General features: G+C 70.6%; 156 protein-coding genes, 1 tRNA gene, 2 rRNA genes, 3 pseudogenes and 1 riboswitch (1 of these 163 cut by a window edge). Of the genes and pseudogenes, 108 read left to right on the top strand and 54 right to left on the bottom strand.

Translation table 11 applies throughout. The features are described from left to right. The 4 genes from OHO83_RS15175 to OHO83_RS15160 all read left to right on the top strand — a co-directional run. A 23S ribosomal RNA gene (locus OHO83_RS15175) occupies window positions 1–1,802 on the top strand; it begins 1,321 nt to the left of the window's first position. An 89-nt stretch (window positions 1,803–1,891) separates the two neighbouring features. Beyond that, window positions 1,892–2,008, top strand: a 5S ribosomal RNA gene (gene rrf / locus OHO83_RS15170). Window positions 2,009–2,122: 114 nt separating this feature from the next. Further along, the gene (locus OHO83_RS15165) at window positions 2,123–2,785 is read left to right on the top strand and encodes a DegT/DnrJ/EryC1/StrS family aminotransferase (RefSeq protein ID WP_266676683.1); all 663 of its coding nucleotides are present in this window, start codon (window positions 2,123–2,125) and stop codon (window positions 2,783–2,785) included. An 85-nt stretch (window positions 2,786–2,870) separates the two neighbouring features. Further along, window positions 2,871–2,943, top strand: a tRNA-Thr gene (locus OHO83_RS15160). Window positions 2,944–2,994: 51 nt separating this feature from the next. On the opposite strand, the gene OHO83_RS15155 is transcribed toward OHO83_RS15160, so the two are convergent. Then, window positions 2,995–5,619: a SpoIIE family protein phosphatase gene (locus tag OHO83_RS15155; RefSeq protein ID WP_382521410.1), complete on the bottom strand. Its 2,625-nt coding sequence runs from the start codon at window positions 5,617–5,619 to the stop codon at window positions 2,995–2,997. Between the two features lie 325 nt (window positions 5,620–5,944). On the opposite strand from OHO83_RS15155, the gene OHO83_RS15150 reads away from it, so the two are divergent. The 8 genes from OHO83_RS15150 (at window position 5,945) to OHO83_RS15115 (ending at window position 19,802) form a co-directional block, all read left to right on the top strand. After that, window positions 5,945–11,455 (top strand): HAMP domain-containing protein, encoded by a 5,511-nt coding sequence (locus tag OHO83_RS15150; protein WP_266674817.1) that lies wholly within the window; start codon window positions 5,945–5,947, stop codon window positions 11,453–11,455. 274 nt (window positions 11,456–11,729) lie between these two features. Continuing rightward, entirely contained in the window at window positions 11,730–12,413 is a 684-nt protein-coding gene (locus OHO83_RS15145) for a response regulator (RefSeq protein WP_116509145.1), read from the top strand. A 115-nt stretch (window positions 12,414–12,528) separates the two neighbouring features. Then, on the top strand, window positions 12,529–15,291 hold the full coding sequence (locus tag OHO83_RS15140) for a DNA translocase FtsK (protein WP_266674818.1): 2,763 nt from the start codon (window positions 12,529–12,531) through the stop codon (window positions 15,289–15,291). Between the two features lie 279 nt (window positions 15,292–15,570). Beyond that, on the top strand, window positions 15,571–16,452 hold the full coding sequence (locus OHO83_RS15135; RefSeq protein WP_266674819.1) for a helix-turn-helix domain-containing protein: 882 nt from the start codon (window positions 15,571–15,573) through the stop codon (window positions 16,450–16,452). 78 nt (window positions 16,453–16,530) lie between these two features. Beyond that, window positions 16,531–17,991, top strand: a complete 1,461-nt coding sequence (gene rimO, locus OHO83_RS15130) for a 30S ribosomal protein S12 methylthiotransferase RimO (RefSeq protein WP_266674820.1) — start codon at window positions 16,531–16,533, stop codon at window positions 17,989–17,991. After that, a complete protein-coding gene (gene pgsA, locus OHO83_RS15125) occupies window positions 17,988–18,668 on the top strand; it encodes a CDP-diacylglycerol--glycerol-3-phosphate 3-phosphatidyltransferase (RefSeq protein WP_116509142.1) in 681 nt (226 codons plus the stop codon). The genes rimO and pgsA overlap by 4 nt, the downstream gene beginning before the upstream one ends. Next, window positions 18,665–19,318 (top strand): CinA family protein, encoded by a 654-nt coding sequence (locus OHO83_RS15120; RefSeq protein ID WP_266674821.1) that lies wholly within the window; start codon window positions 18,665–18,667, stop codon window positions 19,316–19,318. The genes pgsA and OHO83_RS15120 overlap by 4 nt, the downstream gene beginning before the upstream one ends. A 109-nt stretch (window positions 19,319–19,427) precedes the next feature. After that, on the top strand, window positions 19,428–19,802 hold the full coding sequence (locus OHO83_RS15115) for a helix-turn-helix domain-containing protein (protein WP_266674822.1): 375 nt from the start codon (window positions 19,428–19,430) through the stop codon (window positions 19,800–19,802). A 738-nt stretch (window positions 19,803–20,540) separates the two neighbouring features. On the opposite strand, the gene OHO83_RS15105 is transcribed toward OHO83_RS15115, so the two are convergent. The 3 genes from OHO83_RS15105 to OHO83_RS15095 all read right to left on the bottom strand — a co-directional run bounded on the left by OHO83_RS15105 (window position 20,541) and on the right by OHO83_RS15095 (window position 27,275). Continuing rightward, window positions 20,541–21,317, bottom strand: coding sequence for an SDR family NAD(P)-dependent oxidoreductase (locus OHO83_RS15105; protein WP_330279618.1), 777 nt, complete (start codon window positions 21,315–21,317; stop codon window positions 20,541–20,543). A 68-nt stretch (window positions 21,318–21,385) separates the two neighbouring features. Next, window positions 21,386–22,216: an Fpg/Nei family DNA glycosylase gene (locus OHO83_RS15100; RefSeq protein WP_266674824.1), complete on the bottom strand. Its 831-nt coding sequence runs from the start codon at window positions 22,214–22,216 to the stop codon at window positions 21,386–21,388. A gap of 175 nt (window positions 22,217–22,391) precedes the next feature. Then, window positions 22,392–27,275, bottom strand: coding sequence for an ATP-dependent helicase (locus tag OHO83_RS15095; protein WP_330279617.1), 4,884 nt, complete (start codon window positions 27,273–27,275; stop codon window positions 22,392–22,394). Between the two features lie 101 nt (window positions 27,276–27,376). Between OHO83_RS15095 and OHO83_RS15090 the strand changes: the two are divergent. From OHO83_RS15090 to OHO83_RS15080, 3 genes and pseudogenes are all read left to right on the top strand, one after another. Further along, window positions 27,377–28,141 (top strand): annotated as a pseudogene (locus OHO83_RS15090) (AraC family transcriptional regulator); the annotation flags it as partial. Between the two features lie 140 nt (window positions 28,142–28,281). Next, on the top strand, window positions 28,282–29,076 hold the full coding sequence (locus OHO83_RS15085; RefSeq protein ID WP_330280780.1) for an AzlC family ABC transporter permease: 795 nt from the start codon (window positions 28,282–28,284) through the stop codon (window positions 29,074–29,076). Then, window positions 29,073–29,381 (top strand): AzlD domain-containing protein, encoded by a 309-nt coding sequence (locus tag OHO83_RS15080; RefSeq protein WP_266674827.1) that lies wholly within the window; start codon window positions 29,073–29,075, stop codon window positions 29,379–29,381. The genes OHO83_RS15085 and OHO83_RS15080 overlap by 4 nt, the downstream gene beginning before the upstream one ends. Before the next feature lie 44 nt (window positions 29,382–29,425). Here the strand turns inward: OHO83_RS15080 and OHO83_RS15075 are convergent, their stop codons facing one another. Together OHO83_RS15075 and OHO83_RS15070 are read right to left on the bottom strand one after the other, a co-directional pair. Next, window positions 29,426–30,727, bottom strand: coding sequence for an MFS transporter (locus tag OHO83_RS15075; RefSeq protein ID WP_330279616.1), 1,302 nt, complete (start codon window positions 30,725–30,727; stop codon window positions 29,426–29,428). Further along, on the bottom strand, window positions 30,727–32,130 hold the full coding sequence (locus OHO83_RS15070; RefSeq protein WP_330279615.1) for an alkyl sulfatase dimerization domain-containing protein: 1,404 nt from the start codon (window positions 32,128–32,130) through the stop codon (window positions 30,727–30,729). Before OHO83_RS15070 ends, OHO83_RS15075 begins: the two co-directional genes overlap by 1 nt. A gap of 163 nt (window positions 32,131–32,293) precedes the next feature. Here OHO83_RS15070 and OHO83_RS15065 point away from each other — a divergent pair, with 163 nt between their 5' ends. Then, entirely contained in the window at window positions 32,294–33,478 is a 1,185-nt protein-coding gene (locus OHO83_RS15065) for a PucR family transcriptional regulator (protein WP_329433832.1), read from the top strand. A 19-nt stretch (window positions 33,479–33,497) separates the two neighbouring features. On the opposite strand, the gene OHO83_RS15060 is transcribed toward OHO83_RS15065, so the two are convergent. Next, a complete protein-coding gene (locus OHO83_RS15060) occupies window positions 33,498–34,451 on the bottom strand; it encodes a hypothetical protein (RefSeq protein WP_330279614.1) in 954 nt (317 codons plus the stop codon). A 79-nt stretch (window positions 34,452–34,530) separates the two neighbouring features. On the opposite strand from OHO83_RS15060, the gene OHO83_RS15055 reads away from it, so the two are divergent. Continuing rightward, entirely contained in the window at window positions 34,531–34,725 is a 195-nt protein-coding gene (locus tag OHO83_RS15055; protein ID WP_266674832.1) for a DUF3046 domain-containing protein, read from the top strand. Between the two features lie 59 nt (window positions 34,726–34,784). After that, window positions 34,785–36,014, top strand: coding sequence for an AI-2E family transporter (locus OHO83_RS15050; RefSeq protein WP_329433831.1), 1,230 nt, complete (start codon window positions 34,785–34,787; stop codon window positions 36,012–36,014). Between the two features lie 21 nt (window positions 36,015–36,035). On the opposite strand, the gene OHO83_RS15045 is transcribed toward OHO83_RS15050, so the two are convergent. The 3 genes from OHO83_RS15045 to OHO83_RS15035 form a co-directional block, all read right to left on the bottom strand. Continuing rightward, window positions 36,036–36,854, bottom strand: coding sequence for a hypothetical protein (locus tag OHO83_RS15045; protein ID WP_330279613.1), 819 nt, complete (start codon window positions 36,852–36,854; stop codon window positions 36,036–36,038). Further along, window positions 36,854–37,294 carry a hypothetical protein gene (locus OHO83_RS15040; RefSeq protein WP_330279612.1) on the bottom strand — a complete coding sequence of 147 codons (441 nt, stop codon included), beginning with the start codon at window positions 37,292–37,294 and terminating at the stop codon, window positions 36,854–36,856. Before OHO83_RS15040 ends, OHO83_RS15045 begins: the two co-directional genes overlap by 1 nt. A 159-nt stretch (window positions 37,295–37,453) precedes the next feature. Further along, window positions 37,454–37,747 carry a hypothetical protein gene (locus tag OHO83_RS15035; protein ID WP_330279611.1) on the bottom strand — a complete coding sequence of 98 codons (294 nt, stop codon included), beginning with the start codon at window positions 37,745–37,747 and terminating at the stop codon, window positions 37,454–37,456. Between the two features lie 297 nt (window positions 37,748–38,044). Here OHO83_RS15035 and recA point away from each other — a divergent pair, with 297 nt between their 5' ends. The 4 genes from recA to OHO83_RS15015 all read left to right on the top strand — a co-directional run bounded on the left by recA (window position 38,045) and on the right by OHO83_RS15015 (window position 44,021). Beyond that, on the top strand, window positions 38,045–39,169 hold the full coding sequence (gene recA / locus OHO83_RS15030) for a recombinase RecA (RefSeq protein WP_266674837.1): 1,125 nt from the start codon (window positions 38,045–38,047) through the stop codon (window positions 39,167–39,169). Window positions 39,170–39,172: 3 nt separating this feature from the next. Beyond that, window positions 39,173–39,943, top strand: coding sequence for a recombination regulator RecX (recX, locus tag OHO83_RS15025; protein ID WP_330279610.1), 771 nt, complete (start codon window positions 39,173–39,175; stop codon window positions 39,941–39,943). 338 nt (window positions 39,944–40,281) lie between these two features. Beyond that, window positions 40,282–41,490, top strand: coding sequence for a helix-turn-helix domain-containing protein (locus tag OHO83_RS15020; RefSeq protein ID WP_330279609.1), 1,209 nt, complete (start codon window positions 40,282–40,284; stop codon window positions 41,488–41,490). Further along, complete coding sequence (locus OHO83_RS15015; RefSeq protein WP_330279608.1) at window positions 41,487–44,021, top strand: ABC transporter permease; 2,535 nt, start codon at window positions 41,487–41,489, stop codon at window positions 44,019–44,021. The genes OHO83_RS15020 and OHO83_RS15015 overlap by 4 nt, the downstream gene beginning before the upstream one ends. Before the next feature lie 78 nt (window positions 44,022–44,099). Here OHO83_RS15015 and OHO83_RS15010 read toward each other — a convergent pair whose 3' ends face one another. From OHO83_RS15010 to OHO83_RS14975, 8 genes are all read right to left on the bottom strand, one after another. Beyond that, complete coding sequence (locus OHO83_RS15010) at window positions 44,100–44,525, bottom strand: rhodanese-like domain-containing protein (RefSeq protein ID WP_266674841.1); 426 nt, start codon at window positions 44,523–44,525, stop codon at window positions 44,100–44,102. Window positions 44,526–44,548: 23 nt separating this feature from the next. After that, the gene (locus OHO83_RS15005) at window positions 44,549–45,076 is read right to left on the bottom strand and encodes a cysteine dioxygenase (protein WP_266674842.1); all 528 of its coding nucleotides are present in this window, start codon (window positions 45,074–45,076) and stop codon (window positions 44,549–44,551) included. Between the two features lie 103 nt (window positions 45,077–45,179). After that, window positions 45,180–45,227 (bottom strand): hypothetical protein, encoded by a 48-nt coding sequence (locus tag OHO83_RS15000; protein WP_309506048.1) that lies wholly within the window; start codon window positions 45,225–45,227, stop codon window positions 45,180–45,182. A 71-nt stretch (window positions 45,228–45,298) separates the two neighbouring features. Further along, window positions 45,299–46,906, bottom strand: a complete 1,608-nt coding sequence (locus tag OHO83_RS14995; RefSeq protein ID WP_329433823.1) for an FAD-dependent monooxygenase — start codon at window positions 46,904–46,906, stop codon at window positions 45,299–45,301. A gap of 185 nt (window positions 46,907–47,091) precedes the next feature. After that, the gene (locus tag OHO83_RS14990; protein WP_329433822.1) at window positions 47,092–47,979 is read right to left on the bottom strand and encodes an amino acid ABC transporter permease; all 888 of its coding nucleotides are present in this window, start codon (window positions 47,977–47,979) and stop codon (window positions 47,092–47,094) included. After that, complete coding sequence (locus tag OHO83_RS14985) at window positions 47,976–48,623, bottom strand: amino acid ABC transporter permease (protein ID WP_266674845.1); 648 nt, start codon at window positions 48,621–48,623, stop codon at window positions 47,976–47,978. Before OHO83_RS14985 ends, OHO83_RS14990 begins: the two co-directional genes overlap by 4 nt. Before the next feature lie 135 nt (window positions 48,624–48,758). Beyond that, window positions 48,759–49,679, bottom strand: coding sequence for a glutamate ABC transporter substrate-binding protein (locus OHO83_RS14980; RefSeq protein ID WP_266674846.1), 921 nt, complete (start codon window positions 49,677–49,679; stop codon window positions 48,759–48,761). 63 nt (window positions 49,680–49,742) lie between these two features. Further along, the gene (locus tag OHO83_RS14975) at window positions 49,743–50,519 is read right to left on the bottom strand and encodes an amino acid ABC transporter ATP-binding protein (RefSeq protein ID WP_330279607.1); all 777 of its coding nucleotides are present in this window, start codon (window positions 50,517–50,519) and stop codon (window positions 49,743–49,745) included. A 315-nt stretch (window positions 50,520–50,834) separates the two neighbouring features. Between OHO83_RS14975 and OHO83_RS14970 the strand changes: the two genes are divergently transcribed. Both OHO83_RS14970 and OHO83_RS14965 read left to right on the top strand, forming a co-directional pair. Then, window positions 50,835–51,521, top strand: coding sequence for a response regulator transcription factor (locus OHO83_RS14970; protein ID WP_266674847.1), 687 nt, complete (start codon window positions 50,835–50,837; stop codon window positions 51,519–51,521). 9 nt (window positions 51,522–51,530) lie between these two features. After that, window positions 51,531–52,937, top strand: coding sequence for a HAMP domain-containing sensor histidine kinase (locus OHO83_RS14965; protein WP_330279606.1), 1,407 nt, complete (start codon window positions 51,531–51,533; stop codon window positions 52,935–52,937). A 17-nt stretch (window positions 52,938–52,954) separates the two neighbouring features. On the opposite strand, the gene OHO83_RS14960 is transcribed toward OHO83_RS14965, so the two are convergent. Next, entirely contained in the window at window positions 52,955–53,950 is a 996-nt protein-coding gene (locus tag OHO83_RS14960) for a TAXI family TRAP transporter solute-binding subunit (RefSeq protein ID WP_266674849.1), read from the bottom strand. Window positions 53,951–54,097: 147 nt separating this feature from the next. Here OHO83_RS14960 and OHO83_RS14955 point away from each other — a divergent pair, with 147 nt between their 5' ends. Next, entirely contained in the window at window positions 54,098–54,556 is a 459-nt protein-coding gene (locus OHO83_RS14955) for a nuclear transport factor 2 family protein (RefSeq protein ID WP_116509098.1), read from the top strand. A gap of 95 nt (window positions 54,557–54,651) precedes the next feature. Here the strand turns inward: OHO83_RS14955 and OHO83_RS14950 are convergent, their stop codons facing one another. The 4 genes from OHO83_RS14950 to OHO83_RS14935 all read right to left on the bottom strand — a co-directional run bounded on the left by OHO83_RS14950 (window position 54,652) and on the right by OHO83_RS14935 (window position 57,192). Beyond that, window positions 54,652–54,801 (bottom strand): hypothetical protein, encoded by a 150-nt coding sequence (locus OHO83_RS14950; protein WP_266674850.1) that lies wholly within the window; start codon window positions 54,799–54,801, stop codon window positions 54,652–54,654. 65 nt (window positions 54,802–54,866) lie between these two features. Next, a complete protein-coding gene (locus OHO83_RS14945; protein WP_330279605.1) occupies window positions 54,867–55,799 on the bottom strand; it encodes an MBL fold metallo-hydrolase in 933 nt (310 codons plus the stop codon). Beyond that, entirely contained in the window at window positions 55,796–56,359 is a 564-nt protein-coding gene (locus tag OHO83_RS14940; RefSeq protein ID WP_266674852.1) for a flavin reductase family protein, read from the bottom strand. Before OHO83_RS14940 ends, OHO83_RS14945 begins: the two co-directional genes overlap by 4 nt. Window positions 56,360–56,406: 47 nt before the next feature. Beyond that, window positions 56,407–57,192, bottom strand: coding sequence for an SDR family NAD(P)-dependent oxidoreductase (locus OHO83_RS14935; protein ID WP_266674853.1), 786 nt, complete (start codon window positions 57,190–57,192; stop codon window positions 56,407–56,409). Window positions 57,193–57,413: 221 nt separating this feature from the next. On the opposite strand from OHO83_RS14935, the gene OHO83_RS14930 reads away from it, so the two are divergent. Together OHO83_RS14930 and OHO83_RS14925 are read left to right on the top strand one after the other, a co-directional pair. Next, on the top strand, window positions 57,414–57,902 hold the full coding sequence (locus OHO83_RS14930) for an SRPBCC domain-containing protein (RefSeq protein WP_329433819.1): 489 nt from the start codon (window positions 57,414–57,416) through the stop codon (window positions 57,900–57,902). Continuing rightward, window positions 57,899–59,047 carry a hydrolase gene (locus OHO83_RS14925; protein ID WP_266674855.1) on the top strand — a complete coding sequence of 383 codons (1,149 nt, stop codon included), beginning with the start codon at window positions 57,899–57,901 and terminating at the stop codon, window positions 59,045–59,047. Before OHO83_RS14930 ends, OHO83_RS14925 begins: the two co-directional genes overlap by 4 nt. 78 nt (window positions 59,048–59,125) lie before the next feature. Here the strand turns inward: OHO83_RS14925 and OHO83_RS14920 are convergent, their stop codons facing one another. Both OHO83_RS14920 and OHO83_RS14915 read right to left on the bottom strand, forming a co-directional pair. Further along, window positions 59,126–60,400, bottom strand: a complete 1,275-nt coding sequence (locus OHO83_RS14920; RefSeq protein WP_330279604.1) for an NAD(P)/FAD-dependent oxidoreductase — start codon at window positions 60,398–60,400, stop codon at window positions 59,126–59,128. Continuing rightward, entirely contained in the window at window positions 60,400–60,723 is a 324-nt protein-coding gene (locus tag OHO83_RS14915; RefSeq protein ID WP_266674857.1) for a 2Fe-2S iron-sulfur cluster-binding protein, read from the bottom strand. Before OHO83_RS14915 ends, OHO83_RS14920 begins: the two co-directional genes overlap by 1 nt. 159 nt (window positions 60,724–60,882) lie before the next feature. Between OHO83_RS14915 and OHO83_RS14910 the strand changes: the two genes are divergently transcribed. Then, the gene (locus OHO83_RS14910) at window positions 60,883–62,418 is read left to right on the top strand and encodes an MFS transporter (RefSeq protein WP_330279603.1); all 1,536 of its coding nucleotides are present in this window, start codon (window positions 60,883–60,885) and stop codon (window positions 62,416–62,418) included. Between the two features lie 74 nt (window positions 62,419–62,492). Here the strand turns inward: OHO83_RS14910 and OHO83_RS14905 are convergent, their stop codons facing one another. Continuing rightward, window positions 62,493–63,719, bottom strand: coding sequence for a cytochrome P450 (locus OHO83_RS14905; protein WP_266674859.1), 1,227 nt, complete (start codon window positions 63,717–63,719; stop codon window positions 62,493–62,495). A 159-nt stretch (window positions 63,720–63,878) separates the two neighbouring features. On the opposite strand from OHO83_RS14905, the gene OHO83_RS14900 reads away from it, so the two are divergent. The 10 genes and pseudogenes from OHO83_RS14900 to OHO83_RS14855 form a co-directional block, all read left to right on the top strand. Next, window positions 63,879–64,925, top strand: a complete 1,047-nt coding sequence (locus tag OHO83_RS14900; protein WP_330279602.1) for a CaiB/BaiF CoA transferase family protein — start codon at window positions 63,879–63,881, stop codon at window positions 64,923–64,925. A 128-nt stretch (window positions 64,926–65,053) separates the two neighbouring features. Then, complete coding sequence (gene cimA / locus OHO83_RS14895) at window positions 65,054–66,694, top strand: citramalate synthase (RefSeq protein WP_330279601.1); 1,641 nt, start codon at window positions 65,054–65,056, stop codon at window positions 66,692–66,694. Window positions 66,695–66,711: 17 nt separating this feature from the next. Continuing rightward, a complete protein-coding gene (locus OHO83_RS14890; RefSeq protein WP_266674862.1) occupies window positions 66,712–67,743 on the top strand; it encodes a ketoacyl-ACP synthase III family protein in 1,032 nt (343 codons plus the stop codon). Between the two features lie 94 nt (window positions 67,744–67,837). Then, window positions 67,838–68,827 carry an aromatase/cyclase gene (locus tag OHO83_RS14885; RefSeq protein ID WP_266674863.1) on the top strand — a complete coding sequence of 330 codons (990 nt, stop codon included), beginning with the start codon at window positions 67,838–67,840 and terminating at the stop codon, window positions 68,825–68,827. Further along, window positions 68,814–69,446, top strand: a complete 633-nt coding sequence (locus OHO83_RS14880; RefSeq protein ID WP_266674864.1) for an antibiotic biosynthesis monooxygenase family protein — start codon at window positions 68,814–68,816, stop codon at window positions 69,444–69,446. Before OHO83_RS14885 ends, OHO83_RS14880 begins: the two co-directional genes overlap by 14 nt. A 106-nt stretch (window positions 69,447–69,552) precedes the next feature. Next, entirely contained in the window at window positions 69,553–69,744 is a 192-nt protein-coding gene (locus tag OHO83_RS14875) for an acyl-CoA carboxylase subunit epsilon (protein WP_266674865.1), read from the top strand. A 127-nt stretch (window positions 69,745–69,871) separates the two neighbouring features. Further along, entirely contained in the window at window positions 69,872–71,611 is a 1,740-nt protein-coding gene (locus OHO83_RS14870) for a fatty acyl-AMP ligase (protein WP_329433810.1), read from the top strand. After that, window positions 71,608–73,353, top strand: a complete 1,746-nt coding sequence (locus OHO83_RS14865) for an acyl-CoA dehydrogenase (protein WP_266674867.1) — start codon at window positions 71,608–71,610, stop codon at window positions 73,351–73,353. The genes OHO83_RS14870 and OHO83_RS14865 overlap by 4 nt, the downstream gene beginning before the upstream one ends. Before the next feature lie 37 nt (window positions 73,354–73,390). After that, window positions 73,391–74,641, top strand: a complete 1,251-nt coding sequence (locus tag OHO83_RS14860) for an acyltransferase domain-containing protein (RefSeq protein ID WP_266674868.1) — start codon at window positions 73,391–73,393, stop codon at window positions 74,639–74,641. 109 nt (window positions 74,642–74,750) lie between these two features. Beyond that, window positions 74,751–75,347 (top strand): annotated as a pseudogene (locus tag OHO83_RS14855) (4'-phosphopantetheinyl transferase family protein); the annotation flags it as partial. 129 nt (window positions 75,348–75,476) lie between these two features. Here the strand turns inward: OHO83_RS14855 and OHO83_RS14850 are convergent. The 4 genes from OHO83_RS14850 to OHO83_RS14835 form a co-directional block, all read right to left on the bottom strand. Then, window positions 75,477–76,091, bottom strand: a complete 615-nt coding sequence (locus tag OHO83_RS14850) for a response regulator transcription factor (protein WP_116509063.1) — start codon at window positions 76,089–76,091, stop codon at window positions 75,477–75,479. A gap of 21 nt (window positions 76,092–76,112) precedes the next feature. After that, entirely contained in the window at window positions 76,113–77,324 is a 1,212-nt protein-coding gene (locus tag OHO83_RS14845) for a sensor histidine kinase (RefSeq protein WP_266674869.1), read from the bottom strand. A 90-nt stretch (window positions 77,325–77,414) separates the two neighbouring features. Next, window positions 77,415–79,688 carry a TOMM precursor leader peptide-binding protein gene (locus OHO83_RS14840; RefSeq protein ID WP_266674870.1) on the bottom strand — a complete coding sequence of 758 codons (2,274 nt, stop codon included), beginning with the start codon at window positions 79,686–79,688 and terminating at the stop codon, window positions 77,415–77,417. Then, window positions 79,685–80,005, bottom strand: a complete 321-nt coding sequence (locus OHO83_RS14835; RefSeq protein WP_330279600.1) for a hypothetical protein — start codon at window positions 80,003–80,005, stop codon at window positions 79,685–79,687. The genes OHO83_RS14840 and OHO83_RS14835 overlap by 4 nt, the downstream gene beginning before the upstream one ends. Before the next feature lie 250 nt (window positions 80,006–80,255). On the opposite strand from OHO83_RS14835, the gene OHO83_RS14830 reads away from it, so the two are divergent. The 11 genes and pseudogenes from OHO83_RS14830 (at window position 80,256) to OHO83_RS14780 (ending at window position 93,156) form a co-directional block, all read left to right on the top strand. Further along, the gene (locus OHO83_RS14830) at window positions 80,256–81,050 is read left to right on the top strand and encodes an AfsR/SARP family transcriptional regulator (protein WP_266674872.1); all 795 of its coding nucleotides are present in this window, start codon (window positions 80,256–80,258) and stop codon (window positions 81,048–81,050) included. Window positions 81,051–81,105: 55 nt separating this feature from the next. Then, the gene (locus OHO83_RS14825; protein WP_266674873.1) at window positions 81,106–82,695 is read left to right on the top strand and encodes an acyl-CoA carboxylase subunit beta; all 1,590 of its coding nucleotides are present in this window, start codon (window positions 81,106–81,108) and stop codon (window positions 82,693–82,695) included. A gap of 261 nt (window positions 82,696–82,956) precedes the next feature. Beyond that, on the top strand, window positions 82,957–84,222 hold the full coding sequence (locus tag OHO83_RS14820) for a beta-ketoacyl-[acyl-carrier-protein] synthase family protein (RefSeq protein ID WP_266674874.1): 1,266 nt from the start codon (window positions 82,957–82,959) through the stop codon (window positions 84,220–84,222). Then, on the top strand, window positions 84,219–85,430 hold the full coding sequence (locus OHO83_RS14815; RefSeq protein ID WP_266674875.1) for a ketosynthase chain-length factor: 1,212 nt from the start codon (window positions 84,219–84,221) through the stop codon (window positions 85,428–85,430). The genes OHO83_RS14820 and OHO83_RS14815 overlap by 4 nt, the downstream gene beginning before the upstream one ends. 63 nt (window positions 85,431–85,493) lie before the next feature. Next, window positions 85,494–85,763 (top strand): acyl carrier protein, encoded by a 270-nt coding sequence (locus tag OHO83_RS14810; RefSeq protein ID WP_266674876.1) that lies wholly within the window; start codon window positions 85,494–85,496, stop codon window positions 85,761–85,763. A gap of 113 nt (window positions 85,764–85,876) precedes the next feature. Beyond that, complete coding sequence (locus OHO83_RS14805; RefSeq protein ID WP_330279599.1) at window positions 85,877–87,667, top strand: acyltransferase domain-containing protein; 1,791 nt, start codon at window positions 85,877–85,879, stop codon at window positions 87,665–87,667. Further along, the gene (locus tag OHO83_RS14800) at window positions 87,664–87,891 is read left to right on the top strand and encodes a DUF6059 family protein (protein WP_266674878.1); all 228 of its coding nucleotides are present in this window, start codon (window positions 87,664–87,666) and stop codon (window positions 87,889–87,891) included. Before OHO83_RS14805 ends, OHO83_RS14800 begins: the two co-directional genes overlap by 4 nt. Continuing rightward, a pseudogene (locus tag OHO83_RS14795) lies at window positions 87,813–89,744 on the top strand (2-oxoacid:acceptor oxidoreductase subunit alpha); the annotation flags it as partial. The gene OHO83_RS14800 and the pseudogene OHO83_RS14795, both read left to right, overlap by 79 nt. Continuing rightward, window positions 89,737–90,819 (top strand): 2-oxoacid:ferredoxin oxidoreductase subunit beta, encoded by a 1,083-nt coding sequence (locus OHO83_RS14790; protein ID WP_330279598.1) that lies wholly within the window; start codon window positions 89,737–89,739, stop codon window positions 90,817–90,819. The pseudogene OHO83_RS14795 and the gene OHO83_RS14790, both read left to right, overlap by 8 nt. A 58-nt stretch (window positions 90,820–90,877) precedes the next feature. After that, on the top strand, window positions 90,878–92,398 hold the full coding sequence (gene miaB, locus OHO83_RS14785; protein WP_266674880.1) for a tRNA (N6-isopentenyl adenosine(37)-C2)-methylthiotransferase MiaB: 1,521 nt from the start codon (window positions 90,878–90,880) through the stop codon (window positions 92,396–92,398). Window positions 92,399–92,445: 47 nt separating this feature from the next. Further along, complete coding sequence (locus OHO83_RS14780; protein ID WP_330279597.1) at window positions 92,446–93,156, top strand: class III extradiol dioxygenase subunit B-like domain-containing protein; 711 nt, start codon at window positions 92,446–92,448, stop codon at window positions 93,154–93,156. Between the two features lie 83 nt (window positions 93,157–93,239). Here the strand turns inward: OHO83_RS14780 and OHO83_RS14775 are convergent, their stop codons facing one another. Continuing rightward, on the bottom strand, window positions 93,240–93,479 hold the full coding sequence (locus OHO83_RS14775; protein WP_266674882.1) for an antitoxin: 240 nt from the start codon (window positions 93,477–93,479) through the stop codon (window positions 93,240–93,242). 23 nt (window positions 93,480–93,502) lie between these two features. Next, window positions 93,503–93,799: a hypothetical protein gene (locus tag OHO83_RS14770; protein WP_266674883.1), complete on the bottom strand. Its 297-nt coding sequence runs from the start codon at window positions 93,797–93,799 to the stop codon at window positions 93,503–93,505. A gap of 181 nt (window positions 93,800–93,980) precedes the next feature. On the opposite strand from OHO83_RS14770, the gene miaA reads away from it, so the two are divergent. The 6 genes from miaA to hflX all read left to right on the top strand — a co-directional run bounded on the left by miaA (window position 93,981) and on the right by hflX (window position 102,009). Further along, a complete protein-coding gene (miaA, locus tag OHO83_RS14765) occupies window positions 93,981–94,919 on the top strand; it encodes a tRNA (adenosine(37)-N6)-dimethylallyltransferase MiaA (RefSeq protein WP_266674884.1) in 939 nt (312 codons plus the stop codon). Window positions 94,920–95,026: 107 nt separating this feature from the next. After that, entirely contained in the window at window positions 95,027–95,494 is a 468-nt protein-coding gene (locus OHO83_RS14760) for a hypothetical protein (protein ID WP_266676687.1), read from the top strand. 55 nt (window positions 95,495–95,549) lie between these two features. Continuing rightward, window positions 95,550–96,428 carry a diaminopimelate epimerase gene (gene dapF / locus OHO83_RS14755; RefSeq protein WP_266674885.1) on the top strand — a complete coding sequence of 293 codons (879 nt, stop codon included), beginning with the start codon at window positions 95,550–95,552 and terminating at the stop codon, window positions 96,426–96,428. A 136-nt stretch (window positions 96,429–96,564) separates the two neighbouring features. Continuing rightward, entirely contained in the window at window positions 96,565–98,694 is a 2,130-nt protein-coding gene (locus tag OHO83_RS14750; RefSeq protein WP_330279596.1) for a RelA/SpoT family protein, read from the top strand. A gap of 67 nt (window positions 98,695–98,761) precedes the next feature. Next, window positions 98,762–100,288 carry a M1 family metallopeptidase gene (locus tag OHO83_RS14745; protein WP_266674887.1) on the top strand — a complete coding sequence of 509 codons (1,527 nt, stop codon included), beginning with the start codon at window positions 98,762–98,764 and terminating at the stop codon, window positions 100,286–100,288. A gap of 224 nt (window positions 100,289–100,512) precedes the next feature. Further along, on the top strand, window positions 100,513–102,009 hold the full coding sequence (hflX, locus tag OHO83_RS14740; protein WP_266674888.1) for a GTPase HflX: 1,497 nt from the start codon (window positions 100,513–100,515) through the stop codon (window positions 102,007–102,009). Window positions 102,010–102,103: 94 nt separating this feature from the next. On the opposite strand, the gene OHO83_RS14735 is transcribed toward hflX, so the two are convergent. Together OHO83_RS14735 and OHO83_RS14730 are read right to left on the bottom strand one after the other, a co-directional pair. Continuing rightward, window positions 102,104–103,306 (bottom strand): trypsin-like serine peptidase, encoded by a 1,203-nt coding sequence (locus OHO83_RS14735; protein WP_266674889.1) that lies wholly within the window; start codon window positions 103,304–103,306, stop codon window positions 102,104–102,106. Window positions 103,307–103,489: 183 nt separating this feature from the next. Then, window positions 103,490–104,713, bottom strand: a complete 1,224-nt coding sequence (locus tag OHO83_RS14730; RefSeq protein ID WP_330279595.1) for a trypsin-like serine peptidase — start codon at window positions 104,711–104,713, stop codon at window positions 103,490–103,492. 383 nt (window positions 104,714–105,096) lie between these two features. On the opposite strand from OHO83_RS14730, the gene OHO83_RS14725 reads away from it, so the two are divergent. The 5 genes from OHO83_RS14725 (at window position 105,097) to OHO83_RS14705 (ending at window position 114,088) form a co-directional block, all read left to right on the top strand. Further along, the gene (locus OHO83_RS14725; RefSeq protein ID WP_443066046.1) at window positions 105,097–106,503 is read left to right on the top strand and encodes a diaminobutyrate--2-oxoglutarate transaminase family protein; all 1,407 of its coding nucleotides are present in this window, start codon (window positions 105,097–105,099) and stop codon (window positions 106,501–106,503) included. A 143-nt stretch (window positions 106,504–106,646) separates the two neighbouring features. Further along, window positions 106,647–109,007: an IucA/IucC family protein gene (locus OHO83_RS14720; RefSeq protein WP_330279594.1), complete on the top strand. Its 2,361-nt coding sequence runs from the start codon at window positions 106,647–106,649 to the stop codon at window positions 109,005–109,007. A 38-nt stretch (window positions 109,008–109,045) separates the two neighbouring features. Further along, a complete protein-coding gene (locus OHO83_RS14715; RefSeq protein WP_266674892.1) occupies window positions 109,046–109,945 on the top strand; it encodes a GNAT family N-acetyltransferase in 900 nt (299 codons plus the stop codon). 164 nt (window positions 109,946–110,109) lie between these two features. Then, on the top strand, window positions 110,110–112,065 hold the full coding sequence (locus tag OHO83_RS14710) for an IucA/IucC family protein (protein WP_330280778.1): 1,956 nt from the start codon (window positions 110,110–110,112) through the stop codon (window positions 112,063–112,065). Window positions 112,066–112,105: 40 nt separating this feature from the next. Then, complete coding sequence (locus OHO83_RS14705) at window positions 112,106–114,088, top strand: ATP-dependent DNA helicase (protein ID WP_266674893.1); 1,983 nt, start codon at window positions 112,106–112,108, stop codon at window positions 114,086–114,088. A gap of 146 nt (window positions 114,089–114,234) precedes the next feature. On the opposite strand, the gene lexA is transcribed toward OHO83_RS14705, so the two are convergent. Further along, window positions 114,235–115,020: a transcriptional repressor LexA gene (gene lexA, locus OHO83_RS14700; protein ID WP_100591111.1), complete on the bottom strand. Its 786-nt coding sequence runs from the start codon at window positions 115,018–115,020 to the stop codon at window positions 114,235–114,237. A gap of 515 nt (window positions 115,021–115,535) precedes the next feature. Between lexA and nrdR the strand changes: the two genes are divergently transcribed. After that, window positions 115,536–116,081: a transcriptional regulator NrdR gene (gene nrdR / locus OHO83_RS14695; protein ID WP_266674894.1), complete on the top strand. Its 546-nt coding sequence runs from the start codon at window positions 115,536–115,538 to the stop codon at window positions 116,079–116,081. A 136-nt stretch (window positions 116,082–116,217) separates the two neighbouring features. Continuing rightward, window positions 116,218–119,118 carry a vitamin B12-dependent ribonucleotide reductase gene (locus tag OHO83_RS14690; RefSeq protein ID WP_266674895.1) on the top strand — a complete coding sequence of 967 codons (2,901 nt, stop codon included), beginning with the start codon at window positions 116,218–116,220 and terminating at the stop codon, window positions 119,116–119,118. Between the two features lie 77 nt (window positions 119,119–119,195). Here OHO83_RS14690 and OHO83_RS14685 read toward each other — a convergent pair whose 3' ends face one another. After that, a complete protein-coding gene (locus tag OHO83_RS14685) occupies window positions 119,196–119,723 on the bottom strand; it encodes a TerD family protein (RefSeq protein ID WP_330279593.1) in 528 nt (175 codons plus the stop codon). A 100-nt stretch (window positions 119,724–119,823) separates the two neighbouring features. On the opposite strand from OHO83_RS14685, the gene OHO83_RS14680 reads away from it, so the two are divergent. From OHO83_RS14680 to OHO83_RS14665, 4 genes are all read left to right on the top strand, one after another. Further along, on the top strand, window positions 119,824–120,654 hold the full coding sequence (locus OHO83_RS14680; protein ID WP_330279592.1) for an arylamine N-acetyltransferase family protein: 831 nt from the start codon (window positions 119,824–119,826) through the stop codon (window positions 120,652–120,654). Window positions 120,655–120,687: 33 nt separating this feature from the next. Next, a complete protein-coding gene (locus OHO83_RS14675; RefSeq protein WP_266674898.1) occupies window positions 120,688–121,293 on the top strand; it encodes a YdbC family protein in 606 nt (201 codons plus the stop codon). A gap of 98 nt (window positions 121,294–121,391) precedes the next feature. Continuing rightward, the gene (locus OHO83_RS14670; protein ID WP_266674899.1) at window positions 121,392–122,051 is read left to right on the top strand and encodes a histidine phosphatase family protein; all 660 of its coding nucleotides are present in this window, start codon (window positions 121,392–121,394) and stop codon (window positions 122,049–122,051) included. A gap of 12 nt (window positions 122,052–122,063) precedes the next feature. Continuing rightward, window positions 122,064–122,972, top strand: coding sequence for an ADP-ribosylglycohydrolase family protein (locus OHO83_RS14665; protein ID WP_329433794.1), 909 nt, complete (start codon window positions 122,064–122,066; stop codon window positions 122,970–122,972). 101 nt (window positions 122,973–123,073) lie between these two features. Here OHO83_RS14665 and OHO83_RS14660 read toward each other — a convergent pair whose 3' ends face one another. Beyond that, complete coding sequence (locus OHO83_RS14660) at window positions 123,074–124,648, bottom strand: MFS transporter (protein WP_329433793.1); 1,575 nt, start codon at window positions 124,646–124,648, stop codon at window positions 123,074–123,076. A 137-nt stretch (window positions 124,649–124,785) separates the two neighbouring features. Between OHO83_RS14660 and OHO83_RS14655 the strand changes: the two genes are divergently transcribed. The 3 genes from OHO83_RS14655 to OHO83_RS14645 all read left to right on the top strand — a co-directional run bounded on the left by OHO83_RS14655 (window position 124,786) and on the right by OHO83_RS14645 (window position 127,018). Beyond that, window positions 124,786–125,409 carry a TetR/AcrR family transcriptional regulator gene (locus tag OHO83_RS14655; protein WP_266674902.1) on the top strand — a complete coding sequence of 208 codons (624 nt, stop codon included), beginning with the start codon at window positions 124,786–124,788 and terminating at the stop codon, window positions 125,407–125,409. A gap of 174 nt (window positions 125,410–125,583) precedes the next feature. Then, a complete protein-coding gene (locus tag OHO83_RS14650) occupies window positions 125,584–126,285 on the top strand; it encodes a ribonuclease HII (RefSeq protein ID WP_266674903.1) in 702 nt (233 codons plus the stop codon). A 67-nt stretch (window positions 126,286–126,352) separates the two neighbouring features. Then, window positions 126,353–127,018 (top strand): hypothetical protein, encoded by a 666-nt coding sequence (locus OHO83_RS14645; RefSeq protein ID WP_266674904.1) that lies wholly within the window; start codon window positions 126,353–126,355, stop codon window positions 127,016–127,018. A gap of 150 nt (window positions 127,019–127,168) precedes the next feature. Here the strand turns inward: OHO83_RS14645 and OHO83_RS14640 are convergent, their stop codons facing one another. Then, window positions 127,169–127,810, bottom strand: a complete 642-nt coding sequence (locus OHO83_RS14640) for a hypothetical protein (RefSeq protein ID WP_329433792.1) — start codon at window positions 127,808–127,810, stop codon at window positions 127,169–127,171. A gap of 405 nt (window positions 127,811–128,215) precedes the next feature. On the opposite strand from OHO83_RS14640, the gene OHO83_RS14635 reads away from it, so the two are divergent. The 9 genes from OHO83_RS14635 (at window position 128,216) to OHO83_RS14595 (ending at window position 142,108) form a co-directional block, all read left to right on the top strand. Further along, entirely contained in the window at window positions 128,216–130,375 is a 2,160-nt protein-coding gene (locus tag OHO83_RS14635) for a RecQ family ATP-dependent DNA helicase (protein ID WP_266674906.1), read from the top strand. 391 nt (window positions 130,376–130,766) lie between these two features. Beyond that, window positions 130,767–132,227 carry a DUF4192 domain-containing protein gene (locus tag OHO83_RS14630; protein WP_330279591.1) on the top strand — a complete coding sequence of 487 codons (1,461 nt, stop codon included), beginning with the start codon at window positions 130,767–130,769 and terminating at the stop codon, window positions 132,225–132,227. A 252-nt stretch (window positions 132,228–132,479) separates the two neighbouring features. Further along, window positions 132,480–132,629, top strand: coding sequence for a hypothetical protein (locus OHO83_RS14625; RefSeq protein ID WP_330279590.1), 150 nt, complete (start codon window positions 132,480–132,482; stop codon window positions 132,627–132,629). Window positions 132,630–133,075: 446 nt separating this feature from the next. Continuing rightward, the gene (locus OHO83_RS14620; RefSeq protein ID WP_330279589.1) at window positions 133,076–134,986 is read left to right on the top strand and encodes a glycogen debranching N-terminal domain-containing protein; all 1,911 of its coding nucleotides are present in this window, start codon (window positions 133,076–133,078) and stop codon (window positions 134,984–134,986) included. Window positions 134,987–135,105: 119 nt separating this feature from the next. Then, the gene (locus OHO83_RS14615) at window positions 135,106–135,867 is read left to right on the top strand and encodes an NUDIX hydrolase (RefSeq protein WP_329437719.1); all 762 of its coding nucleotides are present in this window, start codon (window positions 135,106–135,108) and stop codon (window positions 135,865–135,867) included. Between the two features lie 190 nt (window positions 135,868–136,057). Beyond that, on the top strand, window positions 136,058–138,082 hold the full coding sequence (locus tag OHO83_RS14610) for an ABC transporter ATP-binding protein (protein ID WP_330279588.1): 2,025 nt from the start codon (window positions 136,058–136,060) through the stop codon (window positions 138,080–138,082). 161 nt (window positions 138,083–138,243) lie between these two features. Continuing rightward, window positions 138,244–139,131 (top strand): FadR/GntR family transcriptional regulator, encoded by an 888-nt coding sequence (locus OHO83_RS14605; RefSeq protein ID WP_266674910.1) that lies wholly within the window; start codon window positions 138,244–138,246, stop codon window positions 139,129–139,131. A 452-nt stretch (window positions 139,132–139,583) separates the two neighbouring features. Next, window positions 139,584–141,122 (top strand): RNA polymerase sigma factor, encoded by a 1,539-nt coding sequence (locus OHO83_RS14600; protein WP_266674911.1) that lies wholly within the window; start codon window positions 139,584–139,586, stop codon window positions 141,120–141,122. Window positions 141,123–141,277: 155 nt separating this feature from the next. Further along, on the top strand, window positions 141,278–142,108 hold the full coding sequence (locus tag OHO83_RS14595) for a S1 family peptidase (protein WP_329433787.1): 831 nt from the start codon (window positions 141,278–141,280) through the stop codon (window positions 142,106–142,108). Between the two features lie 124 nt (window positions 142,109–142,232). Here the strand turns inward: OHO83_RS14595 and OHO83_RS14590 are convergent, their stop codons facing one another. Beyond that, window positions 142,233–142,463, bottom strand: coding sequence for a DUF7455 domain-containing protein (locus OHO83_RS14590; protein ID WP_018535956.1), 231 nt, complete (start codon window positions 142,461–142,463; stop codon window positions 142,233–142,235). 440 nt (window positions 142,464–142,903) lie between these two features. Here OHO83_RS14590 and OHO83_RS14585 point away from each other — a divergent pair, with 440 nt between their 5' ends. The 6 genes from OHO83_RS14585 (at window position 142,904) to OHO83_RS14560 (ending at window position 149,889) form a co-directional block, all read left to right on the top strand. Continuing rightward, window positions 142,904–145,039, top strand: a complete 2,136-nt coding sequence (locus OHO83_RS14585; protein ID WP_266674913.1) for a DNA gyrase/topoisomerase IV subunit B — start codon at window positions 142,904–142,906, stop codon at window positions 145,037–145,039. Window positions 145,040–145,222: 183 nt separating this feature from the next. Then, window positions 145,223–145,747: a DUF1453 domain-containing protein gene (locus OHO83_RS14580; RefSeq protein ID WP_330279587.1), complete on the top strand. Its 525-nt coding sequence runs from the start codon at window positions 145,223–145,225 to the stop codon at window positions 145,745–145,747. Continuing rightward, window positions 145,744–146,898, top strand: coding sequence for a sensor histidine kinase (locus OHO83_RS14575; RefSeq protein WP_329433783.1), 1,155 nt, complete (start codon window positions 145,744–145,746; stop codon window positions 146,896–146,898). The genes OHO83_RS14580 and OHO83_RS14575 overlap by 4 nt, the downstream gene beginning before the upstream one ends. A gap of 155 nt (window positions 146,899–147,053) precedes the next feature. Further along, window positions 147,054–147,707: a response regulator gene (locus tag OHO83_RS14570; protein WP_405635009.1), complete on the top strand. Its 654-nt coding sequence runs from the start codon at window positions 147,054–147,056 to the stop codon at window positions 147,705–147,707. 95 nt (window positions 147,708–147,802) lie between these two features. Next, window positions 147,803–148,300 (top strand): DUF485 domain-containing protein, encoded by a 498-nt coding sequence (locus tag OHO83_RS14565; RefSeq protein ID WP_266674916.1) that lies wholly within the window; start codon window positions 147,803–147,805, stop codon window positions 148,298–148,300. Beyond that, complete coding sequence (locus OHO83_RS14560) at window positions 148,297–149,889, top strand: solute symporter family protein (RefSeq protein WP_266674917.1); 1,593 nt, start codon at window positions 148,297–148,299, stop codon at window positions 149,887–149,889. Before OHO83_RS14565 ends, OHO83_RS14560 begins: the two co-directional genes overlap by 4 nt. 83 nt (window positions 149,890–149,972) lie before the next feature. Here OHO83_RS14560 and OHO83_RS14555 read toward each other — a convergent pair whose 3' ends face one another. Next, the gene (locus tag OHO83_RS14555; protein ID WP_266674918.1) at window positions 149,973–150,665 is read right to left on the bottom strand and encodes a response regulator; all 693 of its coding nucleotides are present in this window, start codon (window positions 150,663–150,665) and stop codon (window positions 149,973–149,975) included. Between the two features lie 160 nt (window positions 150,666–150,825). Here OHO83_RS14555 and OHO83_RS14550 point away from each other — a divergent pair, with 160 nt between their 5' ends. From OHO83_RS14550 to OHO83_RS14540, 3 genes are all read left to right on the top strand, one after another. Beyond that, window positions 150,826–151,641 carry an ABC transporter ATP-binding protein gene (locus OHO83_RS14550; RefSeq protein ID WP_266674919.1) on the top strand — a complete coding sequence of 272 codons (816 nt, stop codon included), beginning with the start codon at window positions 150,826–150,828 and terminating at the stop codon, window positions 151,639–151,641. Beyond that, window positions 151,631–152,494 carry an ABC transporter permease gene (locus OHO83_RS14545; protein WP_266674920.1) on the top strand — a complete coding sequence of 288 codons (864 nt, stop codon included), beginning with the start codon at window positions 151,631–151,633 and terminating at the stop codon, window positions 152,492–152,494. The genes OHO83_RS14550 and OHO83_RS14545 overlap by 11 nt, the downstream gene beginning before the upstream one ends. A 95-nt stretch (window positions 152,495–152,589) precedes the next feature. Next, window positions 152,590–153,648 carry an ABC transporter substrate-binding protein gene (locus OHO83_RS14540; protein ID WP_266674921.1) on the top strand — a complete coding sequence of 353 codons (1,059 nt, stop codon included), beginning with the start codon at window positions 152,590–152,592 and terminating at the stop codon, window positions 153,646–153,648. Between the two features lie 24 nt (window positions 153,649–153,672). Here OHO83_RS14540 and OHO83_RS14535 read toward each other — a convergent pair whose 3' ends face one another. The 4 genes from OHO83_RS14535 to OHO83_RS14520 all read right to left on the bottom strand — a co-directional run bounded on the left by OHO83_RS14535 (window position 153,673) and on the right by OHO83_RS14520 (window position 158,438). Then, a complete protein-coding gene (locus OHO83_RS14535; RefSeq protein WP_266674922.1) occupies window positions 153,673–154,353 on the bottom strand; it encodes a response regulator in 681 nt (226 codons plus the stop codon). Then, window positions 154,350–156,059: a sensor histidine kinase gene (locus OHO83_RS14530; RefSeq protein WP_266674923.1), complete on the bottom strand. Its 1,710-nt coding sequence runs from the start codon at window positions 156,057–156,059 to the stop codon at window positions 154,350–154,352. Before OHO83_RS14530 ends, OHO83_RS14535 begins: the two co-directional genes overlap by 4 nt. Window positions 156,060–156,190: 131 nt before the next feature. Beyond that, a complete protein-coding gene (locus OHO83_RS14525) occupies window positions 156,191–157,141 on the bottom strand; it encodes a sucrase ferredoxin (RefSeq protein ID WP_266674924.1) in 951 nt (316 codons plus the stop codon). Between the two features lie 16 nt (window positions 157,142–157,157). Beyond that, a complete protein-coding gene (locus OHO83_RS14520; protein ID WP_266674925.1) occupies window positions 157,158–158,438 on the bottom strand; it encodes a citrate synthase in 1,281 nt (426 codons plus the stop codon). A gap of 98 nt (window positions 158,439–158,536) precedes the next feature. Here OHO83_RS14520 and OHO83_RS14515 point away from each other — a divergent pair, with 98 nt between their 5' ends. After that, window positions 158,537–159,703 (top strand): citrate synthase/methylcitrate synthase, encoded by a 1,167-nt coding sequence (locus tag OHO83_RS14515; protein ID WP_266674926.1) that lies wholly within the window; start codon window positions 158,537–158,539, stop codon window positions 159,701–159,703. A gap of 51 nt (window positions 159,704–159,754) precedes the next feature. Here the strand turns inward: OHO83_RS14515 and OHO83_RS14510 are convergent, their stop codons facing one another. Both OHO83_RS14510 and OHO83_RS14505 read right to left on the bottom strand, forming a co-directional pair. Beyond that, the gene (locus OHO83_RS14510; RefSeq protein ID WP_227297797.1) at window positions 159,755–159,991 is read right to left on the bottom strand and encodes a hypothetical protein; all 237 of its coding nucleotides are present in this window, start codon (window positions 159,989–159,991) and stop codon (window positions 159,755–159,757) included. A 145-nt stretch (window positions 159,992–160,136) separates the two neighbouring features. Further along, window positions 160,137–160,691: a DUF6082 family protein gene (locus OHO83_RS14505; RefSeq protein ID WP_266674927.1), complete on the bottom strand. Its 555-nt coding sequence runs from the start codon at window positions 160,689–160,691 to the stop codon at window positions 160,137–160,139. A gap of 321 nt (window positions 160,692–161,012) precedes the next feature. Between OHO83_RS14505 and OHO83_RS14500 the strand changes: the two genes are divergently transcribed. Continuing rightward, complete coding sequence (locus OHO83_RS14500) at window positions 161,013–162,116, top strand: CobW family GTP-binding protein (RefSeq protein WP_330279586.1); 1,104 nt, start codon at window positions 161,013–161,015, stop codon at window positions 162,114–162,116. On the opposite strand, the gene OHO83_RS14495 is transcribed toward OHO83_RS14500, so the two are convergent. Then, window positions 162,113–164,569, bottom strand: a complete 2,457-nt coding sequence (locus tag OHO83_RS14495) for a DNA gyrase/topoisomerase IV subunit A (RefSeq protein WP_266674929.1) — start codon at window positions 164,567–164,569, stop codon at window positions 162,113–162,115. The genes OHO83_RS14500 and OHO83_RS14495 overlap by 4 nt on opposite strands. Before the next feature lie 235 nt (window positions 164,570–164,804). On the opposite strand from OHO83_RS14495, the gene OHO83_RS14490 reads away from it, so the two are divergent. From OHO83_RS14490 to OHO83_RS14475, 4 genes are all read left to right on the top strand, one after another. After that, window positions 164,805–166,199 carry a M16 family metallopeptidase gene (locus tag OHO83_RS14490; RefSeq protein ID WP_266674930.1) on the top strand — a complete coding sequence of 465 codons (1,395 nt, stop codon included), beginning with the start codon at window positions 164,805–164,807 and terminating at the stop codon, window positions 166,197–166,199. Further along, the gene (locus tag OHO83_RS14485) at window positions 166,196–167,581 is read left to right on the top strand and encodes a M16 family metallopeptidase (protein ID WP_329433774.1); all 1,386 of its coding nucleotides are present in this window, start codon (window positions 166,196–166,198) and stop codon (window positions 167,579–167,581) included. Before OHO83_RS14490 ends, OHO83_RS14485 begins: the two co-directional genes overlap by 4 nt. Before the next feature lie 196 nt (window positions 167,582–167,777). Then, window positions 167,778–167,933: riboswitch (cyclic di-AMP (ydaO/yuaA leader) on the top strand. A gap of 13 nt (window positions 167,934–167,946) precedes the next feature. Beyond that, entirely contained in the window at window positions 167,947–168,735 is a 789-nt protein-coding gene (locus tag OHO83_RS14480) for a M23 family metallopeptidase (RefSeq protein WP_329433773.1), read from the top strand. Between the two features lie 266 nt (window positions 168,736–169,001). After that, on the top strand, window positions 169,002–169,688 hold the full coding sequence (locus OHO83_RS14475) for a GntR family transcriptional regulator (RefSeq protein ID WP_266674933.1): 687 nt from the start codon (window positions 169,002–169,004) through the stop codon (window positions 169,686–169,688). 215 nt (window positions 169,689–169,903) lie between these two features. On the opposite strand, the gene OHO83_RS14470 is transcribed toward OHO83_RS14475, so the two are convergent. After that, a complete protein-coding gene (locus OHO83_RS14470; RefSeq protein ID WP_266674934.1) occupies window positions 169,904–170,185 on the bottom strand; it encodes an HPr family phosphocarrier protein in 282 nt (93 codons plus the stop codon). 177 nt (window positions 170,186–170,362) lie between these two features. On the opposite strand from OHO83_RS14470, the gene OHO83_RS14465 reads away from it, so the two are divergent. The 4 genes from OHO83_RS14465 to OHO83_RS14450 all read left to right on the top strand — a co-directional run bounded on the left by OHO83_RS14465 (window position 170,363) and on the right by OHO83_RS14450 (window position 175,742). Beyond that, window positions 170,363–173,185 carry a bifunctional acetate--CoA ligase family protein/GNAT family N-acetyltransferase gene (locus OHO83_RS14465; RefSeq protein ID WP_330279585.1) on the top strand — a complete coding sequence of 941 codons (2,823 nt, stop codon included), beginning with the start codon at window positions 170,363–170,365 and terminating at the stop codon, window positions 173,183–173,185. Window positions 173,186–173,279: 94 nt separating this feature from the next. After that, window positions 173,280–173,867: a DUF5998 family protein gene (locus tag OHO83_RS14460; RefSeq protein WP_266674936.1), complete on the top strand. Its 588-nt coding sequence runs from the start codon at window positions 173,280–173,282 to the stop codon at window positions 173,865–173,867. Continuing rightward, on the top strand, window positions 173,867–175,054 hold the full coding sequence (locus OHO83_RS14455) for an alkaline phosphatase family protein (RefSeq protein WP_266674937.1): 1,188 nt from the start codon (window positions 173,867–173,869) through the stop codon (window positions 175,052–175,054). Before OHO83_RS14460 ends, OHO83_RS14455 begins: the two co-directional genes overlap by 1 nt. Before the next feature lie 37 nt (window positions 175,055–175,091). Next, complete coding sequence (locus OHO83_RS14450) at window positions 175,092–175,742, top strand: thymidine kinase (protein WP_227297807.1); 651 nt, start codon at window positions 175,092–175,094, stop codon at window positions 175,740–175,742. Window positions 175,743–175,770: 28 nt separating this feature from the next. On the opposite strand, the gene OHO83_RS14445 is transcribed toward OHO83_RS14450, so the two are convergent. Beyond that, window positions 175,771–176,565 (bottom strand): VOC family protein, encoded by a 795-nt coding sequence (locus OHO83_RS14445; RefSeq protein ID WP_266674938.1) that lies wholly within the window; start codon window positions 176,563–176,565, stop codon window positions 175,771–175,773. A gap of 251 nt (window positions 176,566–176,816) precedes the next feature. Between OHO83_RS14445 and OHO83_RS14440 the strand changes: the two genes are divergently transcribed. Further along, window positions 176,817–177,671 (top strand): sulfurtransferase, encoded by an 855-nt coding sequence (locus OHO83_RS14440; protein WP_266674939.1) that lies wholly within the window; start codon window positions 176,817–176,819, stop codon window positions 177,669–177,671. A 110-nt stretch (window positions 177,672–177,781) separates the two neighbouring features. On the opposite strand, the gene sepH is transcribed toward OHO83_RS14440, so the two are convergent. Then, window positions 177,782–178,852 carry a septation protein SepH gene (gene sepH / locus OHO83_RS14435; protein ID WP_266674940.1) on the bottom strand — a complete coding sequence of 357 codons (1,071 nt, stop codon included), beginning with the start codon at window positions 178,850–178,852 and terminating at the stop codon, window positions 177,782–177,784. A gap of 462 nt (window positions 178,853–179,314) precedes the next feature. On the opposite strand from sepH, the gene OHO83_RS14430 reads away from it, so the two are divergent. After that, window positions 179,315–180,577 (top strand): hypothetical protein, encoded by a 1,263-nt coding sequence (locus OHO83_RS14430; RefSeq protein WP_330279584.1) that lies wholly within the window; start codon window positions 179,315–179,317, stop codon window positions 180,575–180,577. 6 nt (window positions 180,578–180,583) lie between these two features. Here the strand turns inward: OHO83_RS14430 and OHO83_RS14425 are convergent, their stop codons facing one another. After that, window positions 180,584–181,945 (bottom strand): D-arabinono-1,4-lactone oxidase, encoded by a 1,362-nt coding sequence (locus OHO83_RS14425; RefSeq protein ID WP_266674942.1) that lies wholly within the window; start codon window positions 181,943–181,945, stop codon window positions 180,584–180,586. After that, a complete protein-coding gene (locus tag OHO83_RS14420) occupies window positions 181,872–183,143 on the bottom strand; it encodes an MFS transporter (RefSeq protein ID WP_266674943.1) in 1,272 nt (423 codons plus the stop codon). The genes OHO83_RS14425 and OHO83_RS14420 overlap by 74 nt, the downstream gene beginning before the upstream one ends. A gap of 106 nt (window positions 183,144–183,249) precedes the next feature. On the opposite strand from OHO83_RS14420, the gene OHO83_RS14415 reads away from it, so the two are divergent. Beyond that, window positions 183,250–184,386 carry a ferrochelatase gene (locus OHO83_RS14415; RefSeq protein ID WP_266674944.1) on the top strand — a complete coding sequence of 379 codons (1,137 nt, stop codon included), beginning with the start codon at window positions 183,250–183,252 and terminating at the stop codon, window positions 184,384–184,386. Between the two features lie 10 nt (window positions 184,387–184,396). Beyond that, the gene (locus OHO83_RS14410) at window positions 184,397–185,194 is read left to right on the top strand and encodes an inositol monophosphatase family protein (RefSeq protein ID WP_266674945.1); all 798 of its coding nucleotides are present in this window, start codon (window positions 184,397–184,399) and stop codon (window positions 185,192–185,194) included. Window positions 185,195–185,297: 103 nt separating this feature from the next. Here OHO83_RS14410 and OHO83_RS14405 read toward each other — a convergent pair whose 3' ends face one another. Continuing rightward, window positions 185,298–185,471, bottom strand: coding sequence for a hypothetical protein (locus tag OHO83_RS14405; RefSeq protein ID WP_227297816.1), 174 nt, complete (start codon window positions 185,469–185,471; stop codon window positions 185,298–185,300). Between the two features lie 323 nt (window positions 185,472–185,794). Between OHO83_RS14405 and OHO83_RS14400 the strand changes: the two genes are divergently transcribed. The 4 genes from OHO83_RS14400 (at window position 185,795) to OHO83_RS14385 (ending at window position 189,469) form a co-directional block, all read left to right on the top strand. Further along, window positions 185,795–186,448 (top strand): response regulator transcription factor, encoded by a 654-nt coding sequence (locus OHO83_RS14400; RefSeq protein ID WP_266674946.1) that lies wholly within the window; start codon window positions 185,795–185,797, stop codon window positions 186,446–186,448. A gap of 6 nt (window positions 186,449–186,454) precedes the next feature. Beyond that, window positions 186,455–187,699: a sensor histidine kinase gene (locus tag OHO83_RS14395; RefSeq protein WP_266674947.1), complete on the top strand. Its 1,245-nt coding sequence runs from the start codon at window positions 186,455–186,457 to the stop codon at window positions 187,697–187,699. Between the two features lie 461 nt (window positions 187,700–188,160). Beyond that, the gene (locus OHO83_RS14390) at window positions 188,161–188,457 is read left to right on the top strand and encodes a DUF4193 domain-containing protein (RefSeq protein WP_030357326.1); all 297 of its coding nucleotides are present in this window, start codon (window positions 188,161–188,163) and stop codon (window positions 188,455–188,457) included. A 13-nt stretch (window positions 188,458–188,470) separates the two neighbouring features. Next, window positions 188,471–189,469, top strand: coding sequence for a hypothetical protein (locus OHO83_RS14385; protein ID WP_330279583.1), 999 nt, complete (start codon window positions 188,471–188,473; stop codon window positions 189,467–189,469). 6 nt (window positions 189,470–189,475) lie between these two features. Here OHO83_RS14385 and OHO83_RS14380 read toward each other — a convergent pair whose 3' ends face one another. Further along, on the bottom strand, window positions 189,476–189,922 hold the full coding sequence (locus OHO83_RS14380) for a DUF3093 domain-containing protein (protein WP_266674949.1): 447 nt from the start codon (window positions 189,920–189,922) through the stop codon (window positions 189,476–189,478). Between the two features lie 58 nt (window positions 189,923–189,980). Between OHO83_RS14380 and OHO83_RS14375 the strand changes: the two genes are divergently transcribed. Genes OHO83_RS14375 through OHO83_RS14365 form a run of 3 tightly spaced genes read left to right on the top strand, consistent with a single transcriptional unit; the run spans window position 189,981 to window position 191,858 of the window. Then, window positions 189,981–190,565, top strand: coding sequence for a PaaI family thioesterase (locus OHO83_RS14375; RefSeq protein WP_116508891.1), 585 nt, complete (start codon window positions 189,981–189,983; stop codon window positions 190,563–190,565). Then, window positions 190,562–191,089, top strand: a complete 528-nt coding sequence (gene dut / locus OHO83_RS14370) for a dUTP diphosphatase (protein ID WP_100591168.1) — start codon at window positions 190,562–190,564, stop codon at window positions 191,087–191,089. Before OHO83_RS14375 ends, dut begins: the two co-directional genes overlap by 4 nt. 1 nt (window position 191,090) lies before the next feature. Further along, window positions 191,091–191,858 (top strand): DUF3710 domain-containing protein, encoded by a 768-nt coding sequence (locus OHO83_RS14365; protein WP_266674951.1) that lies wholly within the window; start codon window positions 191,091–191,093, stop codon window positions 191,856–191,858. The last annotated feature ends 845 nt before the right edge of the window (window positions 191,859–192,703 follow it).

Genomic DNA, 192,703 nt, shown 5'->3' with positions numbered 1-192,703 from the left:
GCCGGGTGAAGCAGCCGCGGAAGCGAGTTGTGGACGGTTCACGAGTGAGAATGCAGGCATGAGTAGCGATACACACGTGAGAAACGTGTGCGCCGATTGACTAAGGGTTCCTGGGTCAAGCTGATCTGCCCAGGGTAAGTCGGGACCTAAGGCGAGGCCGACAGGCGTAGTCGATGGATAACCGGTTGATATTCCGGTACCCGCTGTGAAGCGTCAAACATTGAATCAGGCGATGCTAAGTCCGTGAAGCCGTTCCGGACCCTTCGGGGAAAGGAAAGTGGTGGAGCCGACGGACCAGACTTGTAGTAGGTGAGTGATGGGGTGACGCAGGAAGGTAGTCCAGCCCGGGCGGTGGTTGTCCCGGGGTAAGGGTGTAGGGCGCTGTCTAGGTAAATCCGGACAGCTTGTGCCTGAGACCTGATGCCGAGCCGATTGTGGTGAAGTGGATGATCCTATGCTGTCGAGAAAAGCCTCTAGCGAGTTTCATGGCGGCCCGTACCCTAAACCGACTCAGGTGGTCAGGTAGAGAATACCGAGGCGTTCGGGTGAACTATGGTTAAGGAACTCGGCAAAATGCCCCCGTAACTTCGGGAGAAGGGGGGCCATCACCGGTGATTGAATTTACTTCATGAGCTGGGGGTGGCCGCAGAGACCAGCGAGAAGCGACTGTTTACTAAAAACACAGGTCCGTGCGAAGCCGTAAGGCGATGTATACGGACTGACGCCTGCCCGGTGCTGGAACGTTAAGGGGACCGGTTAGTGCACTTTCGGGTGTGCGAAGCTGAGAACTTAAGCGCCAGTAAACGGCGGTGGTAACTATAACCATCCTAAGGTAGCGAAATTCCTTGTCGGGTAAGTTCCGACCTGCACGAATGGCGTAACGACTTCTCGACTGTCTCAACCATAGGCCCGGTGAAATTGCACTACGAGTAAAGATGCTCGTTTCGCGCAGCAGGACGGAAAGACCCCGGGACCTTTACTACAGTTTGATATTGGTGTTCGGTTCGGCTTGTGTAGGATAGGTGGGAGACTTTGAACTCTGGACGCCAGTTCAGGGGGAGTCGTCGTTGAAATACCACTCTGGTCGTGCTGGATGTCTAACCTGGGTCCGTGATCCGGATCAGGGACAGTGTCTGATGGGTAGTTTAACTGGGGCGGTTGCCTCCTAAAGAGTAACGGAGGCGCCCAAAGGTTCCCTCAGCCTGGTTGGTAATCAGGTGTTGAGTGTAAGTGCACAAGGGAGCTTGACTGTGAGACCGACGGGTCGAGCAGGGACGAAAGTCGGGACTAGTGATCCGGCGGTGGCTTGTGGAAGCGCCGTCGCTCAACGGATAAAAGGTACCCCGGGGATAACAGGCTGATCTTCCCCAAGAGTCCATATCGACGGGATGGTTTGGCACCTCGATGTCGGCTCGTCGCATCCTGGGGCTGGAGTCGGTCCCAAGGGTTGGGCTGTTCGCCCATTAAAGCGGTACGCGAGCTGGGTTTAGAACGTCGTGAGACAGTTCGGTCCCTATCCGCTGTGCGCGTAGGAATATTGAGAAGGGCTGTCCCTAGTACGAGAGGACCGGGACGGACGAACCTCTGGTGTGCCAGTTGTCCTGCCAAGGGCATGGCTGGTTGGCTACGTTCGGAAAGGATAACCGCTGAAAGCATCTAAGCGGGAAGCCTGCTTCGAGATGAGTATTCCCACCCCCTTGAGGGGTTAAGGCTCCCAGTAGACGACTGGGTTGATAGGCCAGATCTGGAAGCCCGGTAACGGGTGGAGGTGACTGGTACTAATAGGCCGAGGGCTTGTCCTCAGTTGCTCGCGTCCACTGTGTTGGTTCTGAAACCACGAACAACCCCACGTTTGTCACAGAGCGTGGTGCGGTTGACAGTTTCATAGTGTTTCGGTGGTCATAGCGTGAGGGAAACGCCCGGTTACATTCCGAACCCGGAAGCTAAGCCTCACAGCGCCGATGGTACTGCAGGGGGGACCCTGTGGGAGAGTAGGACGCCGCCGAACTCCTTTTATAGAGCTGGTCCCTGAACTTCGGTTCAGGGACCAGCTCTTTTTTGTTTTGCGTCACTTGTCGTTCACGTTGCGCGGCCAACATCCCGTGCCATGGGGACAGTTGCAATGCTGAGGGCCGCCGGTATCGGAACCGGTGACGAGGTCATCGTGCCCGCCTACGGGAACGTCGAGGTTGCGGAGGCCGTCGAACTGGCCGGTGCCAGGCCGGTGTTCGCGGACATAGACCCCGACACGTACTGTCTCGCCCCCGCCTCGGTCGAGGCCGGCGTCAGTGCGCACACCGCGGCGATCATCGCCGTACACCGCTTCGGGCAGCCGGCCGATGTGGCGCGGCTCCGGCAGATCGGTGGGCGGCGCGGGCTGCTCGTCCTGGAGCAGGGCGAGTCGGAGCAGCCGCACGACGGGCTCGCCGAGCGGCAGGCGCACGCCGGCTATCTGAACGCGCGGCTCAGTGGCGTACGGACGCCCGCCGGGAGCGAGCGGCACACCTACCAGCAGTACGTCGTCCGGGTGCCCGGCAACGGGCGGCCCGACCGGGACGCCTTCGCGCATGCCGTACGGGCCAGGGGAATTGACTGCCGCGTGCCGGTGAAGACGCCCGTGCACCGGCTGCCGCAGTTCCGGCGTGACGTGGCGCTGCCGGAGACGGAGCGGGCCGCCGACGAGACGCTGGCGCTGCCCGTCAGTGGCACGCTGTCGCGGCGCGAACTCCACAAGGTCGTCTCCGCGTGCAACGCGCTCGGTGGGCTGCTGCAGCCCGCTTTCTGACGCGCGGGCGGGGCGGTTCGAACCGAGCTGAAGTTCGGGTATGCTTAATTCCGTTGCTGCGGGGGAAACCCCGGGAAAGCAACAGGCCCCTATAGCTCAGTCGGTAGAGCGTCTCCATGGTAAGGAGAAGGTCAGCGGTTCGATTCCGCTTGGGGGCTCAGAGATAAAGGCCTCCGCCCTTTCGGGCGGGGGCCTTTCGCGTTGGGCTCTCAGTCCTTCTGGAGTTCCGGGACACGCATGGTCAGGATGGCCATGTCGTCCGAAGGGGCGTCAGACGCGAAACGCTCGACCGCGCGCATGATGCGGGCCGCCACCGCGCCGGCCGTCAGACCCGTACAGGTCGTCAGGACGTCCGCCAGGCCGTCGTCGCCCAGCATGCGGGTGCCTTCGCGGCGTTCGGTGATGCCGTCCGTGACACAGAGGAGGACATCGCCCGGGTCGAGCGTCATCGTCTGCTCATAGAGCTCCAGGTCCTCCATGACGCCGAGCAGCGGCTGCGGCTCCGCGTACGGCTCGACCGTGCCGTCCTGGCGCAGGCGCAGGGGGAGCGGGTGACCGGCGCAGACCATCTTCAGGACCGCCGAGCCGTCCTCCTGCGGCCACAACTCCCCGTAGAGGAGCGTGAGGAAGCGGCTTCGGGCGCCCTCGTCGAGGATCGCGGCGTTCAGGCGCTCCAGGACCGCGGGGCCGCCGAAGCCTTCGCGGGCCAGGAGGCGCAGGGCGTGCCGGGCCAGGCCGGTGACCGCCGCGGCCTCCGGTCCCGTACCGCAGACGTCGCCGATGGCGAAGCCGTAGGCGCCGTCGCGGATCGGGAAGAGGTCGTAGAAGTCGCCGCCCACCTCGTTTCCCTCGCCGGCCGCGCGGTAGATGACCTCGACCTCGACGCCCGGGATGTGCGGGAGCTCCGGCGGGAGCAGGCTTCGCTGGAGGGACTGGCTGATGGCCATGCGCTCCGAGTAGAGGCGCGCGTTGTCCAGGGCGAGGGCGGCACGGCGGCTCAAGTCCTCGGCCAGTTCCAGGATTTCCTGGCGGAAGTGTTCGTCGGACGGCTTGCCGAGCGTGAGCATGCCGATGACGCGGTTGCGGGCGACCAGGGGGAGGACGACCGTCTCGCCGCCGACCGCGGAGGCCGTGGCGAGGGTCGTGCCGATGCCCGAGCTGACGCTCGCCGGCGCGCCGAGGCCGAGGCTGCGCTTGGACGTCCGCAGAGCCGCCTGGTGGGCCGCTTCGGCAGGTGCCGCCCAGACGCGGGCTCCGGGGGTCGGAACCGGGTCGGGCGGGGAGATCTTGGAGAGGAGCGCCTTGAGGCCGTCGATGCGCTCCTCGTCCTCGTGCAGGACGTAGGAGAGGTACGGCTCCGAGGACTGGTCGGCGATCGTGTAGACGGCGCACCAGGTGGCGAGCGTCGGGACCGTCATCTGGGCCATGAGCGCCAGGGTCTGGTCGCGGTCGAGCGTGCCGGCGAGGAGGTCGGATGCCTCGACGAGGAAGCTCAGGGAGCCGCGGCGGAGCTTTTCGAGCTCGCCGAGGCGGGCCGACTCGACGGCCAGGGCGATGCGGTCGGCGGCGAACTGGAGGCGCAGGGCCTCCTCGTTCGAGTAGCGGTCGGGTGCCTCCGCCGCGACGCCGAGGGAGCCGGTGAGGCGGCCCTCGACCTTGAGCGGGACCGTGACGACGGAGCGCATGCCCGTGCCGTTGAGAAGGGGTACGGCGCCGGGGACGACCGTGAGGTCCTCGTGGACGGCCGGCATGCGGGCCGAGCCGTAGCGGCCGGGCCCCACCTCCACGGGGACGCGGGCGAAGCGCTGACGGGCCGACGGAAGGCCCGTGGAGGCGCGGACCTCCAGTTCGGTCTCGTCATCGGTCGCGAGGAGCAGGAAGGCGGAGTCGCCGTCGAGCATGTCGCGGGCGCGTTCGACGGTGCGCTGGAGCAGGCCATCGAGGTCGTCAGGGGCGGGTGAGCCGATGAAGACCTCGAACGGGTCGGACGCGTTGCCCTCGGACAGCGTGCCGCTCTCCGAGGTGGTCTGGCCGCGCAGCGGGGTCTGCAGGACGGCGCGCTCGTGGTCGCGGACGAGGAGACAGACCGTGGAGGGGTCGCCGTCGGCGTCGCGGACGCGCAGGTGGGAGGCGTAGACGGGTGTGACGCGGCCGTTGGCGCCGCGGATGCCGTAGCTGCCTTCCCAGCGCGAGAACTGCAGCGCGTCGGCGATTCCCGTGCTCGTGCCGGGGGTGTGCGGCCAGGCCGCGAAGTCGGTGAGGGGTTTTCCGATGACCTGTTCGGCGACGTATCCGAAGAGATGTTCCGCGTCCTCGCTCCAGGCGGAGACGGCTCCGGTGCGGTCGATCTGGACGACGGCGACCCGCACTCTGCTGTCGGCCAGTGGGAGGAGGTCGGTGGGGAGGGCGGGGCCCGCGGTGCGGGTGCCCACCGAGCGCTGGGGAAGGGCGAGTTGGAACCAGACGAGTTTGTGGGTCGGCGTGTAGTCGACGCCCCAGCGGGTGGCGAGGGCCGCGCAGAGCTGGAGGCCGCGGCCGCCCTCGCGGTCGGGGTTGCCCATGTTGATCGCGGACTGCTGGAGCGGGATCTCGCGCTCCGGGTAGCGGTCGGCGACCTCGACGCGTACGCCGTCGTCGGTGCGCAGGCACAGGACCTCGGCGGAGGTGCCGGCGTGCACGACGGCGTTCGTCACGAGTTCACTGGTGAGGACGACCGCGTCGTCGATGATGTCGGGGAAGCCCCACCCCTGGAGGGTGTCGCGCACAAAGGCGCGGGCGGTCGCGACGGACCGCCCGACGGGGTCGAAGGTGGCAGCCGCGCGCGCGGTGATCACAGAACTCCCTGTATCAGTCATACGAGTCTCGACGCCCATGTCTCCCGAACTCATGGCGCGGCCGCCCCCTCCGATGCCCGTCGTCCTCAAACCACCGCCCTGGCCGGGCGGACCGGGGTGGGTGGACAGCCGCATGCAAGGTTACTTACCTTCGCCGTCCATGCGGATGCCGGTCGCTTGTGTTTCCGCCCGGAGGGTGTGCGGACGGTGTGCGAAGCTGCCGAACTGTTATGGCCTGGTTCTGCCATGGTGAAACACTGGGCAGGATTCCGAAGAGAACCCGAGTAATCCGAGCAGTACGGCCGACCCTTGCGGGAGGGACACAGTGGAGTCTGGCGCAGCGTCGCGAGGCACGAATACGCGCGCAAAGGGCGGACAGTCCCTGGCGAAACAGCGTAAACCGCGCAATGGGACCACAGCGGTGGACACCGCTGCCCTGAACAGACTGCTCGCCGGTCTCGTGGCGATGCGGGACGGTAACTTCCGCAAGCGCCTCACGGTGTCGGGTGACGGCCTCATGGCCGAGATCGCGGCGGTCTTCAACGAGGTCGCGGACCGGAATCTGCACCTCACCGGCGAGCTGTCGCGGGTGAGGCGGATGGTCGGGCGCGAGGGAAAGCTCACCGAGCGGCTCGAGACGGGCGCCTGTGAGGGCTCCTGGGCCGCGGCGATCAACGCCTCGAATGCCCTGGTCGACGACCTCGTACGCCCGGTCTCCGAGGTCGGACGGGTGCTCACGGCGGTCGCGGAGGGCGATCTGTCGCCGCGTATGGAGCTGCGTTCGCAGGTGCCGGACGGCAACGGTCATCCGCTGCGGGGCGAGTTCCTCAAGGTCGGGCGCACCGTCAACAACCTGGTGGACCAGCTGTCGACGTTCACCGACGAGGTCACGCGGGTGGCCAGTGAGGTGGGCACGGAGGGCAAGCTGGGCGGTCAGGCCCGGGTGCGCGGTATGTCCGGTTCGTGGAAGGACCTCACGGATTCGGTCAACACCATGGCGTACCGGCTGACGGCGCAGGTGCGTGACATTGCTCTCGTGACGACCGCGGTGGCCAAGGGTGATCTGTCCCGGAAGGTGACGGTTCACGTCGCGGGCGAGATGCTCGAACTGAAGAACACCGTCAACACGATGGTGGACCAGCTGTCGTCCTTCTCCTCCGAGGTGACCCGGGTGGCCCGCGAGGTGGGCACGGAGGGCGAGCTCGGTGGCCAGGCGCAGGTGCCGGGTGTGGCGGGTGTGTGGAAGGACCTCACCGATTCCGTAAATCTTATGGCCGGCAACCTGACGGCTCAGGTGCGGGGGATCGCGCAGGTCACGACGGCCGTCGCCAACGGTGATCTGTCGCAGAAGGTGACGGTGTCGGCACGCGGTGAGGTCGCCCAGCTCGCCGAGACGATCAATCAGATGACCGAGACGCTGCGCACGTTCGCCGACGAGGTCACGCGTGTGGCCAACGAGGTCGGTGCCGAGGGGCAGCTCGGCGGGCAGGCGAATGTGCCGGGTGCGGCGGGGACGTGGAAGGACCTCACCGATTCGGTGAACACGGTCTTCCGGAACCTGACCACGCAGGTGCGCGACATCGCGACCGTCACGACGGCGGTGGCGAACGGTGATCTCTCGCAGAAGGTGACCGTCGACGTCGCCGGCGAGATGCTCGAGCTCAAGAACACCGTCAACACGATGGTGGACCAGCTGTCCGCGTTCGGCTCCGAAGTCACCCGTGTGGCGCGGGAGATCGGTGTCGAGGGTGAGCTGGGCGGCCAGGCGCATGTGCAGGGCGCGGCCGGTACGTGGAAGGACCTGACGGACTCCGTCAACACGGCCTTCCGCAACCTGACGGGCCAGGTCCGCAACATCGCGCAGGTGACGACGGCCGTGGCCAACGGCGACCTGTCGCAGAAGGTCACCGTCGACGTGTCCGGCGAGATGCTTCAGCTGAAGAACACCGTGAACACGATGGTGGACCAGCTGTCCTCGTTCGCCGACCAGGTGACGCGCATGGCGCGCGACGTGGGCACCGAGGGCCGGCTCGGCGGTCAGGCGCGGGTCGACGGCGTGTCCGGCACCTGGAAGGAACTCACCGACTCCGTCAACTTCATGGCGGGGAACCTGACTTCGCAGGTGCGCCAGATCGCACAGGTGACCACGGCGGTGGCGCGGGGTGACCTGTCGCAGAAGATCGACGTGGACGCGCGCGGCGAGATCCTCGAACTCAAGAACACGATCAACACGATGGTCGACCAGCTCTCCGCGTTCGCCGACCAGGTGACGCGGGTGGCCCGCGAGGTGGGTACGGAAGGCCGGCTCGGCGGTCAGGCGCAGGTGCCCGGCGTCGCCGGTGTGTGGCGCGACCTGACCGACTCCGTGAACGGTATGGCCGGCAACCTCACCGCCCAGGTGCGCAACATCGCACAGGTCGCCACGGCGGTGGCGCGGGGTGACCTGTCGCAGAAGATCGACGTGGACGCGCGCGGCGAGATCCTGGAGCTGAAGAACACCCTCAACACGATGGTGGACCAGCTCTCGAACTTCGCCGAGCAGGTCACGCGGGTCTCCCGCGAGGTGGGTACGGAGGGCATCCTCGGCGGGCAGGCCGAGGTCCAGGGTGTCTCCGGCACCTGGAAGGACCTCACGCAGTCCGTGAACGGCATGGCCAACAACCTGACCCTTCAAGTGCGCAACATCGCCGAGGTCACCACGGCCGTCGCCCGCGGCGACCTGTCCAAGAAGATCACCGTCGACGCCAAGGGCGAGATCCTCGAACTCGTCACGACCGTCAACACGATGGTGGACCAGCTGTCGTCGTTCGCCGAGCAGGTGACCCGCGTGGCCCGCGAGGTGGGTACGGAGGGCCAGCTGGGCGGTCAGGCGCGCGTGCGGGGCGTCACGGGCATCTGGAAGGACCTCAGCGACAACGTCAACCTGATGGCCAACAACCTGACCAGCCAGGTGCGCAACATCTCGCAGGTCGCGGCGGCCGTCGCCAACGGCGACCTCACCAAGAAGGTCACGGTCGAGGCGCGCGGCGAGGTCGCGCAGCTCGCCGACACGGTCAACACCATGGTGACGACGCTGAGTTCGTTCGCCGACCAGGTGACCCGCGTGGCCCGCGAGGTGGGCACCGACGGCATCCTCGGCGGGCAGGCCCGCGTACCGGGAGTCTCCGGTACGTGGAAGGACCTCACCGAGTCCGTGAACGGCATGGCGTCGAACCTGACCGGACAGGTCCGCAACATCGCGATGGTGACGACCGCCATCGCCAAGGGCGACCTGACCAAGAAGATCGACATCGACGCCCGGGGCGAGATCCTCGAACTCAAGACGACCATCAACACGATGGTCGACCAGCTGTCCTCGTTCGCCGAGCAGGTGACCCGGGTCGCCCGTGAGGTGGGTACGGAGGGCCAGCTCGGCGGCCAGGCCCGCGTGCGCGACGTCGACGGCACCTGGCGGGACCTGACCGAGTCCGTGAACGAGATGGCCGGGAACCTGACCCGCCAGGTGCGCGCCATCGCGGCCGTCGCCACGGCGGTGACCCGCGGCGACCTGAACCTCAAGATCGACGTCGACGCGGCGGGCGAGATCCAGGTCCTTCAGGACAACATCAACAAGATGATCTCCAACCTGCGCGACACCACGATCGCCAACGAGGAGCAGGACTGGCTGAAGGGCAACCTCGCCCGTATCTCCGGCCTGATGCAGGGCCGCCGCGACCTGGAGGACGTGGCCTCGCTGATCATGAGCGAGCTGACGCCGGTCGTCTCCGCCCAGCACGGCGCGTTCTTCCTGGCGCTGCCGACGGACGAGGCCGAGGCCGGTTCCGCGCCCGAGGACGCGTACGAGCTGCGCATGCTCGGCAGCTACGGGTACTCGATGGGGTCCATGCCGACCTCGTTCCGGCCCGGTGAGACGCTCATCGGGACCGCGGCCCAGGAGAAGCGCGCGATCCTCGTGGAGAACGTGCCGCAGGGCTACCTGAAGATCGCTTCCGGGCTCGGGGAGGCGCCGCCCGCACACGTCATCGTGCTGCCGGTGCTCTTCGAGGGAACGGTCCTCGGCGTGATCGAGCTGGCGACGTTCCAGCCGTTCACGCAGATCCAGAAGGACTTCCTGAACCAGATCGCCGAGATGATCGCGACGAGCGTGAACACCATCTCCGTCAACACGAAGACGGAGGTGCTGCTCAAGCAGTCGCAGGAGCTCACCGAGCAACTGCGTGAGCGGTCCGCCGAGTTGGAGAACCGCCAGAAGGCGCTCCAGGCGTCCAACGCGGAGCTGGAGGAGAAGGCCGAGCTGCTCGCCCAGCAGAACCGCGACATCGAGGTCAAGAACACCGAGATCGAAGAGGCCAGGCAGGTCCTGGAGGAGCGCGCCGAGCAGCTCGCGGTCTCCATGCGGTACAAGTCCGAGTTCCTGGCGAACATGTCGCACGAGCTGCGTACGCCGCTCAACTCCCTGCTGATTCTGGCCAAGTTGCTCGCCGACAACGCGGACTCGAACCTGACCCCGAAGCAGGTCGAGTTCGCCGAGACGATCCATGGCGCCGGTTCCGACCTGCTCCAGCTGATCAACGACATCCTGGACCTGTCGAAGGTCGAGGCGGGCAAGATGGACGTGTCGCCGACCCGCATCGCTCTGGTGCAACTCGTCGACTACGTAGAGGCCACATTCCGCCCGCTGACCGCAGAGAAGGGCCTCGACTTCTCCGTACGGGTCTCGCCCGAACTGCCCGCGACGCTCCACACGGACGAACAGCGCCTGCTCCAGGTGCTGCGCAACCTGCTGTCCAACGCGGTCAAGTTCACCGACTCCGGAGCCGTCGAACTGGTCATCAGGCCGGCGGGCGCGGACGTGCCCGACGCCATCCGTGAGCAGCTCCTTGAGGCGGGCTCCCTGCGGGAGCCGGACGGTGATCTGATCGCCTTCTCCGTGACCGACACCGGTATCGGCATCGCGTCCGGCAAGATGCGCGTGATCTTCGAGGCGTTCAAGCAGGCCGACGGGACGACGAGCCGCAAGTACGGCGGTACGGGCCTCGGCCTGTCCATCAGCCGCGAGATCGCGCGGCTGCTCGGCGGTGAGATCCACGCGCAGAGCGAGCCCGGGCGTGGCTCCACGTTCACGCTGTACATGCCGCTGCACGCGAGCGAACTGCCGCCGCAGGGCTACCCGCAGCTCGCGCCCACGATCGAGCCGGGGATGCACGCCGTGCCGATGGACGTCATGCCGCCCGAGGCGTCGATGCCGCCGGAGGTCAGGTCGTACCAGGACACCCAGCACGGTCCCGCCGCGCTCTTCAGGCGGCGCCGCAGGCAGGTGGCCGCGCCCGAACAGCGGCCGGCGCTGCCGGGACAGCCCGGGCAGCACGTGCCGGCGGCGCCTGCGCAGGAGCGCGCCCAGGAGCAGGGGGCGGGCACCGGTCAGGAAGGGGCGCCGCAGGAGCGGCGCACGTTCCTCTTCGGTGGCGAGAAGGTGCTCATCGTCGACGACGACATCCGTAACGTCTTCGCGCTCACCAGCGTCCTGGAGCAGCACGGCCTGTCCGTGCTGTACGCCGAGAACGGCAGGGAGGGGATCGAGGTCCTCGAACAGCACGACGACGTGACGGTCGTCCTGATGGACATCATGATGCCGGAGATGGACGGCTACGCGACGACGACGGCGATCCGCAGGATGCCGCAGTTCGCCGGGCTGCCGATCATCGCGCTCACGGCGAAGGCCATGAAGGGCGACCGGGAGAAGGCCATCGAGTCCGGGGCCTCCGACTACGTCACGAAGCCGGTCGATCCGGATCATCTGCTTACGGTGATGGAGCAGTGGATGCGCGGGGAGTGACCGGGTAGGTGTGCGTTGCTGAGCAGTTGTTGACCGAGTGTGGCCGAAGCCGTGTAGAACTGCGGTATTCGGGGAACCTTCTGGTCTCCCACTGCGTTTGTGCTACGTGCACAGTGACATCGCGGTGACAGGGTGTGGCGACAGGCGGGGTGCGGCTACCATGACCGGCACAAGGACGGGCGACGCAAGGGAGTCGCCCTCTGGGGCGGCTTCCGGAGTCGCCCCAAGTCCTGCGGACAGGGGCGGCCCCATGCCGGGGCGAGGAGGGCGGGCCATGGTGCAGAAGGCCAAGATCCTCCTGGTCGATGACCGGCCGGAGAATCTGCTGGCGCTGGAGGCCATCCTCTCCGCGCTCGATCAGACACTGGTGCGGGCATCGTCCGGGGAGGAAGCACTCAAAGCGCTGCTCACGGACGATTTCGCGGTCATTCTGCTGGATGTCCAGATGCCGGGAATGGACGGTTTCGAAACCGCGGCGCACATCAAGCGCCGGGAGCGGACACGAGACATCCCGATCATCTTCCTGACGGCCATCAACCACGGACCACACCACACGTTCCGTGGGTACGCGGCCGGTGCGGTGGACTACATCTCGAAGCCGTTCGACCCGTGGGTCCTGCGCGCGAAGGTCTCGGTCTTCGTCGAGCTGTACATGAAGAACTGTCAACTGCGGGAGCAGGCGGCCCTGCTGCGGCTCCAGCTGGAGGGTGGCGGGAAGTCCGACGTCGGCGACTCCAAGGAGCCGGCCGGGCTGCTGGCCGAACTCTCCGCGCGGCTCGCGGCCGTTGAGGAGCAGGCCGAGGCGCTCTCGAAACAGCTCGACGACGAGTCGGCCGACGCTGCCGCGGTCGCCACGGCCGCGCATCTCGAACGTAAACTCACCGGGCTGCGCCGCGCTCTTGACGCCTTGGAGCCCGGTACGGGAAGCGGCGCACCGTCACTTCCTTCGCAGAACTGAGCAGCCGCCCACCATTTGAGGAATCGTCACCTCCGGGCACACCGATCCGCGACACGGACGGGTGAAGCAGTGGGCACACGTGTCCGCAGTGGTCTCCACCGGTAACCTCGCACTCATGGCCTCACGTCCCGCAGCCAAGAAGACGCCCGCGAAGAAGGCGGCCGCGCCGACCAAGGCTCCGGCGAAGAAGGCCCCTGCCAAGAAGACGGCCGCGAAGAAGCCCGCGGCCAAGAAGGCGCCCCCGAGGAAAGCCGCGGCGAAGAAGCCGGCGCCCAAGCCGGTGCCCAGCCCCACCGGGGGCGTGTACCGGCTCGCACGGGCGCTCTGGCTGGGCGTCGCGCACAGTGTGGGCGCGATGTTCCGCGGCATAGGCCGTGGTGCCAAAGGGCTCGACCCGGCGCACCGCAAGGACGGGCTCGCGCTCCTCCTCCTCGGTCTGGCGCTGATCGTCGCGGCGGGCACCTGGTCGAATCTGCGCGGACCCGTCGGGGACCTCGTCGAAATGCTCGTCACGGGCGCGTTCGGCCGCCTCGACCTGCTCGTGCCACTGCTGCTCGGTGGCATCGCCGTACGCCTCATCCGGCACCCCGAGAAGCCCGAGGCCAACGGGCGCATCGTGATCGGCCTGTCCGCGCTCGTCATCGGCGTACTCGGCCAGGTCCACATCGCCTGCGGCTCACCCGCCCGCGCCGACGGCATGCAGGCCATAAGGGACGCCGGAGGGCTCATCGGCTGGGGCGCCTCCACCCCGTTGAGCTTCACCATGGGCGAGGTGCTCGCGGTACCGCTCCTCGTCCTGCTGACCGTCTTCGGGCTGCTCGTGGTCACCGCGACGCCCGTGAACGCGATTCCGCAGCGACTGAGGCTGCTCGGCCTGAAGCTCGGCGTCGTTCATCCGGACCCGGTGGACGACGTGCTCGGTGCGGCGGACGACGACGAGCGCTACGACGACCAGTGGCGCGAGTCCCTGCCCGCGCGCTCCAGGCGGCGCCCGGCGGACCCCGAGACGTACGACCCCGACCAGGCGGAGCAGGAGGCGCTCTCCAAGCGGCGCAGGCCCCGGCGCACCCCTGTGCAGCCCGTCGTGACCCGGCCCATGGACGCGGTCGACGTGGCCGCGGCGGCCGCTGCCGCGCTCGACGGGGCCGTGCTGCACGGCATGCCCCCGTCGCCGCTGGTCGCCGATCTGACGCAGGGGGTCGGTACGGAGCGGGAGAGCGCTCCGGAGCGCACGGCGCCGGTGCCCACCGCGCGGGCGAAGGCCCCGGCGAAGGAGGCCAAGGAGCCGGAACCTGAGCCCGCGGCCGCGGCGGCCAAGGCCGGCGTGCCCGACCTGACGAAGTCCGCCCCCGACGCCCCGCGCGACCTCCCGCCGCGCGCCGAGCAGCTCCAGCTGTCCGGCGACATCACGTACTCGCTGCCGTCGCTCGACCTCCTGGAGCGCGGCGGCCCCGGCAAGTCACGCAGCGCGGCCAACGACGCCGTCGTCGACTCGCTGTCGAACGTCTTCTCCGAGTTCAAGGTCGACGCCCACGTCACCGGTTTCACGCGCGGCCCGACGGTCACCCGCTACGAGATCGAGCTCGGCCCCGCCGTGAAGGTCGAGAAGATCACGGCGCTGGCCAAGAACATCGCCTACGCCGTCGCGTCCCCGGACGTCCGGATCATCTCGCCCATCCCCGGCAAGTCCGCCGTGGGCATCGAGATCCCGAACACCGACCGCGAAATGGTCAACGTGGGTGACGTCCTGCGCCTCGCCGACGCGGCCGAGGACGACCACCCGATGCTCGTCGCGCTCGGCAAGGACGTCGAGGGCGGCTACGTCATGGCCAACATGGCCAAGATGCCGCACATCCTCGTCGCCGGGGCCACCGGCTCCGGAAAGTCCTCCTGCATCAACGGCCTGATCACCTCGATCATGTGCCGGGCGACCCCCGAGGACGTGCGCATGGTCCTCGTGGACCCCAAGCGCGTCGAGCTCACCGCGTACGAGGGCATCCCGCACCTGATCACGCCGATCATCACCAACCCCAAGCGGGCCGCCGAGGCGCTGCAGTGGGTCGTGCGCGAGATGGACCTGCGCTACGACGACCTCGCGGCGTTCGGATACCGGCACATCGACGACTTCAACCAGGCGATCCGCGACGGCAAGCTCAAGACGCCCGAGGGCAGCGAGCGCGAGCTGAAGACGTACCCGTATCTGCTGGTCATCGTCGACGAGCTCGCGGACCTGATGATGGTCGCGCCGCGGGACGTCGAGGACTCGATCGTGCGTATCACGCAGCTCGCGCGTGCGGCGGGCATCCACCTGGTGCTCGCCACCCAGCGCCCGTCGGTCGACGTCGTCACCGGCCTCATCAAGGCCAACGTTCCCTCCCGGCTCGCGTTCGCCACCTCCTCGCTCGCCGACAGCCGCGTCATCCTCGACCAGCCCGGCGCCGAGAAGCTGATCGGCAAGGGCGACGGGCTGTACCTGCCGATGGGCCAGAACAAGCCCACCCGTATGCAGGGCGCCTTCGTCACCGAGGACGAGATCCACGCCGTCGTCCAGCACTGCAAGGACCAGATGGCGCCCGTCTTCAGGGACGACGTCACCGTCGGGACCAAGCAGAAGAAGGAGATCGACGAGGACATCGGCGACGACCTCGACCTGCTGTGCCAGGCCGCTGAGCTGGTCGTTTCCACGCAGTTCGGTTCCACGTCGATGCTCCAGCGCAAGCTGCGCGTCGGCTTTGCGAAGGCCGGGCGGCTCATGGACCTCATGGAGTCGCGGAACATCGTGGGGCCGAGCGAGGGTTCGAAGGCACGTGACGTTCTTGTGAAGCCTGACGAACTGGATGGAGTGCTCGCCGTGATCCGCGGGGAGGCTCAACCCTGAGGCGCGCGTCGAAGGGACAGCGCGCGCCCCGCAGGACGAACGGACGGCTCACACTCGCGATCGACGCTCACTCGTAAGGGAGCGTGAGGCAACCGTTTCCCCTCCGCGTACGTCAAGTTGAGGGAGGGAACAGGTACGTGTCCCAGCATTGGGGTGACCGGCCTTCGTGCCCGGCCATTCCGATGGCGTAAAGGTCTCACCGCCCGGTTGCCCCACCCTTTCGTACCCCCCCTAGACTGAACCTCCAGCAGGTGGTTACACGCTCGAAAGGCGCCCCCCGTGTCCATCGGCAACTCCCCTGAAGACGACCGTCCTTCGGATGACGTTCGCGCGACGACCCCGCCGGCCGTCGAGCAGGCGCCCATGCCCTCGGACGACCGCCCCTCGATCGGAACCGCCCTCCGTCAGGCGCGCGAAGACGCCGGGATGACCGTCGACGAAGTCAGCACGTCCACCCGAGTACGCATCCCGATCGTGCAGGCGATCGAGGACGACGACTTCTCGCGGTGCGGCGGCGACGTCTACGCCCGCGGTCACGTCCGGACCCTCGCGCGCGCCGTGGGCGTCGACCCCGAGCCGCTGCTCGCCCAGTACGCCGACGAGCACGGTGGGCGGCCCGCGCCGACTCCGGCCGCTCCGCTGTTCGAGGCCGAGCGGATCAGGTCCGAGCCGCGCCGGCCGAACTGGACGGCGGCCATGGTCGCCGCGATCGTCGCGGTGATCGGCTTCGTCGGCTTCACCGCGTTCGGCGGCAGCGACGACGACGGATCCAAGCAGCAGGCCGCCGAGGGTGCGACACCGGCCAGCGGCAAGCCCAAGCCCACGCAGACCCCCAAGGCCACCAAGCCCACCGACCCCAAGCCCGACCCGACCGACAGCGCGATCGCTGCCGCGCCCCGCGACAAGGTCACCGTCAAGATCAACGCGGCGGACGGGCGCAGCTGGATCTCCGCGAAGGACCACAACGGACGGATCATGTTCGACGGCCTGCTCGAAGAGGGCGAGTCGAAGACCTTCCAGGACAACCAGAAGGTCGACCTCGTCCTCGGCGACGCGGGCGCCATCCAGCTGTACGTGAACGGCAAGCAGGTGGACAACGAGTTCGAGCCCGGACAGGTCGAGCGCCTCACCTACACCAAGGGTGATCCCGAGGTCGGATGAGCGGGAGGTTGCCCGGCGATGATCTCCGGGTAACCCTCGCGGGCGGTGCTGTCGGTGGGACGAAGTAGTCTTGAGCCCATGCCCGAACGCCGTACCGTCGCCCTTGTCACTCTTGGCTGCGCCCGTAACGAGGTGGACTCGGAGGAGCTCGCAGGCCGCTTGGAGGCGGACGGCTGGGAGCTCGTCGAGGACGCCGAGGCCGCAGACGTCGCTGTCGTCAACACCTGTGGCTTCGTGGAAGCCGCCAAGAAGGACTCCGTCGACGCCCTTCTCGAAGCCAATGACCTCAAGGGTCATGGCAGAACCCAGGCCGTCGTGGCCGTCGGCTGCATGGCCGAGCGGTACGGCAAGGACCTGGCGGAAGCCCTCCCCGAGGCCGACGGCGTGCTCGGCTTCGACGACTACGCCGACATCTCCGACCGGCTCCAGACCATCCTCAACGGCGGCATCCACGCCTCGCACACCCCGCGTGACCGGCGCAAGCTGCTGCCGATCAGCCCTGCCGAGCGGCAGGACGCGGGCGCCGAGGTGGCGCTGCCCGGACACGCCCCCGTGGACCTGCCCGAGGGTCTCGCGCCCGCGTCCGGCCCCCGCGCCCCGCTGCGCCGTCGCCTCGGGACGAACCCCGTCGCCTCGGTGAAGCTGGCATCCGGCTGCGACCGTCGCTGCACGTTCTGCGCCATCCCGTCCTTCCGCGGCTCCTTCATCTCGCGCCGGCCCAGCGACGTCCTCGGCGAGACGCGCTGGCTCGCCGAGCAGGGCGTCAAGGAGGTCATGCTCGTCTCCGAGAACAACACCTCGTACGGCAAGGACCTCGGTGACATCCGGCTCCTGGAGACGCTGCTGCCCGAGCTGGCCGCCGTCGACGGGATCGAGCGGGTACGCGTCAGCTATCTGCAGCCCGCCGAGATGCGCCCCGGCCTCATCGACGTCCTCACGGGCACCGACAAGGTCGTTCCTTACTTCGATCTCTCGTTCCAGCACTCTGCGCCCGCCGTGCTGCGCTCCATGCGGCGCTTCGGGGACACCGACCGCTTCCTCGACCTGCTGTCCACGATCCGCGACAAGGCGCCGCAGGCCGGTGTCCGGTCGAACTTCATCGTGGGCTTCCCGGGCGAGAGCGAGGCCGACCTGGCCGAGCTGGAGCGCTTCCTCACCGGCGCCCGCCTCGACGCGATCGGCGTCTTCGGCTACTCCGACGAGGAGGGCACGGAAGCGGCGACGTACGAGCACAAGCTCGACGAGGACGTCGTCGCCGAGCGCCTCGCGCGCGTGTCGCGACTCGCCGAGGAACTGGTCTCGCAGCGCGCGGACGAGCGCGTCGGCGAGGCGGTCCACGTGCTCGTCGAGTCCATCGACGACGAGGACGGTGCCGTCGGGCGCGGCGAGCACCAGGCTCCCGAGACGGACGGACAGGTGCTGCTCACCAGCAGCGAGGGCCTGACCGTGGGCCGTATCGTCGAGGCAAAGGTGATCGGCACCCAGGGCGTCGACCTGGTCGCCGAGCCGCTCGAGTGTTCTGAGGAGGCGGGCAGATGACCGGAGTCCCGGCATCCGCCACGGGCGGTTCCGGTAGGCCGGCGCCCGGCGGCAAGTTGGGCGCTGCGGCCGTCAACCAGGCCAGCCTGTGGAACATCGCGAACATCCTGACCATGCTCCGGCTCGTTCTTGTGCCGGGTTTCGTGGCGCTCATGCTCGCCGACGGCGGCTACGACCCCGTCTGGCGCGCCTGGGCCTGGGCGGCCTTCGCCGTCGCCATGATCACGGACGTCTTCGACGGACATCTGGCGCGCACGTACAACCTGGTCACGGACTTCGGGAAGATCGCCGACCCCATCGCCGACAAGGCGATCATGGGGGCGGCGCTCATCTGTCTCTCGAGCCTCGGCGACCTGCCCTGGTGGGTGACGGGAGTGATCCTCGGGCGTGAGCTCGGCATCACCCTGCTGCGCTTCTGGGTCATCCGGTACGGGGTGATCCCGGCCAGTCGCGGCGGCAAGATGAAGACCCTCGCCCAGGGCACGGCGGTCGGGATGTACGTCCTGGCGCTGACCGGGCCGCTGGCCACCTTCCGGTTCTGGGTGATGGCGGTGGCGGTCGCGCTGACCGTGCTCACCGGCCTCGACTACGTGAAGCAGGCCGTGGTGCTGCGCCGGCAGGGCATGGCGGCCGAGCGTGCCGCCCGCGACGAACGTGAGGCGGCGGCGGAGCAGTGACGTCCGGAGCGGTCGGCGGTGAGGGGGCGGACGGCCTCGTCACCGCCGCCGTGGTGCTCCGGCTGCTCGCCGAGCGCGGCGAGACCCTCGCGGTCGCCGAGTCGCTCACCGGCGGCCTCGTGGCGGCGGACATCACCTCGGTGCCGGGCGCCTCGCGCGTCTTCCGCGGATCCGTGACCTCGTACGCGACCGAGCTGAAACGGGACGTCCTGGGCGTCGACGGCACTCTCCTGGCCGAGCGCGGGGCGGTGGATCCCGAGGTCGCCCTGCAGATGGCGACCGGGGTGCGCAGGGTCCTCGGCGCGGACTGGGGGATCGCGACCACAGGCGTCGCCGGGCCCGACGAGCAGGACGGGCAGCCGGTGGGGACGGTCTTCGTGGCCGTCGCCGGTCCGGGGAATCCCCTCGCCTTCGAGGCGGGTTCCGGAGGGGCTGACGCGGGAGCCGGCACTGCGGTTGAGCGGTCCGGGGCACGGGCCGGCAGTTTCGCTCGTAGCCGGAAAGTGGCCGCGTTGCGGTTGAACGGCGGCCGTTCGGAAATCCGTATGGAGAGTGTACGGAGTGTGCTTGAGCTGCTCCTTGAGCAGGTCTTGAGCGAACGCGCAGAGAATGAGCGGGCACAGGATACGGAACAGAACGGGGGGTTTTGATGTTTACAGCCCTGAGTGAACACGACATCGCTCCCCGCACGGCCGCGGCGCAAGGCGGTACGGTGGGGCGTGAAGGATGCGGCTACGCGGTCCGAGGAGGGAGCCACCGATGATTCTGCTCCGTCGCCTGCTGGGTGACGTGCTGCGTCGGCAGCGCCAGCGCCAGGGCCGTACTCTGCGCGAAGTCTCCTCGTCCGCCCGAGTCTCGCTCGGCTATCTCTCCGAGGTGGAGCGGGGGCAGAAGGAGGCATCCTCCGAGCTGCTGTCCGCTATTTGCGACGCGCTTGACGTACGGATGTCCGAGCTCATGCGCGAGGTGAGCGACGAGCTCGCTCTCGCCGAGCTGGCCTTGTCGGCAGCGGCTACTGATCCGGTGCCCGCACCGGTTCGCCCGCGGCTCAATTCCGTCTCCGTGGCCGGTGTCCCACCGGAACGGGTGACCATCAAGGCGCCTGCGGAAGCGGTGGACGTCGTCGCTGCGTGACCCCACGCGGCGTGGCGCCTCGTGCAGGTGTCACTCATAAGTGTGTGAAAGCCCCGGCCGGGAGATCGGCCGGGGCTTTTGCATGTCGGGTCTCTTGCATGTCGAGGAGGCTCTCGTATGTCGAGTGGCGCGCGGGCCAGGGAGGCTGGGAGGCGATGTGGGGCGCCTGGAGTGGCGGGCCCAGGGCGGCGCCGGGCGGGCTCAACATGCCCGCATCAGGGCATTCATGCCATGGTGAAGGGGATTTCGACGTGCGCGGGAGCGCCTTCGGAGTGCGGGAACGCCTCCGGGGCCGCCCTGCCGCCGGGTGGCGCCGGCATTCGGGTTCGATCCGATCCGGCATCGGGCAGGAGGTGGCGGCCGTGGCGTGGCGGACCGTGCGCGGAATACCGGCCGGGGTGTGGCGGACCGCGCGCTGGATACCGGCTGTGGCCTTCGGGGCGCTGTGGTGGTGGGGCCTGCTGCGTCTGGCCTTCTCGCCGGACGCGGGTGCCTTCGAGGGGGCCGTGGCGGCCGGTGGGTGGGGGCTGAGCCTGCTGCCCGTGCACGCTGTGCCCAAGTCGCGGGCGGCGGGGGCGGTGGGATCCGTACGGCCGGGTGGGACTTCAGTGGGGCCGATCCGGCCCCCTGGAGCGTCTGTGGGAGCGGCGGGGGCCGGTGGAGCGTCTGTGGGGGGTGCGGGGCGGGGCGGGACTTCTGCGGGGGAGATGCGGTCCGCGGGGGCCGGGGGCGGGTGGCTTACCAGGGCATGGCGACGCCGCCGTTCGGGCGGAGGATCTGGCCTGTCGTGAACGATGACGCGTCCGATGCCAGGTGCAGGACGGCGTGCGCGATGTCGTCCGCCTCGCCCACGCGGCCCAGTGGGGACATCCGGACCATCACGGCCTCGGTGTGCGACTGCTCCGACGCGTCGTGCCGGCCGGTCATGGGCGTACGGATCCAGCCGGGCGCGACCGCGTTGACACGGATGCCCCGCGGACCGACCTCGGTCGCCAGGGTCTTCGTCAGCTGGACGACGGCGGCCTTCGAGACGCCGTAGCAGAGCAGTCCCGGGCCGCCGGTGTCCACGGCCCCCGAGGCCATGGTGACGATGCTGCCGCGTGTGCCCGTCGCGATCATGGCGCGGGCGGCCTCCTGACAGGCGTACAGCACGCCCTTGAAATTGATGCCGAGGACACGGTCGAGGTCCTCGTCGCGGGTCTCCAGGACGGGGCTGCTGTGCATGATCCCGGCGATCGCGGCCATGACGTCGAGGCGGCCCGTCGCGTCGACGGCCGCCGCCACCGCCTCGGCGAGCTGGGTGCGGTCCGCGACGTCGAGGGGGTGCGTGCGGGCCGTGCCTCCTCTGGTCTTGATCAGCGTCGCCGTCTCGTGCAGGCCCTGCGCGTCGCGGTCGGCGCAGTGCACAGTGGCTCCGGCGTCGGCCAGGAGCAGGGCGGAGGCGCGTCCGATGCCGCTCGCGGCGCCGGTGACGAATGCGGTGCGTCCGGTGAGGTCGTACGCGGTGACGGGCATGAGGGGACCGTACGAGCATTTCTGACGGATCGTCAATTAGCGCGTAGTGGCTATCTCGTGAGGCTGTGTCATCTGGTGGGGGGCTGCTTGGCGTAGGGGCGCGGGGCCGGGCCGTGTTGGCAGAAGGGGCACCAGTAGGTGGGGCGTTCGCGGGAGCCGTCGCCCTGGTCTGCCACGCGGACAGGGGTGCGGCAGCGCAGGCAGGGGCGGGGCGCCCGGCCGTAGACGTAGAGCCGCTGGCCGGGGCGGCCGCTGCCGGTTGTGACGCGCGCGGGGCGGTCGCGATTGGCTTCGAGGAGCTTCTTGGCGAGTTCGGGGAGGCGGGCGGCGGTGTCGTCGGGGAGGTCGCCGACCGGCAGCCATGGCGTGACCTGGAGGAGGAAGCACAGCTCGGACTTGTAGACGTTGCCGATACCCGCGAGATTGCGCTGGTCGAGGAGCGCCTCGCCGAGGGCGCGGGCCGGGTCGCGGAGGAGGTTGCGAAGGGCCGTGGCGGCGTCCCAGTCCGGACCGAGCAGGTCGGGGCCGAGGTGGCCGACCACCTTGTTCTCGTCGGCCGTGCGCAGGAGTTCGAGGACGGGGAGGCGGTAGCCCACCGCGGTGCGGGTGGCGTTGCCGAGGATCGCGCGGATCTGGTGGCCGGGGCCACCGGTCCACCGCTCGCCCGGTCCGTACACCTTCCAGGAGCCGTCCATGCGGAGGTGCGAGTGAAGGGTGAGGCCGCCCTCGATGCGGGTGAGGAGGTGCTTGCCGCGCGGGGTGACGTCGAGGACGGTGCGGCCGGTCAGGTCGGCCGTGGCGAAGCGGGGGACGCGCAGGTCGGAGCGGATGAGCACCTGGCCCGCGAGGGCGGTGTGCAGACGCCGGGCGGTCTGCAGGACGGTGTCTCCTTCGGGCATGGGTCAAGGGTGGCACGGGTCGCTGAGGTGGGGTGGGTGGCGTGGGCCGGTGCGGTGGGGAGGGACGGGGTCCGGTGCGGGTTCGGGGTGAGGTGGTGGGGAGGGATGGGGTCCGGTGCGGGTTCGGAGTGAAGTGGTGGAGGTCGGGATGGGCGTGTTCGGTGACGGGGCGGGGCTACGCGCGCAGGCGTAGGCCTCGCGGGGTTGCGTGGAAGCCGGCCGCTTCCAGGAGTGAAGAGAACGGGGAGGTCAGAGCGGCTGAGCCGTTGATCCGCTCCACGGTGATCGTGCCGAGGGAGCCCGCCTTGGCGGCGTCGGCCAGTGCCTCCGCGGCGGCGGGCAGCCGGGAGTCCTCGGCCATGTCGGCGGCGGTCAGCGCGCCGGCGTCGCCCTCTGATGCGGGCCAGGCGAGCAGGGTCTTGCCGCCACGCTCCATGTACAGGGTCAGCTCGCCGTCGACGAGCACGACCAGGGAGCCCGCCTTGCGGCCCGGCTTGTGTCCGGCACCGGTGGGGGAGTCGGGCCAGGGCAGGGCCGCCCCATAGGCGTTCGCCGGGTCGGCGGCGGCGAGGACGACGGCTCTGGAAGCGGCTCTGCGGCGGCGCGGGGCGCGACCGGAGCCGGAGCCGGTGCCGAGGCCGGAGCCGGGGTGGCCGGGTGCGGGCCAGGCGTCGTGTTCCGCGAAGTCCGGGGGGAAGTCCGGGGCGGCGTGCGGCCCGGTGGCCGTGGGCCATGAGGGGTCCCAGGACGCCGACGCGTCGGTCGTGGGGTTCGCGGGCGGGCCGGGCAGGCCTGCGTAGGGGTCCGGCGGGACGTCGCCGCGATCGCGGGCGTTAGCGGCCGCGCGCAGGCGGTCCACCGCGCCGTCCATCGCGAACTGCGCGGCGCCGAGGCCCTCGACGACGTACCCCCGCCGGGCCTGGCCGCTGTCCTCGAAGGCGGACAGGATGCGGTACACCGCGGAGAAGCCGCCTTCCACGCCTTCCGCGGCGACGGCGCCCCGGGTCACCACGCCGTGCCGGTCGAGGAGCGTGCGGGCCAGGGCGTGGGCGCGCACCGTCGGGTCGGGGTCGGCTGCGGGCAGCAGCGACCAGCGGCCCGCGACGGTCGGCGGGCCCGATCGGGAGGCGGTCCGCGCGGCGGCGGTGAGGCCTCCGTAGCGCCCGCGCGGGATCGCGCGGCGGGCGCGGTGAGCCGTGGAACCCGCGGTGCGGCCCGATCCCAGAAGCGAGCGCATCGGGGCCAGCGTGTCGTTCGTGAGCCGCCCGGACCAGGCCAGATCCCAGAGCGTGTCCGCCAGTTGGGGATCGGTGGCATCGGGGTGCGTCGTCGCGCGGACCTGGTCGGCGATCTGACGGAAGAACAGGCCGTAGCCACCGGAGAGCGTGTCCAGGACGGACTGGTGGAGAGCGGTGAGCTCCAGGGGGTGCGGCGCGGGGAGCAGGAGGGGTGCCGTGTCTGCCAGGTACAGGGAGACCCAGCCGTCCTTGCCGGGCAGGGAACCCGCGCCCGCCCACACGACCTCGCCCGAAGCCGTGAGTTCGTCGAGCATCGCGGGCGCGTAACCCGAGACTCGCGACGGCAGGACGAGCTTCTCCAGGGCGGACGCCGGTACGGACGCGCCCTGCAACTGCTCGACCGCACGCACCAGACCGTCCACGCCGCGCAGCCCGTGTCCGCCCAAGTGCTGCCACTGGGGCAGGAATTGGGCGAGGGCGGCGGGCGGGACCGGCTCCAGTTCGTGCCGCAGGGCCGCGAGCGAACGCCGGCGCAGACGGCGGAGCACCGTCGCGTCGCACCACTCCTGGCCGATGCCCGCCGGATGGAACTCGCCTTGCACCACCCGCCCGTTCGCCGCCAGGCGTTGCAGGGCGCCGTCCGTGACCGCCGCGCCGAGACCGAAGCGGGCGGCGGCCGCGGCGGAGGTGAACGGGCCGTGCGTGCGCGCGTACCGGGCGAGAAGGTCGCCCAGGGGATCCTTGACGGGCTCCGTGAACGCCTCGGGTACGCCGACCGGCAGCGCTGTGCCGAGCGCGTCTCGCAGCCGGCCCGCGTCCTCGATCGCCGCCCAGTGGTCGGCTCCCGCGATACGGACCCGGATGGCGCGGCGGGCGGACGCCAGCTCCGGGGCCCACCCCGGCTCGGCGCCCCGCTCCGCCAATTCGGCGTCGGTGAGCGGCCCGAGGACGCGCAACAGGTCGGCGACGCCCTCGACGTCCTTGATGCGGCGGTCGTCGGTGCGCCACTGGAGTTCCTGCTCCAGCTCGGCGAGCACGTCCGCGTCGAGGAGCTCGCGCAGCTCGGCCTGGCCGAGCAGTTCGGCGAGCAGCCGCGAGTCCAGCGACAGAGCGGCGGCGCGCCGCTCGGCGAGCGGGGAGTCGCCCTCGTACAGGAACTGGGCGACGTAGCCGAACAGAAGGGAGCGGGCGAACGGGGAGGCCTCCGGGGTGGTCACCTCGACGAGGCGGACCTTGCGGGACTCGATGTCACCCATCAGCTCGGCGAGGCCGGGCACGTCGAAGACGTCCTGGAGGCACTCCCGCACGGCTTCGAGGACGATGGGGAACGAACCGAACTCGCTCGCCACCTGGAGGAGTTGGGAGGCGCGTTGGCGCTGCTGCCACAGGGGGGTGCGCTTGCCGGGGTTGCGGCGGGGCAGCAGCAGGGCGCGGGCCGCGCACTCGCGGAAGCGGGCGGCGAACAGGGCCGATCCGCCGACCTGGTCGGTGACGATCTGGCTGACGTCGCCCTTGTCGAAGGCGACGTCGGCGGCCCCGAGGGGGGCCTGGTCGGCGTCGTACTCCGAACCGGCCCTGGCGGGCTCCTGGTCCAGGAGGTCGAGGCTCATGAGATCGGCGTCGGGAAGGCGCAGGACGATGCCGTCGTCGGCGTGCATGACCTGGGCGTCCATGCCGTACTTCTCGCCGAGCCTGGCCCCGAGAGCGAGCGCCCAGGGTGCGTGCACCTGCGCGCCGAAGGGGGAGTGCACGACGACCCGCCAGTCGCCCAGCTCGTCACGGAACCGCTCGACCACGATGGTGCGGTCGTCCGGGATGTGGCCGCAGGCCTCGCGCTGCTCGGACAGATAGGCCAGCACATTGTCCGCGGCCCATGCGTCGAGGCCCGCCGTGAGCAGCCGGAGCCGCGCGTCCTCCGGGGACAGGGAGCCGACCTCGCGCAGGAACGCGCCCACCGCGCGACCCAGTTCCAGCGGCCGGCCGAGCTGGTCGCCCTTCCAGAACGGGAGTCGGCCCGGGACGCCGGGTGCGGGGGAGACCAGTACGCGATCGCGCGTGATGTCCTCGATGCGCCAGGAACTCGTGCCGAGGGTGAACACGTCGCCCACCCGGGACTCGTAGACCATCTCCTCGTCGAGCTCGCCCACCCGGCCGCCGCCCTTCTTGGGGTCGGATCCGGCGAGGAACACCCCGAAGAGGCCGCGGTCCGGGATCGTGCCCCCGGAGGTGACGGCCAGGCGCTGGGCACCGGGGCGTCCGGTGACGGTGCCTGCGATGCGGTCCCACACCACGCGAGGGCGCAGCTCGGCGAACGCGTCGGAGGGATAGCGCCCGGCGAGCATGTCGAGGACGCCGGTGAACGCTGACTCCGGCAGCGATGCGAAGGGGGCCGCGCGGCGGACGAGCGCGAGCAGGTCGTCCACCTGCCAGGTGTCGAGCGCCGTGATCGCGACGAGCTGCTGGGCCAGCACGTCCAGAGGGTTGGCGGGGATACGGAGGGACTCGATGGAGCCCGTGCGCATCCGTTCGGTGACCACGGCCGCCTGGACGAGGTCGCCCCGGTACTTCGGGAAGACGACGCCTGTGGAGACCGCGCCCACCTGGTGTCCCGCACGGCCCACGCGCTGGAGGCCGGACGCCACGGAGGGCGGGGACTCCACCTGGACGACGAGGTCCACCGCGCCCATGTCGATGCCCAGCTCGAGGCTGGACGTGGCGACCACGGCGGGCAGCCGGCCCGCCTTCAGGTCCTCCTCGACGAGGGCGCGCTGCTCCTTGGAGACCGATCCGTGGTGGGCGCGGGCGATGACCGCCGGCGCTCCGTTCGCCGCGCCCGAGCCGCCCATCAGCTCGGCCGGCGCGTGGTCCTCGGGGAGGGCCTCGCCCGTCGCCCGCTCGTACGCGATCTCGTTCAGCCGGTTGCACAGGCGCTCGGCCAGGCGGCGGGAGTTGGCGAAGACGATCGTCGAGCGGTGCGACTGGACCAGGTCGGCGATGCGCTCCTCGACATGCGGCCAGATGGACGGGCGCTCCGCGGCCTGGTCGGAGTCGGCGACGGGTGAGCCGCCGAGCTCGCCCAGGTCCTCCACGGGGACGACCACCGAGAGGTCGAACTCCTTGCCCGAGCGCGGCTGGACGATCTCCACTTTGCGCTGCGGCGACAGATAACGCGCCACCTCGTCGACAGGACGGACCGTCGCGGACAGGCCGATCCGGCGGGCGGGCCGGGGCAGCAGCTCGTCGAGCCGCTCCAGGGACAGTGCGAGATGGGCGCCACGCTTGGTGCCCGCGACCGCGTGCACCTCGTCGAGAATCACCGTCTCGATGCCCGTGAGCGCGTCACGCGCGGCGGACGTGAGCATCAGGAACAGCGACTCGGGAGTCGTGATCAGAATGTCCGGCGGCCGGGTCGACAGGGCGCGGCGCTCGGCCGGGGGCGTGTCCCCGGAGCGGATGCCGACCTTCACCTCGGGCTCCGGCAGTCCCAGGCGTACCGACTCCTGCCGGATGCCGGTGAGCGGGCTGCGCAGATTGCGCTCCACGTCGACCGCGAGGGCCTTGAGGGGCGAGACGTACAGGACGCGGCAGCGCTTCTTCGGGTCGGCCGGCGGCGGCGTCGACGCCAGTTGGTCCAGGGCGGCCAGGAACGCGGCCAGGGTCTTGCCCGAGCCTGTCGGCGCGACGACCAGCACGTCCGAGCCCTCGCCGATGGCCTGCCACGCCCCGGCCTGCGCGGAGGTGGGCGCGGAGAACGCCCCCGTGAACCAACTGCGGGTCGCGGGGGAGAAACCGTCGAGCGGGCTGCGTGCGGACCTGACCATGCACCCATCGTGCACCCCCTCACTGACAATGGCCCGGACCTGCGCAAACGCTCCGCGCCGGGACCCCGGCGCCGGGCGGCGCGGCTCGCTCGTGGCGCAGAATGGAACACATGGCGGGGACGGGAACGAAGGAATGGGCCAGGCACTGGCGCTACGAACAGCTGCCGGGTCTCGACCTGCTGCGGGCGCGCTACGTCCGCCACACCTTCCCCCGTCACAGCCATGACGGGTACGTCTTCGGCGCGGTCACCAGCGGCATCGAGGACGTGGGACTGCCGACCGGCACGGTGCACGCGGGACCCGGCACCGTCGTCATGATCAACCCCGAGGTGGCGCACACCGCGCGGGCGGGTGAGCCCGGTGGCTGGGCGTACCACACGCTCTATCCGTCGGCCGATGTCATAGCGGAGATCGCCGGCGAGACCACGTCGGTCCGTGGGACGGCCGCGTTCGCCGAGCCGATCGTCGGCGACCCGCACGCGGCCCACCTCATCCGCGAGGTGCACCGCGCGGCGGAGGAGGGCAACGCGCTCGCCGCCGACAGCCTGCTGCGCGTCGTGGTCGCCCGGCTGCTGCGCGATCACGGGCAGCCCATGACCGCGCGCCCCATGCGGTCCGCCGGCGCCGCGATCGCGGCACGCGCACGTGCCGTGCTCGCCGAGCGGATGGCGGATCCGCCGTCGCTGGAGGTCCTCGCCACGGAACTCGGCACCAGCCCGTTCGCCCTGCTGCGCGCCTTCAGGGACGCGTACGGGATGCCGCCGCACACCTGGCTCACCGACGCGCGCGTGCGGGCCGCCCGCCGCCTCCTGGACGGCGGCACGGCACCGGCCGACGCCGCCGTGACGGTCGGCTTCACGGACCAGCCGCACCTGAACCGGCACTTCACGCGGATCGTCGGCGTACCGCCCGGCGCCTACCAGCGGGAGCGCAAGAACGTACAAGACCCGGCAGCGCGCTCCCTCGTACCGTCACAGGCGTGGCAGAACAGACAACATCCGCGGCGATACGCGCCGGATCAGCACGGGACGGGCAAGGAGGGCGGCTTGGCGACGGAAGGCCTGAGAAGGCCGATTCCGCCGTCGTCAGGGACGCGCTCGGTGTCGGTGTCGCCGTCGGACTCTCCGGGTTCGCCTTCGGCGTGACCTCGGCCGGCAGCGGCCTCAGCGTCCTCCAGACCTGCGCGCTCAGCCTGCTCGTGTTCACCGGGGCCTCGCAGTTCGCCCTTGTGGGCGCGATCGCGGCCGGCGGCAACCCGCTCACCGCCGCTGCGGGCGCCTTCTTCCTCGGCGTGCGCAACTCGTTCTACGGGCTGCGCCTGTCCCAGCTGCTCGCCCTCCCGCGCGTGGTGCGCCCCTTCGCAGCGCACTGGGTCATCGACGAGACCACCGCCGTCTCACTCGCACAGCCCACGCGCCGCAGCGCCCGTATCGGCTTCACCGTCACGGGACTGACCCTGTACGTGCTGTGGAACCTCACGACCCTGCTCGGGGCGCTCGGCGCGGAGGCCATCGGGAACACCGACTCGTGGGGGCTCGACGCGGCCGGACCCGCGGTCTTCCTGGCGCTGCTCGCGCCGATGCTGCGGACATCCACGGAACGCGCCGTGGCCGGTATCGCCGTCATCCTCGGGCTCGGGCTGCTGCCTGTCCTGCCGGCGGGTGTCCCGGTCCTGGTGGCCGCGCTCGCCGCGCCGGCCGTGCTCTACGCAGAGGGGCGCCGGGCGGCACGGCGAACGACCGGAAAGAACCCACAAGAGGACCCGCGGAAGGCCGACGGCCGACAGGGAGAGGGCCGATGAACATCTGGATCGCCGTCGCGGTGACCGCAGTCGGCTGCTATGCCGTCAAGCTCATCGGGCTCCTCGTGCCCGCCGGCGCCCTGGAACGGCCGCTGGTCCGGCGGCTGGCGGCGCTGCTCCCCGTGGCCCTGCTGGCCGCGCTCACGGCCCAGCAGACCTTCGCCGACGGCACCACGCTCGTTCTCGACGCGAAGGCGGCCGGGCTGGCCGCGGCGGCGGTCGCGCTGATTCTGCGCGCGCCGTTCCTGGTCGTCGTCGCGGCGGCCGTCGTGGTCACGGCCGGGCTGCGCGCCGTCACGGGATGAGCCCCCACGCGCGCGTGGAATCCGCGCACACCTGCGACCCGAACTCAGTGCGCCACCGGCACCTGCGGCACCGACCCCGTCGCGGGTTCCGGTAGGCCCAGTCGCCGGGCCGTTGTCTCCGGGCGGCAGATGAGAGTCGCCAGGATCCCCGCTGTCACCAGGAGTCCGGCGGTGAGCAGCCAGCCCTCTTCGTAGCCGGCCGACACCGTCCGGGCATGGTCCACCATGCCGCCGAGCACGAGGGGCGACAGGATGCCGCCCAGCGCGTAGACGAAGGTCAAGGTGCCGAGGACGACGCCGCGTCGGGCCGGAGGAGCGATGCGGGCACAGGCCGTGCATGCCACGGTCAGCATCACCATGGCGAGCGCCATGGGGCCGAGCATCAAGGGCACCTTGACCGCCAGGGAGTCCGTCGTGCCGTACACGGCGGTGGCGCAGCCCGCGACGGTGACGAGGAGACCCGCACCGGCACCTGGGGGCAGGCGCCGATGTGTGCCCTTGCGGGCGGAGCGCTGGGCGATCAGGCCGTGGCCGAGGATGACCGCCCCGTTGGCGAGGGCGCCCAGGCCGACCATCGTGCCTGCCTGGTGAAGGTTCCAGCCGACGACGCTCTCCAGGTAGTCGGGTGCCCAGGTCAGCATGGTGCTCATCGACCAGTAGGCGGCGAACGAGCCGAACGCGGCGGTCAGGAACGTGCCGGAGAGCAGGATCGCGCGCAACGGCACTGTGTCCGTCGTGGACGTCTGCTCTGCGGCCTCGGACGGCTTCCGGGTGAGCGGCGGGGCCAGCGGCCCGTCCGCGCCCCACAGCTGCCAGCAGACGGCCCACAGAAGGCCCGCCAGACCGACGACACCGAACGACCATCGCCAGCCCCAGTGTGTGATCACCCAGGTGAGCACCGGCGAGGCGACGGCCACTCCGGCCGCCGCGCCGACCAGCAGAACCGCGGTGGGCAGGGCCCGCTCACGCTGCGGGAACCAGCCGTGGACGTGGTGCATGGCGACGGGGGAGGCGGGCCCCTCCGCCGCCCCGAGGAGCACACGCGTGGCCAGTAGCGTGCCGAACCCCGCCGCTCCCCACAGCATCGGCAGTTGCGCCACCGACCACAGCAGCGCGAGCACCAGCAGGAGGGTCGCCGTCCGCACGCGCCGTGTGAGGGCCGAGACAACGAGCGCGGCCAGCGAGAACAGAGCGAAGAACGCCGACTGCGCCGTGCCGAACTCCTGCCGCGTGATGCCGAAGTCCGCCCTGATCTCCGGGCCCGCGAGCCCGAGCACGGCCTTGTCCGCGAAGTTCACGAGCATGAAGGCGAGCAGCAGCCACGTGGTGCGCCACGCCCGGCTCATCAGCAGCAGCCGTCTTCGTCGTCGACCACACCGACGCTGATCGCCCCTTCGGCCCGCCTGCGTCCCTCCGGGGAGCGCGTCAACTCCGTCTGCACGTCCGTGCCGGCGGCCACGGCGGCCGATTCGGCCGCTGCCCAGTGGAAGACACCGCGTGCCATGGTCGACGTCTCCTGGAGGGCACGTCGTGCGAACACATCGGCACGCACGCGTGCCACCTCCTGATCGGCGGGCGCCGCGAGGGCCGCGGTCTCCGCCAGATGCGAGGCGAGGCGCAGTTCTCCGACGGCGAGCAGTTCGGAGGCGCGGAGCGCCAGCGCGGACGCCCCGCCCGCGGCGCGTGCGAACTCGGCCGCGACGTCCGCCTCCGGGGCGGGCTTGAGGTGCGCGGGGTTCTGGTCGTACCAGCCGCCCCACAGGCGCCACAGGTTGCGTACGACGAACTCCGGCTCGTCGTAGGCCGGGTGGAGGTACGGCTTCGCCAGCAGCTCCTCGGGGACCTTCACGCCGTGGATGACCGCGTCGAGGCGGTGGCCCGCGTTCATCAGCTCCCTGGTCTGCTCGCACAGCGACTCCAGGAGGCGCGCGGTGTCGTCGAGGGCCTGGTGCACGCGGCGGGAGCCGACGACGGGAACGCCGTGTCCAGGCAGCAGGAGTTCGGCGCCGAGTTCCTGCATGGCACGCAGGGCGCGCGCCCAGTCCTCCGGATAGCGCTGCACCTTCTGAGGGTTGCCCGCGTTCGGCGTGTTCCAGATGAACAGGTCGCCCGTGCACAGCGTCCGGAGTTCGGGGATCCAGACGTAGGTGTGGTCGTCGGTCTCCCCGCGCGCGTGCACGAGCTCGAACGTCAGCTCCCCGCGCCGCACGGTCAGACGGTCCCTGTAGACGACGTCCGGATAGCGGTACGTGGTGGGCCACTCCAGGGAGGGCACTCCGAACTGCCGGCGATTGATCCAGGAGTTGTAACCCGCCGTCCTGATGTAGCGGTCGAACCGCGCGGGGACGGCTTCGTGGGCGATCACCTCGGGACGCGGGCCGCCGCTGTTGTCGGCCTCCTGATCGAAGGGCGCCACTCCGAAGACGTGGTCCACGTGACCGTGCGTGTACACCACGGAGCGCACCGGTCCCGCACCGAACCCGGAAACCGCCTCGTGCAGTCGGGCCGCCGTACGGAAGTCGCCCGAGTCGACGAGGACCACGCCGTCGCCCGTGTCGAAGGCGGCCACGTTGGCGAACGCGGGAAAGAAGCCCACCCGGTCACGCAGGCGCACCAGTTCACCCCCCGAGTACGTGCCCGTCAGATGAGGCAGCAGCGTCTCGGTGCCCTGCCAGACCCGGTCGATGTAGTCGCCGTACGAGCCGTGCGCGGAGTGCTGGGCGTGGTCCTGCTCTTTGTGTCCGGTCATGTACTCGGCTCCTCGTGTGCAGTGCGGTCGATCGCCACCGGCCACGAGTTTCGGCCCCTGATGTGAGATCGAACACCGCCTCGCGTCACACGTCCCGCCCGTGGGTAATGTGACGCGTCACAAACGCAGTGCCCGTCCATGTCCATGGGGGAATGGAGGAACAGTGGCCCTGTCACCCGAAGCCCGCTCCCTGGCCGCGCGCTGCGAACCGAGAGTCAACGAACTCGCCCGCCGCATGGCTCGCGAGGCGTTCGAGGAACTGCCCGGGTACGCCGAACTCCCCGATGACGTGAAGGACTTGGAGGTCGCCGCGACCGTCCGACACGGTGTACGGCTCTTCCTGCGACGTGTCAGCGAGCCGGACCTGGTACAGCCCGGCAGCAACCGGCTGTTCCGCGAGCGCGCCGCTCAGCGGGCCGAGGAGGGCATGCCGCTGCATCTCCTCCTGCGCAGCTACGCGCATGGCCTGTACGCCCTGTGGCAGGCCTTGCGCGACGTCGCGGGCCCCGGAGAGGAAGGCGCGCTCGTCGAGCTCGTCGACGTACTGCTGCAGTCGCACCCGGGGATCGTGGGCGCCGTGGCCGAGACGTATCTCGACGAGCGCTCCGCCCTGGAGGCCGAGCAGCGGGCCCAGGTCCGCTCCCTGGTGCGCGGCCTGCTCGACGGGATGGTCCCGCCCGGGCACGTCCTCCTGGAGCAGCTCGGCCTCGAAGGGCCCGCTCTCGTACTGGCCCTCGCCCTCGACGCGGATCCCGCCGAGGGACCGGTCGCCGTGCGGCGCAGGCTGCGGCGGCTGCAGACCTCCCTGGACCACACCTTCGGAGTGGAGGTGCTCGCGCTCCTGGAGGCCGACGGGGGGCGGGTCATCGTGCCCAAGGACTGCCCGGCCCCGGACGATCTGGCCGGCCGTCTCGCCAAGGCGGGCGGGTTCGAGGTCCGGGTGGCCGCCGTGCAGGCGGCCGGCCCCGAGGAGGTGACCGCGGCGGCCCGCACCGCCACCGAGATCCTGCGCATCACGCGCGCGTGCGGCATCCCGCCCGGGCTGCACCGCCTGGACGACGTGCTCCTGGAGTACCACCTGTCCCGCCCCAGCGAGACGAGCCACCGGATAGCGGCCCTCCTGGACCCCGTGGCCGGCAGGCCGGAACTCCTGGAGACCCTGCGCACCCATCTCGCCCACCAACAGGACCGCAGGGCGACAGCCGCCGCGCTCGGCCTGCACCCCAACACGGTCGACAACCGGCTCGCCCGCATCGGCGAGCAGACGGGCATCGACCTGTCGGCTCCGCGCGGGACGGCACTCGCCATCGCCGCGCTTCTACTGAGGGACGCGGTCGACGCCTCCTGAGGAGCCACCCAAGAAGGCGTCAGGCGATCGGCCGCCCGTAGGCCCGCAGCGTGTGCAGCGCCTCGACCGTCACCACGGGTCGCGCCTCCAGTGCGACCGCCGGAGCCCACTGGCGCCAGCGGATCGGCCACCCGCCGTCGTCCTGCTGCTCGCCCGCGAGGAAGTTCAGCGAGCGCGCCATCTCCTCATCCGTGAACCACGCGCGCGCCAGCGACTCCGGAGCCTTCGCGTAGTCGTGCGGAAGGTGATGCTCACCCGGCGCGTACCCGGGCGCTACGGGGTACGCCTCCGGCTGCCCGGGATCGAGCAGCGCAAGCCGCTGCTCGCGCACCAGCCGGCCGAGCCGGTCGGCGGCCGCCTCCGCGCGCGGGCGGTCGGGGGCGCCGTCCAGGAAGGCCACGGCCGCCTCGATCTCGTAGGGATGGGACTTCTTCAGGGACTCGACCGCTGCCCAGCAGAAGTCGGTCGCCCGGAACAGCCACGCGTGCCACACCTGGTTGCGGTGCAGCAGGCCGACCACGGGGCCCGTGGCGAGCAACTCGCTCGGCGGGTCGTCCACCACCGGCACGAAGGGCGCGCACGGGTAGCCACGCTGGCTGGGATGGATCGCCGGGAGAGCACCCTCGGCGGTCGACACCGACGTCAGGTAGCGGCACACGCGCTCCACCCGCTGGCCGCTGCAGCGGCCGATCGAGTCGAGGACACGCAGCGCCTGCCCGGTGTGCAGGGGCTGGCTCACCGGGCCGCGGAGATCGGGTTCGAGGGCGTGGCCGTAGCCCTCGTCCTCGTTGCGGTAGGCGGAGAGGGCGGTCTCGACGGCGTCTGCGCCCGCCCGGCCCGCGCCGAGGAAGTGGTAGGCGAAGCGTCGCTGTTCCAGCACGCGCGCGGTCAGCCAGACGAAGTGCTCGGCACGGGAGAGCGGGGAGGGCGCCGAGCTGGTCTGAGGGAGTGGGGATGCTCCGTTTTCGGCCATGCACCGACCGTAGGACGGAAAGCGTTCTCGGTGAGCCTTCCGTGCCGGGCTGCACTCTCAGGGGCGGGATACTGGTGTCATGCGGTTGACGGTCTTCTGGCAGCGGATGGCGGATCACTTCGGTCCTGGCTACGCCGACACATTCGCGCGCGATCATGTGATGACGGAACTCGGTGGGCGCACCGTGCACGAGGCGCTCGACGCCGGCTGGGAGGCGAAGGACGTGTGGCGTGCGGTGTGCGGCACGATGAATGTTCCGTCGGAGGACCGCTGACCTGCTCGAACGAGCGGGGTTGGTGACCGGTTGTCGGTGGCGTGGGCGAGACTGGCTCCGTGGCACCCATAGACGAGACTTTGCAGGCGGCATCCGACGCCTCTCCGCCCGGCCGGACGCCCTCTGGGGGCGGGGCCGCGAGTGCGCGTGCGCGGATGCCGGGCTGGCTGCCGCGCGCCATGGTGCTCGCCTTGGCCCTCATCGCCTGTTTCCAGCTGGGCAGTTGGGCGTTCCACCAGCTCACCGGGTTGTTGATCAACGTGTTGATCGCGTTCTTCCTGGCGCTCGCCGTGGAGCCTGCCGTCAGCTGGATGGCCGGGCGCGGCATGCGCCGGGGGATGGCCACCGGGGTCGTCTTCCTGGGCGTCACGATCGCCGGCGCGGGTTTCGTGGTCCTGCTCGGCTCGATGCTCGCGGGCCAGATCGTCAGCATGGTCGAGGACTTTCCCGACTACCTCGACTCGGTGATCAACTGGATCAACCAGACGTTCCACACGGACCTGAACAGGGTCGCCGTCCAGGACAGCCTGATCCACTCCGACTGGCTCCAGAAGTACGTCCAGAACAGCGCGAGCGGCGTCCTCGACGTGTCGGGGCAGGTCCTCGGAGGCCTGTTCCGGCTGCTGACGATACTGCTCTTCTCGTTCTACTTCGCCGCCGACGGCCCCCGGCTCCGGCGCGCGCTGTGCTCGGTGCTGCCGCCCGCCAAGCAGGCGGAAGTGCTGCGCGCCTGGGAGATCGCGGTCGACAAGACCGGCGGCTATCTCTACTCGCGCGGCCTGATGGCACTGATCTCCGGGATCGCGCACTACATCCTGCTCGAGGCCCTGGGCGTGCCCTACGCGCCCGTGCTCGCCGTCTGGGTCGGCCTGGTGTCCCAGTTCATCCCGACCATCGGCACGTATCTGGCGGGCGCCCTGCCGATGCTGATCGCCTTCACGGTCGACCCCTGGTACGCGCTGTGGGTGCTGATCTTCGTGGTCGTCTACCAGCAGTTCGAGAACTATGTGCTCCAGCCCAAGCTGACGGCGAAGACCGTGGACATCCACCCGGCGGTCGCCTTCGGCTCCGTCATCGCGGGCACGGCGCTCCTCGGCGCGGTCGGCGCGCTGATCGCCATCCCCGCGGTGGCGACGCTGCAGGCCTTCCTCGGGGCTTATGTGAGGCGTTACGACGTCACGGACGACCCGCGGGTGCACGGCCACCGCACCAGATCCGGTGCGTCCCTCCTCGCGCGCCTGCGGGCCGTCCTGCGCAAGCCGGACGATTCGCGGGACGACTCGCGGTAGACAGCTGCCGGCAGAGCGCGCTCAGTAGGTGATCGCCGCCCAGATCCCGGCGGCGGCGACGGCGGCCGCATAGCAGGCGACCGCACCGCGCATCACGCCGTTCCTGGTCGTCTCGTTCCATGCCGTACGGGAGACCAGCCAGGCCAGCGCGGGCAGGACGAGTACGGCGTGCAGGCTGACGCCGTGCAGCGGCTTGAGGGGCGCGGTCGAGTGATAGGCCGCGTCCTGGTGGCCGGTCTTGGTGAGGACCACCCCGCGCGCGATCATCGCGGCGCCGGACGCCAGCGCGACGAGCAGCATCGCGAACCCGGACCGCAGTGCGAGCGGCATTCCCGTGGGCCCCGACGGCCGGTGCCGGAACGAGGCGGCCGCGAACACGGAGAGCAGCACGACCAGGATCCCGCCGCCCACCGCGAGGGACATGGACACGGCGGTGTCGAAGCCGGACTCCATGTTGAGATGCGAAGGCACCCGCCGCCATGCCTGGAGAGTGATCCCGCCGACCTCCAGGACACAGTCGGCGGCGAACACCACGAGCAGGACGTTCCTGGTGCGGGCGCCGATCCGTAGATACGACGTCACCCAGGTGAGGGCGATCAGCGTCAGACCGAAGGAGACGCCGAACGTGACCGGCTTGCGCCACGAGACAGGTCCGTCCCACGGCCCTCCGTCGACCGCGAAGACCAGCAGATGGGCGAGGCCGGAGAGGGCCAGGATCGCGCCGGTGGCGTAGCAGAGGCGCTCGGAGGGGCGGGCGGCGCGCCACAGGTCACGTACCGCGCCGGTCAGGGCCGGGCGTGCGGGGCCCGGCAGGGGAGTCGCTGTGGTGGGCGAGGACATCAGACGCGCACCTCCTTGGTGCGGCCGAACCGGAACACGGACAAGGCACCGGCCACGACCATGACAGCGAAGGCGAGGAACTCGGCCGGCGCGGACGAGATGAGGAGCGAGTCGCCCGAGGAGAGGTGGTCGCCGGTGTCGGGAGCGACCACGGCGCCGACGCCGATGAACCCGCCGACGGCCAGGGCGAGCCCGGCGGTCCAGCCGTTCGGCCGCCAGACCGGCAGGGCGGCGGCCACCACCGGGACGACGATGCCGGGCGGCACGGCGGGGTGGTCGGTGCCGGCCGCGATCTGGCCGACGATCGATGACGCGAGCAGCGCCAGGGAGGAGAGCGGGACGACGACGCCGGGGCGCCGGACCGGGCGGCGGTCCCTCGGGTGCTCCGGGAGCAGGTCCTCCTGCGGGATCCCCGGGCGGTGGTTCTGCGCGTTCTCCATGGCACAAGCCTCGCGATCGGGGACCGTGCCGTCGTCCCCCGGCCGAAGGCACCGCGCGTACGCCGGGGGGAGTATCCCCGGAGGGGAGGGGCCGGTGGTGGCCGGGCTTCAGGCTGCGGGGCTGCCGGTCGAGACCGGGCTCTCAGAAGGAGCCGTAGGTCACCAGTACCCGCCGGCCTTCTCGGTGGCGGTGCTCACATGGGCTCTGTCGCGACCGATCGCCCAGCCGTCGGTGGCGGAGGCGGCGGCGACGTCCATGATCTCGGCGTCGTCGGACTCGCTGACGTACGCGCTGCGCCAGCTCTCCCCCTCCGGCAGACCGGCGGACGGCGAGGCCGGAGCGGGCGGGGGCGAGGCCTTCCCGGAGCCGCTCGTATCCCGTCCGCACCCCGTCAGAGAGAGGATGAGGACGACGGACAACAGCGCGGTCCTGTGGCGCAGGGGCCGGGGCATCCACGGACCTCCGGGCCTCGGGGAGCCCCGGAGTCGCCTCGGGGAGCGCCAGAGTCTACGAGCCCCGCATCGCAGGGCGCGTGGTGCGCGTGGTGCGCTTGACACCAAAATCGAACATCCATTCTTATGGAGTGTCCGGCGGCTCTCTCCCCAGTGTTTTCGGGGATTTCGGTGAGAGTGGCAGGGCTGTGAGCCTCGAGTTATCCACAGGCGGACGGGCGTCGAGGCCGATTGTCAGTGGCAGGCGTTAGCGTCTTTGACGTGAAGCGATCGACTCAAGCAAATCGGGTGGAACCCATGGCAGGAACTGACCGCGAGAAGGCGCTCGACGCCGCGCTCGCACAGATTGAACGGCAATTCGGCAAGGGCGCAGTGATGCGCATGGGCGAGCGGCCGAATGAGCCCATCGAGGTCATCCCCACCGGGTCGACCGCGCTCGACGTGGCCCTCGGCGTCGGCGGCCTGCCGCGCGGCCGCGTGGTGGAGGTGTACGGGCCGGAGTCCTCCGGTAAGACGACCCTGACGCTGCACGCCGTGGCCAACGCGCAGCGGGCCGGTGGCGCCGTGGCGTTCGTGGACGCCGAGCACGCCCTCGACCCGGAGTACGCGAAGAAGCTCGGCGTCGACATCGACAACCTCATCCTGTCCCAGCCGGACAACGGTGAGCAGGCGCTCGAGATCGTCGACATGCTGGTCCGCTCCGGCGCGCTCGACCTGATCGTCATCGACTCCGTCGCCGCCCTGGTGCCGCGCGCGGAGATCGAGGGCGAGATGGGTGACTCGCACGTGGGTCTGCAGGCCCGTCTGATGAGCCAGGCACTCCGGAAGATCACCAGCGCGCTCAACCAGTCGAAGACCACCGCGATCTTCATCAACCAGCTGCGCGAGAAGATCGGCGTCATGTTCGGCTCGCCGGAGACGACGACCGGTGGCCGTGCGCTGAAGTTCTACGCCTCGGTACGGCTCGACATCCGCCGTATCGAGACGCTGAAGGACGGCACCGACGCGGTCGGTAACCGCACGCGCGTCAAGGTCGTCAAGAACAAGGTCGCGCCGCCCTTCAAGCAGGCCGAGTTCGACATCCTCTACGGCCAGGGCATCAGCCGCGAGGGCGGCCTGATCGACATGGGCGTGGAGAACGGCTTCGTGCGCAAGGCCGGCGCCTGGTACACGTACGAGGGCGACCAGCTCGGCCAGGGCAAGGAGAACGCGCGCAACTTCCTGAAGGACAACCCCGATCTGGCCAACGAGATCGAGAAGAAGATCAAGGAGAAGCTGGGCGTCGGTGTGAAGCCGGAGACGCCCACGGCCGAGCCCGGTGCCGACGCGGCGGGTGCCACCCCCGCCGAGGACGCGGCCAAGACGGTGCCCGCGCCCGCGAGCAAGGCCACCAAGTCCAAGGCCGCGGCGGCCAAGAGCTAGTCCGTGACGCGACGAACCGACTGGGCCGATCACGCCTACCCCGCCTCCCCGACGGACTTGGGCGACGGGGGCCCGGGTGACCCGGACGGGCACGGGGCGCCGCGTGACGGCGACGAACCGAGTGACGGCGACGGGGCACGGGGCGGTGGCGGTGCCCGTGGCGGCGGGCGCAGCCGTGGCCGTCGGCGGCGCGGCGGCTTCGGCGAAGCGGCCGGAGGGCAACAGGACAGCGGCTCTCCGTCCTCGTCGAGGGCCGAGAAGGGGGAGCCGCCCGCGGACCCGGCGGAGCGGGCGCGCGGCATCTGCCTGCGCCTGCTCACCGGGCAACCGCGCACGCGTAAGCAGCTCGCCGACGCGCTGGCGAAGCGGGACATCCCCGATGAGGTGGCGCAGGAAGTGCTGTCCCGCTTCGAGGAGGTCGGTCTGATCAACGACGGCGCCTTCGCGGACGCCTGGGTGGAGTCGCGCCATCACGGCCGGGGGCTGGCCCGGCGGGCGCTCGCCCGGGAGCTGCGGACCAAGGGGGTGGACTCGGCGGTGATCGACGAGGCCGTCGGGCAGCTCGACTCCGAGCAGGAGGAGGAGACCGCCCGCGAGCTCGTGGCCCGCAAGCTTCGCTCCACACGCGGCCTCGACCGCGACAAGCGCCTGCGCCGCCTTGCGGGCATGCTCGCCCGCAAGGGATACCCGGAGGGCATGGCGCTCAGGGTGGTCCGCCAGGCCCTGGAGCAAGAGGGTGAGGAGACCGAGGACCTCGGGCTCGGGGACTTCTGAACTCCGCCCGGGCGGGAGATTTTTGAGCCCCTGGTCGGGGAGGTTTCTGAGCCCCCGGTGAGGGAACTTCGAGCTCGGGCCGGGTGAAGGGTGTGCGAGCCGACGCGGCGATCGCGGCCGCGTCCGCCTGGTCCGGGGCCTTCGAGCTCCGCCGGGTGTGTGGGCTCCTGAGCTCCACCGGGTGAGGGGTTTGTGAGCTCCGCCTGGTGAGGGAGAGGGCGGCGTCGGTACGGGGGTCCGACGCCGAACTCGCCCTCACCCAGGTGGGGTTAACCCCCGGGTCATGACGCCTGGTCGCCGCAGTGCACAGGGGTGTGTGCACAGGTGAGTGTGTAGGTATGACACCGGAACCCGGCTCCGCCGCTCCCGCCGGCGGCCAGGAGCTGAGCGATCTCAGCGCTCTGAAGGCGCTGGCGCAGCCCCGTCGCCAGCAGATCCTCCAGCACCTCACCCTCCACGGCCCCGCGACCTCCGCGATGCTGGCCCGCGACCTCGGGCTCAACACGGGTGCCACCAGCTACCACCTGCGTGAGCTGGCCCGCTATGGATTCGCCGAGGAAAGCTCGACCCAGGGCCGGAGCGTGGGTGGCCGTGAGCGCTGGTGGCGAGCGGTCCCGGGCGACCGCCGCTTCCCGCCCCGCAGCCGCCAGAACATCGAAACCCGGCTCGTCATGGACGAGTTGAACCACCTCTCGTACGCCGCCGACCTCGAACTCTTCGAGCAACTCCAGCGGCAGGGGCAGGACCTGGGGGAGTGGGCCGACGCCTTCCCCTACTCGCGCGGCACGATCCGGCTCACGCTGCCCGAACTTCGCACGTTCTTCGAGGAGTTCATCGCCCTCCTCAACCGCTACACGCGCCCCGACAGCGAGACCCCGGACGGCGCACGCACCGTCCTGACCCGCCTGCTCGCCTTCCCGGCACCGACCCGCGCCGACGGCACCCGCGCGGATGACACCTGCGCCGACGGCACCCGTGCGGGCGACGCCTCGGTGCACCAGGCCTCGGCGCACCGAGCTGCGGCCGGTGATGCCCCGGCAGGTCAGGCTCCGGCGCACCGAGCTGCCGCCGGTGATGCCACGGTGCACCAGGTTCCGGTCGGCGATGCCTCGGTGCGCCCGGCTTCCGTGCGCCAGGTGACCGTCGGCGATGTCAGGGCGCACCAGGCTCCGGCGCGCCAGGTTCCGGTCGGCGATGCCCCGGTACATCACGCTCCGGCGCGCCGAGCTCCCGTCGACGATGCCCAGGCGCATCACGCTCCGGCGCGCCAGGTTCCGGTCGGCGATGCCCCGGTACATCACGCTCCGGCGCGCCGAGCTCCCGTCGACGACGCCCAGGCGCATCACGCTCCGGCGCGCCAGGTTCCGGTCGGCGATGCCCCGGTACATCACGCTCCGGCGCGCCGAGCTCCCGCCGACGACGCCCACGCGCGCCAGGTCTCCGCCGGGGACGCCCCGGCCCACCGAGCCGCTCCCGCCGACAAAAGTCAGGCTTCGGCCGAGGGAATCCCGGCCTCCCGCACCACCACAGAGACGGATACGCCATGATGCTGCGCTACGCACTGCACACCGTCCGGGACCGCAAAGGGGGGTTCCTCGGTGCCTTTCTCGCCCTCATGTGCGCGGCCGCCCTCATCACGGCCTGCGGCACTCTTCTGGAGACCGGCCTGCGCGGCACCATCCGCACCGAGCGGTACGCGGCCGCCCCCGTGGTCGTCTCCGCCGACCAGAACGTCCACCGGACCACGGTCAAGCACAAGAAGGGCAAGACCAAGGTCAAGCACAAGGCCAAACCCATCGCCGAGCGGGCCTGGTTGCCCGAGGGCACCGCGGGACGGATCCGCGACCTCCCGGGCGTCGAGCGGGTCGTCCCCGAACTCACCTTCCTGGCCCAGGCCTTGGCGCCGGGAGCCGCCGCGCCCGACAGGCCCGCGTACGGCCACGCCTGGGACTCCGCCGCGCTGACCCCCTACGCCCTGACCGCCGGGACCCCACCCGCCGAGCCCCAAGACCTCGTAGTGGACCGGGACCTGGCGGACCGTGCCCACCTGACGCCCGGAGACAGCCTGACCGTCCAGTCCACCCAAGCGCCGCGCACCTACCGCGTCACCGGGATCGCCGCGCCCGCCGGGCATGCGTCAGTGACCCACCAGACCTCCCTGTTCTTCACCCCTTCGGAGGCCCGCCGCCTCGCCGACCACCCCGGCCAGGTCACCGCCCTCGGCGTCATCCCCGCCCCCGGCCAGAAGCCGGCAGAGCTGGCGCGTGCCGTCGCCAGGGTGCTCGACGGCACGACCGCCCAGGTCGCCACCGGCGACGCCCGTGGCCCTGTCGAGTTCCTCGACGCAGCGGGTGCTCGTGTCAAGCTCGTCAGCATGGGCGGCGCGATGGGCGGCACCTCCCTTCTCGTCGCGGTCCTCGTCGTCGTCGGCACCTTCGCGCTCTCCGTTCAGCAACGCCACCGCGAACTCGCCCTGCTGCGTGCCATCGCGGCCACGCCCGGGCAGATCCGCAAGCTCCTGGGCCGTGAGGCGCTCATCGTCGGAGCTGCCGCGGGTGTCCTCGGCTCCCTCGCCGGGCTTCCGCTCGGAGGGTGGCTGTATCACCGCTTCGTCGAACTCGGAGCGGTACCGCCGACGCTCGAACGGACCGTCAGCGTCTTCCCCTTGTTCGGGGCCGTCGGTGCCACGCTCCTCGGCGCCTGGGCCGCCGCCCGGATCTCCGCCCGCCGAATCGCCCGTATCCGCCCGGCCGAAGCGCTCACGGAGGCCAGGGTCGAGCGTGCCCGGCCCGCCTGGGGTCGAGTCGCGGCCGGGATCGCGCTTCTCGCGGGAGGCGCTGTCCTCGTCGCCGTGCTCAGCGTGCTGCGTACCGAACCGGCGTCAACTCCCGTGACCTTCCTCGCTGTTGTCGTCCTCGCCTCCTCCGTCGCATTGCTCGGCCCGCTCCTCGTGAAGGGCGCCGCGGCCCTCCTGGCCGGACCGCTGCGCCTCACCGGGCCCGGCGGCAAGCTGGCCACCGCCAACCTCCACGGCAACGCCGCCCGGATGGCCGCCGCCGTCACCCCGCTCGCCCTCCTCATCGGCATGACCTGCACCGTCCTCTTCACCCAGCCGACCCTGGGCAACGCGGCACGAGCTCAGGCACGCGAAGGCATCCGGGCCGACTGGATCGTCGCGGCCCAGGGCCCAGGCGTCCCCGCCGAGGCCGCACGCAAGCTCCGCACGGCCAAGGGCACCGTCGCGACCGAGATCGTCCGCACCACCGTGCGTGTAGGACTCGACAAGTACCCGACTCAGGGCGTCACCCGCGAAGGCCTCACGCGTACGTGGGACCCGGACGTCACCTCGGGATCACTGAAGGACTTCCGACGGGACGGCGCCGCCGTCAGCGAACTCGCCGCCGATCGACTCCACTTGAAGCCCGGCAGCAGGCTGACGCTCGGGGACGGCACACCGGCCACCCTCACTGTGGCGGCCGTCTACGCGAAGGGTCTCGGCTTCGGGGATCTGACCCTGGCCCATGACCTGGTGGCCCGGCACGTCGACAATCCCCTCGCCTCCTCCGTACTCGTCAGGACCAGCCGGACACAGGAACAACTCACGGGTACGGTCCGGGAGTTCCCCGGTCTGCGCGTTCTCGCCCCCGAGGCGGCCGACGACCTGCAGGCCGAACGCCAGCAGGACAACGCCGAGGTCAACCTCCTCGCCATGGGCCTGATCCTCGCGTTCACCGCGATCGCCGTCGTCAACACCCTCGCGATGTCGGTCTCCGAACGGATCCGGGAGTTCGCGATGCTCCGCCTCGCGGGCGCCACCCGCCGTCAGGTCCTGAGGATGCTGCGCACCGAGGCCCTCGCCGTGCTGTTCATCGGCACGACCCTGGGCAGCGGTATCGCACTGGCCGTCCTGACGGCGTTCAGCGTCGGCATGACCGGCAGTGCCGCCCCCGCCGTCACACCCCTCGTCTACGTGGCCGTGGTCGCCGCCGCCGGACTCCTCGCGCTCACCGCGACCGCACTGCCGGGCCGCGCCGCCCTGAAGCCCCGACCGGTAGAGGTGGCAACAGCCAAGGAGTAAGGGGCAGTACGCAATGGTGGGCGCCCCTTACATCGGGGGGCGCCCACCATCACGTACTCCTACAGCCGCACGCGACCGTCACTCGGCCACCGGCAGCCCCGCCGCCTTCCAGGCCTGGAAACCGCCGACCAGATCCGTGGCCCGGTGCAGCCCCAACTGCCTCAGGGAGACAGCGGCGAGGCTCGACGCGTAGCCCTCGTTGCAGACGACCACGACGCGCAGATCGTGGCTCGTGGCCTCGGCAGCGCGATGGCTGCCCTGCGGATCGAGCCGCCACTCCAGTTCGTTGCGCTCCACCACGAGTGCCCCGGGGATCAGCCCGTCCCGCTCGCGCAGCGCCGCGTAGCGGATGTCGACGAGGAGCGCGTCCCCCGCCGTGGCGGCCGTGTACGCCTCATCGGTCTCGACCCGGTCCAGGCCGAGCCGCACCCGGTCGAGCAACTCGTCGATGCCCTCGGGCCGTTCAGCCCGCGAGCCGCTCACGTCACTCACTCCAACGGTCACGTCACCCACCCTGCCCTCTCCGCTCACTGCCAGTCCTCCGGCCGCTCCACGGTCTCGAGTCGCAGCACCGAGCCCGTGCGGCTGTAGCGGCGGATCTGCGGGAGCGGCGGGTAGTAGGCGTGCACGGAGATCGCGTGCTCGCGCCCGGACTCGTTGAGAACCTCGTGCACATGGTGCTGCCCGAAGGCCCTGCCCGTGCCCGCGGCCAATGTCCGTTCGCGGTCGACTCCTTCGGCCAGTTCGAGCGTCTTCCAGCCGTCGGCGGGCAGCCGGGCCGCGAGTGAGTTCTCCTTGAGCTCGCCCGACGCCGTGAGGAAGGCACCGACGGATTCGGCGTGGTCGTGCCAGCCGGTGCCGGTGCGGGGCGGCCAGCCGATGAGCCAGGCCTCACTGCCGCCGGGGCCTTCGAGCCGCACCCATGTGCGGCCCTCGGGGTCCAGGGGGAGCGAGGCGATGAGTTCATGGTCCTCGGCGGTACGGCGTACGAAGTCGAGGAGGTCACGCTGCGTGGGTGCGGCGGTCACCAGGGAAGGGGTGGCTGAGGCAGACACGGATACCGTCCTGAAGGTTCGCGGAAAGCGCGCGAGAAGGCCCGGAGGAACCGGAAGGACCGGTGAACCCGGGGAAAGGGGCGCGCACAGGGGAGAGGCGAATTCAGCAGGACGGACGACACACGCAGCCCGCATAGCGGACGAGGTCCATATGGACCCTCCGCCACAGGCGCACATCGGTGTCGGTCACGCTCCGGAGTACACCATGGCGGAGGGGGTCGGTCAACTCGTTCCGGCTGCGCTCCCGGCCTTCGCGCCGTCCTCCACGGGCCCCCCGAGCGCGGCTTGCGCGGCCGCGTACAGCTCAGCGGGACGCACCCCGCTCAGGGCCGTGACCAGGTGGCCGTCCGGGCGCACCAGCAGAACGGAGTGCGCCGGGGCGCCCGGGTAACTCTCCGCGACGAGCAGCTCCGCCTCGTGCGGCAGGGCCGTGACGGCGGCCGCGAGCCGTGGCATGACCCCGGCCGAGACCCAGTGCCGCCGCTCCCACACACCCGTGCCGGGTGCGATCAGGACGACGAGCAGGTGCCCGAGGCCGAGCCGGTCCCGCAGCCGGGCGAAGGACCCGTCCGGGGCGGTGACCCGCACGTCCCGGACGGGCGCGCCGGGAGCCGTACCCACGTCGACCGCCGCTTCGGAGGGCTCCGGTGCGAGAGACGATTCGCCGTACGTCCCCGGAGCGCCCAGCGCCCCGTGCCCCAGGTGACCGTCCGTGAGCAGCGCGTCATGGCCGCGCGTGGATCCGGCGACGTACGAGCGCAGCCCCTTGCCGCCCCGCAGTATCGGCAGCGCCTGATCGGCGGCGCGCAGCCGGCCCGCGACGACGGCGCGGCGCTCGGCCTGATAGCTGTCGAGGAGCGCCTCGTGCGGGCCGTCGTGCCAGGCGAGGGCCAGCTTCCAGGCGAGGTTGTCCGCGTCCCTCAGGCCCTCGTCGAGACCCTGGGTGCCGAGCGCGCCGAGCAGGTGCGCGGCGTCCCCGGCGAGGAAGACCCGGCCGACCCGCCACCGCCTGGCCAGGCGGTGGTGAACCGTGTGCACTCCCGTGTCCAGCAGCTCGTACGGCGGTGTGGAGCCGGAGCACCAGCCGGCCAGCGTCTCCCGGATGCGGGTCACCAGGATGTCGGGCGTGACCAGCTCGCTGCGGGGCGGCAGCAGCCAGTCGAGGCGCCAGACGCCGTCGGCGAGGGGGCGGCCGACGACCTCTCCGCCGGACGGGCCCGACGTCCGCCAGGGAAGGTTCCGATGAAGCAACGCCTCACCGGGCCAGGGAAGTTCCGTGCGCAGCGCGGCGACGGCGTGTCGCTCGACGGACGTGCGGCCGGGGAAGCGGATGTCTAGCAGCTTGCGGACCGTGGAGCGCGGGCCGTCGCAGCCCACCAGGAAGCTCCCGCGCCACCAGGTGCCCTTCGGGCCGCGGGTGTGTGCGGTCAGCGCGCCGCTCTCCTGCTCGATCGAGTCGAGGCGGCTGTTCACGGCGACCTTGATGAGCCGCTCGCCGGCGGCTGCCTCCCGCAGGGCGCCCGTCAGTTCGTGCTGGGCCAGATGCAGGGGCGAGGGCATCTGCTCACCGAAGGAGAGCTCCCGCATCACCTGTTTGCGCCGCAGGGAACGCCAGCCCGTCCAGCGCGCGCCCGTCGCGTCGAACGACGTCCGGGCGAGCCGCTCCACGAGGGCGGCGGTGTCCTCGCGGAGGATCACGGTCCGTGCGGGGCGCTGTTCGTCCTTGCCGGGGCCCTCGTCGAGCACGACGGAGGGCACGCCGTGGCGGGCGAGAGCGAGGGAGAGCGTGAGCCCGACAGGACCCGCGCCGACGACGATCACCGGGTCCACGGCGCGACTCCTCCTGCCCCGGGGAGTGCTGTGGGAGGCGTACAAGAAAGGGCAGTTGGAGCGGGGTGCGCGATCACAGAACGTATGCAACCCATTGCGGGTGCTTGCGTCAAGTGACGGAGGCAGCGGCGATCAGGCCACTGCCTCCGTTTGCTCACATCTCGTCAGTTCTTCTGCAGAGCCGCTCAGTCGGTCCCGTCCACGACGGAGGGCTCGGTGGCGGCAGCCACCGCGATGCCCGTCTTCGCGCGACGGCCGCGCCGCTCGATCCAGGTGGCGAGCCCGGCCAGGGCCAGACACAGTGCCACGTAGATCGCGCCGACGACGATGACCACCGCGGTGATGGGGTTCTCGCCGTTGACGATGATGTTGCTGGCCATCGTGCGGGCCGCGAACAGCAGCTCGCTGTACGTGATGATGTAGCCGAGCGAGGTGTCCTTGAGGGTCACCACGAGCTGACTGATCATCGTCGGCAGCATGGAGCGCACGGCCTGCGGCAGCAGCAGCATCGTCATGACCTGCGACTTGCGCAGTCCCAGCGCGTACGCGGCTTCCACCTGTCCGCGCGGCACGGCGTTGACGCCCGCCCGGATCACCTCGGCCTGCACACAGCCGTTGTAGACGGTCAGGCCGATGACGAGCGCCCAGAAGGCGGTGTTGTCGCCGACGACGCCGAGGTCGTTCTTGTAGGTCAGGAACAGGAACCACAGGGCGTAGATCGTGATCAGCAGCGGGATCGCGCGGAACAGTTCGATGAAGCCGGTGGCGGCCCAGCGGACCGTCTTGTGCTCGGACAGGCGCGCGACGGCCAGGAGCAGGCCGAGCACCAGGGAGAGCACGCCGGCGACGGCGAACACCTTCAGCGTGGTGACCACGCCGTCGCGGATGCTGGTCCGCACACCGGCGTTGTTGAAGATGTTCCAGACCTCGGGCTCCAGCTGCCCCTTGACGTTCATCCGGTAGAGGGTGAACGCGACCAGGCCGAGCACGGCCAGGGAGCCGGCGACCGTGTAGATGCGGTTGCGCACCCGGGCCCTGGGGCCCGGTGCGTCGTACAGGACGCTCGAACTCATCGTGCGACCCCCATGCGCCGCTCGAGCAGCCGGAAGAGACCGCTGATGGTGAAGGTGATGACCAGGTAGCCGAGAGCCACCCAGAGGAAGATCCAGGCGATGGCGAAGCCCTGGTCGCTGAGCAGCTTCTGCACACCGAACAGCTCGGTGACACTGAACGCGCCCGCGATCGCCGAGTTCTTCGTCAGCGCGATGAAGATCGAGCTGAGCGGCGGCAGGACGGTGCGGGTGGCCTGCGGAAGGATGATCAGGCGCAGCGTCTGGAAGAAGGTCATTCCGATGGACCGGGCGGCCTCGGCCTGTCCCAGCGGCACCGTGCCGATGCCGGACCGGACGGCCTCGCACACGAACGCCGAGGTGTAGAAGCCCAGCGCCATGAGGGCCTTGGCCCACGGGCTGAGGCCCGGCATGAAGATGACCGGAACGACGAACCACGCCACAAGGAAGAGCAGGGTCAGCGGGGTGTTCCTGAAGAGCGTGACCCAGGCGGTGCCGAAGAAGCGCAGCGGGGGCACGGGTGAGACACGGAACCCGGCGATGATGACACCCAGGACCATCGCGAGGAGCCCGCTGGCCAGGGTCAGCAGGACGGTGCCTATGAACCCCTCGCGGAATTCCGCGAGATGGTCGAGCAATACGTTCACGGGGATGTCCTCGTGGGCGGCGGCGGACAGGCAGCGAGGACCGTGCCACGGGCGCACTGTGCGGTGGCGCCCGTGGCGGGCCGGTCACTGCCGGGGGGTCGTACGGTGCGGGCCGGGGCCCGCACCGTCAGCGCGTCAGTAGCGCTCGAGCGCCGGCGGCGCGGTGTACGCGGACTTGGACAGGCCGAGCGTCGCGTCGTACGCCTTCTTGTAGTCGCCGTTCTTCTCGTGCGCCTCGAGGGCGTTCGAGACCGCCTCGCGCAGCGCCTTGTCGTCCTTGTTCATGCCGACGCCGTAGGGCTCCTCGGTGAACGGCTTGCCGACGACCTTCAGCTTGCCGGGGCGCTGGGCGGCGTAGCCCTTGAGGATCGCGTCGTCGGTGGTGACGGCGTCGACCTCGTTGTTGAGCAGCTGCTGCACGCACTCGGAGTACTTGGACAGCTCGACGGTCTTGGCGCCGTACTTGGCCTTCTTGATCTCCTGGAGCGGGGTCGAGCCCTTGATGGAGCAGACCGTCTTGCCCTTGACGGACTCGGGGCCCGTGATGCCCTTCTCGTCGCCGCGGACGAGGAGGTCGGCGCCGGCCATGAAGTACGGGCCGGCGAAACCGACCTGCTTCTTGCGCTCGTCGTTGATCGTGTACGTGCCTACGTAGAGGTCGACCTCGCCCTTGGAGATGGTCGTCTCACGGACGTTCGAGTCGATCGTCTTGAACTCGATCTGCGACGGCTTGAAGCCGAGGTCGGCGGCGACCATCTTGGCGATCTCGATGTCGAAGCCGGAGCGCTTGCCGTCGGTGTCCTGGAAACCGAGGTACGGCTGGTCGTTCTTGGCGCCGATGACGATCTTTCCGGCCTTCTGCGCCCGCTTCAGCGTCGCGGAGTCCAGCTTCACGCCCGAGGCGACCGTGTACGTGGGCAGCTTCGGCTGGCCCTTGCCGCCGGCGCCGCCGGCGGGCTTGTCACCGGCGTTGCCGGAGTCGCCGCCGCACGCGGTGGCGGCGAGGGCGAGCACGGCGACAGTGGCCGCCGCGGCGGCGGACTTGCGGAGCTTCATGGTGAATATCCTTCGTGTCGGCAGAATTCGGCCGTGGGAAAGTCGGACGCCCGTGCGTCGGCGTCAGTGGTGCAGGATCTTCGACAGGAAGTCCTTGGCCCGGTCGCTGCGCGGGTTGCTGAAGAACTGGTCGGGGGTGGCCTCTTCGACGATCCGTCCGTCCGCCATGAAGACCACGCGGTTGGCCGCCGAGCGTGCGAAGCCCATCTCGTGGGTGACGACGATCATCGTCATGCCGTCACGGGCGAGCTGCTGCATGACCTCGAGGACCTCGTTGATCATCTCGGGGTCGAGGGCCGACGTCGGCTCGTCGAAGAGCATGATCTTGGGGTCCATCGCCAACGCCCGTGCGATCGCGACGCGTTGCTGCTGCCCGCCGGAGAGCTGTGCGGGGTACTTGTCCGCCTGCGTGCCGACGCCCACCCGGTCGAGCAGGGTGCGCGCCTTGGCCTCGGCCGCCTTCTTGTCCGTCTTGCGGACCTTGATCTGCCCCAGCATCACGTTCTCGAGCACGGTCTTGTGCGCGAAGAGGTTGAAGGACTGGAAGACCATGCCCACGTCAGCGCGGAGGCGGGCCAGCTCCTTGCCCTCCTGGGGCAGCGGCTTGCCGTCGATCGTGATGGCACCCGTGTCGACGGTCTCCAGGCGGTTGATCGTGCGGCACAGCGTCGACTTGCCGGAGCCCGAGGGTCCGATGACGACGACGACCTCACCACGCGCGATGGTCAGGTCGATGTCCTGGAGCACGTGCAGCGCGCCGAAGTGCTTGTTGACTTGGTTCAGCACGACCAGCTCGTCGGCCGCGGGAATGGCGTCCTTGGTCACCGATACATCGGTCATCGGGGTCTTGCTCCATCCTCCTCGGTTGGGAGGACAGTAGTAATGGCGTACAACCAGCGTCATTACATCTGAGGGGAACTTGAGCATAACGATCCGGCTTCGACCGGCCACGATGCGTGAAGAGAGTGCCCCTGTGTGTGAAGAGGGGTGCCCCTGTGCGTACCGGCTGGATAACGGAAGCCGTCCGTAACCGGAACGCTCTTGACGGCGTCCTTATGTTTCGGAGTGGATGCCCTGGTGAGCCGCACGCGCGTGCACGGATAGCGCCTGCCGGCGTGCCGGGGCCGAACGACCGATGAACCGAAGGGGGCCGTGATGAGACTGCTTCTCGTCGAGGACGACGACCATGTCGCCGCCGCTCTGTCGGCGGTCCTCGCCCGGCACGGCTTCGACGTGAGGCACGCCCGCAGCGGCGAGGAAGCGCTCCGGGCGCTCGTCCCCGACGCGGACGCCTTCGGGGTCGTGCTCCTCGATCTCGGCCTGCCCGACCAGGACGGCTACGAGGTGTGCGGCAAGATCCGCAAGCGCACGGCGACACCGGTGATCATGGTGACCGCGCGCGCGGACGTACGCTCCCGCATCCACGGCCTCAACCTCGGCGCGGACGACTACGTGGTGAAGCCGTACGACACCGGGGAACTGCTCGCCCGCATCCACGCGGTCAGCCGGCGCAGCGTGCCGGACGACACCTCCGCGTCGGCCGAGGACGGTCTGCGGCTCGGGTCCGTGCACATCGAACTGCCCACCCGCCAGGTCAGCGTGGACGGTTCGGTTGTCCAACTGACCCGCAAGGAGTTCGACCTCCTGGCGCTTCTCGCGCAGCGCCCCGGGGTGGTGTTCCGCCGGGAACAGATCATCAGCGAGGTCTGGCGCACCAGTTGGGAGGGGACGGGCCGCACCCTGGAGGTGCATGTCGCGTCCCTGCGCTCCAAGCTGCGCATGCCCGCCCTCATCGAGACCGTGCGCGGCGTCGGGTACCGGCTCGTCGCGCCGGCCGCCTAGAGGCCGCGGGTGCGCGCTCGCCTCCTCCCGCTGCTCATCGTCCTCATGGCGGGCGTGCTGCTCGCGCTCGGCTTCCCGCTCGCCGTGAGCGTGGCGGCCGCCCAGCAGCAGAAGGTCGTCGTCGACCGCATCGACGACACGGCACGCTTTGCCGCGCTGGCCCAGTTCGTCACCAAGCGCTCGACGGGTTCCCGCGTACGCGTCACGGACGAGCGCCAGCAGACCCTGCAGAACGAACTCACCCGCTACTACGAGGTGTACGGGATCCGCGCGGGCGTCTTCTACCGCAACAGTGACCCCATGGGGCGCGCCCCGGACGGCTGGCAGCTGCCCCCTGACGGAGCCGTGCGCGAGGCCTTCGACGAGGCCCTGTTCTCGCGCGGCAGCCACGACCCCCAGCAGGTGTGGCCCTGGCAGCGCGGCCGGCTCGTCGTCGCGTCACCCGTCATCAGCGACGGCGACGTCGTCGCGGTCGTCGTCACCGACTCGCCCACCGGCAAGATGCGCTCCAAGACGCTTCAGGGATGGTTGCTCATCGCCGCGGGCGAGGTGGCCGCGATGCTCCTGGCCGTCGGCGCCGCGCTGCGGCTGACGGGCTGGGTCCTGCGGCCCGTGCGCGTCCTCGACGCGACCACCCACGACATCGCCACCGGACGGCTGAAGTCCCGCGTCGCCTCGGCCGGCGGACCGCCGGAACTACAGCGCCTGGCCCGGTCGTTCAACGAGATGGCCGACAACGTCGAGGACGTCCTGGAGCAGCAGCGCGCCTTCGTCGCCGACGCCTCGCACCAACTGCGCAATCCGCTCGCCGCCCTGCTCCTGCGCATCGAACTCCTGGCCTTCGAACTGCCCGAGGGGAACGAGGAGATCGCCTCGGTGCGCACGGAGGGCAAGCGGCTCGCCTCGGTCCTCGACGACCTCCTCGACCTGGCCCTGGCTGAACACACCGAGGCAGACCTGCGGCTCACGGACATCGGCGAGCTGGTGACCGAACGCGTCGGCGCCTGGCGGCCCGTCGCCGACGAGAAGGGCGTGACGCTGACCGAGGAATGCCCCGCGGTCACCGGCTGGGCGGACCCCGTGACGCTGTCGAGCGCCCTGGACGCGGTGATCGACAACGCCCTGAAATTCACCCCCTCCGGCGAGGAGGTGAAGGTCTGCGTCGCCCGTAACGGAGAGTCCACGGAGATCGTGGTGGCGGACCGGGGGCCGGGCCTGCGCGAGGACGAACTCGCGCGGATCGGTGACCGGTTCTGGCGCAGCGCCGGCCACCAGAACGTCAAGGGCTCGGGCCTCGGCCTGTCCATCTCGCGGGCGCTGCTCGCGGCGGGCGGCGGCTCCCTCACGTACGCCCCTCACGAGCCGCACGGGCTGCGCGTCACGGTGGCGGTGCCCCGGACGCACCGGGAAGGCTGAGGCGGCGGGCCGGCGCCCTACGGCTTCACCGAGCGGTAGTAGCGGCGGGCTCCCTCGTGCAGCGCCAGCGGATCCGTGTAGAGCGCCGTCCGCAGGTCCACGAGCTGGGCCGCGTGCACCTGCGTGCCGATGTGGTCGCGGCTGTCTATCACCGTGCGCGTCATCGCCTCCGTGAGGCGGGGGTCCGCACGGTCCGTGGTGACCAGCAGGTTCGCGACCGCCAGCGTGGGCACCGAGGCACCCTGCTGCGCGTCCGGATAGGCGTCCGCGGGCATGACGGCGGCCCGGTAGTAGCGGGACGCGCCGCCCTGCTTGTGCAGCGCGTCGACGAGGTCGCCGAGCTCGACGAGACGGATGGGGTAGTTCTCCGACAGCTTGCGCACATGGGCCGTCGGCAGGCCGCCCGACCAGAAGAAGGCGTCGATGTCGCCGTTCTTGAGCGCCTGGGGCATGCCGTCGATCCCCGTGGAGACCGGCTTCATGTCCTTCTCCAGGTCGAGGCCGGCCGCCTCGACCACGCGCTCCGCGATGAGCCGTACCCCGGATCCCTTCCCGCCCACGGCGACCCGGAGGCCGCGCAGGTCCTGGACCGACCTGATCGACGACGAGCGGGGCACGACCAGCTGCACGTAGTCGTCGTACAGGCGGGCGCAGCCGCGCAGCCGGTCCCCGCCGGCGCCGCCCTGAAGCCTGTACTTCTCCACGGCGTCGGCGGCCGCGATCGTGAAATCGGCCTTCCCCGTAGCGACCCGCTCGACGTTCTCCTGGGACCCCTCGCTGTTCGTCAGGCGCACGTCGAGGTCCGGCAGGTCGTGGCCGAGCGCGGTCTTCAGGAGGTTGCCGTAGCGCTCGTACACCCCGGTCCGCTGGCCCGTGCTGAAGGTCACGCTGCCCCCCGGCCTCCCGTCGTCCAGCGGCAGCAGCCACCACAGGAGCAGCCCGAGGACCACGAGGGCGGCGGCCGAGCCCTCCAGGGCTCGGCGCCTGCTGACACGGGGGAGGGCCTTGGGCATGCGGGCGATCCTGCCATTTCACTCACCGTGCTGGCCAGGGGCGTCGGCCGGTCACCGCGAGCGCCTCTCCAGTCACGCTGCAGCCACGCCCGGCAGGCTGATGCCGACGACAGGCGGCCGGAAGGGCCGCCGCGAAGGGAGTTCGCCATGTCTCAGTCCGTCGGGACCCTCCGCCAGCAGGTCACGGGTGACCTGTACGCCGAGGTGCAGACGTTCTACGCCCAGCAGATGCGACGGGTCGACGCCCTGGACATCGAGGGCTTCGCCGACACGTTCACCGACGACGGGGAGGTCGTCCACGCCGGCGGTCAGCGTCAGAGCGGCCGGGTGGAGATGATCGCCGGGATGCGCGCCAACCTGCCGCGCTACAAGGACATCGCCGTACGCCACTGGTTCGGCCACCTCCTCATAGAGGCCGACCCCCAGGACGAGGACACCATCCGGGTCTCCTACTACACGCTGGTCACGCAGACCGACCGCGAAGGGAAGGTCTCCTTCCAGCCGACGTTCACCGTCGACGACGTGCTCGTACGCCGCGACGGAGGGCTGCTGACCCGCTCCCGCGTCATCCACCGCGACAGCCCCGCCGCTCCCGCGGCCTCCTGACCGGCCCGTACCCGGACATCCGGCACATGGCCGAGGGGCCCCCTCGACAGGGGCCCCTCGGCCATGTGCCGGACCGGTTGCTCGTCCCCGGCGGCTCAGTCGATGCTCCGGCAGATGTGCGGTTCACTCCCGTCGTCGTCGAGGTCCCCGGCCAGCAGCAGTGGTATCCGGCACGGCACTCCATGGAGCTCGAGGTACGACGGCAGTGTCACCTGCGTCTCGTGGTTCAGCAGGATCGTCTCCATCGACGACTCCTTTCATTGCGGCGGTTTCGGCTCAGTACGTCGGTTTCGGCCTCTCGGGTGTGCGGTCAGGCGTGGCAGGAGGGCAGGGCGCCGTGGAAGGCGACCATCTCCTTGAAGGACGCCGCGACATCGATACGGGCGCCCGGTGCCAGGCCCTCGAGCTCGGCGTACGCGCGGTGCAGGTTTCCGACCAGGCGCTCGGAGTCCAGGAGCCCGGCGAAGGCGCCGAGGTCCGCGTCCCGGGCCGCCTGGAGCGGGCCCACGCCGCGCCGCAGGCCGTCCCGTGCGAGGTCCTGGAGCCGGCGGACGTAGGCCTCCGTCGCGTCGAGGAGCTCGGGGCCGCCGACCGGACCGTGCCCGGGGACGACCACGGAGGCACCGAGCGCGCGCATGCGCTCCAGGGCCCGCAGCGACCCGGTGACGGAGCCCATCAGGAGATACGGGGTCACCCCCGACCACACGACGTCCCCGGTGAACAGCACGCCGCGCTCCGGCACCCACGCGATCACGTCGTTCGCGGTGTGGGCGGGGCCCACGTGGAGCAACTCGGTGCGCAGGCCGCCCTCCGCGTGCAGGGTGAGCTCGTCCCGGAACGTGAGCGTGGGCAGCGTCAGCGGGGTCTCGCCCCACTCGACGTCCGGCCACAGGTGGCGCAGGCCGAGGCCCGCCTCCTGCGTGTCGGACCGGGTGCCCGCGTGTGCCACGACGGCGGCACGCGGCGTGAACTGGCCGTTGCCGAACGTGTGGTCGCCGTGGAAGTGGGTGTTGACCACGTAGTCCGGGCCGCCCGGCACCACGCGCTCCACCTCCTCCCGCAGCCTGCGGGTGCGGGACTCGGTCGCCGCCGTGTCGATCAGGACCGCCTGGCCGCCGCCGGCGACGAGGCCGGCGTTGTTCAGGCACCAGCCGCCCTGCGGCTGGACGAAGGCGTACACCCCGTCGGCGACCTCGTGCAGGGTGCCGGGCGCCGCCACCGAGGACGCGGTTGTCGCACTCACGCGGCCGCCTCCCGCTGCTCGACGGACGAGGCGGACGAGGCGGGTGACAGCCGGCCGAACCTGCCCTGGTGGAACAGGAGCGGGTCCGGCTCGGACGACCCGCCGGACAGGGCGACGACCCGGCCGATCAGCAGCGTGTGGTCACCGGCCGTGTACTCCGCGTCCAGCACGCACTCGACGTACGTCTCCGCGGCGGGCAGCACGGCGTTGCCGGTGACGCCTTCCTCGGCACCGAGGCGCAGCATCGCGGCGCGGCCCTCGGGCCGGTCGGGCCGGCAGAATTCCAGCGCCAGATCCAGCTGTGACTCGGCGAGCACGTTCACGGCGAAGCTGCCCGAGCTCGAGATCCGCGGGCGCATCCGGCCGGAAGCCTTGACGGACACGAGGATCAGCAGCGGGTCGAGTGAGACCGAGGTCAGGGTGTTGAGCGTCATCACGAGGGTCTCGTCGCCGCTCCCTTGGGTGAGCAGGGTGACGCCCGTCGGGAATCGGGCCATCGCGGCCCGGAACGCGGCCACGTCGGGTTCGGCCAGCAGCGCGCCGGCGGTCACAGCAGTCATGCCAGACACTCCTTTTCTGCTCGTTTTCTGCTCGTCGATCAGGGCCATCAGTAGTTGCCGAGCCCACCGCAGACGTTCATGGCCTGGGCGGTGATGGACCCGGCCGAGTCCGACGCGAGGTAGCCGACGAGCCCGGCGACCTCCTCGGGGGTGGAGTAACGGCCGAGCGGGATCTTGGCGTTGAACTTCTCCTGGATCTCCTGCTCGCTGACCCCGTAGTGGCCCGCGTAGCCCTGTCGCACGCGCTGGGCCATGGGCGTCTCGACGTATCCGGGGCAGACGGCGTTCACGGTGATGCCGGTCGGGGCGAGCTCCTTGCCGACGGCCTTGGTGAAGCCGATCACGCCGTGCTTGGAGGCGGAGTAGGGCGCGGCGAGCTCGACGCCCTGCTTGCCGCCGGTGGAGGCGATGTTGATGATCCGGCCCCAGGACCCCTCGCGCATCAGGCCCGTGCCGAGCACTTCCCGGGTGACCCGGAAGGTGCCGTTCAGGTTGGTCTCGATCACGTCGTCCCAGAGCGCGTCGGGCAGTTCCGCGGTCACCCCGCCACCGCCGCGGCCCGCGTTGTTGACGAGGATGTCGATGCGGCCGTACTCGGCCACCGCGGCGGCCACGGCCTGCTGGATCTGCGTCACGGACGTCACGTCGCACACCGTGCCGGCCACCTCGTGGCCCTGCTCGCGCTGCGCCTTGACCATGGTGCGGACGTTCTCCGCGTCCCGCGCCACACCGAACACCGCGACGCCCTGCCGGGCCAGCAGCTCGGTCACGGCCAGGCCGATCCCGCTGGTCGCCCCGGTGACGAAGGCCACTCGTCGTCCCGTGTCTGTCATCGTGCTCTCCCCATCGCTCGTGTCGATATCGCTCGTGTCGATCCGGTCCACGTCGGCTCGACGGTGGGCCCGTCGCCTTGCGGGTTTCTCGGACCGGGGTGGAGGCGGGCTGGAGTCCGGCTGTTCGAGCCGTACTCGACACGGGGCCTAGCGGGGCCGGTCAGCTTGGGCGCATTGGATGCCGTGGCCGGGCGGACACCTGGCCGGAGCGAGGAGGCCCCGTGCCCGAGCAACAGACCCTGCCCGACGTCAGGAAGTCGGTGACCGTGGCGGCGACGCCCGGCGAGTGCTTCAAGGTCTTCACCGAGCGCCCGGCGGACTGGTGGCCGCCGAGCCACATTCTGGTGCGCAAGGAGCGGGCCGGCCTCGCCTTCGAAGGCGAAGTGGGCGGGCGCTACTACGAGTGGGACGTGGAGGGCACCGAGATCGCCTGGGGCCGCGTGCTGGAGTGGGAGCCGGGCCGGCGCGTCGTCATGACCTGGCGGATCGACCCCAACTGGCAGTCCCTCCCCACCGACGAGGGCGCCAGCCAGATCGAGGTCGACTTCGAGGCCGTCGACGCGGGACACACCCGCGTCTCGCTCGCCCACGTCAAGCTGGACCAGCACGGTCCGGGCGCCGAGCGGATCTTCAAGGCGCTCGACGGGCCGAGCCCCGGCGAGACGCTCGAACTCTTCGCCCGTGCCGTCGCGAACGGGTCCGGATCGTGAGCGTCGACGTCGGCGTGATCGCCGCTCCCGACACCGACCGGGCCGTTCCCGCCGCCGGGCTCGTCCCCGCCGCCGACCGGCTCAGGTTGCTCGCGGCCCGCCACGCGGCCGACGCGGACACGGGCCGCAGCCTGTCCCGCGAGGTCACCGACGCGATACGGGAGGCGGGGTTCGCCCGGCATTTCGTGGCCGCGCGGTTCGGCGGCACGGAGGGCTCGTTCGCGGACCTGACCCGCGCGGTCATGTCCGTCGGCGAGGGCTGTGCCGCCTCGGCCTGGTGTGCCTCGCTCGCGGCGTACTCGGCCCGCTTCGCCTCGCACCTGCCCGAGCAGGGGCACCAGGAGCTGTGGGGCGCGGGACCCGACACGTTCGTGGCGACCGGTCTGATGCCCGCCGGGCGGGCCAGGCCGGCGGACGGTGGCTGGCGGGTCACCGGTGAGTGGGCCTACGTCAGCGCCGTCGACTTCGCCGACTGGGTGATGGTCTGCGCGGCGGCCGCGGGTGGTGAGGGCCCGCCGCAGCTGCGCTTCTTCACGCTGCCGCGCGGCGCGTACACGGTGCGCGAGACCTGGGACAGCGTGGGGATGCGGGCCACCGGCAGCCACACCGTCGTGGTCGACGACGTGTTCGTACCGGCGCATCTGACCCTCGACCGCGCCGACATGCTCACGGGCCGCAACGGCGCTTCCGCCGTGCCCGCCCACAACGTGCCCTTCCAGGCGGTGGGCGGACTCACCTTCATCGCCCCGGTCGTCGGCGCCGCCACCGGCGCGCTCGCCGCCTGTACGGGATCGATCACCGGGCGCCGGCGCAACGACACCGCCGAGCTCACCGTCGTACGCGCCTCCGGCCGGATCGACGCCGCACGTCACCTCGTCGAAGAGAGCGCCCGGGTCCTCGACCGGCGGCGGTTCACCCCCGAGCGCATGGCGCGCAACGAGCGCAACGCCCCCTTCGCCGCCGAGATGCTCCGCGAGGCCGTGGCCCTGCTGGTCGGCGCCGCCGGGACGGGCGGCCTCGGCGAGGGGCACGCACTCCAGCGCTTCTGGCGGGACATCACGTCGGCGACGAGCCACGTGGCGCTCCAGTACGACACCGCCGCCCGCAAGAACTACTCCGCGGTGCTGCTCGGCCCGGAGAGCTGATCTCCCGCGTACGGCGAAGGGGGCGTCCGTGGTGCGGACGTCCCCTTCTCCGTACGCGCAGGAAGCAGGAATCGGTCGTCAGGCGGGGACGGACATGGCGGGTGAGGCGGGGGACGCGGCAGGCGTACGAGGGAGCTTCTTGAGGTCGAAGCCCGGCTCCCGGGCCGTATCCGGTGCCAGATGCATGCCGGTGGTCAGCAGCCGACGGACGATGCCGTGGTCCGCCGGCCGGTTCATGGACTCGGCGCCGATCAGACGGCCGGCGCGGAAACAGAGGACGGAGAACCGCCCGCTGTCCGGGTCGCCGACGGTCACGGTCTCGTCGTGGACGGCCGTCAGACCGGCCATCTGGAGCCGCATCGCGTACTGCTCCGACCAGAACCAGGGCACGGCGGTGTACGCGTACGGCTCGCCACAGATCGCGGCGGCCACGCAGCGCGCCTGGTCCGTGGCGTTCTGGACGGACTCGAGGCGGACGTGCCGGCCGGCGTGCGGGCTGGGGAAGCGGGCGCAGTCACCGACCGCGTAGATGTCCGGGTCCTCGGTCCGCAGCCGCTCGTCCACGACGATGCCGTCGCCGACGACCAGGTCCGCGGTGAGCGCGAGGCGCGTGTCCGGCAGGACACCGACACCGACCACGACGAGATCGGCGGCGATCCGCTCGCCGTCCCCCAGCTCCATGACCTGGACCCGGCCCTCCGCGTCGCCGTACAGCGCGGACACCTCGCGGCCGAGCAGCACCCGCACCCCCTGGGCGCGGTGCTCGGCGACGACCCGGGCCGACATCTGCGGCGTCAGCGCGCGGGCCAGCGCCCTCGGCTGGGCCTCGACCACGGTCACGTCGTGGCCGAGGCCACGCGCGGTGGCCGCCACCTCGAGACCGATGAACCCGGCGCCGACCACGACGACGCTGCGGGGCGGTCCGCTGAGCCGCAGCCGCAGGTCCTCCGCGTCGGCCAGGCCGCGCAGCGTGAGGACCCCGGTCAGCGAGGCTCCGGGCACGGGCAGCGTGCGCGGGCGGCTGCCGGTCGCCAGAACCAGCGCGCCGTACGGCAGGCGCAGCCCGGACTCCAGCAGGACGGTGCGGCGCTCCCGGTCGACCGAGGCGACCCGGTCGCCCGACAGCAGCTCGATGTCCTGCGCGGCGTAGAACGACGGCGGGCGCAGTGCGATGTCCGCGGCCGGGACCGTGCCGGCCAGATAGCCCTTCGACAGGGGCGGGCGGTCGCAGGGGCCGGACGGCTCGTCCCCGACGAGCATGATCCGGCCCTCGTAGCCGCGGCCGCGCAGGGCTGCCGCTGTTTCGAGACCGGCCTGGCCCGCGCCGACGACCACCACCGAGTGCGAGGCCATCAGCTCTGCGCCTCGGGCAGGTGCACCAACAGGCCGTCCAGGTCCTCGGAGACCGGCAGCTGGCAGCTGAGCCTGCTGAACTCGGTGCGCTCGCACGCCGTTCCGTACAGCACGTCGTCCTCGACGGGGTCCATCTCGGGCAGCGGCACGGAGCTCTCGGCGTCGACGTACACATGGCAGGTGCCGCACTGCGCGGAGCCGCCGCACTGGGCCTCGATGCCGTCGACGTTGTTGAGCTTCGCCGCGCGCATGACCGTGTTGGGCGCCTCGACGTCGAGGATGGTGACGGTGCCGTTCGGATGCTTGTAGGTGATCTTGGCCATGGTGAGCTCTCCTAGGGGAATATCGGCCATCCGTGCGGAGGTACCGCAACGGACTGTGGCGAGAGGCCCTGCAATCGCGGTGGAGGAACTCTCGACCGCCTGTGCGGACTCGACCGGATCGCTACCGCCGGTCGACCGGTCCGGCCGAGCGTGCCTGCCATGACTGTGACCGAAGAGACCCGAGAGAGGGCCGCCGAGCCCGGCAGGGGGAGTGCCGGCGACCGGCTCTCCCTCGTGCTGGCCGCCTGCTGCCTGGGCCAGTTCATGAACGTGCTGGACGCCTCGGTGGTGAACGTGGCCCTGCCCGTCATCGCCGCGGACCTGCACTTCACCCAGCACAACCTGCAACTCGTGAACAACGCCTACACGGTGGTCGTCTGCGGCTTCCTGCTGCTCGGCGGGCGGCTCGCGGACCTGTTCGGCCAGCGCCGGATCTTCGCGTGCGGTGCCGGTCTGTTCACGCTGGCCAGCCTCGTCGGGGGAGCCGCGGACGCTCCGCTCACCCTGGTCCTCGCCCGCGCCTTCCAGGGGCTCGGCGCCGCGGTCATGGCACCGGCCACCCTCACCGTGCTCGGTACGACGTTCACCGAACCGGCCGCCCGCGCACGGGCATTCGGCTGGTGGAGCGCGGTCTCCGGAGCCGCGGGCGCGATCGGTGTGCTGGCCGGAGGCGTGATCATCGAGTGGTTCTCCTGGCGCTGGATCTTCCTGGTGAACGTCCCGATCGGCCTCGTGCTGTTCGCCGCCGTCCGCTGGGTGGTCCCGGAGACCCGCCCCCGCCGGACGGGCGCGCAGGGCAGCGGCCTCGACCTGCCCGGCGCGGTGACCGTCACTCTCGGCCTGATGTCCGCCGTCTACGGCGTCTCCCAGTACGCCGCGCACGGCTGGGGATCGCCACGGGTCCTCGGTCCACTGCTGGCCGGGGCACTCCTGATCGCCGCGTTCCTGGTGATCCAGGCGAGGTTCGCCCGCCATCCCCTGGTGCCGCTCGGCATCTTCCGGAACCGGTCGGTCGCTGCCGCCAACCTGGTGGCCTTCTTCGGCATCGCCGCCCTCTTCAGCACCTTCTACTTCTTCACGCTGGTACTCCAACAGGTCCTCGGCTACAGCCCGTTGCACACGGGGCTCAGCTACCTGCCGCTCTCCGTCGGCATGGCCCTCGGCGGCTGGGGGATCGCGCCCCTCGTGCCGAGGATCGGCCCGCGCCCGATCCTGCTCGGCGGCCTCGCCCTTGCCGCGGGTGCCCTGTTCTGGCTGTCCATGGTGGACGCGGGCGCGGGCTACCTCGGCGACGTGCTCGGACCCTGCATCCTCCTCGGATCGGGAATGGGCGCGGTGCTCAACGCCACGACGAACGCCGCCACCGCCGGGCTCGCCCCCCACCAGGCCGGTCTGGCCTCCGGGCTCCTCAACACCACCCGCCAACTCGGCAGCGCCGTGGGCCTGGTGACTCTGGCCGCGCTGTCCGCGGCCCGTATCGACGCCCGGACCGGGGCCGGCGCGGGCGCCGTCGACGCCAGGGCCGCTGGCTACGGCCTGGCTCTCACCGGCGCCGCCCTGTTCGCCGTCGCGGGCTTCGTCGCCGCGCTCTTCGTCCCGGTCCGCAAGCAGTCCCGTGGCACCCAAGGTGACACCGGCACCGCTCAAGGTGACACCGGCACTCCTCAGGGCAACGCCGAAACGTCTGCCGTCTGAGGGGACGGAGGGGCAATACGCCTGGGCCGCCGACCGCTTCCGCGGTCGGCGGCCCAGGCGCGGCCTTGCTGGACTCACCACTTCACGGGCAGCTCCCACAGCCCGTAGATCACGGCCCCTTCCTTGCGGGGTATCTCCAGGAAGGGCTTGGCGAGTTCGAGGGTGGGGATGCGCTGGAACAGTTTGCTCCACACGATCTCCAGCTCCAGACGGGCGAGGTCCGCGCCGATGCAGTGGTGCACCCCGTGCCCGAAGCCGAGGTGCTTGCGGCTGCCGCGGGTGATGTCGAGCTTCTCCGGCTCGGGGAAGACCTCCGGGTCACGGTTGGCCGCGAGGCCGAGGCAGAGGATGCCGTCGCCCTTGCGGATGGTCTGGCCGCCGATCTCGATGTCCTCCAGGGCGACCCGGGGCACCGCCGTGTCACCGATCGTCGCGTACCGCACCAGCTCTTCGACGGCCGGCTTGACCAAAGAGGGGTCGGAGAGCAGGAGTTGCAGCTGGTCGGGGTTCTCCAGGAGGCAGGCCGTGCCGAGCGAGATCTGGCTGGCGGTCGTCTCGTGGCCGCCGTTCATCAGCAGCCGCACCATGTTGAACAGATCGCGGTCGGTGTACTCCTCGCCGGACGCCTCGTAGTCGGCCATCGCGCGGCTCAGCAGATCCTCGCCGGGCTCACGCTTCTTCAGCTGGATGAGGTCGTTGACGTACTCGTTCACCTCGACGATGGCCGCCTGCCGCTCCTCCGTGGAGCTGTGGCCGCCGAGGAGCGCCGTGCCGTGCTTGATGAAGAACTCGTGCCGGTCCTGCGGGATCCCGAGGAGTTCGCAGATGACCGTCATGGGCACCGACAGCGAGAACGCGTGGTGGAAGTCCACGACGGGCGTCATCGCGAGGAGCTTGTCGAGGTGGTCGTCGACGATCTCCTCGATCCGCGGCCGCAGCCGCCGAACCTGCCGGCTGGTGAACGTCAGAGCGGCCTTGCGGCGGGTGTCGCTGTGCTCCTTGCCGTCATATCCGATGAACGACGTCTCGGTGCGGTACTCCGGCGGAGCGATGAAGTAGAAGGGGAAGTTATCGTGCTTGCGGGACGCGCTGACCCGCGGGTCGGTGAGCAGGCGGCGGATGGTCTCATAACCGGCGACCGTCCATATCCGCAGGCCGGATCCCCTGAGCGTGACCTGGGAGACGTCCTTCTCGACGATCTCCCCGTACTCCTTCGGGGGCGTGAACGGGCACTGTCGCGCGTAGGGAAAGGGTTTGGTCTCCGCCTCTGCGGCGCCCTGCTCCGTGGCACTGGTGGTCACAGTGAATCCTTCCTCCTGGGGGAGTTTCCTCATGAAGAACCGGACAGACAGCAGTTCTTGAAGCACGCTGCCAGCGCGCGCTCGGGCACAGGTGGAGTCGCCGCCCGCGCTCCAGCCGGGCGCGAGAGGGGTTCGGGCGCGCCTCCCTAGCCTCACGGCATGGGCATAGCGACAAGTGAGGGGCGGTCCCGGGGGACCGGCCCGCTGAGCGGGCTGCGGGTGGTCGAACTGGCGGCGATCGGGCCGGTGCCCTTCGCCTGTATGATCCTCGCCGATCTCGGCGCCGAGGTGATCCGGGTCGACCGGGCCGACGGACGGCGCTCCTTCGAAGAATGGCACCAGGAACTCGACCGGGGCCGGCACCGTATCGCGCTGGATCTGAAGAGCCCGGACGACGTCGAGGAGCTCCTGAGTCTTCTGGAGAGCTCCGACGTCCTGATCGAGGGCTTCCGGCCAGGTGTCGCGGAGCGGCTCGGCATCGGGCCCGAGGTGTGTCTGGAACGCAACCCGGCGCTCGTGTACGCCCGGATGACGGGCTGGGGCCAGGACGGGCCGCTCGCCGCGGCCCCCGGACACGACATCAACTACCTGGCCCTGACCGGTGCCCTGTACGCGATCGGCGAGTCCGGCGGCCCGCCCGTCGTCCCGGTGAACTTCCTGGGGGACTTCGGGGGCGGCTCCATGTTCCTGCTCGCCGGTGTCCTCGCGGCCCTGTACGAACGCGGGTCGACCGGCGCCGGCCGGGTCGTCGACGCGGCGATCGTGGACGGCGTCGGCGCGATGCTCGGCATGCTCGTCGGCATGCGGTCGGCAGGACAGTGGCGGCACGAGCGCGGCACGAACCTGCTCGACGGCGGCGCCCCGTTCTACACCTGCTACGCGTGCGCCGACGGCGGGTACGTCGCGGTCGGCGCGCTCGAGGAGCGCTTCTACGCGGCGCTGCTCCACGGCCTCGGACTCGACGCGGCGGCGCTGCCCGACCGTGACGACCCGCGCAACTGGCCGGCTCTGCGCCGGGAGTTCGCGCACCGCTTCGTCGGCGCCACCCGCGACCACTGGGCGCAGCACTTCGAGGGAACCGAGGCGTGTGTGACGCCGGTGCTGAGCGCCGCCGAGGCCGCCGCGCATCCGCACCACCAGGCACGCGGCAGCGGTCCCTCCACGGTGGCCCCGCGCTTCAGCCGCACGCCCGCCCCGTACCACTGACTCCGGGCGTCCTGCGGTCCCGCCGCGCGGTCCATCACCGCTCGAGCCGTTCTCCGGTCCGCCGCCGGACGGTGGGGTCACCATCCGGAGGCCGGTATCACCGGCGCATACAGGACAAGGGAGGGGCGATGGCCGAGCGGAGCTTCCAGCTCTACGACACGACCCTGCGCGACGGCGCCCAGCAGGAAGGCATGGTGCTGACGGTCGAGGACAAGCTCGCCGTCGCACGTGAGCTCGACGGACTCGGGGTCGGCTTCATCGAGGGCGGCTGGCCCGGGGCCGTACCGCGGGACACCGAGTTCTTCCGCCGGGCCCGCACCGAACTCGACCTGAAGCACGCCGTCCTCGCCGCGTTCGGAGCCACCCGCCGGCCCGGCGTCCCGGCCCCAGTAGACCCGCAGGTACGGGCCCTGCTCGCGGCCGAGACCCCCGTGGTGACCCTCGTCGCCAAGAGCCACACGGGCCATGTGCGCGACGCGCTGCGCACCACCCTCGCGGAGAACCTTTCCATGATCGGCGGCACGGTGCGCCACCTGGTGCACGCGGGGCGGCGGGTCTTCGTCGACGCGGAGCACTACTTCGACGGCTATCAGCTCAACCGCGAGTACGCCCTCGCCGTCGTGCGCACCGCGGCCGAGGCCGGCGCGGAGACCGTCGTCCTGTGCGACACCAACGGCGGCTCCCTGCCCGACGAGGTCGCGGCCGTCGTCGCCGAGACGCGCGCCCTGACCGGCGTACAGCTCGGCATCCACTGCCACAACGACACCGGTTGCGCCGTCGCCAACACCATGGCGGCCGTCGACGCCGGCGCCGTCCAGGCCCAGGGCACCGCCCACGGCTACGGCGAGCGGTGCGGCAACGCGGACCTGTTCACCGTCATCGCCAACCTTGTGCTCAAGCGCGGCCGCGAGGTCGTCCCGCTCGAGCGGCTGGCGGGCCTCGCCGCGACCGGCCGGGCCATCGCCGAACTGACCGAGCTGCCCGGCAGCGGCGCCGCGCCCTACATCGGCGAATCGGCCTTCACGCACAAGGCCGGGCTGCACGCCTCGGCCCTGCGGGTCGACCCCGACCTCTACCAGCACACCCGCCCGGCCCTGGTGGGCAACGCGATGCGCACGCTCGTCTCCGACATGGGCGGCCGCTCCTCCATCGAGCTCAAGGCGCGCGAGCTGGGCTACGACGTCGAGGCGGGGTCCGACGAAGTGGCCCGCGCCGCGACCCGCGTCAAGGAACTCGAGAACGCCGGCTACAGCTTCGAGTCCGCCGACGCCTCGTTCGAGCTGCTGCTGCGCGAGGAGCTCACGGGCGCCCCGCGGTCCCAGCCGTTCGAGGTCGAGTCGTGGTCCGTGGGGGTCTTGGGGGTGCACGGCGACGAGGTCCGCACCGAGGCCACCGTGCGCCTGTCCGTCCAGGGCCGGGCCATCACCGCGACCGGACACGGCAACGGCCCGGTCAACGCCCTGGACACCGCGCTGCACGCCGCTCTCGACCCCTGCTTCCCGGCCCTGTCCCGGCTGGAGCTGACCGACTACCGGGTCCGGGTGCTCAGCGGCGAGACCGGCAGCAGCGCCGACGCCCGCGTCCTCATCTCCTACCGGGCCGGCAGCCGCCGCTGGGGCACCGTCGGCGTCGGCGCGAACACGACCGCGGCCAGCTGGCACGCGCTCCTCGACGCCGTCCACTACGTCCTGCTCGACGAACCGCCGGCCCAGGCCCCGGACGCGCCCGCCCACCGCCTCATGGCCTCGGTCGAACCGATCCGCCCCTGACCTGCCTTGGAGAGACTGTGCGTCTGGAAGACGTCTACATACGGGGGACCTCCACACGGCTTCCCACCCGCCTCACGATCGCCGATGCCGTCGCCTCCGGGGCCTGCCCACCCCGGACGGCCGCGGCGACCGGCATGGAGTCGGTGGCCTACTCGCCCGACGAGTCGGCTGCCGAAATGGCCGCGGCCGCCGCACACACCGCTCTGAGCCGGGCCGGCACGCACGGCGGCGACGTGGATCTCCTGCTGCACGCGGACACCTACCACCAGGGCCAGGACCTATGGCCGGTCGCCTCGTACATCCAGCGCGAGGCACTCGGCAACACCTGCCAGGCCGTCGAGATACGGCAGATGTCCAACGGCGGGCTCGCCGCCCTCGACCTGGCGAGCGCCTACCTCACCGCAGGCCACGGCCACAGCGACGCCCTCATCACCACCGCCGACCGCTTCTGCGCCCCGGGCATCGACCGCTGGAACACCGACCCCGGAACGCCCTACGCGGACGGCGCCACCTCGCTAGTGCTCTCCCGGCGCGGCGGCCACGCCCGCCTCGTCTCGCTCGCGCTGCACGCGGACCCGGACCTCGAGCCGCTGCACCGCGGCGACGACCCCTTCACCAAGGCCCCGTTCGGCCACCGCATCCCCGTCGACTTCGAGGCGGCCAAGCGTGCCTTCGTCGGCCGCGCCGGAATGTCGTACGCGATCTCCCGGGCCCACAGCGGCCAGCAGACGGTCATCAAGCAGGCGTTGGCCGACGCCGGCTCCGAACTCGCCGAAGCCGACTGGGTGGTACTGCCGCACTTCGGCAAACGGCGCCTGACGTCCATCTACTACAAGCCGTTCGGCATCGACCCCGCCCGCACCACATGGGACTACAGCCGCACGGTCGGGCACCTCGGCGCGGGCGACCAGTTCGCCGGCCTCGACCACCTGACCGTCTCGGGGCGCGCGGCGCCGGGCGACCGGATCGTCCTGGTCAGCGTCGGCGCCGGTTACAGCTGGGGCTGCGCAGTGATCGACATGCTCGAACGTCCTGACTGGGCCCAGTAGTTGACGACGTTCCACCGGTTCTCCAGTCCCGCTCGATCACCTCATGCCAACCTTGTGATCCGCCCTGCAGCGGACAGTCCGAAGGGAATTTGCCGTGGCGCCGACCACCACCACGTCCGAGACCGCAGAGCTCCACGTCACGGAGCACTCCATCACCGTGGCCGCGGCCCCCGCCGCCGTGTACGCGCTGGTGGCCGATGTCGCCGAGTGGCCGCAGGTGTTCGGGCCCACCGTGCACGTCGAGGTGCTCGAGGAGGCCCCCGCCGAAGGCGGCGAGCAACTCCTGCGCATCTGGGCGGTCGCCGGGGACAAGGTGCGCACCTGGACCTCGCGCCGGGTCCTCGACCCGGCGGCCCGCACCATCACCTTCCGCCAGGTGGTCACCGCCGCCCCCGTCGCGGAGATGGGCGGTGAGTGGCGCGTCCAGGAGCTGGAGGACGGCACCACCCGCGTCACGCTGCTGCACGACTACCGTGCCGTCGACGGGGACCCGGCCGCCGAGGAACTCATCGAGCAGGCCGTCGACGGCAACAGCCGCGCCGAGCTCCTCGCCCTCAAGAACACCGCCGAGCTGGCTGACGCGCGCGAGGAACTCCACTTCACCTTCAGCGACTCCGAGACCGTCTTCGGCGCGGCCGGCGACGTCTTCGCTTTCCTGGACCGCGCCGACCTGTGGCCGCAGCGGCTTCCGCACGTGGCCCGCCTCGACCTCACCGAGGACGAGGCCGGCATCCAGCACATGGACATGGACACCGCGAGCCCGGACGGATCGACGCACAACACCACCTCGGTCCGCGTCTGCTTCGAGGACCGCAAGGTCATCGTCTACAAGCAGCTCAGGGTGCCGGTCGCGATGAGCGGCCACACCGGACGCTGGGTGATCGAATCGCTGGGTGACGGCAGTGTCCGGGCCACGTCGTGGCACACCGTGACCCTGGACCCGGGAGGTGTACGCACCGCGCTGGGCCCGGACGCCACGCTCGCCGAGGCCCGCGCGCTGGTGCGCAAGGCGCTCGGGACCAACAGCTCCACCACCTTGCGTCATGCCAAGCAGTTCGCGGAGGAAGCGCGTGCACAGTCGTAGTCAGGACACACCGCTCACGGTGGTCAACCGGTTCGAGGTCAAGGGCGATCCCGCATGGTTCGAGCGTGAGTTCCGGGACCACTCCCAGTACCTGCGCCGACGTGAGGGCTTCGACTTCCTGGTGACCGTCCAGCTCGTCGAACGCCCTGATGTGTACGTCCACCTCGGGCACTGGCGGACGATGCGGGGCTTCCTCGACACCGTCCACGACGACACCTTCCAGGCCCACGTCAAAAAGCTCGGCCCGCTCGTCAGCACCGAGGTGGACCAGGCCGTGAGCGTGGAGCGGGTGCTCAAGGAGAACGCCGTCGTGGGTGCGGAGAACGTCATCCTGACCCAGGCCACGACCCTGGGCGCCACGTCGTCCTCGTTCGAGCGGCTGTTCGCCGAGACCAACGAGCACTTCGACCGGCTCGGCGGCTTCGGCGGCAGCGATCTGCTGCGGTCGACGCTCCGCCCCGACACCTACACGGCCGTCCAGTGGTGGCGGGACACCGCGGACTGCGAGCGGGCCCTGGCCGACAGCGGTCACCGTGCGCTGACCGAGCAGCTGCGCCGCACCGCGGACATCGAGGTGTCACGAAGCCGGCACGTGGCGTACGAACGCGTCCTCGCCTGACACGAGCGGCACTCCACCCGTACCGGAGCCGAGGGCCATCAGGTCCTCGGCTCCGGTACGTCCGGGGCACGAGCCCGCTTCTAGCGCGTGCGCGCACAGTGTCCTCATGGTGAACCAGATGCGTATCACTGTCGTCCGCGGCCTGCCTGACGAGGCCGAGCTGGCGGCCGTCACCGCCGTGCTGCTCGCCCTCGTGCGGCGTGCGGGTGAGCCCGACGACGAGACCAAGGCCGCTTACGCGGGCTGGACCGTCAAGGGCGGCGGGCACGCGCCCCGCGCCATCGGGGACACGCCGTGAACGCGAGTTCGCCGTACATCCACCGGCCAGGCGCAGGCCCCTCCGGGGGCACACCGCCGCCTCGCCGACAGCAGAGCCTGCCGTCGGCCGTCCCCGGGGACGGCGCCACGGCACGGGAGGGGGAGGCGTGAGCGGTCACCAGACCTTTACGGAGCACATCCAGGCCCAGGCGGCCGAGACGCCGGACCAGGAGGCGTTGATCCTCCTCACCGAGCACGAGGGCACCTTGCGGCCCGAAACGATCACTTACGGCGAACTGGACCGTCAGGCACGCCACTTGGCGGCCGTGCTCGGCCGGCACGTCGGCCCGGGGGACCGGGTGCTCATCGCACACCGCTCCCGCGCGCTGTTCGTCACCAGCTTCCTCGCCTGCCTGTACTCGGGAGCGATCGCTGTCCCCGTCGCCCCGACCGGCGGGCACGGCCACCACGACGACCGCTTCGCCGGCATCCTCAAGGAAGCCGCCGTGGCGTGCGTGCTCACGTCCACCACGGAAGCGGCCGACGTCTCCCAGCTGCTCGCCCGCACCGGACACGGCGACGTCGTCTGTCTGCCGGCCGACGGCCCCGCCGCGCTCGCCGACGCAGGGCCGTGGGAGCCCTTCGCGCCCGGCCCCGACACGGTCGCCTACCTCCAGTACACCTCCGGCTCGACCCGCGATCCGCGCGGCGTGATCGTCACCCACCGCAGCCTGCTCGCCAACCAGCGGGCCATCCACGAGGCACTCGGAACTCGCCCCGGCACGCGGCTCGGCGGCTGGCTGCCGCTGCACCACGACATGGGCCTCGTCGGCCAGTTGCTGCACGCGCTGTGGCTCGGCGGCACCGCCGTCTTGCTGACCCCGACCGCGTTCGTCAAGCGCCCGGCGAACTGGCTGGAGACCGTCTCGCGGTACGGCCTGACCGTCAGCGCCGCCCCCGACTTCGCGTACGAGATGTGCGTGCGCCGCGTCAACGACACACAACTCGCGGGCCTCGACCTGTCCGGCTGGGAGACCGCGGTCAACGGCGGCGAGCCCATAGACGCCGCGACGCTGGAAGCGTTTGCCGAGCGGTTCGCCCCAGCAGGGCTCCGCCCCGGCGCCCTGGCGCCCTGCTACGGCCTGGCCGAGGCGACCCTCATCGTCTCGGGCACGCGAACGGCCCCGGCCGGGCGCGCCGTCGACGCCGCCGCCCTGGAGAAGGGCCGTCTGACCGACCCCGTGGGCCCGGGCCGCACCGTCGCGCACTGCGGCCCGCCCGCCTCCGTCGACGTACGCATCGTCGACCCCGACACGTGCGCCGAGGTACCGGACGGTCGGATCGGGGAGATCTGGGTCCGTGGCGAGAGCGTCGGACCCGGCTACTGGGCCCGCCCGGCCGAGACCGCCGCGGCCTTCGGCTGCCGGATCAGCGGCGGCGGCAGCGGCTTTCTGCGCACCGGGGACCTCGGCGCGCTCCAGGACGGCCTGCTCCATGTCACCGGCCGGCTCAAGGACATGATCGTCATCGCCGGACGCAACCTCTACCCGCAGGACCTGGAGCGCACGGCGCAGCAGGTCAGCGGTCTCTTCGGCGCGGCCACCGCCTTCGCGCTGCCCGGCGTCAGGGAGCGGATCGTCATCATTCAGGAACTGCGCTCCGGCAGCCGCTACGACATCGACCTGGCCGGGCTCGCGGCCGCCGTCCAGCAGCGGATCAGCGAGGAGTACGAGGTACGGACCGCCGGTGTCGTACTCGTCAGGCCGGGCACGGTCCGCCGGACCACGAGCGGCAAGGTGGAGCGGGCGGCCATGCGACGGCTCTTCCTGCGCGGTGAGCTCACCCCGCTGCACCAGCGGATGGAACCCGAGGTCGAACAGCTGATGGCGACCGGGAGCCGGCGATGACGACGGCAGAGGAGCGGATCGACGCCCTGGAGCTGGCGTTCGGCTCCCTCGACGATCCCGGCAACCCTCTCGGCGCCGCCGCCCTGCTCGCCGCCGACGCGGCCGGCACGGTGCTGCCGGAGGCCGAGAAGGTCCTCGACGACTTCGGCCTCAACGCCGAGTTCGTGCCCGCCGACGTAGGGGGCAGGCTGGAGCGGATGGACCTGCTCGGCCGGCTCCTGCGCCCGGTGTTCCGCCGGGACGCCTCCCTCGGCTTCGGCTACGGACTCAACTGCTTCTTCGCCGCCGCCCCGGTGTGGACCGCGGGCGACGACGCGCAGCGCCGCCTCGCCGCCCGGCTGCTCCTGAACGGCCGCCGCCTCGCCGTGGCCCGCCACGAGGTCGCCCACGGGAACGACTTCGTCCGCGACGAGTTCACCGCCAGGACGGTCCCGAACGGTCTCGTCGTCGACGGCAGCAAGTCCGCCGTCGCCAACGCCTCACGCGCCACCGGCCTGGTCGTCTTCGCCCGCACGGAGGGTTCCGCGCGCGGGCGCAGCCACACCGTCCTGCTCATCGACCGCGACGAGCTGCCGCCCGGCACCGTGGAGAACCTGGCCCGCCGCACGACGACCGGAATGCGCAGCGCGGAGTTCGGCGGACTGCGGATCACCGACTGCCTCGTCCCGCGCAGCGCCGTACTCGGGGAGGTCGGCGACGGCTACGAGCTGTCGCTGCGCTCCTCCCTGCTCATCCGCGGTCTCATCCCGTCCATCGTGCTCGCGGGCGCCGACACCGCCCTGCGCACCGTGGCCCGGTTCGCGGGCCGCAGCCGGGCGGACGGCCGCTCGTCGCTGGACGTGCGCCATGTGCGGGACGTGCTCACCGGCGGCTTCCTCGATCTGCTGGTCATCGACTGCCTCGCCCTGGTCGCCACCCGGGCCCTGCACCTGCTGCCCCGGCAGATGAGCGCCTACGCGGCGGCCGCCGCCTACCTCGCCCCGAAGCTCGTGGCCGAGAGCATGGACGAGATGTCGTCGGTGCTCGGGGAGGAGACGTTCGCCCAGGACGGCGCGTACGCGATGTTCCAGAAGCAGCGGCGCGACCTGCCGGTCACCTCGCTGGGGCACGCGGGCAGCGCGGGGCGGCAGGTCAGCATCCTGCCCCAACTGCCCTACTTCGCACGGCACGCCTGGTTCGCCGACCCCGAGCCGCCGCCGGACCTGTTCCGGCCCGACCGGGAGCTGCCGCCGCTGGACCTGTCCCAGCCCGTGCTGCTCGGTGACGGCGACCCGCTCGCCGCGACCCTGGTCGCGTGCACCGACCAACTCGAAGCAGCGGAGCTGCAGTACGGCGACGGTGCCGGCGCGGGCCTGGGCGGCCCGGCCCTGCGCTTTCTCGCCCGGGTCCTCACCGGTGAACTCGCCGAGCTGAGGAAGGCGTTCGAGAACGTCGCGGAGGGCGACCGCGAGGCCCTGTCCAGCCCGCAGAGCTTCGGCCTCGCCGACCGGTACACCCTGGTCCTCGCGGCGGCGGCCTGCCTCGGCGTATGGCGCGAACAACGCTCCGCGCCCGCCGGCCGGGCGGACGCCTTCCTCGCCGCCCCCGCCTGGGTCACCGCCGTCCTCTACCGGCTGGTCGCACGGCTCGGGCTGCCGCTGCCCGACCGGCCCGTCGCCTCGCAACGGCTGGTGTTCGAAGAGGTCGTCGCACGGCTGCACGACCACCGCAGCTACGACCTCTACGCCTCGCCGCTCGCCTGACCTCGCCCCCCACCCCCGCCCGACAGGGAGCACACCCATGCAGGAGCAATTCCCCGGCGCCCAGGAAGACTTCGCTGTCGCCCATCGCGAATGGCTGACCGAGAGGGTCGCCCACTACTTCGGCCACCCGGTGGAGGACACCGTGCCGTTGACCGAGGAGGGCCTCGACTCGGTGGCGGCCCTCAGCCTCTACGGAGACATCGAGGAGGAGTTCGGCTCGCTGATCGAACCGGAGGACATCTGGGCGTTCCCCACCGTGCGTCAGCTCGCGAACGTGCTGGCGATGCGAGACGCAGGCCGGGGCGCCGGCCAGGTCAGGGCCGCTTTCGTCTTCACGGGCCAGGGCTCCCAGCATCCCGGGATGACCTCCGGCCTCTATCTGAACTCCACCGGATACCGCACCTTCCTGGACGAGGCCGACGCGGCGATCCGCCCGTGGACCAGGGAGTCCATGGTGGAGCTGATCCTGTCCGACGACCCCCGCATCCACCGCACCGCGCTCACCCAGCCCGCCCTGTTCGCCGTCGAGTACGCCCTGGCCCGGACGCTGGAGGAGGCCGGGGTGCGCCCGGCGGCCGTCCTGGGCCACGGAGTGGGGGAGTTCGCCGCCGCGACGATCGCGGGCGCGCTGACGCTGGCCGAAGCCGCGAAGCTGGTGTCCATGCGTGGCGCCTTCATGCAGTACCTGCCGCCGGGCGGCGGCATGATGGCGGTCTGCATCACCCCGTACGAGGCCGCCGAACTGGTCGCCGCGGAACCGGACGTGGGCATCAGCGCCATCAACGCCGCCAAGGCGATCGTGCTCTCCGGCGACCGCACCGCGCTGAACCGCATCGAGGCGCTCCTCGCCGAGCGCGGCATCCGCTGTCGGCACCTGGCCGTCTCGCACGCCTTCCACTCGCCGCTGATGGCGCCCGTTGTCCCCAAGTTCGAGGCCGTCCTGCGCAAGATGCCCGGCGGCACCGCGCAGGTGCCGTTCTACTCGACGGTGTACGGCCGCCTCACCACCGAGCCGCTCTACGCGCCGTACTGGACCGAACAGATCACCGCCCCCGTCCGGTTCGCCGACGCGGCGCGCAGCCTGCTCGCCCAACAGGCGCCCACCCACGTGGTGGAGATCGGCCCGCAGGCCGTCCTCACTCCGTATCTGCGACGGATGGGCGGTGGCCTGCGCGGCCCCGCCTGCATCCCGGTGTGCCAGGGTCCGGCGAGCGACGCCGTCGACCTGGCGGGTGTCATCTCGGCGCTCGACGCGGGACCGCTGGCCGCGGCCCTTCCCGGAGCCTGAGGTGGGGGACCGGGTGGGACGCCCGTTGCCCGCGCCAGGACCCGGCGCGCCCTGGGACGACATCCACGGCGAACTGCGGCGCACCGGCAGCGTCGTGCTCTACGCGGCGATGCCCGACTGGCTGCCGGCCGACGGGACGGAAGGGGAACTGCGCCGCCTCCTCGGCCGCGACTGGCGGCGCTACGAGAGCCTGGCCCGGCCCCGCACCCGGGAGCGGTTCGTCGCCTCCAGGCTGCTGTTGCGCTATTCGGCGGCGGCGGTCCTGCGTACCGCCCCCGACCTGGTGGACCTGGCCTACCAGCCGGGAGGGCGCCCGTACGTCCGCGGCTGCGACCAGATCGATGTCAGCCTGAGCCACACCGAGGAGATGATGGTCGTCGGGATCACCCGGCGCGGCCGTATCGGTGTGGACGTGGAACGGGCGGACCGGCGGCTCGCGTACACCGGCTCGGAGAGCCAGGCGTGCACGCCCTACGAGAGGGCGCGCCTCGACGAGGGTGACGACGGGGTGCGCAACGACACCATGGTGCAGCTGTGGACGCTCAAGGAGGCGTACAGCAAGGCACTGGGGCAGGGACTGCGGTTCCGCTTCACCGAGTTCGGCTTCGCCCTCGACGACGGGGAACCCCGGCTGACCAGACCGGACGGCTCCCGAGTGCCGGGCGGTGAGTGGCAGTTCGGCACGTACCCCGCCGGGGCGGGGTACGTGCTGAGCGTCGCAGTCTGTGACGCGGGCTTCGGTGAACTCGTGGACCTGTCGGTCGGGACGATGCTGGACGACGGCATGTTCGACGCGCTGCTCGGCGCGACCGGTCCGGCCCGCGGGCCGGATCCGTCACGGCAGCCAGCCGGCCTCCTCGGCGATGCGGATGGCGTCGATGCGGTTGCGCGCGCCCAGTTTGCCGACGATGGCCGTGAGGTAGTTGCGGACCGTGCCCTTGGACAGATAGAGGCAGCCGGCGATCTCGGCGGCGTCGGCGCCCCGGGCGGCGAGGCGTAGGACCTCCAGCTCGCGCGGGGACAGCGGGTTCTCCGGCGAGTCCCAGGCGGACAGCGCGAGCTGCGGGTCCACGACCCGTCGCCCCGTCGCCACCGACCTCACGGCCAGGGCGAGTTGACTGGGCGGTGAGTCCTTGAGGAGGAAGCCGGACACCTGCGCGGACAGGGCGCGGCGCAGTGTGCCCGGGCGCCCGAGCGAGGTGAGGATCAGCGTGCGGCAGCTGGGCAGCCGTTCATGGAGCTCGGCTGCCGCCGTGAGCCCGTCGATGCCGGGCAGATCGATGTCGATCACCGCGACGTCGGGCTTGGACTCGAGTGCGGCCGCGACGATCGTGTCGCCGCGGTCGACGGTGGATACGACGTGCAGATCCGGCTCCAGCTGGAGCAGCGCGACGAGCGCGCCCTGGATCATGTGGACATCCTCGGCGAGGAGGATCCTGACGGACAACATCTTTACCCCCGGTGAGATGTGTCAGGCTACGGCGGTTCTCTCCGGGCGCGTGGGCTCGAACACCAGTAGCTCGTTCTCGTCATGGCCCGTGGGTCTGAGCGGTGCCCAGACCTCCAGGTGGAATCGGCCGTCCTCCCGCAGGCCCGCGGAGAGCCCGCCGCCGATCGCGGCGAATCGGCAGCGCAGGTTGTCCAGCCCCGTGCCGCCCGAGCGGGCGGACACGAGCTCGCTCTGTTCGTGCGGATGGTCATTGGTGAGGCCGAGACGGACCGTTTCTTCTTCAACCTCCGCCTTGATGGTGCACACGCGCACCCGGCTGTGCCGGAGGATGTTGGTGACCCCTTCCCGCAGTGCCGTGGCGAGCACGGTGTCGACCACCGGATGCAGCCGCCCGCACTCCACCTCGACCTCCGCGCGGATGTCGGCGGCGGAGAGCACCGTCCCCGTCGACTCCGCCTCCTCGATGAGAGACATGTTGCGGTACCCGCTGGACACCAGCCGCACGTCGGCCAGGGCCTGCCGTGCCACCTGGAGAACCGCGAGGGTCTCCTGACGGGCCTTGTCCGGGCGGGTGTTGATCAGCCGCTGGATCAGCTCCCCCTTGAGCGTGATCGCGGACAGGCTGTAACCGAGCAGGTCGTGCAGATCCCGGGCGAACCTCAGGCGTTCCTGCGCGACGGCCATCCGGGCCAGTTCCTCGCGGTTGTCGTGCACCTCGCTGATCAGGTCGGTGAGCCGGGTCAGGCCGTAGATGACGAGGCCGGTGAGAGTGCTGGCGATGGTGAAGTAGAGCACCAGGTCGACCGGGGCCCCGGCCAGCACGTTGTACACCGGGATGAAGGCGATCAGCAGTCCGTAGCTCGGCCAGGCGAACCGGGCCGGCAGTGTCAGCAGCAGCGAGGCGGCCAACGGCCCTTCCATGCTGCCCCAGTTGATGCTGAACCAGGCGAGCGGTGCGAACGTGAGCACGGCCTGGAGGGACAGGACGAGCGCCTTTCGCCGGGTGGGCCACCGGCGGGCCTGCGGCGAGGAGACGGCTAACTGCGTGCCGAACAGCGCCAGCACGAGCGCGACGCACAGGACCAGTTCTCCCGTCGTGGGCCGCGTCCGCACCACGTTCAGTACTGTCATCGTGGCGTAACAGGCCAGGGCCACGACGATGATCGCGTGAGCCAGCCGCGGGGCGGGGGCCTGGGACCGTGGGGAAAACGGAACAGTGTCCCTCGTCGGCATTGCCGCCTCCTCGCGAAGGGTCGGTAGTGGCGGAGGCATGCTATGTCGTTTCGCTGGCTCAGAGCCAGCGAAACGAACTGACGGCCGAAGTCAGACGAATAGGGGAATTGGGTTCAGTTCCTCGTACGGAAGAGGGCGGGCGAGGAGCCCGAGCTCCACCGGTGTGTCGAAGAGACGGCCCGGGGCGAAGCGCGCCCAGAAGTGCCGCATTCCCGGAATGATCACCTTCACTACGGGAAGTCCCACGTCGGGGCGTGTTTGATCGAGGATCAACATTTCCATGCCGTGAGCACGTACGAGGGTTTCGGCCAACTCGACCTCGACCCGCAGGTCTGTTTGGACCGGAAAGGAATAGGAGCCGGGGGTCCGTGGAGCTTCGGCTGGATCCGCGCGGACGTATGGCTGATTTTCCACCGTCGCCCCCTGCCACCAGGCAGATAGATCAGGATCTGCTGACAGGAATTCAGTCGAGTCCCCCTCCGGAGGCAGCAGTTGGGCCATTTCCGTGACCGCCCGCCGCAGAGCGAGCCGGGGATCGAAATGAGCCCCGAATCCGAACGAGATGCCCTGGGCCGGCCCGTCCGTCCTCCGGGACATGGCCGCCATGACCGGAATGCCGAAGTCCGAGGTGAGGTCGAGCACCCAGACGTCACGGCGGAGCCGTTCGTACGTCTGCCGGGTGCGCGCCAGCCATGGCTCATCGAACGCGTCGAGGTCCACCGCGGGCCGGCGGGTGCGGTTGTACCACCACAGCGCCACCGCGTCCCGTTCCACCAGTTCCAGGAAGCCCTGGACGACGGCGTCCTCGGGACTGCTGCCCGCCGCGTTGCCGTTGGAGTCGGCCCACGGCGTGGCCGTCACACCGTCGGGCCCGGGCCCGAAGTACAGCATCGACGTGGGCAGCATCCGCTGCGTGCCCGAGGTGAGCGACCACACCGGCGTCCAGTCGGCCGGAGCCTGCGGGTCGAACGGCGGCGGGATCTGCTGGAACCGCGCGTGCCGCGGATTCCACCGGTGCCGCTCCTGGAACTGCCGGTCGGCGAACAGCTGACAGAGGTTGGGATGCAGAGCGGCGTCGCCCAGCCCGGCGAGGGTGTCGCGCACCGTGGGCTCGTCGCCCTGCCGGGTACCGCAATAGCGTTCCAGCGCCTCGCACAGCGCGCCGACCTCCGCCTCCTGCGGCGTGGTCCCCTTGCCCCCGCTCTGGCCGCGCAGGCCGCCGCGCAGCCCGGCCAGGGAACGGCTGTCGCCGAGTGCCAGATTGCGCCCGGCGACGTACCGGTTCAGTCCGTCCGGCGAGCCGGAGGCCGGCCGGAGCTCGGACACGACGCCGGTGACCCGGTCGGCCAGATGCCGGTAGCGGGACAGCACCGTCTCCGCGCTCTGTGACCGGTGATTGCCGCCCACCGTGCGGTACTTGGGGCTGGAGCGCGGCGTGAAGGGCCTGTTCACCTGCCGTGCGACGAGCTCCGAATCCCCGCACGTGGGGCACTGCGGGCGGCGGGTCACCGGATGCCGGTGGGTCGCGAGGGTGCGGGTGTCCAGCGTGCAGACGGAGCGCTGGCCCTCGTACCGCATGCCGGCCACCCACTTCGTCGCCTCGAGCACCGCGGTGTGCAGGCCCAGGGCGCGCACGGTGGCGAACGAGGCCTCGGGGACGGGCACCATTCCCCTGAGGCCCAGGGCTTGGCGGACCGGAGCCGTGGACGACCGGTGGCCGCGCAGGCGGTGCGCCAGGCACTCCCAGCACGCGTCGTCCCCGCCTGCGAACACCGGACCCACCCAGGTCTCCGCGCCGCTCGGCTTGGCCAGCAGCCAGGCGCGGCCCGCGGCCCGGTGCCGGGCATCGATCTCGGCGAGGCGGGGGTCCAGGTAGTCGTCGCACAGGACGAGCGACAGTTCTGCCGAGTCCTCCTCGCCGGGGCCGGCCATCCGCAGGCCCGCGACCAGGCACTCGGCCCGGGCCGCCGCGTGATCCCCCCTGCCGAGGTGCACGAGCGCCACCGGCGTCTCCCGGAAGGAGGCGGCGGCGCGGGGCCCGTGCAGGCCGGCGGTCTCCCAGTACGCCTCCGTCGAGGCGTCGGTGGCCGGGTCGTGATAGCCGACCAGGTCGGCCCGGGCGAGTTCGGCGATCATGCGGGCCGCGGTTTCCGGTGCCACGGTCGCCGCCGCCTCCCGCAGGACGGCCGCCAGGGTGCGGGTCCCGTCCAGCAGGGCCGCGAGCTGCTGAACCTCACGGCCCTGCAAGGCCGTTGTGCCCCGCTCCGACAGCAGGTAGACGGCGTCCCCTTCGATCGCCTCCACCCGCAGGTGTCTCTTGAACCCCACCGGCAGTTCGGTGGTTCTCCCCCCGGATATGTTCATGCACGCGCCGTCCCGGCCTCTTCGCCGGGCAGGGGCGCCATGCCGGTGGCGCAGCCGTAGAGCATGACGGTTCCAGGCCGGTCCAGGTGATCGATGACCAGGCCGCGGTCCACGCTCCCGCTCTTGTACACCTCCCCGAAGAGGTCCGCGAAGACGTCGCCGTACACCGGCTCCACGGCGGGGAGACCGAACTCGGTGAGCACGGCGACCGGGTCGCTCGTGTAGCGCTGGGCCAGGTCGGGCTCCAGGCCGGCCCGGGCGGTCAGGAGTGCGAACTGGTGATCCGAGGTCAGCTGAGCGTGCGTGGCGGTGTTCATGATGATCCCCCTGCTGAGTCGATCCTGCGAGGCGTTGTCCGCTTGCCGAATGCCAGGATTCTGCGGCCCGCCGCGTCGAACGGCACAGTGCCGCTGTCACCAAGGGGGCATGACATTTTCATGCCCGGCCTCGTGACCACCTCACTGGGACTCGGATGCCTCTGGTGCGAGGCTCGACGCCAGACTCCGCAACCTGTGCAGGCCCGCCGACGGACCTGCCGCACCAGCCCACGAAGGGGAGGGCGTCATCATGGAGATCAATGTCCTGGGACCATTGACGGCCCGTGAGAACGGAGTGTCCGTCGTACCGACCGCCGCCAAACCGCGCCAGATCCTTTCCCTGCTCGCCCTCCAGTCCGACCGGGTCGTGACGGTGGCGACGCTGATGGAGGAGATCTGGGGCGAGGACATCCCGCGCAGCGCGGCCACCACTCTGCAGACGTACATCCTCCAGCTGCGCCGCAAGATCGCCGCGGCGCTCGACGGCGACCCGTCACGCCACGCCAAGGACGTGCTGGTCACGCAGCACGGCGGCTACCTTCTCCAGGTGCAGCCGGGCCAGGTCGACGCGCACGAGTTCACCCGCATCACCGCGTCGGGCCGGGCCGCGCACGAGGCGGGGGACTACCTCGCGGCCTCACGACTCCTGGGCCAGGCACTGAAGATGTGGCGGGGCTCCGCACTCGTCGACGTACGCGTCGGCACCGTGCTCGAGCTCGAGGTGCTCCGCGTGGAGGAGGACCGGATGGCCGCTCTGGAGAGGCGGATCGACGCCGATCTGCTGCTCGGTCGGCACACGGAGATCGTGCCGGAGCTGCGTGTCCTGGTCGCCCGGCACCCGATGCACGAGAACTTCTGCGCCCAGCTGATGACCGCACTGCACCGGTCGGGCAGCGCCTGGCGGGCGCTCGAGGCCTACCAGCGGCTGCGGGTGACCCTCGTCGACGAGCTGGGACTGGAGCCCTCGGCCCGGTTGCAGCAGCTCCATCAGGCGGTGCTGTCCGCCGATCCGGCCCTGGACGTCCACGCGCCCGTGACCGGCTGACCGGGCCCGGGGTTCTCTCCAGTACATCTCTAGCCGGCGTTCCTACGTTCGGCCGATGACGATCCTCGACGACATCACCGTCAGTCCGGCAGTCCCCGACCTCCGCCGTGCCACCGCGGAACTGCGGCGGCTCAAGGAGGAGGTGAGTCGCGGGCCCGATCCCGCGGCCACCCGGCGGCAGCACGAGAAGAACAAACTCACCGCGCACGAGCGCCTCGAACTCCTCTTTGACGAGGGCACGTTCACCGAGATAGAGCCGCTGCGCAGGCACCGCGCCACCGGGTTCGGCCTGGAGGACCGCAAGCCGCACGGCGACGGTGTCGTGATCGGCTGGGGCCTGGTCCACGGCCGGACGGTCTTCGCCTACGCGCACGACTTCCGCGTCTTCGCCGGAGCACTCGGCGAGGCGCACGCCGCGAAGGTGCACAAGGTGATGGACCTCGCGGCGGACGCCGGTGCACCGCTCGTCAGCCTCAACGACGGTGCGGGCGCGCGTATCCAGGAGGGCGTCACCGCGCTCGCGGGCTACGGCGGCATCTTCCGCCGCAATGTCGCCTCCTCGGGGGTCATCCCGCAGATCAGCGTGATGCTGGGCCCCTGCGCCGGAGGCGCGGCCTATTCGCCGGCCCTGACCGACTACGTCTTCATGGTCCGCGAAACGGCGCAGATGTTCATCACCGGACCCGACGTGGTGCAGGCGGTGACCGGCGAGAAGATCACCCACAACGGTCTCGGCGGGGCCGACGTCCACGCCACGACGTCGGGTGTCTGCCACTTCGCCTACGACGACGAGGCGGACTGCCTGGAGGACGTGCGCTTCCTCATCGCGCTCCTGCCGTCCCACAACCGCGAGCTGCCGCCCGCGGTGCCCTGCGACGACCCCGCCGACCGGCGCACCGACCGCCTCACCGATCTCGTGCCGGCCGACCCGGGCCGCAGCTACGACATCCGCGCGGTGATCGAGGAGATCGTCGACGACGGCGAGACCTTCGAGGTCCACGAGGCGTGGGCGCCCAACGTCGTGTGCACCCTGGCCCGCCTCGACGGCCGGACGGTCGGCATCGTCGCCAACCAGCCCGCGGCCCTCGCCGGAGTGCTGGACATCCACGCGAGCGAGAAGGCCGCGCGGTTCGTCTCCACCTGCGACTCCTTCAACATCCCGCTCGTCACCCTGGTGGACGTCCCCGGCTTCCTGCCCGGCGTCGACCAGGAGCACAACGGCATCATCCGGCACGGTGCCAAGCTCCTGCACGCGTACTGCAACGCGACCGTGCCCCGGATCTCCCTCGTCCTGCGCAAGGCGTACGGCGGCGCGTACATCGTCATGGACTCGCGCTCCATCGGGGCCGATCTCGCCTTCGCCTGGCCCACCAACGAGATCGCCGTGATGGGCGCGGAGGGCGCGGCCAACGTCATCTTCCGCCGCGAGATCGCCGCGTCGGACGACCCCGCGGCGGTACGCGCCCGACGCGTCGACGAGTACAGGACCGAGCTCATGCACCCCTACTTCGCGGCGGAGCGCGGCCTGGTGGACGACGTCATCGATCCCGGAGACACCCGTCGCATCCTCATTAGCTCACTCGCGATGCTGCGCTCGAAACGCGCCGAAGTGCCGTCGCGAAAGCACGGGAATGTCCCGACATAGGAGGGCAGTTCGGAAGGTCCACGCGCACACGAGTCCGGTTCTAGGGCACGGACGTTCCATAGCTTCACCGGTCGGGGCAGCACGCTACGAGCGGGCCGCAGACCGGGACAGGCCGGCCGGGGGGGTTCCCACCCCGAACCCCCTCCGGCCGCGGCCACCGACCCATGATCAGCACGGATGAAGGGATCGACAGTGACCCCCAGAGTGCCAACCGGCTGGTGCGCAGCGACGCCCCAGGCCCCGTCGAAGGCCAGGTAGACCATGCGCAGAGTCGCCATCACCGGCCTGGGCGTCGTGGCCCCGGGTGGGGTCGGTGTCAAGGAGTACTGGGAGCTGCTCACGGCGGGCCGCACGGCCACCCGCCGGATCTCCTTCTACGATCCCTCACCGTTCCGCTCGCAGGTCGCCGCCGAGGTCGACTTCGACCCCTTCGCGGCCGGGCTCTCCCAGCAGGAGACCCGCAGGCTCGACCGGGCCGCGCAGTTCGCGGTCGTCTCCACCCGTGAGGCCCTCGCCGACAGCGGCCTGGAGATCTCCGCCCTCGACCCCGGCCGCGTCGGCACGGCGGTCGGCAGCGCGGTCGGCTGCACCACCAGCCTGGAGCGCGAGTACGCCGTCGTCAGCGACGGCGGCCGCAAGTGGAACGTCGACCACGAGTACGCCGTACCCGAGCTGTACCGGCACTTCGTGCCCAGCTCGCTGGCCGCCGAGGTCGGCAGGGCCGCCGGAGCGGAGGGGCCGGCCGCGGTCGTGTCCACCGGATGCACCTCCGGTCTCGACTCCCTCGGCCACGCCGTGGAACTCATCCGCGAGGGCACGGCCGACGTCATGATCGCCGGTGCCACCGAGGCGCCCATCTCGCCGATCACCTCGGCCTGTTTCGACGCCATCCTCGCCACCACCCCCCGCAACGACACCCCGGAGAGCGCCTGCCGGCCCTTCGACCGGACCCGCAGCGGCCTCGTCCTCGGCGAGGGCGCCGCCATCCTGGTCCTGGAGGAACTGGAGAGCGCGAAGCGGCGCGGTGCCCATATCTACGCCGAGATCTCCGGGTTCGCCTCCCGCTGCAACGCGTACCACATGACCGGCCTCAAGCCGGACGGCCTCGAAATGGCGGAGGCCATCGACGCCGCGCTGGCCGAGTCGCAGCTCGCCCCGGACGCGGTCGACTACATCAACGCGCACGGCTCCGGCACCAAGATGAACGACCGCCACGAGACCGGCGCCTTCAAGCGCAGCCTCGGCGAGCACGCGTACCGCACCCCCGTGAGCTCCATCAAATCGATGATCGGCCACTCGCTCGGAGCCATCGGCTCCCTGGAGATCGCCGCCTGCGCCCTCGCGATGAAACACGGCGTCCTGCCGCCCACCGCGAACCTCCACGAGCCGGACCCCGAGCTCGACCTCGACTACATCCCGCTCGTCGCCCGCGAGCAGCAGACCGACGTGGTGCTCAGCGTGGGCAGCGGGTTCGGCGGATTCCAGAGCGCCATGGTGCTGGCCCGCCCGGACAGGAGGACCGTATGACCGCCGTCGTGACCGGCCTGGGGATCACCGCCCCCAACGGCCTCGGCACCGAGGAGTTCTGGAAGGCCACCCTGGCGGGCGAGTCGGGCCTCGGACCCGTCACCCGCTTCGACGCCGCCCAGTACCCGTCCCGCATCGCCGGCGAGGTGTCCGGGTACGTCGCCGAGGAGCACATCCCCAGCCGGCTGATGCCGCAGACCGACCACATGACGCGCCTCGCGCTGACCGCGGCGGACTGGGCGCTGAAGGACGCGGGGATCGACACCGACGAACTCCCCGAGTACGGCATCGGCGTGGTCACGGCCGCGTCCGGCGGAGCCGTCGAGTTCGGCCAGCGCGAACTCCAGAACCTGTGGAGCAAGGGCAAGGAGTACGTCAGCGCCTACCAGTCCTTCGCCTGGTTCTACGCGGTCAACACGGGACAGATCTCCATCCGGCACAAGCTGCGCGGCCCCAGCGGCGTCCTGCTCACCGAGCAGGCCGGCGGCATCGACGCCATCGGGCACGCCCGCCGGCACATCCGCAAGGGCTTCCCCGCCGTCATCGCGGGCGGCGTCGACGCGGCCATCTGCCCCTGGGGATGGGTTCCGCAGATCGCCTCCGGCCTGATGAGCACCGTCGACGACCCCACCCGGGCCTACCTCCCGTTCGCCGCCGAGGCCGGCGGATACGTCCCGGGAGAGGGCGGCGCCATCCTGCTCGTCGAAGAGGCCGGCTCGGCCGCCGCGCGCGGCGCCGGGCACGTCTACGGCGAGATCGCCGGGTACGCGGCGACCCTCGACCCGGCCCCCGGCACCGGCCGCCCGCCCGGACTGCGCAGGGCCGCCGAGAACGCCCTCGCCGACGCCGGGATCACCGCCGGCGACATCGACGTCGTCTTCGCGGACGCCGCCGGCGTACCGGACCTGGACCGGGCCGAAGCCCAGGCACTGACCGAACTGTTCGGGCCGGCCGGTGTCCCCGTCACGGCTCCCAAGACGATGACCGGCCGCCTGCTCGCCGGGGGCGCCGCCCTCGACGCGGCGACCGCCCTGCTCGCCCTGCGCGACAAAGTCGTCCCGCCCACCGTCCATGTCACCGCTCCGGCCCCGGAGCACACCATCGACCTGGTCACCGAAGCACGCGAGGCCGATCTGCGCACCGCGCTCGTCCTCGCCCGCGGCCACGGCGGCTTCAACGCCGCACTCGTGGTGCGCCGCGCCGCCTGAACCGTTTCCCAGTCGCCACACCCCGCCGCATCAGTGAGCCCAACCGAGAGGAAGGCACCAACCATGACCACCTCCACCGCCACCGTGACCCTGGCCGACCTGACCCGCATGCTCCGCGAGAGCGCGGGCGAGGAGGAGGGTGTCGACCTCGACGGCGATGTCATCGACACGCCGTTCATCGAGCTCGGCTACGACTCCCTCGCCCTGCTCCAGGTCATCGGCGAGATACAGCGCGACTACGGCATCAGCATCCCCGACGACGCCGTGGTCGACGCGGAGACCCCGGGCGCGCTCCTCGCCCTCATCAACTCCGGCCGGACGCCCGCCGCCTGACCGGAATCCTCGCGGCCGCCCTGCCTACGTTCCCCCGGCGGGCAGGGCGGCCGTTCTCGTCCCTGATTCCTTGACATCCATGCGGCCGGAGCACGGTCCACGAGGAGGGAACCATGTCACTCACGTCCCACACTGCGGTGGTCCGCCGGCTGATCGTCAGCCCCGGCCCGGCTCCGCAGGAGCAGGCGCCGGTCGTGGCCTCGGCCGCCGCCGTCTCGGCCGTACTGCGCGCCTTCGGCCGTTCCCCCGAGGACCTGCCGGCCCGGACCGTCGTCCTCATCGGCTCCGCCGCCGTCGACCCCGCCCTGCGGGCCGAACACGAAGGGTTCACCGTCCTGACGACGGCCACCCCCGGTCTCGCCCTGCGCCGCGCCCACCACGAACTCCACCTCGGCACCGCCGACCTCGCCCTCGTCGCGGGCTTCGGCGAACCCGATGCCCACACCATCACCGTGTACGCCGTGAAGCGCGCCGCGGAGGCGGTGGCCGACGGGGACGCCGTCCTGGGCGTACTCGACATGACGGCGACGGCCCACGCCCCGGAAGCCACCCCGACCCTGCGGCCCCTGCATCAGAACCCGCGCGGCACCGACCCCGACCGCCACCGCCTGATCCTCTGGTCGGGCCGGAACGCGGAGGACGAGGCCCGGGTGCGCGGCGAACTCCTGCCGATGCTCAGCGGCATCCACCGGGAGGCGTACCCCGCCCTGCCGACCGCGGTGCCCTGTGGGACCCCTCCAGGCCCCGTACGCGGTGCGGCCGTCGCCGTGTCCGCCCTCGCCGCCCGCACGGTCCACCAGGCCCGCGCCGTCGACGTGTCCCGCCCGCGCCCCGTCGCCCTGCTGTTTCCCGGTCAGGGCTCGCAGCACGCCGGAATGGCGGCCGGCCTCTACCGTCGCGAACCCGTCTTCACCGCGGCCGTCGACGCGGCCCTGTCCCACATGGGCGAGGAAGGCTCCCGGGTGCGTGCCGACTGGCTCGACCCGAAGCGTGCCGCCATCGGCATCGACGACGTACGCCGGGCCCAGCCACTGCTGTTCGCTATCGACTACGCGCTGGGCCGCATGATCCTCAGCTGGGGTGTACGCCCCACGGCCTTCCTCGGCCACAGCGCGGGCGAACTCGTGGCGGCGACCTTCGCCGGTGTCGTCTCCCTGCGCGACGCCGTCGCCATGGTCCAGGCCCGGGTCAGGGAGGCCGTGAAGATCCCGGCCGGCGGCATGCTCGCCGTCGCCGCGAGCGAGGAGCGGCTGCGCCCCTACCTGACGGACGGGGTGGGCATCGCGGCCGTCAACGCCAACCAGCAGGTGATGCTGGCCGGTTCGGACAAGCCCCTCGGCGAGGTCGCCGACCGCCTTCGCGCGGACGGACTCACGGTCGTCACGGTCCCCGCCACCAGCCCCTTCCACTCCCCGGCGATGGCACCGGCCTCCGACGCGATCGAGACCGACTACCGCGAGATCCCGCTGCGCGAGCCCAGACTGCCCCTCTACTCCGGCTACACCGGCACCCTGATGAGCGCGGAGGCCGCGCGCAGTCCGCGCTTCTGGGCCGACCAGATCACCGACACCGTCCACTTCCGCAACGCCCTGGACGAGCTCCTTGCGGCCGACGACGTCCTGCTCATCGAGGCGGGCCCCCGCCAGACGCTCACCGCATTCGCCCGCAGGCACCGCTCGGTCCGCCTCGGCGCCGGCGCGGTCTCCCCGCTCCTCCCGGCCCGCGCGGGCACTCCCGAGGCCGACCGGCAGTCCGTGCTCAACGCCGCCGCCCGCATCTGGACCGAGGGCCATGACCTGGATCTGAACGCGATCGCCCGGCTGTGGACGTGGAGCGACGAGGACGCACCCGCGGCGGCCGGCAGCACGACGCCGCACACACCCGCGAAGACTCTGGTCGCATGAGCATCGTCACGAAGATCCTGCGCGAGATCTACAACTCGCTGACCGCCGCGGGGTGGATGTGGCTGGGGCTGCCCGTCCTGGACCCACCGCAGGTCCGGCCCGCGCCGAACCTGGACGAGCCGCCCCGGGGCCACCCCGAGCGGCTTCGCCCGGACATCGCGCTGACCACGACCGAACTCGCGCTGCAGAGGCAGCTCGTGGCGCCGATCGGGGACCAGCGGTGAAAGCGATTCTCCGTCTGGATCGGGTGATCATCCGGTTTGCGGGTGATTCGGGTGATGGTATGCAGCTGACGGGTGACCGGTTCACTTCGGAGACGGCGTCGTTCGGGAATGATCTGTCGACGCTGCCGAACTTTCCGGCTGAGATCAGGGCGCCCGCGGGGACACTGCCGGGCGTTTCTTCGTTCCAGTTGCATTTCGCGGACCATGACATCCTCACGCCGGGGGACGCGCCGAATGTGCTGGTGGCGATGAATCCGGCGGCGTTGAAGGCGAATATCGCGGATGTGCCGCGTGGTGCGGAGATCATCGTCAACACGGACGAGTTCACCAAGCGGGCGATGCAGAAGGTCGGTTACGGGGCGTCTCCGCTGGAGGACGGTTCGCTGGACGGCTATCAGGTGCATCCGGTGCCGTTGACGACGTTGACGGTTCAGGCGCTCAAGGAGTTCGAGCTGTCGCGCAAGGACGCGGGGCGTTCGAAGAACATGTTCGCGCTGGGTCTGCTGTCGTGGATGTATCACCGTCCGACCGAGGGCACGGAGAGGTTTTTGAGGTCGAAGTTCGCGAAGAGGCCGCAGATCGCGGAGGCGAACATCGCGGCTTTTCGTGCGGGCTGGAATTTCGGTGAGACGACGGAGGACTTCGCGGTCTCCTACGAGGTCGCGCCGGCCGCGTCGGCGTTCCCGACCGGCACGTACCGCAATATCTCGGGGAATCTGGCTTTGTCCTACGGGTTGATCGCGGCGTCGAGGCAGGCGGATCTGCCGTTGTATCTGGGTTCGTATCCGATCACGCCGGCTTCGGACATTCTGCACGAGTTGTCGAAGCACAAGAATTTCGGTGTGCGCACGTTCCAGGCGGAGGACGAGATCGCGGGGATCGGCGCGGCGCTGGGTGCGGCGTTCGGCGGCTCCCTGGCGGTCACGACGACGTCGGGTCCCGGTGTGGCGCTGAAGTCGGAGACGATCGGCCTGGCGGTCTCTCTCGAACTGCCGTTGCTGGTGGTGGACATCCAGCGGGGTGGCCCCTCGACGGGTCTGCCGACGAAGACGGAGCAGGCGGACCTGCTGCAGGCGATGTACGGGCGTAATGGTGAGGCGCCGGTCCCGGTGGTGGCGCCGCGCACGCCGGCGGACTGTTTCGACGCGGCGATCGAGGCGGCCCGCATCGCCATCACCTACCGCACCCCGGTGTTCCTTCTGTCGGACGGTTATCTGGCGAACGGGTCGGAGCCGTGGCGTATCCCGGAGATCGATCAACTCCCGGACCTGCGTACCCAGTTCGCGTCGGGGCCCAATCATACGGAGGCGGACGGTACGGAGGTGTTCTGGCCGTACAAGCGGGACGCGAAGACACTGGCCCGCCCGTGGGCGGTTCCGGGCACGCCGGGGCTCGAGCACCGGATCGGCGGGATCGAGAAGCAGGACGGCACGGGCAACATTTCCTACGATCCGGCCAACCACGAGTTCATGGTCCGCACCCGGCAGGCCAAGATCGACGGTATCGAGGTCCCTGACCTGGAGGTCGATGACCTGTCGGGTGATGCCAACACCCTGGTGCTGGGGTGGGGTTCGACGTATGGGCCGATCACCGCGGCGGTGCGGCGGCTGCGGGCGGCGGGTGAGCGCATCGCGCAGGCTCATCTGCGGCACCTGAACCCGTTCCCGCGCAATCTGGGCGAGGTCCTGGAGCGTTACGACAAGGTGGTGATCCCCGAGATGAACCTCGGCCAGCTCGCCACCCTCGTCCGGGCCCGGTATCTGGTGGACGCCCGCTCCTACAACCAGGTCAACGGCATGCCGTTCAAGGCTGAGCAGCTCGCCACCGCTCTCAAGGAGGCCATCCATGGCTGACACCGGCCGCACGCAGGGCACGGGCACGATCGAGGCGCTCTCGCTGGTCCCCAAGGCCGAGGCCGAGCAGTCCATGAAGGACTTCAAGTCGGACCAGGAGGTGCGCTGGTGCCCGGGGTGCGGTGACTACGCGATCCTGGCCGCCGTGCAGGGTTTCATGCCCGAACTCGGGCTGGCGAAGGAGAACATCGTCTTCGTCTCGGGCATCGGCTGCTCGTCCCGCTTCCCGTACTACATGAACACCTACGGGATGCACTCCATCCACGGCCGCGCCCCGGCCATCGCGACCGGTCTGGCCTCCAGCCGGCGGGACCTGTCGGTGTGGGTGGTCACCGGTGACGGCGACGCGCTGTCCATCGGCGGCAACCACCTCATCCACGCTCTGCGCCGCAACGTGAACCTGAAGATCCTGCTCTTCAACAACCGGATCTACGGGCTGACCAAGGGCCAGTACTCGCCCACCTCCGAGGTCGGCAAGATCACCAAGTCGACGCCGATGGGCTCCCTGGACGCGCCCTTCAACCCGGTGTCCCTCGCCCTGGGCGCGGAAGCCTCGTTCGTGGCCCGCACCGTCGACTCCGACCGTAAACACCTCACCGACGTCCTGCGGCAGGCGGCCGCCCACCCCGGCACGGCACTGGTGGAGATCTACCAGAACTGCAACATCTTCAACGACGGCGCCTTCGAAGTCCTCAAGGACAAGCAGCAGGCCCAGGAGGCGGTCATCCGCCTCGAACACGGACAGCCCATCCGCTTCGGCACCGACCTCGCCAAGGGCGTCGTGCGCAACCCGCAGAGCGGTGACCTGGAGGTCGTCGACGTGAACGAGGACAACCAGTCACAGATCCTCGTCCACGACGCACACGCCGCCTCCCCCACGACCGCGTTCGCCCTGTCCCGCCTGGCCGACCCGCACACCCTGCACCACACACCCATCGGCGTCTTCCGCTCCACCGAGCGGCCCGTCTACGACGTCCAGATGTCCGAACAGCTCGACGAAGCCATCGAACAGAACGGAAAAGGCGACCTGGCCGCACTGCTCGCCGGCGGCGACACCTGGACCGTCGTGGGATGAGTCCCGGGGTCCGGCGGCGGGAGCAGAGGGGCTCCCGGCACCGCCTACCCTGGAGTGCATGACCAGCAGCGACCGGAGTCAGGCAGTGGACGTTCAACAATTCAAGACGTACGAGGTGCGCACCTACGGGTGCCAGATGAACGTCCACGACTCCGAGCGGCTCTCCGGCCTCCTTGAGGACGCCGGATACGTCCGTGCGCCCGAGGGCGCCGACGGCGACGCCGACGTCGTCGTCTTCAACACGTGCGCCGTCCGCGAGAACGCGGACAACAAGCTGTACGGCAATCTCGGCCGCCTGGCGCCGATGAAGACGAAGCGGCCCGGCATGCAGATCGCCGTCGGCGGCTGCCTCGCCCAGAAGGACCGCGACACCATCGTCAAGAAGGCGCCCTGGGTGGACGTCGTCTTCGGCACGCACAACATCGGCAAGCTGCCCGTCCTCCTGGAGCGCGCCCGCATCCAGGAGGAGGCGCAGATCGAGATCGCCGAGTCCCTGGAGGCGTTCCCCTCCACGCTGCCGACCCGCCGCGAGAGCGCGTACGCGGCCTGGGTCTCCATCTCCGTCGGCTGCAACAACACCTGCACCTTCTGCATCGTGCCCGCCCTGCGCGGCAAGGAGAAGGACCGCAGGACCGGCGACATCCTCGCCGAGATCGAGGCGCTCGTCGGCGAGGGCGTCAGCGAGATCACACTGCTCGGCCAGAACGTGAACGCGTACGGCTCGGACATCGGTGACCGCGAGGCCTTCAGCAAGCTGCTGCGCGCCTGCGGGAAGATCGAGGGCCTGGAGCGGGTGCGCTTCACGTCCCCGCACCCGCGCGACTTCACCGACGACGTGATCGCCGCCATGGCCGAGACGCCGAACGTGATGCCCCAGCTGCACATGCCGATGCAGTCCGGGTCGGACACCGTCCTGAAGGCGATGCGCCGGTCCTACCGGCAGGAGCGCTACCTCGGGATCATCGAGAAGGTGCGCGCCGCGATCCCGCACGCCGCCATCTCCACGGACATCATCGTGGGCTTCCCCGGCGAGACCGAGGAGGACTTCGAGCAGACGATGCACGCGGTCCGCGAGGCCCGCTTCGCGAACGCCTTCACGTTCCAGTACTCCAAGCGGCCCGGGACCCCGGCCGCGACCATGGAGGGCCAGATCCCCAAGGAGGTCGTCCAGGAGCGCTACATGCGCCTGGTCGAACTCCAGGAGGAGATCTCCTGGGACGAGAACAAGAAGCAGGTCGGCCGCACCCTGGAACTGATGGTCGCCGAGGGCGAGGGCCGCAAGGACGGTGCCACGCACCGCTTGTCCGGCCGCGCCCCCGACAACCGCCTGGTGCACTTCACCAAGCCCGGCACCGAGGTGCGCCCCGGTGACGTGGTCACCGTCGAGATCACCTACGCGGCCCCGCACCACCTGCTCGCCGAGGGCGACGTCCTCGAGGTGCGCCGCACGCGCGCGGGTGACGCCTGGGAGAAGCGGAACGCGGAGCCCGACCAGAAGCAGGGCGTCATGCTCGGCCTGCCCTCGGTGGGCGTCCCGGCCCCGCTGCCGGCGGCCACGGGCGGCTGCGCCGTCAACTGACGGAACCACTCGCTGGGGGCCGCACGAGGCGCAGTAGGCTGCCGATCATGCTTGTCACCGCCGCCGTCTGCCCCTGCCCGCCCCTGCTCGTACCCGAGGTCGCCGCGGGTGCGGCCCCCGAGCTGGACGCCGTGCGCGCGGCCTGTGACGAGGCCGTCCGCACGGTCCTGGCCGCCCGGCCCGACCTCATCGTGGTCGTCGGCGAGGGGCCGGTGACCCGTACGCACAAGCAGGGTGCCAGGGGCGGTTTCCAGCCGTTCGGTGTGGACTGCGAGGTGCGCCTCGGCGCGGCTCCCGAGGGAGCCGAGGTGTCGGCGCACCGGCTGCCCCTGTCCCTCACGGTGGGCGCCTGGCTGCTCGAGAGGGCCGGGTGGACCGGCCCTGTGGCGGGCTACGAGGTGGAGGGCGGCAGGTCCTGGCCGGCCAATGGCGAGGACGGCGTCCACCTCGGTGGATGGGCCGAGCGCGTGGGATTCCTGCTGATGGGCGACGGGACGGCCTGCCGCAGCGTGAAGGCGCCCGGCTATCTGGACGAGCGTGCCGAGGGGGTCGACACGTCGATCGCGCAGGCCCTGGCCAACGGCGACCCCGAAGGCTTCTTCGCGAACCTCGACGAGGACCTCGCCCGCGAACTCAAGATCTCCGGCCGCGCCCCGTGGCAGATCCTCACCGCAGCCTTCGAAGAGGACGGTGATTGGCGTCTCCTGTACGAGGGCGCTCCCTACGGAGTGGGCTATTTCGTCGCTCACTGGTCGTAGCCGAGCGGCTGCGCCCGAACGGCGACGGCCGCGGAGCCGCACTGGGCTCCGCGGCCGTCCGCAGTGTGCTGGTACCGCGCGCCTCAGGAGGCGGGAGGTGGCGGTGTGCCGCCACCCTTGTCCTGACCCCCGAAGCGGTCCATAGCGTCCTTGGCCTTGCTCGTGCCTGTCTGGATCTGGTCGCTGTACTTGCCCTGGGTCTTCCCGTCGGCCGTCTTCCCGGCCTTGTCCAGACCCTGGTCGATCTTGTCCCCGTGCTGGCGCGCGAGGTCCGAGGCCTTGTCCTTGTTGAGCTTGGCTTTCAGCGTGTCCAGGATGCCCATGGGTTCACCTTCACTCGCGGGTACTACTTACGGGCGCTGTCACCGGCCCCGTTGTCGGCGGCCTCCTCCGCGGACTGCTGCTTGGGAATCTCCACGGGCTCCGCCGCGGCGGGCTCGGGGGTGACGGCAGCTTCCGTGGACTCCTCCGGCGCCGTGGTGTCGGCGGCAGCTGAGGTGTCGGCGGTCTCGGAAGTCCCGGAGGTCTCGGGGGAGGAGCCCTCCGCCTCGGGTTCGGCCGTCAGAGTGGCGGCCTGCGCCTCGACGGTTGACGCCGCCTCCGTGTCCTTCGACTTCCGGCGAAACCTGGTAAAAACACCCATTTCAACTCCATACGTTACTCGTGCGGGCGAAATCCCGCGTCGCCGGTGCGTCCGATTGCGTCGCCCCGGTCTGAGGCGCTCGAAACCGGCGGTCGGGACCTCGCAACTGGGAACGACCCCGGACCTGTGGCGTCACGTAGCTCGTTCGGGAACAGGTGCCGAGGTTTGCGAGACTGGGGCGGTGAGTAGTGCAGCTCCCGCTCCGCGGGTCATCGCCGTCGTCGGACCCACTGCGGCCGGAAAGTCCGATCTGGGCGTTTTTCTCGCCAGAGAACTCGGCGGCGAGGTCGTCAACGCCGACTCCATGCAGCTCTACCGGGGGATGGATATCGGCACCGCCAAACTGACGCCCGAGGAGCGCGGCGGCATCCCGCACCACCTCCTGGACATCTGGGACGTCACCGAGGCGGCCAGCGTCGCGGAGTACCAGAAGCTCGCCCGCGCCGAGATCGACCGGCTGCTCGCCGAGGGACGCTGGCCCGTCCTGGTCGGCGGCTCCGGCCTCTACGTCCGCGGAGCGGTGGACCACCTGGAGTTCCCGGGCACCGACCCCGAGGTGCGCGCCCGCCTGGAGGAGGAGCTCGCCCTGCGCGGCTCCGGCGCCCTGCACGCCCGCCTCGCGGTCTCCGACCCGGGGGCCGCCCAGGCGATCCTGCCGAGCAACGGCAGGCGCATCGTCCGCGCCCTCGAGGTCATCGAGATCACGGGCAAGCCCTTCACGGCCAACCTGCCCGGACACGAGTCCGTCTACGACACCGTCCAGATCGGCGTCGACGTGGCGCGCCCCGAACTCGACGAGCGCATCGCGACCCGCGTCGACCGCATGTGGGACGCCGGGCTCGTGGACGAGGTGCGCACCCTGGAGGCGCGCGGCCTGCGGGAGGGGCGTACGGCGTCGCGCGCGCTCGGCTACCAGCAGGTGCTCGCCGCGCTGGCGGGGGAGTGCACCGAGGACGAGGCGCGCGCCGAGACCGTCCGCGCCACCAAGCGCTTCGCGCGCCGTCAGGACTCCTGGTTCCGGCGCGACCCGCGCGTCCACTGGCTCAGCGGCGCGGCGGACGCACGCGGGGAACTCCCGGCCCGGGCAATGACGTTGATCGAACGACCGGTCACAGCCTGATCACGTGATGGCATCGGGACGCTCCGGCCGTCATCGCGGCCCCTGGGAGCGTGCCATCATCGACCATCGATCGACCAGTGGAGTCCGAAGTGGGAGGGCGCGTGGCGATGGAGGCCGGCCCTCGTGACACCGCACCCGGCGGGGAACAGCTGAGCCCTGACGGACCGGACGCGATCCCGGACGGTGTGATCGCCGACGGCCCCACGGCCGAGGAGCTCGCATCGCAGGCCGGGGGCGCCGAGGTCGAGGTGGAGCTGCGCCCGCAGCGCCGCCTGCGCCTGTGGCAGCTCGCGCCCATCGTGATCCTCTCCGCGATCGGCTCCCTGATGTTCGCGTTCCCGCTCTTCTTCGAGTTCGGGGACGGCGGGGCCGTCGTGGCCATGCTGGGGCTGCTGATCAGCTCCTGCGCCGCAGGCTGGGGAATGATGGCCGCGCGCCGCGTCGGCTACACCTGGCCCGGCTTCCCGGCCCGCGGATCGGGCCGGCGCCCGGACTGGCGGGTCGTCGGCGCGTACGCGGTCGTGGTCGCCGCCGTCGCCGTCCTCGCCGTGTGGCGCGTCGCCCGCCTTCGGTAGTCCACGTACCGGGCCGTCCCGACGGGGCGCCGGCGTCACCCCGTACGATCGAGGAATGAGCACGCGGATCGCCTTCCTCAAGGGGCACGGGACCGAGAACGACTTCGTGATCGTCCCCGACCCGGAGAACGCCCTGGAGCTGCCCCCGGCGGCCGTCGCAGCCCTGTGCGACCGCCGCGCCGGAATCGGCGGCGACGGCCTGCTGCACGTGGTGCGCTCCGCAGCCCACCCCGACGCGCGGCACCTGGCTTCCGAGGCCGAGTGGTTCATGGACTACCGCAACGGCGACGGCTCGATCGCCGAGATGTGCGGCAACGGCGTGCGGGTGTTCGCCCACTACCTCCAGCGCGCCGGTCATGTCGGCGAGGGCGACCTCGCGGTGGCCACGCGCGGAGGCGTGAAGAGCGTGCACATCGACAAGGAGGGCGACATCACGGTCGGCATGGGCAAGGCCGTCCTCCCCGAAGGGGATGTCACCGTCAGCGTCGCCGACCACAGCTGGTCCGCGCGCAACGTGAACATGGGGAACCCCCACGCCGTCGCCTTCGTGGACGACCTCTCCCAGGCCGGCAACCTCTTCACCGCGCCGCCCTTCTCCCCGGCCACGGCCTACCCGGACGGGGTGAACGTCGAATTCGTCGTCGACCGCGGCCCCCGCCACGTCGCCATGCGGGTCCACGAGCGCGGCGTGGGCGAGACCCGCTCGTGCGGCACGGGCGCGTGCGCCGTGGCCGTCGCGGCGGCCCGCAGGGACGGCCTGGACCCGGCGGTCACCGGATCGCCCGTGACGTACGCCGTGGACCTGCCCGGCGGACGGCTCGTGATCACGGAGCGGGCCGACGGGGAGATCGAGATGACGGGACCAGCGGTGATCGTCGCCGAGGGAGAGATCGACACGGACTGGCTGGCGGGTCTCGAAACCGTAAACCCCTGAACGTTCGCTCGAATGGGTGATCCGTTTCACGCTGGGCGAGAGGGGGACTGCTCCACGTGATGGGCTCGGTAGCATCAAGCACCGGCCCGGGCGGGAACCCGCAGACCGCCGCCGGTCGACGCAGCCGGAGGTGCTCATGAGTGCGGAGGCGACCAATCCCGCTTCGCCGGGCCCGATCACACCGGGCGCGCACCGTCGGCGCGGCCGTCCCCGGATCGACCTGCGCCGCATCGGCTGGGCCGCGCTCCTCGGCCCCACCGCGGGCAACCGGCTGCCCGACGCGATCGGCCACGTGGTCGAGGCCCACCGCGCCCACCACCCGGAAGCGCCCCTGGAGCCGCTGCGCCGGGCGTACGTCCTGGCCGAGTCCTCCCACCGGGGACAGATGCGCAAGAGCGGCGAGCCCTACATCACACACCCGCTCGCCGTGACCCTGATCCTCGCCGAGCTGGGCGCCGAGACGACGACACTGACCGCGTCACTCCTCCACGACACCGTCGAGGACACCGAGGTGACGCTCGATCAGGTGCGTACGGAGTTCGGTGACGAGGTCGCCTATCTCGTCGACGGCGTGACCAAGCTCGAAAAGGTCGACTACGGAGCGGCCGCCGAACCCGAGACCTTCCGCAAGATGCTCGTCGCCACCGGCAACGACGTGCGGGTCATGTCGATCAAACTCGCCGACCGGCTGCACAACATGCGCACCCTCGGCGTGATGCGCCCCGAGAAACAGGCGCGTATCGCCAAGGTCACCCGGGACGTCCTCATCCCGCTCGCCGAACGCCTCGGCGTCCAGGCACTCAAGACCGAGCTGGAGGATCTCGTCTTCGCGATCCTGCACCCCGACGAGTGCACGCAGACCCGCGAGCTCGTCGCGGCCAACGACGCGCGGGACAACGATCCCCTCGCGGAGATCGCCGAGGACGCCCGCGCCGTCCTCAAGGACGCCGGGATCGCGGCCGAAGTGCTGATCAGGCCACGGCACTTCGTCTCCGTGCACCGGGTGAGACGCAAGCGCGGAACGCTGCGCGGAGCGGACTTCGGGCGCCTGCTGGTACTCGTCGGCGAGGACGCCGACTGCTACGGGGTGCTCGGCGAGCTGCACACGTGCTTCACGCCCGTCGTCTCGGAGTTCAAGGACTTCATCGCCGTACCGAAGTTCAACCTGTACCAGTCGCTGCACACGGCCGTGTCGCGCGGTGACGGCGAGGTCGCCGAAGTCCTCATCCGCACCCACCAGATGCACAAGGTCGCCGAGGCCGGAGTCGTCGCGCTCGGCAATCCCTACGCTCCCCCCGCGGACGAGCAGACGGACAGCATGGGGGAGCGCGCCGACCCGACCAGGCCCGGCTGGCTCTCCCGCCTTCTCGACTGGCAGGAGGCCGCCCCGGACGCGGACACCTTCTGGTCGACGCTGCGCGAAGACCTCGCCCAGGACCGCGAGATCACCGTCTTCCGGCCCGACGGCGGCACGCTCGGCCTGCCCGCGGGCGCCAGCTGCGTCGACGCCGCGTACGCCCAGTACGGCGAGGACGCGCACGCCTGCATCGGAGCCCGGGTCAACGGCCGGCTGGCGACGCTCAGCACGGTCCTGAGCGACGGGGACACCGTCCAGCTCCTCATGGGCCAGGACCCCGCCTCCGAGCCCTCCAGGGACTGGCTCGACCACGCCCGCACACCCGCCGCGCGCATCGCCATCCGGCGCTGGCTCACGACCCACCCGGCCACCCCCCAGCCCGAGCCCGAGGACAGGCGCGCCCCGGAGTCGGCGCCCAGGGCGCCTCAGAGCGCGCCCGCGGGCCGCCCCGTCGAGGCGAACGCCGTCGTGGACCAGCCGGGCGCCTTGGTCCGCCTCGCGGGCTGCTGTACGCCCGTGCCGCCCGACGCCGTGACCGCCTTCGCCGTACGCGGCGGTGTCGTGACCGTGCACCGCGCGGAGTGTCACGGCGTGGCGCGCATGAAGAGCGTGGGACGCGCCGAGGTCGGCGTGCACTGGGGCGACACCAGGCAGTGCCGGGTCTCCCTGATCGCCGAATCGTTCAGCCGGCCGCATCTGCTGGCCGATCTCACCGAAGCCATCGCCCTGGAGAGCGTCGCCGTGATCTCGGCGACCGTGGAACCGCCGGCCCAGGGCCGCGTTCGCCACACCTACACGCTCCAACTCCCCGACGCGGCAACGCTTCCCGGACTGATGCGCGCCATGCGCAACATCGCGGGGGTGTACGACGTCAGCCGCGCACAGCACTCCGCCCAGACCACCTCGTAGGGTCTCGTTCGGGTGGGTGTGGCGCGTCCCGCCGGAGTCCGGACGCGCACGCTGATAGCCGTAGTTCATGCTGCTCACCCCCCGCGCCATCCGCATGGGCACCGCGCTCGTCGCCGCGGCCGCCTCCACCGCACTTCTCGCCGCGAGCGCGCCGCCGCCGGCCGTCCCGCTGGGCATCGGCGACCGGCTCTTCCCACACCTCGGCAATCCGGGCTACGACGTGGAGTCGTACGACATCGCGTTCACGTACCACGGCGACAACAAGAAGCCGCTCGACGCCGTCACCAAGATCGAGGCCACGGCGACCGCCCGCCTCGAGCAGGTGAATCTCGACTTCGCGCACGGAACCGTCCGCTCCGTAGAGGTCAACGGCAGGCCCGCACGGTTCGACACCAGCGACGAGGACCTGATCGTCACGCCCGAGACCGCCGTCCCGGAAGGTGCCCCGCTGGAGATCACCGTGCGGCACACCAGCAACCCGGTACCCGGCAAGGAGGAGGGCGGCTGGGTGCAGACCAAGGACGGTCTCGCCCTGGCCAATCAGGCCGACGCCGGGCACCGCGTGTTCCCGAGCAACGACCACCCTTCGGACAAGGCCCGGTTCACGTTCCGGGTCACCGCCCCCAAGGCGCTCACGGTCGTCGCCAACGGGGTGCCCTTCCTGAAGATGCGCCACGGGGCGGACACCAGCTGGTCGTACCACACCCTCCACCCCATGGCCACCGAGCTGGCGCAGGTCTCGATCGGTCGCTCCGCGGTGCTGCACCGCGAGGGGCCGCACGGGCTGCCCGTCCGTGACGTGGTGCCCGCCAAGGACCGCAAGGTCCTCGAACCGTGGCTCAAGAAGACGCCCGCCCAGCTCGCCTGGATGGAAGGGAAGGTCGGCCGCTACCCCTTCGAGAACTACGGCCTCCTGATCGCCCAGGCCCGGACCGGCTTCGAGCTGGAGACCCAGACGCTCTCCCTCTTCGAGAAGGACATCTTCACGGAGCCCGCGTACCCCTCCTGGTACATCGACTCGATCATGGTCCATGAGATGGCGCACCAGTGGTTCGGCGACAGCGTCAGCCCGCGCACCTGGTCCGACCTGTGGCTGAACGAGGGCCACGCCAGTTGGTACGAAGCCCTCTACGCCCAGGAGAAGGGCCACCAGTCCATGGCCAAGCGCATGCGCGAGGCCTACCGCGCCTCGGACGGCTGGCGCGCCGCGGGCGGCCCGCCGGCCGCCCCCAAGGGCCCGAAGCCGGGACAGAAGATCAGCCTCTTCCGGCCCGTGGTCTACGACGGCAGCTCCCTCGTGCTCTACGCGCTCCGCCAGGAGATCGGCACCCCAGCCTTCGAGCGGCTGGAGCGCGACTGGGTGCGCACGCACCGTGACGGCACGGCGAGCACGGCGGACTTCATCAGCCTCGCCTCGCAGACCTCCGGCCGCGATCTCCGGGGCTTCTTCCGGGCGTGGCTGTACGGCACGAAGACGCCGCCGATGCCGGGTCACCCGGACTGGAAGTCGGCGCCCGTGGTGAAGGCGAAGCCGACCCTGGTGGAGAAGGCGAAGCCGGCCCCGGTGGAGAAGGCCAAGCCGGCCAAGGGATAGGCCGTCGACCGGCGGCGGACAGGCCGGGCAGGACACGCTTCGGGCCCCGCGCCGGCGGGCAATAAGTCGGGTGACGAGACGGGCCGTGCCGTGCGACCATCTTCAGGTCGGCGGCACGGCCGGCCCGGGAATCTACGGACCGCCCGGGACGTTGTGTCATTCGAAGGACCACGCTGTCATGCGCGGACCGTCACACATACCGAACACCTCGACGTAAGGATCCAATGACCTCCTCTTCTTCCCCTTCCCAGGACGCGCAGAGCTTCGCGCAGAAAAACCCCGAAGGTCTTCGGGCCGATGCCCTGATGGAAGAGGACGTCGCCTGGAGCCACGAGATCGACGGAGAGCGGGACGGCGACCAGTTCGACCGTTCCGAGCGTGCGGCCCTGCGCCGTGTCGCGGGCCTCTCCACCGAGCTCGAGGACGTCACCGAAGTCGAGTACCGACAGCTCCGTCTGGAGCGGGTCGTGCTCGTGGGTGTGTGGACCTCGGGCACGGTCAATGACGCGGAGAACTCCCTCGCGGAGCTCGCCGCTCTCGCCGAGACCGCCGGCGCCCTGGTGCTCGACGGCGTCATCCAGCGCCGTGACAAGCCCGACGCGGCGACGTACATCGGCTCGGGCAAGGCCCTGGAGCTGCGCGACATCGTCCTGGAGACTGGAGCCGACACCGTCGTGTGTGACGGTGAGCTCAGCCCCGGCCAGCTCATCCACCTCGAGGACGTCGTCAAGGTCAAGGTGGTCGACAGGACCGCCCTGATCCTCGACATCTTCGCCCAGCACGCCAAGTCCCGAGAGGGCAAGGCGCAGGTCGCCCTCGCGCAGATGCAGTACATGCTGCCGCGACTGCGCGGCTGGGGTCAGTCGCTCTCCCGGCAGATGGGTGGCGGCGGCGGTGGCGGCATGGCCACCCGTGGTCCCGGTGAGACCAAGATCGAGACGGACCGGCGACGGATCCGCGAGAAGATGGCGAAGATGCGCCGGGAAATCGCGGACATGAAGACGGGCCGCGACATCAAGCGCCAGGAGCGGCGCCGCAACAAGGTGCCTTCGGTGGCCATCGCCGGATACACCAACGCGGGCAAGTCGTCCCTGCTCAACCGCCTGACGGGCGCCGGTGTCCTGGTGGAGAACGCCCTGTTCGCCACCCTCGACCCGACCGTCCGCAGGGCCGAGACCCCCAGCGGCCGTCTCTACACACTGGCCGACACGGTCGGTTTCGTACGGCACCTGCCGCACCACCTCGTCGAGGCCTTCCGCTCCACGATGGAGGAGGTCGGTGACTCCGACCTGATCCTGCACGTCGTGGACGGATCGCACCCGGCGCCGGAGGAGCAGCTGGCCGCCGTGCGCGAGGTCATCCGGGACGTGGGCGCCACGCAGGTGCCCGAGATCGTGGTGATCAACAAGGCGGACGCGGCCGACCCCCTCGTCCTCCAGCGGATGCTGCGCGTCGAGAAGCGCGCGATCGCGGTGTCGGCCCGCACCGGGCTCGGCATCGACAAGCTGCTCGCGATCATCGACGACGAGCTGCCGCGTCCCGAGGTCGAGATCGAGGCGCTCGTGCCGTACACGCACGGCCAGCTGGTCGCGCGTGCGCACGCCGACGGCGAGGTGATCTCCGAGGAGCACACCGCGGACGGCACCCTGCTCAACGCGCGGGTGCACGAGGAACTCGCCGCCGAGTTCGCGCCGTACCTCCTGGCGGCGGCAGCGAGCTGACGCTCCGGCAGCAGCCGGGCGTCCAGTGCCGACGGCGAGGGCCCGCCCCCAACTTCCTGGGGGCGGGCCCTCGTTCGTTCGGTGAAGCCGGTGGTTACTGGCTGCCGTACTTCTCGCTCATCGTGTCGAAGACCTGCTGGGCGCCCTTGCCCAGCTGCGGTCCGGCCAGCCAGGTGTTCTCGGCCGGGCCGATCGACGTGTTCGACACCAGCTGCGTCTTTCCGTCGACCATCCGGAACCAGCCGCCGCCGGACGAACCGCCGGTCATGGTGCAGCCGATGCGGTACATCGTCGGCATGTCGGGGCTGAGGGACAGGCGGCCCGGGCGGTCGATGCACTTGTGCATCAGCTGGCCGTTGAACGGCGGCGCGGCCGGGTAGCCCCAGGCACCCATGCTGCTCACCGACTGGACGACCGGCTCGGAGAAGTCGACGGGCAGCGCGTTGCCGACCGTCTCCTCGAGGGACTTGGAACCCTGCTCCGGCTTCACGTGCAGCACCGCGTAGTCGTACGGCGCGCCCGCACCACCCGACTCGGCGCCCGTGTCGATCCACTCGTTGGAGGTGGAGGCCCAGTCGGCCCAGAAGGTGCCGTACGGGGCGATCTCCTGCGGTGCTGCGTTCTGCAGCTGCGCCTCGGACTTGCCCAGGTCGTTGTAGGCCGGGACGAAGGCGATGTTGCGGTACCAGCCGCCCGCCGCGCCCGCGTGCACGCAGTGGCCCGCGGTCCAGACGAGGTTGGACTTGCCCGGGTTGCGCGGGTCCTTCACGACGGTGCCGGAGCAGACCATCGAACCCTCGGGCGAGTCGAAGAAGACCTTGCCGACCGGGGCGGCGTTCTCGTGGTACGGGGTCTTCTCGGGCACGGCCTTGACGGGCTGCGGCTCAGGGTCCGTGGCGCCCTGGTCGGACGGCGCGTCCTTCGCGGCGATCGTCTTGTCCGGGTCCTTGGCGGACTTCATCCGCTCGGGCTTCCAGTGGTCCTTGATGACCGGGTTGACGAAGTCCTTGGCCTCGCGCAGCCAGTCGTCCTTGTCCCAGTTCTTCCAGGCGCCGTTCTGCCACTTGTCCGGGTCGATGCCGTGCTTCTTGAGCTGGTCGGCGATGCCCCCGGGCAGCTGGCCGTCGGATCCCTTGTCGGATCCCTGCGACGCCGTGGCGCCCGACTTGTCACTCGCCTTGTCGTCACTCGGGCCGCAGGCAGTGGCGGTGAGCGCCAGGGCCGCGGCGAGACCCGTAGCGGCGAGGACGTTGCGACGGCCCCGGCTCCGCCTGGATGACGGACGTATGGAACGCATGGTGCAGTTACCCCCGTTGACGCGAATGTGTCATGAGCTTGTCAGGTTCGATGTGAGCTCCGTGCGGAGATCTCGAACGCAGCACCCCACTATGCCTGTGGAGTTGGGGACGAACAGCGGCGGGGTGGTGAAGGTTTCGTCACCCCGCCGCTGTTCGTTGCCTGCTCACCGGCGTTGCCCGCCCTACTGGCCGGCGTACTTCTTGCTGACCGCGTCGTAGATCCCCTTGGCCTCCTTGCCGAGGCGCGGGCCCGCGAGCCAACCGGCCGTCACCGGGCCGATCGACGTGTTCGACACCAGCGACGGCTTGCCGCTGGAGCCCTGCGCGATCCAGCCGCCACCGGAGGAACCGCCGGTCATGGTGCACCCGATGCGGTACATCGTCGGCTCGGCCTTCGCGAGCGAGAGCCGGCCCGGCTTGTCGGCGCACTGGTAGAGCGTCTGGCCGTCGTACGGCGGCGCGGCCGGGTAGCCCTTCGCCGTCATCGTCGCGATCTTCGGCACCGCGGGCGCGTTGAAGTCGACCGGCACGGCCGAACCGACCGCCTCCTCAAGAGACTTGCCCTCGCTGCCCTTTTCCGGCGTGACCTGGATGACCGCGAAGTCGTACGGCGCGCCCTGACCGCCCGTCGGACCGCCCTGCTCGATCCACTGGTCGGACGTCTGCGCCCACGCGCCCCACCAGACGCCGTACGGAGCGACCTCTTCCTTGGTGGCGGTCTTGAGCTGCTCGTCCGACAGGCCCGCGTTGTTGTACGAGGGCACGAAGGCGATGTTGCGGTACCAGCCGCCGCTCTTGCCGGCGTGCACGCAGTGACCCGCGGTCCACACCATGTTCGACTTGCCCGGGTGCGCGGGGTCCGTGACGACCGTCGCCGAGCAGACCATCGAGCCCTCGGGGCCGTCGAAGAAGAGCTTTCCCGCGTACGGCGCGCTGTCGTGGTACGGCGTGCCGACGGCCGCGGCCTTCACCGGCTGCGGCGTCGGGTCGGTCACGCCCTGGTCGCCCGAGATGTCGTTGTCGTCGACCTCGTTGTCCGGGTTCTTGTCGGCGTCACGCATCCGGTCCGGGTCCCACAGACCGTCGATGATGGGGTTGACGTAGTCCTGCGCCTCACGCAGCCACTTGTCCTTGTCCCAGTTCTTCCACTCGCCGTTCTTCCACTTGTCCAGATCAATACCGTGCTCCTTGAGCCGGTCCTTGATGTCGTCCGGGATCTGGATCTTGTCGCTGCCGCCCTGCGCGGCGGACGCGGTCGGCTTCGAGTCCGCGTTGTCGTCGCCGGGACCGCACGCGGTGGCGGTGAGTGCGAGCGCCGCACCGACGGCGAGAGCCGCCACGGGGGAGGTTCTGCGGCGCGCGCTCCTCCCGCGCCGATCGGTCGAGAGCGGACGTATGGGTCGCATGTCGTGAATCCCCCTGGGCTTCGAGAACTGTGCAGTGCCGGCCGCCGTCGGTCGTGAACCCGCCGCGCCACGCTCGGCACTTGATGTGCCTCGCCCCGCGACCGAACCCTCCGCCCTCCGTCGAACGGCAACCCACCCTATGCGCGCGCTGTGGGGGACTACCCACGGAACGGCAACGGTTCCGTCACGGCATGGATCTTCCGAGCGACAAGGATTTTCCCCCGACCCGTGATCCCGCGCAGTCACCGTCGTTGGTACGTACGGGGGATTCGCCGTCGTCGCTCGGTCCTTGGGGTTCCGCCCCGGACACCCGTACGTCAACTGATCCCCCGTACCGAGAAATCGACCGGATCCAGCGGGATCCAAGGGGAGGACCAACAGTCGTGGCCGTCACCGAGCCTGCGTCCGCGGCGATGTCCGCGGGGTATGAGGGGGGCGCCGCCCGTGAGGGCGTTGCCCAAGAGGGAATCCTGCGGCGGCAGTCCGCGCGGGAGTCGGCGGCCCGCACCTATGCGCGCGCCCTGCCGATCGTGCCCGTGCGGGCCCGCGGCCTGACGATCGAGGGCGCCGACGGACGCCGGTACCTCGACTGCCTCTCCGGCGCGGGCACGCTGGCCCTCGGCCACAATCACCCTGTCGTGCTCGAAGCGATCAGACGCGTACTCGACTCCGGCGCCCCCCTGCATGTGCTCGATCTGGCCACCCCCGTGAAGGACGCCTTCACGACGGAACTCTTCCGAACGCTGCCCGCCGGACTCGCCGAGCGGGCACGGATCCAGTTCTGCGGACCGGCCGGCACCGACGCGGTGGAGGCCGCCCTGAAACTCGTCCGCACGGCCACCGGCCGCAGCGGAATGCTCGCCTTCACCGGCGCCTATCACGGGATGACCGCGGGGGCGCTCGAAGCGTCCGGCGGAGCGCAGGACGTCAGGGTCGCGCGGCTCCCCTTTCCGCAGGACTACCGCTGTCCCTTCGGCGTCGGCGGTGAGCGCGGCGCCGAACTCTCCGCGCGCTGGACCGAATCCCTCCTCGACGACCCCAAGTCGGGGGTGCCGCACCCCGCCGGCATGATCCTCGAACCCGTCCAGGGGGAAGGCGGGGTGATTCCCGCGCCCGACGCCTGGATGCGGCGGATGCGGGAACTGACCGCGGCACGCTCCATCCCCCTGATCGCCGACGAGGTCCAGACCGGCGTCGGCAGGACCGGCGCCTTCTGGGCCGTCGAACACAGCGGCGTGGTGCCCGACGTCATGGTCCTGTCCAAGGCGATCGGCGGCAGCCTTCCCCTGGCCGTCGTCGTCTACCGGGACGACCTCGACGTGTGGCAACCCGGGGCCCACGCCGGCACGTTCCGCGGGAACCAGCTCGCCATGGCCGCCGGCGCCGCGACCCTCGCCCATGTCCGGGAGAACCGTCTCGCCGAACGCGCCGCCCTCCTGGGCGCCCGCATGGTGGGCCAGCTCCAGGGCCTCGCCGCCGAACACCCCTGCATCGGGGACGTGCGGGGCCGCGGCCTGATGATCGGCGTCGAACTGGTCGACGTGGGCGCCGCCCAGGACCCGGACCGACCGGCCGCACCCGACCTGAGCCCACATCCTCCCGCCCCCGGACTCGCCGCGTCCGTGCAGCGCGAATGCCTCCGGCGTGGACTCATCGTCGAGCTCGGCGGCCGCCACTCCAGCGTCGTACGCCTTCTGCCGCCCCTCACGATCACCGACGAACAGGCTGCCGCCGTCGTCGAGCGTCTCGCCGACGCCCTGGCCGAGGCGGCCCGCACCCATTGCGGATAGCCCAGCCGGGACCGGCCCCGTCCTGAAGCCCCATACCCACCGGGCCTGGGCCACCACAACACGGACCACCACGGACAGCAGCGGAACACCGGACAGTCCGGACCACCGCACCACGGAGTCAACTACCCCACAAGGAAGCCCCGTTGAACGCCAATCCCGCACCCGACGACCGACACCGCCCCCAGGCGAGCGGAGCCTGCGACACGCAGCCCCAACTCGCCCCGGAACGCGGGACGGTCCCCCGGCAGAAGGACGGCAGCCAGGAGGCCGAGCATCTGCACGGCTCCACCGCCGACCTGCTGGAGCATCCCGACCCCGGCACCGCGGCCCAGGCCGCGGCCGTCGAGAACCTGCTCCGCTGCTGGGTGCGGGAGAACGATCTGGCCGAACCCCCGCACGGCACTCTGCGCATTCCTCTGCCCGCAAGTGGCACCGCCCTCCTCATCCCTGTCCACTACTGGTCCGCGACCGGCTGGCACCGGTTCGGCATGCCCCATCTCCAGGACGGCCCGCTGGACGCCCCGCACGTCGACGCCGTCACGGTCGCCGCCCTCCTGAGCCGCGAGGCATCGGGCCCGGGAAGCGCGGCCGAGGTCGGGGGTGGCGGCGGCGTCCGGGTGAGGGCCGGCGGCGGAAGCGGCGGTGACGCCCCCCGGCAGGAGGGCGGCGTTCCGGGCTCGGCGGGCACGCCGAACACCGCATCCGACGCCCCAGGCGGGCCGGAGTCGCCGACCGGCCGGACGCCGGTTCCCACCGACCGGATGCCGGCCCCGAGTGCCTCGGCACCGACCCCGAGCGTCCTCGCGCCGCCCACGCCGACCGTCGCGGACACCCCCGAGGCCGTCGCCGCTGCCGCCGCACCCGAGACACCGCGTCCCCACGGCGACCCCGTCGCGCAGCCCGCCCCCAGCGGTGAGACCGCCTACCCGATGGCGCAGGCCCCCCACCCCGAAGCCTCACGCCCCAAGGCCCTCCACCCCGAGGGCACCCGCCCCGAGCCGTCTCCCCCCGCCACCCCTCACTCCTCGCACCCCACCCCCTCAGGCGACGGAGCCGACCTGGTGGGGCGCGTCGCCGACTCGATTCGCCGCACTGCCGACTTCATCGCCCACCGTCGCAGGAACCCCCGCGACACGACCGACCTCTTCCTGGGCGCCGAACAGTCCCTCCTGCTCGGCCACCCCCTGCACCCGACTCCGAAGAGTCGCGAGGGCCTGTCCGAGGCCGAATCCCGGCTCTATTCACCCGAGTTGCAGGGATCCTTCCCCCTGCACTGGATGGCGGTGAACCGCTCGGTGCTCGCGATGGACTCGGCCTGGACCCATCGGGGCCGCCCACTGCCGGCAGACCAGCTCGCCCTCCAACTCGCCGGGACGGAACTGCCCCTGCCCGACGGACACACCGCGCTGCCCCTGCACCCCTGGCAGGCGCGCGAACTCAGGCACCGCCCCCAGACCGCGGCCCTCCTCGACGCCGGCCTTCTGCGTGACCTCGGCCCGCACGGCGCCTCCTGGTACCCCACCTCCTCCGTCCGTACGCTCTACCGGCCCGATGCGTCGGCCATGCTGAAGCTCTCGCTCGGCCTGCGCATCACCAACTCCCGTCGGGAGAACCTCCGTAAGGAACTCCACCGCGGCGTCGAGGTCCACCGACTGCTGCGCACCGGGCTCTCCGAGCAGTGGCAGGCGGCCCACCCCGGATTCGACATCGTCCGCGACCCGGCCTGGCTCGCCGTCAACGGCCCGGACGGCGAACCGGTGGCCGGCCTGGACGTGATGATCCGGAACAACCCGTTTGCACCCGGAGACGACGCAGCCTGCATCGCCGGCCTCGTGTCCCCCAGACCTCCGGCCGTGCCCCACGGACAGCCGGACCGCCAGCTCATGCGCTCCCGCCTCGCCGAGACGATCACCCGCCTCGCCGGCCGTACCGGTCGCCCCCGAGGCGCCGTCGCCGCCGAGTGGTTCCTGCGCTACCTCGAACACGTCGTACGCCCGGTGCTCTGGCTCGACAGCACCGCCGGCGTGGCCCTGGAAGCCCATCAGCAGAACACGCTGCTGCTGCTCGATCCCGAAGGCTGGCCCGTCGGCGGCCGCTACCGCGACAACCAGGGCTACTACTTCCGCGAGTCCCGCCGCGCCGAGCTGGACGGCCGGCTGCCCGGCATCGGCAGCCACAGCGACACCTTCGTCTCCGACGACGTCACCGACGAGAGGTTCGCCTACTACCTCGGGATCAACAACGTCTTCGGTCTCATCGGCGCCTTCGGCTCCCAACAGCTGGCGGACGAAGGGCTGTTGCTGGCTGCGTTCCGCGGGTTCCTCTCCGATGTCGCGTCGGGACCGGACAAACTCCGCACCCCACTGCCCGGATACCTCCTCGACTCCCCGGCCCTGCGCTGCAAGGCCAACCTCCTCACCCGCCTGCACGGACTCGACGAACTCGTCGGTCCCGTCGACACCCAATCCGTCTACGTCACCATCGCCAACCCCCTTCATTCCTGAGGTACACGCCCACCCCATCCCCTGAGAGGAACGCCGCCGTGTCATCGACCGACGCGTGCACCGACGCCGGAGCCACGCCCGCTATCGCCCCTGCCGATGCCGTCACCGACGAGGTCGCCGACACGGGCCCCGGCGCCGACGAGCTCACAGGCTCCGAGCCCGGCGTCGGCACGGACGTCGCCGACACCCTGGACCTGCGTCTGCCCGACGAACTCATCGACCTGATCGCCGGACAGGGTGAAACCGGCGGGCAGGCCAGCGGCAGCGTGGGCCAGGGGACCGGCGCAGTCCTTCCCGGGTACGGGCACCCAGTCGACGGAACGCGACCACACGCACCGGGCGGCACCTCGACGGCCCTGGCGGACGACGACCTGCTCGACAACGTCGGAGCGTGGGGACCGGTCACCACACGTTCCGGCGTCTTTCAGCTGGTTCCCGTCCGTATCGAACGCGACCTGGCGCTGATCAGTCGCTGGATGAATGATCCAGCCGTAGCCGCGTTCTGGGAACTCGAAGGCCCGGAGAGCGTCACGGAGAACCATCTCCGCCCCCAACTGGACGGTGACGGGCGCAGCGTCCCTTGCCTCGGCGTACTGGACGGCACCCCGATGAGCTACTGGGAGATCTACCGCGCCGACCTCGACCCACTGGCCCGCCACTATCCTGCCCGCCCGCACGACACCGGTGTTCACCTCCTTATCGGTGGTGTCGCCAACCGCGGACGGGGACTCGGCACAGGCCTGCTCAAGGCCGTCGCCGACCTCGTACTCGACCACCGTCCGCCCTGCGCCCGTGTCGTCGCAGAGCCGGACCTCCGCAACACCCCCTCTGTATCCGCCTTTTTGAGTGCCGGCTTCCGCTTCTCCGCCGAGGTGGAGCTCCCCGACAAACGGGCCGCACTGATGATCCGAGACCGGGCCCTGCGCGCTCTGCTGTGAGCCCGTCACTCTTAGTACACCGCTCACCCCGATCCGGTTCCCGAGGAGTCCCCGTGCCGAATCCGTCCGAGCCCCAGACTTCCGCAGCGTCCTCCGCTCTGTACGACCCAGCGGAGCTGACGTCCGAGAACTGGGAGTGCGCCGCAGCCCGGCTGCTGGCGAAGATGATCGGCGAGTTCGCGTACGAGGAGATCATCGAACCGAAACGTGAACCGGAGCCAGAGCTGGATCATGGTCCGGGTTCGGCTCCGGCTCATGGGCCTGGTCCGCGGCCAGGACGGTCAGACCTCTACACCCTCCCCGTCGAGGGCTCCCACATGCCGCCCGGCGGCGCGTTCCGGTTCAAGGCCCGCCGGGGCGCCTACGGCAGCTGGCTCGTGGATCCCGGCAGCATCCAGTGGATCGCCGGCCGCGCAGACGACAGCGCCGGCCGGCCGGACGAGACCGTCGGTCGCCCCGCCGAGAGCGTCGACCGCCCGGACAAGACCGCCGACCGCCCGGGCGGGACCGTCGGTCGCCCCGCGCAGACTGACAAGGACGCGGACGCCGCCGAGCCCAGGCCCTCGCTCCCCGCAACGAACCCGCCTGAACGCTTCACCGACCCCCTCGCCTTCCTCCTCCGCGCCAAGCACGTCCTCGACCTCGACGGCGCCACGCTCGGGCATCTCATCCGCGAGCTCACCGTCACCCTCGCCGCCGACGCCCGTCTCGACCACACCGCGCTCACCGCGGCCCAGCTCGCCGAGCTCGGATACGCCGAACTGGAAGGCCACCAGACCGGCCACCCCTGGCTCGTCCTCAACAAGGGCCGCATGGGGTTCTCGGCCTCCGACACCGCCCGCTGGGCCCCCGAGGCCCGTATCCCCGGGACGCTCCCGTGGATCGCCGTCCACACGAGGATCGCCGCCTACCGAGGCGTCGCGGACCTGGCGACATCCGATCGGCTGTACGACCGTGAACTCTCCCCGGCGGCGCGGGACTCCTTCGCCGAGGCCCTCCGGGAGCGCGGCCTGGACCCGCAGGCCTACCTGTACCTACCGGTACACCCGTGGCAGTGGAACAACATCGTGCTGCCGCTCTTCGCCGGCTCCGTCGCGACGGACGCCATCGTGCCGCTCCCCACCGACGGCGACGTGCGCCTGCCCCAGCAGTCCATTCGTACGTTCCTCAACATCTCGCGCCCCGACCGTCACACAGTGAAGCTCCCGCTGTCCGTACTCAACACCCTTGTGTGGCGGGGCCTGCCCACAGAGCGCACGCTCGCGGCACCGTCGGTCACCGCGTGGATGCACTCCCTCCGCGAAACAGACCCCTTCTTGAAGGACGATTGCGGGGTCATCCTCCTGGGAGAGGTGGCTTCGGTCGCCGTCGAGCACCCCGCGTACGACGGCCTCGAAGAAGTTCCTTATCAGTACAAGGAGTTGCTGGGTGCCATCTGGCGCGAACCGGTCTCCCGGTATCTCGCCCCCGGCGAACGGGCCCGCACCCTGGCCTCTCTGCTGCACGTGGACCCGCACGGCCGGGCGTTCACCGCGGAACTCGTCGCCCGATCCGGGCTGACCCCCGAGGTGTGGCTGCGCCGGCTCTTCGCGGCCCTGCTCCCCCCGCTTCTGCACTTCCTCTACCGCTACGGCACCGTGTTCTCCCCGCACGGGGAGAACGCCATCGTCGTCTTCGACGACCACGACGTGCCGGTGCGGCTCGCGGTGAAGGACTTCGTCGACGACGTGAACGTGAGCGCCGAGCCGCTGCCCGAACACGACCGCATGCCGCAGGACGTCCGCGAGACCCTGCTCACCGAGCCGCCCGCCTTCCTGACCCAGTTCATCCACTCGGGGCTCTTCGTCGGCGTCTTCCGGTATCTGGCGCCCCTGTGCGAGCAGCAGCTGGGTGTCACGGAAGAGAAGTTCTGGTCCCTGGTGCGCGCTGAGATCGTGCGGCATCAGGCGCGCTTCCCCGAGCTCAAGGAGCGGTACGAGATGTTCGACCTCCTCACTCCCCGTATCGAGCGGCTCTGCCTCAATCGCAACCGACTGCATCTGGACGGTTACCGCGACCGGTCGCAGCGCCCCCACGCGGCCGTGCACGGCACGGTGCCCAATCCACTGCACCAGCCTTGATCGCGGGATTGTCAGTGGTGCCCCGTAGGGTGGTCGAGCTATGACGAAGCCCTCCCTCCCCGAGCTCCTGCACGCCGCCGTCGCCGCCGTGGGCGGTACGGAACGACCTGGCCAGGTGACCATGGCCGAGACCGTCGCCGAGGCGATCGACGGCGGTTCCCACCTGCTCGCACAGGCAGGCACGGGTACCGGTAAGTCCCTCGGTTACCTGGTCCCTGCCCTGGCGCACGGCGAGCGGGTCGTGGTCGCGACGGCCACGCTGGCCCTCCAGCGCCAGCTCGTCGAGCGGGATCTGCCGCGCACGGTCGACGCGCTGCACCCCCTGCTGCGCCGGCGCCCCCAGTTCGCCATGCTCAAGGGCCGGTCGAACTATCTGTGCCTGCACCGCCTCCATGAAGGAGCGCCGCAGGACGAGGAGGAGGGGCTCTTCGACCAGTTCGAAGCGGCCGCTCCGACCAGCAAGCTCGGCCAGGACCTGCTGCGGATGCGGGACTGGGCCGACGAGACGGAGACCGGCGACCGCGACGACCTGACCCCCGGAGTCTCCGACCGGGCCTGGTCCCAGGTGTCGGTCTCCTCCAGAGAATGTCTGGGCGCCACCAAGTGCGCGTACGGACAGGAGTGCTTCGCCGAGGCGGCCCGCGAGCGGGCCAAGCTCGCCGATGTGATCGTCACGAATCACGCGCTCCTGGCGATCGACGCCATCGAAGGAGCACCTGTCCTGCCGTCCCACGAGGTACTGATCGTGGACGAGGCGCACGAGCTCGTCTCCCGGGTCACGGGTGTGGCGACCGGCGAGCTCACTCCGGGGCAGGTGAACCGCGCGGTGCGCCGTTCCGCCAAGCTCGTCAACGAGAAGGCGGCCGATCAGCTCCAGACCGCGGCCGAGGGCTTCGAGCGGCTCATGGAGCTGGCCCTGCCCGGCCGTCTGGAGGAGGTCCCGGAGGACCTCGGCTACGCGCTGATGGCGCTGCGGGACGCCTCCCGGACCGTCATCTCGGCCCTGGGCACCACGCGCGACAAGTCCGTCCAGGACGAGGACGCGGTACGCAAGCAGGCCCTGGCCTCCGTGGAGAGCATCCACGACGTGGCCGAGCGCATCACGAACGGCTCCGAGTACGACGTCGTCTGGTACGAGCGCCACGACCGCTTCGGCGCGTCCGTCAGAGTGGCCCCCATGTCGGTGTCCGGCCTGCTGCGGGAGAAGCTCTTCGCGGAGCGGTCCGTCGTGCTGACCTCGGCAACGCTCAAGCTGGGCGGCGATTTCAACGGGGTGGGTGCCTCTCTGGGCCTGGCCCCCGAGGGCCAGGAGGGCGAGGGCCTGCCGCAGTGGAAGGGCGTCGATGTCGGATCGCCGTTCGAGTACCGCAAGCAGGGCATTCTCTACGTCGCCAAGCACCTGGCACGCCCCGCGCGTGAGGGCACCCGCAGCGACATGATGGACGAGCTGTCCGAGCTGATGCAGGCCGCCGGCGGCCGGACGCTGGGACTCTTCTCGTCCATGCGCGCCGCCCAGGCCGCGGCCGAGGAGCTGCGGACCCGACTCCCCGAGTACCCGATCCTGCTCCAGGGCGAGGAGACGCTCGGCGAGCTCATCAAGGGGTTCGCGGCCGACCCGAAGACGTGTCTGTTCGGCACGCTCTCCCTGTGGCAGGGCGTGGACGTTCCGGGCGCCAGCTGCCAGCTCGTCGTCATGGACAAGATCCCGTTCCCGCGGCCCGACGACCCGCTGATGAGCGCCCGGCAGAAGGCCGTCGAGGACGCCGGCGGTAATGGCTTCATGGCCGTGGCGGCGACACACGCTGCCCTGCTGATGGCCCAGGGCGCGGGCCGTCTCGTACGGGCGACGGGGGACCGCGGCGTCGTGGCGGTCCTGGACCCGCGCCTGGCGACGGCCCGGTACGGCAGCTATCTGCGGGCCTCGATGCCGGACTTCTGGTACACGACGGACCAGAACCAGGTGCGGCGCTCACTGGCCGCCATCGATGCGAAGGCGACCGCCGAAGCCGAAGAGACCGCGTAGCCGCGCGGACCATGCGGCCGTGTGGGCGGAGCCCCGGACACCCGGAGCTCCGCCCACACGTCTGGCCCCACAAACGGCAGGCCCAGGACACAGCAGGGCCCCGGAACCGGCGCAGTTGGTTCCGGGGCCCGGTCAGGGGCGCGGTGTCACACCCGCCGCAGAACGGCCACCACCTTGCCGAGGATCGTCGCCTCGTCACCGGGGATCGGCTGGTACGCGGAGTTGTGCGGCAGCAGCCACACATGGCCGTCCTCGCGCTTGAAACGCTTGACGGTGGCCTCGCCCTCGAGCATCGCGGCGACGATGTCGCCGTTCTCCGCGACCGGCTGGCGGCGGACCGTGACCCAGTCGCCGTCACAGATCGCGGCCTCGATCATCGAGTCACCGACGACCTTCAGGACGAACAGCTCGCCGTCACCGACCAGCTGCCGGGGGAGAGGGAACACGTCCTCGACGGACTCTTCCGCGAGGATCGGGCCACCGGCGGCGATGCGGCCGACGAGCGGGACGTACGACGCGGCCGGCTTGCCCGCGGTGTCCGTGGGCTGCGCGCTCGGCTGGTCGGAGCCACGGACCTCGTAGGCGCGGGGGCGGTGCGGGTCCCGGCGCAGGAAACCCTTGCGCTCGAGGGCCATCAGCTGGTGCGCGACCGACGACGTGCTCGACAGGCCCACCGCCTGGCCGATCTCCCGCATCGACGGCGGGTAACCACGCCGCTGCACGGAGTCCCTGATCACCTCGATGACGCGCCGCTGCCTGTCCGTGAGCCCCGAGCTGTCCGCCCGGATGCCGGGAGGTCGGCCCGGCAGGGAGCGCGCGGGCTTCGGCCCCTCCGCGCTCATGGATGCGTCATTCATGGCATGCACCGGCTCGAGTCGGCCCTGGGAACGGTCCTGGGCAGTGATGGTGGCGCTGTCTGCGGTGGTGGTCACGTCGGTCGGCCCCTCTCGAGTTGTTCTCCCTAGCTAGCCAACGGTAGTTGCTTTCGAAAGGTTGCGCCAAACACACGTTCGAGTGAAAAATCGCAGATTGCTTGTCGTGATCATGTGCCTGGGTGTATGCCTTGCGCTTCGCCGGAGTGGCAATTCGGTTCATTACGGTACGCTTCACCGCCGAGGCCGTGACCCACTCCGTGGGGTTCCCAGTGTGCCATCCGGTGGTCCGTCAACCCGGAACCGGCCCCCTCTCCGTGCGCCGCCGTCCGCGATCTGCGGGCATCCGTCATGGGCGCGCTCCCGCCCCGGTGTTCGCTAGGTGAAAGCGACACGCGTGGGGGCGAATTTGCGACCAAACCCCAGATCTAGTGGTTGGATTGCATCGGCAGCCCAGAAGTTGTGGTCCCGGTCCGTCGAGGCCTCCGTCATCGCCTATGCTTGGGGCTGCTTCGAGGGGCCTGAAGGGCCTCCCGAGGCCATTGAGTCGTGCTGTGAAGGAGGGTTGGAGTTCCATGCACTGCCCCTTCTGCAGGCACCCCGACAGCCGTGTCGTCGACAGTCGCACCACCGACGACGGCACGTCGATCCGCAGGCGCCGCCAGTGCCCCGACTGCTCCCGTCGTTTCACGACCGTGGAGACGTGCTCGCTCATGGTGGTCAAGCGGAGCGGGGTGACCGAACCCTTCAGCCGTACGAAGGTGATCAACGGCGTCCGCAAGGCATGCCAGGGTCGCCCCGTCACCGAGGACGCCCTCGCCCAGCTCGGCCAGCGGGTCGAAGAGGCGGTGCGTGCCACCGGCAGCGCGGAGCTGACCACTCATGACGTGGGTCTGGCCATACTCGGCCCGCTTCAGGAACTCGACCTCGTCGCCTACCTGCGCTTCGCGTCCGTGTACCGGGCGTTCAATTCGCTGGAGGACTTCGACTCGGCCATCGCGGAGCTGAGGGAACAGCTGCCCGGCGCGAGCCGGGGTGACGCGGGCGGAGAGCGCGAACCATGTGACTGCGGGTCCGGAGGGACTGTAGAAGTCCCCGTGCCCGCCACCGCTGCCGACTGATCGGCCCAGGGGTCGGTCGGCGGCCATTCAGACCTGTTGCGGGCGGCAAGAGCGGCGTCCGCAATACAAGACACACACCGTGCCACGGGAAGATCGAGGCACTTCGGGGCGTTTTAGCCCGGTATAGGGAGGCGGCATGACAGAGACGACGAGTGGCCCGGCACGAGGTTCCCGCGCCAAGGGAGCCAAGGCCACCAAGGGGCTGCGTATCGAGCGCATCCACACGACTCCCGGCGTGCATCCGTACGACGAGGTGGAGTGGGAGCGCCGTGACGTCGTCATGACCAATTGGCGCGACGGCTCGATCAACTTCGAGCAGCGTGGCGTCGAGTTCCCCGGCTTCTGGTCGGTGAACGCGGTCAACATCGTCACCAGCAAGTACTTCCGCGGCGCGGTCGGCACCCCGCAGCGCGAGGTGAGCCTCAGGCAGCTCATCGACCGGATCGTGAAGACGTACCGGAAGGCCGGAGAGGACTACAAGTACTTCTCCTCGCCCGCCGACGCCGAGATCTTCGAGCACGAGCTGGCGTATGCCCTCCTGCACCAGATCTTCAGCTTCAACTCTCCGGTGTGGTTCAACGTCGGTACGCCGCAGCCCCAGCAGGTCTCCGCCTGCTTCATCCTGGCCGTCGACGACTCCATGGAGTCGATCCTCGACTGGTACAAGGAAGAGGGAATGATCTTCAAGGGCGGCTCCGGCGCCGGCCTGAACCTCTCCCGGATCCGTTCTTCCAAGGAACTGCTGTCCTCGGGCGGCAACGCCTCGGGTCCCGTCTCCTTCATGCGCGGTGCGGACGCCTCCGCAGGAACGATCAAGTCGGGTGGCGCCACGCGCCGCGCGGCCAAGATGGTCATCCTCGACGTCGACCACCCCGACATCGAGAACTTCATCGAGACCAAGGTGAAGGAAGAGGAGAAGATCCGCGCACTGCGTGACGCGGGCTTCGACATGGACCTGGGCGGCGACGACATCACGTCCGTCCAGTACCAGAACGCCAACAACTCGGTCCGCGTGAACGACGAGTTCATGAAGGCCGTGGAGACCGGCGGCAAGTTCGGTCTGCGCGCCCGGATGACCGGTGACGTCATCGAGGAGGTCGACGCCAAGTCGCTCTTCCGCAAGATGGCCGAGGCCGCGTGGGCGTGTGCCGACCCCGGCATCCAGTACGACGACACCATCAACCAGTGGCACACCTGCCCGGAGTCCGGCCGGATCAACGGCTCGAACCCGTGCAGCGAGTACATGCACCTGGACAACACGTCCTGCAACCTCGCGTCGCTGAACCTGATGAAGTTCCTGAAGGACGACGGCAAGGGCCACCAGTCCTTCGACGTCGACCGCTTCTCCAAGGTCGTCGAGCTGGTCATCACCGCGATGGACATCTCGATCTGCTTCGCGGACTTCCCGACGCAGAAGATCGGCGAGAACACCCGCGCCTACCGTCAGCTGGGCATCGGCTACGCCAACCTCGGCGCCCTGCTGATGGCCACGGGTCACGCGTACGACTCCGACGGCGGCCGCGCCCTGGCCGGTTCCATCACGTCGCTGATGACCGGTACCTCGTACAAGCGTTCCGCCGAGCTGGCCGCGGTCGTCGGCCCGTACGACGGTTACGCCCGTAACGCCGAGCCGCACCAGCGCGTCATGAAGCAGCACGCCGACGCGAACACCACGGCCGTCCGCATGGACGACCTGGACTCGCCGATCTGGGCCGCCGCCACGGAGGCCTGGCAGGACGTCGTCCGTCTCGGCGAGAAGAACGGTTTCCGCAACGCGCAGGCCTCGGTCATCGCCCCGACCGGCACCATCGGTCTCGCGATGTCCTGCGACACCACCGGGCTCGAGCCCGACCTCGCCCTGGTCAAGTTCAAGAAGCTGGTCGGCGGCGGCTCGATGCAGATCGTCAACGGCACCGTCCCGCAGGCCCTGCGCCGCCTGGGTTACCAGGAGGAGCAGATCGAGGCGATCGTCGCCCACATCGCCGACAACGGCAACGTGATCGACGCCCCCGGCCTGAAGACCGAGCACTACGAGGTCTTCGACTGCGCGATGGGCGAGCGTTCCATCTCCGCGATGGGCCACGTCCGCATGATGGCCGCCATCCAGCCCTGGATCTCCGGCGCGCTGTCCAAGACGGTCAACCTGCCCGAGACCGCCTCGGTCGAGGACGTCGAAGAGGTCTACTTCGAGGCGTGGAAGATGGGCGTCAAGGCGCTCGCCATCTACCGCGACAACTGCAAGGTCGGCCAGCCCCTCTCCGCCAAGACCAAGGAGAAGGAGAAGGAGGCGGTCACCGCCAAGGCCGAGGAGACCATCCGTACCGCGGTCGAGAAGGTCGTCGAGTACCGTCCGGTCCGCAAGCGTCTGCCCAAGGGCCGCCCGGGGATCACCACCTCCTTCACCGTCGGTGGCGCCGAGGGCTACATGACCGCCAACTCCTACCCGGACGACGGTCTCGGCGAGGTCTTCCTGAAGATGTCGAAGCAGGGCTCCACCCTCGCCGGCATGATGGACGCCTTCTCGATCGCCGTCTCCGTGGGCCTGCAGTACGGCGTCCCGCTGGAGACGTACGTCTCGAAGTTCACGAACATGCGCTTCGAGCCGGCCGGCATGACGGACGACCCGGACGTGCGGATGGCGCAGTCGATCGTCGACTACATCTTCCGCCGCCTTGCGCTCGACTTCCTGCCCTTCGAGACGCGCTCCGCGCTCGGCATCCACTCGGCAGAGGAGCGACAGCGTCACCTGGAGACGGGCTCGTACGAGCCGTCCATCGACGATGTCGAGGTCGACGTCGAGGGTCTGGCTCAGTCCGCCCCGCTGCAGACCGAGTCCCTGAAGGCCGTCGTCGAGGCCCCCAAGGCCAAGGCCGTGGCGCCGGCTCCGCAGCAGGCGCACACCAGCGCCGAGCTCGTGGAGATGCAGCTGGGCATCCAGGCGGACGCACCGCTGTGCTTCTCCTGCGGCACGAAGATGCAGCGCGCCGGCTCCTGCTACATCTGCGAGGGCTGCGGCTCGACCAGCGGTTGCAGCTGATCCGCTGACGCAGTGAGGTGAGGGGCGGCGGGCCACCAGGCCCGCCGCCCCTCACCCGTTCCGCGTTCCCGGGGCGCTCAGCGCGCGCGGCCCATCGCGGCGGCGAACGAGGTCGGGTCGCTGTCGAAGCCCCGGAGGATCTCGCGGAACGCCCACTCTCCCGAGTCGTCCCTCGTGAACTCGGCGATCACGGCCGCCGTGGAATCGGCCACTTCGGAGAAGTCGTTCTGCGCGAGGTCGGTGTATCCCTCGCGGATCCGCACCGCCGTGTTCGCCACTGCTCCGAACACCGTTGCCCGCTCCCCCTGTTGTATGGCGATACCGACGACCACGCGCGCGTAGGAGGGAGACAGACGTTCCAGCTCCAGTGTCATGACTTCGTCGAACCCGAAGCCCTGGCCGGTGGTGCTGTCGCGGTTGAGGGTGATGGTCCCGTCGGGGGAGCGGCTGTCGAAATGCACGACGTAGGCCGGAGCGTCGCCCGGATCGTCGGACGTGTAGGTCGCCGCGATGATGTCGAGATCATGGGGCGGCGTGCCGATCGGGCTCGGGTCCCATTTCAGCGAGACCTCGACCTTCTTGAGCCCTTTCGTGAAGCTGCTCACCGAACTCCCCCTCCTCGGCCGCTGGTTGCGACTGTCGATGACTGACCGCTCATGACTGTTCGTGACTGCTACGGACACGCTACGTCCTACGATCGTGACCATGACCATGACCTGGAACGGGGAACAGCTGGATCTCGACGCCTACTTGGCGCGAACAGGCTTCACGGGAGACGTGAAACCGGACCTGGAGACGCTGCGCGCGCTGCACCGGGCGCACATCGCGTCGATCCCGTTCGAGAACCTGGAGATCATGCTCGGGCGGCCGGTGGACCTGGATCTCGCCGCCCTCCAGGCGAAGCTCGTACGACAGCGCCGCGGTGGCTACTGCTACGAGCAGAACCTGCTCTTCGCGGCGGCCCTGGAGCGAATCGGCTACTCCGTGAAGGGACTTGGGGCGCGAGTCCGGGTGGGCGCCACGACGGTTCGCGCCGTCACCCACATGCTGACCCGCGTCACCGTGGAGGACGGCCAGGAGTGGCTGTGCGACGTGGGCTTCGGCGCCCAGGGGCTGCGCGAACCGATCCCCCTGAGGGCCGGGATCGAGGTGCGTCAGGGGCCGTGGACCTTCGGCCTCGTGCCGGAGGACAGCGGCGTTCTGGTCCTGAGGAGCCTGCGCCCCGGCGGCTGGGAGGAGATCTACGCCTTCACCCTGGAGGAGCGCCGTCCCGTCGACTACGTGGTGATGAACCACTACACGTCGACGCATCCGCGGTCCGCCTTCATCCACCGCCCCGTAGTCCAGCGTGCAGCCGTCGACACCCAGCGCTCACTCATCGACATGCGGATGTCGGTCGAGTTTCCTGACGGCACTCGGGACGAACGGGACGTAGGGGAAGGCGAGTTGATCGACCTGCTCGCCCAGGAGTTCGGGATCGAACTGAGTGGCGAGGACGCGGCACGACTGATCCGGATGCACGGCGCCGGAGCGTGACCGAACCCACGTCGTGGGCCGTACGATGGCGCGGTGCTGGTCAAGTGGATTCGCTGCACCGTGACCGACCGACGCGGGTTCGAGCGGGGGCAGCGGAAGTGGGCGGGGCTTCTGGGGGAGCCAGGGTTCCGGGGACAGGGCGGGGGCTGGAGCAGAAATCGGCCGGGAGTGGCCCATGTTCTCGGTTTCTGGGAGAGTCGCGCCTTCTACGACTCCTTCATGGCGCGCTCGCACGACCGGCTCGCCGCCGCCCAGTCGGGCACGTACAAAGACATCCAAGTGAAGCTCTTCGACCACCGGTTCGACGTGAAGACGGGCTTCGAGCCGCGCTTCACGGACGCGGACACGGTGCGCCTCGCGCACTGCCGGGTGCACGCGGACCGCGAGGAACACTTCGCGCTCATGCAGGAGAAGGTCTGGAACCCCGCGATGGCCGGCTCCCCGGGGATGGTGCGCGGACTGTTCGGTGAGGCGCCGGGCAACGAGTTCCTGATCCTTTCGATGTGGCACTCCGTGGCCGAGCACGGCAAGTACCAGGCCGAACGTGTGGAGCGGCTCTCGACCCGTGCCCAGACGGAGACCGACATCGCAGGGATCGCGGGGGACATCGTTCAGCTGGAACCTTCCTGGACGGTATGAGCCGGATCGCCCACGGACAGGGGCCACCAGGTGTGACATACGCCGGATGGAGCCCGTACGGGTGCTCGAACCGGGCCCTTCCGATCTAGGGTTTCGGCATGGCACGACCGCGGCGCATTGTCCTTGTCAGGCACGGCGAGTCGGAGGGCAACGCCGACGACACCGTCTACGAACGCGAGCCCGACCACGCCCTGGCCCTCACGGAGACGGGGCACCGGCAGGCGGACGAGACAGGGCAGTACCTGCGCGAGCTCTTCGGCCGTGAGCGGGTGAGTGTGTACGTGTCGCCCTACCGGCGCACGCACCAGACGTTCCGCGCCTTCCGGCTCGACCCCGAACTCGTACGGGTGCGCGAGGAGCCTCGGCTGCGGGAGCAGGACTGGGGAAACTGGCAGGACCGGGACGACGTGCGTCTTCAGAAGGCGTACCGCGACGCCTACGGCCACTTCTTCTACCGCTTCGCCCAAGGCGAGTCCGGTGCCGACGTGTACGACCGTGTGGGTGCTTTTCTGGAGAGTCTGTACCGGAGCTTCGAGGCGCACGACCACCCGTCGAACGTCCTCCTCGTCACCCATGGGCTCACCATGCGGCTGTTCTGCATGCGCTGGTTCCACTGGACCGTCGCCGACTTCGAATGTCTGTCGAATCCCGGGAACGGTGAGACGCGGGCACTCGTTCTCGGGGAGGACGGCAAATACACCTTGGACCGGCCGTTCGAACGATGGCGTGATCCCGAGCCGTACGGAGTCACCGGTTAGAGTGGCAGGGCGATGACCGCTGATTCCTCTCCTCATGTGCGGCTTGACCGAGCCCTGTCCAGCCTGCGCGGCCTGGCGGTGGGGGACGCGCTGGGCTCCCAGTTCTTCGTGCCCGCCAACTACCCGCTGCTCCAGCGCCGCGAACTGCCCGACGGCGTCTGGCAGTGGACCGACGACACCGAAATGGCGTGCTCCGTGGTGGCGGTCCTGGCCGCCGAGAACCGTATCGAGCAGGACGTGCTCGCCCGGTCCTTCGCGGAGCACCACGACTTCGACCGGGGCTACGGCCCCGCGGTGAACCGGCTGCTCCGGCAGATCCGCGAGGGCGGCGACTGGCGCGCCCTGTCCTCCGCGCTCTTCAAGGGCCAGGGCTCCTGGGGCAACGGCGCGGCGATGCGGATCGCCCCGCTCGGCGCCTGGTACGCGGACGATCCGGAGCAGGCCACGCATCAGGCCGAGATCTCCGCCTACCCGACGCATCAGCACCGGGAGGCCGTGGTCGGCGCCATGGCCGTGGCCGCAGCCGCCGCGATCGTGGCCGATCCGGCAGGACCGCCGACGCCGCAGGCGCTCCTCGACGGCGTGATCGCGCTGGTGCCGCGCAGTGCGGTGGGCGCGGGGCTCCGGCGGGCCAGGGACATGCTCGACTACGGCGACGCGGGGACGGTGGCCGCGGTTCTCGGCTGCGGCCGGCGCACCACGGCCCACGACACCGTGCCGTTCGCCCTGTGGTCGGCGGCGCGCGGACTCGGCGATTTCGAGCGCGCGTTCTGGGACACGGCGCAGGTCGGCGGCGACATGGACACGACGTGCGCGATCGTGGGCGGAGTGGTCGCTTCCGGCCCGGGTGGCGCTCCGGCAGACGAGTGGTTGCGGCGGACCGAGCCGCTGCCGGAATGGGCGCCGGGCCTGCCGGTCTGACCTGCGGCTCGCTCACTGCCTCACGTGGCGTGGCGGATGCCGGGCCGCCTTCGGTACCTGGGCGGCCCGGCATCCACCTCACGTGGCGGGCGGCTCCCCCGTCAGCCGCCCGCCGGCCCGGCCGCACCCGCGGTACCCGCGAGCGCTTCCAGGTCGCTCTTGCGCACCCGGATCACCACAGCGGCGACGGCCAGGGCGAGCAGCGCCATCGCCGCGGCCGGAATGAACGCGGTCGAGATGCCCTCGGCCAGGACCTGGTGACTCCAGGGAGCCGGGAGCTGGTGGGTCCTGGCGAACTCCGCCTTCTGCTCGGGCGTGGCCTGCGCCATGAAGGACGGGATCTGGTCCTTGGCCTCGTTCCGGCTGGCCGTGCCGAAGACCGTGGTCAGGATGGAGAGACCGAGTGAACCTCCCACCTGCTGCGTCGCGTTGAGCAGCCCGGATGCCGCGCCGGCCTCGTGCTGGGCGACTCCGGAGACGGCGGTCAGGGTGAGCGTCACGAAGTTGAGCCCCATGCCGAGGCCGAACAGCAGCATCGGGCCGAGCACCCCACCGGCGTACGAGCTGTCGGGCGAGATGAACGTCTGCCAGCCGAGGCCGAGCAGGACGAGTGTCGCGCCGGTCATCATGAACGGCTTGGGGCCGAGTACCGGAAGCAGTCGCTGGGACAGGCCGGCGCCGACGATGATCGCGACCGTCACGGGGAGGAAGGCGAGGCCCGCCTCGATCGGCGTGTAGCCGAGTACGTTCTGCGCGAACAGGACGATGAAGAAGAACATGCCGAACATCGCCGCTGCCAGGCTCAGCATGATCACGTAGGTGCCCGAGCGGTTGCGGTCGGCGAACATCCTGAGCGGAGTGATGGGTTCCTTCGCCCGGCTCTCGATGAACGCGAAGGCGAGCAGCAGCACCACCGCGGCGACGAACGAGCCCACGCTGACGCTGTCCCGCCAGCCCTCCTCCGACGCGCGGATGAAGCCGTACACGAGCGAGGCCATGCCCGCCGTGGAGGTGAGCGCGCCCGCGATGTCGAAGCGTCCCGGGTGCCGTTCGGACTCGTTGATGTACATCGGCGCCAGTACCGCGATGAGGATGCCGATGGGTACGTTCACGAACAGCACCCAGCGCCAGTCGAGCCACTCGGTGAGCATGCCGCCGGCGAGGAGGCCGACGGCGCCGCCGCCCGCGGAGACGGCCGCGAACACGCCGAACGCGCGGTTCCGCTCGGGGCCTTCGGGGAACGTCGTGGTGATGAGGGCGAGCGAGGTGGGCGACGCGATCGCGCCGCCGACGCCCTGCAGGGCCCGGGCCGCCAGCAACTGCCAGGGTTCCTGGGCGAGTCCGCCGAGCAGGGAGGCCAGCGTGAAGAGCAGGATGCCGGACATGAAGACCCGGCGGCGACCGAGGATGTCGCCCGCGCGGCCACCGAGAAGCAGCAGACCACCGAAGGTGAGCGTGTACGCGCTGACGACCCAAGTGAGGTCCGTCGTGGAGAACTTGAGCGCGTCCTGAATATGCGGGAGCGCGATGTTCACAATCGTCGCGTCCAGTACGACCATGAGTTGGCAGGCCGCGATGACCGCCAGGGCTATGCCGGGGTGCCCCGCCCGGCGTGCTGCCCCCGGCTTCCTGGCCTTGTCCGGTTTCTGATCTTGAGTTAACTGAGAGGTTGACACTATGGATCCCCCACAAGTGCGTTAGTGAACGCAACCGTTCACTGTCGAACCGAACGGTAGTGACTCCCCATCAGTGAACGCAACCGTTCACTGAAGAAGCTGCCTTGAACACCCGGATCCCCAACGGAGAGAAGACGATGGATACTTCGCGCTGGACGGCCGCCCCCGCTCGGACGGCCACCCTGCGCCGGCGTGGCCCCGTCCTGGAGCGGGCCATCCTGGAAGCCGCGCTGGAGCAGCTCAGTACGGTCGGCTGGAACGCCCTCACGATGGAAGGCGTCGCCGCCGGGGCGCAGACGGGCAAGGCCGCCGTCTACCGCCGCTGGCCCTCCAAGGAGGAGCTCGTCGCGGACGCCCTCCAGGCGGCGCTGCCCAGGCTCGACGGAGCGCCGGACCGCGGCAGCGTCCGGGAGGACCTGATCGAGCTGTGCCGCCTGATGCGTGAGGCGATGTACTCACGCCCCGGCTTCGCTCTGCGGTCGGTGCTTCACGAATGCGACTCCGCGACGGCCCAGCGCTTCCATGAGGTGATCTTCGAGGGTGTCGTCGAGCCGAGCGTCGAACTGATCAAGGAGGTCGTACGCCGTGGGATCGAGCGGGGGGAGGTGCGCCCCGGCGCCATGGACGCATACGTCTGCGATGTCATCCCGGCGATGATGATGTACCGGTCGAAGGTGTGCGCAAGCGAATGGGGCGAGCGTGATCTCACGGAGATGATCGATCAAGTGATGGTTCCGCTGCTGCGGCCGGCGGGGGCGTGACGCGGGGGTGACGCCGGCGGCTCGGCTGTGGATTCGGGTCTGGTGCCAGGGGTCGCGCCTCCGTCCGGTCGGCCGTGAACCGCAGGTTCCTGCCCCCGGGTCCCGCCTGTGGAGACCGGGCTGGTCGTACCGGGTGTCGCTGAGGGGTCGAGGCGGCGTACGCTATCTGGCGCCATGCCGTACGAACCACCCACTCACAGCGTCGAGCGCTCACTGCGCGCCACCACCGGAGCCAAGATCGTCGCCGGTGTGGACGAGGTCGGTCGTGGTGCGTGGGCGGGACCGGTCACTGTGTGCGCCGCCGTCACGGGGCTGCGCCGACCGCCCGAAGGTCTCACCGACTCCAAGCTGATCAGCCCGAAGCGGCGCGATGTGCTCGCCGAGACGCTGGAGAGCTGGGTGACGGCACATGCTCTCGGGCACGCCTCTCACGAGGAGATCGACGAGCTGGGGATGACGGCCGCTCTGCGCCTCGCCGCGGTGCGCGCCCTTGAGGCCCTTCCGGTCCGTCCGGACGCGGTCATCCTCGACGGCAAGCACAACTACCTCGGTGCTCCCTGGCAGGTCCGCACGGTGATCAAGGGCGACCGGTCCTGTGTGGCCGTCGCCGCGGCATCGGTGATCGCCAAGGTTCGGCGCGACAAAATGATGGCCGAACTGGGCATCGAACATGCAGACTTCGGTTTTGCGGACAACGCCGGTTATCCGTCGCCGGTCCACAAGGCCGCGCTGGAGTTGCGGGGGCCCACCCCGTACCACCGGCTCACGTGGGCGTATCTTGATGCGCTGCCCCAGTGGCGGCACCTCAAGAAGGCCCGCAGCTGGGCGGACGGAAACGTTCCGGAGATCGAAGGCCAGCTCGGCTTCGACTTCTGATCTTCCGTTCGCACTCATGTGCCACCCGCCGGAGCCACTCGCACCGGCGTTTGATAGACATCAGCTCATGCCTCTCCTTCCCGAGGAGTCTCAGATTCACGAGAGTGCCCAGGGTCCCCGCGCCACTTCGGCCCCCAGCGGCCGCAACGCGCCGACCCCCCGCCCCGTACCCGGCCCGCGTCCCGCGGCGCCGCCGCGACCCGGACGCCCGGGTCCCGCACGGCCGATGCCGCCCGCGCAGCGCACGTCGCGCGAGTCGGTGTCCGCCGCCAAGCCGGGGCCTTCGGCTCCGGCCGCTCCCGCTGCCGTGCCGACCGCGCCCGCCCCGTCGGACGCGACCGCGCAGCCGCAGGTCCAGCTGATCCCGGCTTCGGTCGAGGGTGCCCTGGACGCCGCGGAGGAAGCCGTCGACCTGCTCCTCGACTCGGGCCGCGCGCCCGGCGAGGTGCTGGTGATCACCACCGGTGACCCGCACCCGTGGGCCACGCACGAGCTGTCCTTCGGCGACGTCGCCTACTGGGCGCAGCACGATGCCGGTGACGACGTCTTCTACGCCGACGCCGGGGCCGCCGAGCGCGCTGCGAAGCGGCCTGTGGTCGTCGTCGCGCTGAACGGCGGTGCCGACGAGGCGGCCGCCACCGCTCTGCCTCTCGCCCTCGGCCGGGCGGGCGCCCTGCTGATCGTGTGCGGCGACCCGCAGCGGATCAACTCCCTGCTGGGCGCCGGAGTCTGACACGCCGCACGCCGGCCGCCCGGACCGCTCGACGGTTCCGCGGGCGGTCGGCGGCGCCGTGTGTCTGCGGCCCGCGTCGGCAGCGGCTCGTGTCGGCAGGGCTCGTGTCGGCAGGGCTCGCGTCGGCCGGGCTCGTTCTCGCGGCAGCTCTCAGCGGGCAGCCGCGCGGCGCAGTACCTCTGACGCGGCTCCTCCTGCGCGCGGCAGTGGCGGCTCACCGGTGCCCTCGTACGCTTCGGGCGTCGATCCCAGGCTCGGTCGCCTGCCACCGCGCCCTTCGCCGAGTACCTGCCAGCCGTCCCGCGTCATGGTGATGTACGCCCCGCAGCGCAGCCCATGAAGTGTGCACGCGTCCCGCAGCCCCCACATCCACGCACCGTCCTCCTCCGTCCAATGCGCGTCGCCCTCACGGCAGTAGAGCAGCACGGCTGTTCGCGCCGGTGTACGGCGTCGGAGGTCGTGCGGGATGACCCGGCGCAGGTGCGTGAGCAGCGCGTTGCGGAACACCCAGCCGTCCGCCGCGCTCGCGCGCCGGCTGAACGACGCGCTGGCCCTGAGCCGCTCCTCCGTATCGAGAACGGCCACGACGGCGGTCTGGGGCCTGGGGCGGTGCCGGGCGTGCAGGCCGCTGACGACCTCGCGCGGATTGCGCAGCAGCGGTATCCCCGCCGCGGCCCATTCCGCGGGTTCGAGCATCCTGGCGAGTTGATTGGCGGAGTCGGCGGACATGTCGGCACGCGTCGATGACGTCGACAACGATGCCGCCGAGGACGGAGCGAATCCGAAGGTCACGGTCCTCCCTTCGGCTACGCGCCCATACTGCGGGCGGGGTCGGACTGTGGGAGCGCACCGCGGCACAGCCCTACCGGACCACGATCGAGCCGCGCGGGAGCGATTCCAATTCTTCCCTTCGCACTGGCTTGCGGCAACGAGCAATTGGGGCCGGCGGCCGGTATCTGGGGAAGCGTCGCCTATATCCCTGCCCAATGCAGCAGCCTGCGACGCCAGGATCACGGTTCCCGGCCAGGACCAGCGGTAACACCGACCGACCTCGTTGATCCGGCGCTCCTGGACATGGAATCAAGAAGCGCTCGGCGCCTGGTGGGACACCCTCCGAGCGGCCGGGCGGACGGGGCCGCGGTGATCATCACGGCAGGGGATTGGGCCGATGTCAGTGGTGTGGGGTTGCATGGGGGCATGAGTAACCAGGAGCTGCGTGCCGAAGCCGACGCCATCCTCGCTGAGCTGGTCGGCGATCCGGGGGGTTCGGCACGCCTTCGGGAGGATCAGTGGCAGGCGGTGGCGGCCCTGGTCGAGGAGCGCCGCCGTGCCCTTGTCGTGCAGCGCACCGGCTGGGGCAAGTCGGCGGTGTACTTCGTGGCCACGGCCTTGCTGCGGCGGCGTGGCTCCGGTCCCACAGTGATCATCTCGCCGCTGCTCGCGCTCATGCGCAACCAGGTCGAGTCGGCGGCGCGGGCCGGCATCCAGGCGCGCACCATCAACTCGGCGAACCCCGAGGAATGGGACACGATCTACGAGGAGGTCGAGCGCGGCGAGACCGACGTCCTCCTCGTGAGTCCGGAACGCCTCAATTCCGTCGACTTCCGTGATCAGGTCCTGCCCAAGCTCGCGGCCACGACGGGACTGCTCGTCGTCGACGAGGCGCACTGCATCTCCGACTGGGGCCATGATTTCCGGCCGGACTACCGTCGGCTGCGGGCCATGCTGGCCGAGCTTCCCGCCGGTGTGCCGGTACTGGCCACCACCGCGACGGCGAACGCGCGGGTCACGGCGGACGTCGCAGATCAGCTGGGCACGGGAGCCGGCGAAGCGCTGGTGCTCCGCGGCCCCCTGGATCGGGAAAGCCTGCGCCTGGGCGTCGTCCGGTTGCCGGACGCTGCGCACCGTCTGGGCTGGCTCGCCGAGCACCTCGACGAGCTTCAGGGCTCCGGCATCATCTACACGCTGACGGTGGCCGCGGCCGAGGAGGCCACGGCGTTCCTGCGCCAGCGCGGCTTCAACGTGGCCTCGTACACGGGCAAGACGGAGAACGCCGACCGGCTCCAGGCCGAGATCGACCTCCAGGAGAACCGGGTGAAGGCTCTGGTCGCGACCTCCGCGCTGGGGATGGGCTTCGACAAGCCGGACCTGGGATTCGTGATCCATCTCGGCTCGCCGTCCTCGCCGATCGCCTACTACCAGCAGGTGGGACGTGCGGGCCGCGGTGTGGCCCACGCCGATGTGCTGCTGCTGCCGGGCAAGGAGGACGAGGCCATCTGGCGCTACTTCGCCGATACGGCCTTCCCGCCCGAGCCGCAGGTGCGGCAGACCCTCTCGGCTCTCGAGGGCGCGGGACGTCCGCTGTCCGTGCCCGCCCTGGAGGCGGCAGTCGATCTTCGGCGCAGCCGTCTGGAGTCGATGTTGAAGGTGCTGGACGTGGACGGCGCGGTCAAGCGGGTCAAGGGCGGCTGGACGGCCACGGGGGCCGACTGGGTGTACGACTCCGAGCGCTACGCGTGGGTGGCCAAGCAGCGGTCGACCGAGCAGCAGGCCATGCGCGACTACGCGAGTACGTCCCAGTGCCGGATGGAGTTCCTGCGTGAGCAGTTGGACGACGAGGGTGCGGTTCCGTGCGGCCGCTGCGACAACTGCGCGGGGGCCTGGGCCGACTCCTCGGTATCGGCGGAAGTGCTGACGGGGGCGGCCAGAGAGCTGGACCGCCCGGGGGTGGAGGTCGAGCCGCGCCGCATGTGGCCGACGGGGATGCCCGCGCTGGGCATCGACCTCAAGGGGCGCATCCCGGCCAAGGAACAGTGCTCCACCGGGCGCGCCCTGGGACGGCTCTCGGACATCGGCTGGGGCAACCGACTCCGCCCGCTGCTGGCAGAGAACGCGTCCGACGGGCCCGTCCCCGACGACGTCCTGAAGGCCGCGGTGGCGGTCATCGCCGACTGGGCGCGCTCGCCCGGGGGCTGGGCGCCGACCGTTCCGGACGCCTCTGCCCGACCGGTGGGAGTCGTCGCCGTGCCGTCCCTGACCCGGCCGCAACTGGTCGGGTCGCTCGCCCAGGGAATCGCGACCATCGGCCGCCTCCCCTTCCTCGGCACGCTGGCGTACACGGGGCCGGAGGACGTACACCCGGTACGCCGCAGCAATTCCGCCCAGCGTCTCAGGGCCCTGTCAGGCACCTTCACCGTTCCTGCCGACCTGGCCGCCGCCCTGGCCGGCGCTCCCGGTCCCGTCCTGCTCGTGGACGACTACATGGACTCCGGCTGGACTCTTGCGGTCGCTGCGCGGCTGCTCCGGAAGGCGGGGAGCGAGCAGGTCCTGCCCTTGGTCCTGGCCGCGGCGGGCTGAGGCATGTGACCAGTCAGGGCTGAGCGTCACACGGTGACGAGAGCGGGGGCCTCGCGTGATCTCGGCGTGTGCCTCACGCCTGAAGTACCCCTCTGTGCCCTGCCACTGACCTGGCATCAGTTTCGGTGCCTTGGGCTGAGGTGGCGTGACCAGCAGCGCTCGCTGCAACCGACGTTGGGTGATTCGACCTAGAAGCCTGCCAGTCGCCCGTCGAACCGGCGGACTCCGGGCCCTCCCGTCGACAACAGCCAACTCACCCTGGACAAGCATGACCTGATGGGTCGTTTCACGCGAGTGACCCTGCTGGCCTGTGGACAACTCCTGTCGTGTCCCTGATCCGGGTTATCCACAGGTCAAAACGGAATTTTGAGATCCGCGGCATGGTCGTCACATGACGCATCACAGCGAAGCAGCCGGTGCACCCGGCACGGAACAGATCACCCTGCGCAACCCCTCCGAACTGGCCGAAGCGCTCCCGTACTTGCTGGGGTTCAAGCCCGAGGACAGCATCGTGCTCGTCGCCCTGCACCGCGGACGCTTCGGCGGCCGCGTGCGACTCGGAATCCCCGAGCGCCCCGGCGACTGGCCGTCCGTCGCGGAGGAGATGGCCAAGTGCCTGATCGGCAGATGCGAGCGCAAGGACGGAACGCCGGACGGCATCGTCGCGTTCCTGTGCCGGGATCCGAAGACCACCGAGACCGGACGGCAGATCAGGGAGCGCCTGCAACCGCTGGCACAGATGCTGCGTTTGGCGTGCGGCCGCCTCGATGTGCCCGTGGTCGAGGCCCTCTGCATCTCGGACGATCACTTCTGGTCGTACAGCTGCCCGGTCGAGGAGTGCTGCCCGCCCGACGGCACACCGCTGGCCGCGTCCGGTACGTCCGTCACGGCGGCCGCGATGACTTATGCGGGCATCCAAGTGAGGCGCCCGCTGAGGGAGATGAGGGCCCGGCTCACGCCGTGGCAGACGGCGGCCGTGCCACAGCAGGAGCATGCGCTGGACGCCGCGGCCATGGCTCTCGTCCCCAGGATTCTCGCCGGAGTCCCGCGCGCCGAGGTCGCGGACGAGACGCTCGATCTCGCACGGCGGGTCTGGAGCCGTTTCGGGCACCTGCCGACCGGTGACGGCACGCTGGAATCCGACCTCAGGGACGACGAGCAGCTCGCGCACGACGAGGCGGCCAGGCTGATCCTCGGCCTCCAGGACCGGCTGACCCGGGATCACGCTGCCGAATGGATGGAGGGCGACGAGGCGCCGCTGGCTCTGCGCCTCTGGCGAGCGCTGGCCCGGCGCTGCGTGGGCCCGTACGGCGAGCACGCAGCGGCGCCGCTGACGCTCGCCGGCTGGGTCGCGTGGTCCCTGGGCGACCGCGTGGAGGCAGGCGAGGCGTTGGACATGGCTCTGGCCGCGGACCCGCGGTACGTCTTCGCCCGGCTCCTCATGGAGGCGTGCAGCGCGGACCTGGATCCGGAGCCGGTGCGGCGCAGCCTGCGCAAGACACGGGACGAGCGGAACGTGACGCCGTCCGAGGCGAAATCCCAGAGGACCTTCGACGGAGCCGGGGCAGGAGCGGCGGCAGGTGCAGGAACCGGCGCCGGTAGCAGCACCGGTGTCAAGGGCAAAGGCGCCGCTGACCGCAACGGCGCAGGATCCCCTGGGCGGCCGAGCGCCGAGGACTCTCGGGAACAGGCCGAGGATCGGGTGACGCGGGCTCTGGAGGCCGCTCTGCGCCGCCGCGGATCGCGACGCGCAGGGGCGGGCAAGGGACCTTCCCAGGCCGGGGCGTATGCACCCCGGCGACCACAAGGGCGTCGCCGCGTGGGCCGGCAGGGGACGAGGCGGGACGGATGAGTGCCGGCTCGTGGCGCAGGTCCCGTGGGCCCGCCTCTGTGGCCGAGCGGGCACCGACCGGGGCGGGGGAGCCGGGGACGGGCATGGGGCATCGGCTGCTCGGCTTCCTGCGCCGCGGGCGTGACCTGGGGTGGGGCAGGCCCGTTCACCTCTGTGGCGCAGCCTCTGACCGGGCCGGGCCGCCGTCTCCCCGCCGACCCTTCGGAGCGCCATCGGCGCCTCGCGCGCGCCCAGCACGGAAGGAGCCACCCCATGCCGCCCCCCGCGTCGTCGACCGTGTCCGCCCTATTGACCTGCGCCGTACCCGTGGTGCTCGCCCTGGAGAAGGACGCCCCACCAGGTGCCGGCGGCCCGCCCTGCGAGACCGGTACGGCCGGTCGTGCGGGGGCGGGGCGGCGGTGATGCCTTCAGCCGCACGAGCGCCGGAGCCCGAAGGCTCGTTCAAGGGCTCCTTCGAGAGCCCTTCGGAGGACTCGTTCGTCGAGCGCCTCGTCGGAGGAGCGGACCAGGCCGGAATCGCCGTGGAGATCTCGCCTCCTCCACCGGCTGGGGTATCGACCGCGCCCGTTGGAGTGTCGTTCGCGGAGTCCGCGGCGTTGAGGCTGGAAGCCCCATCCGAGACCGCGGGGCCGTCAACCGTCGTGGCGGGGCCGTCAACCGTCGTCGCGGGAGTGCCATCCGCTCAAGCAATGACGTCGGCGATCTCCCCAGCCCGCCGCAAACGTCCGGCCCCGGTTCCACCCGCTACCCGTGACACTCCGCCGCCACATGCGCACGCCGGTCGCGCGAACACCCCGGCTCCCCGGCGCTCCGCGGAGCTGCCACCGGCACACACGACGCTGATCTGCGTGGCGCTGCCCTCGCTCGCGATCTCCTCGCAGCAAGGGCAGTTGACGGGCGACGGACTGGAAGGGTTCTACCGCGCGGGGCGCCGGTTGTTGTCGCGCTGCCTGCTCCGCGTTGCGGGGCGCGAGCCGATCGCGGTGCAGGCCCGCATGGTCGCCGCCGACCGGGCCCGGTTCGTGGCGACGCTGAGACCTGTCGTGGACGGCGGACCCGACCCGGACATCATGGTCGAACGGCTCCGGCATGCCGACGGCACGGAGCGCATCACGCTGCGCAGCTCGGCCACCCGACCGCTGCGACTGCCGGTCGAGGTCGCGCTCGGTACGGATCTGGCCGAGCTGGGAGCGGTGGCGGCCGGACGGCCGGGGCGTGAACTGTCCGCCACCGTCCACGACTCCGGCATGCGGTGGTCGTCCTCGGCAGGCCACGCCGTTGTCACCGCAGCCCCGCCGCCCCGCGACGCCCTCGCCTCCGCCGGGCTGCTGCGCTGGGAGTTCGACCTGCCTCCGGGCGGCACCTGGAGTGTCGAACTACGGGTACGGGCCGACGGTGGGGCGGCGAGCAGGCCGGTCGGGCATGGCACCGTACGCCCGCTCGCCGTGGCGGAATCGGCTGGGGACGACGCACGAGTGGGCCGGCTGCTGAGAACTTCTACAGAGGACCTGCACGCGCTGCTGCTGCGTGACCCGGCGTCCCCCTCGGACCTCTACCTCGCCGCCGGCGCGCCCTGGCGCTGCGGTCTGGCTCCGGCCGAGGCGTTGGCGGCCGCGCGGATGGCGCTCCCTCTGGGGACGAGGTTGGCTGCGGGCACGCTCAGAGCCCTCGCTCGGACCCAACTCCTGGGAACGGGACGGGAGTCGGGGATGATTCCCGGCCCGCTGAGGGACGCCGGCCCGCATCTGCCGCCCGGCTGCACCGGAACCGAAGCGACGCTCCTGTTTCCGGTGCTCCTCGCGGAGGCGAGACGCTGGGGCCTTCCCGAGCAGGAGGTCGCGGAGCTGCTGCCCACGGCGGGGCGCTGCCTGCAGTGGCTGCGGACCGCCGCCGGCGACGGGGCGTACCTGGCGGACCCCGGCCCCGGAGGCCCGTTGCGCTGTGAGACCCAGGCGCACGCCCACCGGGCCGCCCTGCTCGGCGCGGATCTCCTCGACGCCCATGGCAGACCAGGCGCCCTGGAACTGCGCCAGTGGGCTGAAGCGCTGCGGACGAGGTTCAGAGAGGACTTCTGGGTCGAGGACCGTGGAGGCGGCCGGCCCGCTGCCGCCCGCACACCTGACGGGCGACTCCTACCCCACCTGGGCAGCGCCGCGGCCCACCTCCTCGACACAGGGCTGCTCGGCGGCGCTCTGATGGCGCCGGGCCTTCTCGACAAGGTGCAGACGGAACAGCTCGCGCGGCTCCTGGGCGGTCCGGCGCTCGACTCGGGGTGGGGTCTGCGCAGCCTGGGCGCACGGGAAGCGTCGTACAACCCGTTCGGGCACCGTGGCGGAGCCGTGCGGGTGCAGGAGACGGCGCTGGCCGTGGGCGGCCTGGCCGCTGCGGGCTACGAGAAGGAGTCGAGCTCCCTGCTGCGAGGCATCCTGTCCGCGGCCGAGGCCTTCGGGTTCCGGCTGCCCGAGATGTACGCGGGGGAGCAACGTTTTGAAGGGGGCGCCCCGCTTCCGCATCCGGCGGCCTGCAGACCCGCGGCAACCGCAGCGGCGTCGGGGGTGCAGCTCCTCACCGCCCTCGTCGGGCTCCGGCCGGACGCGCCTGCCGGGACGGTGACGCTGAGACCGATGCGCAGCGCACCCCTGGGGGAGATCGGACTGGCCGGGTTGCGGGTCGCGGGCGCCCCGTTCTCGGTGCGGGTCAGCAGGCTCGGTCTCGCCATGGTCGAGGAGGCGGCCGACGGGCTGCAGTTGGGGGTGTGACCGGCGCGGACGTGGGTTCGGAAGTTCGGCGGGGTCCCACCTCGGGAACTTCGAAGATGGCCTTGATCGACGATCGCGAAGGGAGTGTTTATCGTCAGGAAGACGACTATGATCACGGCATGTCGCCCTACGACCCGTCGGCCTTCCCGCCCTTCGCAGTCACCGTCGACCTGGTGGTGCTGACCGTGCGCCGGCACGCGCTCTGTGCGCTCGCGGTACGGCGAGGCGAACCGCCGTTCCAGGGGCGATGGGCACTCCCCGGCGGCTTCGTCCGGGACGACGAGGACCTGTCGTCGGCCGCGGCACGCGAACTGATCGAGGAGACCGGGCTCTGCGCCCATGATCCCGCGGATCCGGACCAGGTCAACGGCGCGCACCTGGAGCAGCTGGCCACCTACGGCGACCCCAAGCGCGATCCTCGTATGCGCGTGGTCAGCGTCGCTCATCTGGCCCTGGCGCCGGATCTGCCGGCACCGCGTGCGGGCGGCGACGCGCACAGTGCGCGCTGGGCGCCCGTGGAGGACCTGCTGAACCAGAAAGGGTACGGGCGTGAGGGCGAGCAGGTGGCACCTCTGGCCTTCGACCATGCCCAGATCCTCGCGGACGGCGTGGAGCGCGCGCGCTCGAAGATCGAGTACTCGTCACTCGCCACGGCCTTCTGCCCGCCGGAGTTCACGGTCGGCGAGCTGCGGCGCGTGTACGAGGCGGTTTGGGCCGTCGCGCTGGATCCGCGCAACTTCCATCGCAAGGTGACGGGCACCCCGGGCTTCCTCGTGCCCACCGGGGGGACCACCACCCGCCAGGGCGGCAGGCCGGCCCAGCTCTTCCGGGCGGGTGGCGCGACGCTGCTCAACCCGCCGATGCTGCGCCCCGAGGTGTGACCCGGAGCTGACCGGGCCTGACCTCCGGGCTCTGCCCGCCCGCGCCGCGCAAGGGACACCCGGGGCTCCACCCTGACCGAAAAGTCGGAAATGTCGCGTTATCTTTCTTTGGTACCCACGGGGTTCGTCCGTCCCCGCTCGGCGGACGGGCCCCGGCCGCCGAGCGGTCGCACATCCTGCGAGAGAAGCGATGATCCAGGCCTTCGGACTGACCAGCAATCCCCGCCAGGAGCTCCCGCCCGCTGTCGACGACGTGTCCTTCGAGGCGCCGACGGGTCGCGTCACGGCGCTGCTCGGCGCTCGCGCGTCCGGCAAGACGACGGCGGTCCGGCTGATGCTCGAACTCCAACAAGGCCGTGGAATCACGCATTTCAGAGGCCGCCCCCTGCACCGCATCCCCCATCCCTCCCGAGAAGTCGGCGTGTTGCTCGGCGAGGTCCAGGGGCATCCGTCCCGCACCGTACGCGGACAACTGCGTATGTTGTGCGCGGCCGCAGGCGTGCCGGTGCAGCGTGCGGACGAGGTCCTCGAAGTCGTCGGCATCGTCAGCCTGCGGGAGCAGCGGCTCGGCACGCTCTCGCGAGGCATGGACCGGCGCCTCGGCCTCGCCTGCGCGCTTCTCGCGGATCCGCACACGCTCGTCCTCGACGGGCCCGCGGGCGGCCTCTCGGCGCGCGAGGGCAAGTGGCTGCACGGCATCCTGCGGGCCCACGCGTCGCTCGGCGGCACGGTGCTCTTCACCACCGACGACGCCAAGGAAGCGGCGCGGACGGCTGACCGCGTGGTCACCCTGGAGGCGGGACGCGTCATCGCGGACCAGGGCGTCGCGGACTTCTCCCGCACGAGGCTGCGCCCCCGCGTCGCCGTCCGCAGCCCACATGCGGCCCGGCTCGGTGTCCTGCTGGCCAGGGAAGCGCGCGCGACACAGCGTTCCGTCGAGGTCGTGAACGAGGACGGCAACCGACTCTCCGTATACGGCAGCAACTGCGCGGACGTCGGCGAGACCGCGTTCCGCCACAGCATCCTGGTCCACCAACTCGCAGACGAGGTCGGGGATGCGGGGCCTGCGGTGAGCGTTCCGGCGCGGGCGCGCACTGAAGAAGTCCGGGAGGTAGAGCCGGCCGCGCCCCAGATGGCAGTCGTGGATGCGTCGTCCGTAGCGGACGAGCCTCCTCCAGCCATGGAGCCGTCGGAAGAAGAAGCCGCCGCACCGATGGCGCCGGCGCAGGCACACGCTCCCTCCGCTCAGGAACCCCCGCACTCCACGGGCACTTTCGTAGTGCTCCGCGCCGACGCGGACCTTGGTGGCGTCTCCTCCGCGGCCTCCTCCTCGGCCCCGGCGCCGCCGCGCGACGAACGGGCCGCCCAGGCCCCCAGGACTCCCTCAATCCCCGCCCCCGCCCGGCCCCTCTCCCCCCTCCCGCCCCCCATCACGATCCACCCCGCACCCAGCCCGCTCCGTCCGCTGCGTTACGAGGTCCGCCGGGCGACCGGCATCGCCACCGGTTACCTCACCGCGGCTGCCGTCCTCGTCGCCTCCGCGATCGTCGCCGTACTGCTCGCGCGGACCGGTCACACCCCGCAGGCGCACCTGCTGGCCGCCTGGCCCCAGGGGCTACCGCTTCCGCCGGCTGCCCTGGGTGCGGGGCTGCTCGGGGCCTTCGCGTTCGGCGACGAGTTCCGTCACCCCGCGCTCGCCGCCGACCGTGGCACCGTCCCCCGTCGCCTGGGGCTTCTTTGCGCGAAACTCGTTGTCGCAGCGGCCGTCGCCGTCTCGCTGGCCTTCCTCGTCGTCGCCTCCGACGCGGTGCTGCTCCACCTTGTATACGGAGAAGAGCTCACCGAGGTTCCCGCCGACTGGCTTTCGACGAGCGCGAGTTGGCTGGCGCTCGTCGTGGGCTGCGCCTGGGCAGGGGTGCTGGCCGCCGGTGTCTTTCGGTCCACGACGGCCGGGCTGGCCGCCGTACTCGCCGTTCCGGTCCTCGTCGTGCCGCTCGTACAGAAGGCCTTGGAAGGACCATCTGTGCGAACGGCGGCGGGACTTCCGTCGAGGCTTCGTGATCTGGCCCTCGTGCACTGGCCGTTCGGGGCGGAGCGTGTTCTGGCCGCGGGACTGCGCATGATCGCCCAACCTGTGGGCAGTGCGCTGATGTTGTCGCTGACCGCTCTGCTCTGCGCTTATCTGCTCACAGTGCTGCGCCCCAGGGCTCGATGACGACGTCCTGCGCCTTCTGGTCCGGCCTCGCGCACAACTCCCCGGCGAGCGCTCATTTCCGTCCGATAAGGCGTCAATTGCGACGGGGTAAGCGATCACCCTTTCGTGTGCTTTTCACCAAAGACCTCAAGGGACTTGGGGGCGGCGCCGACAACAGATCCGTGAGTACCCTTGCGCACACCATGATGACCGCCGCCCGCTCCAACGACTCCGGCCTGGCCGGCTCGGGCGAACTCGACCGTTACCCCTATGGGGAGGCAAATGGCGCCGACCGTGTGGGCGCCCCTGTTTGGGATGTCGCGGACCAGGATCTCGGCCGGATGGGGAGGCGTGCCGCGGGCAGTCGCGGACGCGGCCTGCACGGCCAACTCGTCCAGCAGCTGGGCCAGATGATCGTTTCCGGGGACCTCGGTGCGGACCGCCCGCTCGTGCCCGAGGAGATCGGCCAGCGATTCGAGGTGTCCCGCACCGTTGTCCGCGAGTCGCTCCGCGTCCTCGAGGCGAAGGGCCTGGTCAGTGCCCGCCCCAATGTCGGCACCCGCGTCCGCCCCGTCAGTGACTGGAACCTGCTCGACCCGGACATCATCGAATGGCGCGCCTTCGGTCCGCAGCGCGACGACCAGCGCCGCGAGCTGAACGAGCTGCGCTGGACGATCGAGCCCCTCGCCGCGCGGCTCGCGGCCGGACACGGCCGTGAGGACGTCCAGCAGCGGCTCGCCGACATGGTCGAGATCATGGGGCACGCCCTGGGGCAGGGTGACCCGATCACGTTCGCCCGCGCCGACGCCGAGTTCCACTCCCTGCTCATCCAGCTCGCGGGCAACCGCATGCTCGAGCACCTGTCCGGCATCGTCTCCGCCGCCCTCCAGGTCTCCGGGGGACCCGTCACGGGCTGCGACCGCCCGAACGAGGTGGCTGTCGCGCACCACGGCCGGATCGCCGACGCCCTCGCCGCGGGCGACGGGACGGGCGCGGAGGCGGCCATGCGTCAGCTGCTCACCGTCCACCCTGATGTCGAACGTGTGGTCCCCGCGCCCCGCGAGCACTGACACGCTTCTCGGCGATCGGGTGATTCGGCGCCTCGGTGCAGGCCCTCGGTGCTCGATGCACTGCGCCATCCGGATGTGCCCATCTCGTTCCCCATGTGTCGCCGGAGCGCGCCTGATCCCCCCGGGACCCGGCGCGATCCGGCGACACATGTGTGGACCATGGGTTCCGCCGGGTCGAGCTGGGTACCAGAAGAGTGGCCATGTTTGACCGTATCCATTAGTTTTTGACCGCTTACGGGGTGTGACTCGGGCCACGCAGATTGGGCGTAACGCTCCTCGGAACAGCGCGATGACCTAAGAGGTGACAGCCGAGGAGGGAATACAGCCGCCGCGTTCGGCGCTGTGCATCTCCCCGGCTCCGCCCGCGCCGTCGGCCCATCCCCAAGCCGGCGGTCGTCGGCTCCGGTCCTCACAGGACGGGGCCGGAAGCCGTTTTCCAACGTTCCGAGAGGTTGTTCGTGTCGGCCAGCACATCCCGTACGCTCCCGCCGGAGATCGCCGAGTCCGTCTCTGTCATGGCGCTCATTGAGCGGGGAAAGGCTGATGGCCAGATCGCCGGCGACGACGTGCGCCGTGCCTTCGAGGCCGACCAGATTCCGGCCACTCAGTGGAAGAACGTTCTGCGCAGCCTCAATCAGATCCTCGAGGAAGAGGGTGTGACGCTGATGGTCAGTGCCGCGGAGCCGAAGCGCCCCCGCAAGAGCGTCGCAGCTAAGAGCCCGGTCAAGCGCACCGCCACCAAGACCGTCGCCGCCAAGACGGTCACGGCGAAGAAGGTCGCTGCCACCGCCACCCCCGAGTCCCCGGCCGTCGAGGCCGAGGCTGAGGACGCCGAACCCAAGAAGGTCGCAGCCAAGAAGACGACGGCCAAGAAGGCCGCCGCGAAGAAGACCGTCGCCAAGAAGGCGGCGGCGAAGAAGACGTCCGGCAAGAAGGACGACGAGGTCGACGACGAGGCCACCGAGGAGACCCCCGGTACGGCCAAGGCCGAAGGCGAGCCCGGCGAGGAGGGCGCGCAGGGCTTCGTCCTGTCCGACGAGGACGAGGACGACGCGCCCGCGCAGCAGGTCGCCGCGGCCGGTGCCACCGCCGACCCCGTCAAGGACTACCTGAAGCAGATCGGTAAGGTCCCGCTGCTCAACGCCGAGCAGGAGGTCGAGCTCGCCAAGCGCATCGAGGCCGGCCTGTTCGCCGAGGACAAGCTCGCCAACGCCGACAAGCTGGCGCCGAAGCTCAAGCGCGAGCTGGAGATCATCGCCGAGGACGGCCGCCGCGCCAAGAACCACCTCCTGGAGGCCAACCTCCGTCTGGTGGTCTCCCTGGCCAAGCGTTACACCGGCCGCGGCATGCTCTTCCTGGACCTGATCCAGGAGGGCAACCTCGGTCTGATCCGCGCGGTCGAGAAGTTCGACTACACCAAGGGCTACAAGTTCTCCACGTACGCCACCTGGTGGATCCGTCAGGCCATCACCCGCGCCATGGCCGACCAGGCCCGCACCATCCGTATCCCGGTGCACATGGTCGAGGTCATCAACAAGCTCGCGCGCGTGCAGCGCCAGATGCTCCAGGACCTGGGCCGCGAGCCCACCCCGGAGGAGCTGGCCAAGGAACTCGACATGACCCCGGAGAAGGTCATCGAGGTCCAGAAGTACGGCCGCGAGCCGATCTCCCTCCACACCCCCCTGGGTGAGGACGGCGACAGCGAGTTCGGTGACCTCATCGAGGACTCCGAGGCGGTCGTGCCGGCCGACGCGGTCAGCTTCACGCTCCTGCAGGAGCAGCTGCACTCCGTCCTCGACACTCTTTCGGAGCGCGAGGCGGGCGTCGTCTCGATGCGTTTCGGTCTCACCGACGGTCAGCCGAAGACCCTCGACGAGATCGGCAAGGTCTACGGCGTCACGCGTGAGCGGATCCGTCAGATCGAGTCCAAGACGATGTCGAAGCTGCGCCACCCGTCGCGTTCGCAGGTGCTGCGCGACTACCTGGACTAGAAGCGCGACCGCCCGGACCGGATCCGGGCGGTGAGTGCGTCATCGAAGGGCCCGGATCCCCTCAGGGGGCCGGGCCCTTCGATGCGTTCGTGTGCATGACGCACGAGGTTCGCTCACGCTGGGTTTGTCGATACAACTCAGAGTGAGGACACCGAATGCGTCGTCCCTTCGCCCGAACGCTGTTCCGGGCGCCTGTCCTGCTGGCGGCGGCGGCCCTGCTGCCCCTGGCTTCCCTCGCCCCCGCTGCCGCGGACGGTGTCGTCATCGGAGGCCGGTCCGTCCGGGTGGCCGACAGTCCGTGGATGGTGGCGCTCTCCAGTCGTGACCGGTTCGGGGGTACCCGATCCGGTCAGTTCTGCGGGGCTGTCGTGGTCGGGCGGTCGACCGTCATGACCGCCGCCCACTGCCTGAGCCCCGAAGTCCTGGGCACCGCCCCGCGCGGCGTGGGTGACCTCAAGGTCATCGCGGGGCGTGACGACCTGCGGACCGAGACGGGCGTCGAGATCCCGGTACGCCGTACCTGGGTCAACCCCGACTACGACCCCGAAACCAACTCCGGGGATGTGGCGGTCGTCACGCTGAACGCGCCGCTGCCCAAGGGATACGTCATCCCGATGGCGGGGGCGGGGGACTCTGCGTACACGGCCGGGACCGGAGCCGTGGTCTACGGCTGGGGCGACACCACGGGGGCCGGTGACTACGAGAACATGCTGCGGGCCGCGGACTTGCAGGTGTTCGCTGACTCCGCGTGTGAGGCGGCCTATCCGGGCAGCTCCGAGGGAACGTTCCGCGCTCGCACGATGCTGTGCGCGGGGGAACCGAAGGGTGGGCGGGATGCCTGCCAGGGAGACAGCGGTGGCCCGCTCGTGGCGCACGGGCGCCTGATCGGGATCGTGTCCTGGGGGAGCGGCTGTGGACGCCCTCAGAGCCCCGGCGTCTATGCCCGGGTGTCGGAGGCCATGCGCGTCATGCCAAAGCCTGTCTGACGCGCTCAGGGCGCCTCATGGGCCTATATCGGGCTGATGCGAGGACGGGCGGCCACCCTGTGGTGCAGGGATGGCCGCCCGATCACCGGCCTGGGCCGGAGCTGGCTCGTCGTTGTGCGAGGCGTCAGCGTTCCTCGGTCTCGGCGCTTGCCGGAGCGGCGGTCAGGCGCTCCGTCTCGTCCTGTATCTCAGCGGCGATCTTCTTGAGTTCCGGCTCGAACTTGCGGCCATGGTGGGCGCAGAAGAGCAGTTCACCACCGCTGATGAGCACGACGCGCAGATATGCCTGGGCGCCGCAACGGTCACAGCGGTCAGCGGCCGTCAGTGGGCTCGCGGGGGTCAGAACAGTAGTCACGTCGCCTCTTCTCTAGCTCGACGAGCTGTCGTACCAGGGTCAACATCCAACCAGGCCGAAAACGTTCCCGCTCGTGGCTTTTCCTCGAAAAATCTTTCCGAGGGGCTGTCTGCTGCCGGTTGGCGGCGAATGTGCCGTATTGCGTCTCTTACGTGTCTTACGGGTTCGCGCGTTCCGTCAGGGTCGGTCCTCGCCGACTGGCTTGTCGGTTGTTCATGAGGACGTGCCCGGAGCCTAAATGGTTCATGCGCCGAAGGGAACGTGATGTGTGCTTCACCCCATCGAGGGATCGAACACGCATACGATGCTGGACTAGTCTGGGCAGAGGCGAGGGTTGCGTTACAACGGCTCTATCAGGCCTCGGTACCCTCTGAGCGGCGACCGAAGCCGACCCCTTACCCAAAAGGGTTCCAACTGAAATTCAGCGAGGAGCGAACTGCGTGACCGCCGAAACGTCCGTGCCGTCCACAGCGCTGCTGACCGGAGCAGGCGGCATCGTGGACAAGGACAGTTCCAACTACACCGCGCGGCACCTGCTCGTCCTTGAGGGGCTCGAGGCCGTACGCAAGCGCCCTGGCATGTACATCGGGTCGACGGACAGCCGCGGCCTGATGCACTGCCTCTGGGAAATCATCGACAACTCCGTCGATGAGGCCCTGGGCGGCTATTGCGACTACATCGAGGTCATCCTCCACGACGACGCCTCCGTAGAGGTGCGGGACAACGGCCGCGGTATCCCCGTGGACGTCGAGCCCAAGACCGGACTCTCCGGGGTCGAGGTCGTCATGACCAAGCTGCACGCGGGCGGCAAGTTCGGCGGAGGCTCCTACGCGGCCTCCGGCGGCCTGCACGGCGTGGGTGCCTCCGTGGTGAACGCGCTCTCCGCGCGGCTCGACGTCGAGGTCGACCGTGGCGGGAACACGCACGCCATCAGCTTCCGCCGCGGCGTCCCCGGCGCCTTCGCCAAGCCGGGGCCCGACGCGACGTTCGACTCCTCCGCGCGGCTCAGCAAGGTCAAGCGGGTCCCGAAGAACCGCACCGGCACGCGCGTGCGCTACTGGGCCGACCGCCAGATCTTCCTCAAGGACGCCAAGCTGTCCCTGGAGAACCTGCACCAGCGCGCCCGCCAGACCGCGTTCCTCGTGCCGGGCCTGACCATCGTCGTACGCGACGAGTACGGGCTCGGTGACGGCGGCAGCAAGGGCGAGGAATCCTTCCGCTTCGACGGCGGCATCAGCGAGTTCTGCGAGTACCTCGCCGCCGACAAGCCGGTCTGCGATGTCATCCGCTTCTCCGGGCAGGGCACTTTCAAGGAGACCGTCCCCGTCCTCGACGACCACGGTCAGATGACGCCTACCGAGGTCACCCGCGAGCTCGGCGTGGACATCGCGCTGCGCTGGGGCACCGGTTACGACACGACACTGAAGTCGTTCGTCAACATCATCGCCACCCCCAAGGGCGGCACCCACGTGAGCGGCTTCGAGCGCTCGCTCACCAAGACGATGAACGAGGTGCTGCGCGCCCAGAAGCTGCTGCGCGTCGCCGAGGACGACGTCGTCAAGGACGACGCCCTCGAGGGTCTGACGGCCGTCGTCACGGTGCGTCTCGCCGAGCCGCAGTTCGAGGGCCAGACCAAGGAGGTGCTCGGCACCTCGGCGGCCAACAGGATCGTCGCGAACGTCGTGGCCAAGGAGCTCAAGGCGTTCCTGACCTCCACCAAGCGCGACGCGAAGGCCCAGGCCCGCGCCGTCATGGAGAAGGCCGTCGCCGCGGCCCGTACGCGGATCGCGGCCCGCCAGCACAAGGACGCGCAGCGCAGGAAGACGGCCCTCGAGTCGTCGTCGCTGCCGGCCAAGCTCGCCGACTGCCGCAGCGACGACGTGGAGCGCAGCGAGCTCTTCATCGTCGAGGGGGACTCCGCGCTCGGCACCGCCAAGCTGGCCCGGAACTCCGAGTTCCAGGCGCTTCTGCCGATCCGCGGCAAGATCCTCAACGTTCAGAAGTCGTCCGTGTCGGACATGCTGAAGAACGCCGAGTGCGGCGCGATCATCCAGGTCATAGGAGCTGGGTCGGGGCGGACCTTCGACATCGACGCCGCGCGCTACGGGAAGATCATCCTGCTCGTCGACGCCGATGTCGACGGCGCACACATCCGCACCCTGCTCCTGACCCTCTTCCAGCGCTACATGCGGCCGATGATCGAGGCGGGCCGCGTGTTCGCCGCGGTTCCGCCGCTGCACCGCATCGAGCTCGTCCAGCCGAAGAAGGGTCAGGACAAGTACGTCTACACATACTCGGACCGCGAGCTGCGCGAGACGCTCCTCGAGTACCAGCGCAAGGGCGTGCGCTACAAGGACTCGATCCAGCGTTACAAGGGTCTCGGAGAGATGGACGCCGACCAGCTGGCCGAGACCACGATGGATCCGCGTCACCGCACGCTGCGCCGGATCAACATCGGCGAGCTGGACGCCGCCGAGCAGGTCTTCGACCTGCTCATGGGCACGGACGTGGCGCCGCGCAAGGAGTTCATCAGCAGCTCGGCCGCGACGCTCGACCGCTCGCGCATCGACGCCTAGGGCTGACCCGGACGCCGGCTCCACCCATGGGTGGAGCCGGCTGATCCACCCGCGATCCACCCCAGCTCCGATCCCGTGAGCCGGCCCTTTCCGTAACTTCGAAGACGTTGCTCGACGTCGCCACTCGGCGCCGTCCGGTGAAGTTCCAGAAATCCTCGAAGTCACGGAAAGTCGGAGGCCGCCATGTCCGGGCTCACCAATGTGCTGGTGATCATCGCCGTCGTCGTGCTGGTGGTCGTCCGCCAGTTCAAGGCACAGCAGATCACCATGGACAAGCGCTGGTGGGTCGTGCCCGGCGTGCTCGTCTTCATGGCGCTGCGCAAGCCAGACCTCCTCGACCCCCACCACCAGGCACTCTCGGCCTCGCTCATGGGCCTTGAGCTGCTCGTCGGTCTCGCCATCGGCGCCGGCTGGGCCTGGACCACCCGTCTGTGGATCGCGCAGGACGGCACCGTGTGGAGCAAGAGCACAAAGGCCAGCGGCGCCGTCTGGATCGTGGGTGTGGCCATACGGGCCGGTCTCTACGCCGCCGGCGCGGCCTTCGGCATCAAGCAGGGCAGCGCCGCCCTCATGCTTGCCCTGGCCGCCACCCTGCTCGTCCGCTCCGGAGTCCTCATCTGGCGTGCGCAGTCCCTGCAGACTGCGCCCCGGAGGGCCGGGGCGTACGGTGACGGCGTGCCCGCGCCGTCGTGGAAGGACCGTGTGTGACGCCCGGAGCCTGGACCAGCTGGCCCTCGCGGGAGGCGCTCTCCCGTGAAGGGCTCACACGGGCACGGCGGGTCCTGGCCCGCGTCGTGCGAGCGGTCGCGCTCACGGCTCTTGTGTGGACCGCCGCGGCGGAGCGTGGTGTGCACGGATGGACCGTCGCCCTGGCGCCGGCTGTGCTCATCGCCTGTGGAGCCGCCGCCTGGGGGTTCTTCCGGACCACGCTGGAACACCTGCTGTGGCCCTCCGTGGGGCTGCTCGCCCTCCTGCTGGGCGCGGCGTTCGCCGTGGAGCAGGCCGGGTTCAGAGGGGCGGCGCTCGTCCTGTGGTGCGGCTGTGCCGTCACCGCCCTTGAGCGGCTGCCCCTGGTCGCGGCCATTCCTCTCACGGCCGGCGCGCTCACCGGATTCGCGGTCCTGAACAACGACGCATGGTTCACCACTGCGGTCACCACCATCGGGCTCTGCCTTGCGGGATACGTCCTGCGCCTGGACGCGGAGGCGAGAGGAAGCGCCCAGCGGCTGCTCCGCCAGGAGCGGGCAGCGAGGGCCGCGGAGGCGGAATCCGCCGCACTGGCCGAGCGGGCCCGGATCGCGCGGGAGATCCATGACGTGCTGGCTCACAGCCTCTCCGCCCAGCTCGTCCACCTCGAAGCGGCCCGCCTGCTCATCGAGCGGGGCGCGGATCTCGACCAGATCCACGAACGGGTCGTCGCCGCCCGGGGCATGGCACGTGACGGGCTCACCGAGACGCGCCAGGCACTCTCGGCGCTGCGTGGTGAGATGACGCCGCTGGAGGACTTCCTGCGCGAGCTCGTCGCCACGGACGGTGCGACGGTCTCGGTGGAGGGCGTGCGGCGGCCACTGTCCGTAGAGGCGTCACAGACCGTGCGCAGAGTCGCCCAGGAGGCCCTGACGAACGTACGCAAACACGCGCCCGGTGCGAAGGCCCAGGTGAGGCTGGAGTACGGCGCCGCCGAAGTGACCCTTGAGGTAAGGGATGCGGGCTCGGCCGCGTCGGCGGGGGAGCTCACTGTCAGTGGCTCCGGCTACGGTCTGTTGGGGATGAGGGAGCGTGCGGAGCTGCTCGGCGGCACGCTCGTGGCAGGGCCGTGCGAGGAGGGTTTCGCAGTGAAGCTGAAGGTACCGGCATGAGCGGGACGGGCCCGGGGGCGAACGGGGAGGATCGCGCGGCGGACGCGGCAGGTTCGTGGACAGGCGCGGCAGACACGCCGACAGGTTCGCAGGCAGGCGCCGTGGACGCGGCTGGATCGAAGACGGCTGGGTCGGTGCGCAGGGACGCCAGAGTCGTGGTCGCCGATGACCAGACGGTCGTGCGCGAGGGCATCGTGATGCTGCTCGGGCTGCTGCCGGGTATCGAGGTCGTCGGAGCGGCCGGTGACGGGGACGAGGCCGTCGCGCTGGTCGCCCGACTTGCCCCGGACGTCGTCCTCATGGACCTGCGCATGCCGCGCTGTGACGGGGTGGAGGCGACGCGCCGCATCCGCTCGGAGTACCCCGGGACCCAGGTGGTCATCCTGACCACCTACGCGGACGACGAGTCGCTGTTCCCCGCGCTCAAGGCCGGAGCCCGCGGCTATCTCACCAAGGACGCGGGCGGCGACGAGATCGTGCGGGCCGTCGAGGACGTGCTCTCCGGTGACGCGGGCCTCTCCCCGAAGATCCAGCGCCGTCTCCTGGAGCGTCTTTCGGAGCCCGCACCGGCCCCCGCGCCGGTGGATCCGCCCGCCGGGATCACCGCGCGAGAGGCCGAAGTTCTGGGACTCATCGCAGAGGGGCTCACCAACCAGGAGATCGCCCGCGCCCTCCATGTCTCCACCGCGACGGTGAAGACACACATCAACAATCTCTTCGCCAAGACCGGCCTCAAGGACAGGGCACAGGCGGTGCGGTACGCCTATCGGCACGGCCTTGTTCAGCCACCGGGGTCGGCCATCACCTAATGGGGTGAAGCGGGATGTGAGAAGAGTCCGGGATCTTCCCGTTCTGCCCATCCTTGGGCTCGCGGCCTAAGTGGCCCGCGGACAAGGAGAGTTCGGTGGAGAAGCACGACGGGCGCGAGGCGGCGCAGACCCGGGCCGGTGATCGCGGTGTTCTCGGCGATCCCTGGTACGACGCGCTGGCCTCCGGGTGGGGCGAGTTGGACGGCACGGGAGCCCCGGCCCCGGCCGTACCTCCCCAGGCCGCGCCCCCGGAGCGGAGCGCGGCCGCGATCTATCTGGAGGTGCAGCGCAGCGCCGCCTTCCAGGAAGTACGCAGCCGCTACCGACGGTTCGTCATTCCGGCCGCCGCGGCCTTCTTCGCCTGGTATCTCGCGTACATCCTGGCGGCGACGACGGCCCCCGGTCTGATGGGCAGGCCCGTCGCGGGCGCGGTGAACGTGGCGATGCTGGCGGGGCTCGGGCAGTTCCTGAGCACCTTCCTCCTGACATGGCTGTACTCGCGCCACGCGCGGCTGCGAAGAGACCGCGCGGCGCTCGAACTGCGCTGGGACACCCAGGAGATGACCCGAGTGATCGAGGGTGGCCAGCGGTGACCGGGAACCATCAGACGCTGGCGCTGCTGCTGTTCAGCGTGTTCGTCGCCGTCACCCTGGCGATCACCACCTGGGTGAGCCGCAACAGGCACGGCTCGGCGGAGGAGTTCTACGCGGGCGGCCGGCTCTTCTCGCCCATGGAGAACGGTTTCGCCATCGCGGGCGACTACATGTCGGCGGCGTCCTTCCTCGGCATCTCGGGCCTGATCGCGCTGTTCGGCTACGACGGCCTGCTCTACTCGGTCGGGTTCCTCGTCGCCTGGCTCGTCGTGCTGCTGCTGGTCGCCGAACTCGTGCGCAATTGCGGGCGGTTCACGCTCGCCGACGTCATCGCCGCCAGAATGCGGGAGCGTCCCGTGCGGATCGCGGCGGGAACTTCCTCGGTGACGGTGTCCGTTCTCTACCTGGTGGCGCAGATGGTGGGTGCGGGCAGTCTGGTCGCGCTGCTGCTCGGCCGCACCGCCGGAGCCGTACAGGCATGGACCGTCGTCGGCGTCGGCGGGCTCATGGTCATCTATGTGTCGCTGGGCGGGATGCGGGCCACCACCTGGATCCAGATCGTCAAGGCGGTCCTGCTCATGGGCGGGACGATCACCCTGACCGTGCTCGTCCTGCTGCGTTTCCACGGAGACTTCGACCAACTGCTGCGTACGGCGGCCGAGCGCAGCGGGCACGGAGCCGCGTTCCTCGCGCCCGGACTGAAGTACGGCGGCGACTGGACCGCGCGGCTCGACTTCATCAGCCTGGGGCTTGCGCTCGTGCTCGGCACTGCCGGGCTGCCGCACATCCTGTCGCGCTTCTACACCGTTCCGACGGCACGGGCCGCGCGCCGCTCGGTCATCTGGTCCATCGGACTGATCGGCAGCTTCTACCTGATGACCATCGTGCTCGGCTTCGGCGCGGCGGCGATCGTGGGCTCCGACGCCGTGCGCGGTTCGAACGCGGCGGGGAACACGGCGGTTCCGCTGCTCGCGCTCGACCTGGGCGGCGGTCCGGACTCCACGGGTGGAACGGTCCTGTTCGCGGTGGTCGCGGCCGTCGCCTTCGCCACGATCCTCGCCGTCGTCGCCGGGATCACGCTCGCCTCCTCGGCGTCCGTGGCCCACGACCTGTACGCGTCCTTGCGCCGCCCGCACGCCAAGCCGCGCAGCGAGGTCGCCGTGGCCCGCGTGGCCGCCGCCGGAATCGGCGTGGTCGCGATCGCTCTGGGTCTGCTCGCCCGCGACCTCAATGTGGCGTTCCTCGTGGGCCTCGCCTTCGCCGTGGCGGCCTCCGCGAACCTGCCCGTACTGCTCTACTCCCTGTTCTGGCGGAACTTCACCACGCGCGGCGCCGTGTGGTCCGTCTACGGAGGGCTCGTGCCCGCCCTCGTCCTGGTGGTCCTGTCACCGGTCGTGTCCGGCAGCGAGACCTCGCTGTTCCCCGGCCTGGACTTCCAGTTCTTCCCGCTGGAGAACCCCGGCCTCGTCTCCATCCCCCTCGGTTTCCTGGCGGGCTGGTTCGGCACGGTCACCTCGCCCGAGCCACCGGACGAGGCCAGGCACGCGGAGACAGAGGTGCGGGCGCTGACCGGGGCGGGAGCCGTCTGAGAACCGCGCTCCACATCTGTGTGGCCCGAGCTCTCGCGCGGCTGCCCCAGAGTGCTCAGGTCACCTCGGTCACCGCGTTCACCTCAGGGCGCCACCCACACATAACGGTGCTCCGGGCGCCCGGTGTCCCCGTATTTGAGCGAGAGGCGGAGCCGGCCCGACTGTTCCATGTGCCGCAGATACCGCTGCGCCGTGGAGCGGCTCAGGCCGGTCTCCGTCGCCACCTCGTGGGCGGACAGCGGATGGTCTGCGCGGTGCAGCACGCCGCAGATCAGATCCGTGGTCGGCTCCGACTGCCCGCTCGGCAGGCCGGGCGACGCGGGCATGGGCAGCGCCCGTAGCGCACCGAAGATCCGGTCGACCTGCTCCTGTCCCGCGGCGCCGCGGCCGCTGACCCGGTCCACGGTGCGGCGCAGCGCCGCGTACGAGTCGAGCCGCGAGCGCAGCGCGGCGAACGTGAACGGTTTGACCAAGTAGTGCAGTGCGCCCTGGCGCATCGCCGCCTGGACCGTCAGGACGTCGCTCGCCGCCGTGATCATGATGACGTCGGTGTTGTGGCCGTTCTCCCGCATCCGATGGGCGAGTTCGAGGCCCGTCATGTCGGGCAGGTAGTGGTCGAGCAGCACGAGGTCGATGCGCTGGCGCTCCACGAAGGCCAGTGCCTGCGCGGCGTTGTGGGCGCGGGCCACCACCCGGAAGCCGGGAACCTTTCCCACGTACTTCGCGTTGATCTCGGCGACACGGAAGTCGTCGTCCACGACCAGGACGTCAATCATCGGGCCTCTCTCCCTCAAGCCCAGGCGAGCTGTTAAGCCCGTGTTTCGGCTCAGCTGTTGTAGCGCGAGCAAAACGAGCACAACAGTCTCTTGCAAGCAGAAGTCCGCCTTGCGCCCAGAAGACTGATGCGGTGTCCCAGGTCACATCTACCTTCCGGCCATGAGCACAGACACCGGCCCCGCCATCGAACTGCGGGGCGCGAGCAAAACCTTCAGGACGCCTTCGGGCGGCCTGCACACCGCGGTCAGGGAGCTCGATCTGACCGTCGCACGCGGCGAGTTCGTGGCCGTCGTCGGCCCCACCGGCTGCGGCAAGTCGACCACCCTCACCCTCGTCAGCGGCCTGGAGGAACCCACCGACGGCGAGGTCCTGGTGGCCGGTGAACCCGTCGAGGGAGTCGGCGACAAGGTCGGATTCGTGTTCCAGCAGGACGCGACGTTCCCCTGGCGGACGGTGCTGTCCAACGTCATGGCGGGCCCGCGCTTCCGCGGCGTACCGAAGGCCGAGGCGAAGGCCAAGGCCCGCGAATGGCTGGCCCGCGTCGGCCTCGCGTCCTTCGAGGACCGGTACCCGCACCAGCTCTCCGGAGGCCAGCGCAAGCGCGTCGCGCTCGCCGCCACGTTCGTCAACGACCCCGAGATCCTGCTCATGGACGAGCCGTTCTCGGCGCTCGACGTGCAGACCAGGGCCCTGATGTCGGACGAGCTCCTGGAGCTGTGGGAGGGCACGGGCGCCTCGGTCGTCTTCGTCACCCACGACCTGGAGGAGTCCATCGCGCTGGCCGACAAGGTCGTCGTCATGACCGCGGGTCCGGCCACCGTGAAGCAGGTCTTCGACATCGACCTGCCACGTCCCCGCAAGGTCGAATCGGTCCGCCTGCTGCCCGAGTTCATCGACATCTACCGCGAGATCTGGGAATCCCTCGGCGAAGAGGTCCGCATCACGCGCGAGAGAGGTGCCGCCGATGTCGCCTGACACCGTCACCGCCGCGCCCGCCACCGACACCGCCAAGCCGGGACGCGCCGTCACCAAGGCCCGTGCCGCCCGCCGGCGCAAGGTGCTCATCGGCAGCGCCCGGGTCCTGCTCCTCGTCGCCGTCCTCGGCCTCTGGGAGGTGCTCGCGCGCGCCGCGATCATCGACCCGTTCAACTTCTCCATGCCGTCGAAGATCTGGGACCAGATCTGGACGTGGACCACCCACGGCACGGCGCTCGGCTCGCTGGGCGAACAGGTCTGGTACACGCTCTACGAAGCGCTCGTCGGCTGGATCATCGGCGTGATCGCCGGTGTCGTCTTCGGTATCGCGCTCGGGCGCATCACCTTCCTCGCCGATGTCCTCGGCCCGTACATCAAGGTCCTCAACTCCATCCCGAGGATCGTGCTCGCCCCGATCTTCGTGATCTGGTTCGGCCTCGGCCCGGCCTCCAAGGTCGCCTCCGCCGTCGTCCTGGTGTTCTTCCCGGTGTTCTTCAACGCCTTCCAGGGAGCCCGCGAGGTCGACCGGAACCTGGTCGCCAACGCCCGCATCCTCGGCGCCAGCGATCGACGCGTGACGCTTCAGGTCGTCATCCCGTCCGCCACGTCATGGATCTTCACCAGCCTGCATGTGAGCTTCGGCTTCGCGCTGATCGGCGCCATCGTCGGCGAGTACATCGGCGCGACCAAGGGCGTCGGCCTGCTCGTCGCGCAGTCGCAGGGCACGTTCAACGCGGCGGGTGTGTACGCGGCGATGGTCATCCTCGCCGTCGTGGCGCTGCTGGCCGAGGGGCTGCTCACCTTCGCCGAGCGCCGCATCTTCCGCTGGAAGCCGACGGATTCGGACAGCTGACGGCTGCCCCTCGGCGCGCGCCACCAGCGCTTCCCCGCACCGCTCTCCCCACCCGCCTCAGTCTCTTCAGCCTCTTCACAAGGACGTGAACCACCATGCGCAACACCGCGCGGCTCTGTGCCCTCGCAGCGACCGGCCTGCTCGCCCTGTCCTCCCTCACGGCGTGCGCCAACGACGCCGCCAGTACGAGTACCGGCTCCGGCAAGAAGGCGGACGGCAAGGGCGAGCACGTCAAGATCATGGTCGGCGGCCTGGACAAGGTCATCTACATGCCGGCGATGCTCACGGACCGGCTCGGCTACTTCAAGGATGAGGGTTTGAATGTCCAACTTCTGAGCGAGCCCGCGGGCGTCCAGGCCGAGACGGCGCTCGTCTCCGGCCAGGTCCAGGGGGCCGTCGGCTTCTACGACCACACGCTCGACCTGCAGGTCAAGGGCAAGGCCGTGGAGTCCGTGGTGCAGTTCTCGCGGGCCCCCGGAGAGGTGGAGATCGTCTCCAACAAGGCGTCCGGGGACATCACCTCACCCAAGGACTTCAAGGGCAAGAAGCTCGGCATCACGGGCCTCGGCTCCTCGACGGACTTCCTCACGAAGTACCTGGCGGTCAAGAACGGCGTCCAGCCGAGCCAGTTCTCGCCGGTGGCTGTCGGAGCGGGCCCGACGTTCGTCTCGGCGCTCCAGAAGGGCGCCATCGACGGTGGCATGACGACCGACCCCACCGTCGCCACGATCCTGGACAAGAAGCTCGGCAAGGTCCTCGTCGACATGCGGACCCCGGAGGGCTCCCAGGAGGCGCTCGGCGGCCCGTACCCGTCGTCGAGCCTCTACATGCAGACGGACTGGGTCAACAGCCACAAGCCGACGGTCCAGAAGCTCGCCAACGCCTTCGTGAAGACGCTCAAGTGGATGTCGACGCACAGCGCCGACGAGATCGCGGCCAAGATGCCGGCCGACTACTCCCAGGGCGACAAGAAGCTGTACGCCGAGGCGATCAAGGCCACGCTGCCGATGTTCACGACGGACGGCGTGATGCCCAAGAACGGCCCCGAGACTGTTGAGAGTGTGCTCAAGGCGTTCAACCCGAACATCAAGAACGCCAAGGTCGACCTGAGCAAGACGTACACCACCGAGTTCGTGGACAAGGCCGCCGGCTGACCACGTCAACTCCTCGTACGTCGCTCAGGTGCGGGTCGCCCAGACATAACGGTGTTCCGGGCGGCCCGCGTCGCCGTACTTGAGGGTCAGGCCGGCCCGGCCGGTGCGTTCCAGGAGCTTCAGATAGCGCTGGGCCGTCTGCCGGCTCAGCCCCGTACGGTCCGCGACCTCCTGCGCCGAGAGCGGGCCCTCGGCGTCCACCAGGGCCCTGCGTACGAGCTCCGCCGTGCTGGGGGAGTGTCCCTTCGGGAGGTCCGGCTCCGTGTCCGCTGAGAGGGCGCCGAAGATCCGGTCGACCTGCGCCTGCTCGGCCTCGCCGCCGCCGTCCAGCGTGCGGCGCAGCCCCGCGTACGCCTCCAGTTTGGCGCGCAGCCCCGCGAACGCGAACGGCTTGACCAGGTACTGCAGCGCCCCGAGCCGCATGGCGGCCTGCACCGTGGAGACGTCACGCGCCGCCGTCACCATGATCACGTCGGTCTGATGACCGCGGCGCCGGATCTCCTGAACGGTCGCCAGACCCGTCTCGTCCGGCAGGTAGTGGTCCATGAGGATCAGGTCGATCTGCGGCCGGGCCTCCACCTCGCGCAGGGCCTCGGCCGAGCTGTGCGCCTCGGCCACCACGCGGAAGCCCGCCACCTTCTGCACGTAGGCCGCGTTCACGCGCGCGACGCGGATGTCGTCGTCCACGACCAGCACTTCGATCATCGCGGGTCCTCCTTCGTGGGGGTGGCCAGGGCATCGGTGGTGGTGTTGCTCGCGGGGGTCATGGGCGCCCCGGCGGCCTCCTGCGCGAGGCCCGGATCCGTGAGCGCCTCGGGCAGGACGACGGTGAACTCCGCGCCTCCGCCGTCCGGTTCCCCCACGTGGACGCTGCCGCCCTGCCGTTCCGCGAGCCGGCGCACGAGGGGCAGGCCGATACCGCGCTTCCCGTGGGAGGGCAGCTTCTTGGTGGACCACCCTTCCGTGAAGATCAACTCCCGTCGGGCGGCGGGGATGCCGGGCCCCGTGTCGCGCACCCGCAACTCCACCGAGCGGTCGTCGGCCGCCCGCACATCGACCTCCACGCGCGCGTGGGGGGTTCCCGCGACAGCGTCCACCGCGTTGTCGACCAGATTCCCGACGATCGTGACGAGCCCTCGTGGGTCGATCAGCCGGTCGGGGAGGAGCGTCCTGTCGGAGATCCACAGGGCGACTCCGCGCTCCGCCGCCACCGTCGCCTTGCCGACGAGGAGAGCCGCGAGCAGCGGATCGTGCACCTTCTCGGTCACCTGTTCCGCGGTCGCCCTGTGGTCGCCCACCACCTCGCCGACGAACTCGACGGCGTCGTCGAACATCTCCAGTTCGAGCAGGCCGAGCAGCGTGTGCATGCGGTTGGCGTGTTCGTGGTCCTGGGCGCGCAGGGCGTCTATCAGGCCGCGCGTCGAGTCGAGCTCGCGCCCCAGCTGCTCCAGTTCGGTGCGGTCCCGGAGGGTGGCGACGGCGCCGCCGTCGTCCGTGGGCATGCGGTTGGCGATCAGGACGCGCTGGCCGCGGACCGTCACCAGATCCGTGCCCGTGGCCCGGCCCGCCAGCACATCGGTCGTACGACCAGGGCCCAGCGCGTCGTCGAGCGACTGCCCGATCACCTCGTCACCGATGCCCAGGAGCCGGTGCGCCTCGTCGTTGAGCAGCCGGATCCGGCCGCTCCGGTCCAGTGCGACGACGCCTTCCCGAATGCCGTGCAACATGGCCTCGCGCTCCGAGAGCAGCCCCGAGATATCGGAGAACGCCAGATCACGGGTCTGCCGCTGGACCCGGCGCGAGATCAGGTAGGCGGCCAGCGCTCCGACGGCGAGGGCGCCGCCCGCGTAGGCGAACAGGCCCGGAATGGCGTGGATGAGCCGCGCCCTGACGCTGTCGTACTCGATGCCCACCGAGACGGCCCCGACGATGTCCCCCTGCGCGTCGCGCAGGGGGACCTTCCCGCGCGCGGAGCGTCCCAGGGTGCCGCTGTCGATCTCCATGACCTCGTGGCCCGCGAGCGCCTCGCTGGGGTCCGTGGAGACGATCCTGCCGACCTCGCCCGGATCGGTGTGGGACCAGCGGACGCCTTCCTTGTTCATGATCACTACGTACTCGGCGCCACTGGCCCGGCGGATCCGCTCGGCCTCCCGCTGGACGGGGCCGTCGACCGTGGGACGTGAATGCCGCAGGTCCTCGGCGATGCTCGGCTGGGCCGCGGTGGTCTGCGCGATCGCCAGCGCGCGGCGCATCGCCTGGTCGTCGAGCTGGTCGCTGAGCGGTGCGAGGAAGAGCCCCGTCGCGAGCACGGCCACCCCGGCGGCGATCGCCACCTGCATCAGCAGCACCTGCGCGAAGACGCGCCGCGGCAGGCCGAAGCGCAGCCGGCGTGTGGGGGGAGTGGGGCTCATACGAAGAACGGTAAGGGGGCGGGCCGGGTACTCCGTAGCGGATGTGGCGGGTATCTCGCGTGCTGGGATGCGCCTCGTAAGGGGTGGTGGGGTGCCGTGGGCACGCCGGTGCGGGGCGCGATCCCGGCGGCTCAGCCGCTCGCGCTGAGGGGGCCCGTGACAGCGGGCGCGATCTCGTCCACCGTGAGTACGTCCATGCGCGCCGGAGTACCCAGTGCGGCACCGCAGCTCTCGGGGCGGGGCGGCAGTGAAGCGCCCTGCGCGACCGTGACGTGCCAGCGACGGCCGTCCGTGTGGGTGACAGTGACCTCCCAGAGGGCCCCATGCCCCGGCGTCGTGGCCTCCGTGCCGACGACGGTCAGCACTCCGGCGTCATCGATCCCGGCCGACGTGCGCACGGCGAGCTCGGCGGCCTGGCCGGGCCGCTCCCACGCGGAGTTCCCGCGGCACCCGTCGGTGGTGATCCGGCCGGCCCGTACCGCGTCGAGGGTGCCCTTGACGTGGGCGGCGTCGGCACGGCCGTACGCGTAGCCGTAGGGCAGTACGAGCAGCGTGGGGGAGAAGCGGTGGCCGCCGAGGTGGGTTACCTCCCAGATGCCGTCCTGTCCGGACGCGGCGAGGTCGGCGGCGAGAGGCCGGCCCAGGAGGGCGCAGCAGCGGTCGCGCTTGCCGTTGGTGCAGACGAGCGCGAGCGGCGCGCCCTTGTGCGGCGTGCCGAAGCCACGGTGGTCACCCGCTCCGAGGGCGCCGAAGTCGAGTGCGAGCAAGTCCTGTGGGGACTCGGTCATGGTGCCACGCAGCCATGTGTTTCCCGGGATGGTGTGGGCCACATACACATGGCGCTGGGTGGTGGCGTGGAAGTCCGCGTGCCGGCCCGGGCGTCTGATGAGGGCGACGCGGACGCCGGTCCCCTCCGCGGCCGCCTCCAGGGCCCTGCCGAGCTCCGGGTCGAGATGGCTGGACGTCAGCGCCTTCACGCCCCAGGGGCCCGGCTGCTCGATCAGCAGCCAGGTACTCGCGGTGGCGGCGGTCCCCGCGAGAGGCTCGATCAGATCCTGCGAGGCGGTCGTACACGTACTCACGTAGGGGAGCCTAACCTCACCGGGCCGGTAGGGGGGCGTCGGGCGCGGGCAGCGGCTGAGGCGGGCGCAGCCCCACGTACTGTCCGCTCGGCCGCATCCGCAGCGGACGCTCGCCGTACTCCTCCAGTGCGTGCGCGATCCAGCCCGCCGTCCGGGCCACCGCGAAGACGGTCTCGCCGGCCTCGGCGGGCATGCCGTACGAGACGGTGAAGACCGCGAGGGCGAGGTCCACATTCGCGTGCAGGTCGGTGTGGCGGGCGGTCGTCGCCACGACGTCGCGGGCCGCGGCGAGCGCCGGGTGGACCTGCGGGATCTCCTCCAGGAGGGCGAACAGGGCCTGGGCGCGTGGGTCCTCGCCCTTGTACAGGCGGTGGCCGAGGCCCGGGACGCGGCGCCCGGCACGCAGTTCGTCCGCCACCACAGGGGCCGCGCTGCCGCGGTCAAGGACTTCGAGGAGCATGCGGTGCGCGAGACCGCTGGCGGCGCCGTGGAGCGGCCCCTCCAGGACGCCGAGGCCCGCGGACACGGCCGCGTACGCGTGCGCGCGCGCCGACGCGGCGACCCGGACGGCGAGCGTCGACGCGGCGAGGTCGTGGTCGACGAGGAGCCCAAGTGCCGTGTCCAGGACGTGCAGTGACGGATCGTCGGGTTCACGTCCTGAGAGGCGGCCCCACAGGCGCTGGGCGAGCGGTCCGCCGTCGCGATGTGTGTGCCGTACGGGCGGCAGGGCGGCAACCAGTGTCGGGATGAGGGTGCGGGCCGTGCCGAGTACGGCCTCTTCGGAGAGGTCGAAGCGCAGCGGGTCGGTGACGGCGGCGGCGACGGCGGCGACCCGCAGGCGGTCGACGGGGCCGCTGTGCTCCGGCAGGGCCCCCACGGCGCGCCGGGCCGCGGCGAGGGACTGCCGGGGAGCGGTGAACCGGACCCCCGGCCGCAGGGCCCCGGTCCACAGCCACTCGGCGACCTCCTCGTACGAGTGGCGCGCGGCGAGCTCGGCGGCGTCGACCCCGCGGAAGTAGTAGCGGTCCTTGTCGATCAACGTGATGCGGGTGCGTACGGAGAGCTCGCCCGGGGCCGAACCGGCCGCGGGCTCCCGCTTGTTGCGCTGCGCGAGCGCCTCCACCTCGGCCGCGTCGAACGTGCTGCCGCGCGAGCCCGGTTCCGCCCGGCGACTGCTGAGCTGACCGCGGCTCACGTACGCGTACACGGTCTCGGGCTTCACACCCAGAAGTTCGGCCGTCTCCTTGGTGCTGAGCCGCCGGGCTTCCCGCGCGGGTGCGGGTTCGTGATCCGTCATGCGTGCCACCGTATATCCGTATTGCTTGTATTGATTCAATCAATATTGACAGACATTGAGTCAAGCATGGACAGTCGAATCAAGTCCAGGGAGGAAACATGCCTATCAACGGGACCACGGCCACCCCTGTCGACGTACCGCGGGGACTCGCGGGCGTCGTCGTCACCGACACCGAATTGGGTGACGTCAGAGGGCGTGAGGGCTTTTACCACTACCGCCGGTATTCGGCCGTCGAGCTCGCGCAGACCCGCGGCTTCGAGGACGTATGGCACCTGATGATCCACGGCGAGCTGCCTGACGCCGCGCAGTCCGCGGACTTCGCCGCGCGTACGGCGGCCCTGCGCCGGCTGCCCGACGACGTGCGGGCCGCGCTGCCCGTCATCGCCCGCGCCGGATCGCTCTCCGGCCCGCTCGCCGGGCTGCGCAGCGCCCTGTCGCTCTTCGGTGCCTCGCAGGGCTTCCGCCCCGTGTACGACATCGACGACGAGCGGCGGCGTGACGACACCCTGGCCGCCGCGGCGGTCGTGCCGACGCTGCTCACGGCGCTGCACCGGCTCGGTGACGGCCTCGAACCGGTCGAACCGCGCGACGACCTGTCGTACGCCGCGAACTATCTCTACATGCTGACGGGTTCGGAGCCGGAGCCCGCTCACGCGCGTGCCATCGAGCAGTACCTGATCTCAACCATTGATCACGGGTTCAATGCGTCAACGTTCACGGCGAGGGTCATCACGTCGACCGGTGCAGATGTCGCTGCCTGTCTGGTCGGCGCCGTGGGGGCGCTCTCCGGGCCGCTGCACGGCGGCGCCCCGAGTCGCGCGCTCGACACCCTCGACGCGATCGGCACGCCGGACCGGATCGACGGGTGGATCCGCGAGCGGGTCCTCGCGGGCGACCGGATCATGGGCTTCGGCCACCCTGTCTATCGCACGGAGGACCCCCGTTCGCGGATGCTGCGGGGCATCGCCGAGGGGTTCGGCGGGCCGACGGTGGAGTTCGCCGTCGAGGTCGAGCGTCACGTGGAGTCGATCCTCGCGGAGCTGAAGCCGGGCCGGGAACTTCACACGAACGTGGAGTTCTACGCGGGCGTGGTCATGGAGCTGTGCGGGTTGCCGCGCGCGATGTTCACTCCGACGTTCGCCGCTGCGCGGGTGGTGGGGTGGAGCGCGAACATCCTTGAGCAGGCCCGGGATTCGAAGATCATTCGCCCGGCGGCGCGGTATGTGGGCCCGGCCGCTCCGGCGCCGGTACCGGCCGTGTCCTGAACGCGCCGGAGCCCGGTCCTTCGTGGGGACCGGGCTCCGGGAAGCGGCGGGCTAGGCGTCCGGGATATCGGCCTTCGCGCGCACGAGCGTTTCACGGCTGACGATCACGATGCGCTCGTAGTCGGCCAGTGAGGCGTCGTCCGGAAGCTCTTTGCCGAGCTCCGCTGTGGCCTCTGTGCCGATGACGGCGAAGTTGCCGTCACTCAGCTCGAACACGTCAGGGCAGTTCGCGCCCGAGGTACTGCCACGGGCGTGCGGGGGCACACCGATGCGGCGCACGATCTTCAAGGGGTACCGATCCTTAGAGGAGGCTTACTTCCGGCAGGATGCCGACAGGCTAATGCGCCCCTTGGGACTCATGCGTAACGACGCCGCGGAATTTCTCAGAGGACTCGCTCGTGTGAGTGATATCAGCCTGTTGACGACCGAGAAGTCAGGACGTCGGTGGATCGCCGACCACCCACCACTCCTCTGTGTCCGCTTCCTCGAGCTCCTCGAGGAGACGGTCGGCGAGGCGGCCGAGCCGAGCTTCGGCGGAGGAGTGAATCAAGGTCGCCCGGTTAGGTCGACTGGCCCGCCAGTACTCGCGGAAGACCGGACTCTGGAACAGTTCGCGAAGACGGCCGTACACCTCTTGCTGGTCGATGATGCCCGCCTGGTCCAAGTGGAAGAGGTTGACGTACCAGGCATTCGCGAAGAAGAACTGCCGCACCTTCGCCGGTGGGATCTCGGCGTCGTACGTGTTGATCACCGCTGCGAGCGAGGGATCGTCGATCGCCTTGAGTGACAGTTCCCAGTGCACGCGCTGCTGACGTGCCCGAGCGCTGCGCTGTTGCGACAACTCTTCCTGCTCCAGCTCCTCGATGCGCAGACGCGCCTCGTCGAGACGACGCCGCTGCGCGGCGAGTGCGAGGGCGGCTCCGATGAGAGCCGCCCCGGCAATGACGGCGGACCCGATCCCTCGTACCCCAAAACTCTGTGTGGCCATGTCAACCCCCGGTTCAGGCGACCGTCCGCCGGTCGTCGGGTGCGGGGCGACGGGAAAGGACCGGCGAGCGGTGGGCGGCGCGCTTGCCGCCCCCCGGGGTGCCGAGCGGCGCTGGTCGGCGGGGAGGCGGAGAGGAGGCACACGGAGGCAAGCAGGGGTCGCTCGTCCGGGCGCCATGCCTGTCGTGTGCCCAGCCCGCGACGCTAACAATCGTTCACTTCGCGGTGTTTCTACGCGCTCGTATCCTGGGGCGGCATTCATTCGTCGTAAGAACGCCGGTATGCGCGTCCCTGGACGCGCCGGTGTGAGAGAGGTCGCGCGTTGAGTCAGCAGAGGCAGGAGCTTCCGCAGCAGATCCCGGTCGTCGTCCTCGCCGGGTTCCTGGGCTCCGGCAAGACCACCCTGCTGAACCATCTGCTGCACCACGGCGGCGGCACGCGGATCGGCGCGATCGTCAATGACTTCGGCTCCATCGAGATCGACGCCATGGCCGTCGCCGGGCAGCTCGGCGACTCCACCGTCTCCCTCGGCAACGGGTGCCTGTGCTGCGCCGTCGACGCGAGCGAGCTCGACGAGTACCTGGACCGGCTCACCCGGCCGTCGGGCCGCAACGGCATCGATGTGATCGTGATCGAGGCCAGTGGGCTCGCCGAGCCGCAGGAGCTCGTGCGCATGGTGCTCGCCAGCGAGAATCCGCGGATCGTGTACGGCGGTCTGGTCGAGGTGGTCGACGCCGTCGAGTTCGACACGACGCGGGAGCGACACCCGGAGCTCGACCGGCATCTGGCCATCGCCGACCTCGTGGTGGTCAACAAGGCCGACCGGGTCCCGGAGGGGGAGCACCGGCGTGTCCTGGAGCGGGTGCGCGGGCTGGCCGGAGGCGCGGCAGTCGTTCCCGCGACGTACGCGCGCGTGGACCCCGAGTTCCTCTTCGACTGCCGGCCGACGCGCGAGCGGATCGGCCAATTGTCGTTCGACGACCTCCATCGGTACGACGGCGGCAGTACGGCCGGAGACGAACACGACGAGCACGACGGCCATCTGCACTCCGCGTACGACAGTGTCTCCGTCGAGTCCGAAGTGCCGCTCGATCCACGCCGGTTGATGGCGTTCCTCGACAGCAGGCCCGAGGGGCTCTACCGCATCAAGGGGTACGTGGACTTCGGCGCGGCCGACACGCGCAACAGGTACACCGTGCACGCCGTGGGCCGGTTCCTGCGGTTCTCGCCGGAGCCCTGGGTGCCCGGGGAGCCGCGCCTCAGTCGGCTCGTGCTCATCGGGGCCGGGATCGACGCTCCACGGCTGAACAAGGAACTGACGGCCTGCGCCCAGGACGCCCCGCACACCTATGCCGACGAGCACAGCATGTGGGGCGTCCTGAGGTACGTACAGGAGCCGAGCGAAGCGGAACGCGACGCGGGCTAGACCGGCCCCGCCACCACCGAGACCGTCTTCGCGAGGGAGACGCCCGAGCCGTCGCGGCGCGGGTCGACCTCGGGCAGCTCGGCCGGGGTGCCGTTCTTCTGCGCCGCGCGGGCCGGTGTCGGGCCCGCCCAGCCCAGGCTCAGGCAGTCCTCGCCCTTCAGGAAGCGCTGGCAGCGCACGCCGCCCGTGGCCCGCCCCTTGCGCGGGTACTGGTCGAACGGGGTGAGCTTCGCCGTCGTCTGGACGGAGTCGTCGAGCGTGCCGCGCGATCCCGCCACCGTGAAGACGATCGCGTCCACAGCCGGATCGACGGCGGTGAACGAGATCACCTTGGCGCCGTCGGCCAGCTTGATGCCTGCCATACCGCCCGCGGCCCGGCCCTGCGGACGTACCTGCGAGGCCTGGTAGCGGAGCAACTGCGCGTCGTCCGTGATGAAGACCAGGTCCTCCTCGCCGGTGCGCAGCTCCACTGCGCCGACGATGCGGTCACCGTCCCTGAGGCCGATGACCTCCAACTCGTCCTTGTTCGCCGGGTAGTCGGGCACGACGCGCTTGACCACGCCCTGCTCGGTACCGATCGCCAGGCCGGGGGACGACTCGTCGAGGGTGGTCAGACAGACCACCTTCTCGTCCGCCTCCAGAGACGACAGGAACTCCGTGACGGGTGCGCCGCCGGAGAGGTTCGGCGCCGAGGCCGTCTCCGGGAGCTGCGGCAGGTCGATGACATTGAGCCGCAACAGGCGCCCCGTGGACGTGATAGCGCCGATCTCGCCGCGTGCCGTCGCCGGGACCGCGGAGACGATCACGTCGTGCTTGGTGCGCCGGGCGTCCTCGTCGTCCCCGAACGGGTCGGCGGTCGCCGTGCGCGCCAGGAGGCCCGTGGACGACAGGAGCACGCGGCACGGGTCGTCGGCGACCTGGAGGGGCACCGCGGTGACCGCCGTGCCCGCCGACTCCAGGAGCACGGTGCGGCGCTCGGTGCCGAACTTCTTCGCCACCGACGCCAGTTCGGCCGAGACGAGCTTGCGCAGCTCGGCGTCGGAGTCGAGGATCCCGGTCAGCTCGTCGATCTCGCCGTTGAGCCGGTCGCGCTCCGTCTCCAGCTCGATGCGGTCGAACTTGGTGAGGCGGCGCAGCGGCGTGTCCAGGATGTACTGCGTCTGGATCTCGCTCAGCGAGAAGCGCTCCATCAGGCGCTCCTTCGCCTGCGCGGAGTTGTCGCTGGAGCGGATGAGGCGGATGACCTCGTCGATGTCCACCAGCGCGACGAGCAGGCCCTCGACCAGATGCAAACGGTCCCGCTTCTTCGTACGGCGGAACTCGCTGCGGCGGCGTACGACCTCGAAGCGGTGGTCGAGATAGACCTCCAGGAGCTCCTTGAGGCCGAGCGTCAGGGGCTGGCCGTCGACCAGCGCCACGTTGTTGATGCCGAAGGACTCCTCCATCGGCGTCAGCTTGTAGAGCTGCTCCAGGACGGCCTCCGGGACGAAGCCGTTCTTGATCTCGATGACCAGACGCAGGCCGTGCTGGCGGTCGGTGAGGTCCTTGACGTCCGCGATGCCCTGGAGCTTCTTGGAGCCGACCAGGTCCTTGATCTTCGCGATGACCTTCTCGGGGCCGACCGCGAAGGGCAGTTCGGTGACGACGAGGCCCTTGCGGCGCGCCGTCACGTCCTCCACGGAGACCGTGGCGCGGATCTTGAAGGTGCCGCGGCCCGACTCGTAGGCGTCCTTGATGCCGGACAGGCCGACGATCCGGCCGCCGGTCGGCAGGTCGGGGCCCGGGACGAACTTCATGAGCGTCTCGAGGTCGGCGCCCGGGTGCCTGATCAGGTGACGGGCGGCGGCGATGACCTCGCCGAGATTGTGCGGCGGCATGTTCGTCGCCATGCCGACGGCGATGCCGGACGCGCCGTTGACCAGGAGGTTCGGGTAAGCGGCCGGCAGGACGGCGGGCTCCTGCTCCTGACCGTCGTAGTTCGGCCCGAAGTCGACGGTGTTCTCGTCGATCGACTCCGTCATCAGCGATGTCGCCGGGGCCATCCGGCACTCGGTGTACCGCATGGCGGCCGGCGGGTCGTCGTTGCCCAGGGAGCCGAAGTTCCCGTGGCCGTCGACCAGGGGGAGGCGCATCGAGAAGGGCTGGGCGAGCCGCACCAGGGCGTCGTAGATCGACGCGTCTCCGTGCGGGTGCAACTTACCCATGACCTCGCCGACGACGCGGGCGCACTTCACATAGCCGCGGTCGGGGCGCAGGCCCATCTCGTTCATCTGGTAGACGATGCGCCGGTGCACGGGCTTCATGCCGTCACGGGCGTCCGGCAGGGCCCGGGAGTAGATCACCGAGTAGGCGTACTCGAGGAAGGAGCCCTGCATTTCGTCGACAACGTCAATGTCGAGGATCCGCTCCTCGAAGTCGTCGGGAGGCGGGGTCTTCGTGCTGCGGCGGGCCATCGCTGCTGCGGCTCCTTCACAGATGCTGCCGGGGCATGTACGAGAATCTGACGCGCACCATTGTGGACCGCCCCACTGACAACGCCGACCGCGACCCGTCCGTACGGCGTTCGGTGCTCGCTCTCGGCGTACCCAGTGCGGGAACTTCGCCAGGCGTCAGAACGCTTGCATACAGTGGCAGAACTGGCAGCACATCTGCAGTTTCCGCGATAGTTCCGCGATCGAAGGGACGTACATGCCCATGGGTCACACGGCCACCGCCGAGGCCGGCTCCGGCGGCCTGACAGCGACCGAGCACCGCCTCGACAACGGGCTGCGCGTGGTGCTCTCCGAGGACCACCTGACCCCGGTCGCAGCCGTCTGCCTCTGGTACGACGTCGGCTCGCGCCACGAGGTCAAGGGCCGCACCGGCCTGGCTCACCTCTTCGAGCACCTGATGTTCCAGGGCTCTAAGCAGGTCCACGGGAACGGGCACTTCGAGCTGGTGCAGGGCGCCGGCGGCTCGCTGAACGGGACGACGAGTTTCGAGCGCACCAACTACTTCGAGACCATGCCGACCCACCAGCTGGAGCTCGCGCTCTGGCTGGAGGCCGACCGGATGGGCTCCCTCCTCGCCGCGCTCGACGAGGAGTCGATGGAGAACCAGCGCGACGTCGTCAAGAACGAGCGCCGCCAGCGCTACGACAACGTTCCGTACGGGACCGCGTTCGAGAAGCTGACCGCCCTCGTGTACCCGGAGGGCCACCCGTACCACCACACGCCCATCGGCTCCATGGCCGACCTGGACGCGGCCACGCTGGAGGACGCGCGGAACTTCTTCCGTACGTACTACGCCCCGAACAACGCCGTCCTCTCGGTCGTCGGGGACATCGACCCCGAGCAGACGCTGGCCTGGGTCGAGAAGTACTTCGGCTCCATCCCGCGCCACGACGGCAAGCAGCCCCCGCGCGACGGCGCCCTGCCCGACCGGATCGGTGAGGGCGTGCGTGAGGTCATCGAGGAGGAGGTCCCGGCCCGCGCGCTGATGGCCGCCTACCGGCTGCCGCAGGACGGCTCGCGCGCGTGCGACGCGGCCGACCTGGCCCTGACGGTCCTCGGCGGCGGCGAGTCGTCCCGGATCTACAACCGTCTCGTCCGCCGTGACCAGACCGCCGTCGCCGCGGGGTTCGGTCTCCTGAGGCTCGCGGGGGCGCCCTCCGTGGGGTGGCTGGACGTGAAGACGTCCGGCGACGTCGAGGTGCCGGTCATCGAGGAGGCTGTCGACGAGGAGCTCGCGCGGTTCGCCGCCGACGGTCCCACTCCGGAGGAAATGGAGCGCGCCCAGGCCCAGTTGGAGCGCGAGTGGCTCGACCGGCTCGGCACGGTCTCGGGCCGCGCCGACGAACTGTGCAGGTTCGCCGTCCTGTTCGGCGACCCGCAGCTCGCCCTGACCGCCGTCCAGCGCGTCCTCGACATCACCGCGGAGGAGGTCCAGGAGGTGGCCAAGGCCCATCTGCGCCCCGACAACCGCGCGGTGCTCGTCTACGAGCCCACGGCCCCTGAAGAAGCCCCCGAGGAGGCCGACGAGACCGCCCCCGAGACCACGGACGAGACCGCAGGCGGGACTGCAGACGAGGAGGCCGGCAAGTGACCGAGCTCGCGACCATGGACTTCCACCCGCAGCCCCAGGCCGGCACGGCGCGGCCGTGGGCGTTCCCCGCGCCCGAGCGCGGCACCCTCGACAACGGCCTGACGGTGCTGCGCTGCCACCGCCCGGGCCAGCAGGTCGTCGCCGTCGAGATCAACCTCGAGGCGCCCCTGGAGGCCGAGCCCGCCGGGCTCGACGGCGTGGCCACCATCATGGCGAGGGCCTTCTCCGAAGGCACCGACAAGCTCGCCGCCGAGGAGTTCGCCGCCGAGCTGGAGCGCTGCGGCGCCACCCTCGACGCGCACGCCGACCACCCCGGCGTCCGGGTCTCCCTGGAGGTCCCCGTCTCCCGTCTGCCGAAGGCGCTCGGCCTGCTCGCCGACGCCCTCAGGGCACCCGCGTTCGCGGACAGCGAGATCGAACGTCTCGTGCGCAACCGGCTCGACGAGATCCCGCACGAGACGGCCAACCCCGGCCGCCGCGCCGCCAAGGAGCTCTCGAAGCAGCTCTTCCCGGCCACCGCGCGCATGTCCCGCCCGCGCCAGGGCTCCGAAGAGACCGTCGCGGCCATCGACGCGGCGGCCGTACGTGCCTTCTACGACCGGCACGTGCGTCCCGCCACGGCCACCGCGGTCGTCGTGGGCGACCTCGCGGGCGTCGACCTCGACGTCCTGCTCGCGGACTCGCTGGGCGCCTGGACGGGGAACACGGCCGAGCCGCGCCCCGTACCGCCGGTGACGGCCGACGACACCGGCCGGGTCGTCATCGTCGACCGGCCGGGCGCGGTGCAGACGCAGCTCCTGATCGGCCGCGTCGGCGCGGACAGGCACGACCGGGTGTGGCCGGCCCAGGTGCTCGGCACGTACTGCCTGGGCGGCACCCTCACCTCCCGCCTGGACCGTGTCCTGCGCGAGGAGAAGGGATACACCTACGGCGTGCGGGCGTTCGGCCAGGTGCTGCGCTCGGCGCCGGACGGGACGGGCGCAGCGATGCTCGCCATCAGCGGCTCCGTGGACACGCCGAACACGGGTCCGGCGCTCGACGACCTCTGGAAGGTGCTGCGCACGCTCGCCGCCGAGGGTCTCACCGACGCCGAACGGGACGTGGCCGTACAGAACTTGGTCGGAGTCGCCCCGCTCAAGTTCGAGACCGCCGCGGCGGTCGCGGGGACGCTCGCCGATCAGGTCGAGCAGCACCTGCCGGACGACTTCCAGGCGGAGCTGTACCGGCGGCTCGCCGCGACGGGCACCGTGGAGGCCACCGCGGCCGTCGTGAGCGCCTTCCCGATGGACCGTCTGGTGACGGTGCTCGTCGGTGACGCAGCCCAGATCGAGGAGCCCGTCAGGGCGCTCGGCATCGGAGAGGTGACCGTCGTCACGGGCTGACCGTGACCGGTGTGCAACGAGGGGCCCCGGTGGGCGAGATGACCACCGGGGCCCCTGTATGTCCGAATTGAACCAGTGGTTGCCTGTCTGCCCTGTGGCATGCGCTACAAAAGCCCGGTTCCGTTTGTTGATTGAAAGATGCCCCGCTTAGCGTCGGTCCGGCTGTCCGCCAGATGTACGCCGCGCCCGCGGCACCGGACGGTCATCGCCGAGTCCCCCAAGGCGCGAGCCGGGGGAGCCGGGGACCCACCGTCCCTGGGGTGAATCGGACGCCCTTCCCTGAAGGGGGTCCGTAGGAGACCTTCCTGCTCCGAACCCGTCAGCTAACCCGGTAGGCGAGAAGGAAGGAAAGGATCAGCCACTCCATGGCGTTCACCCGTGCCACCGGGAAGCACCGTCGCCCGAGCCGTCTCACGCGCACCACCGCGCAGGTCGCCGGCGTCGCCGCGCTCACCACGACCGGTGTCATCGGAGGCCTCGCCGCCCCCGCCCTCGCCGCTGACGACGCGTCTCTCGAGCAGACCGGCCTGACCAAGGCCATCTCCATCGGCGACTCCCTCGCGGAGCAGATCGACGCGCAGGCCGCCGCCCAGCAGCATGCCGCCGACGTGGCCGCCGCGAAGGAGAAGGCCGAGGCCGCCGCCAAGAAGAAGGCCGAGGAGGACCGGCGCAAGGCCGCCGCCAAGGCCAAGGCCGAGCGCGAGGCCAAGGAGCGCGCAGCCCGTGCGGCCGAGCGCAAGCGCCTGAACGCCTTCGTCATGCCCGTCACCGGCTCGTACGTGTCGACCGCGTACAAGGCCAGCAGCGGCCTGTGGTCCTCCGGCAGCCACACCGGCATCGACTTCCACGCCGCCAGCGGCACTTCGGTCCACGCCGTGGGCGCGGGCACCGTCGTGGAGGCGGGCTGGGGCGGCGCCTACGGCAACAACATCGTCATCAAGATGAACGACGGCACGTACACGCAGTACGGCCACCTGTCGTCCATCGGCGTCTCCGTCGGCCAGACGGTCATCCCGGGGCAGCAGATAGGCCTCTCCGGGGCGACCGGCAACGTCACCGGCCCGCACCTCCACTTCGAGGCGCGCACGAGCCCCGAGTACGGCTCGGACATCGACCCCGTCGCGTACCTGCGCCTGCACGGCATCAACGTCTGACCTTCGCCGCGCAGTCGCGACGACGTCACCGAAAGCCCCGGCTCACCGAGCCGGGGCTTTCGGCGTCACCGGCCACGCTCGTCACCGACGCGGCTCGTTCGCCCCCGGCTGCGCTGTCCAAAAAATATCCATGGATTACGGCCTGCCATCGGAAATTCGCGCCCGCTGGAATAGAGTCGCCGGGCAGGCGCGCTGAACGGATTTCAATCGCGCTGTACGAGCGACTGTCAACCGCGTTTCGCGGGGATTAAGGCGGAGGTCGGTTCATGCGCATTCCGGCGCACTCGGTATGCACGGCGATCCGCGACGACATCGTCTCCGGTGTCCACGAGCGCGGCGGCAGACTCACCGAGGAGGTGCTCGCCCGCCGCTACGGAGTCTCCCGCGTCCCCGTGCGCGAAGCGCTGCGCACTCTGGAGGCCGAGGGCTTCGTCGTCACCCGCAGGCACGCGGGCGCGTGCGTCGCCGAACCCACCACGCAGGAGGCGGCGGACCAGCTGGAGATCCGGATGCTCCTCGAACCGCTCGCCGCGGCCCGCGCCGCGCAGCGCCGCACCGAGGCGCACCTGAAGGTGCTGCGAGGCCTGGTCAGGCTGGGCCAGGAGCGCTCCCGGCGAGGTCAGAGCGAGGATCTGCGCTCGCTGGGCGGATGGTTCCACGAGACGCTGGCGCAGGCGTCCGGCAGCAGGGGGCTGATCACGATGCTCACGCAGCTCCGCCACAAGATCGCGTGGATGTACACCGTCGAGCACCCCGCGCAGCCCGCCGACTCCTGGGCCGAGCACGGGGCGATCGTGGACGCCGTGGCGCGCGGTGACGTGGAGCGCGCGCGGGCGCTCACGGCGCAGCACACGGAGCGCGCGATGGCCGCTCACCATCTGCGCGCCCCTCGTAAGAGTGGTCATGTGAGGACTTCGCAACATCCCGTCAACACGGCGGGGCTTCAGCATTAACAGAGGCGCCGTATACAAAGAGGGCGGCCCATTTTAAGGGCCCTGTTTCTGCTGTCCCGAAATTATGAGAACAGGGTCGCAGAAAGATAAAGGGTCTGCTCGGAAAATCCGAACAGACCCTTTATGTGGCGCGATCTTCTGCGAGCAGCAAACGGCGCCCAAGAATCCAGGAACCCGGTAGGGGGCAACACTGAGCGACCCCGCACCGGCCCGTACTAGACGGTCTCGGGAAGCTCCTCGAGCCCCTCGGAGACCAGCTTGGCCAGGCGGTCGAGCGCGATGTCCGCACCCTCGACGTCGGAGGCCAGGACGATCTCCTCGCCGCCGCCGGCGCCCAGGCCGAGCACCGCGAGCATGGAGGCGGCGTTGACGGGGGTGCCGTCGAGCTTGGAGATCGTCACGGGGACGCCGGCCGCCGTGGCCGCGCGGACGAAGATGGAGGCGGGGCGGGCGTGGAGGCCCTCGGCCCAGCCGACGTTGACGCGGCGCTCAGCCATGTGATGCTGCCCTTCAGGATTCTCACGGTTGTCTAGACCAGTCTCCCACATCGGTGGACGTGCCCGATGTGGGTCCTACGTACCGTCCGCACACGCCCGTCGGCCCTCATAGCGTGCCTTCGGCCCGGTCGCGCCGCGACCCGTACGACTGTCACCGCCGCGCCGTACGCTGGGCCCATGCAGACCCCGTCGGACCGGCACGCATACCCCGCCCACTGGGAAGCAGACGTGGTGCTGCGCGACGGCGGCACCGCGCGCATCAGGCCCATCACCATCGACGACGCCGAGCGGCTCACGAGCTTCTACGAGCAGGTCTCCGACGAGTCGAAGTACTACCGCTTCTTCGCGCCGTACCCGCGCCTGTCCGCCAAGGACGTGCACCGCTTCACCCATCACGACTACGTGGACCGGGTGGGCCTCGCGGCCACCGTGGGCGGCGAGTTCATCGCGACCGTACGCTACGACCGCATCAACGCCCAGGGAATGCCCGCCTCCGCCCCCGCCGACGAGGCCGAGGTCGCCTTCCTCGTGCAGGACGCCCATCAGGGCCGGGGCGTCGCGTCCGCGCTCCTGGAGCACATCGCCGCCGTCGCCCGCGAGCGCGGGATCCGCCGCTTCGCCGCCGAGGTGCTGCCCGCCAACACCAAGATGATCAAGGTGTTCACGGACGCCGGATACACCCAGAAGCGCCACTTCGAGGACGGCGTCGTCCGCCTGGAGTTCGACCTCGAACCCACCGAGGCCTCGCTCGCCGTGCAGCGCGCCCGCGAGCAGCGCGCCGAGGCCCGCTCGGTGCACCGGCTCCTCGCCCCCGGTTCCGTCGCCGTCATCGGCGTGGGCCGCACGCCCGGCGGAGTCGGCCGCAGCGTCCTCGACAATCTCCGCGACGCCGGCTTCACCGGCCGCCTCCACGCAGTGAACAGGGCGTTCCCCGAGGATCTGCACGACCTGGACGGCGTCCCCGCGCACCGCTCCGTGCACGACATCGACGCCGCAGAGCCCGTCGACCTCGCCGTCGTCGCCGTCCCCGCGCGGTACGTCCCCGACGTCGTCGCCGAGTGCGGAGAGCGCGGCGTGCAGGGGATCGTCGTGGTCTCCGCCGGATACGCCGAGTCCGGCAGCGAGGGCCGCGCCCGCCAGCGCGAACTGGTGCACCAGGCCCGCTCGTACGGCATGCGCCTCATCGGGCCGAACGCCTTCGGCGTCATCAACACCTCGCCCGAGGTGCGGCTCAACGCGTCGCTCGCGCCCGAGATGCCGCGCGCCGGCCGCATGGGCCTGTTCGCCCAGTCCGGGGCCATCGGCATCGCGCTGCTCGCCCGCCTCCAGCGGCGCGGTGGCGGCGTCACCGGAGTGACAGGAGTGTCGACGTTCGTCTCCGCCGGCAACCGCGCGGACGTGTCCGGGAACGACGTACTCCAGTACTGGTACGACGACCCGGACACGGACGTCGCCCTGATGTACCTCGAAACCATCGGCAACCCGCGCAAGTTCACCCGCCTCGCCCGCCGCACGGCGGCAGCGAAGCCCCTCGTCGTGGTGCAGGGCGCCCGGCACAGCGGCATCGCGCCCCTCGGCCACGCGGTCCGCGCCACGCGCCTGCCGTACGCCACCGTCTCCGCCCTGCTGCGCCAGGCGGGTGTCATCCGCGTGGACACCATCACCGAACTCGTCGACACCGGCCTGCTGCTGGCCCGCCAGCCCCTCCCGCCGGGCCCCCGCGTGGCGATCCTCGGGAACTCGGAGTCGCTGGGCCTCCTCACGTACGACGTCTGCCTCGCCGAGGGCCTGCGGCCGAAGCCGCCGAAGGACCTGACGACCGCGGCGTCCGCCGAGGACTTCCACGCGGCGCTCACCGAGGCGCTCGCGGACGACAAGTGCGATGCGGTCGTCGTCACGGCGATGCCCGCGGTGGGGGAGTCGACCGCCGAGGACGCGGTGCTCGCCGAGGCCCTCAGTTCGGCCGCGGCCGGCACCACCACCAAGCCCGTCCTGGTCGTGCACGTGGAGCTCGGCGGCCTCGCCGAAGCGCTCTCCGCGGCCACCAGCACCGGCCCCAAGGCGCTCGCCAGGACCTCCGACGCGCCCCCGGCCGGACGCCCGCCCGTGGACGAGCCCGCCCCGACGCCCGCGCTCATCCCCGCCTACCCCGCCGCCGAGCGCGCCGTCCGCGCCCTCTCCGAAGCCGTCAAGTACGCCCAGTGGCGGCGCGACGCGGCGGAGCCCGGCAAGGTCCCCGAGTACGACGGCATCGACGAGACGGGCGCCGCCGAGCTCATCGCCGCGCTCCTCGCGAAGGACGACGACCCGCGCGGCGCCGAGCTCGCCCCCGAGGACGCTCGCGCCCTCCTCGCCCGCTACGGCATCGACGTACGGCAGACCCTGCCCGCCCCCGGGCCCGACGAGGCGGCCGCCGCCGCGCGCACCCTCGGCTACCCCGTCGCCCTCAAGACGACCGCCCCGCACCTGCGCCACCGGGCCGACCTCGGAGGAGTACGCCTCGACCTGCCGAACGAGGAGGAGCTGCGCCGCGCGTACGAAGAGCTGTCCGAGACCCTCGGCAAGCCCGAGGAGCTGCGGCCCGTCGTCCAGGCCATGGCACCCCGCGGCGTCGACACCGTCGTCCGCGCGGTCATCGACCCGGCCGCCGGCGCGGTGCTCTCCTTCGGACTCGCGGGCGCCGCGTCCGAGCTGCTGGGCGATACCGCCCACCGGCTGATTCCGGTCACCGACCGGGACGCCCAGTCGATCGTCCGGGGCATCAAGACAGCACCCCTGCTCTTCGGCTGGCGCGGCTCCGCACCGGTCGACACGGCCGCGCTCGAAGAGGTGCTGCAACGGGTCTCGCGGCTCGTGGACGACCATCCCGAGGTCGTCGCCGTCTCCCTGGAGCCCGTCGTCGTCGCCCAGAGCGGCCTCTCGGTCCTCGGCGCCTCGATACGGCTCGCCCCGCCACCCGCCCGCGACGACCTCGGCCCGCGCACCTTGCCCGCGTACTGAGCGGACCGCGTGAGACGAGCCCCACATACGGGTGTTTTCCGCACCCGTCCACAGGCGCACCGCGAGCCCCCCGCCGGGCTTTAGGATGGACCTCATGGCCAAGACCAGTACGACGACCCAAGGGCTCCGCGCGGCGATCGAGCGCAGCGGCTACTACCCGGCCCTCGTGGCCGAGGCGGTGGAGGCCGCGGTCGGCGGCGAACCCATCGGGTCGTATCTGGTCCACCAGGAGACCACCTTCGACTCGAACGAGGTGCGCAGGCACGTCACCGTGCTCGTCCTCACCGGCACCCGCTTCATCGTCAGCCACACCGACGAGCAGGCCGCCGACACCACGTCGCCGACGCCGTACGCCACGACGTCCACCGAATCCGTGAAGCTCGGCCGGATCTCGTCGGTCGTGCTGAGCCGCGTCGTCGCCAACCCGGAGAAGTACGTCCCGGGCGCCCTGCCCCGCGAGGTCGTCCTGACCATCGGCTGGGGTGCCGTCGCCCGCATCGACCTGGAGCCCGCGGCCTGCGGCGACCCCAATTGCGAGGCGGACCACGGGTACACGGGCAGCTCGACCGCCGACGACCTGAGCCTGCGCGTCAGCGAGACCGGGGACGGCCCGGACACCGTCCGTCAGACCCTCGCCTTCGCCCAGTCCCTGTCCGAGGCGACCGCGGCGACAGCGCGCTGATGGCCACGCCCGCCTGGGACGACGTAGAGCCTCTCGCCGTCCGGTCCGCCCCTGTGCCCGAGTACGGCGCCGGCTCCCTCGCCGACCTGCTGCCCACCCTCGGCTCCCACCTGGGCGTCCCCGGCTGCGCTCCTGCGATACCCGAGCTCGCACCCGCCGACCGCGCGTGCGTGTTCCTGATCGACGGGCTCGGCTGGGAGCAGCTCCAGGCCCACCCGGACGAGGCCCCGTTCCTGACCTCGCTCCTCGCCTCCTCGCGCGGCGGCACCGGCCGCCCGATCACCGCGGGCTACCCGGCGACCACCGCGACCTCGCTCGCCTCCGTCGGTACGGGCCTGCCGCCCGGAGCGCATGGCCTGCCCGGCTACACGGTCCGCAACCCGGACACCGGCGAGCTGATGAACCAGCTCCGCTGGAACCCCTGGACCCAGCCACACGTCTGGCAGCCGTACCCGACGATCTTCCAGCGCGCCCACGAGGCCGGTGTGCACACCGCGCAGGTCTCCGCCCCCGCGTTCGAGTCGACGCCCCTCACGAAGATCGCCCTCAGTGGCGGCACCTTCCGCGGGCGCCTCTCCGGCGAGGACCGCATGGACCTGGCCGCCGAGCAACTGGCTGCGGGCGACCGCTCGTTGGTGTACACGTACTACAGCGAGGTCGACGGCAAGGGCCACCGCTTCGGGGTCGACTCCGACCCGTGGCGCGGCCAGCTCATGTACGTGGACCGCCTCGCCCAGCGCCTCGCAGAGCAGCTTCCCCCGCGCAGCGCTCTCTACATCACGGCCGACCACGGCATGATCGACATCCCGTTCGACGAGCAGTCCCGCATCGACTTCGACGAGGACTGGGAGCTGAGCGCCGGCGTCGCCCTCCTCGGCGGCGAGGGCCGCGCCCGCCACGTCTACGCGGTGCCGGGCGCCGAGTCCGACGTCCTGACCGTGTGGCGCGAGGTGCTCGGCGAGCAGTTCTGGATCGCGAGCCGGGACGAGGCGATCGAGGCCGGCTGGTTCGGCCCGCACATCGACGAGCGGGTCTACGCGCGCCTGGGCGACGTCATCGCGGCCGCCCACGACGACGTGGTGATCATCGCCTCGGAGCGGGAGCCCAAGGAGTCGGCCATGGTCGGCAACCACGGCTCGATGACCCCCGCCGAGCAGCTCGTACCGCTGCTCGAAGTACGCTCCTGATCGTCCCCCACCATCGCGGAAAGGTCCTCAACTCCCCATGCCCGAGCTCGTGTTCTTCTCCGGAACGATGGACTGCGGAAAGAGCACCCTGGCTCTCCAGATAGAGCACAACCGCTCGTCGCGCGGCCTCAAGGGCATGATCCTCACACGCGACGACCGGGCCGGTGAGGGCAAGCTCTCCTCGCGTCTGGGCCTCGTCACCGACGCCGTCGAGGTCGCCGACGAGCTCGACGTGTACGCGTACGTCGTCGACCAGCTGTCCCAGGGCGGCCGCGTGGACTACGTCATCGCGGACGAGGCGCAGTTCCTCGCGCCCGCCCAGATCGACCAGCTCGCCCGCGTCGTCGACGACCTCGGCCTCGACGTCTACGCCTTCGGCATCACGACCGACTTCCGGTCCAAGCTGTTCCCCGGTTCCCAGCGCCTGGTCGAACTCGCCGACCGCGTCGAGGTCCTCCAGGTCGAGGCCCTGTGCTGGTGCGGCGCCCGCGCCACGCACAATGCCCGCACGGTCGGCGGCCGGATGGTCGTCGAGGGCGCGCAGGTCGTCGTCGGGGACGTCGACCGGAGCGACGACGAGGTCGGCTACGAGGTCCTGTGCCGACGTCACCACCGCAAGCAGCTGACAAGCGCCACGGCACACGCGGCGGCCCTGTCTCCCGAAGTGCTGCCGGTCGCTTCGGCCTGAAACCGCCGCTGACGTCCGCCAGGAGGCCCTAGGGCCTCTCGTCCGCCTCGCGCGGCGCCGACCGTACGAGGGTGAACACCGCGCCCTCCGGGTCCGCGACCGTCGCCAGACGGCCCTGGGAGCCCTCGCGCGCGGGCTTCAGGACGTGGCCGCCGAGCTCCTTGACCAGGGCCACCGACTCGTCGACGTCCGCCACCTCGAAGTACGTCATCCAGTGCGCGCCCCGGTCGCGCGGGAGCGCCTGGCCCACGCCGTGCACCGACGCCACCGGGCTGCCGTTCAGGTGCAGGGTCAGATAGTCGAAGTCGGCGGAGACGACGGCCTCCTCCTCGTAGCCGAAGGTCACCTCGTAGAACTTGGCGACGCTCGCCGTCTCCTGGGTCACCAGCTCGTTCCACGCCGGCGCCCCCGGTACCCCGGTGAGCGCCATCCCCAGGTGCTCGGCCGCCTGCCAGATGCCGAACACCGCGCCCGCCGGGTCCGACGCGATGGCCATCCGTCCCGCCTCACCGGCGTCGAGGGGTCCGACGCCGACGGTGCCGCCGCAGTGGCGAATGCTCTCGGACGTGGCGTCCACGTCGTCCGAGGCGAGGTACGGGGTCCAGGCGACGGGCAGGTGGCGGTCGGGCGGCATCTGCCCGATCCCGGCCACCTCATGACCGTCGAGCAGGGCCCGCACGTAGGGGCCGAGCTGCTGCGGTCCCGGCCGGAACTCCCAGCCGAACAGAGCCGCGTAGAACTCCTGGGTCGCCGCCATGCCGTGCACCATGAGACTCACCCAGCAGGGGGTGCCCGGCGCGCGCCTGGCTGCTGCCTCGGTCATCGTCACTCTCTCCTCGGAACAGGATCACGTGTCGCAACGCGCCCGAGCTGATGCTGGCACTCCGCGCCGCGGGAAGCTCATCGGCCGCGCCGCCACGGACGGACTCCTCGCACGAGGATGCCCGGTGAGATGTCCGTATCCATTGCCGCGCCGTGACCTCGCGATGTCAGGTCTGTCAACGCTCGGTAGTCGATCGTGCACGCTAGCCGACCAGCGGCGCTCGGGCCAGAGCATGAGCAAGGATGGCCCACATGAATGCCATCATCTCCGCAACCGAACTCGTGAGCGAGTCGGCGGGCGGGAACCCGCCGGTCATCCTCGACGTCCGCTGGCAGCTGAGCATGGCCAAGGCCACGGGAGCCCCGGCCTTCGACGGACGGGCCGCATACGAGGCCGGACACATCCCCGGCGCGGTCTACGTCGACCTCGACGCCGACCTCGCGGGACCGGCCGGGGCCGCCGGCCGGCATCCACTGCCGGACGTCGCGTCCTTCGGCGCCGCGATGCGGCGGGCCGGTGTGTCGGCCGACCGGGACGTGGTCGTGTACGACGGCGGACAGGGCTGGGCCGCAGCGCGCACCTGGTGGATGCTGCGCTGGACGGGTCACCCGTCCGTGCGAGTGCTCGACGGCGGTCTCGGCGCGTGGGAGGGCCCGCTGGAGACCGCGGTGCCGTCGCCCGCCCCGGGCACCTTCGAACCCGCGCCGGGCGCCGTGGGGCTCCTGGACGCGGACGGGGCGGCCGCGCTGGCACGCTCGGGGGTCCTGCTCGACGCCCGCGCCGCCGAGCGCTACCGGGGCGACGTGGAGCCGATCGACCGCGTCGGCGGCCACATCCCGGGCGCGGTGTCCGCTCCGACGTCGGAGAACGTGGCACAGGACGGCCGTTTCCTGCCCGTCGAAGCGCTCGCCTCCCGCTTCAAGTCCCTTGGCGCGTCCGGGGATTCGGGAGAGGTGGGCGTGTACTGCGGCTCCGGCGTCTCGGGTGCCCACGAAGTGCTCGCCCTCGCGGTGGCGGGCATCGACGCGGCGCTGTACGTCGGTTCGTGGTCCGAGTGGTCCTCGGACGAGTCACGCCCCGTGGCGACCGGCCCCGATCCCCAGTAGGGCATCGGCAGTTGAGAGCGTGAGAGGAGGCCCGCGCCGATGTGGCGCGGGCCTCCTCTGCGTGCGGTTCGTGTGCCGCGTACGCCTCGCGTTCCCCGTACGGCGTGAGGCTAGTCCTGCTTCTTGCGGCGGGTGCCGAAGACGATCTCGTCCCAGCTCGGCACGGCCGCGCGCCGTCCGGGACGGACCCCGTCGGCCTCGGCCTGGCGGTCGGTGGTGCCGGTGAGACGGTCCCGGTGTCCCGCGACACTGCGGGGCATGAGGACGTCCGCGTAGGCGGAGCCCGCTCCCGCGGACGCGGCGGGAGCCGGGGGCTCCTCCGCCTCGGCGGGCTCCGGCTCGTCCGTGACGGGCTCGGGTGCGGGCAACGCGGGGCGCTCGGGGACCACGATGTCGCCGCGGTAACTGGGTACGGCTTCCAGGAGGCTGGTCAGCGAGTCACGCTCGACGGCGGAGACGGCCGTCGGGCTCTCCTCGGTGATCTCCGGCGCGGGGGCCGGCGGCGCGGGACGCTCCAACTGCCGGTCGAGGGCCCGGTCGAGCGGGCGGTCGCGGGGCAGCCTCGCGATGCGCGGCACGAACGGAAAGCTGGGTTCCGGCGCGGCGATGTCGTCGGTCTCGCCGATGAGCGAGCGCGCCTCGTCGTCGACGGCCTGGACGAGCCGCCGGGGCGGGTCGTACGTCCAGCTCGCCGAGTGCGGCTCACCCGCGACCAGGTAGACGAGCAGGACTTCCCAAGTGCCGTCGTCGCGACGCCAGGAGTCCCACTGGATGGTCTCCCTGTCGGCGCCGCGCAGCACCAGACGCTCCTGCACCGCCTCGCCGAGCTGGGGGCCCGCGTTCTCGCCGGGGCGGCGTACGGGGGTCTTCCTGGCCCGCTCGGCCATGAAGGCGCGCTCGGCGAGGACGGGGCCCTCGAAGCGACGGACACGGTCGACGGGGATGCCTGCGAGCTGGGCCACCTCCTCGGCGGAGGCACCGGCACGTATACGCGCCTGGATGTCGCGGGGGCGGAGATGGCTCTCCACCTCGATCTCGATCTGGCCGAGGCGCGGACGGTCGCCGCGCACGGCGGCCCGGAGGCGCTCATCGATCGGAAGCGTGTACTCCGTGCTGTCCGCAGCCTTCAGCACCAGCCGTGTGCCGTCGTTAGAGACGGCCACGACACGCAGTTCGGGCATGGGGACCTCCCGGGTGGTGCCTGCCGACGTCACGTGCGTCGCTGCTTCCGCTAGTCGAGTGTGGCCTGCCCGGGTGCAGCCTGCCACAACCTTGCCGAGTTGCCCGGCGTGTCGGGCCAGGGCCCTGGATCGCCGTTATGGCACGGTTACCTGTTCGCAACGCTAAGTGACCGAGCTCGTCACCCTGTGCAACGAACTCCCTCCCGGCGGTCCTGGAAGGCCCCGGGCACCCTGACGGGAGACCGGACCCAGGGCTCGCAACGGTACTCCATTCGGGCCACTCGGGTGGACCGGCACGCCATCGAAGTTCTCATGGGGGGCGGGAGTTGGGTACGGGGCATCACTCGTTCGGGGTTCATTGACGTGGCGTGCTTCACGGAATCCCCAGAAACGGAACTAATCACTTCGTGCATCCGTCCCTATCTCGTGAAGTAAGTCGAGAAAGGCAGGCAAGGGTCGGAGATGGGCGAGAAGCCGGAAACCTCCCAGGATGCACAAGAAAAGCCCAAGGGGAAGCGGCTCGACCTGAGTCTGCCCCAGGTGGCGGGCAGCGCCGTGGCCGCCGTGGTGGCGGCCAAGCTGGCCGCCGGGCTCGGTGTGTACGGGACGATCGTCGGTGCGGGAGTGGTGAGCGTGCTGGCCACGTGCGGCGGCTCGCTCTTCCAGCACTTCTTCCGGCGCACGGGCGAGCAGATACGTGATGTCGCGGGCCAGGCGATACCGAAGGGCCGGCAGATCCCGGTGACGGAGGACGGGTATCCGGTACCGGAGACCTTCCGGTCCGACGCGGTCGCTGCTTCCGTGGTGCCGCCCGCGGCCACGGCGGCGATGCGGACGGACGTGCTCCCGAGGACGACGACCTGGGGGATGGGCGGTGCTCCGGCCCAGGACACCGACGCGACGACTGTCCTGCCGGCACTGGACGCGGAGCGGACGCGGGTCCTCAAGGCGGCCGGCGGCGACGCGGATCGGACGCAGCTCCTCACGGCCGGCGGTGGTGACCCGGATCGGACGCGGTTCCTCAGGGCGGGTGGCGGTGATCCGGAACGGACGCAGCTCCTGACAGTCGGCGGTGACGGTCCGGACCGGACCCGGCTCCTGAACGCAGGCGTCGGCGGTGCCGATCCGGAGAAGACCCAGGTGCTCAGGGCCGGGGCCCGTGATACGGAACTGCCGCCTCCGCCGGGCGACTTGGGCGACGGCCTCATCAACGGACTTCCCGACGAGTTCACCGAAGGGACCACGCACCGCGCGCGCGTGCGGAGCTGGAAGCGCCCCCTCGTCGCCGCTGCCGTGGTCTTCGGAGTGACCATGGGCGGCATCACGACGTACGAGCTCGCCTCGGGGCAGAGCTTCAGCGGTGACGGCCGGCGGACCACGCTCCGCGAAGCCTTCACCGGCGGAGGCGCCCCCTCGCCCCGCAACGACGACACCCCCGTGCCGAGCACCTCGCAGGAGCCGTCGGACGGCAGCAGCTCCGGGACGCAGAGCGGCACCCCGCAGGACGGCAGCGGGGCGCACAAGGGTGGCACCGAGGAGCCCACGCCCACGCCCAGCGCGAGCGAGGACTCCCGAACCGGTCAGGACAACGGCTCGAGCAGCGGTTCCGGGACCGGCGGGGACAAGTCCACGCCCACGCCGACCCCGACGCCCACTCCGAGTGCCTCGCAGAGCGGCGACGGAGCCGACGAGCCGCAGCAGCAGGCCGAGACGCCCGCGGAGTGAGCGCGGTCAGTCGCCGATGACCCGCCGCAGATAGTCGTTGGCGAACAGGCGGTCCGGGTCGAGACGGTCGCGCAGCTCCGTGAACTCGCCGAGGCGCGGATAGACCGTCGAGAAGTAGTCCGCGTCGCGCGTGTGCACCTTGCCCCAATGCGGCCGGCCCTCGTGCGCGGTGAAGATGTGCTCGGCCGCCGTGAAGTAGGCCTGGTACGGGGTGCCCTTGTACATGTGGACGGCGATGTACGCGCTCTCCCGGCCGGACGCCGTGGAGAGCGTGATGTCGTCCGCGGGGGCCGTGCGGACCTCGACGGGGAAGCTGATGCGCAGGTTCGAGCGATCGACCATGGACTTCAGCTCGCGCAGCGTCTCGACGAGTGCCGCACGCGGAACGGCGTACTCCATCTCCACGAAGCGGACGCGGCGCGGGGACGTGAAGACCTTGTAAGGGATGTCCGTGTAGGTGCGGGCCGAGAGTGCGCGGCTGGAGATCTTCGCGATCGACGGGATCGTCGAGGGGACCGCGCGGCCGAGTGAATTGACCGCCTGGAAGAGGCCGTTCGACAGCAGCTCGTCCTCGAGGAAGCTGCTGAACCTGCTGACGGGGGCTTCCGGCCCCGCGCTGCGGTTGTTGCGCTTGGTGTTGCAGTTGCCGGTGTGCGGGAACCAGTAGAACTCGAAGTGCTCGTTCTCCGCGTACAGCGCGTCGAAGTCGCTCATGACCCTGTCGAAGGTCATCGGCTCTTCACGGGCGGTGAGCAGGAAGATCGGCTCCACGGCGAACGTGATCGCCGTGATGACGCCCAGGGCGCCGAGTCCGATCCGCGCGGCCGCGAAGACCGCGCGTTCTTCTGCGGTCCCCTTCTCCGAGCAGGAAAGGACCGAGCCGTCTGCGGTGACCAGTTCGAGGCCCTTGATCTGCGCGGATATCGACGCCGATTCGCGGCCCGTGCCGTGCGTGCCGGTGCTCGTGGCACCCGACACCGTCTGCTCCATGATGTCGCCCATGTTCGTGAGCGACAGGCCCTCGCGGGCCAGGGCGAGGTTGAGTCGCTTGAGCGGGGTCCCGGCCTCCACCGTGACGGTGCCGGCCTCGCGGTCAATGTTGCGGATGCCGGTCAAGAGTTGAGGGCGTATCAATACACCGTCGGTCGCCGCAGCAGCGGTGAACGAGTGCCCCGTACCGACGGCCTTCACCTTCAGGCCGTCGTCGGCGGCCGCGCGGACGGCCGCAGAGAGCTCCTCCACCGACGCGGGCGTCACCTCGCGGACCGGCCGGGCGGTGACGTTCCCCGCCCAGTTACGCCACGGTTCGTTCCGTGTCCTGGCCTGCCGGGCTCGCGTCGTTTCGCTGCCCGAGTTCCCCGTGCTCATTGGTTCCTCCCCGCTGCGGCGCCGGCTGCTTCAGCCGGCGGTACCCCAGGAACCCGACCGCCACCGCGACGGCGCCGGCCACGGCCGGAACCCCGTACCCGGCCTTCGCGCCGGCGGCGTCGATCACCCAGCCGGCCGCGGAGGAGCCGAGCGCGACACCGACCGCGAGTCCGGTGCTCACCCAGGTCATGCCCTCGGTCAGTTTCGCGCGTGGTACGTGCTGCTCGACGAGGGCCATCGTCGAGATCATCGTCGGTGCGATGGACAGGCCCGCGACAAAGAGCGCCACGGCCAGAAACGGAAGGTTCCCGACCAGTAGGAGGGGGATCATACTCACGGCCGTCGTGCACACACCGACCAGCCACCGGCGTGCGGGCGCCCCCTTGAAGTGCAACAGCCCGAAGACCGCTCCCGCGACGCAGGACCCCGCCGCGTACACCGCGAGCACGAGACTGGCCGCCGCCTTGTGGCCCTCGTCCTCGGCGAACGCGACCGTCACCACGTCCACCGCTCCGAAGATCGTGCCCGTCGCCACGAACGTCGCCACCAGGACCTGGAGACCGCGCGACCCCAGGGCGGACCCCCCGGAGTGCTGTCCGCGCGGATGCGGCACCGGCTCGGTCGCGCGCTGCGCGGTCAGCCAGAAGACACCGGCCGCGAGGAAACAGCCCGCGAGAAGGGGCCCCGCCTCCGGGAACCAGGCGGTCGACAGACCGATCGAGATGATCGGCCCGAAGATGAAGCACACCTCGTCGATGACGGACTCGAAGGAGTACGCGGTGTGCAGCTGAGGGGTGTCCCTGTAGAGGGCCGCCCAGCGCGCCCGGATCATCGATCCGACGCTGGGCACGCAGCCGATCAGGGCGGCGAAGACGAACAGCGTCCAGTCCGGCGCCTCGAACTTCGCGCACAGCAGCAGACCGGCGACGGCGACGAGCGAGACCAGGGCGGCGGGGCGCAGCACACGGCGCTGCCCGTGCCGGTCGACGAGGCGTGAGATCTGCGGGCCGATGGCCGCCGCCGAGAGCGCCACGGTGGCGGACAGACCACCCGCGAGCCCGTATCGGCCGGTCAGCTGGGAGACCATCGTGACGATCCCGATGCCCATCATCGACAGGGGCATCCGGCCCAGGAACCCGGCGACCGAGAAGCTCTTGGTGCCGGGCAGGGCGAATATGGCGCGGTAGGGGCTGGGCAAGTCGACTCCGGTAAGGCGCGTAGGTGGCCAAGACAGCTTACGGGTCCCGGGGCTCACGAGCATGGTCGTTTTCCGCCTGTCAGTGACGGATGGCAGGATCAAAGGCATGTCCGATGCGCTCGATCCCACGCCCTTCGACGGCTACGACGCCCTGCTGCTGCTCTCGTTCGGAGGCCCCGAAGGCCCGGACGACGTGGTCCCGTTCCTGGAGAACGTGACGCGTGGCCGGGGAATCCCCAAGGAGCGGCTCAAGGAGGTGGGGCAGCACTACTTCCTGTTCGGCGGGGTCAGCCCCATCAACGAGCAGAACCGCGCCCTGCTGGACGCGCTCCGCAAGGACTTCGCGGACCACGGCCTCGACCTGCCCGTCCACTGGGGCAACCGGAACTGGGCGCCGTACCTGACGGACACCCTCCGCGAGATGGTCACCGACGGCCACCGGCGCATCCTCGTCCTCGCGACCAGCGCGTACGCGTCGTACTCGGGCTGCCGTCAGTACCGCGAGAATCTCGCGGAGTCCCTCGCCGCCCTGGAAGCGGAGGGGCTCGAAGTGCCGCGCGTCGACAAGCTGCGGCACTACTTCAACCACCCGGGCTTCGTGCGCCCCATGATCGACGGTGTCCTGAGGTCGCTCGCCGACCTCCCCGACGACGTGCGGGACGGCGCCCACATCGCGTTCACGACGCACTCCATCCCGACCGCGGCCGCCGACGTCTCCGGGCCGGTCGACGACCACGGCGACGGCGGTGCCTACGTGAAGGAGCACCTGGACGTCGCGCGCGTGATCGCCGACGCGGTCCGTGAGGAGACCGGGGTCGACCACCCCTGGCAGCTCGTCTACCAGTCGCGGTCCGGCGCCCCGCACATCCCGTGGCTGGAGCCCGACATCTGCGACCACCTCGAGGAGCTTCACGGCGCCGGTGTGCCGGCCGTCGTGATGGCGCCCATCGGGTTCGTCTCCGACCACATGGAGGTCCTCTACGACCTCGACACCGAGGCCACGGCCAAGGCCGCCGAGCTCGGCCTCCCGGTGCGCCGCTCCGCCACGGTCGGCGCGGACCCCCGCTTCGCCGCCGCGGTCCGCGACCTCGTCCTCGAGCGGACCGCCGCGGAGCGCGGCCGGGCCGTCACGCCGTGCGCCCTGGGCGCGCTGGGCGCGAGCCACAACCTCTGCCCGGTGGGCTGCTGCCCCTCCCGTGCCCCCAAGCCCGCGGCCGCGGGCGCCGACAGCCCGTACGCGTAAGGATCTCGACGTGACAGACCTGAAGGCCGAACTCCTCGAGGTCGCCCTGGAGGCCGCCGCCCGCGCCGGGACCTTCCTGCGCGACGGCCGGCCCGCCGACCTCGGCGTCGCCGCCACCAAGACCAGCGCCGTGGACGTCGTCACGGAGATGGACATCGCCTCCGAGAAGCTGATCACCGGTTTCCTCGCCGAGCGCAGGCCGGACGACGGCGTCCTGGGCGAGGAAGGCGCGAGCACCGAGGGCAGCAGCGGGATCACCTGGGTGATCGACCCCATCGACGGAACGGTCAACTACCTGTACGGGCGCCCCGAATGGTCGGTCTCGATCGCCGCCCGCCAGGGCGACGAGACCCTCGTCGGGGTCGTCGCGGCGCCCCTGCGCGGCGAGACCTACCGCGCGGTCCTCGGCCAGGGCGCGTTCGTGAACGACCGCCCGGCCCACGCGCGCGTGGCGCCCCCCTTCGAGCAGGCACTCGTCGGCACGGGATTCGGCTACCTCGCCGCACGCCGGGCCCACCAGGCCGATGTCGTACGGGAGTTGGTGCCCCACGTGCGCGACATCCGGCGCGGCGGTTCGGCTGCCATCGACCTGTGTGACGTCGCCGTCGGACGCCTCGACGCGTACTACGAGCGCGGCCTGAACCCCTGGGACCTGGCGGCCGGGGACCTCATCGCCAGGGAGGCGGGCGCGCTCACCGGCGGACGCCCCGGTGAGGTGCCGTCCGGCGAGCTGACGATCGCGGCGCCGCCCGGACTCTTCGAGCAGCTCCAGAGCCGCCTTGAGGAGCTCGGGGCCTGGCACGACTGACGGACAGCGGCCCGCCGAGCGCGCGGGAAGCACGGGAACGGCACAAGAAAGGGCCCCGGCGCCTGCCTGGATCGACCAGGCGCCGGGGCCCTTCCGTACTGCGTCAGACGCGCGCGACGCCGAGTTCCACGCCGTGTTCGGCGGCGAGCCGATGCAGGTCGTCCAGCTCGTCCTGCTCGATCTCGACGAGGAATTCGTCGCCCGTCGCGCGAGCCCGGCTCAGATCGGACTCGGTCGCCTTGATGCGCTGCAGAAGTCCTGCGGTGAATGCGTCCATGGTTGCGCCCCCTCGTCCTGGGTCGTGGGTCGGTGGCACGGGGATGTGCCCTCGGAAGGGGCGATCACGTCTCACACCGCCCTGCGGAAAGCGGGTCGTGGCACGCCACATACAAAGCGTGATCGCGGGTGTAAATCCGTCCTCCCCGCGCTCACTTACGCAGAAACCTCGGGCGGCCAGAAAATCCCGCATTCCCGGGGCGCCCCATCGCCTTACAGCCGGTTTATGGCCGAAAGGGGCAGGATGGAGCCCACACTCCACGACCCGGACCTGCTCACAGGTGCTCAGAACCTGCCCGCAGGTCACACAGGAAGGACAGCGACGTGCGCGTACTCGTCGTCGAGGACGAGCAGCTGCTCGCCGATGCGGTGGCCACCGGACTCCGCCGGGAGGCCATGGCCGTCGACGTCGTGTACGACGGTGCGGCCGCCCTCGAGCGCATCGGCGTGAACGACTACGACGTGGTCGTCCTCGACCGGGACCTCCCGCTCGTGCACGGCGACGACGTCTGCCGCAAGATCGTCGAACTGGGCATGCCGACCCGCGTCCTGATGCTGACCGCCTCCGGCGACGTCAGCGACCGCGTCGAGGGCCTCGAGATCGGCGCCGACGACTACCTGCCCAAGCCGTTCGCGTTCAGCGAGCTGATCGCCCGTGTGCGGGCGCTCGGACGCCGTACGAGCGTGCCGCTGCCGCCCGTCCTCGAACGCGCGGGCATCAAGCTCGACCCGAACCGCCGCGAGGTCTTCCGCGACGGCAAGGAGATCCAGCTCGCACCCAAGGAGTTCGCCGTCCTCGAGGTGCTGCTGCGCAGCGAGGGCGCCGTCGTCTCGGCCGAGCAGCTCCTGGAGAAGGCCTGGGACGAGAACACCGACCCCTTCACGAACGTTGTCCGGGTCACGGTCATGACCCTGCGCCGCAAGCTCGGAGAGCCCGCCGTCATCGTGACCGTGCCCGGCTCCGGATACCGGATCTGATCCCCTGTGGCCTCGACACCGGCGCCACCGGCCGCGCCTCCGAAACCCACCTGGGACCCCAGAAAAGCCGAGCCGCCCTACCCGTGGCTGCGCCCGACCATCCGTATACGCCTCACCCTGCTGTACGGCGGCATGTTCCTGATCGCCGGCATCGTGCTGCTGTCGATCATCTATCTGCTCGCCGCGCAGGCGCTGAACGTCGGCAGTGACCTGCCGTTCACCGTCACGAACGGCTCGGTGAGCAGTGGTACCTGCCGTAACTTCTCGGGCCTCCCCGACCACCCCACGACGGGCCAGCTCAATTCCGCGCTGAACGAGTGCGTCAACGAGATGCGTCAGCACGCACTCGACAACCTCCTCAGTCGCTCGCTCCTCGCCCTGCTCGGCCTCGCCGTGATCGCGTTCGCCTTCGGGTACGCGATGGCGGGTCGCGTCCTGGCCCCGCTGGGCCGCATCACGCGCACCGCGCGCCGGGTGGCCGGCACGGACCTGTCGCGGCGTATCGAGCTGGACGGCCCGGACGACGAGCTGAAGGAGCTGTCCGACACCTTCGACGACATGCTCGACCGCCTGGAGAGAGCCTTCACCGCGCAGCAGCGGTTCGTCGGCAACGCGTCGCACGAGCTGCGCACCCCGCTCGCGATCAACCGCACGCTCCTGGAGGTCCATCTCTCCGATCCCGGGGCGCCGATGGAGCTCCAGCAGCTCGGCAAGACGCTGCTGGCGACGAACGAGCGCAGCGAGCAGCTCGTCGAGGGCCTGCTCCTGCTCGCCCGCAGCGACAACCAGATCGTGGAGCGCAAACCGGTCGACCTCGCCGAGGTCGCCACCCAGGCCATCGACCAGGCCCGCTCGGAGGCCGACGCGAAGGGTGTCGAGATCCGCGGCGAACGCAAGGAGGCCGTCGTCCAGGGCAACGGCGTGCTCCTGGAGCGCATCGCCCTGAACCTCGTCCAGAACGCCGTCCGGTACAACGTCCCGGAGGGCGGCTGGGTCGAGGTCACCACCGAGGCCCAGCACGGCCAGGCGGTCCTCGTGGTGTCCAATACGGGGCCCGTGGTGCCCGCGTACGAGATCGACAACCTCTTCGAACCGTTCCGGCGGCTGCGCACCGAGCGCACCGGGAGCGACAAGGGAGTGGGGCTCGGTCTGTCGATCGCCCGCTCGGTGGCACGCGCCCATGGGGGCCGTATCATCGCGGAGCCGCGTGAAGGGGGTGGGCTCGTCATGCGGGTCACCCTGCCGATCTGAGGCCTCCGAGACACGCGTCACCTCCCGATCTGAGCGTTCCGAGATGCGGGTCGGCGACCGATCTGAGATGCTTCCGCCGACGTGCCGGGGGAGTTCGCTTTTAGCGGAATTTTCGGGACCCGGTCCCGGGAAGACCGTGTGTGATCGATCACAAGAGCGAATTTCCGGCCATCTACTCTCCGTGATCGCAAAAGCCCCCGGAAAGCCTGGAAAATCCGGGTTTTCAGGGGTCCTGATCACGGGAAGTACACGGGGTGGCGCCCGTGAAGTACAACCTTTGGACCGTGTACGGTCCCGTTCGCCATCCAACCCGATCACTCGTGAGGGATCCGGTTGGGTGTCGATTGAGTAACAGACCTTGATGTGAGGCAAAATCTCCGCCTCAGGTCGGGCACAAAGTCCGGCCTCCCGCGCGTTGTGCGCTGGAGACACCGCATACACCCAGAGGGGGAGAGCGACACATGGCAACGGATTACGACACCCCACGCAAGACCGACGATGATGTCAACGAGGACAGCATCGAGGAGCTCAAGGCTCGGCGGAACGACAAGTCGACCTCGTCGGTCGACGTCGACGAGTTCGAGGCTGCCGAAGGCCTGGAGCTCCCGGGAGCCGACCTCTCGAACGAGGAGCTGGCCGTCCGGGTCCTGCCCAAGCAGCAGGACGAGTTCACCTGCATGAGCTGCTTCCTGGTGCACCACAGGAGCCAGCTGGCCCGCGAGAAGAACGGCCAGCCGATCTGCCGCGACTGCGACTGAGGCAGGGTCGGCCGTGACTGGCTCGACCCCGCCCTGGAAGCGCCGCTCCCGGAAGAGCCGGGAAGCGGACGGTGGCCCGTCCGACGACGGCGTGCGTGACGACGAGCGAGGCTCTTCCCCCACAGGAGCAGCCTCGCTCGAGGACGCGGACGACCAAGAGGTGGCGGGCGACCTCGCGGCGGCGGGATACAGCGACGTGCCCGCCGTCTCCACAGCGGGTGACCAAGCGCCGATCGGCGGCCGTGCACAGGTCGCCAGGCGACGTGTGGCCGCCGTCAGGGACGGCGTCCGCAGGAGCGGCACCGCCGCCAAAGCGGGACTCGGCTATGGCGGCACCGCCGCCAAGGCGGGACTCGGCTACCTCGCCGACCGGATCATCGAGAATGCGCCGCGTGTGCCGGTGCGCGATCTGGCGACCCTGCGCAAACAGTTCCCCGGCCTGAGTGCCGAACAGCTCGCCGACAAACTCGTCGCGGGCGCCGCCAACGCCACCTCCACCGTGGGCGCGGGGATCGGCGCCGCCGCGATGATGCCCGTACCTCCCGCGATGCCCGCCGAGCTGGCGGCCGAGATCACCGGCGTCGCGGCCATCGAGATGAAGCTCGTCGCCGAGCTGCACGAGGTCTACGGCGTGCGCCCGCCCGGCCCCCTCAAGGACCGCAGCGCCGCATATCTGGCCTCGTGGACCGAGGAGCGCGGTATCCAGGTGACGAAGCCCTCGACGATCAATGCGGCGCTCGGCGGCCAGATGAAACGCGAGCTGCGCCAGCAGATCATGAAGCGCATGGTGCGCAACCTGCCGAACCTGATGCCGTTCATGGTCGGCGCCGCGGTCGGGGCGGTCATGAACCGCCGCGACACCAAGAAGCTCGCGGGGCGGATCCGCAAGGACCTGCGCAAGATCCAGGTCCCCTGGGACGCTCTGCCGGAGCTGCCGCCCCTGGAGCGCCCCGGCGACCCGCACCCGCTGATGCCGGGCGACGCACCCGGGCCCGAGGAGCTCGGAAGCTGACCGGCGCTACTTGCCGAGCGCCTTCGCCAGCCCCTGCGGGTCCCGCGTCGACAGATACACGTACGGGGTCGGGTCCTGCGGGTCGATGACGTCCACGCGCAGAGCCGTCGGGACATAGCTGCGCAGCAGCATGAAGGCGCGCGGGTCGGCCTTGTGCGTGCGCCAGGCGCGCGCACCCTCGGCGTCCAGGATCTCCGCGTCACCCAGCGCCGACAGAGGGATCTTCGCGTCTCCGGCGACCAGTGAGTCCGCCACGACGCGGATGCGCACGGAGCCGTACGAACTCGTCACCACGGCCGCCGCGGCCGTCCCGCCGACCAGCCCCCCGAGCAGCGGCAGCGTGCCGAACGGCAGCATGATCAGGGCGCAGGCGACGCCGAGCAGAAGTGAGACGAGCCACCACGAGCGGGGGGCGGTGAGGCGTTCTTCGAACGGTGCGGTGGAGAGCTCCATGCGGTCAAGCTTGGCACGGTGCGCTTTCTCCCAGGACGCGCGGGTAAGGTCTGCGCCTGTGAGTGGTACTTCTGCAGCTCTGACGCCCCCCGCCGACGCCATAGCGCCCGTGCGGCACCCCGATGCCCCCGCACCCGGTGAGCTCCTCGGCGCGCACTACGGACACTGTTTCGGATGCGGCGACGAACAGCCCCACGGGCTGCACCTGGCGGCTCGCGCGCAGGACGGCGTCCGCGTCACCGCCGAGTTCACGGTGCGCCCCGCGCACCAGGGCGCCCCCGGTCTCGCCCACGGCGGAATCCTGGCCACCGCCCTCGACGAGACGCTCGGCTCGCTGAACTGGCTGCTGCGTGTCATCGCGGTGACCGGCCGGCTGGAGACGGACTTCGTGCGGCCCGTGCCCGTGGACACCGTGCTGTACCTCGACGCCGAGGTCACCGCCGTCGCCGGCCGCAAGATCTACTCGACCGCCACCGGCCGGATCGGCGGCCCCGACGGGCCCGTCGCGGTCCGCGCCGACGCCCTCTTCATCGAGGTGAAGGTCGACCACTTCATCGACAACGGCCGCCCGGAGGAGATCCAGGCGGCCATGAGCGACCCGGACCAGGTCCGGCGCACCCGTGCCTTCGAGGTGAACCCGTGACCCGAGCCCCTCTCGACGTGCTGATCAGGCGCGTCGATCCCGACGTACCGCTGCCCTCGTACGAGCACCCCGGTGACGCGGGCGCGGACCTGCGGACCACCGAGGCGTGCGAGCTCGCGCCGGGCGAGCGGGCCGTACTTCCCACGGGGGTGTCGATCGCGCTGCCCGAGGGGTACGCCGCCTTCGTGCACCCGCGATCCGGACTCGCCGCCCGCTGCGGTGTCGCCCTGGTGAATGCCCCAGGGACGGTGGATGCCGGGTACCGTGGAGAGATCAAGGTGATCGTGGTGAATCTCGACCCGCGCGACAGCGTGCGGTTCGAGCGCTTCGACCGGATTGCCCAACTGGTCGTCCAGCAGGTCGAGAAGGTGCGCTTCCAGGAGGTGGCGGAGCTTCCCGACTCGGCGCGGGCCGAGGGGGGCTTCGGGTCCACCGGTGGTCATGCCGCCGTGGGACCGGGCCCGGGTGGGCATCAGGGTGGGAATCGATACGCATCGGTCGTATCCGACCGGGAAGGACAGTGACGTGTTCGGACGTCGCAAGAAGAACGGCGCCGCCGATGACGCGGCGGGCGAGGCCGAGCAGGTCGTCGACGGCGTAGCCGACGACAGCGACGCGGGCGAGGGCGAGTCGCAGCGCGTGCGGCTCGAGCCCGAGCCGCGTCCCGACGGCCCCTGGGACGCCTCCGAGGTCCGCGAGCCCGGCGAGGGCCGCGTGGACCTGGGCGGACTCTTCGTCCCCGGAGTCGAGGGCATGGAGCTGCGGGTCGAGGTCGCGGGCGACGCGATCGTCGCGGCCACCGTCGTCCTCCAGGACAGCGCCGTGCAGCTCCAGGGCTTCGCCGCCCCCAAGAAGGAGGGCATCTGGGGCGAGGTCCGTGAGGAGATCGCCTCGGGCATCACTCAGCAGGGTGGCGTGATCGACGAGGTCGAGGGTCCGCTCGGCTGGGAGCTGCGGGCCCAGGTGCCGGTGCAGCTGCCGGACGGCACGGGCGGCTTCCAGGTCGTCCGGTTCATCGGCGTCGACGGCCCCCGCTGGTTCCTGCGCGGAGTGATCTCCGGACAGGGCGCGGTGCAGCCGCAGGCGGCCGGGCTCCTGGAGCAGATCTTCCGGGACACCGTCGTGGTCCGTGGTGAGGGCCCGATGGCTCCGCGCGACCCGATCGTCCTGAAGTTGCCGGACGACGCGCAGATGGTCGCCGAGGGCGTGCAGCAGGAGCCGCAGGAAGGCTCCCGGTTCGCCGGCGGCATGGGGCAGCTGGCGCGCGGCCCCGAGATCACCGAGGTGCGCTGAGTCGCACCCTTACGGCCATCGATGGGCCGCACGCTCCGCCGGAGTGTGCGGCCCATCGGCGTTGCGCGGCTCGGCAGTTGAAGGTTGTCCAGACCACTGCGAGGTCTTCGCGCAACCCCCTGATGTGCCGCAATGCGCCGCGCGCAGGGGAGAGCGGCTCGTGGGCGTACGGCGGGTGCCCTGGCGGGGTGCGGGGGAGCGGGCACCATCAGCCGGTTCTGCGTGCCGCCCGGCCGGCGGTCGTGCTCGCGGCCACGATGCCCGCCGTGCTCGCCGCCCTCACGGAGCAGGCCGTCGAGGGCGGGGTGCGGCGCCGGCAGGCTGCCGATCCGCCGCTGTCGTCGAGGTGTCCGCCCGCTACCGTGCCGCCCGAGGAGGGCAGTTGGACCGCGAGGTGCGGTCCGCGCTCGACCGCTAGTACGGGGCCGCGTGCCGCACCACACCTGGTCCGTGCTGTGCGCGCGCCGTCGGCCCGCTCCACCGAACTGCCCGCCACCGAGGCCGCCGGGCGGCCACGCGCTTGTCGCGACCGTCGCCGTCGTCGCCCTCGGAGGGGCCGGACAGCACGCCGAACTCGTGTCCGAGCGCCGGCCGCGTGGCGGAGGCGACCCTGAGACCGCCCTGAAACGAGGCGCTCGCCACCGAAGACACGGAACCGGGTGTCCGCGCCGGTGGCGGTCTCACCGTGCGCACCACCGACAAGAAACGGCTCCGCCCGCGGATCGGCGGGCTCCACCGCACCGGCGACCGCAGCCCCGCCCTGTGGGTGAGCGTCACCTCCGCCTTCGCGACGCCCGACACCTTCGCCGTCGTCCCGCGTGAGGTGATCAGCAACGGCCCCGGGC

The sequence above is a fragment of the Streptomyces sp. NBC_00569 genome (genome assembly GCF_036345255.1).
GTDB lineage: Bacteria > Actinomycetota > Actinomycetes > Streptomycetales > Streptomycetaceae > Streptomyces.
Note: the sequence above shows the minus strand (reverse complement) of the source record. Positions and strands in the feature narration are given on the sequence as shown.

What these genes read in the sequence shown, in the direction of transcription:
- OHO83_RS14615 (WP_329437719.1), top strand. Translation starts at nt 135,106, where the DNA reads ATGTCGCCCTACGACCCGTCGGCCTTCCCGCCCTTCGCAGTCACCGTC.
- OHO83_RS14405 (WP_227297816.1), bottom strand. Translation starts at nt 185,471, where the DNA reads ATGGACGCATTCACCGCAGGACTTCTGCAGCGCATCAAGGCGACCGAG.
- OHO83_RS14470 (WP_266674934.1), bottom strand. Translation starts at nt 170,185, where the DNA reads ATGGCTGAGCGCCGCGTCAACGTCGGCTGGGCCGAGGGCCTCCACGCC.
- OHO83_RS14650 (WP_266674903.1), top strand. Translation starts at nt 125,584, where the DNA reads ATGCCGTACGAACCACCCACTCACAGCGTCGAGCGCTCACTGCGCGCC.
- nrdR (WP_266674894.1), top strand. Translation starts at nt 115,536, where the DNA reads ATGCACTGCCCCTTCTGCAGGCACCCCGACAGCCGTGTCGTCGACAGT.
- OHO83_RS14820 (WP_266674874.1), top strand. Translation starts at nt 82,957, where the DNA reads ATGCGCAGAGTCGCCATCACCGGCCTGGGCGTCGTGGCCCCGGGTGGG.
- OHO83_RS14970 (WP_266674847.1), top strand. Translation starts at nt 50,835, where the DNA reads ATGAGACTGCTTCTCGTCGAGGACGACGACCATGTCGCCGCCGCTCTG.
- OHO83_RS15045 (WP_330279613.1), bottom strand. Translation starts at nt 36,854, where the DNA reads ATGTCCTCGCCCACCACAGCGACTCCCCTGCCGGGCCCCGCACGCCCG.
- OHO83_RS14635 (WP_266674906.1), top strand. Translation starts at nt 128,216, where the DNA reads ATGAGTAACCAGGAGCTGCGTGCCGAAGCCGACGCCATCCTCGCTGAG.
- OHO83_RS14835 (WP_330279600.1), bottom strand. Translation starts at nt 80,005, where the DNA reads ATGAACACCGCCACGCACGCTCAGCTGACCTCGGATCACCAGTTCGCA.
- OHO83_RS14865 (WP_266674867.1), top strand. Translation starts at nt 71,608, where the DNA reads ATGACGACGGCAGAGGAGCGGATCGACGCCCTGGAGCTGGCGTTCGGC.
- OHO83_RS14910 (WP_330279603.1), top strand. Translation starts at nt 60,883, where the DNA reads ATGACTGTGACCGAAGAGACCCGAGAGAGGGCCGCCGAGCCCGGCAGG.
- OHO83_RS14825 (WP_266674873.1), top strand. Translation starts at nt 81,106, where the DNA reads ATGACGATCCTCGACGACATCACCGTCAGTCCGGCAGTCCCCGACCTC.
- OHO83_RS14815 (WP_266674875.1), top strand. Translation starts at nt 84,219, where the DNA reads ATGACCGCCGTCGTGACCGGCCTGGGGATCACCGCCCCCAACGGCCTC.
- OHO83_RS14935 (WP_266674853.1), bottom strand. Translation starts at nt 57,192, where the DNA reads ATGACAGACACGGGACGACGAGTGGCCTTCGTCACCGGGGCGACCAGC.
- OHO83_RS14730 (WP_330279595.1), bottom strand. Translation starts at nt 104,713, where the DNA reads ATGCGACCCATACGTCCGCTCTCGACCGATCGGCGCGGGAGGAGCGCG.
- OHO83_RS14940 (WP_266674852.1), bottom strand. Translation starts at nt 56,359, where the DNA reads ATGACTGCTGTGACCGCCGGCGCGCTGCTGGCCGAACCCGACGTGGCC.
- OHO83_RS14845 (WP_266674869.1), bottom strand. Translation starts at nt 77,324, where the DNA reads ATGCCGACGAGGGACACTGTTCCGTTTTCCCCACGGTCCCAGGCCCCC.
- OHO83_RS14535 (WP_266674922.1), bottom strand. Translation starts at nt 154,353, where the DNA reads ATGATCGAAGTGCTGGTCGTGGACGACGACATCCGCGTCGCGCGCGTG.
- OHO83_RS15145 (WP_116509145.1), top strand. Translation starts at nt 11,730, where the DNA reads ATGGTGCAGAAGGCCAAGATCCTCCTGGTCGATGACCGGCCGGAGAAT.
- OHO83_RS14760 (WP_266676687.1), top strand. Translation starts at nt 95,027, where the DNA reads ATGGAGGCCGGCCCTCGTGACACCGCACCCGGCGGGGAACAGCTGAGC.
- OHO83_RS14415 (WP_266674944.1), top strand. Translation starts at nt 183,250, where the DNA reads ATGTCCGATGCGCTCGATCCCACGCCCTTCGACGGCTACGACGCCCTG.
- OHO83_RS14705 (WP_266674893.1), top strand. Translation starts at nt 112,106, where the DNA reads ATGACGAAGCCCTCCCTCCCCGAGCTCCTGCACGCCGCCGTCGCCGCC.
- OHO83_RS14550 (WP_266674919.1), top strand. Translation starts at nt 150,826, where the DNA reads ATGAGCACAGACACCGGCCCCGCCATCGAACTGCGGGGCGCGAGCAAA.
- OHO83_RS14735 (WP_266674889.1), bottom strand. Translation starts at nt 103,306, where the DNA reads ATGCGTTCCATACGTCCGTCATCCAGGCGGAGCCGGGGCCGTCGCAAC.
- OHO83_RS14475 (WP_266674933.1), top strand. Translation starts at nt 169,002, where the DNA reads ATGCGCATTCCGGCGCACTCGGTATGCACGGCGATCCGCGACGACATC.
- OHO83_RS14960 (WP_266674849.1), bottom strand. Translation starts at nt 53,950, where the DNA reads ATGCCCAAGGCCCTCCCCCGTGTCAGCAGGCGCCGAGCCCTGGAGGGC.
- OHO83_RS14625 (WP_330279590.1), top strand. Translation starts at nt 132,480, where the DNA reads ATGCCGCCCCCCGCGTCGTCGACCGTGTCCGCCCTATTGACCTGCGCC.
- OHO83_RS14530 (WP_266674923.1), bottom strand. Translation starts at nt 156,059, where the DNA reads ATGAGCCCCACTCCCCCCACACGCCGGCTGCGCTTCGGCCTGCCGCGG.
- sepH (WP_266674940.1), bottom strand. Translation starts at nt 178,852, where the DNA reads ATGCCCGAACTGCGTGTCGTGGCCGTCTCTAACGACGGCACACGGCTG.
- miaB (WP_266674880.1), top strand. Translation starts at nt 90,878, where the DNA reads ATGACCAGCAGCGACCGGAGTCAGGCAGTGGACGTTCAACAATTCAAG.
- OHO83_RS14805 (WP_330279599.1), top strand. Translation starts at nt 85,877, where the DNA reads ATGTCACTCACGTCCCACACTGCGGTGGTCCGCCGGCTGATCGTCAGC.
- OHO83_RS14490 (WP_266674930.1), top strand. Translation starts at nt 164,805, where the DNA reads ATGCCCATGGGTCACACGGCCACCGCCGAGGCCGGCTCCGGCGGCCTG.
- OHO83_RS14690 (WP_266674895.1), top strand. Translation starts at nt 116,218, where the DNA reads ATGACAGAGACGACGAGTGGCCCGGCACGAGGTTCCCGCGCCAAGGGA.
- OHO83_RS15095 (WP_330279617.1), bottom strand. Translation starts at nt 27,275, where the DNA reads ATGGTCAGGTCCGCACGCAGCCCGCTCGACGGTTTCTCCCCCGCGACC.
- pgsA (WP_116509142.1), top strand. Translation starts at nt 17,988, where the DNA reads ATGACCGGAGTCCCGGCATCCGCCACGGGCGGTTCCGGTAGGCCGGCG.
- OHO83_RS14670 (WP_266674899.1), top strand. Translation starts at nt 121,392, where the DNA reads ATGGCACGACCGCGGCGCATTGTCCTTGTCAGGCACGGCGAGTCGGAG.
- OHO83_RS14430 (WP_330279584.1), top strand. Translation starts at nt 179,315, where the DNA reads ATGGGCGAGAAGCCGGAAACCTCCCAGGATGCACAAGAAAAGCCCAAG.
- OHO83_RS14440 (WP_266674939.1), top strand. Translation starts at nt 176,817, where the DNA reads ATGAATGCCATCATCTCCGCAACCGAACTCGTGAGCGAGTCGGCGGGC.
- hflX (WP_266674888.1), top strand. Translation starts at nt 100,513, where the DNA reads ATGACCTCCTCTTCTTCCCCTTCCCAGGACGCGCAGAGCTTCGCGCAG.
- OHO83_RS14980 (WP_266674846.1), bottom strand. Translation starts at nt 49,679, where the DNA reads ATGAAGCTCCGCAAGTCCGCCGCCGCGGCGGCCACTGTCGCCGTGCTC.
- OHO83_RS14610 (WP_330279588.1), top strand. Translation starts at nt 136,058, where the DNA reads ATGATCCAGGCCTTCGGACTGACCAGCAATCCCCGCCAGGAGCTCCCG.
- OHO83_RS14455 (WP_266674937.1), top strand. Translation starts at nt 173,867, where the DNA reads ATGGCCACGCCCGCCTGGGACGACGTAGAGCCTCTCGCCGTCCGGTCC.
- OHO83_RS15070 (WP_330279615.1), bottom strand. Translation starts at nt 32,130, where the DNA reads ATGACCGGACACAAAGAGCAGGACCACGCCCAGCACTCCGCGCACGGC.
- recA (WP_266674837.1), top strand. Translation starts at nt 38,045, where the DNA reads ATGGCAGGAACTGACCGCGAGAAGGCGCTCGACGCCGCGCTCGCACAG.
- OHO83_RS14630 (WP_330279591.1), top strand. Translation starts at nt 130,767, where the DNA reads ATGACGCATCACAGCGAAGCAGCCGGTGCACCCGGCACGGAACAGATC.
- OHO83_RS14975 (WP_330279607.1), bottom strand. Translation starts at nt 50,519, where the DNA reads ATGACCGATGTATCGGTGACCAAGGACGCCATTCCCGCGGCCGACGAG.
- OHO83_RS15015 (WP_330279608.1), top strand. Translation starts at nt 41,487, where the DNA reads ATGATGCTGCGCTACGCACTGCACACCGTCCGGGACCGCAAAGGGGGG.
- OHO83_RS14800 (WP_266674878.1), top strand. Translation starts at nt 87,664, where the DNA reads ATGAGCATCGTCACGAAGATCCTGCGCGAGATCTACAACTCGCTGACC.
- OHO83_RS15020 (WP_330279609.1), top strand. Translation starts at nt 40,282, where the DNA reads ATGACACCGGAACCCGGCTCCGCCGCTCCCGCCGGCGGCCAGGAGCTG.
- OHO83_RS14540 (WP_266674921.1), top strand. Translation starts at nt 152,590, where the DNA reads ATGCGCAACACCGCGCGGCTCTGTGCCCTCGCAGCGACCGGCCTGCTC.
- OHO83_RS14830 (WP_266674872.1), top strand. Translation starts at nt 80,256, where the DNA reads ATGGAGATCAATGTCCTGGGACCATTGACGGCCCGTGAGAACGGAGTG.
- OHO83_RS15060 (WP_330279614.1), bottom strand. Translation starts at nt 34,451, where the DNA reads ATGGCCGAAAACGGAGCATCCCCACTCCCTCAGACCAGCTCGGCGCCC.
- OHO83_RS14480 (WP_329433773.1), top strand. Translation starts at nt 167,947, where the DNA reads ATGGCGTTCACCCGTGCCACCGGGAAGCACCGTCGCCCGAGCCGTCTC.
- OHO83_RS14850 (WP_116509063.1), bottom strand. Translation starts at nt 76,091, where the DNA reads ATGTTGTCCGTCAGGATCCTCCTCGCCGAGGATGTCCACATGATCCAG.
- OHO83_RS14770 (WP_266674883.1), bottom strand. Translation starts at nt 93,799, where the DNA reads ATGGGTGTTTTTACCAGGTTTCGCCGGAAGTCGAAGGACACGGAGGCG.
- cimA (WP_330279601.1), top strand. Translation starts at nt 65,054, where the DNA reads ATGGCCGAGCGGAGCTTCCAGCTCTACGACACGACCCTGCGCGACGGC.
- OHO83_RS15055 (WP_266674832.1), top strand. Translation starts at nt 34,531, where the DNA reads ATGCGGTTGACGGTCTTCTGGCAGCGGATGGCGGATCACTTCGGTCCT.
- OHO83_RS14380 (WP_266674949.1), bottom strand. Translation starts at nt 189,922, where the DNA reads ATGGAGCTCTCCACCGCACCGTTCGAAGAACGCCTCACCGCCCCCCGC.
- OHO83_RS14900 (WP_330279602.1), top strand. Translation starts at nt 63,879, where the DNA reads ATGGGCATAGCGACAAGTGAGGGGCGGTCCCGGGGGACCGGCCCGCTG.
- OHO83_RS14425 (WP_266674942.1), bottom strand. Translation starts at nt 181,945, where the DNA reads ATGAGCACGGGGAACTCGGGCAGCGAAACGACGCGAGCCCGGCAGGCC.
- OHO83_RS14680 (WP_330279592.1), top strand. Translation starts at nt 119,824, where the DNA reads ATGACCATGACCTGGAACGGGGAACAGCTGGATCTCGACGCCTACTTG.
- OHO83_RS14505 (WP_266674927.1), bottom strand. Translation starts at nt 160,691, where the DNA reads ATGGCCACACAGAGTTTTGGGGTACGAGGGATCGGGTCCGCCGTCATT.
- OHO83_RS14645 (WP_266674904.1), top strand. Translation starts at nt 126,353, where the DNA reads ATGCCTCTCCTTCCCGAGGAGTCTCAGATTCACGAGAGTGCCCAGGGT.
- OHO83_RS14450 (WP_227297807.1), top strand. Translation starts at nt 175,092, where the DNA reads ATGCCCGAGCTCGTGTTCTTCTCCGGAACGATGGACTGCGGAAAGAGC.
- OHO83_RS15080 (WP_266674827.1), top strand. Translation starts at nt 29,073, where the DNA reads ATGAACATCTGGATCGCCGTCGCGGTGACCGCAGTCGGCTGCTATGCC.
- OHO83_RS14580 (WP_330279587.1), top strand. Translation starts at nt 145,223, where the DNA reads ATGTCCGGGCTCACCAATGTGCTGGTGATCATCGCCGTCGTCGTGCTG.
- OHO83_RS15100 (WP_266674824.1), bottom strand. Translation starts at nt 22,216, where the DNA reads ATGCCCGAAGGAGACACCGTCCTGCAGACCGCCCGGCGTCTGCACACC.
- OHO83_RS14915 (WP_266674857.1), bottom strand. Translation starts at nt 60,723, where the DNA reads ATGGCCAAGATCACCTACAAGCATCCGAACGGCACCGTCACCATCCTC.
- OHO83_RS14745 (WP_266674887.1), top strand. Translation starts at nt 98,762, where the DNA reads ATGCTGCTCACCCCCCGCGCCATCCGCATGGGCACCGCGCTCGTCGCC.
- OHO83_RS14520 (WP_266674925.1), bottom strand. Translation starts at nt 158,438, where the DNA reads ATGACGGATCACGAACCCGCACCCGCGCGGGAAGCCCGGCGGCTCAGC.
- OHO83_RS14665 (WP_329433794.1), top strand. Translation starts at nt 122,064, where the DNA reads ATGACCGCTGATTCCTCTCCTCATGTGCGGCTTGACCGAGCCCTGTCC.
- OHO83_RS15040 (WP_330279612.1), bottom strand. Translation starts at nt 37,294, where the DNA reads ATGGAGAACGCGCAGAACCACCGCCCGGGGATCCCGCAGGAGGACCTG.
- OHO83_RS14775 (WP_266674882.1), bottom strand. Translation starts at nt 93,479, where the DNA reads ATGGGCATCCTGGACACGCTGAAAGCCAAGCTCAACAAGGACAAGGCC.
- OHO83_RS14655 (WP_266674902.1), top strand. Translation starts at nt 124,786, where the DNA reads ATGGATACTTCGCGCTGGACGGCCGCCCCCGCTCGGACGGCCACCCTG.
- OHO83_RS15140 (WP_266674818.1), top strand. Translation starts at nt 12,529, where the DNA reads ATGGCCTCACGTCCCGCAGCCAAGAAGACGCCCGCGAAGAAGGCGGCC.
- OHO83_RS14545 (WP_266674920.1), top strand. Translation starts at nt 151,631, where the DNA reads ATGTCGCCTGACACCGTCACCGCCGCGCCCGCCACCGACACCGCCAAG.
- OHO83_RS14460 (WP_266674936.1), top strand. Translation starts at nt 173,280, where the DNA reads ATGGCCAAGACCAGTACGACGACCCAAGGGCTCCGCGCGGCGATCGAG.
- OHO83_RS15115 (WP_266674822.1), top strand. Translation starts at nt 19,428, where the DNA reads ATGATTCTGCTCCGTCGCCTGCTGGGTGACGTGCTGCGTCGGCAGCGC.
- OHO83_RS15075 (WP_330279616.1), bottom strand. Translation starts at nt 30,727, where the DNA reads ATGAGCCGGGCGTGGCGCACCACGTGGCTGCTGCTCGCCTTCATGCTC.
- OHO83_RS14875 (WP_266674865.1), top strand. Translation starts at nt 69,553, where the DNA reads ATGGTGAACCAGATGCGTATCACTGTCGTCCGCGGCCTGCCTGACGAG.
- OHO83_RS15035 (WP_330279611.1), bottom strand. Translation starts at nt 37,747, where the DNA reads ATGCCCCGGCCCCTGCGCCACAGGACCGCGCTGTTGTCCGTCGTCCTC.
- OHO83_RS14750 (WP_330279596.1), top strand. Translation starts at nt 96,565, where the DNA reads ATGAGTGCGGAGGCGACCAATCCCGCTTCGCCGGGCCCGATCACACCG.
- OHO83_RS14465 (WP_330279585.1), top strand. Translation starts at nt 170,363, where the DNA reads ATGCAGACCCCGTCGGACCGGCACGCATACCCCGCCCACTGGGAAGCA.
- OHO83_RS14920 (WP_330279604.1), bottom strand. Translation starts at nt 60,400, where the DNA reads ATGGCCTCGCACTCGGTGGTGGTCGTCGGCGCGGGCCAGGCCGGTCTC.
- OHO83_RS15165 (WP_266676683.1), top strand. Translation starts at nt 2,123, where the DNA reads ATGCTGAGGGCCGCCGGTATCGGAACCGGTGACGAGGTCATCGTGCCC.
- OHO83_RS14445 (WP_266674938.1), bottom strand. Translation starts at nt 176,565, where the DNA reads ATGACCGAGGCAGCAGCCAGGCGCGCGCCGGGCACCCCCTGCTGGGTG.
- OHO83_RS14840 (WP_266674870.1), bottom strand. Translation starts at nt 79,688, where the DNA reads ATGAACATATCCGGGGGGAGAACCACCGAACTGCCGGTGGGGTTCAAG.
- OHO83_RS14790 (WP_330279598.1), top strand. Translation starts at nt 89,737, where the DNA reads ATGGCTGACACCGGCCGCACGCAGGGCACGGGCACGATCGAGGCGCTC.
- OHO83_RS14495 (WP_266674929.1), bottom strand. Translation starts at nt 164,569, where the DNA reads ATGGCCCGCCGCAGCACGAAGACCCCGCCTCCCGACGACTTCGAGGAG.
- rimO (WP_266674820.1), top strand. Translation starts at nt 16,531, where the DNA reads ATGCCCGAACGCCGTACCGTCGCCCTTGTCACTCTTGGCTGCGCCCGT.
- OHO83_RS14780 (WP_330279597.1), top strand. Translation starts at nt 92,446, where the DNA reads ATGCTTGTCACCGCCGCCGTCTGCCCCTGCCCGCCCCTGCTCGTACCC.
- OHO83_RS14390 (WP_030357326.1), top strand. Translation starts at nt 188,161, where the DNA reads ATGGCAACGGATTACGACACCCCACGCAAGACCGACGATGATGTCAAC.
- dapF (WP_266674885.1), top strand. Translation starts at nt 95,550, where the DNA reads ATGAGCACGCGGATCGCCTTCCTCAAGGGGCACGGGACCGAGAACGAC.
- OHO83_RS14860 (WP_266674868.1), top strand. Translation starts at nt 73,391, where the DNA reads ATGCAGGAGCAATTCCCCGGCGCCCAGGAAGACTTCGCTGTCGCCCAT.
- OHO83_RS14515 (WP_266674926.1), top strand. Translation starts at nt 158,537, where the DNA reads ATGCCTATCAACGGGACCACGGCCACCCCTGTCGACGTACCGCGGGGA.
- OHO83_RS14990 (WP_329433822.1), bottom strand. Translation starts at nt 47,979, where the DNA reads ATGAGTTCGAGCGTCCTGTACGACGCACCGGGCCCCAGGGCCCGGGTG.
- OHO83_RS14955 (WP_116509098.1), top strand. Translation starts at nt 54,098, where the DNA reads ATGTCTCAGTCCGTCGGGACCCTCCGCCAGCAGGTCACGGGTGACCTG.
- OHO83_RS14950 (WP_266674850.1), bottom strand. Translation starts at nt 54,801, where the DNA reads ATGGAGACGATCCTGCTGAACCACGAGACGCAGGTGACACTGCCGTCG.
- OHO83_RS14555 (WP_266674918.1), bottom strand. Translation starts at nt 150,665, where the DNA reads ATGATTGACGTCCTGGTCGTGGACGACGACTTCCGTGTCGCCGAGATC.
- OHO83_RS14810 (WP_266674876.1), top strand. Translation starts at nt 85,494, where the DNA reads ATGACCACCTCCACCGCCACCGTGACCCTGGCCGACCTGACCCGCATG.
- OHO83_RS15105 (WP_330279618.1), bottom strand. Translation starts at nt 21,317, where the DNA reads ATGCCCGTCACCGCGTACGACCTCACCGGACGCACCGCATTCGTCACC.
- OHO83_RS14710 (WP_330280778.1), top strand. Translation starts at nt 110,110, where the DNA reads ATGATCGGCGAGTTCGCGTACGAGGAGATCATCGAACCGAAACGTGAA.
- OHO83_RS14595 (WP_329433787.1), top strand. Translation starts at nt 141,278, where the DNA reads ATGCGTCGTCCCTTCGCCCGAACGCTGTTCCGGGCGCCTGTCCTGCTG.